The sequence below is a fragment of the Crossiella sp. NPDC003009 genome (assembly GCF_053591555.1).
This window is the reverse complement of sequence record NZ_JBSFUA010000006.1, coordinates 1-230,686: the sequence shown is the minus strand read 5'-3', so window position 1 is coordinate 230,686 and position 230,686 is coordinate 1. Positions and strand designations below refer to the sequence as shown.

Here is a 230,686-nt window from a genome sequence, read left to right as displayed (position 1 = left end):
CCGCGGGCACCACCACCTGCGGCCGCTGCCCGGCCGCCAGGTCCAGCCCCAGCACCGGCCTCTCCACCCGCCCGTCCGCGTGCAGCAACAGCATCCGCGCGGGCGAACCGGCGTGGTAGCTGAACACCTCGGGGTGGGCCAGGCGGTGCAGGGCGGAGAAGCTGCCGCCGGTCATCAGGTAGTAGATGCCGGTGCCCTGCTCGGTGCGCCAGGTCTGCGCCCAGTAGCCGCCCTCCACGGGCAGTGGCTGGAGGCCGAGCTCGGCGATGATCTGTTCCGGTGTGAGCACGGGAAGTCCTTACCAGTTCGGGTGGGTGGACATGCCGCCGTCGACCACCAGGTTCTGCCCGGTGATCCAGGAGGCCAGCGGCGAGGCCAGGAACACGCAGGCGTTGCCCACGTCCTCCGGCTGACCGAGGCGGCCCAGGGGAGCGGCGCGCTGCCAGCGTTCGACACCTTCCGGCCACTGGGTTTCCAGGCCCTCTCGGTGCAGCAGACCGGGGCTGACCGCGTTGACCCGGATGCCCAGCGGGCCGTACTCCAGCGCGGCGGTGCGGGTGTGCATGAGCAGGGCGGCCTTGGCGGTGCTGTAGTGCGCGTGGCCGAAGGCCGGCTGGCTGCCCTCGATCGAGGCGATGTTGACCACTGAGGACCCAGGGTCCATCCGGCGGACGGCGGTGCTGGTGGTGAGGAAGACGGCGTCCAGGTTGGTGTCGAGCACCTCGCGCCACTGGTCGAAGGTCATCTCCGGCAGCGGCTGCACCGGTTGCACGGCGGCGTTGTTCACCAGGGTGTCCAGCCTGCCGAAATGGTCCACTGTGGACTCGATGAGGTGCCGGACCTGGTCGGGGGAGAGCAGGTCTGCCGGCAGGGCCAGCGCGTTCGTGCCGCGGTCCTGGAGCTCGGCGACCAGGGCGTGCGCCTGGGTGACGCTGGTGCGGTAGTGCACGGCCACGGCGGCGCCCGCCTCAGCGAAGCGGCGGGCCAGGCCGTGGCCGAGGCCGCCGGCCGCGCCGGTGATCAGGGTGACGGTGCCGGAGAGGTCGGGGAGGGTCACCCGTTGACCGTATCGGCTACCGCCGTCCGAGTGGTTCGGCCCGGTGCGGATGATCTCCGATGGACGTGGAAGCCGCAGAACAGCGGGGTTCCAGCCACCAATGGGGGTCAATACGGTGAAACGGGAAATGTGGTCCAGATCACCGTACGTCCGTTACGGTTGGCGCTGTGAAGGTCGGAGTACCCGCGGAGTCGCGGGCCGGCGAACGCAGGGTTGCCTGTCTGCCAGGGACGGTTCCCCTGCTCACCGGCGCGGGACTCACCGTGCTCGTGCAGTCCGGCGCCGGTCACCACGCCTGCGCATCCGACGATGACTACCACGCCGCCGGGGCCCAGCTCACCGAGGACCTCGGCGCGGCCGACCTGCTGGTCGGCGTGCAGCCACCCGACCCGGCCGTGGTGCGGGCCGGGACGACCGTGGTCAGCCTGTTCGTGCCGCCCGAGGACGCGCTGACCGCGTTGCGGGACAAGGGGATCACCGCCTACAGCCTGGCGCTGCTGCCCCGGATCACCAGGGCCCAGGGCATGGACGCGCTGTCCTCCCAGGCGCTGGTCGCCGGGTACCGCGCGGTGCTGCTGGCCGCGGAACGGCTGCCGCGCTTCCTGCCCATGTTCACTACCGCGGCGGGCACCATCGCCCCGGCCAAGGTGCTGGTGCTGGGCGCCGGAGTGGCCGGCCTGCAAGCGATCGCGACCGCGCGGCGGCTGGGCGCGGTGGTCTCCGCCTACGACGTGCGGGCCGCGGCCGCGGAGGAGGTGCGCAGCCTGGGCGCCCGGTTCCTCGAACTGGAGCTGGGCAGTCAGGAGGGCGCGGGCGGGTACGCCGCCGCCCAGTCCGAGGACTTCCTGACCCGGCAACGGGAACTGCTCACCACCCAGGTCGCCGCCGCGGACGTGGTGATCACCACCGCCGCGGTGCCCGGCAAGCAGGCCCCGGTGCTGGTGACCGCGGACATGGTGGCCGGCATGGCTCCCGGCTCGGTGCTGGTGGACCTGGCCGCGGAGTCCGGCGGCAACTGCGAGCTTTCCGTTGCCGGGCAAGAGGTCCGGCACGGCGAGGTGACCGTGCTCGGTGCGCTCAACCTGCCCAGCGGCATGCCCGCGCACGCCAGCGCGCTCTACGCCCGCAACATGGCCAACTTCGTGCGGCACCTCACCGTGGACGGCGAGCTGCGCGCCGACCCGCTGGCCGATGAGATCCTGGCAAGCTGTTGCGTCACAAAGGAGGCGACGTGACCAGCGAGATCAGTCTGCTGACCATCTTCCTGCTCTCGGTCTTCCTCGGGTTCGAGGTGGTGTCCAAAGTGGCCACCATCCTGCACACCCCGCTGATGTCCGGCGCCAACGCCATTCACGGCGTCATCCTGGTCGGCGCGATCCTGGTGGCGGGCAAGGCAGAAAGCACCGTGGAGCTGGTGCTGGCGCTGCTCGCGGTGGTCTTCGCCACGGTCAACGTGGTCGGCGGATTTGTCGCCACCGATCGGATGCTGAGCATGTTCGGCGGCAAGGAGCGCAGGCGATGAGCCAGGACCTGGTGCACCTCGTCTACCTGCTCGCCGCGCTGTGCTTCATCCTGGCGCTCAAAGGTTTGAGCACGCCCAAGCATGCCCGCGCGGCCAACCTGGTCGGCGCGCTGGGCATGCTGTTCGCGGTGCTGGTCGCCTTCTTCGACGGCCGGATCGGCAACGTGGGCTGGATCCTGGCCGCCATCGCGATCGGCGTGGTCGTCGGCGTGCCCGCGGCCCGCGCGGTGAAGATGACCGCGATCCCGCAGATGGTCGCGCTGTTCAACGGCGTCGGCGGTGCGGCGGCGGCCCTGGTCGCGCTCACCGAGTTCCTGGCCACCCCGGGCAGCACCGGCATGCGCGCGGCCACCGTGTTCGGCGTGCTGGTCGGCAGCGTCAGCTTCTCCGGCAGCCTGCTCACCTTCCTCAAGCTCCAGGAGCTGATGACCACCCGACCGGTGACCCTCCCTTATGGACGGTCCACCGCGATCGGCGTTTCCGTGCTGTGCCTGGGTTTGGCGGTGGCCGTGCTGCCCACCGCGTCCACCGGGCTGGTGATCGGGCTGACCGTGGCCGGGCTGCTGCTCGGCGTGCTGTTCGTGCTGCCGGTCGGCGGCGCGGACGTGCCGATCGCGATCTCCCTGCTCAACGCCTTCACCGGCCTGGCGGTGGCCGCCTCCGGCTACGTGCTGGGCAACACCCTGCTGATCGTGGCGGGCACCCTGGTCGGCGCCTCCGGCACCCTGCTCACCCGGCTGATGGCCAAGGCCATGGGCCGCTCGCTGACCAACATCCTCTTCGGCGCCTTCACCGCCACCGCGGTCGGCGGCGGCGGACCGGCCGAGTCCCGCACGGTGCGCGCGGGCACCCCGGAGGACATCGCCATCCAGCTCGGCTACGCCCGCACCGTGGTCGTGGTGCCCGGCTACGGCCTCGCGGTCGCCCAGGCCCAGCACGTGGTCCGCGAGCTCGCCGACCTGCTGGCCGCGCGCGGGGTGGAGGTCGCCTACGGCATCCACCCGGTGGCCGGCCGGATGCCCGGCCACATGAACGTGCTGCTCGCCGAGGCCGATGTGCCCTACGCGCAGCTCAAGGAGATGGAGGAGGTCAACCCCCGGCTGGCCAGCACCGACGTCGCCCTGGTGATCGGCGCGAACGACGTGGTCAACCCGGCCGCCAGGGACCAGCCGGACAGCCCGATCTACGGCATGCCGATCCTGGACGTGGACAAGGCCGAGTCGGTGGTCTTCCTCAAGCGCTCCATGCGGCCGGGGTTCGCCGGGATCGAGAACGAGCTGCTGTTCAACCCGCGCACCACCCTGCTCTTCGGCGACGCCAAGGACTCACTCGCCAGCCTGGTCACCGCGGTGAAACAACTGGCCTAGCGTTGCGCCTTTCCGGTGACACGGCGCGCGAGTCCACCACCTTGACGATCACGGTGGCCCGGCTGCCGTATCTTCTTCGATCATGATGGTTGCCGCGCGCGAGGCGTCGCTGGGACCGATCCACCTGGGGCGCCTGACCGTCGACGCGGGCCGGGTCCCGGACGGCCGGACCAGCTACCAGGTGCTCAGCGATGTCGTCGCCGGTCAGCGCCGGGTGCTGGACCTGGGCTGCGGCGACGGCCACCTGCTCGACCTGCTGGCGCACGCGCACCCCAGGCGGCTGGCCGGCACCGACCCGGCCGCGGAGCCGCTTTCCGTTGCCCGCCAACGGCCCGCGCTCGCCGGTGCGGCGCTCGCGGTGGCCTGCGCGAGCGCATTGCCGTTCCCGGACGACAGCTTCGACGCCTGCGTCTCGCACCTCGCGCTGGCCCGGCTGAGCGACCTGGACCGGGTGGCGGCCGAACTGGCCAGGGTGCTCGCGCCCGAGGGCGTGCTGGCCGTGGTGCTGCCCGGCGGGGCCGTGCCCGGCACCGCCTACGAGGTGTTCAACGACCTCACCCGTTCGGTGCTGGAGGAGGTCCCGGTGGACCGCCGCCAGCCCCAGCTGGGTGACCGCCGCGCCCGGCACCGGGCCGGTCTGGACCAGGTGCTCGGCGGCGCCGGGTTCGGGCAGGTGGACTGGCGCACCATCCGGCTGGACCTCACCGGCGGACTGGACCAGGTGTGGGCGCGGATGGTCGAGATCTACGACCTCGGCCCGCTGGACCCGCCCGCGCTGGCCACCCTGCGCCGCTGTTTCGACAGCACCGTCACCGTGCTGCCGGACGGCCGGGTGCCGTGCGCGATGAACCTGCACCTGGCCGTGGCCTTCGCACCCAGCGGTTTCACAGCGTGAGCATGAGGGTACGCTGCGCAAGCAAGCGGATTCGAGGTGAACGATGACGGCAGGGCAAGAGGCTGCGCAGGACGATCCGGAGCTGGTCGTGCTGGCCGCGCTGCGCGAGGCAGGCTGGGTCTTCCGGCCCTGGGTCGAGGCAGGGCAGACCCTCGGCCTGGCCGGTTCGTTCACCGACCGCGACTTCACCGACGCGGTGTTCATCGCCGACCGCGACGACGCCCGCGCGGTCCGCCTGCTCGCCGACCAGCCCGGCGCCAAGGGCGGCGTGGTCTGGGACTGCGCGGGCAGCCTGCGCGAGGTGGTGGCCGAGCTGATGGCCCTGCCCGCCCCGCACACCCGGCTCGCGCCGCAGCTGGTCATCGCCAAGTGGCCGTAAGATCACCGGCATGGCCGGGAGCCGCCGGGTCGACGAGGAGCCGGCCAAGGCCGGGGCGCGGCTGGACGAGGAAGTGCTCACCTGAAAGTGCGGTCGCTGGCACCCCCCGAACTCGCTAACCTCACTGCACTGGCCCCGCCGGGAGGTTGCCGTGCGCCCACTGACCGTCCCGCTCCTGTCGCTCCTGCTGCTGAGCGCCTGCTCGACCCCAGCACCGCCGCCCAGCAGCCCGTCCAGCTCCGCGGCCGAAGCTCCTTCGCCGCTGACCGGCCTACCGGCCGCGGCCGGTCAGCCGGTGCTCGCGGTCAAGGTCGACAACGTCTCGCCCGCGCGTCCGCAGACCGGGCTCACCCAGGCCGACCTGCTCTACCTGGAACCGGTTGAGGGCGGGCTGACCCGGTTCGTCGCGGTGTTCAGCTCGCGGCTGCCCGCCTCGGTCGGGCCGGTGCGCAGCGCCCGGGAGTCAGATCTTGAGCTGCTGCAACAGTTCCAGCGTCCCGCGCTGGCCTACTCCGGCTCCGCGCCCGAGCTCGCGCCGCGGATCACCGCCGCCCCGCTGGTGCCGGTGCCGCCGGACAAGGCCCGGGACGCCTACACCCACGACTCCCGCCGCGCCGCCCCGCACAACACCTACGCCAGCCCGGAGAAGCTGCTGGCCGCCGCGCCCGGCGCGGGTGCGGTGCGCGACATCGGGTTCCGCTTCGGCCCCGCCCCCGAGGGTGGCGCGGAGACCACCCAGCACGTGGTGCGCTACCCGGCGGCCGTGGTGTCGCTGGACTACAACCCGCAGGAGCAGCGCTGGCGGGTCGGCATGGACGGCGCGCCGCTGGCCGCGGCCGAGGGTGGCGCGCTCAGCGTGGCCACCGTGGTGGTGCAGAAGGTCGTGGTGCGCGACTCGCCGTTCCGGGACAGCAAGGGCACCAGCCCGTTCGCGCAGACCGTCGGCTCCGGCGAGGCCACCGTGCTGCGGGACGGGCGGTCCTATCAGGGCCGGTGGTCACGGCCCGCTGCTGACAACGGGACCACGTTCACCCAACCGGGCGGTCGGCCGCTCACTTTCGCTACTGGACCACTCCTCGTGTTGCTTGTACCAGCATGAACGCTGTGACGCAGCACCTATAAGGCCGATCGGGCGATGACTTGCCGGTAACTCCGTACTGGCAGGTAGATCTGTTGTCCGGCAAGGGAAGTCGGGCGCGGCCGGCGGAGGCTGAGGTAGTGAGGTCGTGATGTACCAGAGCGTGGTCCAGCAGGACGCGGTGGCCACCCGCGAAGACATGTTGGCAGCGGCCAAGAAGGTGGTGGAGTTGTTCGTGCCGGACACCATCGCCGAGATGCTGGACGAGATCCAGCGCCGTCCCCAGTCGCCGATCGTGCCCCAGCAGGCAAGCGCCAGGGACTGAGTCACAAGCTCGCGAACGCCGCGGCCAGCCGCCGCACCCCCTCCCCAAGCACCTCGGGGGCGGCCGCGCCGAAGGTCAGCCGGAGATGCGGAGCCGGTGGTTCCGCGGCGTACCAAGGTCGTCCAGGAAACACGACGACGCCGTGCGCCGCGGCCGCGGTGGTCAGCGCGAGATCATCCACCCCGTCGGGCAGCCGGGCCCACACGTGCAGCCCGCCGCGGGGCAGCACCGCAAGGGTCAGCTCGGGCAGGTGCGTGGCCAGCGCGGCGACCAGGGTGTCCCGGCGGGCCAGCAGTTCGGCGCGCAGGGTGCGCTGGTGCCGCGCCCAGGCCGGGGAGGCCACGAACTCCAGCGCGGCCTCCTGTAGCGGCCCGGAGACGAAGAAGTCGTCGGTCACCCTGCCGGTGCGGATCCGCGCGCCGGCCGCGCCGCGCGCGCCGATCGCGGCCACCCGCAGGCCGGGCGCGCCCGCCTTGGTCAGCGACTGCAGGTGCACCACGTGGCCATGGAGGTCCTCGGCGACCAGCGGCGGCGGCCGCTCGCCCTCGATCACCAGGTCCCGCGCCCAGTCGTCCTCCAGGATGAACGCCCTGGCCGCGCGGGCCGCGGCCAGCACCTCGGCCCGCCGGTGCCGGGCCAGCACCGCGCCGTGCGGGTTGGCGTAGGCGGGCTGGCAGTAGAACAGCCGGGCCCCGGTGCGCTCGAACGCGGCGGCCAGCAGGTCGGGGCGCACGCCGTCGGCGTCCACCGGCACGCCCACCACGCGCAGGCCGAAGGTGCGCGCGGCGGCGATCACGCCGAGATAGGTCGGCGCTTCCACCAGCACGGTGTCGCCCGGCACGCACAGCGCGCGCAACGCGGTGCCCAGCGCGGACTGCCCGCCGGGGCAGACCACCATGTCCCCGGCCCGCAAAGCCCCACCGGCCTGGCGGGCGAACCAGGACCGCAGCTCCAGCCGGCCCTCCACGGTGCCGCGTTCCCAGGCCGAGGGCCGCCGGGCCGCTCGCGCCAGCGCCGCGCCCAGCGCGCTCACCGGTTGCAGTGCGGCCTCCAGGTAGCCGGCCGAGAGCGGGATCAGCTCGGGGCGCGGCATGGCCAGCAGTTCGGGCAGCGCCTCCTCACCGGCCCTGCGCTCGCCGAGGGCGACCGCCTGCCAGGACAGGTCGGCCACCTCGGTAACGCCGGTGGCGCGGGAGGCGACAAAGCTGCCCTTGCCCGGCCGCACCTCCACCAGGCCCTCGCTGGCCAGCTGACGGATTGCCCGCTGTGCGGTGACCGGCGATATCCGGTGCCTGGCCATGAGATCCCGCACCGAGGGCAGCCGAGAACCGACGGCGGCGGAGGTGACCTGCGCCCGCAGCTCTTGGATAACGCGGCGGGCGGCGTTATCGTCATTCATGAGGGACAAGAGTAACGTAATCGCCCAGAACCGGATAACGGGCGGCTTCCTGCTCGGCGCGCTGGGCGTGCTCAGCTTCAGCCTGTCGCTGCCGCTGACCCGCCTCGCGGTGGCCGAGCTGAACCCCTGGTTCGTCGCCTTCGGCCGGGCCGCGGCGGCCGGGGTGCTTGCCCTCGGCTACCTGTGGCTGACCGGCTGGGGACGGCTGAACCGGCGCCAGGTCGGGCGGCTGCTGCTGGTCGCCCTCGGCGTGATCATCGGCTTCCCGCTGTTCACCTCGCTCGCGCTGACCGTGCAGACCGCCTCGCACGGCGCGGTGGTGATCGCGGTGCTGCCCGCGGCCACCGCGGTGTGGGCGGTGCTGCGCGCGGGGGAGCGGCCCAGCGGCCGGTTCTGGCTCTCCAGTGGCGCCGGCCTGCTCGCGGTGCTGGTGTTCCTGGGCACCGCCGGCGGGCTCAGCGGGAGCTTCGAGTTCGCGGACCTGTTGCTGCTGGCCGCGGTGGTGCTGTGCGGCCTGGGCTACGCCGAGGGCGGCGCGCTGGCCCGCGACCTCGGCGGCGCGCGCACCATCTGCTGGGCGCTGGTCATCTCGCTGCCGCTGACCGTGCCGCTCACCGTGTTCTCCGCGCTGCCCATCGCACCGGCCGCGGTGAGCTGGCAGGCGTGGGCGAGCTTCGCCTACGTGAGCCTGGTGTCGATGTTCCTCGGCTTCTTCGCCTGGTACGCCGGACTCGCCCGCGGCGGGGTGGCCAAGGTCGGACAGGTGCAGCTGGCCCAGCCGGTGTTCACCCTGAGCTGGGCGGCGCTGCTGCTCGGCGAGGAGATCGGGTTGTACACCGCGCTGATGGCGGTGGTCGTGCTGGCCTGTGTGGTGCTCACGCAGCGGAGTCGGACAGTTGCTCCTTCCGTGCGGGTCGATCGACCGTCACCACAGGTGGCCCGCCGGTCCTAGGGTTGTCCATGGCGGGTGGGGGGCGAAGAGGCAACTGGGGGTTTTCTTCGCCGAGGCCGCCGAGCCGGCGCGTTTGTCCGGGCGGGACAGACGCGACGCTGCGGCGGCGGTGGCCGCGTGCGCCTACCCGTAGGCACACGCGGCACCATCCCGCCGCACACCCGGGCGAGGAACTTGATCTCGATCAGCCGTAGTCGCTTTCCCAGGCCAAGGATCGTGCCAAGTCAGCGGAGCGCGTCCGCCTCGACCACCTGCCGGAGCGTGTGCAGGGTCCGGCGCAGCTCGGCGGGTTCGACCGAGCCCAGGGCTAGCCGGAGCGCTTGCGGCACAACGGGAGTGGCCGCGAACTGCTCGGCGGTGGAGACCGAGATGTGGTGCCTGGCAAGGGAAGCCGTGATGCGGTCCGCCCGTGCGCTCTCGGCCAGCGGTAGCCAGAGGAAGTAGGAGGCCGGGTGGCCGAGGACGGTGAGTCCGGCCAGGGCTTCGCGGGCGATGGCCTGCCGGGCCTTGGCGTCCGCGCGTTTCTCGGCTTCGAGGCGGTCCACGGTGCCGTCGGCCAGCCAGCGGCAGGCGAGCTCGGTGGTCAGCGCGGGCGTGTGCCAGGTGGTCGCCCGGACCGCGCGCTCGATCGCGGCCACCCGGTCCGGTGGTGCGGCGACAAAGCCGACCCGCAGGCCGGTGGCCACGCTCTTGGACAGGCTGGAGACGTAGACCGTGCGCTCCGGGGCGAGCGCGGCCAGCGGCGGCGGGCAGTCCTCGGCGAGGTAGGCGTAGGCGGCGTCCTCGATGATCAGCACGTCGTGGCGGCGGGCGATCGCGACCAGGCGTTCCCGTGCGGTGCGGGAGAGCACCCAGCCGAGCGGGTTGTGCAGGGTCGGCATGGTGTAGATCGCGCGGACCGGGCGCTGGGCGCAGAGCTGTTGCAGCGCACCAAGATCCGGCCCGGACCGGGTGACCGGCACGGCCGCCGGCTCCAGCCCGAGCGTGCGCGCGAGCACCGTGAAACCGGGGTAGGTCAGCGCGTCCACCGCCACCACGTCGCCGTGTTGCAGCGCGGCCATGGCGGTCACCGCGAGACCGTGCTGGGCGCCGCTGACCAGCAGCACCTGGTCCGCGGGCACCCGCAGGCCGCGGCGCAGGAGGTGTTCGGCGACCGCGGCCCGGTCCTTGGCCCGGCCGCGATGGGGCTGGTAGTGCAGGTAGGAGTCCAGCTCGCCCGCGGTGGCCAGCTCGCGCAGGCCCTGGCGCAGCAGGTCGGCCTGGCCAGGCACCGAGGGGTAGTTGAACCTGAGGTCCACCGCGTCGGCGGCCACCGACTGCTCGTCGACGCCCTGACCGGGCCGCGGCGCCAGGTCACGGACGAAGGTGCCCCGGCCCTGCTCGCCGCTGACCAGTCCCATCGCCGCCAGCTCGGCGTAGACCCTGGAGGCGGTCACCAGCGCGATGCCCTCGCGCGCGGCCAGCTCGCGGTGGGTGGGCAGCCGGGTGCCCACTGGCCGGCGCCCCGACCGGATGTCCGCGGCCAGCGCGTCCACCAGGCGCTTGTACCGGGGGATCCGCATGGCTGATTGTATGCATGACAATTTTTCGACTGTCATGGATCGGCTGCCTAGGCTCGCGCCATGCACATCGCGATCCTGACCTTCGACGGCTACAACGAGCTGGACTCGCTCATCGCGCTCGGCCTGCTCAACCGGGTCAAGCAGCCGGAGCTGCGGGTGACCATCGCCAGTCCTGTGCCTACGGTCCGCTCGATGAACGGCGTGGTGATCGAGTCGATGGCCACCCTGGACGAGGCCTGCGCCGCCGACGCGGTGATCGTGGGCAGCGGGTCCCGCACCCGCGAGGTGGTCGAGGATCCCGCGATCATGGCCGTGCTGCGCGGGCTCGACCCGGCCCGCCAGCTGCTGGCCGCGCAGTGCTCGGGCACGCTGGTGCTGGCCAGGCTCGGGTTGCTCAACGGCGTCCCGGCCTGCACCGACCTCAAGAGCAAGCCGTGGGTGGTGGCCGCCGGGGTCGAGGTGCTGAACCAGCCCTTCTACGCCAGGGACAACGTGGCCACCGCCGGTGGCTGTCTCGCCTCGCACTACCTGGCCACCTGGATCATCGCCAGGCTGGCCGGTCCTGAGGTCGCGGAGGAGGCTCTTGCCTATGTGGTGCCAGTCGGGGAGAAGGAGGAGTACATAGGCAGGGCCATGCGCAACGTGCGCCCGTACCTGCGGTCTGACCAGGCTCTTACACTGGGTTAATGGTGCCTGGGTTACCGCGTCCTGATCTGCGGCCCGTCCCGCTCGGACTGGCCGGTGGAGCGGATCGCCGCGGCCACCGGCTTCGGCACCTCGGCGAACTTCCGGTCGATCTTCCGCCGTGAAGTAGGCCTCCCTCCCAGCGACTATCGGCGGACCCACCTCGCTCCCAGGGGCTAGTCTCTCCGCCATGGACCCGGATTGGGCGATCGAACGCGAGTTCCGTCGCTCAGCCCTCCGGTACTCCTTGCTCGTGCGCACAGTCGTGCTGGCCTGCGCCGGACTGCTCGCGCCCCTCTCCGGCGCCGAGAACCTCCCGGTCACCATCGCCGCCGTGCTGGCCGTCAACCTGTGGAACCTGGTGCTGTGGTGGGCCGACGGACGCTGGGTGCTGCCCGTCGACCTGGCCGTGCTGACCGCGTTGTGCCTGCTCCAGGGCGAGATCGAGCCCGCCGCCGCACTCGACGACGGGACCAGCTGGGTGCTGGTCATGGTCTCGGTGGTCGCGGTCAGCTGGCAGTGGCGGATCCCGCCCGCGCCCGGCGCGCTGGTCGTGGTGGTGCTGGTGCTGTTCGTGGCCTACTCCGGCGGTGTCGCGCTGGTCGCCGAGTGGGACACCGGAATTCCCTACGGCCTCTGGCTGTTCGTCGAGGCCGGGCTCGCGCGGCTGCTGTTCGTGCTGGTCTGCCGGGGCGCCAGGGCAGCCGACACCGCCACCGCCCAGGCAGCGGAAGCGGCCCGCGCCGCCGAGGTCGAAGCCGCCAGGGACCGGGAACACCGCGAGTACCTGGCAACCCTGCACGACACCGGCGCGGCCACCCTGCTGATGGTCGGCATGGGCGTGGCCACCAAACCCGAACCCTGGCTCGCCGAACAAGCGGCCAGAGACGTCGCCGCCCTGGCCACCCGCCCCGAACCCGACCACCAACCGGTCCACCTGACCACGATCCTGACCCGCGTCGCCGAGTCGGCACCCGTGGCGGTGGACCTACGGTTGGAGTACCAGCCGGTGGTCACCGCGGACGTGGCCGACGCCCTGGCGCGCGGCGTGGCCGAGGCGCTGCGCAACGTGCACCGGCACGCCGGGGTGGACCGGGCGTCGCTGGTGGTGTCCGGAGACGGGGCCCGGGTAGTGGTGGAGGTACGGGACGAGGGAGCCGGGTTCGCGGTCGAGGCGGTGCCGGCGCAGCGGCGGGGGCTGACCGGGTCGGTGGTGGCGCGGATGGACCGGGTCGGCGGGCGGGGGAGTGTGCGGTCGGCGCCGGGGGAGGGGACGACGGTGCGGTTGGAGTGGCCCGGATGAGCCGGGGGTCGTGGGGCGGGTGGCTGGCGCGGGTGCGGCGGGCTTGGGCTCGGCGGGATGGCGGGGCGGAGCGGAGGGTTGGGCAGGCTGGCGCGGCCGGGGAACGCGCGGCCGGGCAGGCTGGCAGTGGCGAGGAACGCGCGGCTGGGCAGGCTGGCAGTGCGGGGGAGCGGACGGCTGGTTGGGCTGGCGGTGCGGGGGAGCGGACGGCTGGTTGGGCTGGCGGTGCCGTAGGTCGGGTCGGCGATGAGCCTGGCACTGCCGTAGGTCGGACTGGCGATGAGGCTGGCGCTGGCGTAGGTCGGATCGGTGACGAAGCTGGCACTGCCGCAAGCCAGAACAGCGATGAGCTTGGCACTGCCGCACACCGGACGGGCGACCAAGCTGGCACCGCCGCGGCGCGAACCGCTGGCGAGGCTGGCACCGAATCGGCGCGGACCTCCGACCGACCAACCCCCGCCGTGGCCCCGGCCAGCCCGGAGACAGACACCGTCGCCACCCGGAGCCCCGGGTGGACCGCCGCCGCCTACCTGCGCGGCCTCCGGCTGGCCACCGTCCTGATCACCTTCGCCGGACTGCTCGGCCTCGCCCTGCCGGTGATCATCGCGCACGCCGAGGTCTACCGGTCCCTGGCCATGGAGCTGGTCGCCTTCGGCGTCCTGTTCGCGGTCGCGGTCTTCTGCGCGGTCCGTGCCGACCCGGGGCGCTGGCGCTGGCCGTTGCTCGTCCTGGTCTTCGGCTCCGCCCTGCTCGCGCTGACCGGGGTGCCGCCGGAGCTGGTGGTGAGCCGGGCCGAATGGTCCTTCATGTTGCTCGGCTGGTTCGGGATACTGTTGTTGCTGGACAAGGGGATTGGCGCGTTGCTGATCTTCCTCGGGGTGCATGCGGCGGTCAACCTCGGCCAGCTCGTCCTGGTGGGGCAGGCGAACCGGGCGGCGCTGGTGGGGCTGTTGATCGCCGGGGTGACCGTGTTCGGTTACCAGGTGGCGGTGGGGTTCGCCGCGGTGATGTTGCACCGGATCGCGGCGAAGGCGGCGGTGGCGGCGCGGGCAGAACAGCAGCGGCGGACGGCGACGGCGATCGCGGCGGAGTTGCAGCGGGACCACCAGGAGCGGTATGCCGCGTTGTCGCGGACCGCGTTGCCGTTGCTGGTGGACCTGGCCGCGGGGCGGGCCGATCCCGGGGATGAGCTGGTGCGGCGGCGGGCCGCGGTGGAGGCGGCGCGGATGCGGCGGTTGTTCGCGGAGGGGGATGAGGTGGCGGATCCGTTGTTGCACGAGCTGGCCGCTTGCATCGACACCGCGCAGCGGCAGGGGGTGAGCGTGCAGCTCGCGGTGCGCGGGCAGCGGCCACCATTGGACCTGGCGGTGCGGCGGGCGCTGACCGAACCGGCGCTGGCCACCCTGGTCGCCGCGGCCAGCACGGCGAGGGTGACCGTGGTCGGTTCGGCTAACGCCGTTACGGTGAGCGTGGTCGCCGACGCTCCGGAACCACCGGTGGTGCGGGCCGACGGCGTTGAGGTGACGAACCTGGTGAACGCGGATCGGGTGTGGGTGGAAGCCAAGTGGCGAGCGCAGAACTGATCACCGCGGTGGTGGTGGACGACCACCCCGCGATCGTGGCCGGTGTCCAGGCCTGGTGCAGCCTTGCCGACCCGCCGATCGAGGTGCTGGCCACCGGGCCCACCGTCGCCGAGGCCTGGACCGAGCCCGGCGCCAGCGCCGACGTGGTGGTGCTGGACCTGCACCTGGGCAACACCACCCAGCCCGGCTACGGCGACCTGACCAGGCTGGTCGACGCCGGGCGGCAGGTGATCGTCTACACCATGCGCGACGACGCGGAGACCGCACTGACCTGCGTGGACATCGGCGCCTTCGCCTACCTGACCAAGGCCGAGGGCCAGACGCACCTGGTGGCGGCCATCCGCGCCGCGGCGAACAACCTGCCGTACACGCCCCCGGCGCTGGCCGGTGCGATCGGCACCGACACCAGGGGCAACCGGCCCCGGCTCGCGCCGCGCGAGCAGGACGTGCTGGTGGAGTGGTTCACCTGTGAGTCCAAGGAGATGGTGGCGCAGAAGCTCGGCCTGTCCGCGCGTACCGTGAACACCTACATCGACCGGGTGCGGATCAAGTACGCCAACGTCGGCCGGGCCGCCCCGACCAAGGCCGCGCTGGTGGCCCGCGCCATCCAGGACGGCCTGGTTGCCTTGGAGGACCTGTGATCCAGCGTTGGAGCCCGGCGGTGGTTGGCCCGCCGGTCGGCCAGTACAGCCACCTGGCCACCGCGCCAGCCGGGCACGAGCTGCTGTTCGTCTCGGGCCAGATCGGGGCCCGGCCGGACGGCAGCATGCCGGCCGACGCGGAGTCCCAGTCCCGCCAGGCGCACGAGAACCTGGCCGCGCTGCTCGCCGAGGCGGGCGGCGGTCCCGAGCACCTGGTGAAGCTGTTCACCATGGTCGCCGGCACCGAGCACCTGCCCGCGGTGCGCGCCGGGCGGGCCGGGCTGTTCGAGCAGTGGTTCCCGGCCGGGGACTGGCCCGCGCACTCGCTGATCGTGGTGGCCGGGCTGGCCGCCCCGCACATCCTGATCGAGGTGGAGGCGGTGGCCGCGGTTCCCCGGGGGTGACCGGGGCCACTGGATTCGATCATTCGGCGCGCCGCGAGCTAGGTTCTGCTCTCGTGGCCTCGTCCCGTTTCGCCCGTCCCGTCTGGCTCAACCCCAAGGTCCTGCGCACCGAGGTGCTCGCGGGGCTGGTGGTCGCGCTCGCGCTGATCCCGGAGGCGATCTCCTTCTCGGTGATCGCCGGGGTCGACCCGAGCCTCGGCCTGTTCGCCTCCTTCACCATGGCGGTGACCATCGCCGTCTTCGGCGGCCGCCCGGCGATGATCTCCGCCGCGACCGGGGCGATCGCGCTGGTGGTGGCGCCGGTGGTGCGCGAGCACGGGGTGAGCTACCTGGTCGCCACGGTGATCCTGGGCGGGTTGATGCAGATCGCGCTCGGCGCGCTCGGGGTGGCCAAGCTGATGCGGTTCGTGCCGCGTTCGGTGATGGTCGGCTTCGTCAACGCGCTGGCCATCCTGATCTTCCTGGCCCAGCTGCCCGAGCTGTACGGGGTGCCGTGGGCGGTGTACCCGCTCTTCGCCGCGGGCGTGGCGGTCATGGTGTTCTTCCCCCGGCTGACCAAGGTGGTGCCCGCGCCGCTGGTGGCGATCATCGCGCTGACCGCGATCACGGTGGCCGCCGGCATCGCGGTGCCCACCGTCGGCGACCGCGGCAAGCTGCCCAGCAGCCTGCCGGTGCCCGGCCTGCCGGACGTGCCGTTCACCCTGGACACGCTCAAGATCATCGCGCCCTACGCGCTGGCGCTCGCGCTGGTCGGGCTGATGGAGTCGCTGATGACCGCGAAGCTGGTCGACGAGCTGACCGACACCCGCTCGGACAAGACCCGCGAGTCGATCGGCCAGGGCATCGCCAACGTGGTCACCGGCCTGTTCGGCGGCATGGGCGGCTGCGCGATGATCGGCCAGACCATGATCAACGTGAAGAACGGCGCGCGCACCCGGCTGTCCACCTTCCTGGCCGGCGCCTTCTTGATGGTGCTGTGCATCGTGTTCGGGCCGCTGGTCTCCCAGATCCCAATGGCCGCGCTGGTCGCGGTGATGGTGCTGGTCGCCGTGGGCACCTTCGACTGGCACTCGGTCGCGCCCAGGACCCTCAAGCGGATGCCGGCCGGCGAGATCGGCGTCATGGCGGTCACCGTCGCGCTCGTGGTGGCCACCGACAACCTGGCCGTCGGCGTCATCGCGGGCACCATCACCGCCATGGTCATCTTCGCCCGCCGGGTCGCCCACCTGGTCACCCTGGACGCCGTCCGCGAGGACGACCGGGTGGTCTACACGGTCAACGGCGAGCTGTTCTTCGCCTCCAGCAACGACCTGGTGGGTCAGTTCGACTACCCGAACGACCCGGACCAGGTGGTCATCGACCTGAGCCGGGCGCACATCTGGGACGCCTCCACGGTGGCCGCGCTGGACGCGGTGACCGCCAAGTACGCCGAGCGCGGCAAGACGGTGGAGATCATCGGCCTGAACCAGCACAGCGCGGCCATGCACGGCAGGCTCACCGGGGAACTGACGAACCACTAGTGCGGCTACCGGCTACCGGCTACCGGCTGCCGCGGTCCAGCGGGCCCCAGTCGGCGCGGTACTCCGTGACCGTTCGCTCAGCCTCGGCCAGCACCTCCTCGGCGATCCAGGCCACCGCCCGGTCGCAGCGCACCAGCGGCTCGTTGTCCGGCCCCCGGCCCACCTCAGGCCCCTGGAAGAGCCAGGGCCGCACCTGCGGTCCACGCTGTTCGCGCAGGTGGCGGTAGTCGTAGAGCCGGCGGGCCACCCACACCGTGAGCGGCCGGTCCGCCCACCACCGCTCCACCGCCAGCGGGCTGGCCGACAGGCCGGGCAGTTCGACCCCGGTCAGCTCGTCCTTGCTGACCGACCCCTGATCGGTGTCCGGTCCCTTCGACCAGCGCAGGTACAGGTCGTCCGCGTGTTCGTCGACGACCTTGGCCAGCTCGTCCAGGCTGGTCAGCGTAGGTAGCTCCGCCTCCATGGCCAGAGGAGTTGCCCGGGATCAACCGGGGTATTCCTGCCTGGTGGATCCCGTTTGGGCGTTGCGCCAGATCGCCTTCCACCTGGAGCGGGCCGCCGAGCCGACCTACCGGGTGCGGGCCTTCCGCCGCGCCGCCTCGACCATCGAGCCGCTCACCGAGCAGGAGCTCCGGGAGCGGGTCGAGCGTGGCACGCTCGCCGACCTGCCCGGCATCGGCAAGGCCACCGCCGCCGTCATCACCGAGGTCCTCGCCGGTCAGCAGCCCCGCTACCTCACCTCGCTGCTGGACACCGCGCCCACCCTCACCGGCGGTGAGGAGCTGCGCCAGGCCCTGCGCGGGGACTGCCACACCCACTCCGACTGGTCCGACGGCGGCAGCCCGATTCTGGAGATGGCCGAGGCCGCCCGCGAGCTGGGCCACGAGTGGATCGTCCTCACCGACCACTCGCCCCGCCTCCAGATCGCCAACGGCCTCTCCGCCGACCGGCTGCGCGCCCAGCTCAAGCTGGTCCGGCAGCTCAACGAGCAGCTGGCCCCGTTCCGCATCCTGACCGGCATCGAGGTCGACATCCTCGACGACGGCAGCCTGGACCAGGACCCCGCCCTGCTCGCCGAGCTGGACCTGGTCGTCGGCAGCGTGCACTCCAAGCTCCGCATGCCGGCCCCTGAGATGACCGAACGCCTGTGCGCCGCGGTGGCCAACCCGCACCTGGACGTCCTCGGCCACTGCACCGGCCGCCTGGTCACCGGCAAGGGCCGCCCGGAGTCCCAGTTCGACCCGGAACGCGTCTTCACCGCCTGCCGCGACCACCACGTGGCCGTGGAGATCAACTCACGCCCGGAACGCCTGGACCCGCCCCGCAGGCTGCTCCGCCTGGCCGTCGACCTGGGCTGCGAGTTCGCCATCGACTCCGACGCGCACGCCCCAGGACAGCTCGACTGGCTCAGCTACGGCTGCGCCCGGGCCCAGGAGTGCGGAGTGGACGCGGACCGAGTGATCAACACCCGCACGGCGGCCCAGCTGATCCGCCGCCGCACCAAAGCCCGCGCCCCCTCCCACGCACGTACCCGTACCTAGACGTCTTCCTCATCCAGCGGGACCGATCGGTGCTGATCTGCCACATCGGCGGGATCGGCCTCCAGTGGCCGCACGTCGATGAGCACGTCCTCTTCCTCCGGCATCACCTCGGTCCTCTGTTCCAACGCATCGGCCTCGGGGACTTCGTCGGCTGGGCGGTTCATCGCACACCTCCTCCCCAGGGCCGTTCCCGATCACCGGGATCCACAAACACCAGGTGCTGATCTGCCGGATCTCGGGTAAGCATGCAAGATGGCGACCGAAACGCGGGAGATCGAGCGCAAGTACGAGGCGGCGGAACCACTGGCCCTGCCCGACCTGGACGGCCTGCCCGGCGTCGCCGCCCTGTTGGGCCCCGACGAGCTGGCCCTGGACGCCACCTACTTCGACACCGCTGACCGCCGCCTGCTCGCCGAGGGCGTCACCCTGCGCCGCCGCACCGGCGGCGACGACGCCGGCTGGCACCTCAAACTTCCCCTTGGCCCGGACACCCGCGAGGAGATCCGCCTGCCACTGGGCCGCAACCGCAAGGTCCCAGCCCCCCTGGCCAAACTCGTCCGCGCGCACACCAGGGGCAACGACCTGGCCCCCATCGGCCGCCTGCGCACCACCCGCCGCCGCTGGCACCTGGTCGACACTGAGGGCGCGGTACTGGCCGAGGTGGTCATCGACGACGTCAGCGCCCAGACCATGGGCGAGTCCGCCACCCTGGACACCTGGCAGGAAGCCGAAGTAGAGCTCGTCAACGGCGACCTCGCCCTACTGTCCACAGTGGACGAACGCTTCATCGCGGCAGGCGCCCACCGCAGCACCTCCAAGTCAAAGATCGGCCGCCTCCTGGGCACCCCGCCCCGCCCGGTCTTCGCGCACACCCCAGCCCGCCCCCTGACCAAGAAGTCCTCCGCCATCACCGTCGTCCTGGCCTACCTCCGCGCCCACGCCGCCGCCCTGGTGGCAGGCGACATCCTCATCCGCCGCGACAAGCCGGACGCCGTCCACCAGATGCGGGTCGCCACCCGCCGCCTGCGCAGCACCCTGCGCGCCTACGGCAAGGTCATCGACAGGGAACAGACCGGCCGCCTGTCCGACGAGCTCAAATGGCTGGGTGCGGTCCTGGGCGAGGCAAGAGACCTGGAAGTCCTGCACCACCGCTTCACCCAGCACATCCAGGACACCCCGGACGAACTCGTCCTCGGCCCGGTCAAAGCCCGCGTCGACGGCCACTACCGCCAGGAAGCCGCCGCCGCCCGCAAGAAGGTCCTCGCCGAACTGGACGGCCAGCGCTACCTGGACCTGCTGTGCCTGCTGGAGTTCGCCCTCTCCGAACCCCCGCCCACCCGCCTGGCCACCCATCCCGCGAAGGACGTCCTGCCCCAGCAGGTCCGCCGCGCCTACCGCAAGCTGGACCGAGCGATGACAGAGGCGGCGACCAAGGATGGCCCGGAACAAGAACTGGCCCTGCACGAAGCCCGCAAAGCAGCCAAAAGAGCCCGCTACGCCGCCGAAGCGCTGGAACCGGTGTTCGGCAAGAACGCCACCCGCTTCCGCAAACGAATGAAGAACATCCAAACCCTCCTGGGTCACCACCAGGACGCCGTAGTAAGCCGCCAAGCCCTCCGCGACCTGGGCATCCAAGCCCACCTGGCAACAGAGAACGGCTTCACCTACGGCCTGTTCCTGGGCCGCGACGAAGCAAAAGCGGCACAGGCGCGCACAGAACTCCCCGAACTCTGGCGCAAGGCTTCGGCGAAGAAGCTGCGAAAGTGGCTCCGCTAGCAGCGCCGGAAAGGAAACCTAGTGCCCGTCCGCTACCAACTGGTGGTCGACTGCACCAACCCCACCCACCAAGCCCACTTCTGGGCCGCCGCCCTGCACTACCAACTCGCCCCATCCCCACCAGGTTTCACCACCTGGGACGCCTACTACCGCGACCTGGGAATACCGCAAGAAGCACTGACCGGTGACACAGACCGCATCAGCGACCCGCAAGGCGGCGGCCCGGACATCTGGTTCCAGCCGGTCCAGGACCCAAAGACCGTGAAGAACCGCCTGCACATCGACATCCACGCCAGCGGCACCCGCGCAGACCCGATCCAGATCCGAAAGAAGCGAGTAAACGCCGAAGCCGACCGACTGGTAGCCCTAGGCGCCACCATCACCCACACCATGTACCAGGAAGGAATCGACCACTACGCGATAGCGATGAAGGACCCCGAAGGAAACGAGTTCGACATCAACTGACCACGACCGGTCAACCGCGCAACAAACCCCGGCCAGCGAAACAACGCTATCCGCGAGCGGTTGATTTTGTGATTTTGTTTGGGGGGAGGCCATCCCATAAGCTAGCCCAGCGATTGGGCAGGCCTCACCGCCTGCCCCGTCAGCCCAATCCGGGATGGCCTAGGGGCCCCAAACCAAATCACAAAATCAACCGTACAACGCGGCTAACCTAAGAACCATGCACCTGACAACACTGGCCGACCGCCCAGACCTCCGAGAAGCCCACGCGGCAATGGACTCCGCCTGGCCAGAGTTCATGCGGCACTCCCCGGTCTCCGCCCTCCTGGACACCGCGATCGACCGCTTCCCCGAGTATCAGCTCATGCTGCTCGAAGAAGAAACCCTCATCGGCTACGGCCACAGCGTCCCCTTCACCTGGGACGGCAACCCCGGCACTCTTCCAGACCAAGGTTGGGACGCCATCATCGGCGACGCATTGGCCGACGCCGACGAACAACGCCGGCCCACCGCCGCCACCCTGCTGGAAATCGTGGTAGCCCCGGAACGCCAAGGTGAAGGCCTGTCCACCCACCTCGCCACCGCGCTACGTGACCACGCCGCCCAAGCCGGCCTCACCGATCTCGTGGCCCCACTCCGCCCCAGCCACAAACACCTGGAACCCCACGCCCCCATGTCCGACTACGTCGCCCGCCGCCGCCCGGACGGCCTCCCCGAGGACCCCTGGCTCCGCGTGCACGTCCGCCTGGGCGCGCAGATCCTGCACACCTGCCCGGCCTCCATGGCCATCGCCGGTTCCCTGGCCCAATGGCGCGAATGGACCGGCCTCCCCTTCGACCGCGACGGCACCGTCGAGGTGCCGGGCGCGCTCGCCCCGGTGATGGTCTCCACCGCCCAGGACCACGCCGTCTACGTGGAACCGAACGTCTGGATCCGGCACCGGCTCAGCTAGTCAGCAACTCGTCCATCGCGCGATAGATCCGCTTGTCCGAAACCGGATAAGCGGTCCCCAACGACTGCGCGAAATAGCTGACCCGCAACTCCTCGATCATCCACCGAATCTTGGCCAGCCCAGCCGCAGCCTGCGGCACCTCGCGCCGCAGCTCCAGATAAGCCCGCTGCACCGCATCCACCTGAGCCTGCAACTCCGCATCCCGCCGCGGATTCTCCCCAACCTTCTCCAGCCGATGCTTGGCCGCCCGCAGATACCGCGGCAGATGCACCACCCGAGACCACCCAGTAGCAGTCACAAACCCCTTGTACACCAATGCGTCCACCTGCTTCCGCACCTCCGCGGCAGCATCCAGAGAAGCCTTGGTCTCCAACACGGCAGACACCTCATGCCAAGCCATCAGCGTCGCCTCAACATGCCCCACCACCTCGAACACCGCCAGCTGCAACCCGCCCCGAACCCCATCCCGGAGCTTGCCGAACCCAGCCGAATCCCAAGCAGGCCCGCCCCCAGCCGCGATCAGCTTGTCCGCCGCCGCATTGATGCAGTCCACAAGCAGATCAGCCACTCCACCATGCGGATTCCGGCTCAACGTCAGCTTTGCCTGGTTGCTCAGCCCCCGCTGCAACTGCTTCACCGGCGAAGGCACCGTCAGCAGCAACAGCCGCCGCGTCCCCCGCCACATCGCCCGCCGCTGCTCGGCCGCGCTGTCCAGCATCCGGACCGCCACACTGTCCGTCTCATCGATCAACGCCGGATAAGCCGTGACCGTGAACCCGTTCTGCTCCTGCGAAAAAGTCTTCGGCAGCGTCCCGATGGTCCAGTCCCGCAGCCCGGTCCGCTCCAGCTCGTTGCCCGCCTTGGACAACGTCTTGCGCACCTGAGCCGTGAGCTTCCGCTTCAGCGCCGCCAGGTCCTTGCCCTCGGCCAGCACCTTCTCGTTCTCATCGACCACCCGATACGTGGTCTTCAGGTGGTCCGGCACCTGGTCCAGCTGCCAGGCCTCCCGAGGCACCTCGATCTGGGTGAGCTCGTGCAGCACGTCTTCCACCGCGTCCAGCACGTTGCCGTCCTCGACCGAGAGCCGGCTCAGCAGCGCCTCGGCCACATCGGGCACCGGCACGAAGTTGCGGCGCAGGTTCTTCGGCAGCGACTTCAGCAGCGAGACCACGATCTCCTTGCGCAGCCCGGGAATGTGCCAGGCGAAGCCGTCGCCGCCGACCTGGTTGAGCACGCCGACCGGGATGTGCGCGGTGACCCCGTCGTCCCGCCTGCCCGGCTCGAACCGGTAGGTCAGCGGCAGCGTCACCCCGCCCTGCCGCCAGTCATCGGGGTAGTCGGCCTCGGTGATCGACCCGGCGGTGGCGTTGATCAGCGCCTGCTTGTCGAAGGTCAGCAGGTCCGGGGTTTCCCTGCGGGTCTTCTTCCACCAGCTGTCGAAGTGCCGCCCGGAGACGACCTCCTTGCCGATCCGCTCGTCGTAGAAGGCGAACAGCGTCTCGTCGTCGACCAGGATGTCCCGCCGCCGCGCCCGGTCCTCCAGTGCCTCGACCTCGCCGAGCAGCGCCCGGTTGGCGTGGAAGAACTTGTGCGTGGTCTCCCAGTCGCCCTCGACCAGGGCGTGCCGGATGAACAGTTCCCGGCTCAGCTCCGGGTCGATCCGGCCGTAGTTGACCTTGCGGTTGACCACCAGCGGGATCCCGTACAGGGTCACCCGCTCGATGGCCATCACCGCGCCTTGCTTCTTCTCCCAGTGCGGTTCGCTGTGCGTGCGCTTGACCAGGTGCCCGGCCAGCGGCTCGACCCACTCCGGCTCGATCCGGGCGGCGATCCGGCCCCACAGCCGCGAGGTCTCCACCAGCTCGGCCGCCATCACCCAGCGCGGTGGCTTCTTGAACAGCGCGGAGCCGGGGAAGATGGCGAAGCGGGCACTGCGCGCGCCCAGGTACTCCTTCTTCCGCTCCTCCTGCAGACCGATGTGCGACAACAGGCCGGACAGCAGCGCGGTGTGGATCTGCTGCTCCGGCGCGGGATTGCTGTTCGGGGTGATGCCGAGCTGCTTGACCACCTGGCGCAGCTGGCTGTGGATGTCCTGCCACTCCCGCACCCGCAGGTAGTTCAGGTACTCCGCCTTGCACAGCTTGCGGAACCGGTTGCTGGAGAGCTCCTGCTGCTGCTCCCGCAGGTACTCCCACAGCTTCAGGTAGGCGAGGAAGTCGGAGTTCGGGTCGGCGAAGCGGGCGTGCTTGCCGTCGGCGTCCTGCTGCTTGTCCGCCGGCCGCTCGCGGGGGTCCTGAATGGACAGTGCGGCGGTGATCACCAGCACCTCGCGCACACAGCCCAGCTCGTCGGCGGCCAGCACCATCCTGGCCAGCCTGGGGTCCACCGGCAGCTGGGAGAGCTTGCGCCCCAACGGGGTCAGCCGCTTCTTCGGATCGCTCTGCTCCGCCTCGAGCGCGCCCAGCTCCTGCAACAGCTGCACGCCCGCGGTGATGTTGCGGGCATCCGGCGGGTCGATGAACGGGAACGCGGCCAGGTCGCCGAGGCCGAGGGAGGTCATCTGCAGGATGACCGAGGCCAGGTTGGTGCGCAGGATCTCCGGATCGGTGAACTCCGGCCTGGCCTCGAAGTCCTCCTCGCTGTAGAGCCGGATGCAGATGCCCTCCGACACCCGGCCGCAGCGGCCCTTGCGCTGGTTGGCCGAGGCCTGCGAGACCGGTTCGATCGGCAGCCGCTGCACCTTGGTGCGGTGGGAGTACCGGGAGATCCGCGCGGTGCCGGGGTCGATCACGTACTTGATGCCGGGCACGGTCAGCGAGGTCTCGGCCACGTTGGTGGCCAGCACGATCCGCCGTCCGGTGTGCGCCTGGAACACCCGGTGCTGCTCGGCCGCGGACAGCCGCGCGTACAGCGGCACCACCTCGGTGTTGCGCAGCTCCCGTTTCTCCAGCGCGTCCGCGGTGTCCCTGATCTCCCGCTCGCCGCTGAGGAAGACCAGGATGTCGCCAGGCCCCTCCAGCAGCAGCTCGTCCACCGCGTCGGAGATCGCGGTGACCTGGTCCCGGTCGGTGTCGTCGGTCTCGCTGTCCGGGTCGATGATCGGCCGGTAGCGGACCTCCACCGGGTAGGTGCGGCCGGAGACCTCGACGATCGGGGCGTCGCCGAAGTGCCGGGAGAACCGCTCGGGGTCGATGGTCGCGGAGGTGATGATCACCTTGAGGTCGGGGCGGCGGGGCAGCAGCTGGGCCAGGTAGCCGAGCAGGAAGTCCACGTTGAGGCTGCGCTCGTGCGCCTCGTCGATGATCAGCGTGTCGTAGCGGGACAGCGTCCGGTCGTTCTGGATCTCGGCCAGCAGGATGCCGTCGGTCATCAGCTTGACCAGGGTGTCCGTGCTGGACTGGTCGGTGAAGCGGACCTGGTAGCCGACGGTCTCGCCGAGCGAGGTGCCCAGCTCCTCGGCGATCCGCTCGGCCACCGTGCGCGCGGCCAGCCGCCGGGGCTGGGTGTGCCCGATCAGCCCCTGCACGCCCCGGCCCAGCTCCAGGCAGATCTTGGGCAGCTGGGTGGTCTTGCCGGAGCCGGTCTCGCCCGCGACGATCACCACCTGGTGGTCGCGGACCGCGGCCAGGATCTCGTCCTTGCGCTGGCTGACCGGCAGCTGCGCCGGGTAGGTGATCTTGGGCCGGGAGTTGCGCCGGTTCTCCAGCCGGAGCTCCGCCGCGGCGACCTCGCCGGCGATCTCCGCGGTGACCGCGGCACGCTTGCCGGCATCCCGCAGCTTGCGGGCCCCCTCGATACGACGGCGCAACCGACGCTGATCACGCAGCATCAGCTCGGCGAGACGGTGGTGGAGTTCGGTGAGCGAGGGGCTCACAAGCGGCGTACCCATACTGCGGACCAGTTTAAGTGCCCGGCAAACGGTTTTCCCCGCTCACCCCGCGCACGGTGGTGAAACCCACGCGGCCGGGTAACGCCGGCGTCACCTGCCGGGCCCAGGATCGGGGGCCATGGACGACTTACCGGAGCTGATCCGGCTGGACGGGCGCACCGCGCTGCTGCGCCGGGCCCGCCCGCCGGACCTGGACGGCCTGGTCGAGCTGCACCGCCGCTGTTCGGCGGAGACGCTGCGCCGCCGGTTCCTCGGCGCGCCGCAGACCAGCGGGCGGGCGCTGGGCTGCCTGGTCAGCCAGCACGCCACGCACACCCAGCTGGCGCTGGCCGGCGCCGAGGTGGTGGGCGCGGGCAGCGTGTTCCAGGCCGCCGACCCCGCCGAGCTGGCCTTCCTGGTCCGCGACGACTGGCAGGGCAGGGGCCTTGGCCGGGCGCTGCTGCGGCGGCTGGCCAAGGCCGCGGTGGCCGGCGGGGTGCGCGCGGTCTGCCTGCACACCTACGCCGACAACGCCGTGGTGCGGCACCTGCTCGACTCCTACGGCCTGCCCGGCCGCGGCAGCATCGCCGACGGGGTGCTCACCGTGCGGGTCGATCACCAGGTGATCGGCAGCTCCGCGACCCCGTAGACCGCCTGGCGCGGCTGGAACCGGATCTGCTCCGGCGGCACGGCCAGAGCCAGGCCGGGGAACCGGCGCAGCAGCCCGCTGAACGCGGCCCGCATCTCCGACCTGGCCAGCGTCGCGCCGAGGCAGTGGTGCGCGCCGTGCCCGAAGGCCAGGTGCGGGCGCGGCGCCCGGTCCAGCAGCAGCTCGTCCGGGCGGTCCAGCTGCTCGGGGTCGCGGTTGGCCGAGGCGAGCACGAACACCACGGTGTCGCCCGCGGGAATCCGCTGCCCGTGCAGCTCCACGTCCCGCACCGCGATCCGGCGCACCCCGGCGGCGACCACGGTGAGGAAGCGCATCAGCTCCTCCACCGCGTTGTCCATCCGGTCCGGGTTGGCGCGCAGCCAGGCCAGCTGCTCGGGGTGGGTTAGCAGGGCGTAGGTGCCGATGCCCAGCATGTTCGCGGTGGTCTCGTGCCCGGCGAGCAGCAGCAGCGAGGCGATGTTGACCAGCATGTCGTCGTCCACGGTCGCGCCGTGCTCGCGGACGAGCATGCCGATCAGGTCCTCGCCGGGGTTCGCCCTGGCCTTGGTCACCAGCGACTGCATGTAGGCCTGGCCCTCGCGGTTGAGCGCGATCCGCTCCTCCACCGGCAGCAGCGCGTTCATCTGCCGCGCGCTGCGGGCCTGGAAGTCGGCGCGGTCGGCGTAGGGCACGCCGAGCAGCTCGCAGATCACCAGCGAGGGGATGGGCAGCGCGAAGTTGGCCACCAGGTCCGCGCCCGGCCCGAGCCGCTCCAGCTGGTCGAGGTGCTCCTCGACGATCACCCCGATCCGCTCCTCCAGCCGCCGCATCCGGCGCAGGGTGAACTCCGGCATCAGCAGCCTGCGCACCTGGCCGTGCTCCGGCGGATCCAGGAACAGGATGTTGCCCTTGCGCATCCGGTCCGCCTCTTCCCTGGTCAGCCCCGGCGGCAGTGGGCCCGCGCCGAGGATGTCCGGGTTGTTGCTGAACCGGGTGTGGTCGCCGAGGCCCGCCCGCACGTCCTCCTGCCGGGTGAGCAGCCAGGCCTCGCCCTTGGCGCCGAAGACCTCGAACGGGACCTTGCGTATCGACCGGCTGTCGCGCATCTCGGCCAGCTCGGCCGCGGGCGCGAACCCGTTCCGGGTCATGTACAGCGGGACGTCCACCGTGTCAGTCATGGTTCCCCCTCCAGTTGCGTTGCCTGACTACCTAAGTTAGCCCCGAGCGGCGGAACTGTCTCTCCATCTCGCGAGGGAGCGGTTTCGCGCCAGGGGGTGAGCCCGGGGCCGCGGATCCGCGACACCGTTGCCGCAGCACCACCCTCTACCTCAGGAGACACCATGATTCGCTGGTCGGCCACGATCTGGTCAGCGCTGTACGCCGTGTTCGCTCTCAGCTGGACGTTCGGCGCCTCCGGCTACCCTTTCGGGCCTGCCGACCCGTCCGCACAGCTGTCCGCCCTCGGCGCGGTCCCGGCCGCGACCAGCGCCCCGCTGCTCGCCATCGGCATGACCACCGCGACCGTGGTGGCCTTGCTGATGTCCCTTGGCAGCAAGGCGATCCGCCCGCTGCTGCTCACCTTGGCCTGGCTGGTCACGGCCGCGCTGGCGCTGTTCCTCAACGATGGCCGGGTGCTCATGCTGGTCGGCTACCTGCCGATCGTGCTCATCGGCGCGCCCTTCGGCTGGCCCCCGGTCAGCTACCTGGACAAGTTCGACACCGCCAACCTCAACCAGTTCGCCATCGTCCTGGGCGCCCTGCTCTGGCTGGCCGCGACCCTGAACTACCAGCGCCGCACCGCCGGCGCCTGCCTGAGTTGCGGCATCGGCCCGCGACCTGTGCCCGCGCTGGCCACCCCCGCCGCGGCCGCCCGCTGGGGCAAGTGGTGCGCCTACCTGGCCTTCCTGGTCCCGCTGGCCTACGCGGTGACCCGGTGGGCCTGGTTCGCCGGGTTCAGCCTCGGGCTGATCAGCGAGGAGTTCCTGCGGGAGGGACAGGAGAACGGGCTGTGGATCGCCGGGGCGGGGCTGGGCACCTTCGCCGCGCTGGGCGGGCTGCTCACGCTGGGGCTGGTGTACCCGTGGGGCGAGGTCTACCCGTTCTGGGTGCCGGGACTGCGGGGCAAGCGGGTGCGCCCGCTGGCCGCGATCATCCCGGCCACCTTCGTCGCGGTGATCGTGACGGCGGCGGGGCTGGGGGTGTTCCTCCGGATGGTCGGCCGGGTCGGGTTCACCGAGTTCATCGTCAACCCGATGACGTTCTTCCCGTTCTGGGGCTTGGCCCTGGGCGGGGCGACGGTGGCGTACTTCCTGCGGCGGCGGGTCGAGTGCGATCGGCATCCGGCAAAAATTCCGCTGAGTCTGTGACTTCAGTGATGAGTGAAAGTAATCCAACGGACTGACAGACCCAAACCGCGGGGGAGACGAGCAGTGAAGATCGCGAGCGTGGTGGAGCGCAGGCTGCTGGTGAACTACCGGGTCGAGCCGGAGCTGGCGGCACGGCTGTTGCCAGCTCCGCTGCGGCCGCGGCTGGTGCGGGACTGGGCGGTGGCCGGGATCTGCCTGATCCGCCTCGGCAAGCTGCGCCCGCGCTGGGCGCCAGCCGGGCTGGGACTGCGCAGCGAGAACGCGGCGCACCGGTTCGCCGTCGAGTGGGACACGCAGGCCGGGGCGCGCACCGGGGTGTACATCCCGTGCCGGCACACCGATTCCGCCGTCACCACCTTGGCCGGTGGCCGGCTGTTCCCCGGCGTGCACGGGCGCGCGGAGTTCACCGTCCGGGAGACGGCGGGCCAGCTGACGATCGGCTTCGCCTCCTGGGACGGCGGGACCAGGGTCCGGGTCGAGGCCCGGCCCACCGCGAGCTTCGGACCCAGCGAACTCTTCGCCGATGTCGCGCAGGCGGCCGACTTCTTCGCCGCCCCCGACGGCTACTCGGTCGGCCGCGACCCCCGCCGGCTCGACAGCCTGTCGATGCGCACCGGGCAGTGGCGGATCGAACCGGCGGAGGTCACCGGTGTCCGCTCCACCTTCTTCGACCGCCTCCCTCCCGGCACGGCCCACCTAGACCACGCCCTGCTCATGCGGGACATCCCGGCGACCTGGACCGCCCTGCCGCCGCTGCGGCTCAGCTCAGCCGGACAACCGGTGCAGCCGTAACGCCAGCTGGACCTCCAGCGCCCGCGCCGGTTCCTGCCAGTCCGCGCCCAGCAGGTCGGCCACCCGCTCCAGCCGCTGGGTGACCGTATTGACGTGCACGTGCAGCGCCTCCCTGGTCCGCGCGGGCGAGCACCCGTGCCCGAAGTACTCGGTGAGCGTGCGCACCAGCTCCGTGCCCCGCCGGGCGTCGTAGTCCAGCACCGCGCCCAGGGTGTCGCGGACGAACCCGGCCACGTCGGCCCGGTCGCCGAGCAGCACGCCGACGAAGCCGAGCTCGGCCACGGCGGCGCCCTCGCCACGACGGCCAAGGGCGAGCAGCGCCCGCAGGCACCGCTGCGCCTCCCGGTGTGCCGCGCCAAGCCCACCCAACCCGTCAACCACACCCCGCCCCGACCCCGCCAACCCCGGACCCGCCGCGCCGCCACCAATCGCGCCGCCACCCGCCGCGCCCCCGCCCATCGCGCCCCCACCCATCGCGCCCCCGCCCGCCGCGCCCCCGCGCATCCTGAGCCCGCCTGCCGCGCCATCACCGGTCGCACCCGCGCCCGTCGTGCCGCCCATCGCGTCCCCACCTGCCCCGCCCGCCACCACCACCGGCCCCGCCCCGCCCACCGTCACCGGCCCGCCGACCGCCGCCCCCAGCTCCGCCGCCACCGTCCTCGCCACCGCCCCCGGATCCTCGCCTGGCACCAGCAGCACCGCCCCCGCCGCCAGCCCCTGCGCCGCCCGCGCCACCCTGGCCGCCGCCACCCCCACCCGCTCCCGCGCGCTCTCCGCGACCAGCACCACCTGCCGCCGTCCCAGGTCCACGCCCAGCCGCGCCGCCCTGGCGAGCAGCGCGTCCGGGTCGGCGGTGCCGGCGAGCAGGTCGGTGAGCAGTTCGCCGCGGACCCGGTTCTCCGCCTCGGCCACCGAGCGGCGCAGCAGCAGCACCAGCGCGGTGACCACCCCGGCGCGCTCGAACAGCCGCTGGTCGGCCTCGGTGAGCTCGGGGCGGTCGGTGAGCACCATGGTGCCGAGCAGTTCCGCCCCGGCCAGCACCGCGCACACCCAGCGCCTGCCGCTGCGCACCGCCCGGCCACTGGCCCTGGCCTCGGCCACCGCCTGGGCCGGCACCCGGGGCGGGGCGGTGCCGGTGCGGGCCAGCACCGCGCCCTCGGCGTCGCGGACGGCGATGCCGCCGCCGAGCAGCTCGGCCACCGCGACCGCGACGTCGTGCACGTCGCCGCCGCGCAGCACCAGGTCGGTGAGCCGGTCGTGTGCGGCCTCGGCGCGGCGCAGGGCCTCGTGGTGGGTGCGGGTCTCCTCAAGTAGGCGGGCGGTGTCCAGGGCGACGGCGGCGTGGTCGGCGAGGCTGGTGAGCAAGGCGATCTCCTCGGGGGTGAACGAGCGGGTGTCCCGTTCACCTGCGTACAGCACCCCGATGACCCTGTTCGCCAGGCGAAGCGGGACGCCGAGAATGGACACCAGGCCCTCGTCGGCGACCGCGGCGTCGATGGCGGCGGTGTGCGCGAACTGGGTGTCGCTGAGGTAGCCGGCGGTGGCCGCGGGCTCCGCGGTGTGCGCCACCCGCCCGCCGAGGCCCTCGCCCATGCCGAGCCGGACCTGCTGGAACCGCACCGAGATCGAGCCGTCGGTGACCCGCATGTAGGTGTCACCCGCGGTCTCGTCGTTGAGGCTCAGGTAGGCCAGGTCGGTGCCCAGCAGCAGCCTGGCCCGCCGCACGATCGAGCGCAGCACCGCGTCCACGTCGCGCAGCGCGGCCAGGTCGCCCGCGGTGTCGAACAGCGCGGCCAGCTCGGCCTCCCGCCGCCGGTGCTGGCCGAGGGTGCGGTGGATGCGCAGGGCGTGCTCGGTCGCCTCGGCCAGCACCCGGAGCCGCGCGGCGGGCAAGCCGGTTTCCCGTGCGGTGGCAAGGGGTTGGGCCAGTTGCTCGGCCTCGGCGCCGGTGGCCAGCAGGCCGAGCAACTGGGCCAGGTCGGACTCGCTCACCCGAGCTGCTCGCCCCTGGTCTCGCGGGAGAGCAGCACCGCGCCGGTGGTCAGCACAGCGGCAAGGAACAGGTACACCGAGATCGGGAACGAGGAGCCGAACTGCTGCAGCAAGGCGGTGGCGATCAGCGGGGCCAGCGCCCCGGCGAAGATGGAGGCCAGCTGGTAGCCGACCGAGGCGCCGGAGTAGCGGACCCTGGTGCCGAAGAGCTCGGAGAAGAACGCCGCCTGCGGCCCGTACATCGCGCCGTGCAGGATCAGCCCGACCGTGGTGCCCAGGGTGATGAGCCAGAAGGACTTGGTGTCCAGCATGGCGAAGAAGGCGAAGCCCCACAGTCCGGTGCCGATCGCGCCGAACAGGTACACCGGTTTGCGCCCGAGCCGGTCGGAGAGCGCGCCCCACAGCGGGATCGAGACGAAGTGGATGGCCGAGGCGATGAGCACCGCGTTCAGGCCGGTGGACTTGGGCAGGCCGAGCGGCCCGGTCAGGTAGACCAGGATGAACGCGGTGAGGATGTAGTAGCAGACGTTCTCGGCGAACCGGGCGCCCATGGCCACCAACACCTCGCGCCGGTGCTCGCGCAGCACCCGCACGATCGGCGGGGCCTCGCGCTCCCCGGTCTGCTCGGCCTTGGCCTGAGCTGCCAGGAACACCGGCGACTCGGCCACCGCCAGCCGGATCCACAGCCCCACCGCGACCAGCGCGCCGGAGAGCAGGAACGGGATCCGCCAGCCCCACGCCAGGAAGTCGGCCTCGGGCTGCACCGCGGCCAGCACCGCCAGCACCGCGGTGGCCAGCAGGTTGCCCGCCGGCACCCCGGCCTGCGGCCAGGAAGCCCAGTAGCCGCGCCGTTTCGGGTCACCGTGCTCGGAGACGATCAGCACCGCCCCGCCCCACTCCCCACCGAGTGCGAAGCCCTGGACCAGCCGCAGCAGGGTGAGCAGCAGCGGAGCGGCGGCCCCGATGGTGGCGTAGGTGGGCAGCAGGCCGATCAGGAAGGTCGCGCCTCCCATCAGCAGCAGGCTGATCACCAGCAGTTTCTTCCGCCCGAGCCGGTCACCGAAGTGCCCGAACACGATCCCGCCCAACGGCCGGGCGATGAACCCGATGGCGTAGGTGACAAAGGCGAGCAGGGTGCCGGTGAGCGGATCGGAGGTGGGGAAGAACAGGGTGTTGAACACCAGCGCGGCGGCCGAGCCGTAGAGGAAGAAGTCGTACCACTCGATGGTGGTGCCGATCATGCTGGCGCCGACGATACGAGTGATGGAAGACCGCGCGGGAGCGGCGGTGGGCAGGGACATGGATCACCTCACGTCATCGGGAGGGCAGGGAGCAGGAGCCTAGATCGTCACCTCATGCGAAAAAACCCGCGCGAACCCTCACCGCGCGGTCCACCCGCCGTCGATGGGTATCGAAACCCCGGTCAGATGCCCGCTCTGCTGACTGCACAACCACAACACCGCCTCAGCCACCTGCACCGGCTCCAGCAGTCGCTTCACCGCGGTCCGATCCAGCAGAATGTCGGTGAGCACCTCCTCCTCACTGATCCGGTGCGCCCGCGACAGATCGCTGACCTGCTTCTCCACCAATGGCGTCCGCACATAAGCCGGGTTGATGCAGTTGCTGGTGACCCCGTACGGCGCCCCCTCCAGCGCGACCACCTTGCTCAGCCCCTCCAGCGCGTGCTTGGCCGCGACATAAGCGGACTTGAACGGGCTGGCGCGCAACCCGTGCACCGAGGAGATGTTGACCACCCGCCCCCAGCGCCGCTGGTACATGTGCGGCAGCACCTTGCGCAGGATCAGGAACGGCGCGGTGACCATCACCTCCTGCATCAACCGGAACACCTCCGGCGGGAACTCGCTGATCCCGGCCACGTGCTGCATGCCGGCGTTGTTCACCAGAATGTCCACTGTGGACGGAAGTGAGTCGATGGCCGCAGGGTCGCTGAGGTCGATCTCGTGTGCCACGCCGCCGTAGTCCTCGGCCGCGGTGTGCACCGCCGGGCCGTTCTTGTCCACCAGGTGCACGGTCGCGCCCGCGCAGGCCAGCATCTTGGAGATGGCCAGTCCGATGCCGCTGGCGGCGCCGGTGACCAGTGCGGTGCGCCCGATCAGCCCCGGTTGAGTGGTCATGGACTCCGACGGTAGGCAAGTCGGGGCCCGCTGACCATGTGCGCGGGCACCACACCGCCGGGAGAAACAGTGGATTCCACCCACATGCGCGCGTGCGGTCGCTGGATGTCACTGTGCGTACTAGCGTTGGAGCATGCCTCGCCGTGGTTTGCCGTTGCGGTTGCTGAACACCCCGGCCTGGCCGGAGCAGGAGCCGACCTGGCGCGCGGCCAAGCCCGGCCTGATCGCCGCCGCCCTCAAACGCGCGCAGGCCCGGCCGGCCGGGAACTGGTTCGTGCTGGCCGCCAGCAAGGAAGTTCCCGCCACTAGGCCGTTCGGCCGAACCATCGCCGGGGTCGAGGTGGTGGCCTGGCGCGGGACGGACGGCACGCTGCACGCCGCACCCGGGTCGTGCCCGCACCTGGGCGCGCCGCTGTGCCAGGCCGCGGTGCACGGCGGGAAGCTGCTGTGCCGCTGGCACGGGCTGGCGCTGGGCGCGGAGGGTTTCCCCGGCTGGCAGCCGTTTCCCGCGCACGACGACGGCGTGCTGGCCTGGGTCCGGCTGGACTCCGCCGGCGGCGAGCAGCCGCTGCCGGAACCCGTGCTGCCGCAACGCCCGGCGGCCGGCGCGCTGTCCGCGGTGGCCACTGTGATCGGTCGCTGCGAGCCGGAGGACGTGCTGGCCAACCGGCTGGATCCCTGGCACGGGGCCTGGTTCCACCCGTACTCCTTCGCCAACCTGCGGGTGGTCTCCGCGCCGGAGCACGACGATGAGGAGGACCGGTTCCTGGTCGAGGTGACCTTCAAGCTGGGCGGCCGGGTCGGGGTGCCGGTGCTGGCGGCCTTCACCTGCCCGGAGCCGCGCACGGTGGTGATGCACATCGTCGAGGGCGAGGGCACCGGCAGTGTGGTGGAAACCCATGCCACGCCACTGGGTCCCGGGCGCACCGCGGTGATCGAGGCGACCATCGCGCACTCCGACCGGCCCGGTTTCCGTTTCGCCAGGGCCGCCGCGCCGGTAGTGCGGCCGGTGATGCGCTGGGCGGCGGAACGGTTGTGGCGGGACGACCTGGACTACGCCGAGCGGCGGTACACCTTGCGCCGCACCGGCCGCTTCCCCGGCTGAGCGGTCAGCGCAACCGGCGGGCCAGCGTGCGCAGCAGCGGGCTGCGGCCCTGGGTGGGCACCGTCCACAGCGTCCGGCCCTGCACGTCCCACTGGCCCAGCACCGCGTTGGCGGCCTGGAAGCCCGAGGTGGCCGCGCGTTCCATCAGCGCCACCGGCAGTCCGGTGCGCACGTGGTCACCCGCCACCACCAGGAACTCCTCCGGGGTGGTCACCGTTAACCGCTCGGTGTAGGTGCCGGGCAGGAACAGCGGGCAGTCCGAGCGGATCTCGAAGCGCTCGTCCACGATCCGTGCGTCGGCGGTCTCCGGGTACACCTTGCTCAGCTGGGCCAGCAGTTCCGCGCGCACGTCGACCAGCACGGCGTCGGCGGGGATGGCGTAGGCGTGCAGTTCGACCACCGCGCCGTCGCGGCGGGCCGCCCAGTCCCTGGCCTGGTGCTCGTAGCGGTCCAGCACGCTGATGTTGTCCAGCGGCCCGAATCCGGCGGTGCCCAGGAAGCCGGCCCGGTCGGCGCGCACCGGCCGGTCCAGCCACAGTCGCAGCACGCCGAAGCGGGGTGCGGTGCGCAGCCTGCTGACCGCGCCGCGCCAGTCCGCGGTGGCGATGCCGGGGGAGTCGCCGACGATGGTGCGCAGGCCGCCGACGTCGGTGGCCAGCACCACCGCGTCGGCCTCCAGCGGAGCCAGCGAGCCGGCCAGGTGCACCGCGTAGCGGCGGCGGGCGCTGGGTTCCACCGCGGCCACCCGCACGCCGGTGCGGATGTCTGCGCCGCGGCCGGAGAGGTAGCGCCCCAACGGTTCCCACAGGCCGTGCGGGAACGGGTCGGCGGCCACGTCGAAGACCAGGCCCTCGCTGGAGCCGAGGAAGTAGATGTGGAACATCACCGCCAGCTCGGCCGCGGAGAGCAGCCGGGGATCGCTGAAGAAGCTGCGGGAGAACACCTCGAAGGCCAGGTCCCTGGCCGCTACCGGGAACCCGATCCGGTCCAGGAACTCCACCGCGTCGATGTGGTCGAGCTCGGCGTAGGTCTCCGGCACTCGCACGTCGAGCAGCGTCATCGCCCTTCGGGCGTCCACTGTGGACAGTTCGGCCCAGGTGAAGGTGGGGCTGCGCAAGGCGAACGCGGCGGCGTTCCACGGCGGGGTGGTGGGCAGGCCGGCGAAGGTGTCGGCGTGGCCGTTGCTGTGCAGCAGCGGGTAGTCGGTCAGCGGGGTGAGCGCGCGCAGCTCGGGGTCGGCGCGGCGCAGCAGCTGGCGCAGGTTGTAGTACTGGCGGAAGAAGGCGTGGAAACCGCGGGTCATGGTGGCTTCGCTGCCGTCGGCCAGGGTCACCGGCCAGCCGCCGACCCGCCCGCCGAGGTAGGCCTCGCGTTCCAGCAGCACCACCTCCACACCCCGGTCCGACAGCGCGGTGGCCGCGGCCAGCCCGGCGATGCCGCCGCCGATCACCACCACCCGTGGCCTGGTCGGCAGGTGGGCGACGCTGGCGCGGCTGCCGCGCGGCAGGTGCTTGACCGCGCGCCGGTCGGTGCCCAAGGGGATCATCCGGTGCCTCCGTCGAGTTCCCGGCGGCCGCGCACGGTGTGCGTGACGCCGCGTTGCCAGCCCCCGGCCGATCCGGCGCGGACCTCGGTGAAGCCGTTGCGGCGCAGCCGGTCCCGCAGGGTGTCCACCCGGTCGAAGTCCAGCACGCTGCGCCAGAGGTAGCGGTAGAGGCCGGTGCGCCCGGTGGTGAGCAGCCCGGCTGGGATGATCACGCCCCAGCAGACCGCGGTCCAGACCGCGCGGCTGAGCGGTCGGCGGTCCAGCGTGTAGTCGTGCAGCACCAGGTGGCCGCCGGGACGCAGCAGCGCGAGCAGGTCGGTGAGCACGGCGTCCGGGTCGGCGACGTTGCGCAGCAGGTACCCGGCGAAGATCGCGTCGAAGGGCCCGCGCACCCCGGCCGCGGCCAGCCGCTCGGCCCTGGCGTGCACGAAGGACACGCTGCCCGGCCACGGCTTGCCGCGCGCGGCGGCCAGCATGCCGCCGGAGGCGTCCGCGCCGACCACGGTGGCCAGCGGGTAGGCGGCCAGGATGGCGGCGGTGGAGGCGCCGGTGCCGCAGCCCAGGTCCAGCACCCGCTGTCCACCGCCCTGTTCGCGCAGGCCAAGGCGGCTCGCGGCGCGGCGCAGGTCCCGGTGGTAACCGAGGTTCGCGCCCACCAGCAGGTCGTAGCGGCGGGCGTGCGCGTCGAACTCGCTCTGCAGCTCATCGGCGTCCAGCGCTCGGTTCATGAATTCAACCCTGCCGGAGCAACCCGGCGCGCGCACGCCGACGCCCGGACTCTGCCACGATTCGTTCATGGTCGAAGCCCAACCCCTGCGCCTGGTCATCCGCTGCGCCGCGGCCGCGGCCGTCGGGGCCTCGGTGGTGCTGCTGTGGCTGGCGGTACTGCCGCTGCTGCCCTCCTCGTGCCCGAGCGAGCCGTGCGACGCCTCCCGGGGCTGGGTGCCGGTCGACTCGCTGACCAGCCCCGGGATCGTGGTCGGGGTGGTGACGCTGCTGGCGGTGACGGTGGGCTGGTGGCTGCTGGGCATGCTCCAGGTGGCGGGCAACGCCTTCATCGCGCTGCTCGGGCCGGTGCTGGTGTTCCTGCTCGGCCGGATCGGCGGGCTGTTCGGGTTCACCCCGGCGCTGCCCTCGGTGGAGATGGCGGTGGTGGCCGCGGTGGCCTACCTGCTGGCCGCGCTGCTGACGGAGAAGACGGTGCCCTGGCTGTTCCGGCTGATCGCGGCCGGTGTGCTGGTGGCAGGCGCCGCGCTGAGCGGTCTCTAGCGGGCGGCCCCAGACAGACAGCAACCCCCGGACCTGTCTCCCACCGGTAGCTGGGTGGGCCGAGTCGGACTGGGCTCGGAGGTCCGGGGGCCGGTAGCTGTCTGGAATTCGCTCAGTGAAGCCGAAGGCGGTCCTAGCGGACAGCCACCTCACGAGTCCTGTTGATATCCAACGCTGGACCACCTCCTCTCTCGTGTACCGCCACGCTAATCCGCCGTGTTCGGCGCTCGCAATGGCATTTTCGAGATCAGGTCTGGCGGGACAGCGCGGCCTGCGCGGTCTTGGCGATGTGCCAGCAGTCGTCGCAGGTCGCCCAGCGGATCCACTCGTGCTCGGAGGCGGTGCGGGTGAGCACCTGGCGCCCGCACAGGGTGTCCGCGGGCTGGCCTGGCCGGTGCGAGCCGTGCGCGCCGCAGATGGCGTGCCGCCTGCCGTCCACCGGCATCCAGTAGAAGAGCAGCTGCTCGGGGCTGGGACTGCCGAACTCCGCGGGCAGCCCGTGCTCGGGCAGGATGGTCATGGCTGCTCCCTGGTCGCGGCGAAGGCGTGCGCGGGTGCGGGCGGGAAGCCACCCAGCGCGGTCTCGACGGCCCTGGCCACGCGCAGGCACAGGTCGTCACGGTGATGCGGTCCGACGATCATCATGCTCACCGGCAAGCCGTCCACCCGGCCCGCCGGGACGGCGATCGCGGGGTGGCCGCTGGCGTCGAAGGGGGCCACGTTGGGCACCAGGCCCAGCGCGGCGACCACGTACTCCTCGCGGCTGGCTCCCGGGCCGGGCAGCGGTTTGGGCACGTGCGGGGCGGTGGGCAGCACCAGCACGTCGACCTCGGCCAGCGCCTGGTCGTAGCCCTTGATCAGGTGTGGCACCAGGTTCTGGGCCATGCCGTAGTGCGCGCCGTGGTACCGGTCGAGGGTGTAGCCGCCGTTGAGGGTGACCAGCTTGACCGTCTCGGAGAAGGCGTCGGCGTGCTCGGCGCGGCCGCGGCCGAAGTGCGCGATCAGCTCGGGGTCGTAGCGCCCGGCCCAGTTCCGGCCGATCCCGTTGCCCTCGATCATCTGCCAGGCGATGCCGTCGGTGGCGATGACCGTCCAGATGGCCATGCCGGTGCGGTGCCAGGGCACCGAGATCGGGGTGACCCGCGCGCCCGCCTGTTCCAGGGTATGGGCGGCGTTGCGGACGGCGTCGTCCACCCCGGCCTCGGACAGCCCTGGGATGTCGAAACCCTCGGTGAGCAGGCCGATCCGCAGGCCCTTGACGCCCTCGTCCAGGCGCTTGAGGTAGTCGCGCGGCTTGAGCGCGGAGTCCTGGCGCGGGTCTTCGGGGTCGTATCCGGCCAGCGCGGTCAGCATCAGCGCGGCATCGCGCACGGTGCGGGTGATCGGGCCCAGGTGGTCGAGGGTGTTGTCCATGCTGAACGCGCCGGTGCAGGGCACCAGCCCGTAGGTCGGTTTGTGGCCGACCACGCCGCAGAAGGCGGCCGGGATGCGGATCGAGCCGCCCTGGTCGCCGCCGAGGGCCAGGTCGGCCTCGCCGGTGGCCACCAGTACCGCGGGCCCGGAGGAGGAACCGCCGGAGGTGCGTTCGGGGTCCCACGGGTTGCGCACCGGGCCGGAGTGGGCGGTGTGGCTGCCCGCGGAGTAGCAGAGGTCCTCGCAGGTGCCCTTGCCGACGATGGTCGCGCCCGCGTCGAGCAGCCGGCGCACCGCGGTGGCGTCCTGCCTTGGCACAAATCCCTGTAACGAGCGGGAGCCGTTGCCCATCGGCACGCCGGCCACCGCGATGTTGTCCTTGATGACCACCCTGCGCCCGGCCAGCGGGCCGTCCTCGCGGGTGGACAGCTCGGTGTAGAGCTGCCAGGCGTTGAGCGGGTTCTCCGCCGGGCTGGGCACGGCGTAGCTGCGGCTGGGCATCGGCGGGGCGTGCTCGGTGTAGAGCTTCTCCACCGCGTCGTAGGCGGCCAGCGTGGGGGTCATCAGCCCGCGGAAGGACTCCAGGTCGGCGTCCTCGAGGGTGAAGTTGTAACGCTTGGCAAGCGCGCGGAGATCTTCGATACTGGGAGGGACTGTTCCCATGGCCGAAAATCCCCTCCGTCTGCGGTAGTGGGCGCGCCGAGTTACCGAAGCGTATTGAGCCTACCGTTACGTGTCAATGGATCTTGACGCGAGTGGCTGACCGCTCTGCGCCGGTTGAGTGCCGGAGAATCACCCACTCGTCTTGCTGGTTACCGGGTGGATCGCCTACAGTGATCAAATTGGGGCGGTCGGGGGGCCGAGCGAGCATGGTGGGTGGTTGCTGTGGGCGGTGGTGCGTCCGCATTTGACGCGTTGGCCGACGACACCCGTCGCACCGTGCTCAGCCTGCTGCGCGAGCACGGCGAACTGACCGTCACCCAGCTGGCCGGGCACATCGAGCACATCGGCCGCACCGCGGTGTCGATGCAGCTCAAGGTGCTGCGCGAGGCCGGCATGGTGCAGGAGCGCCGCGCGGGCAAATATCGTTACTACTCCCTCCGGGTCGAACCGATCAACGATGTGGTGGCGTTCCTGAGCACCCTGTACGGAGCGTCGCTGGACGGACTCGCTACGATCACGGAGAAGCACCGCGATCCGGAGGCGGAACAGCGCAGGTGGGGAACCTCGTACTGACGCAGCAGCGGGACGTCGCCCTGCCACCGGGGGATGTCTTCGGACTGCTGGGACAGGACAAAGCGGCAGGCTGGCTCTTCGGCGCGGACTACGACGCGTTCATGGTCGGCGGACTGGTCCGCTTCGAGCTCCCGGTCAACCCGGCCGACCCGCAGAGCCCGACCATCGAGGCCGTGGGCCGCATCGCCTACCTGGACCCACCGCACAAGATCGTCATCGAGCAGCAGGTGCCCTGGCCCGGCCGGGTCTCCTGCACCATGACCCTGGCCAACGGCGGTCGCGGCACCACCGTCCGCCTCGGCGTCGAGGTGCCCGACGACGCGGTCACCTGGCTGCTGCGGCAGCGCGGCTACGACCCCCTTGAGGAGCTGGCCGGACCGCGCACGATCCGGATCGGCGTGCTGGTCAGCAAGTCCGGTCCGGCCAGCATCTTCGGCGGACCGAGTGAGAACCTGGCCAGGATGGCCGCCGACGAGGTCAACGCCGACGGCGGCGTGGACGGTTGCCAGCTCCAGGTCGTGGTCCGCGACGACGCCAGCTCGCCGGACATCGGCGCCGAGCAACTCCGACGGCTGGTCCACGCCGACGGCTGCCGGGTGGTGATCACCAACTGCACCTCCGCTGTGTTCCCCGCCCTGGCCCGCTGGGCCCGGCGGCTGGGTGTCCTGCTCGTGCACACGCCGATCAACGAGGGCGGCCGCTACTCGCCCAACGTGGTGCGCCTGGGGGAGCGGCCCTCCGCCCAGCTGCGCGCCGCGCTGCCCGCGCTGGTCGCCGAGACCGGCGGCCGCACCTTCCTGTGCGGCGATGACTACGTCTGGCCGCGCGTGTGCAACCGCGAGGCCCGCCGCATCATCGAACGGCTCGGCGGCTCGGTGGTCGCCGAACGGTACAAACCCTTGGGCACCAAGGACTTCGCCGACATCATCGAGGAGATCATCAGCACCGGCGCCAGCCTGGTGGTCTCCACCTTCGTCGGCTCCGACGAAGCCCACTTCGAGCGCCAGAGCCATGCCGCGGGCCTGCGGTCCCGCTGCCGGACGCTGTCCATGGCCTTCGACGAGTCCACCCGCGAGCTGACCGGCGGCATCGCCGCCCAGGGCGTGTACAGCGCGTTCAGTTACTTCCAAGAGGTCGACTCCGCAACCAACACCGCCTTTCTCCACCGCTACCGGAACCGCTTCGGCGCCACTGCCGCACCGCTGTCCAGCATCACCGAATCGATCTACGAGGCCGTGCACATGCTCGCCTCCAGCGGCGCCCTCCGCCGGGACTTCGACCTGGGCGCCGTGTCGGCGGCGATGCGCGAACAACGCGAGTCCGCACTCTGGCGGTCCGCACGTCCGGCCCAGGGCAAGGCGCCGCTGTTCCTCGCCAAGGCCGTGCCCCACGGTTTCACCATCGTCGAGCGCTGAGCAACCCGCTCCGCCCTGCCCTGTGGACAACTCGCCGCAGCCCACCCCCCTGTGGATAAACCGCGCTCGCCCCAGGCGCGCCGCCGTAGAATGAGGGGTGCAGCCGGGCTGGAGAACGACCGCACCGTGAGTGGCCGCCGGAGCTGGTGTGCCGCTGGCCTCCGGAGCCAGTGTGTCGCTGGCCGCCGGACCTGTTCGCCTGCTGACCCGGGAAGGGTCGCTCAGCTCGGCGCGGGCGCGGCGGAACCGTTGCTGAACGCGAGCGCGAATGCCTGCTCTCCCAAGGCATCCCGGGTCGCCGCGGTGACCCGGTCCAGGTCGCTCCGGTCGGCGAGCGGAGTGCCGGTGCTCTCGCGCAAGCGGTGGGCCGCGCCCAGCAAACGGGCGGATTCCGTTGGGGCGTGCGGGAGGTGGGTGGCTGCCAGGCCTTCCAGGGCGGTGGCTTCGGCGTGCGGGTTGCCCAGGTGGCGGGCGAAGGTCAGGGCTTCGGTGTGGTGGGTTCTGGCTTGGGCGGGGTCGCCCTGGTGGTTGGCCAGGTGGCCCAGTTCGGTGAGGACGGTGGTGTAGCCGGGGGCGCGGCCGGTGCGGCGGTACCAGGCGGCGGCTTGGCTGAGGTGGCGTTCGGCCTCGGCGAAGTCGCCGATGCGGCGGGCGAGCTGGCCCTGGGTGAGGGCGACGTGCACCTGGCCGGGTTTGAAGCCGCGTTCGGTGGCCAGTTCACCTGCCCTGGTGAGCAGGTCGCGGGCGGTGTGGTGGTCGCCGCGCAGCAGCGCGATGCGGCCGAGGCCGCACAGGCGGTCGGCGGCCTCGGCCCACATGCCGAGGTCTTCGGCCAGGGTGAGGCCGTCGCGGTGGAGCCGCTCGGCCAGGTCGTGGTCGCCGTGCAGTTCGGCGAGGGTGGCGCGCGGGTAGGTGGTGAGCAGTTCACCACCGCGGTCGCCGGCCGCGCGGAACAGGGCGACCGCGGCTTCGGCATGGGTGTGCGCGGTGGTCAGGTCGCCCCGGGTCAGGGCGTGGTTGGCCTGCACGCAGGTGGTGACGGCCAGGCCCCAGGAGTGGCCGAGGGCGCGGAAGGCGGTCGCGGCGCGGGCGGCCAGTTCCTCGCTGGTGTCCAGGTCGCCGGAGTGCAGCAGGACGTAGCCGAGGAACCAGTGCGCCATGGCCTCGCCCACCGGGTCGTCGAGGCCGTCGAAGGCGGTCAGGGCGGTGCGAGCGCTGGCTGCCTGGCCGGGTTCGAGGTCGGCGACGATCGCGATGCCCGCGGCCCAGCAGCGCACCCGCGCCCGCGCGGCCGAGGGCGGGCCGGGCAGCGCGAGCGCGTCGGCGCACCAGCGGGCGGCCTGGCGCACGCGACCGCGCCGCAGCCAGTACCAGGTCAGGGCGTCGGCCAGGCGCAGGGCGTGGGCGGCGTGCTGCTGGGCGACGGCGGTGTCCAGGGCGCACTGGAAGTTGCCGCGTTCGGCGTCCAGGGTGGTCAGGTCGGCGCTGGGGGTGGTCTCGGCCAGGGTGAGGTAGTGGTGGGAGTGCCTGGCGCGCACGGCTTCCGCCTCGCCGGAGTCGATCAGGCGGGCGCGGGCGTAGGCGGCGACGGTGTGCAGCAGGCGGTAGCGCGCGCCGCCGTCGACCACGGTGACCATCGAGCGGTCGACGAGGCGGGAGAGCACCTCGGCGACGTCACGCGCCGGAACGGCCGGCCCCGGACCGGGCACCTTGGCGACCTCGTGCGCCGCGATGGCCGGGCCGGGACCAGAGGCTTCGGTCCCCGGTGGTGCGGGTTCGGCGCGGGTCGCCGCGGCCCCTGGTGGCGGAGTGTCGGCGCAGATCGCTTCAATCGCGGTCAGGGTGCCGCCGTCGAGCACCGCCAGGCGGCGCAGCACCACTCGTTCCGGACCGGTGAGCAGGTCCCAGCTCCAGTCCAGCAACGCGTGCAGGGTGCGCTGGCGGGCTGGGGCGCCGCGGTTTCCGGTGGCGAGCAGGCGGAAGCGGTCGTCCAGGCGGGCGGCGAGCTGCTGCACGCCGAGGGAGCGGATCTTGGCAGCGGCTAGTTCCAGGGCCAGGGGGAGACCGTCCAGGTCGCGGACCAGGGTGGTGACGGCGGGGGTGTTCGCCGGGGTGAGGGTGAAGGCGGGGTCGGCGTCTTGGGCTCGGGCGTGGAACAGGCGGACGGCGCTGGACTGGAGCGGGTCCTCGTGGTCGGTGGGGAGGTCGAGGGGGGTGACCGGGTGGACCAGTTCGCCGGGGGTGGACAGGGGTTCGCGGCTGGTGGTGAGGATGCGCAGGCCGGGGGCGGCGTGCAGGAGGGTGCGGGAGAGGGTGGCGACCTCGTTGGCGAGGTGTTCGCAGTTGTCCAGCAGGAGCAGGAGTCGTTTGCCTGCCAGGTAGGCGGTGAGGCGGTGGTGGTGGTCCAGGGGGTCGGCGGCGGGGATGGGGCCGAGCATGGTGTTCTCCCGGATGCCGAGCACGGTCATCACCGCCTCGGCCAGGGGGTCGGCGGCGCGCACCCCGGCGAGCTCGACCAGCCAGGCGCCGTCGGGTTCGGTGTGTTCGGCCGCGGCGGCCAGGGCCAGGCGGGTCTTGCCCACGCCGCCGGGGCCGGTGAGGGTGACCAGGCGGGCGCTGGCGAGGGCTTTGCGCAGGCCGGCGAGGTTGGTCTCGCGGCCGATCAGCTCGGTGACCGGGGCAGGCAGGTTGCCGGGGTGGCGGACCGGCTCGGGGGTCAGGGCCGGGTCCCTGGTGAGGATCGACCGGTGCAGGGCGGTCAGCGCCGGGCTGGGGTCCAGGCCCTGGTCGGCGGCCAGGTGGGCGCGGAACTCGGCGTAACCGGCCAGGGCCTCGGGCTGGCGGCCGGCCAGGTACAGGGCCCGCAAGTGGCCGGCGCGCAGGCGTTCGTGGGTCGGGTGGCGGCGCACCCACTCGGCGAGCTCGGCCAGCACGGTGTGCTGCTCGCCGAGGGCGAGGCGGGCTTCGGCGAGGTCGGCGACGGCGGTCAGTTGTAGCTCCTGCCAGCGCTGGCGCACCGGGGCGGCGAAGGGGGCCTCAGCGAACTCGGGCAGGGCCGGGCCGCGCCACCGGGCCAGGGCCTCGGTCAGGTGGGCGGCGCGGGGATGCGGGGCGGCGGTGTGCGCGCGGCGGAGCAGGGCCTGGAACTCGGCGGCGTCGGTGGCGGCCCGCAGGCGGTAGCTGTCCGCGCGGTACTCGATCAGGGTGCGGGCGCCCGGTTCGGCGGCGTCCAGGGCGCGGCGCAGGCGGGAGACGCGGATCTGCAGGGCGTTGACCGGGTTCGCCGGGAGCTCCGCCTGCCACAGGTCGTCGATCAGCGTGGGCACCGGTGTCCACGCGCCCTCGCGGGCCAGCAGCGCGGCCAGCAGGGCGCGCACCTCGGGGCCGGGGACCGGGACAGGTGTGCCCTCGGCGGTCCACACCGCGAGTGGACCCAGCACCCCGAACCGCACCTGCCCACCGTACCCGCGGACAGCGAGTGGACAGCGGTTGGCAAGTCGCGGCGCGCAGGGTGGCCGGGCAGGCACACCGAAGAAGGACGTGAGGACTTGGACAAGCAGAAACCGCTGTTCGCCCAGCTGCTGCCGCTGGCGACCGCGCTGTTCGCGGTGGGCACCGACGGCTTCATCATCGCCGGGCTGCTGCCGCAGATCGCCGCCGACCTCCAGGTCGGCCTGGCCGCGGCCGGGCAGCTGGTCACCGGGTTCGCGCTGGCCTTCGCGGTGTCCGCGCCGGTGCTGGGCGCGCTGACCAGCGGGCTGGACCGGCGAAAGGCGCTGCTGCTGGCGCTGGCGGTGTTCACCGTGGGCAACATCGCCACCGCGCTCGGCCCCGACTACCTGACCGTGCTGCTGGCCAGGGTGCTCACCGCGGTCGGGGCCGGGCTGATCGGAGCGGCCGCGTTCAGCGCCGCGGCCGCGATCGCCCCGCCGGAACGCCGCGGCCGGGCGCTGGCGGTGGTGATGGGCGGGCTGACCCTGGCCATCGCCTTCGGGCTGCCCGCGGGCACCCTGATCGGCGGCGCGGACTGGCGGCTGACCCTGTGGGCGGTGGCCGGCCTCGGCGTGCTGGCCGCACTCGGCGTGGCCCGGTCGCTGCCGCCGATCGCGCTGCCCGCCGACCGGTTGCGCACCCGGCTGGCTCCGCTGCGCGAACCGTGGGTGTTCGGCCTGCTCGCGGTCACCACGCTGACCCTGGCCGGCACGCACGTGCTCTACACCTACATCTCCCCGGCGCTGGTCGGCGCCACCGGCGGCTCGGCCACCGCGCTGACCGTGGTGCTGCTGGCCTGGGGGGTGGGCAACATGGTCGGCAACACCGTGGCCGGCCGGCTCGCCGACCGCTACCCGCCGCGGCACGTGGTCACCGGCGGCCTGGCCGGGGCGGGCGTGTTGCTCGCGCTGAGTCCGCTGGCCGTGCACGACCTGGTGGTCGCCGTGGTCTGGGCGGTGGGCTGGGGTGTGTGCGTGTCGCTGCCGGTGGTGCCGCAGCAGAGCCGGTTCGTCGAGCGCGCGCCCAGCGCCTCGGCCCTGTTGCTGGGACTGAACAACTCCGCCATCTACCTGGGCGTGGCACTGGGCGGCGCGGTGGGCGGACTGCTCCAGGAGCAGCTCACCCCGGCCCGGCTGGGACTTGTCGCCGCGGCGGTCACCGGGGTGGGACTGCTGGTCAACCTGGGCACTGCCCGGAAACCTTGACCGGCCAGGGGCCGCGCCCTATGGTTGCCCAGTCATTGGACATGGGACGTCCTATCTCAGAGCAGAGGAGGCCGGGTGTCCACGACTCGGTTCGGATCCGGTCAGCCGTTGAGCCGGCGGGATCTGTTGCGCCTCACCGGACTCGCCGGCGCGGCCGCGGCCTTCTCCTCGACGCTGGGCGCTTGTGGCGGGCCCGCCTCGACCAACTCCACCGGCGACACCAAGGAGTCGCTGACCGCGGTGGTGGGCTACGGCAACAACCAGACCTGGGACCCGTTGCAGACCGCCTCGGCCTTCGCCATGGCCGCGATGCTGCACTGCTACGAGGCGCTGGTGGAGGGCGATCCGCTCACCCGTGAGCCGTATCCGGGGCTGGCCAGGGCATTGCCCGAGGCCACCGGCACCCGGCTCGCCTTCGAGCTGCGGGCGGGCGCGCAGTGGCACGACGGGCGGCCGGTGACCGCCGACGACGTCGTGTTCACCTATGCCAGGGCGCTGGATCCAGCGGAGAACGTGCTGGTCCGGACCTTTCTCACGCCCTGGCTGACGGAGGTCCGCAAGACCGGGGAGCACTCGGTGGAGTTCCTGCTGGCCGGGCCGTTCCACTATGCGCTGCAACGGATCCAGACGGTGAAGATCGTGCCCAGGCACGTCTTCGAGGGCCGGTGGCAGGACGCGGTGGCCGGCAAGGTGGTGGGGTCGGGGCCGTACCGGGTGGTGGAGCAGGCCCCGTTGTCGCACACCAGGTTCGAGCGCTTCGACGCCTACAACGGGCCGCGGCCCGCGGTGTACCGCCGGATGCTGTGGAACTCCATCGTGGAGGCCGCGCCCCGGGTGGCCAAGATCTCCGGGGCCCGGCCCGCGGTGCAGATCGTGGAGAACATCCCGGCGGCCAACGCCGACCAGCTGCGCGCGGACGGGCGCACGGTGGAGTTCGCCGACGGCGGCAACAACCTGTGGCTGATGTTCAACACCGCGCGGCCGCCGTTTGACAACAAGCTGGTGCGCCAGGCCCTGCACCACGCCATCGACAAGAAGAAGATGATCGAGGTCGGCCTGCGGGGCAAGGGCACCGCGGGCACCTCCTTCATCAACCCCAAGCTCGTCACCCAGCCCGCCGCCAACGACCTGGGCTACAACCCGGAGAAGGCGCGGGAACTGTTGCGGCAGGCCGGGGTCAGCGACCTGCGGATCACCCTGCTCACCACCAACACCACCCTGGTCGCCGACTGCGTCAACGTGCTCAAGGAGGGCTGGGACGCCATCGGCGTGCAGTCCACAGTGGACGCACAGGACACCAAGGCGCTGTTCTCCAAGCTGGACAGCGGCACGGACTTCCAGGTGGTGGCCACCACGCAGAACGCCGAGCAGTTCGGCAACGACCCCGATCTGCTCATCCGCTACTACTACGCGGGATCGGGCGTGGCCCCCAAGTACGCCAAGTGGAAGGGGCCGCAGGCGCAGGAGCTGTCGCGGCTGCTCGACCGGGCCTCGGCCACCGGCGCGGACGGCGAGCGCGCGGCGCTGGTCAAGCAGGCGCTGGACCTGCTCGCCGACCAGGCCGTGGTGTACCCGATCGTCTTCACCCAGAACGGGACCGCGTGGGATCCCCGGGCCCTCGGCGGCGTCCGCGCCCAGGGCTACCCGGGGCTCAACCTCAACCAGGCCAAGCCGACCGGCTGAGCGGAGGCCTCCTTGATCGTGCTGCGGATGCTGCTCGGGCGACTGCTGGCGCTGGTGCCGCTGCTGCTCGGGGTGACCCTGTTCGTGTTCGTGGTGATGCGCTTCTCCCCGGTGGACCCGGCGCTGGCCGCCTTCGACGGGGCCAACGCGACCCCGGAGCAGCTGGAGCGGTTCCGGCGGGAGAACGGGCTGCTGGACCCGTTGCCGGTGCAGTACCTGCGCTTCGTCTGGCTACTGCTGCACGGTGACTTCGGCACCAGCCTGATCACCAAGCAGTCGGTGGCCGAGACCATCACCACCGCGCTGCCGCTCACCGTGCAACTCACCTTGCTGGGCCTGGTCATCAGCCTGCTGCTGGCGGTGCCGCTGGGCGTGGTTTCGGCGCTGTTCCGGGACCGCTGGCCGGACCAGCTGATCCGGCTGGTCACGCTGGCCGGGGTGGCCGCGCCCGCGTTCTGGATCGCGCTGCTGCTGGTGCAGTGGCTGGCCGTCGGGCAGGGATTGTTCCCCACCAGTGGCTACATCAGCCCGGCCGACTCCCTCGGCGGCTGGCTCAACTCGATGGCGCTGCCCGCGGTGTCCCTGGCGCTGCCGGTGGCCGCCCAGCTGACCAGGATCATCCGCACCTCGATGGTGGAGGAGCTGGACAAGGACTACGTGCGCACCGCTCGAGGCGGCGGGCTGCCGCCGGTGGTCGTGGTGGGGCGCAACGTGTTGCGCAACGCGATGGTCACCCCGCTCACCGTGCTCGGCCTGCGGCTGGGCTACCTGCTCGGCGGCGCGGTGGTCATCGAGACCATGTTCGCGCTGCCGGGCATGGGACAGAACATGATCCAGGCGGTCACCGACGGCGACACCGCGAAGGTGCAGGGCTTCGTGATCACGATCGCGCTGGGCTTCGTGCTGGTCAACCTGATCGTCGACATCCTCTACCTGATCGCCAACCCACGTCTGCGGAGCCACTCGTGACGCGCCGCCTCAAGCTCCCGTCCCTGCTCGCCCTCGCGGTGCTGGTCCTGTTGGCACTGCTGGCCCTGCTCGCCCCGCTGTTCGCCGGGGACCCCTACCTGACCGGCGCGGCAGTGGCTGGACCGAGCGCGGAACACTGGTTCGGCACCGACTCCGCGGGGCGGGACATCTTCGCCCGGCTGCTGCACGGCGCCCGCTGGTCGCTGGCCATCGGCCTCGGCGCCACCGCGCTGGCCCTGGTGGCCGGTGCGGTGATCGGCGCGATCACCGCCACCTCGCGGCGCGCGCTGGACGAGACCGCGATGCGCATCCTCGACGTGGTGATGGCCTTCCCCGGCATCGCGCTGGCCGCGGTGCTGGTCGCGGTGTTCGGCCGCGGCATCGAGGTGCTGGTCCTGGCCATCGCCTTCCTGAACACGCCCTCGGTGGCGCGGGTGGTGCGGGCCAACGTGCTGGCCCAGTACCGCGAGGACTACGTGGCCGCGGAACGGATCATCGGCGCGCGCCGGGCCTACATCCTGCTCAAGCACGTCGCGGTCAACTGCGCCGCGCCGGTGCTGGTGTTCTGCACGGTGATGGTGGCCGACGCGATCGTGTTCGAGGCCTCGCTGTCCTTCATCGGCGCGGGCATCCAGCAACCGGACCCGTCCTGGGGCTCGGTGCTGGCCAACGGCAAGGACCTGGTGCTCACCGGCGGCTGGTGGGCCACCCTGTTCCCCGGCCTGCTCATCCTGGTCACCGTGCTCGCGCTGAACGTGCTCTCCGAGGGCATCTCGGATGCCTGGGCCACCCCCTCGGCCCGGCGCGCGCAGGCCGGTCAGGCGGCGAAAGCCGTTGCCGGCGAAGAAGAACCGGCCGGTGCCGAGCCGGTGCTGCCGATCGAGGGACTGCGCGAGGCGGGGGAGCGGCTGCACCGGCGTGCCCGCGACCTGGCGGGCCGGGAGACGGTGCTGGCGGTGTCGAAGCTGGCGATCTCCTTCCCGGACCGGCACAACGGGGTCAACGTGGTGGACGAGGTGTCCTTCACGGTGCGGGCCGGTGAGGTGCTCGGCCTGATCGGCGAGTCCGGCTGCGGCAAGTCATTGACCTCGCTGGCTGTCATGGGCCTGCTGCCGGACAACGCCCGGGTCTCCGGGGAGATCCGCTTCGCCGGGGAGAACCTGCTCGCCCTGACACCCCGGCAGCGCCGCCGCTACCTCGGCCAGGACCTGGCGATGATCTACCAGGACGCGCTCAGCTCGCTCAACCCGGCGATGACCATTCGCAGCCAGCTCAAGCAGTTCACCCGCCGCGGCGGCACCCGCACCCCGGCCGAGCTGCTCGAACTGGTCAACCTCGATCCACAAAGGACACTGCGCGCGTACCCGCACGAGCTCTCCGGCGGGCAGCGGCAGCGGGTGCTCATCGCGATGGCGCTCTCCCGCAGCCCAGGGGTGATCGTGGCCGATGAACCGACCACCGCGCTGGATGTCACCGTGCAGGCCCAGATCGTGCAGCTGCTGCTGCGGTTGCAGGCCGAACTGGGCTTCGCGCTGATCCTGGTCTCCCACGACCTCGCGCTGGTCTCCGAGATCGCCGACCGGGTGGTGGTGATGTACGGCGGCCAGGTCGCCGAGCTCGGCGCGACCGCGCAGATCGTCGGCTCGCCGCGGCACCACTACACCCGCGGCCTGCTCTCCGCGGTGCTTTCCCTTGAGGACAAACGGGAAACACTGACCCAGATCAAGGGTGTGGTGCCCTCGCCGGCCGACTTCGCGCCCGGCTGCCGCTTCGCCGACCGCTGCCCGGCCGCCCGCGCGGTCTGCCACCGGGAACCGCCGGAGCGGATCGGTGACCAGGCGGACCACCTCATCGCCTGCCACTTCCCGGCGGAGCGGACCGAGCTGCTGGAGGCGCGATGAGCCTGCTGGAACTCCACGGCGTCCATGTGGTGTACCGGATCCGCGCCGCCCGGCTGTTCGGCCACGACCACGTCTACGCGCTCACCGACGCCAGCCTCACCCTGGCCGCCGGGCAGACCATCGGCGTGGTCGGCGAGTCCGGCTGCGGAAAATCCACGCTGGCCAAGGTGATCGTCGGCCTGCAACGGCCCACCCAGGGCACCGTGCGCTACCGCGGCGAGTCGCTGTGGCAGATGACCGCGACCGCGCGCGCCAGCCGGTTCGGCCGCGATGTGGGCATGATCTTCCAGGACCCGGCCACCGCGCTCAACCGCCGCCTGCCCATCGCCAAGATCATTCGCGATCCGCTGGACGTGCACCGCGAAGGCACCCCGGCCGAACGCGCCGACCGGGTACGCGAGCTGATGTCGTTGGTGGGCCTGCCCGGCAGCGTGGCGGACGCGGTGCCCGGCCAGCTCTCCGGCGGGCAGCGGCAGCGGGTGGCCATCGCGCGGGCACTGGCCCTGCGGCCCGCGCTGCTGGTCGCCGACGAGCCGACCTCGGCGCTGGACGTCTCCGTGCGCGCGCAGATCCTCAACCTGCTGGTGGAACTGCGCGAACGGCTCGGCCTGGCCATGGTGTTCGTCTCGCACGACATCCAGACCGTGCAGCGGATGAGCGACCACATCGTCACCATGTACCTGGGCCGGATCGTGGAACGCGCCCCGGCCGCCGCGGTGCCCGCCGCCGCCCGCCACCCCTACATGCGCGCGCTGTTCTCGGCCACGCCGAGCCTGCGGCACGCCGTCGAGCCGATCGTCCTCAATGGACCCGTGCCCTCGGCCACCAACCCGCCCAGCGGCTGCAACTTCCGCACCCGCTGCTGGAAGGCCACCGCCGAGTGCGCCGCCGAACTGCCCCCGCTCACCGTCCTCGGCGAGCACACCTATCGCTGTGTCCACCCGGAGCTGTGAGCCGAGAGGAAACCCGCCGTGCGCGTGACAGCGCTGTTCTCCCTGTTACTCCTGCTCCTGGCCGGACTGACCGCACCGGGCGCGGCCGCGCAACCGGTCGAGCAGGCGGTGTTCAAGGCCGCCAACGAAAACGGCTACCACTGCTTCCGCATCCCGGCGGTGGTGCGCACCGCGCAGGGCTCGCTGCTGGCCTTCGCCGAGGGCCGGGTGCTCAACTGCGGGGACACCGGCGACATCGACGTGGTGCTCAAACGCTCCACCGACGGCGGGCAGACCTGGTCGCCGCTGCGACTGGTCAACGAGGGCAAGGGGGACACCCACGGCAACCCGGTGCCGATCGTGGACCACGACACCGGCCGGATCTTCCTGTTCACCAGCTACAACAAGGGCCGCACCGACGACAAACCCTGTGACGTGCCGTGCAAGCGCACCCCGCACGTGCAGCACAGCGACGACGACGGCCTCACCTGGTCCGCGCCGGTGGAGCTGAGCGCCCAGGTCAAGCTGCCCGCCTGGGACTACTGGTACGCCACCGGCCCCGGCCACGGCATCCAGCTGACCCGCGGCCCGCACAAGGGACGCCTGGTCTTCGGCGTGTGCGGGGAGAGCAGCGACCGCGGCAGCAGCAAGTCGGTGGCCAACGAGGCCGCGCTGGTCTACAGCGACGACCACGGCAAGACCTGGCAGGTCGGCGCGGTGGACAGCATCACGTTCCCGCCCGGCGGGCCGTTCCCGTTGAAACCACAGGAACTCACCGTCACCGAGCTCGCCGACGGCTCGGTCTACGCCGGGGCCCGCGAGCAGGGCGGCAGCGCGGTCGGCAACCACAGCTTCGCGATCAGCAAGGACGGCGGCAACACCTTCAGCCAGCGGTTCCAGGCCATCCCGGACCTGGTCATGCCCACCGTGCAGGGCGCGGTGCTGCGACTGGAACGCACCGGCCGCCCGGACCGGCTGCTGTTCTCCGCACCCGCCGACACCGACCGTCGCCGCTGGATGACCATCCGCTCCTCCTACGACCACGGCCGCAGCTGGGAGAACGCCGAGCAGGGCACCCGGATCACCTCGGACTGGTCCGGCTACTCCGACCTGGTGCAGCTCAGCGATCCGTCCGTGCCCAGCGCCCGGATCGGGCTGCTGTACGAGGGCGGCAAGGTCGACGCCAGGGACGAGATCCGGTTCACCCGCTTCACCGAGGACGACCTCGGCTGGCGCAACCCGCCCGGTCCGGCCACCCCCGACACCTCCCGGATCCACAAGGACGCCAACGCGATCGGCGGTCCCGCGCTGACCTCCGGCCGGTTCGGCAAGGCCCTGGAGCTCGACGGTGCGGACGACTTCCTGCGGGTGCCCTACGACCGGGCCCGGCTGCCCGGCGACGGCGAGCTCACCTTCAGCACCTGGTTCCGCTACGGCGGGACCCAGCGCGAGCAGGTCCTGCTGTGGCTGGGCGGCATGGGGGAGACCGCGCCGCAGCTGTGGCTGCGCGCCGAACCGGCGAACCAGCGGCTGATCGCCCGGATCACCACGCCCAGCGGCAGCAGCTCGGTGGCCACCACCAAGGCCTACGACGACAACCAATGGCACCACGTTGCGCTGCAACGATCGGCGGGGCGGCTGCTGCTCTGGGTGGACGGCGTGCAGGCCGGTTCGGCCGCTGCGGTGGCGGGCTCGGTGACCCAGCGGGTGTCCTTCCAGCTGGTGCTGGGCCAGCGGCTGGACCACAGCCAGCGCTTCGACGGCGCGCTGGACGAGGTCCGGCTGCACACCCGCGCGCTGACCAAGGCCGAACTGGACCGCCTCCGGACCGGCAACGCCGACCTACCGGACGGCCAGGTGCTCCGGCTGCCCCTGGACACCATCCAGCGCACGCCCTGCACCTCGGTGCCCTACAGCTCCGGCACCGAGGGCTACCACACCTTCCGCATCCCGGCGGTGGTGCGGGCCGGTTCCGGCGAGGTGCTGGCCTTCGCCGAGGGCCGGGTGCACTCCGCAGGCGACACCGGCGCGATCCACGTGGTGCTGCGCCGCTCCAGCGACGGTGGCTGCACCTGGGGACCGCTGTCGGTGGTCTCCCGCAACGGCGAGGCCACCGCGGGCAACCCGGCCCCGGTGGTGCTGCCCGGCGGCGAGGTCCTGCTGCTGACCACCCGCAACGGCCCGGTCACCGAACGGGAGATCATGACCGGCGCGGTGTCCCCGGCGGACACCCGGCGGGTGTTCCTCCAGCGCAGCAAGGACAACGGCCGCACCTGGACGCCGGAACGGGAGATCACCTCGACGGCGAAGAAGCCGGACTGGCGCTGGTACGCCACCGGCCCCGGCCACGCGATCACCACCCGGCAGGGCCGGATCGTGGTGCCCGCCAACCACTCCAGCGCGCCACCGCCCGGTTCGGCGGACACCGGGGCCGAGCAGAAGTACCACGGCGGGCACGCCCTGCTCAGCGACGACGGCGGCCGCACCTGGCGGATCGGCTTCACCGAGGACCGCGCCGACACCGGGATCGCGGCCAACGAGACCACCGTCGCCCAGCTGCCGGACGGCCGCCTGTACTTCTCCAGCCGCAACCAGGGCACACTCGCGGGCAGGCTGGACGCGGTCAGCGCCGACGGCGGCCGTACCCTCAGCTCGCCCTACCGTCCACAAAGGACGATCGAGGGGCCCAGGGTGCAAGGCAGCGTGCTGCAGACGGCGGATCCCGGTCTGCTGCTGTACTCCGGACCCGCCGACCCGGCCGCCCGCCGGGCGATGTCAGTCCGGGCCAGCACCGACCAGGGCCGGACCTGGTGGCAGCTGCACCGGGTCTCCGAAGCCCCGGCCGCCTACTCGGACCTGGTGCGGCTCAACGGATCCACCATCGGACTGCTGTACGAGACCGGAGCGCGTGGACCGTACGAGACGATCACCTTCACCCAGCTCGGCTAGGTCCGGTACTCGCGAATCCAGTCCACCTCCATGGTGGCCGGCCGGAACTCGGTGGTCATGGTCGCGTCCAGCTTGATGGTCGGGCGCATCGGCCCCGGCGGCAGCTTGTCCCGCTGCGCGGTGTGGAACCACTTCTCGCCGTTGATGTAGCCGGTGAGCTCGTTCTCGGTCCACTCGACCGCGAAGTGGTTCCACTTCGTCATGTCGACCGCGCGCGACTCGGTGTACCGGTTGTCCTTGGTGTTCTCATCGGCCAGGAAGAAGTGCGCGGTCTGCCGCTCCGGGTCGAACACCTCCAGAAAGACGATCTCGCCGCCCGCCGGGAAGTCTTCCTTGACCGGCCACAGGGTGAGCAGCGGCCGGTAGCAGGCGCAGCCCGGCGGCAGCCGCACCCGCGCCTCCCAGCGGGTGCGGAAGGAACCCTCGTCGCGGCTGATGTATCCGGTGTCGCCGTTGGCGTCGCCGGTGATGGTCAGCACGTCGTCGCGCACGCTGACCCGCTCGGGGATCTTCCTGCCCCGGTTGTGCTGCCCCGGCCGGGGTCCCGCCGCGGTCCAGCCGTCGTCCAGGCCGGTGCGGAACTCCGCGGCGTGCAGCGGCTGGCCCCAGCCGAACCGTTCCGCGGCCGTGACCGGCTCGGCAGAGTTGTCCGGCCACCAGCGGATCGCGGTCACCACGCCCGCGGCCAGCACCGCGGTCAGTGCGAGCGAGGCGGCCACGATCCACCGCGACCGCCGTAGCCGGGACCTGGCAGGCGAGGGTGGTGGCTCGGATGGCTGGGCGGCGGGAGTGGCTGGGGCGGCGGGGCTGGCGGGGCTGGCGGGAGCTTGCGTGGCGGCGGCGGGTCGCTCGGGTGGCGGGGTGGCGGCCTGCCGGTCCGGCGCGGTGGGCGGGTCGGTCACCAGCACCCGCTGGTACGCCTCGCGCAGGGCCGCCCCCGGCTCGATACCCAGCTCGGTCACGATGGCCCGGCGCGCCTCCTGGTAGGCCAGCAGCGCCTCGGCCCGCCTGCCGTCGGCGTCCAGCGCGGCCAGCAGGCGCAGCCAGGTCGGTTCCTTGAGCGGGTCCTCGGTGGTCATCGCGCGCAGCAGGCCGATCGCCTCGCGGTGCCTGCCCGCCGCGACCAGCGCGTCGGCCAGGGTGTGCCGGGCCGACCAGCGCAGCTCGGTCAGCCGGGCCAGCTCGACCCCGGCCGCCTCCACCGCGAGGGACTCGAACGGCTCGCCGCGCCACAGCGCCAGCGCCTCGGTGACCAGCTCGGCGGCCCGCGCCGGGTCCGCGCCGAGCACGGCCTCCGCCTGGCCGATCCGGTCCTCGAAGACCATGGTGTCCAGCTCGGCGCGGGCCACGGTGAGCCGGTAGGCCCCCGGCCGCCGTTCCAGCCGGCCGGCCTGGGTGTCGAACGGGGCGAGCAGCTTGCGCACCTGGCTGGCGTAGGTCTTCACGTTGCCCGCCGCCGACACCGGCGCGCCGGCCGGCCAGATCGTCTCGACCAGCTCGTGGTCGGGCACCCAGCGGTTGGCGTGCAGCAGCAGGGCGGAGAGCATCCGGCGGGGCTTGTCCGCGGCGAACTCCAGCACCCCGTCCGGCCCGTGCACCTCCAGCACCCCGAACACCCTGAACAGCACACCCGCCCCCTCGCTGACCTCGCGGTCAGAGCTTGCCAGACCCGCACCGTGACTACCAGTAGTGCTCCGGACACCTCTGGTGCCCGGCAGAACTCTCCCTGAACGCCTGCTGTACCCCGTCCGCGCAAGGTGAGGGCCCCGATGGAGGAAGGGCCCACATGGACAAGACCGTGCTCCGGCTGTTCGGCCACCTGGAGCTGTGGCACGCGGACCGGCCGCTGCCGCTGCTCTCCGCCCGCCCGCAGACCCTGCTGACCGCGCTGGCGCTCTGGCGCGGCCAATGGTGCCCCACCGACCGCTTGGTAGAGACCCTGTGGGGCGACCGGCCGCCGCCCTCGGCACCGGTCAACCTGCGCGCGTTCGTCTGCCAGTGGCGCAAGCGGCTCGTCCCGCTCGGCGCGTTGAGCATCGACAGCATCCGCGGCGCCTACCGGCTCAACCCCGGCCACGCCATCCTGGACGTCACCGAGTTCGAGACCCTGCTCGCGGCAGGCCACCGGGCGATGGCCGACGGCGACCACGACGCCGCCGCCACCGGGTTGGACACCGCGCTGCGACTGTGGCGGGGCACCCCGTTCAGCTCCCTGGGCATGTGCGCGCTGGCCGAGCAGACCCGGCTGACCGAGCTGCGGGACCGCGGCCGCTCCGCTCTGGTGACCGCGCTGCTGGCCAGGAAGCGCTATCCGGAGGCGGTGGTGGTGCTGCGTCAGTCGGTGGCCGCGCAGCCCTACGACGAGCAGGTGTGGGCGCGGCTGGTGAGCACGCTGGAGCGGGCCGGGCGGCGGGCGGACGCGCTCGCGGCGTACCGGCAGATCAAGGGGCTGCTGTGGGAGGAGCTGCAGATTCCGCCCGGGCGGGAGCTGCAGGCGGCCCGGCAGCGGGTGCTGGCGGTGGCCTGAGGCGCTGCCCGGCCGGCGCGCCTCAGCCAGGTGGCGCAAGGGGGTCCTCGCCGGATCGGCGGAGCCGGTGGGTGCCGGGTTCGAGCAGCGCGGAGTCCTCGGCGAAGGACTCCAGGCCCGGGTAGGCGGTGCCGTCCGGGGCGACCGCGAGCAGCCACCTCCACCAACCGGCCACTGGACCGTCCCTCCCCCAGCGTCAACTCCCCGACCGGTCCAGGGTGGGGCGAGCCGCGGGGCCGATCCAGCCGGTGGCAGCTTCAGGCCAACGGCAGCCGCGCCACCAGCACACCGCGACCGGCGAGCCGTTCCGCTGTGGCGAGCGGCTCGCCGGTCAGGGCGTCCACCGCGCCCTCGGGCACCGGCACGGTCACCTCGGAAGTGTTGTGGTTCAACAGGAACAGCCACCGCTGGTCACCACGGCGCTCGGCTGCCTCCACGCCCGCCGGCAACCCGGCCAGCACCGGTTCGACACCGGCCTCGGCCAGTGCCCGGCCGAGCACCTCCGCCATACCGGCCTCATCCGGCCGGGTGCCCAGGTAGGTCGCCACCCCCGCGCCGAAGGCGTGCCGGGTGATCGCCGGGAGTCCGGCCAGCTCGCCCTCGGCGAAGCGGTCCAGCACCTCCGCGCCCACCGGGGTGATCCACTCCGACCAGATCCGCCCGGTGCCACCGGACTCCAGCGCGATCACACCGTCGGCGGGCAGCGGCCAGAACTCCGCCACGGTGAGACCGAGCAGCTCGCGGAACGGGCCGGGGTAGCCGCCAAGGTGCACCCGGTCCGCGCTGTCCACGATGCCGGAGAAGAAGGACAGCACCAGGTGCCCGCCCGCGCGCACGTACGCCACCAGCCGGGCGGCCACCGGCTCGTCCACCAGGTAGAGGTTGGGCACCACGAGCAGCCGGTAGCGGCTCAGGTCAGCCTGCGTGGACACCACGTCCACCGCGATCCCCGCTGTCCACAGTGGACGGTAGTGGGCCAGGTTGGCGTCCTCGAAGGACAAGTCGGCCGAGGGCAGCGCGCTGCCCTGCACCGCCCAGCCGCTGCACCAGTCCGCCAGCAACGCCACCGAAGCGTCGGTTCCGCTGCCCAGCAACGGTTCCAGCCGGGCCAGCTCCGCGCCGAGCGCGGCGGTCTCCAGGTGCGCGCGGGCGCTCGGGCCGGCGTGCGGCACCATCGCGGAGTGGAAGCGTTCCGCGCCGCCGCGGGACTGCCGCCACTGGAAGTACATCACCGCGTCCGCGCCCCTGGCCACCGCCTGGTAGCTCCACAGCCGCATCTGGCCGGGCGCCTTGGGCGCGTTGCGGGTGCGCCAGTTCACCGCGCTGGGCGCCTGTTCCAGCAGCAGCCACGGTTTCCCGTGCAGCGCGCGCATCCGGTCGTAGGCGAAAGCGGCCTGCGCCACGGTGTCCGGGTCGTGCGGGTCGGGGTAGGAGTCGTAGGAGACCACGTCCAGGTGCGGCGCCCAGGAGGCCACGTCGATCCGGTGCCAGGCACCGACGAAGTTCGTGGTCACCGGCACCCCGGGGGTGACCCGGCGCAGGATCTCCTTCTCCAGCAGGAAACACTCCAGCAGGGCGTGTGAGGAGAACCGCTTGTAGTCCAGCACCTGCGCCGGGTTCGGGAAGGTCGGCGCGGTGCGCGGCGGGCGCACCTCGGCCAGCTCGTGGTAGCGCTGCGACCAGAACGTGGTGGACCAGGCCTCGTTGAGCCCGTCGATGCCCTGGTAGCGCTCGGCCAGCCAGTCGCGGAAGGCCGCGGCCGAAACGTCGCAGAAGCACTCCGGCACGTGGCAGCCGTACTCGTTGTTGACGTGCCACATGGCCAGCGCGGGATGATCGGCGTAGCGGGTGGCCAGCGTCTCCACCAGTCCGGCGGCGTAGGCGCGGTAGACCGGGCTGGACGGGCAGTAGTGCTGCCGCGCGCCGGGGGAGAGCAGGGTGCCGTCCGCGCGGCGGGGCAGCGTCTCCGGGTGCCGGTGCGCCAGCCACGGCGGCGGGGAGGCGGTCATGGTGGCCAGGCAGGCGCCGATCCCGTTGGCGGCCAACCGGTCCAGCACCCGGTCCAGCCAGTCCAGCTGGTACCGGCCAGGCTCCGGCTCGGCCACCGCCCAGCTGAAGATGCCCACCGACACCAGGCTCACCCCGGCCGCGCGCATCAGCGCCATGTCCTCGTCCTGGATCTGCTCCGGCCACTGCTCCGGGTTGTAGTCGGCGCCGAAGGCGAACCGGCCGAGCCGGTCGCGCACCACTGAGCTCACGGGACCTCGCACTGGCTGGACATTGGACATCGGACGTAGGATGTCAGCCGACCGTAGGCCCCACCGGTTCCGCTCCGCAAGGGAGAAGCTCGTGACCCAGCTCCACGGCGGTGTCGTGCCACCCGTGTGCACCCCGCTGACCAGCCAGCGCGACCTGGACGTGCCCTCGCTGGAACGCCTCACCGCCTACCTGCTCGACGCCGGGGTGCACGGGCTGTTCGTCACCGGCTCCACCGGCGAGGTCGCCTACCTGCCCGACCAGCTCCGTCAGCGAGCGCTGGAAGTGGTCGCCGGAGTGGCCGCCGGCCAGGTGCCGGTGCTGGCCGGGATCATCGACACCACCACGCCCCGGGTGCTCGAGCACGCCCGCGCGGCCAAGGCGCTGGGCGCGGACGCGCTGGTGGCCACCGCGCCGTTCTACGCGCCCACCCACCCCAGCGAGTTCCCCGGCCACTTCCGGGCCATCCGGGCCGCGGTCGACCTGCCGCTGCTGGCCTACGACATCCCGGCCTCGGTGGGCAGCAAGCTGCCGGTGGAGGTGGTGGTGGAGCTGGCCGGGGACGGCACCCTGGCCGGGCTCAAGGACTCCAGCGGCGACCTGGACGGCCTGCGCGCGGTGCTGGAGCGCACCGACCGCTCGGTCTTCCACTGCTACTCCGGCTCGGAGACCCTGGCCGACCTCGGACTGTTCCTCGGCGCGCACGGCCTGGTGCCGGGCATCGGCAACCTGGACCCGCACGGCTACGTCCGCCTCTACCACGCGGCCGCTCGCGGCGACTGGGACGCCGCCCGCGCCGAACAGTTGCGGCTGCGCAAGCTGTTCGAGCTGATCCACGTCGGCGGTGCGCGGATGGGCCGCTACTCCTCGGCGATTGGCGCGTTCAAGGAGGGCCTGGCCGCGCTCGGCGTGATCGCCAACCCGGTCACCAGCGAACCGATGATCCCGCTGGACGACACCGAGCGCGCCGCGGTGCGCTCGCACCTGGCCGAGGCCGGTCTGCTCTAAGGTTTGCTGGATGCAGGAGGTCCAATCGTGACGCAGCAGGAGCCCAGGCTGGCCACCCGGATGAACCGGGCGATCCGGGACGAGATCACCGGGCTGATCCTCAGCCGCGGCTTGAAGTCGGGTGACCCGCTGCCCACCGAGACCGAGCTGGTCGAGACCTTCGGGGTGAGCCGCAACTCCGTGCGCGAGGCGCTGAAAGCCTTGCAGGCACTGGACATCGTGGAGATCCGGCACGGCTTCGGCACCTACGTCGGCCGGCTGTCGCTGGACCCGCTGGCCGACGGGCTGACCTTCCGGGTGCTGCACGACATCGGCCGCGACCTGCGCTCGATGGAGGAGATCGTCGAGGTGCGCGAGGCGCTGGAGGGCGTGCTGATCCGCCGGGTGGCCGAGATCATCCCGGCCGCCGACCTGGCCGGGCTGGACGAGGTCACCAAGCGGATGAGCGAGCGGGCCAAGAGCGGGGAGACCTTCGCCGAGCAGGACCGCGAGTTCCACGAGGTGCTCTACCGCTGCCTGGACAACGCGCTGCTGACCCAGCTGCTGCGCGCGTTCTGGGACGTCTTCCACCGGGTCAACCACCGCCTCGGCGTCACCGACCCCAACCCGATGCAGACCGTGCGCAGGCACCGGGCCATCGTGACCGCGCTGCGCAAGCGGGACGCCGACCGCGCGGCGGCCGCGATGACCGAGCACTTCCGCAACCTCGATGTCCGGGTGGCCCAGCTGCGCTCGGGCTGATCGTGGAATGCTGGCGGTATGCCACGCGCCTTCCAGGTGGTCGTCGACTGCCGGCACCCGGACCTGATGGCCGAGTTCTGGGCCTACGCCTTGGACTACCGCGTCCAGGACCCGCCGGACGGCCAGCCCAGCTGGCTGGAGTTCCAGCGGGCCAAGGGTTTCCCGCCCGAGGAGGTGGCCGAGTTCGCCTCGGTGGTCGAACCGGACGGCGACGGCCGGATCTGCTTCCTCGGCGTGCCGGAGGGCAAACAGGGCAAGAACCGGCTGCACCTGGACATCCAGGCCACCGCGCCCGGCGACGACCTGGCTGAGAAGATCGCCAAGGTGGACGCGCTGGTGGCGCGGTTGTGCGCGCGCGGCGGGACGGTGGCGCGCACCGGCCGCGAGCGCGGGCAGTACTTCGTGACCATGGCCGATGTGGAAGGCAACGAGTTCTGCGTGCACTGACGGAAAACCCGCTGGACCGCGCGATCGGCAGGGCCCGCTGGCGGCTGCTGCCGTTCCTGGCGGTGCTGTACTTCGTCAACTACCTGGACCGGGTCAACGTCGGCGTGGCCGCGGTGCGGATGAACGCCGAGCTCGGCTTCAGCAGCACCGTCTTCGGGCTGGGCGCTGGGCTGCTGTTCGTCGGCTACACGCTGTTCGAGCTGCCCAGCAACCAGGTGCTGCGCCGGGTCGGCGCGCGCCGGTGGATCGCGGTGATCACCCTGGGCTGGGGCCTGTGCGCCACCGGCACCGCGTTCATCCAGGACGAGACCGGCTTCTACCTGCTGCGGTTCCTGCTCGGGGTGTGCGAGGCCGGGTTCCTGCCCGGCATGATCCTCTACCTCACCGAGTGGTTCCCCCGGCGCGAGCGCGGCCAGGTCACCGCGCTGTTCATGCTGGCCGTGCCGGTCACCGTGGCCATCGGCACCCCGCTGTCCACACTGCTGATCGAGCTGGCCGGATGGCGGTTCATGCTGCTGGCCGAGGGTCTGCCCGCACTGCTGCTCAGCGCCCTGGTGCTGGTCCTGCTGCCGGACCGCCCGGAGACCGCCCGCTGGCTGCCCGAGGCCGAGGCGACCGCGCTGCGCGCCGCGCTGGAGGCGGACCGGGAGGCGGTGGCCGGGCACGGCCGGAGCTCGCTGCGCGCGGCGCTGCGGGACCGGCGGGTCTACCTCATCGCGCTGGTCGGCTTCGGCATCAGCGGCGGGCTGTACGCGCTGACCTTCTTCCTGCCGCAGATCGTGGCCGGTCTGCGCGGCGATCTTTCCACTGTCCAGATCGGCCTGGTGACCGCCGTGCCCTCGGCCGCGGCGGCGCTGTCGATGTGGTTCTACGCCCGCCACTCCGACCGGACCGGCGAGCGCATCCAGCACATCGCCATCCCGCTGATCCCGGCCGCGCTGGCGCTGGGCCTCGCGCTGTACCTGGACTCGCCGGTGCTGGTCATGCTGGCGATCACGGTTACCACGGTGGGCGCGTTCATCACCCTGCCGGTGTGGTGGCAGCTGCCCGGCGCGTTCCTGACCGGGGCGGCGGCCAGCGGCGGCATCGCGGTGATCGCCTCGCTGGCCAACACCTCCGGCTTCCTCGCCCCTTACCTGACCGGCTGGCTGCGCGACCTGACCGGCGACTACCGGGCCGGGATGCTGGTCATCGCCGGGTTCATGCTGCTCGCGGCGGGCTGCGCGCTGCTGCTCGGCCGGGACGCGGTCTTCCGCGCGGTCACCCCCGGCTCCGCTGCTCAACGAGGAACATCGGCGCCCACCGAGTCGAGCAGGTCGAGCAGGTCGGCCCGGTAGAGCGCGGCCGGATCGGCGGACACCGAACCCAGGTGCCCGAAGACCTCCAGCGTGACCAGTCCGTGCAGCCGACCCCAGACCCGCAGCGCGAGTGAGACCACCGCGGGCGAGACCTCGGGCACGTCCGCCCTGACCTTGGCCGCGTACTCGGCCGGGAACGCCGACCAGTCCACCTGGTCCGCGGCCCTGGGCTGCCCCACCTCGGCGACCAGGCGGTTGAGGCCGGCGCAGATCCGGCGCGCGGCCTGCTCGGCCGGGCCGCCGGGCGGTGGCTGGTAGCCGGGCACCGGGTCGCCGTAGACCAGCCGGAAGCCCGCCGGGTTGGCCACCGCCCAGGCGCGCAGGGCCTCGCCCCAGGCGAGCAGCCGGGCCGCGGGCTCGGTGGCGGGCACCGCGTCCCGCGCGGACTCCAGCGCGCCGGCCAGCGACTCGCTCAAGCCGCCGATCAACGCGGTGACCAGGTCGTCCCTGGTCGGGAAGTAGCTGTAGATGGCCCTGGCGGTCATGCCCATCTCGCGTGCGATGCCGCGCAGCGAGATCGCGCCCGGCCCGCCCTCGGCCATCTGCGCCAGCGCGATGGTGGTGATCTCCCGGATGGTCTCCGCGCGCAGCCGCTCCCGCCGGGTGGGCGGCTGGTCCGTGGTCGTCGGCACCGTTGACACTCTACTGCGTTGCCGTAGTATCCGGTGTGTCAAAGGTACACGCCGTGTAGTAAATGACCACTGGGGAGCAGACATGCCCGCGTACGTGCTGGTGGATGCCGTGCAGCTGGACGAAGAGGGCGCGCTGAAGTACCGCGCCCTGGCCGAACCGTCGATCCACCGCTACGGCGGCCGCTACCTGGTGCAGGGGCAGGTGCCGGAGGTGGCGGTGGGCAGCTGGCCCTCGCCGGAGCGGGTGGTCACGGTGCTGGAGTTCCCGGACATGGCGCGGCTGCGGGAGTGGCACGACTCGCCGGAGTACCGGGAGGCGGTGAAGTTCCGGGAAGGCTCGATCGAGCTGCGGATGCTCTTCGTCGAGGGCAAGCTCGCCGGGTAGCTCAGGCGGGAATGAGGCGGATGACCGCGACCTCGGTCAGGTGCTCGCGGATCACCGAGGCCGGCGCGTCCTTCGGGAACGGCCACATGTTCGCCCCACCTGGCCGGACGTTGCCCAGATAGGTGGCCAGGACTGTGGCACCGATGTCCGTTTCCACCAGCTCCGCGCGATAGGCCCGGCCAGGGTCCTGCTCGATCCGGCACGCACCGGCGGCGAGCAGGTTGGCGGTCCAGTCCCGGCGCCTGCTGGGCGAGCAGACGTAGTACTGCCCGTCCAGCTGGGTCACCGCCAGCGGCACCTCGCGCGGCGTGCCGGTGTGGCGGCCGGGCACGCACAGGACCCGGAGCACGTGCCGGCCCTCGGTGTAGGGCTGCGGCTCGGCCTCGCGGATCTTGGCGATCATCATCGCGTTGCGTTCGCGGTGGGTCGGTTCGGTCACCGTGCTGCTCCGTTGCTCAGCGGGCCGCCGGGGCCGAAGGCCAGGGCGGCGAAGCGGGCCCCGATGCGGCGGTGGGTGGCGGCGTCGGGGTGCAGCCGGTCGGGCAGCGGCAGCTCGGCGAAGTCGGCTTCACCGTAGAGCTCGCGGCCGTCCAGGTAGTGCAGGTTGGCGTCCTCGGCCTGGCGCTGCTCGACGATGCGGGCCAGTTCCTCGCGGATGACGGTGAGCGTCAGCTTGCCGGGCGCGGGTTCGCCGGTGGCGTGGAAGAGGACCTGGCCGGTGCTGAAGTCGGGCATGCCGGGGCCGGGGGTGTGCTCGTGGATCGGGCACAGGATGGGGGAGACCACCAGCAGCGGGGTGTCCGGGTGGCCCTCGCGGATGGTGTCCAGGAAGCCGTGCACCGCGGGGCCGAAGGCGCGCAGCCGCATCAGGTCGGCGTTGACCAGGTTGATGCCCAGCTTCAGGCTGATCACCTCGGCCGGGAGGTCGCGCAGGGTGCGCGCGGTGAACGGGTCCAGCAGGGCGCTGCCGCTGAAGCCCAGGTTGACCAGCTGCACGCCCGCGCTCGCGGCGGCCAGGGCGGGCCAGGTGCCGGTGGGGCTGGCCGCGTTGGAGCCGTTGCTGATCGAGCTGCCGTGGTGCAGCCAGGTGCGGCCCTGTGGTGGCACGGGCTCGATCGGGGCGTTGGTGCGCAGGTCGACCAGCTCGGTCAGCTCGTTGTGCGGCAGCCAGATCTCCACCTGCTTGGCGCGCTCCGGCAGCCCCTCGAAGCGGACCGTGCCTGCCGGACCCTGCTGGGCCTGGCTGGTGCCGGTGGCCAGGTCGATCAGCACGGTGTTGCCGCCGGTGGTGCTGGCCTGCGCGGTCAGCTCGCCGTCGACGAGCAGGTCGTAGACGCCACCGGGCCGCGGTGGCGCGCCTTGGTAGTTCATCGTGGTGCGCAGGGTGTCCAGCTCGATGGCCGTGGCGGTGGTGCGGAAGACCAGGCGGACGCCGGAGGGCTGGGCCTCGGCCATGGCCAGCTGACCGTCGGCGCACTGCGCGCGGGCGCGGGCCGGCAGGCGGTGCGGCCGGAGACCGCGCTCGGTGCGCTCCAGTTCCAGCGCGCCGCGCACCAGGTCCGAGATGATGGGGCGGGTGATCACCAGCCCAGCCTAGGTCGTGTCGACCTAGACCGCGTCCGGAAATCGCCAGGCACCTTAACGACACCGCGGTTATGTCCCTACCTTAAGAATTAGTCAAATCGAGGGGTGACCCGCTCTTGAGGTCCAGTTGAGGTGTTGTGCGGGCGTGGATGACAGGAAATGTAGTACTTCCATTCGCAATCACCGGACAAGGCCGCGTATCCGGCTACTGCGGGTAATTATCGGCTGCGTTCGGTTACAAAACCGGTCGAATTGACCGGTGGTCGCCGGTCCGGCTACCGCCAACTGGCCGCATTGCTCCAGGTCATTGCGGGGGTCCGCACGGTCCGAACCTGCTCTGCCTGCGGACCACAGTGTTAAGACAGGCTGTTGGACTCTCGTTGACATGACTTGGGTGGCCACAGACGATCCATTCCGTAAGGGGCCACCTAGCCGGGTGAACGTGCCAGGCGGGTTTGGATCACAATCTCTCAACGGGAGGACTGATCATCCGATGAGTGCTGACGTGGCGGCGACGGCTTTGCATGAGTCGGTTAGCGGAATGCGGAAGGTTGATGACGCGCAGGAAATAGTCAGGTCTCTCTTCGACCAGTCCGGAATCTGTGTGGCGACGCTGGACTCGTCACTCCGGGTCATCGAAGCCAACGCGAAGCTTCTTCGTCTCTTTGGCAGGTCTGCTGGCGACACCTGTGGGCGAACGTTCGTGGAGCTGCTGCACGCCAGTGTGCGGGAGAGCGTCATGCAGGGGCTCGGCCGGCTGCTCGACGGGCAGAAGACCCGGTTCACCAGCCAGATCGCGGGTCTGCGCAGCGGCGAGCCGGACTTCAGCGGTGAGCTGACCGGGGTGGCCGTGGCAGGCGAGGGCGGCAAGGTGCAGCGCATCATGGTCATCGTGCGCCCGGAGGCCAGCGACCGCAGCGGTCACATGCTGTCATCAAGCCGGAAGCTGCTCACGGACATGGACGCGCGCATTCTGGAAGGCGTGGCGGCCGGGATTTCCACCGTGCAGCTCGCCTCCATGCTCCACCTGAGCCGGGGCGGCGTCGAATACCACGTGACCACGCTGTTGCGCCGGTTGAAGGCGAAGAACCGTCCCGCGCTGGTTTCCAAGGCGTATTCTATGGGCCTGTTCGGGGTGGGTTCGTGGCCACCCCGGGTGCTGCCCAGCTACGTCAAGTGAACATGACGAAGGGATCAACGCCCGTGGCGATAGCCGATACCGAGACGACCCAGTGGATCCGACGGTTCCACCCCTCGGCGGCAAGTAGTACCAGACTGGTGTGCTTACCCCACGCCGGGGGGTCGGCCAGCTTCTACTACCCGGTATCCCAGAAGCTCGCGCCCGCGGTGGACGTGGTCGCGATCCAGTATCCGGGCCGGCAGGACCGGCTGCGCGACCAAGGTATCCCGGATATTGAGAAACTGGCTGACCACATTGCCGAAGAGCTTGCCCGGTTGACGCCCAAACCGACGGTGTTGTTCGGGCACAGCATGGGCGCGGCGATCGGTTTTGAGCTCGCGCTCCGGCTGGAGCGCGCGGGCGCCGGTGCGGTGGAGCTGGTCGCCTCCGGGCGGCGGGCTCCCTCCACCACCCGGCCGGAACGGGTGCACCTGCTTGGCGATGACGCGATCATCGCCGAGATGGCCACCCTCAATGGGACCTCCGGCGCGGTGCTCGCCGATGAGGAGATCCTGCGGATGAGCCTGCCCGCGCTGCGCAACGACTACCGCGCCATCGAGACCTACCGGGCCCCGGCCGACCGTCGGCTGCGCACCCCGATCACCGTGCTGACCGGAGACGCGGACCCGAAGACCACCATGGCCGAGGCGGAGGCATGGCGCGGGCACACCGAGGGCGAGTTCCGGGTCGAGGTGTACCCCGGTGGCCACTTCTTCCTCGCCGAGCACCAGGACGCGGTGCGCGCCCAGCTGACCAGGGCGCTGGCCGCAGGCCGCACGGCGGTGTGACGAAACCCCAGGGCCGCATCCTTTGGCGATTTCCCTAGTGACGAATGTCGCACAATAAAGATAACCCAGAGGAGGCATCGAAAGATGAGCACTCGAATCTTTTTGTCCGGCGGTCCGGTCGAGCAGTCCAGGATTGAGCAGGTCTGGCACGTGGACCGGCTCGACGAGAAAATCAAGGTGGCATTCGGGGCGGGGTACGAGCACTTCGCCTACCATGGCCAGAACCGTCGGATCGGCGAGGAGAACCTGCCGGTCTACACCTGGTGCGGGAGCACGAAGATCGCGGAATGAAGTGATCTGCCGATCAGGGCCGGTACGACCCGCTGTCGTACCGGCCCGGTCGTGTGTCCGAAACCGGACAGCCTTTGTCGTCCGTTGTCCTCCATTCGACCGACATGACAACGGCGCGCCGGCGGAGTGGCTCCGCCGGCGCGCCGGGAGTACTGCGGACTACCAGCCCGCGGCCGGCAGCAGTTCCTCGATCTGGTTGTTCCTGGTGGCCGAGCGGAGATCGGACTCCACCATCATGTTCATCAGTTCGGTGAAGTCCACGCTGGGCTTCCAGCCGAGTTCCACCTGGGCCCGGCTGGCATCCGCGCACAGGGTCTCCACCTCAGCAGGGCGCACCAGCTCGGGGTCGATGACCACGTAGTCGCGCCAGTCCAGGTCCACCGCCTCGAAGGCGATCCGGACCGCGTCCTTCACCGAATGCATCCGGCCGGTGCCGATGACGTAGTCGGTGGGCTCGTCCTGCTGCAGCATCAGGTGCATGGCCCGCACGTAGTCCCCGGCGAAACCCCAGTCGCGCACCGCGTCCAGGTTGCCCAGGCGCAGCTCCTTCTGCAGGCCGAGCTTGATCTGGGCCACCGCGAGGGAGATCTTGCGGGTGACGAACTCGGCGCCGCGGCGGGGCGACTCGTGGTTGAACAGGATGCCGGAGACCCCGTACATGCCGAAGGACTCGCGGTAGTTCTTGGTGATGAAGTGGCCGTAGGCCTTGGCCACGCCGTAGGGGCTGCGCGGGTGGAAGATGGTGGTCTCGCTCTGCGGGGTCTCGGCCACCTTGCCGAACATCTCCGAGGAGGAGGCCTGGTAGAACCGGATCTGGTCGTTGCCGCCGGTCCGGGACTTGTCCAGGCCGCAGACCAGCCGGATCGCCTCCAGCATGCGCAGCGCGCCCATGCCGTTGACCTCGGTGACCAGCTCGGCCTGCTGCCAGGACAGCGGCACGAAGGAGATCGCGCCCAGGTTGTAGACCTCGTCCGGCTGGACCATGTCCACCGCCGAGATCAGGCTGCCCTGGTCGAGCAGGTCCCCGTCCACGAACGACAGGTCCTTGACCAGCCTGCTCACCCGCGACTTGCGCGGGTTGGACTGCCCACGGATCAGGCCCCACACCTGGTATCCCTGCTCCAGCAGGTACTCGGCCAGGTAGGAGCCGTCCTGTCCGGTAACTCCAGTGATCAGCGCTCGCCTACACACGCGGTCTCCTTGATGCGGTCACAAGTGCGGTGTCGCGAGTGGACCATCAGGGTGACTCACCCGCTCTTCGGACTAATGAAACAGTTGCGGCACTTGGAAATGGCTAGATGATGTGGATCTTGTGACGGCCTGGTCAGCCCCGGCGGATGGGGGAGGCACGACCCCCCGGCGTCGGGTTATCGCCGGGGCCGCGCATCCCGGGGAGAGGTGGCCGTCGCAGGCGAGTCTCGGCTGGCCGGGACCGGGAAACTGCTAGGAGTGGGACCGGCTGGGGCCAAAGGATCGTGGAATCGAGGTTTCTGTTCCGCGGCGGCGGGAACGGGCCGCACCGGCCGCGAGCTGGCGGGAACCTGTCATCAGCACGTAACTCCAGGCCTGCCCACTTCGAAACTGGCGCGTTCCTGGATCAAGCGCAGCTCAAATTTTCGGCAAAACCCCAGGACCGGCTTCAATATACTTGATATGGGTCTTTGCTGGTCGTCGCCGGTCATGGAGAGTGCGAACTCCAAACCGTACTAAGGGCAGCGGGTTCGAGGGATGCGGATGTGTCGGCCGCCGATCACGAATAGTGCTCGGAGCTGGGTGGGGCTTGCCTTCTGTCGGTTGCAGAACCCGGATAGGGGTCACCATGAGCCTTGTCCACCTCGTCGTCGAGGACGAGTCAGCAAGTGATACTTCGGCGGTCAGCGTTCTGGATGAGTTGGTTGACGAACTGGAAGCAGGTCAATCGCATATTGTCGGTGTCAGTGGCCCGATAGGTTCGGGTCGCTCGTTCCTGTTGCGGCACGCGGTCACCCGCGCGCGTTCACTGGGACTCGGTGTGACGTTAGCGCCGTGCCCACCGTCGGAGTCGGAGATTCCGTACGCGGTGGTGACCAGGCTGCTCTCCGAGCTGCTCCCGCCGGAGCGGATCGCCGACCTCGCGGTCAGCTGCGAGCGCGCCCCGTGCGCGGCCGGCCTCAACGCGCTGCTGTGCCGCGAGTTCACCGCGCTGGCCGCGGGCAGGCCGCTGCTGGTGGCCGTGGACGACCTGCACTGGGCGGACCGCTGGTCCCGGAACTGGTTCGCCGAGATGGCCGGCCGGGCGCCGGAGACGCCGATCCTGTTGCTGGGCTCGGCGCACGGTCCGCTGGAGCGGGTGGTGGCCACCGTCGCGCCGATCCAGCTGCGGCTGCCGCCGTTCTCCGTGCGGGACATCGCCGACCTGCTGACCAAGGCGACCGGCCACCCGGTGGAGGAGGCGGTGGCGCGGGCGACCGCGCGGGCGGCCATGGGCAGACCGGCGGTGGCGGCCGCGGTGGCCGGGCACTTCGCCGCCACCGGTCAGCCGCTGACCCCGCCCCGGCTGACCGAGGTCTACGAGGTCGCGCGGCGGGACTGGTCGGAGCGGATCGCCAGGGTGGTGCGCACGCTGCCGCTGGACGCGGTGGCCCTGCTGCGCGCGATGGCCGTCGGTGGCCGGGACTTCGGCTTCGAGATGACCGCCGCGCTGGCCCAGCCGCGTTCGGCCGGGGTGCTGGACGCGCTGGAGATCCTGGTCGACGCCGGACTGGTGGTCGGCGGCGGCACACCCCGGCTGGCCTGCCCCTCGGTGGCGGTGGACGCCTTCTCCGGACGGGACGCCGCGGAGCGTGCCGCCTTGAGCATGCGCGCGGCCGAACTGGGGCGCGCGGTCGAAATGGGAGCGCTCACAGTGGCCGAGCTGCTCGGTGGCGTGCCGGTGGCCGGGCGGCAGTGGGTGGGCGAGGTCTTCGCCGAGGCGTCGGAATGCCTGCTCAGGGAGGGCAAGCGGGCCGCGGCGGTGGCGGCCCTGCGGCGCGCCCTGCGCGAGCCGATGGTCGAGGCCACCCGCGCCCGGCTGCTCATCCGGCTGGCCGGCCTTGAGGTGGTGGACCTGCCGGAGGCCAGTGACGGCAGGCTCCGGCAGGTGCTCATCCGGCACACCGGCCTGGACACCTGGAGCCCGGTGGTCGAGGCGGCTGACCTGCTGCTGAGCCGGGGCGACGCGGAGACCACCCGCAGGCTGGTCTCCGACGTGCACCGCGAGGCGGCCGCCACCCGGCAGCGCGACCAGCTGACCCCGCTGGCCGCGCTGGGCTGGCTGGCCCAGGACGAGGCGGGCCCCGACCTGGAGACCCCGGCCGCGGTGCTGCCCGCGCCACCGCCGGTCCCGCGCGACGGGGCCGAGGCCGCGGTGCTGGCCTGGCAGCTGGCCAGCCGGGCCGAGGACCGGCCGAGGGTGCTGGAGCTGGCCAGGACCGCGCTGGCCGAGGACAGCGGCGCGCCATTGATGTGCCGCTTCGCCGCGGCCCGCGCGCTGATGTGCGCCGATGAGTTCGGCGAGGCCTACGCCGGGTACGAGTCGGTGGTGCGGCTGGCCCGCAGGCGCGGCGCACGGGCGGCCGCCGCGCAGGCGCTGCTGGCCCAGGCCGGGCTCGTGCTGCGCCACAGTGGCGAGGCCGAGCACGCGCTGGCCGGGGTGGAGGAGGCCAAGCGGGAGCTGCCGCCGGAGTCCTGGCACCCGGCGTTGGGCTCCCGGCTGACCGCGGCCGAGATCATGGCCAACATCCGGCTCGGCAGGCTGGGCGCGGCCCGGCAGCTGGCCGATCGGCAGTCCGCGCAGCTGGCTGACCGCGGGGTGGGCTGGAGCTTCCTGCTCTTCGCCCGCGCCGAGCTGCTGCTGGTCGGCGGCGAGCCGGAACGGGCGCTGGTGCTCTTCGAGGAGTGCGGCCGGGTGCTGCTCAGCCGGGGCTGGCGCAACCCGGTGCTGCTGCCCTGGCGCTTCGGCGCCTCGCTGGCGCACCAGCTGCTGGGCGCCACCGAGGAGGCGCTGGCGCTGCGCGCGGAGGAGGACGCGGTGCTGGAGCGGTGGGGCGTGGCCGACGCGCTGGCCCTGCCGGGGGAGGGGGCGCTGGCCGCCTTCCGGGCGATCGGGCTGGAGATCCCCGACCTGCCCGCGCAGCCGGCTGAGCAGGCGCCCGCCGCCGATCCGCTGGCCGCGCTGACCCCGGTGGAGCGCGAGGTGGTGCTGCTGGTGCTGGGCGGCAAGGCCAACGGCGAGGTCGCCGCCGAGCTGGGCGTCACCCGGCGCACGGTGGAGCTGCGGCTGACCAAGGTCTACCGGAAGCTGGCCGTGCGCGGGCGGGATGAGCTGCTCGCGCGCCTGGGCGCCGCCGTGAGCAGGTGCTGAGTGATGCTGCGGGAACGCGGGCCGGAGCTGCGGATGCTGCGCGCGGCGGTGCAGGAGGTCGACTCCGGCCGCGGCGCCGTGCTGCACATCGGCGGACCGGCGGGCACCGGCCGCACCGCGCTGGCGCGGGCGCTGGCCGAACTGGCCCAGGCCGAGGGCGCGATGGTGCTCAAGGCCAGCGCGGCGGAGTCCGAACGGGACCTGCCGGTCGGCGTGGTGCGGCAGCTGGTGAACCCACTGGTGTCGCGGGACGGTGATCCGGGGGACACCTCGCACGGCATGCTCTCGGCCATCCTCAACGGCGGGCTGGACCAGGACAGCGAGCTCGGGCCGGGTTCGCTGAGCTGTTTTGTGCACGGGCTGCACGCCACGCTGAAACGGCTCAGCGGCGACCGGACCGTGGTCGCGGTGGTGGACGACCTGCATTGGGTGGACGAGGCCTCGCTGCGCGCGCTGGCCTTCCTGGCCACCCGGCTGCGCGGGGCCAGGCTGCTGCTGGCGGTGACCGCGCCGGACGCGGTGTGCGAGCGGGCGCCGCTGGTGCAGGAGATCCTGGACTCGGCGGAGTACCGGCTGGAGTCGCGGGCCTTCACCCCGGCCACCACCGCCACCCTGGCCGCGCAGCGCTTCGGCGCGGACTGCGACCCCGCCTTCGCCGCGGTCTGCCACGAGGTCACCGGCGGGGTGCCGAAGTCCTTGCTGGCCCTACTGGATCGTGCTGCGGGACAACGGTTGTGGGGTCAGTCGCCGGATGTGCCGCGGATGCGTGAGCTGGCCGGGTCGCTGCGCCGGGAACAGCTGCGCGGCCTGCTGCGCAGGGACCGGGTGGTCTCGGCCTTCGCCACCGCGATGGTGATCCTGGGCGAGCAGGCCACCGATGTGCTGCTGGCCAGGCTCAGCGAGCTGACCCCCGCCGAGTGCCGCACCGCGGAGAGCGTGCTGCGCCGGATGGGCGGTGCGGTGGAGGAGGTGGTGGGCAGGCTGGTGCCCACCCCCGCGCTGACCAAGGTGGTCTCGGAGGTCATCGGCTCCGCGGAGAGCTCCCGGCTGCACCGCGCGGCCGCCGACCACCTGGAGGAGTGCGGGGCCAGCCCGGAGGAGGTGGCCGGGCAGCTGGTCCAGGTGGACGGCATGCACGACCGCAGGGGACTCGACCTGCTCAAGGCGGCCGCGGTCTCCGCGCGCAGGCGCGGCGCGCCGGAGACCGCGGTCCGCTACTTCCGGCGGGCGCTGCTGGACTCGCCGCCGGATGACGGCCGCCGCGCGGAACTGTTGCTGGAGCTGGCCGCCACCGAGCTGGACGCCTGGCCCGCGGCGGCCAAGCAGCACCTGGTGCAGGCCGCGCGGCTGCTGCCGGATGACCGCAGCCGGGCCGAGGCGTTGTCCTGGATGCCGCTGCGGGTCTCCGGCTACGACCCGCAGCTGGCCGAGCTGCTCCGCGAGGTGCGCGGCAAGCTCGGTCCGGAATGCGCTCTCCGCGGGCACGATCGGAACGTGGCGCTGCGGCTGGAAGCCCGCTGGCGGCAGGCCGGGATGACCGACGGCAAACTGCTGGCCTCGGCGGGAAACCGGTTGCGGGAACTGGGTTTTGACGGCAGCCGGGCCTGTCCCGCCGAGCGCGAGCTGCGGGCGGTTTTGCTGGAGGCGGTGACGCTGACCGGGGAGGTGCACTGCGCCGAGGTGGCCAGGATGGCCCGCCAGATCGTCGCGCAGGTGCCGGCCAGCTCGGTGCAGATCAGCTCGTTCATGCAGATCCTGCCCGCGGTGCTGCTGGCCGCGGACCAGGGCGACGCGGCCTCCTCCTGGCTGGAGGCGGTGCTGGCGCACACCCGCAGGCCCGCGCCGCCGGCTTTCCAGTCGCTCGTGCAGGCGCAGCTCGCCTTCACCCTGCTGGGCAGGGGCGAGGTGGCCAGGGCCAAGGAGACCGCGATCAACGCGGTGGACCTGGTCGGCGGGGACACCCAGGAGATGATCGTGACCTCGGCGCTGGCGCTGGGCGCGGTCGCCATGGTCACCCGCGACGTGGAGCTGGCCAAGCGGGCGCTGGAGATCACCGGTTCGGAGACCGACCTGCGGATGTACACGTTGCGGCGCACCATGCGGGGCGCGCTGGCCGAGGCCGCCGGTGACCACGAGGGCGCGCTGGCCCAGGTGCTCGACGGCGGCAACCGGCTGGAGCGCGCGGGCTGGCGCAACCAGGCCGTGCTGCCCTGGCTGTGCCTGGCCGCCGGGCTGCACCACCGGCTCGGGCAGCGGAACGAGGCGGTCGCGCTGGCCGAGGAGCACCTGCGCCGCGCGGTGGCCTGGGGCTCGCCCAACGGGATCGGCCGGGCCAGCCACGTGCTGGGCCTGCTCACCCCCGGCCCGCGCGGGATCGAGCACCTGCGGCAGGCCGCGGAGACCTTCCGGCAGACCGGCAACCGGACCGAGCTGTCCTGGACGCTGCGACGGCTGGGCAAGCGGATGCGCACCACCTCACCGGCCGAAGGCGAGCGGGTGCTGGCGCACGGGATGCGTCTGGCCGAGCAGCTTCTGGAGTCCTCAGGGGCAGAAGAAAGCATCCTGACGAGAACTCGCCAGCGTCCCGACCCGGTGCTCAGCCCAAGCGCGCCGGCCCCGGTTTCGCGGCTGACCAGGACCGAGGCGACGGTGGCCGAGCTGGCCGTGCGCGGGCTGGGCAACCACGAGATCGCGACCCGACTGGAGATCAGCCGCAGGGCCGTGGAGAAGCACCTGACCAGCTCTTATCGCAAGCTGGGCATCGAGCGGCGGGCCCAGCTCGCCGACGCCCTCGGGGTGGCCGCGGGACCCTCCGGCGGACCGGTCGGCTGACCACGAAGGGGACGTCGACGGGGGTGGCGGGATGGCCGGAACCGGCCTCTCGCGGCCCCGTCGGCGACTGGTGTATCCCGCAACACTGGGGAAGTCACTAGACCTGCGCCGGTACCACTGCATCGATGCGGCCGCCGGCATCCGGCGAGCGCTGGATGTCGTCTTTCCTGTTCCCGAGCGTGGTGGAGGCTTTCGCATGTGCGGAATCACCGGCTGGATCGCATTCGACCGTGACCTGACCCAGGAGCGCCCTGCCCTGGAGGCGATGACGGACACGATGTGCTGTCGTGGCCCCGACGACGGCGGCGCGTGGGTCCGCCGCCACGTCGCCTTCGGCCACCGCCGCCTGGCGATCATCGACCTGGCCGGTGGCAAGCAGCCGATGACCGTGGACACCCCCGACGGCGAGGTGGCGCTGACCTACAGCGGCGAGGTCTACAACTACGTCGAGCTGCGTGACGAGCTGCGCGCCAGGGGCCACCGGTTCACCACCGCCAGCGACACCGAGGTGGTGCTGCGCGCCTACCTGGAGTGGGGCCCGGAGTTCGCCGAGAAGCTCAACGGCATGTACGCCTTCGGTATCTGGGACGCCAGGTCGGACCGGCTGGTGCTGGTGCGCGACCGGCTCGGCATCAAGCCGCTGTACTACTACCCGACCGATGGCGGGCTGCTCTTCGGCTCGGAGTCCAGGGCCATCCTGGCGCACCCCGAGGCCGAGACGGTGATCAACCTCGAGGGCATGCGCGAGATGTTCGGCGCCTGCAAGACACCGGGACACGGCGTGTGGGCCGGCATGCGCGAGGTGCGGCCCGGCGGACTGGTGCTGCTGGACCGCGGCGGGCTGCGCGAGCGGGTCTACTGGAAGCTGACCCCGCGCGAGCACACCGCGGACCTGGACACCACCATCGGCGAGGTGCGGGACCTGCTCGGCGACATCGTGCGCCGCCAGCTGGTCTCCGACGTGCCGCGCTGCGTGCTGCTCTCCGGCGGCCTGGACTCCAGCTCGCTGACCGCGGTGGCCGCGCGGGAGCTGGCCGGGCAGGGCGAGCGGGCGCGCAGCTTCACCGTGGACTTCACCGGCCTGACCGACAACTTCCAGCCCGACTCCATGCGCGGCACCCCGGACTCGCCGTATGCCAGGGAGGTGGCCGCGCACGTCGGCGCCGAGCACCGGGACATCGTGCTGTCCCCGGATGCCATGCTGGATCCGGAAACCAGGGCCGCGGTGGTGCAGGCGCGCGGGTTCCCGATCGGCATCGCCGATGTGGATGTCTCGCTGTACCAACTGTTCAAGGCGATCCGGGAGCACTCCACGGTGGCGCTCTCCGGTGAGGGCGCGGACGAGGTGTTCGCCGGGTACCCGTGGTTCCACATCCCGGCCATCCGGGAGTCCGGGATCTTCCCGTGGATGATGCCGCTGGTGGAGATGCTGGCCGAGGCAGAGGTCGACGAGATCTTCAACGACCAGCTCTCCGCCAACCTGGACCTGGAGACCTACATCCAGGACCAGTACCGCACCGCGGTCGCCGAGATCGACCGCTTCGACGGCGACGACGATGAAGAGCACGCCACCAAGGTGCTCAAGTACTTGCACATCACCCGGTTCCTGCCGCTGCTGCTGGACCGCAAGGACCGGATCAGCATGGCGGTCGGGCTGGAGGTGCGGGTGCCCTTCTGCGACCACCGCCTGGTGGAACAGGTCTACAGCGTGCCGTGGGACATGATGACCTTTGACCGCAGGGAGAAGAGCCTGCTGCGCGCGGCCACCGGGCCGCTGTTGCCGGAGAGCGTGGCGCAGCGGGTGAAGAGCCCGTACCCGGCCACCCAGGACCCGCGTTACGCCGCCGAGCTCCAGCGGATGGCCAAGGAGTTGCTGGCGGGCAAGGACCACCCGGTCTTCGAGATCATGAACCGCAAGTGGGTCGAGGAGACGATGAGCGTGGATCCGGCCGCCATGCCCGAGGTGGTGCGGGAGAGCCTGGACCGGGTGCTGGACGCGGCCTCCTGGATCGAGGTGTACCGGCCGCGGCTGGAGCTGGGTTGAACTCTGGGGAAGTCCCTACCCCAGCACGTGTACCAACGGCAGTGAGCATGCAGCCGATGGCGCGAGGAGCCGTTATGAGCAGTCGGACCGGAACCCCGCCCCTGCGCAAGCCGGACCAGATCCTGCGCCATCGGCTGGCCCGCTCGGCCTGTGAGGTCGCGGGCACGCGGCACTCGCCGAGTGATGTGCTCGCCTGGATGAACGAGCGTGCCCAGGTGCAGACGCACGAGGTCGAGGTGATCCCGTTCGACGAGCTGGACCGCTGGGGCTTCGACCGGCTCACCGGCAACATCCAGCACGACACCGGCCGCTTCTTCAGCGTGCAGGGCTTGAGCGTGGAGACGAGTTCGGGGCCGGTCGGCAGCTGGACCCAGCCGATCATCAACCAGCCGGAGATCGGCATCCTGGGCATCCTGGTCAAGGAGTTCGACGGGGTGCTGCACTGCCTGATGCAGGCCAAGCAGGAACCGGGCAACGTCAACGGCGTGCAGCTGTCCCCGACCGTGCAGGCCACTCGCAGCAACTACACCCAGGCGCACGGCGGGGCCGCGGTGCCGTACCTGGACTACTTCCGCGACTTCGCCCAGCACCGGGTGCTGGCCGATGTGCTCCAGTCCGAGCAGGGCACCTGGTTCTACCGCAAGCGCAACCGCAACATGATCGTCGAGGTGGACACCGAGGTCGAGCTGCTGGCGGACTTCCAGTGGATCACCCTCGGGCAGCTCAACGCGTTGCTGGCGCACGACGACGCGGTGAACATGGACGCCCGGACCGTGCTCTCCTGCATGCCCGCGGGTTTCGAGGGGGCGCACGACACCGTCGGCGACGGGCTGGCCGAGGCGATCGCGCGCTCCTGCGACGCCTACGCCGGCAGCATCTCCTCCAGCGCGGAGGTGCTGAGCTGGATCACCTCCCGGCAGTCCGAGCACCAGATCAGCACCGAGCTGATCCCGCTGCGCTCGGTGCGGAACTGGCGGCACACCGAGCGGGAGATCCACCACGAGAGCGGCGGCTTCTTCAGCGTGATGGCGGTGCGGGTCAAGACGAACAGCCGCGAGGTCTCCGGCTGGACCCAGCCGCTGATCCAGCCGCACGGCCTCGGCGTGGTGGCCATGCTGGTGAAGAACGTCGACGGGGTGCTGCACGCACTGGTCAACGCCCGCGTCGAACCGGGCTACCTGGACGTGGTCGAGCTGGCCTCCACCGTGCAGTGCAGCCCGGAGACCTACACCAAGCTGGGCATGGAACAGCACCAGCCACCGTTCCTGGACCACGTGCTCAGCGCCGAACCCGGCCGGGTCCTGTTCGACACCGTGCTCTCGGAGGAGGGCGGGCGGTTCTACCACGCGCGCAACCGGTACATGGTCATCGAGGTGGCCCCCGACTTCGGCGGCGACGAGCTGCCCGACTACCGCTGGCTCACCCTGCACCAGCTCAACGGGCTCCTCCAGCACAGCCGCTACGTCAACGTCGAGGCGCGCAGCCTCATCGCCTGCCTCCGCGGCCTGCGCTGACCCCGCGGTACTGGGGTATTCCCGGTGCCGGGTGTGGGAGAACGTACTGGTGTCGTCTCTGGGAAGGTGCTGCGGATGAGTGCGGATGACCGGCGGCCCGTGTTGTTCGTCAGCAGGCCGGAGAGCGGGTTGCTGAACCCGATGCTGGTGCTGGCCGGTGAGCTGGCCGATCGGGGGGTGCCCGATGTCTGGTATGCCACCGACGAGTCGCGGCGCGGCCAGATCGAGGGGCGCGGGTTGTCCTTCGCCTCACTCGGCAGGGGCGCGCCGGAACTCTCTTTGTCCACAATGGACGATGAGGCATATTCCCGGTTCTCCAGCCGGAAGCGGTTCGTCTCGCACCGGGAGTCGCTGCGGATGGTCATGCAGCCCAAGCTGATGGCCGAGGAGTACCGCAAGCTGACCGCGGCGGTGGACGAGCTCAAGCCCGCGCTGATGGTGATCGAGAGCGCCAGCAGCTTCGCCACCTCGCTGGCCATCGCGCGCGGCATCCCGTTCGTGGCCACCCTGCCCTTCCTGCCCAGCCACTCCTACGCCTCCTGGGTGCCGCTGCTGGCCAAGTCGCACCTGCCCAAGGGTTTCCCGCGCCCGAACACCGGGCTGCCCTACCCGATGAACCCGGTCCAGAAGCTGCGCAACCTGCTCTTCGGCCTGCGCACCTTGGCGATGTACCTGGGACCGAAGATGCGGCCGCACCTCCAGGAATATGTCAAGCTGCAGATCGAGTGCGGCATCACCCGCGAGGCGATGCGCACCGACGGACAGGTCACCGACGCCAAGCTGGTCATGGCGTTCTCGGTGGCGGAGGTGGACTTCCCGTTCCCGAAGCCGGAGCGCCTGGAGCTCACCGGCGCGATGCTGCCCACGCTGCCGGAAGTGCCAGGCCGCACCGAGGTAGGGGACTGGCTGGACGAGCGCGACTCCGTTGTCTACATCGGACTCGGCACGCTGGCCAGGCTCAGCCGCGCCGACGTGGCGGGCATCGTGCAGGTGGCCAGGAACCTGGACGGCCGCCACCACGTGCTGTGGAACCTGCCCAAGGAACGCCACCAGCTGCTGCCCGCGGACCTGCCGTCAAACCTGCGCATCGAGTCCTGGCTGCCTTCCCAGTACGACGTGCTGGCCCACCCCAGTGTCAAGGTCTTCTTCACCCACGCCGGCAGCAACGGCTTCCACGAGAGCCTGTACTTCGGCAAGCCGATGGTGACTCGGCCGATGTTCGCCGACTGCCACGACATCGCCACCCGCGGCGAGCACTTCGGCGTCAGCCTGACCGTGCGCCGGCCGCACCTGATCGAGCCCGAGGACATCACCGCCAAGCTGACCAGGGTGCTGACCGAGCCCGCCTTCCGGGCCAACGCCGAGCGCATCGCCAAGGTCCAGCAGGCCGCCGGTGGCCGGGAACGGGCCGCGGAGCTGCTGCTCCAGCTGCTCAAGGGCGAGCTCGCCGAGCAGCCGACCCGGTCCACCACCTGAGCGCGGGCCGGAGGAGGAGCCATGGAGTACACCACGTTGGGCCGCACCGCGTTGCGGATCAGCCCGCTCTGCTTCGGCACGCTGAACCTGGGGGTGCGCACCACCACCGAGGAGGCCTTCGCGCTGCTGGACCTGGCGCTGGAACGCGGGATCAACTTCCTGGACACCGCGAACCAGTACGGCTGGCAGAAGCACAAGGGCTACACCGAGGAACTGCTCGGCGAGTGGTTCGCCCTCGGCGGCAACCGCCGGGAGAAGGTGGTGCTGGGCACCAAGGTCGGCAACCCGATGACCGACCTGCCCAACGACTCCGGCCTGTCCGCGCGCAACATCATCGCCTCTTGCGAGCAGTCGCTGCGGCGGCTGGGCACGGACTGGATCGACGTGTACTACATGCACCACATCGACCGGTCCGCGCCATGGGAGGAGGTGTGGCAGGCGATGGAAACCCTGGTATGGCAAGGCAAAGTCCGCTACGTCGGCTCCTCCAACTTCGCCGGCTGGCACCTGGTGGAGGCCCAGGCCAGTGCCAGGGAACGCAACTTCCTCGGCCTGGTCGCGGAAAGCTGCGTCTACAACCTGGTCACCAGGACGGTGGAACTGGAGCTGATCCCGGCCGCGCAGAAGTACGGCCTGGCCGTCCTGCCCTGGTCCCCGCTGCACGGCGGGTTGCTCTCCGGCGCGACGAAGAAGCTGGCCGAGGGCACCGCGGTGAAGACCGCGCAGGGCCGGGCTCAGGTGGCCATGGCCAAGCACGCCGACGCGGTGGCCGCCTACGAGAAGCTGTGCGAGAGCCACGACCTGGACCCGGCCGAGGTGGGCCTGGCCTGGGTGCTGAACCGGCCGGGGGTGACCGCGCCGGTGATCGGGCCGCGCACGGAGGCTCAGCTGACCGGTGCGCTCAACGCGCTGGAGCTGACGCTGCCCCAGGCGCTGCTGGACGAACTGGACCTGATCTTTCCACCCGTCGGCAACGGCGGCCCCGGTCCCGAAGCGTGGGCCTGGTAAGTCTACTGAGGACGGAGTTCGGCTGTGCGGGTTCTCTTCGTCAGCTTCCCGGCTGCGGCCCATGTCTACCCGATGGTGCCGCTGGCCTGGTCGCTACAGGCGCAGTGCCACCAGGTGCGGGTCGCGGTGCACCCGTCGATGGCGCACGAGGTCGGGCAGAGCGGCCTGAACGCGGTCGCCTTCGGCTCCTGCGAGAACGAGCGCATGCAGGCCATGCTGGAGTTCAACGCGAACCTGCACGACCTGGAGGAGCTGGACAACGACCTGGCCATCCGCGGTTTCGAGCCGGATGAGCCCTGGCACCAGGCCTGGCTGACCCTGGTCGGCGCGCTTTCGTTGCACACGCCCGATCTGGACGAGCTGGTGCAGCTGTGCCGGGACTGGAAACCGGACCTGGTGCTGTGGGACCCGCTGTGCATCCAGGCCGCGGTGGCCGCCGAGGCGACTGGCACCCCGCACGGCAGGCTGTTGTGGGGCCAGGACAACGTGGGCTGGATCTGGGAGCGCTTCTCCCGCCGCGAGAACACCGGCGACATGATCATCGAGGGTTCGCTGGACTGGATGATGGCGCCCATGCTGGAGCCGTACGGGCTGGAGTTCAGCGAGACCCAGATCCTCGGCGAGTTCAGCATCGACCAGCGCCCGGCGGACTGGCGCATCCCCACTGAGATCGACTACCTGCCGATGCGCTGGGCGCCCTACAACGGCGGCGCGGTCACCCAGGACTGGGCCACCACCGCGCCCGAGCGGCCCCGGGTGGTGATGACCTTCGGCACCTCCGGCCGCGGCCGGATGCTGTTCCAGGTCAGCGGTTCCAGCTTCGAGGACACCGTGCGCGCGCTGTGCGAGCTGGACATCGAGCTGGTGGTCACCCTGGACAAGACCAAGCCGATCGAGAACCCGCCGGAGAACCTGCGGATCGTGGACTACGTGCCACTGAGCCAGATCCTGCCCACCTGCTCGGTGATCATCAACCACGCGGGGGAGGGCTCGGTGATGACCGCGGGCGTGCACGAGGTCCCGCAGCTGCTCTGCCCGGTGCCCAACTGGGGCGAGCACAACGTGGCGCGCGGGGTGGCCGCCACCGGCAACGGGCTGGTGCTCGGCGCCGAGGAGTTCACCCCGGAGAAGGCCAAGCAGGCGGTGGCCCGGCTGCTGACCGAGCCCGGGTTCCGGGCCGGCGCGGCCCGTTTCCACCAGGAGCTGCGCAGCCTGCCGTACCCGGTGGAGCTGGTGCCGCTGCTGGCAGAACGGGTCCGGCAGCACCAGCGGCGCACCGGCTGACCCCCGGACCACCCGAGACGAAAGAGACGACCTATGGGCACCGAGTACGGCCGCCGCCAAGCGGCGATCTACGACGCGATCTACGGCAACCGCAACGGCAAGGACTGGCACGCCGAGGCCGAGCTGCTGGCCGGTCAGATCCGCGAGCTGAAGCCGGATGCCACCAGCCTGCTGGACGTGGCCTGCGGCACCGGCAACCACCTGGCCACCCTGGCCAAGCACTTCGACACCGCCGACGGCGTCGAGCTCTCCGCCGGGATGGCCGAGGTGGCCGAGGCCAAGGTGCCCAGCGCGACCATCCACGTGGCCGACATGCGCGAGTTCGACCTCGGCCGCCGCTACGACGCGATCGTCTGCATGTGTTACAGCATCGCCTATCCGACCTCGGTGGACGAGCTGAAGAAGGTGCTCAGCCGGATGGCCGCGCACCTGGAGCCCGGCGGCGTGGTGATCGTGGAACCGTGGTGGACGCCGGAGACCTTCCTGCCCGGCTACTTCACCGCCTCGGCCTACCAGACCGAGGAGCAGGCCATCACCCGCGTCTCGCACACCGTCCGGGACGGCAAGACCAGCCGGATGACCATCCACTACACGGTGGCCGACGCCGACGGGGTGGAGAGCTTCACCGAGCTGGACGTGCTGTCGCTGTTCCACATCAGCGAGTACACCGACGCGTTCGAGTCCGCGGGCCTTACGGTGGAGTACCACCCCGGTCCGCCCACCGGCCGGGGTCTTTTCATCGCCACCGCGCCGCGCTAGGAGAAGCCTGATGGCCAAGATCAACGTGTTCCAGCCGACGCTGGGGGCGGACGAGGCGGCGGTGGTCGCCGAGGTGTTCGAGAGCAACTGGCTGGGGTACGGGCAGCGGGCGCAGGCCTTCGAGGCCGAGTTCGCCGCCCACCTGGACGTGCCTGCCGAGCAGGTGTTCTTCATCAACTGCGCCACGGCAGGCCTGTTCCTGGCCATTGAACTGCTCGGGCTGGGCCCCGGTGACGACGTGGTGCTGCCCTCGGCCCACTTCGTCGCCGCCGGCAACGCGGTGGCCGCATCCGGCGCGCGGCCGGTGTTCTGCGATGTGGACCCGCACACCATGAACCCTGCTGCCGAGCACATCGCGGCGGCGCTCACCCCGGCCACCAAGGCCGTGCTGACCCTGCACTTCGGCGGCTACCCCGGCGACATCGAGGCCGTGGCCAAGCTGTGCCGGGACCGGGGGATCGTGCTGATCGAGGACGCCGCCTGCGCGGTGGCCTCCACTGTGGACGGTCGGGCCTGTGGGACCTTCGGCGACCTCGCGGTGTGGAGCTTCGACGCGATGAAGATCCTGGTCACCGGGGACGGCGGCATGTTCTACGCCAAGGACCCCGAGCTGGCGGCCAGGGCCCGGCGGCTGGCCTACTTCGGGCTGGGCAAGTCGGCCAGCGGGTTCGTCAAGTCCAAGGCGCGGGCGCAGCGCTGGTGGGACCTGGAGGTCGAGGAGTTCGGCCGCCGGATCATCGGCAACGACATCACCGGCGCGATCGGCAGCGTGCAGCTGCGCAAGCTACCCGGCTTCGTCGCGCGACGGGTGGAGATCGCCACCGCCTACGACCGGCTGCTGGCCGAGGTGCCCGGCGTGCGCACCCCGCCGCCGCTGCCCGAGGGGCACACCACCTCCGGCTACTTCTACTGGATCCAGTGCGACTCCGCGCTGCGCGACAAGATCGCGGCCGACCTGCTGGCGGCCGGGGTCTACACCACCTTCCGCTACCCGCCGCTGCACCGGGTGCCGATCTACGGGGCCGCCGGCCTGGTCCTGCCCGGCACCGAGGAAGCGGCCGAGACCTCGATCCTGTTGCCGCTGCACCAGGGCATGAGCGATGCGGACGTCCAGGTGGTGGTGGACTCGGTGACCCGCTCGGCCGCGGAGTACGCGGCTGCTCCGGTGGCCGCCGAGGCCTGACCCGGTCCCTCCGGCACACCGCCGCGGTCCTGATCCAGGGCCGCGGCGGTGTGCTGTCGTCTGTGCACCAGGATCTCCCGGCTTCGGAGACTAGGGATTTCCGCTCAGTCACTGCGTGAGACTCCAAGCACCGGATTCCACCCTTGTGACTCGACGCGGAGTGGTAACTCACCGAGTCCCCGACTGATCCAGGTGCCGATGGACAACGAACAGAAACTCCGCGACTACCTCAAGCGCGCCAGCGCGGATCTGCAACGGACCCGGCGCAGGGTGCACGAGCTGGAGGCGGCCTCGCACGAGCCGATCGCCATCATCGGGATGGCCTGCCGCTATCCCGGCGGCATCGCCTCGCCCGAGGACCTGTGGCGGCTGGTGGAGTCCTCTTCCGACGGTGTCGGCGGCCTGCCGACCGACCGCGGCTGGTACCTGGACGAGGGCGCCTCCGCCTCGCCGATCAGCGGCGGGTTCCTCTACGACGCGCCGATGTTCGACCCGGAGTTCTTCGGCATCTCCCCGCGCGAGGCGCTGGCCATGGACCCGCAGCAGCGGCTGCTGCTGGAGGTCTCCTGGGAGGCGATGGAGCGGGCCCGGCTGGATCCGTTGTCGCTCAAGGGCTCCCGCACCGGCGTGTTCGTCGGCGCGATCCCGCAGGACTACCGGCTCGGCCCGCGCGACAACGTCGGCGGCTACGCGCTGACCGGCACCACCTCCAGCGTGCTGTCCGGGCGGCTGGCCTACGTCTTCGGGCTGGTCGGGCCGACGCTGACGGTGGACACCGCCTGCTCGACCTCGCTGGTGACGCTGCACCTGGCGGCCAGGGCGCTGCGCGCGGGGGAGTGCTCGCTGGCGCTGGCCGGTGGTGTCACGGTGATGTCCAGTCCTGGCACCATCACCGAGTTCAACAAGCAGGGCGGCCTGGCCGCTGACGGCTACTGCCGCTCCTTCTCCGACGACGCCGACGGCACCGGCTGGTCCGAGGGCGTCGGCGTGCTGATGCTGGAACGGCTCTCCGACGCGCGCCGCAACGGGCACCGGGTGCTCGCCGTGGTCAGCGGGTCCGCGGTCAACTCCGACGGCGCGTCCAACGGGCTGACCGCCCCGAACGGCCCGTCCCAGCAGCGGGTCATCGAGCAGGCCCTGCTGGACGCGCGGCTGTCCGCCCGGCAGGTGGACGTGGTGGAGGCGCACGGCACCGGCACCCCGCTGGGCGATCCGGTGGAGGCCGAGGCGCTGCTGGCGGTCTACGGGCAGGACCGGGAACGGCCGCTGCTGCTCGGCTCGATCAAGTCCAACCTCGGCCACACCCAGTCCGCCGCTGGTGTCGCCGGTGTGATCAAGATGGTGCAGGCCATCCGGCACGGCCTTGCCCCGCAGACCTTGCACGTGGCCACACCGACCACCCAGGTCGACTGGTCGGCGGGCGACATCCGGCTGCTGACCGAGGCCCAGCCCTGGCCCGAGACCGGGGAACCGCGCCGGGCCGGCGTGTCCTCCTTCGGGCTCAGCGGCACCAACGCGCACGTGATCGTCGAGCAGCCGCCCGCCGAGGAGGAGACCGCCGCCGCCGAGCCCGTTGCGGGGCCGCTGCCGCTGCTGGTCTCCGGCCGCACCGCCGAGGCGTTGCGCGAGCAGGCCGCGAACCTGTTGTCCCTGCTGGCATCCGGCGAAGCGCCGCACGCCGCGGACCTGGCCTACTCGCTCGCGGTCGCCCGGTCCTCGTTCGAGCACCGGGCCGCCCTGGTGGTGGCCGACCTGGAGGCCGCCCGCGCCGGGCTGACCGCGCTGGCCGACGGTGAGACCACGGGGAACGTTGTGCACGAGCGGCCGAAGCTGGCCGTGCTCTTCGCCGGGCAGGGCTCGCAGCGGCTGGCCATGGGCCGCGAGCTGCACGCCCGTTTCCCGGTCTTCGCCGAGGCTTTTGACGCGGTGCTCGCCGAGTTCGGCGACGAGCTGCGCGAGATCATCTGGGGCGAGGACGCGGAACTGTTGGCGCGCACCGGAAACGCCCAGCGGGCGATCTTCGCGGTCGAGGTGGCGCTGTTCCGGCTGCTGGAGTCCTGGGGCGTCAGCGCGGACTTCCTGGCCGGGCACTCCGTCGGCGAGATCGCCGCCGCGCACGTGGCCGGGGTGTTCTCGCTGTCCGACGCGGCGGCGCTGGTGGCTGCGCGCGCCCGGTTGATGCAGGAGCTGCCCAGCCGGGGCGCGATGATCGCGGTGGACGCCACCGAGGCCGAAGTCCTTCCCCTGCTTGAAGGTCGCGAGCACGCGGCCAGCCTGGCCGCGGTGAACGGACCCCGGCACGTGGTGCTCTCCGGCGATGAGGACGCGGTCACCGAGATCGCCGCGGTGTTCGCCGAACAGGGCAGGCGCACCCGCAAGCTGCACGTCTCGCACGCCTTCCACTCCGCGCACATGGACCCGGTGCTGGCCGAGTTCCAGCGCGTGGTCGAGGGCCTGTCCCCGCAGCCGCCGCGCATTCCCGTGATCTCCACCGTGACCGGCGCGCAGGCCAGCGTGGCCGAACTGGGCAGCGCCGGGTACTGGGCCGGGCAGGTCCGCGCCACCGTGCGGTTCGCCGACGCGGTGTCCTGGCTGCACGACCACGGCGTCGGCGCGTTCCTGGACGTCGGCCCGGACACCACCATCGGCACCCTGACCGAGAGCTGCCTGGCCACCGCCGAGCCCGCGCCCGCGATCACCTCGGTGCTGCGGCCAGATCGCGGCGAGACCGAGGCGGTCACCACCGCGCTGACCGTGCTGCACACGCACGGGGTCGCCGTGCGCTGGCCGGAGTTCTTCGCCGGCAGCGGCGCCGCGCTGATCGACCTGCCGACGTATCCGTTCCAGCGCAGGAGGTTCTGGCCGAGGGACGGCTACCAGGCGGACAGCGGCAACGTGCGCTCCGCCGGGCTGGGCGCGGCCCGGCACCCGCTGCTGGCGGCCACCGTGTCGCTGGCCGGGGCCGAGGGCACGCTGCTCACCGGGCGGCTGTCCGTGCGCGACCAGCCCTGGCTGGCCGGGCACCGGGTCGGCACCGCTGTGGTGCTGCCCGGTGCGGCCCTGATCGAGCTGGTCACCAGGGCCGGGGACGAGGTCGGCTGCGACCACGTCCGTGAGCTGACCACGATGACCGCGCTGCGCCTGCCCGCCGACGGCGGTGTGCAGCTCCAGTTGCACATCGGCCCGGACCTGGACGGGCTGCGCGAGGTCGCGGTCTACTCCCGGCCGGACGGCGACGATGAAGGCCCGTGGACCAAGCACGCCAACGCGATTCTGGAGCGCGGCCAGGTCCAGGCCACCACCTGGGACTGGCTGCCGGCCGGGGCCGAGCCGGTCGACGTGTCCGCGCTGTACGCCACCGAAGGCGAAGGCGTGCACTACGGCCCGTCCTTCCAGGGCCTGCGGGCTGCCTGGCGGGCCGGGACCGAGGTCTACGCCGAGATCGAGCTGCCCGCCGAGGTCGCCGGTGACGCCGGTGAGTTCGGCCTGCACCCGGTGCTCTTGGACGCCGCCCTGCACGCGGCCAACTTCGCCGAGCTGGACGACAGCGTGCGCGGCGGACTGCCGTTCCACTGGTCCGATGTCCACCTGCACGCGGCGGGCGCACGGGCCGCGCGGGTGCGGCTGACCCCGGCGGGGGACCGGATCTCGCTGGAGATCGCCGACCAGGACGGCGCGCCGATCGCCTCGGTGGGCGAGCTGCTGCTGCGCACGCCCAGCGGTTCCGCGCCGGTGGCCGCCGGCAACCTCTACCGTCTGGAGTGGACGGAGACCGGGCAGCGGCCGGACATGGAAGCCCGCCTCGCCCTGCTCGCCCCCGATTCCGTTGGCCTGGCGAATATTCTCGGTGTTGCGCCCGCCGCCGACCTGGACTCACTCGCCGAGGGCGACCTGCCCACGGCCGTGCTGCACCCGGTGTTCGCCGCCGCCGACCCGCGCACCGCCGCACACGAGCTGACCTCGGCCGCACTCGCCCGGCTGAAGGAATGGCTTGCCGACGAACGGTTCCCGGGCGTCGAGCTGGTGTTCGTCACCCGGGGCGCCACCGGCGAGGTGGCCGATCCGGCCGCCGCCGCGGTGTGGGGCCTGGTGCGCACCGCGCAGTCCGAGCACCCCGGCCGCTTCCGGCTGCTCGACCTCGACCCGGCCGCGGAAGCTCAAGCGATCCGGGCCGGGCTGGCCGGTGACGAGCCACAGCTGGCGATCCGCGGCGGCAAGGTGCTGGCCGCCAGGCTCGCCAGGGTCGCCGCCACCGAGACCGCCGCGGAACCCTGGGACGACAACGGCACCGTGGTGATCACCGGTGGCGTCAGCGGCCTGGGCGCGGTGCTGGCCATGCACCTGGTGGCCGAACGCGGGGTGCGCAACCTGTTGCTGCTCAGCCGCCGTGGCCCAGCCGGGGCCGAGGACCTGGTGGCCGAGCTGACCGGACTCGGCGCCTCGGTCGCCGTGGCCGCCTGCGACGTGGCCGACCGGGACGCGCTGGCCCAGGCGCTGCACGGGATCCGGGTGGCCGCGGTCTGCCACTCGGCCGGACTGCTCGCCGACGGCGTGATCTCCACCCTCACCAGCGAGCAGTTGACCGCCGCACTGCGCCCCAAGGTGGACGGGGCCTGGCACCTGCACGAGCTGATCGGCGACACCGCGCCGCTGATCGTGTTCTCCTCGCTGGCCGGACTGCTCGGCGCGCCGGGACAGGGCAACTACGCCGCGGGCAACGCCTTCCTGGACGCGCTGATCGCGCACCGCCGCGCCACCGGTGCCCCCGGCCTGTCCCTAGCCTGGGGACCGTGGGCGGACACCGCGGGCATGACCGCCGAGCTGGGCGGCGCTCAGGTGCAGCGGCTGCGCAGGCTCGGCACCCCTCCACTGTCCACTGAGGACGGTCTGGCGCTGTTCGACCTCGCGGTGCGCACCGGCGAACCGGTGGTCGCCCCGGTGCGGCTGGACTTCGGCGTGCTGCGCGAGGCCCCCGAGGTGCCCTCGGTGCTGCGCGGCCTGCTCGGCCAGACCCGCCGCCGGGTGGCCAAGAACGGCCCGGTCCGCGCCCGGCAGCGGGCCGTGCTCGGCCGCCGCGAGGCCATCGACCTGGTCACCCAGCAGATCGGCGCGGTGCTCGGCCACACCGACGGCGGCGCCATCGACCCGGGTCGCCCACTGGCCGAGCTCGGCTTCGACTCGCTGACCGCGGTGGAGCTGCGCAACCGGCTCAGCGCGGCCACCGGCCTGCGGCTGTCCCCGACCCTGGTCTTCGACCACCCCAACCTGGGCGAGCTGGTCGAGCACATCCTGCGCGAGAGCGGCGACGTGGCCGGTGCGGAGCCGGTCACCGCCGTGCCCGTCCACGGTTCGGTGGCCGAGGACCCGATCGTCATCGTCGGCATGGGCTGCCGCTACCCCGGCGACGTGAACTCGCCGGAAGACCTGTGGCAGTTGCTGGCCGAGGGCCGCGACGCCATCACCGGCTTCCCGGACAACCGCGGCTGGGACCTGGCCACCCTCTACCACCCGGACCCCGACCACCCCGGCACCGCCTACACCCGCTCCGGCGGATTCCTGCGTGACGCTGGGCAGTTCGACCCCGCCTTCTTCGGCATGGGCCCGCGCGAGGCCCTGGCCACCGACGCCCAGCAACGCCTGCTGCTGGAGGTCTCCTGGGAGGCGGTGGAACGCGCCGGCATCGACCCGAAGCAGTTGCGGGGCAGCCGGACCGGGGTGTTCGCCGGGGTCATGTACGGCGACTACGGCGCGCTGCTGGCCGGTTCGGACTTCGAGGGCCACGCGGGCACCGGCACCTCCGGCAGCATCGTCTCCGGCCGGGTCGCCTACGCCCTCGGCCTGGAAGGCCCCGCGGTCACCGTGGACACCGCCTGCTCCTCCTCACTGGTGGCCATGCACTGGGCCATGCAGGCGCTGCGCTCCGGTGAGTGCACGCTCGCGCTGGCCGGCGGCGTCACCGTGATGGCCACGCCGGGCGCGTTCATCGAGTTCTCCCGCCAGCGCGGACTGGCCAAGGACGGCCGCTGCAAGGCATATTCCGACCAGGCCGACGGCGTCAGCTGGGCCGAGGGCGTCGGCGTTCTGGTGCTGGAACGCCAGTCCGACGCCATCCGCAACGGCCACCGCATCCTGGCCGTGGTGCGCGGCAGCGCGGTCAACTCCGACGGCACCTCCAACGGCCTGACCGCGCCCAACGGCAGCGCGCAGCAGCGGGTCATCCGCGCCGCGCTGGCCGGGGCCGGACTCGCCACCGCCGACGTCGATGTGGTCGAGGGCCACGGCACCGGCACCGCACTCGGCGACCCGGTGGAGGCCCGCGCCCTGCTGGCCACCTACGGCCAGGACCGCGCCGAACCGGTGCTGCTGGGCTCGGTGAAGTCCAACATCGGCCACACCCAGGCCGCGGCCGGGGTGGCGGGCGTGATGAAGATGGTGCTGGCCATGCGGCACGGCCAGGTGCCGCGCACGCTGCACGTGGCCGAGCCATCGTCCCATGTGGACTGGACCGAGGGCGCGCTGTCCCTGCTGGCCGACCCGGTCGACTGGCCGGAGACCGACCGGCCGCGCCGCGCGGCGGTGTCCTCCTTCGGCTTCAGCGGCACCAACGCGCACGTCATCCTGGAAGCCCCTACCGTCCAGCCGGTCACGGAAACCGTTGCCGCGCCGGACTTCGTGGCTCCGGTGCTGCTGGCCGCGCGCAGTGCCACCGCGCTGCGCCGCCAGGCCGCCCGACTGCTGCCGCTGGCCGAGGCACCCCTGGCCGACCTCGCCTACTCGCTGGCCACCACCCGGTCCCGGTTCGAGCACCGCGCGGTGCTTACCGCCACCGATCCCCAGTCGCTGCGCACCGCGCTGACCGCGCTGGCCGAGGGCAGCCCGAGCCCGGCGGTGGCCACCGGCGAGGCCACCCCGAACCTGCGGCTGACCACCCTGTTCGCCGGCCAGGGCAGCCAGCGCGCCGGCATGGGACACGAGCTGTGCCAACGGTTCCCGGTCTTCGCCGCGGCCATCGACGAGGTGTTCGCCGCCTTCGCCCCGCACCTGGACCGCCCACTCGCCGAGGTCATGTTCGGCGCGGAGTCCGGCCTGCTGGACCGCACCGAGTGGACCCAGCCCGCGGTGTTCGCGCTGGAAGTGGCGCTGCACCGGCTGCTGGAGTCCTGGGGCGTGCGGCCGGACTTCCTGATCGGCCACTCCATCGGCGAGCTGGCCGCCGCACACGTCGCCGGGGTGCTGTCCCTGCCCGATGCCGCCCGCCTGGTCGCCGCGCGCGGTGTGCTGATGCAGGCGCTGCGCCAGGACGGCGCGATGGTCGCGGTGCAGGCCACCGAGGAGGAGGTGCGCGCCGAGCTGGTCGACGGCGTGGTGGTCAGCGCCGTCAACGGACCGCGTTCGGTGGTGCTGGCCGGGGACGAGGAACCCGTGCTCGCCGTCGCCGCCCGGTTCACCGAGCAGGGCAGGCGCACCCGCAGGCTGAACACCAGTCACGCCTTCCACTCCCACCACATGGACGGCATGCTGGCCGAGTTCCGTGCGGTGGCAGCGGAAATCACCTACCACCAGCCGAGCATCCCGATCATCTCCACGGTCACCGGACAGCTCGTCGAGGACTTCTCGCCGCAGTACTGGGCGGATCAGGTGCGCGGCGCGGTCCGCTTCGCCGACGCGGTGCGCACCGCCGCCCGGCTCGGTGTGGGCTCGTTCGTGGAGGTGGGCCCGGACAGCGTGCTCTCCGCGATGACCGCGGAAACCCTGGGCGAGAGCACCGAGGTCGAACCGGTCGCCACCCTGCGCGCCGGCCGCGAGGAGGAGCGCACCCTCGTCGAAGCCCTGGGACGCCTGCACATCCAGGGCGTGGACGTGGACTGGGCAAGGTTCTTCGGCCCCGGTCGCGCGGTACTCGACCTGCCCACCTACGCCTTCGATCACCAGCTGTACTGGCCCCGCGTCGCGGCCACCGCCGAACGCCCGCCGGAGATCCGCTACCGCGTCGACTGGACCCGCCTGCCCGCCACGGCCGAGCCCGAGCTGCCGGGCACCTGGCTGCTGGTGCGCCCGGACGGCCACGGTGACGAGATCGCGGAAGCCTTGGCGGGCACAGAACTTCGCGAACTGGCGTTCGACGACGTCGACCCCGCCGAACTGGCCGGGGACTTCGCTGGAGTGCTCTCCGCCGGCGACCTGACCGACACGCACAACCTGCTGCGCGCACTCAGCGAAGCCGGTCAGCAAGCTCCACTGTGGACGGTCACCCGAGCCGCGGTGAGCACCGGCTCCGACGAGCTGGCACCCCGGCCGGACCAGGCACTGCTCTGGGGCTACGGCCGCGCCGCCGCACTGGAGTTCCCGGACACCTGGGGCGGCCTGATCGACCTCGCCGAGGACGCCGACCCGACCGACCTGCGCCGCGCGCTCAGCGGCGCCTGGCAGGGCGAGGACCAGCTCGCCCTGCGCGCTGACGGCGCGTTCGGCCGCAGACTTGTTCGGCACCAGGGCATCGAGCCCACCGCTGAGCTGCCCACTGACGGCACCGTGCTGGTCACCGGCGGCACCGGCGGCCTCGGCAGCGAGGTGGCCCGCTGGCTGGCCACCGCCGGTGTCCGGCACCTGGTGCTCACCAGCCGCCGCGGCCCGGACGCCCCCGGCGCCCGCGAGCTCGCCGCCGAACTGCTCGAACTCGGGTCCACTGTGGACTTCCGCGCCTGCGACGCGGCCGACCGCGAGGCGCTGGCCGAGGTGCTCAAGGCCATCCCCGCCGAGCACCCGCTGATCGGCGTGGTGCACGCGGCCGGGGTCGCCGAGCTGCGGCCGATCGCCGAGACCAGCCCGGCCGAGCTGGCCGAGTCGATGGCGGCCAAGGTGCGGGGCGCGGCCAACCTGGACGCGCTGCTGGCCGACCGCGAGCTGGAACTGTTCGTGCTCTTCGGCTCCATCGCCGGGGTCATCGGCAGCGGCGGCCAGGCCGCCTACAGCGCGGCCAACGCCTACCTGGACGCCCTCGCCGAGAACCGCCGCTCCCGCGGCCTGTCCGCGACCAGTGTGGCCTGGGGACCGTGGGCGGAGACCGGCCTGGCCAGCGACCAGAGCGCGCACGAACGTTTGGCCCGGCACGGCATGCGCCCGCTGCTCACCGGCCCCGCGCTGGCCGAACTGCGCCGCGCCCTGGCCGACGAGCGCCCGGTGCTGGCCATCGCCGACTTCGACTTCTCCACCTACCTCCCCGTCTTCACCGCCCGCCGCCCCAGCCCGCTGCTCTCCGGCCTGGCCGAGACCTCCACCGAAACCCAGGCCGCCGGCGCGGAAACCGAACTCACCGCGCGACTTTCCCGACTGTCCGAAAAGGACCAGTTGCGGATGCTGGTGGACGTGGTGCGTGCCGAGGCCGCCGCCGTGCTCGGCCACGACAGCCCGGCTGAGCTGAACGAGCGCCGCGCCTTCCGCGACCTCGGCTTCGACTCTCTCGGCGCGATCGAGCTGCGCAGGCGGCTGGGCAAGCTCACCGGCCGGCCGCTGTCCAACACCATGGTCTTCGACCACCCCACCCCGGAAGCGCTGGCCCGCTACGTGCGCGGCGAGATCGCCGGGGCCGGGGCGAGCGTCACCGGACCGGTCGCCACGATCGCCGCGGACGAGCCGATCGCCATCGTGGGCGCGGGCTGCCGGTTCCCCGGCGGCGTGACCACGCCGGAAGAGCTGTGGCAGCTGGTCTTCGACGGCGTGGACGCGATCACCACCTTCCCGCCCGCGCGCGGCTGGCCCGAGGCCGCGCTCTACGACCCGGACCCGGACAACCCGGCCACCACCTACACCACCAAGGGCGGCTTCCTCAGCGATCCGGACGCCTTCGACCCCGGCTTCTTCGGCATCTCCCCGCGCGAGGCGCTGGGCATGGACCCGCAGCAGCGCCTGTTGCTGGAGGTCACCTGGGAGGCCCTCGAACGCTCCGGCATCGACCCGCAGACCCTGCGCGGCAGCCTCACCGGCACCTACGTCGGCTCCAGCTACACCGAGTACGGCGCGGGCCACGAGGTCGACGGTCAGGTGGTCACCGGCACCATCCCGAGCATCCTGTCCGGCCGGGTGGCCTACGTGCTGGGGCTGGAAGGCCCCGCGGTCACCGTGGACACGGCGTGCTCGTCCTCCCTGGTCGCGATCCACCTGGCCGCCCAGGCCCTGCGCAACGGGGAAACCACCCTCGCGGTCGCCGGCGGCGTCACCGTGATGCCGAACCCCGGCCCGTTCATCGCCTTCAGCCGCCAGCGCGCACTGGCCGCCGACGGCCGCTCCAAGGCCTTCTCCGACGCCGCCGACGGCATGGTGCTGGCCGAAGGCGTCGGCATGGTTGTGCTGCAACGACTTTCCGACGCCCGCCGGGAAGGCCGCCCGGTGCTCGCGGTGATCAAGGGCTCCGCGATCAACTCCGACGGCGCCTCCAACGGCCTCACCGCCCCCAACGGCCCATCCCAGGAACGCGTCATCCGCCAGGCCCTGGCCAATGCCCGGCTGTCCACTTCGGACGTCGACGTGGTGGAGGCGCACGGCACCGGCACGGCCCTCGGCGACCCGATCGAAGCCCAGGCCCTGCAACGCACCTACGGCGCCGAGCGGGAGCAGCCGCTGTGGCTGGGCTCGGTCAAGTCCAACATCGGGCACTCCCAGTCCGCGGCCGGTGTGGCCGGCGTGCTCAAGATGATCATGGCGATGCGGCACGGGCTGCTGCCCAGGACGCTGCACGTGGACACGCTGTCCACCCACGTGGACTGGACCGCGAGCAACCTGACGCCGCTGGTCGAGCCGGTGGCCTGGGAGGAGCCGGGCCGGCCGAGGCGGGCCGCGGTGTCCTCGTTCGGGATCAGCGGCACCAACGCGCACCTGATCCTGGAGCAGGGCGATCCCGCGCCGCAGTCCACCGAACCACCCGCGACGCAGCTTCCTGTGCTGCCCTGGATCATCTCCGCCAAGAGCGAGCCCGCCCTCCGCGCCCAGGCCGAAGCCCTGCTGTCCACAGTGGACCAATCCTCCGCGCTGGACATCGGCCACTCCCTCCTGCACAGCCGCTCCCTGTTCGACCACCGCGCGGTCCTGGTCAACGCCAACCGCGACCTGCTCACCGCCCTCGCCGAGGACCGACCGGCCCCCGGCGTGGTCACCGGTGTCGCCGACATCGACGGCCGCACCCTGTTCGTCTTCCCCGGCCAGGGCGCGCAGTGGCTGGGCATGGGCTCCCGGCTGCTCGAGGAGTCCCCGGTGTTCGCCGCCCGGATCGCCGAGTGCGCGGCCGCGCTGGCCCCGTTCACCGACTTCGACCTCATCGACCTGTTGCGCACCGGAGCGTCCCTGGACGACGTGGACGTGGTGCAGCCTGCCTCGTTCGCGGTGATGGTCTCGCTGGCCGCGCTGTGGGAGTCCTACGGTGTCCGGCCGGACGCGGTGCTCGGCCACTCCCAGGGCGAGATCGCCGCGGCGGTGGTCTCCGGTGCGCTGTCGCTGGCCGATGGCGCGCGGGTGGTCGCGTTGCGCAGCAAGGCGATCCGTCGCCGGATGGGTGGCAGCGGTGGCATGATGTCGGTGGCCCTGTCCGCCGAGGAGATCGCGCCCCGGCTGGCGCGTTTTGGCGAGCGGATCAGTGTCGCCGCGCTGAACAGCCCGCGTTCGGTGGTGGTCGCTGGTGTGGCCGAGGCCCTGGACGAGCTGGGCGCGGAGCTGGGTGCGGAGGAGATCCGGTTCCGCCGGGTCGCGGTGGACTACGCCTCGCACACCCCGGCGGTCACCCAGCTGCGCGAGGACCTGCTCACCGAGCTGGCCCCGATCCAGCCCCGCCCGGCCGAGATCCCGTTCTTCTCCACGGTCACCGGCGACTGGCTGGACACCACCGCGCTCAACGCCGAGTACTGGTACACCAACCTGCGCGAGCAGGTCGGCTTCGCGCCCGCGGTGCGCACGCTGATCGAGGCGGGCTACCGCAGGGTGATCGAGTCCAGCAGCCACCCCGTGCTCACCTTCGCGGTCCAGGAGACCGCGGACGAGCTGGGCAAACCGATCGCCATCACCGGCACCCTGCGCCGCGAGGACGGCGGCCTGGACCGCGTGTTCACCTCACTGGCCGAGGCCTTCGTGCGCGGCGTCGAGGTGGACTGGACCTCGGTGTACGCCGGGACCGGGGCCAACCGGGTCGACCTGCCCACCTACGCCTTCCAGCACCAGAGCTTCTGGCTCGCGCCCAAGTTCCCCGAAGCTCCCGAGTCCGGGGTGGACGCGTCCTGGGCTGAGCTGGAGGCGGCCGATCCGGCACAGCTGGCCGCGGACGTCGGCGTGGACGCGGACTCACTCGCCACCGTGCTGCCCGCGCTCTCGGACTGGCGGCGCAAGCGGAACCAAGCCGCCACGGTGGACTCCTGGCGCTACCGGACCCGCTGGGTGCCGACGAAGGTCCGCCGTCAGGCCACCCTCAGCGGCACCTGGCTGCTGGTGACCAGCAGCCCGGAACCGGAGCTGGCCGACCTGCTCACCGCACACGGCGCGGAGGTGCACCAGCTCGAGGCGAGTGACGGGTTCGCCGAGCGCCTGGCCGAGATGGACACCCCGCCGGCCGGTGTCCTGTCCACCCTCGCCTTCGACGAGGACCTGCTCCCCGGGCACACCTTCCTGCCCCGCGGCCTGGCCGCCACCCTCGCCCTCACCCAGGCCCTCGTCAACATCGACGCCCCGCTCTGGCTGCTCACCCGCGGCGCGGCCGCGATCGGCGGCTCCGACCAGGTGACCAACCCGGTGCAGGCCATGGTCAGCGGCTTCGGCTGGACCGCGGCCCTGGAACACCCGGACCGCTTCGGCGGCGTGCTCGACCTGCCTGCCGAGCTCGACGCCGCCACCGGCAACGCACTGGTGTTCGCCCTCACCGGTGGCACCGGCGAGGACCAGCTGGCCGTGCGCTCCGGCGGCCTCTACGCCCGCCGCGTGGTCCCGGCGACCCCCTCGGGCAACCAGCGGCGCTGGCAGCCCGGTGGCACCGCGCTGATCACCGGCGGCTCGGGCACGCTGGCCCCGCACGTGGCCCGCTGGGCGCTCGCCCAGGGCGTCGAGCACCTGGTGCTGCTCAGCCGCGGCGGCCCGGAGCACCCGCGCTCGGTCGCGCTGCTCGCCGAGCTGGGCGACCGAGCCGAGGCGGTGGCCTGCGACGTCACCGACAAGGCGGCGCTGGCCGCGCTGCGCGACCGGCTCGCCGGACAGGGCCGTCCGGTGCGCACCGTGCTGCACGCCGCGGCCACCATCGAACTGGCCTCGATCGCCGAGACCGACCCGGCCGGACTCGACCGGGTGCTGGCGGCCAAGGTCGCCGGTGCGGCCAACCTGGACGAGGTCTTCGCCGAGGTCGAGCTGGACCGGTTCGTGCTGTTCTCCTCGGTCGCCGGACTGTGGGGCACCGGCAGGCACGCCGCCTACGTCGCGGGCAACGCCTACCTGCACGCCCTGGCCGAACGCCGCCGGGCCGCCAGACTGCCCGCCACCGCGGTGTTCTGGGGCATCTGGGCCGATGACAAGGAGCTCGGCCGGGTCGACCCCAGCCAGATCGTGCGCAGCGGCCTGACCTTCATGGAACCCGAGCTGGCGCTCACCGGGCTGCGCGCGGCCCTGGACGCCGACGAGACCGCCATCGCGGTGGCCGACGTGGACTGGGCCAGCTACTACCCCGTCTACACCGCGGCCCGCGCCACCACGCTGTTCGAGGAGATCCCGGCGATCCGCCAGCCCGTGGCCGAGCCCGCGAGCAGCACGGTCGCGGCCACCGGCGAGCTCGCGGCCACCCTGGCCGCGCTGCCGCCGGTGCAGCGGGAGCAGAAGGTCCTGGAGCTGGTGCGGGCCGAGGCGGCCACCGTGCTGGGCCACAGCACTGCCGACGCGCTGCCCGACCACCGCGCCTTCCGCGAGGCCGGGTTCGACTCGGTGATGGCGGTGGACCTGCGCAACCGCCTCGGCCGGGCCACCGGCCTGACCCTGCCCGCCACCCTGGTCTTCGACCACGCGAACCCGAGCGCACTGGCCAAACACCTGGTCGCCGAGTTGACCGGTGCCGCACCACTTGTACCGGTGGCCACCAGTAATACCGGTGCGCTCGACGAGGACCCGATCGCGATCGTGGGCATGGCCTGCCGCTACCCCGGCGGCGCGAACACCCCGGAGGCGCTCTGGCAGCTCGCGGTGGACGGGGTGGACGCGATCACCGGCCTGCCCGCCGACCGCGGCTGGAACATCGACGGGCTCTACGCCGCCGACCCGACCGAGTACGGCCGCAGCTACTCGGTCAAGGGCGGTTTCCTGCACGAGGCAGCCGAGTTCGACCCCGGCTTCTTCGGCGTCTCCCCGCGCGAGGCCCTGGCCATGGACCCGCAGCAGCGCCTGCTGCTGGAAACCGCCTGGGAGGCCTTCGAGCGCGCCGGGCTGGACCCGCACACCCTGCGCGGCAGCAAGACCGGCACCTTCGTCGGCGCCAGCTACACCGACTACAACGCCGCCGCGGCCGCCGCGGCCGACACCGGTGGCGCGGACGTCACCGGGCACCTGGTCACCGGGGCGCTGCCCAGCATCATCTCCGGCCGGATCAACTACCTGTTCGGCTTCGAGGGCCCCTCGCTGACCCTGGACACCGCCTGCTCCTCCTCACTGATGGCCATCCACCTGGCCGCCCGCTCGCTCAAGACCGGGGAGAGCAGCCTGGCCCTGGCCGGCGGCGTGGCGATCATGTCCACGCCCAACGCCTTCATCGGGTTCAGCCGCCAGCGGGTGCTGGCCAAGGACGGCCGCTGCAAGGCCTACTCCGACGAGGCCGACGGCATGACCCTGGCCGAGGGCGTCGGCCTGGTGCTGCTGGAACGGCTCTCCGACGCCCAGCGCAACGGGCACCGGGTGCTCGCCGTGCTGCGCGGCTCCGCGGCCAACTCCGACGGCGCCTCCAACGGCCTCACCGCGCCCAGCGGACCGGCCCAGCAGCAGGTGATCCTGGACGCGCTGGCCGCCGCCCGGGTCCGCCCGGACGAGGTGGACGCGGTGGAGGGCCACGGCACCGGCACCGCGCTCGGCGACCCGATCGAGGCGCAGGCGCTGCTGGCCACCTACGGCAGGGACCGGCAGCGACCGCTGCTGCTCGGTTCGGTGAAGTCCAACATCGGGCACACCCAGATGGCCTCCGGCGTGGCCAGCGTGATCAAGATGGTGCAGGCCCTCGGCCACGGCGTGCTGCCGCGCACCTTGCACGCGGACACCCCGTCCACCCACATCGACTGGTCCTCCGGCACGATCAACCTGCTGCACGAGCAGACCCCGTGGCCCGAGGTGAACCGGCCGCGCCGGGCCGGGGTGTCCTCCTTCGGACTCAGCGGCACCAACGTGCACGTGGTGCTGGAACAGGCACCGGAAGCCGTTGCGGCTCAACCGGTCCCCAAGATCGACGGTCCGATGCCGGTGCTGGTCTCCGGCCGCACCCCGCAGGCGCTGCGGGCGCAGGCGGACCGTCTCACGTCCACTATGGACAGTGTGGAGCTGGTCGACCTCGCGGCCACCCTGGCCGTGCACCGGGCGTCCTTCGAGCACCGCGCCGCCCTGATCGCCGCCGACCGCGACGAACTGCGGCACGCCCTGCGCGAGCTGAGCGCGGGTCGGCCCGCGCCCGGGCTGGTCACCGGCCGCACCCGGGGCGACCGGACCGCCTTCCTGTTCACCGGCCAGGGCAGCCAGCGAATCGGCATGGGAGCCGAACTGGCCCAGCGCTTTACGGTCTTCGCCGAGGCCCTGGACGAGGTGATCGCGCACCTGGACACCGAGCTGGACCGCCCGCTGCGCGAGATCCTCTTCGCCGAGCCCGGCACCCCGGAAGCCGAGCTGCTCAACCGGACCGGCTACGCCCAGCCCGCGCTGTTCGCGGTCGAGGTGGCGCTGTACCGGCTGCTCGAATCCTGGGGCGTCACACCGGACTACGTCGCCGGGCACTCGATCGGCGAGCTGTCCGCCGCGCACGTGGCCGGGGTGTTCTCGCTCTCCGACGCCTGCGCGCTGGTGGCGGCGAGGGCCAGGTTGATGGACGCGCTGCCCGACGGCGGCGCGATGGCCGCGATCGAGGCCACCGAAGCGGAGTTCCTGGAACTGGCGGCGGATCGGGTCTCTCTGGCCTCGGTCAACGGCCCGCGCTCGCTGGTGGTCTCCGGCGACGCCGACGCGGTGGCGGAGGTCGCCGCCCACTTCAAGGCAGCCGGCCGCCGGACCTCGCGGCTCAACGTCAGCCACGCCTTCCACTCCGCGCACCTGGACCCGATGCTGGCCGAGTTCGCCGCGGTCGCCCGGACCCTGACCTACCGCGCCCCGACTGTCGCGGTCGTCTCCAACGTGACCGGCACGCTCGCCAGTACCGAACAGCTGTGCTCGCCGGAGTACTGGGTCGACCAGGCCCGGCAGGCCGTCCGGTTCGCCGAGGGCATCACCTGGCTCGCCGCGCAGGGCGTGGCCAACTTCGTCGAACTGGGCCCGGACGGCGTGCTCTCCGGCCTGGTCCAGGGCTGCCTGCCCGAGGATGCGGACGCGCTGCGAATCCCGTTGCTGCGCAAGGACCGTCCCGAGGTCGCCAGCACGCTCGGCGCGATCTCGGCGCTGCACGTGCGCGGAGTCGAACTGGACTGGGCCGCGTTCTTCGCCGGTACCGGCGCGGAGCGGGTCGAACTGCCCACCTACGCCTTCCAGCGCGAGCGTTTCTGGCCTGGTCCGGCGACTTCGGTACGGATGTCCACTGTGGACGATCTGCGTTACCGGGTGGACTGGCGTCCGCTCACCGAAGCGCCTGCTCCGGCGCCGGACGGTCGCTGGCTGGTGCTGGCGGCTGGGGCCGAACCGGAGTGGTTGCCGGGCCTGCTCGGCCTCGTCGCCACCGAGGCCGAGCTGGTCACCGCGACACCGGACCGCGCTGCTCTCGCGGAACGCTTGCGGACACTGGAATCCCCGGTTCGCGGAGTGCTCTGCCTGACCGCGCCGTCGCTTCCGCTGACCGCGACCACCTTGCAGGCACTGGCGGACGCGGGTGTGACCGCGCTGGTGTGGTGCCTGACCCAGGGCGCGGACGTTGATCCGGAGCAGGCCGCGATGTGGGGCTTCGGCCGGGTCGCGGCACTGGAGTACCCGGACAGCTGGGGCGGTTTGGCCGACCTGCCGGACGAGGTGGACTCGGCGGTTCTCACCCAGCTGGCGGCCGTGGTCACCGGCGGATACGGGGACGAGGACCAGCTCCTGGTTCGCCGGGAGGGGGCGGCGGCTCGCAGACTGGTCCGCGCCCCGGGAGCTGGCAACGCCCCCAGCGCCGGTGCGACGGCCCGGTACCAGCCCGCTGGAACCGTGCTCGTCACCGGTGGCACGGGCGGGATCGGCGCGCACGTGGCCCGCTGGCTGGCCCGCGAAGGCGCGAGCCACCTCGTGCTCGCCAGCCGCCGTGGCCCCGACGCCCCCGGCGCCGCCGAACTCACCACCGAGCTCACCGAACTCGGCGCGCAGGTCACCGTGCTGGCCTGCGACGTCGCCGACCGCGCCGCGATCGCCGAACTCCTCGAGGCACACCCGCCCAACGCGGTCTTCCACGCCGCGGGGGTGCTCGACGACGGCGTGATCGACAGCCTCACCTCGGACTCCTTCGCCAGGGTGCTGGCCGTGAAATGCGCTGCCGCACAACACCTGCACGAGCTCACCGCGGACCTGGACGCGTTTGTGCTGTTCACCTCCACCGCGGGGGTGATCGGCGCGGCCGGTCAGGCCAACTACGCCGCCGCCAACGCCTACCTGAACGCCCTGGCCCGGTCCCGCCGCGCCAACGGACTGCCCGCCACCGCGGTGGCCTGGGGTCCGTGGGCCGGTGCGGGCATGGCGGCCGAGGCCGGTGCGGCCACCGAGCGGATGCGGCGCGCGGGCCTGTTCCCGCTGCCGCCGTCCCGGGCGGTCGAGGCGCTGGCCGGTGCGATCGGCGGGGCGGAAGCCGTGCTGACCGTGGCGGATGTGGACTGGTCGCGGTTCGCCCCCGCACTGGCCGCGGCCCGGCCGATGCCGCTGTTCGCCGACCTGCACGGGACCACCGCGCCGGTCGAGGCGGAACCGGTGGCCACGCTGCGGGAGGAACTGGCCGAGGTGTCCGGCCCCGCCCGGCAGCGGCGGATGGCCGAACTGGTCCGCACCCAGGTCGCGATGGTGCTGGGGCACACCGGGATCGACACCGTGGACGTGGAACTTCCCTTCCGCGACCTCGGGTTCGACTCGCTGACCACCCTGGAGCTGCGCAACGGCCTGGCCGCGGCCACCGGCCTGAAACTGGCCGCCTCCCTGGTCTACGACCACCCGACCCCGCGCGAGCTGGCCGCCTTCCTGCTCGGCGAGCTCTTCGGCGACAGCCCCACCACCGCGCCCGTGCTGGCCGCGGCCAGGACCGACGAGCCGATCGCGGTGATCGGCATCGGCTGCCGCCTGCCCGGTGGCGTCCGCTCGCCGGAACAGCTGTGGGAGCTGCTGGTGCAGGGCCGGGACGGCATCGTGGAGTTCCCGGCCGACCGCGGCTGGGACCTCGGGCAGCTCGCCGAGGCAGGCACCGCCACCACCCGCGGCGGCTTCCTGGCCGGGGTGGGCGACTTCGACGCCCCGTTCTTCGGCATCTCCCCGCGCGAGGCGCTGGCCATGGACCCGCAGCAGCGGCTGCTGCTGGAGACCGCGTGGGAGGCGCTGGAGCGGGCCGGGATCGACCCGAACTCCTTGCGCGGCACCGACGCCGGGGTCTTCGTCGGCACCAACGGCCAGGACTACCTGGACCTGCTGCGGCACTCCGACCTGGAACGCCTCGGCGGGCACGTGGCCACCGGCAACACCGCCAGCGTGATGTCCGGCCGCCTGGCCTACACCTTCGGCCTGGAGGGCCCGGCGATCACCGTCGACACCGCCTGCTCGGCCTCGCTGGTCGCGCTGCACTGGGCCGGGCGCGCACTGCGCGACGGCGAGTGCTCGCTTGCACTGGTCGGCGGCGTGTCAGTGATGTCCACGCCGGGTTCGTTCATCGAGTTCAGCCGGGCCGGTGGCCTGGCCGCGGACGGGCGCTGCAAGCCCTTCGGCGCGGCTGCCGACGGCACCAGCTGGGCCGAGGGTGCCGGAATCCTGGTGCTGGAACGGCTTTCCGACGCTCGGCGCAACGGGCACGAGGTGCTCGCGGTGGTCAGCGGTTCGGCGATCAACTCCGACGGCGCTTCCAACGGCCTCACCGCGCCCAACGGCCCGGCCCAGCAACGCGTCATCCGCGCCGCGCTGGCCGACGCCGGACTGTCCACTTCGGACGTTGACGCGGTGGAGGCGCACGGCACCGGCACCACTCTGGGCGATCCCATTGAGGGGCAAGCACTTCTGGCCACCTACGGCCAAGGCCGGGACAACCCGCTGCTGCTGGGCTCGGTCAAGTCGAACCTGGGGCACACCCAGGGCGCGGCGGGAGTCGCCGGGGTGATCAAGATGGTGCTGGCGCTGCGCAACGGCCTGCTGCCCAGGACCTTGGGCGCGGAGGAGCCCTCGCCGCACATCGACTGGTCGGCCGGTTCGCTGGCGCTGAACACCGAGAACACCGAGTGGCCGGTGACGGATCGGCCGCGCCGGGCCGCGGTGTCGGCCTTCGGCATCAGCGGCACCAACGCGCACGTGATCATCGAGGAGGCGCCGGCCGCGGAGCCGGTCGACGGGATCGAGGACCGGGACGTCGTGCCGTGGCTGGTCTCCGCCGCGACCGCCGCCGCGCTGCCCGCCCAGATCGAGCGCATTTCCGCCTACACCAAGGAAAACCCCGGCCTCTCCCGCACTGAGATCGGCCACGCGCTGGCCACCCGCCGGGCCGCGCTGCGTCACCGCGCCGTGCTGCTCAGCACCCCCGACGGCCTCACCGAGGTCGCCAGGGACACCGCCGCCGCACCCGGTGAGGTCGCGTTCCTGTTCACCGGCCAGGGTTCCCAGCGCCTGGGCATGGGCCGTATGCTGCACCAGCGGTTCCCGGTCTTCGCCGAGGCCTTCGACGCGGTGGTCGCCGAGTTCGGCGAGGACCTGCGCGACATCCTCTGGGGCACCGATGCCGAGGCCCTGACCAGCACCGACAACGCTCAGCGGGCACTGTTCGCGATCGAGGTGGCGCTGTTCCGGCTGCTGGAGTCCTGGGGCGTGGCCCCGGCCTTCGTCACCGGGCACTCCATCGGCGAGCTGGCCGCCGCGCACGTGGCCGGGGTGTTCTCCCTGGCCGACGCCTGCGCGCTGGCCTCGGCCCGCGGCCGCCTGATGGCCGCCCTGCCTGCCGGTGGGGCGATGGTCGCGGTGGAGGCCGCCGAGGACGAGGTCGCCGACCTGGTCAACGGGCGGGTCTCGGTGGCCGCGGTGAACAGCCCCGGCTCGGTGGTGCTCTCCGGCGAGGCCGACGCGGTGCACAACGTGGCGGGCAAGCTCGCCGGGATGGGCCGCCGCACCACGACCATGCAGGTCAGCCACGCCTTCCACTCCGCGCTGATGGACCCGATCCTGGACGAGCTCCGGGCCGTGGCGGCGAAGCTGGACTACCAGCGGCCGCGCATCCCGGTGGTGTCCGGGCTGACCGGGCAGGTCGCCACCGCCGAGGAGCTGTGCTCGCCGGAGTACTGGGTCCGGCAGGCGCGGGAGGCGGTGCGCTTCGCCGACGCCGTGCGCACCCTGCACGACCTGGGCGCGCGCACCTTCGTCGAGGTCGGCCCGCACGGAGTGCTCACGCCGATGGCCGAGCAGACCCTGCGCGAGCGGTCCGCGATCGTCACCCCGGTCCTGCGCGGCGACCGGGACGAGGAGCGCACGCTGCTCACCGCGCTCGGCCGGGTGCACGCGCATGGGTCCACAGTGGACTGGGCCGCGTACTTCGGCGGTCCGCGCTCGGCCGTGCTGGAGCTGCCCACCTACGCCTTCCAGCACGAGCGCTACTGGCCCGAGATCCTCGCACCCGAGCCTGCGGCAAGCGCTCCGGCCGACGGCGAGTTCTGGTCCGCGGTGGACGAAGGCGACCTGGCCGGACTGGCCGGAACGCTGGACCTGGACGAGCAGGCGCTGGCCGCGGTGCTGCCCGCGCTCACCGCCTGGCGGCGCAAGCGGCGCGACCAGCTGGCTTCCCGATCCTGGTGCTACCAGGTCGCTTGGACCCCGCTGGCCCCGGTCGCCGAGGCCGCGCTGACTGGCCGGTGGGCGGCCCTGGTGCCCGCGGACTGGGCCAGTGACGAGTGGTGTGCCGCGGTGGTGGCGGCCCTGGGCGAGGCGGTGACGCCGGTGGAGTACACCGGGCCGGACAGCCTGCCCGAGGGCCTCACCGGCGTGGTGTCCCTGCTCGGCCAGGACTGCCCGGACGCGCCGGCCCCGCTGTGGTGGATCACCCGGCAGGCGGTCAGCGTGGACGAGCAGGACGCCGAACCCGTTGCGGCCCAAGCGGCTCGCTGGGGTGCGGGCCGGGTGGCCGCGCTGGAGAACCCGCGGGGCTGGGGCGGCCTGGTCGACCTGCCCGCGCGGTTCGAACCGGACCTGGCCCCGGCGCTGCTGGCCGCGCTGACCGGCGAGGAGGACCAGGTCGCGGTGCGCGCCAACGGTTCGCACGCCCGGCGACTGGTCCGCGCCCAGCTCGGCGAGCAGCAGTGGACACCCAGCGGCACGGTGCTGGTGGTTGACGCGCACGGCGTCGAACTGGCCAGGCAGCTGGCCGCGGCAGGCGCCGGGCACGTGCTGCTGGTCGGCCCGGAGATCGACTCGGCGCTGGCCGCCGAGCTGGACGCACGCGGGGTCGGCCTGACCCAGCTCGCGGGCGATCCGGCCAACCGGGACACCCTGGAGGTCGCGCTGGAGTCGGTGCCCGAGGACCAGCCGCTCACCGCGGCCGTGGTCTCGGTGGCCGCCGCGGACAGCGTTACCGACGCGATCGCGCCGGCCACCCGGCTGGATGAACTTCTCCATGATCGGGAACTGGGCGCCTTCGTCTACTGCGCGCCGATCTCGGCCACCTGGGGCGCGGCCGGACGCTCGGTGGAAGCGGCGGCGGGCGCGCACCTGGAGGCGCTGGCCGAACGCCGTCGCCGCCGGGGCCTGGCCGCCACCACCGCCGCCTGGGGCGCCTGGCGCGGCCAGGACTCCGACCTGGTGCGGCACCTGGAGGTCAACGGCCTGCTCGCGGTCGACCCGCTCGCCGCGGTCTCGGCCCTGCGCGGCCTGGTCGCCGCCGGCGCGAGCTCGGTGGTGGTGGCCGAGGTGGACTGGACCAAGTTCGCCCCGGCCTTCACCGCCAAGCGCCAGAGCAGGCTGCTCACCGGGGTGCCCGAGGTGCGCGCCGCACTGGCCGAGGCACAGCGGGAAAGCCGCAACAGCGCCACCGCCGCGGCCGAACTGCGCACCCGCCTCGCCGAGCTGCCGAGCGAGGAGCGGCTGCCGGTGCTGGTCGAACTGGTCCGGGAACGGGCCGCCGATGTGCTGGGCCTGCCCGGCGCGCACCTGGTGGAGGCCGACCGGGCCTTCCGCGAGCTCGGCTTCGAGTCGCTCACCGCGGTGGACCTGCGCAACCAGCTGGGCGCGGCGACTGGGCTGGACCTGCCGGTGACGCTGGCCTTCGACCACCCCACCCCGGTGGAGCTGGCCGAGCACCTGCTGGTCGAACTGCTCGGCGATCCGGATGCCGAACCCGACGAGGACTACTCGCCAGCCAACGCGGGCGAACACCACGAGACCGGCGAGATCGACGCACTTGACGTCGACGACCTGGTGCGGCTGGCGCTGGGCGCCGGCACGGAGGAAGAGGGGCCGAGGGCGTGAACGACAAGGTAGTTGAGGCGCTGCGGGCGGCGCTGAAGCAGACCGAGGTGCTGCGCCAGCAGAACGCGAAGCTGGAGTCGGCCGCGAACGAGCCGATCGCCATCCTCGGCATGGCCTGCCGCTACCCCGGCGGCGTGGCCTCGCCGGAGGACCTGTGGCGGCTGACCAGCGAGGGCGTGGACGCCATCGGCGATATGCCGACCGACCGCGGCTGGGACTTCGCCGCCCTGGACGCCCTGCCCGGCCAAGGCGGCCCCGAGGTCCCGCGCTACGGCGGTTTCGTCGAGGACGTGGCGGGCTTCGACCCCGGCTTCTTCCGCATCTCCCCACGCGAAGCCCTGATCCTGGACCCGCAGCAGCGGCTGCTGCTGGAGGTCACCTGGGAGGGCCTGGAACGAGCGGGCATCGACCCGGCCGAGCTGCGCGGCGGCGACACGGGTGTGTTCGTCGGCGGCGGCACCGGTGACTACCGGGTGCCGATGGGCGCGATCGAATGGCAGACCGCCCAGTCCAGCAGCCTGTTGTCCGGCCGGGTCTCCTACATCTTCGGCTTCCGCGGCCCCACCCTGACCGTCGACACCGGCTGTTCTTCTTCGCTGGTGGCCCTGCACCTGGCCGCGAAGGCGTTGCGCGCGGGCGAATGCTCACTGGCCGTGGTCGGCGGCGTCAGCGTGCTCTCCAGCACCGCGGGCTTCGTCGAGTTCGCCGCCCAGGGCGCGCTGTCCGCGGACGGCCGCTGCAAGGCCTTCGCCGACGCCGCCGACGGCACCGGCTGGGCCGAGGGCGCCGGAGTCCTGGTGCTGCAACGCCTTTCCGAGGCGCAGGCGCAGAACCGGCGCATCCTCGCGGTGATTCGCGGCACCGCGATGAACTCCGACGGCGCCTCCAACGGCATGACCGCTCCCAGCGGCCCAGCCCAGCGCCGCGTCATCCGGGCGGCCCTGCGCAACGCCCGCCTGACCCCGGCCGAGGTCGACGTGGTCGAGGCGCACGGCACCGGCACCAAACTCGGCGATCCCATTGAGGCGCAAGCACTTCTGGCCACCTACGGCAAGGACCGGGAAGCCCCGCTGCTGCTCGGCTCGGTGAAGTCGAACATCGGGCACACCCAGGCCGCGGCGGGTGTGGCCGGGATCATCAAGGTGGTGCAGGCGATCCGGCACTCGGCGGTGCCCAGGACGCTGCACGTGGACCGGCCCAGCTCGCACGTGGACTGGAGCGCGGGGGCGATCGAGCTGGTCACGGAGCACACGCCGTGGCCGGAGGTGGATCGGCCGCGCCGGGCGGGGGTTTCCTCCTTCGGGGCGAGCGGGACGAACACGCACGTGATCGTGGAGCAAGCCCCGGAACCCACGCCGCCCGAGACCGCGACGCCCAGCGCCGCCACGCCCGCCGCCGTGACTGTCAGCGCGGCCGCGCCCGCAGCCTCCGTGCCCGCCGACGGCGCTGCCGCCACCCCCGCGCTCGTGCCCTGGATCCTCTCCGGCCGCACCGAAGCCGCCCTCCGCGCCCAAGCCACCGCCCTACGCTCCACAGTAGACAGTCACCACCCGCTCGACCTCGGCCTCTCCCTGGCCACCACCCGATCCCTGTTCACCACCCGGGCCGTCGCCCTCACCCCCGAAGCCCTCACCGCCCTCGCCGACGGCGACCGCCACCCCGCCCTGGTCGAAGGCGCCCCGGTCGCAGGCAAGACCGCCTTCCTCTTCCCCGGCCAAGGCGCCCAGCGCCTGGGCATGGGACGCGAGCTGTACCAACGGTTTCCGGCCTTCGCGCGGGCCTTCGACGAGATCGCCGACGCCTTTGACGGCCACCTCGGCGGCTCCCTGCGCGCGGTGGTCTGGGGGACCGACGAAGACCTGTTGCAGGACACCGGCTGGGCGCAGCCCGCGCTGTTCGCGGTCGAGGTCGCGCTGTTCCGGCTGCTGGAGTCCTGGGGGGTCCGGCCGGACTTCCTGATGGGGCACTCGGTTGGCGAGATCGCGGCCGCGCACGCGGCCGGGGTGTACCCGGTCGCCGACGCCTGCGCGCTGGTGGCCGCCCGCGCCCGGCTGATGAGCGCGCTGCCCGCCGGTGGGGCCATGGTTTCGGTGGACGCACCCGAAGACGAGGTCGCGCCGCTGCTCGCCGGGCACGCCGAGGTCTCGATCGCGGCGGTGAACGGACCGCGCTCAGTGGTGCTGTCCGGGGCGGCGGAGGCGGTCGCGGCGCTGGCCGGGACGCTGGCCGCGCGCGGGCACCGCACCAAGGCGCTCAAGGTGAGCCACGCGTTCCACTCGCCGCTGATGGCCCCGATGCTGGCGGAGTTCCGGGCGGTGGCGGCGGGGCTGACTCCGCAACGGGCCCGGATTCCGGTGGTGTCCACCGTGACCGGCGCGCCGGTCACGGAGTTGGACGCCGACTACTGGGTCGAGCAGGTGCACCGCGCGGTGCGGTTCGCCGACGGGGTGCGCACGCTGGCCGCGGCGGGGGTCGCCCGGTTCGTGGAGGTCGGGCCCGGCGGGGCGCTGTCCTCGATGGTGCACGAGACCCTGACCGAGGGCGAGCGCGCGGTGGTCGCGGTGCTGCGCCCGGACAAGGACGAGCAGGACAGCACCGAGGAGACCACCGTCCTCCGCTCCCTGGCGCGGCTGCACGTCGCGGGTGTTCCGGTGGGCTGGGCGGAGTTCTTCCGCGACGCCGGCGCCTCCGTGATCGACCTGCCCACCTACGCCTTCCAGCGCGAGCGCTACTGGCCGGTCGGCGAGCAGCGTTCCACCAACTCCGCCGCCGGACTCGGCCTGATCCCGGTCTTCCACCCCATGCTCGGCGCGGTCACCACCTCCGCCGCCGACGGCAGCCTGCTGGTCAGCGGCCGCCTTTCCACCGGCGACCAGCCCTGGCTGACCGACCACGTGGTGGACGGCCGGGTCTGGTTCCCCGACTCCGGCCTGCTGGAGCTGGTGCTCACCGCCGCGGACCAGGTCGGCTGCGATCGGATCGGCGAACTGCGGGTCGGCGAGCCCCTGCTGCTCAACGACTACGACCAGCTCGCGGTGCAGGTGCGGGTCGGCCCGGCCGACAACCTGGGCCGCCGCGCGGTTAGCGTGCACTCCCGCCCGGCGCGTTCCGACGTGGAGTGGGTCGAACACGGCAGCGGCACGCTCACCCCGGCCGACCACCGACCGATCGAGGACCCAGCGCCCTGGCCGCCGCCCGGCGCGGAACCGGTGCCACTGAACGAGTCCACTGTGGACAGAGGGCCGATTTTCCGTGGCCTGCGCGAGGTCTGGCGGCTCGGCGAAGAGGTGTACGCCGAGGTCGCGCTGCCGGAGAGCCTGGACAGCCGCAGCCAGGAAGCGGCCGCGTTCGCGCTGCACCCGGCGCTGCTGGACGCCGCGCTGCAGGCCAGTGCCTACCTGCCCGGCCGCTCGGAGCTCGCCCCCGGCATGCTCGCCGAGTGGCGGGGCGTCACCCTGCACGCCGCCGGTGCCGCCGTGCTGCGGGTCCGCTGGAGTGAAGGACCGGACGGACTCACCCTGTCCGCCGTCGACCCCGCCGGTGGACCGGTGTGCACCGTGGACGCCGTGCGCACCCGCGTCGCCGGGCAGGTCGCCCGGCCCGGCGTGACCGACTCGCTGTTCGCCATCGACTGGCCCGCCTTGCCGGTGCAGACCACCGCGCCCGCGTCCTGGGCGATGCTCGACGACCTCGGTGACAGCCAGGTGCCGGAGGTGGTCTACGCGCCACTGCGCGGCACCGACCCGGCCGCGCTCGCCGACCTGACCGGCCAGGCCCTGGCACTGGTGCAGCGCTGGCTGAGCGAGGAGCGCTTCGCCGCCTCCCGCCTGGTCGTGGTCACCGAGGCGGGCGACCTGGCCGCCGCCGCGGTGCAGGGCCTGCTCCGCTCCGCCGCCACCGAACACCCCGGCCGCTTCGCCCTGCTCGACGTGGAGTCCCTGGCCGACCTCCCGGTCAGCGTGCCCGCCGACGAGCCGCAACTGCGGGTCCGCGACGGCGTGCTGCGCGCCGCCCGCCTCACCCGCCTGCCCGCCACCCAGACCGAGGCCCCCGCGTGGGACCCGGACAAGGCGGTCCTGATCACCGGCGGCAGCGGGGAGCTCGCCGGCGTGCTGGCCCGCCACCTGGCCGCCCGCGGCCAGCGGAAGCTGGTGCTGGCCAGCCGCCGCGGCCCGGACGCGCCCGGTGTGGACGTGCTGCGCGAGTCGCTGGCCGAGCTGGGCGCGGAGGCCGAGTTCGTCGCCTGCGACGTCACCGACCCGGCCGCGGTGCGCGCGCTGACCGACCGCCCGCTGACCGCCGTGGTGCACACCGCCGCGGTCATCGACGACGGTGTGGTGGAATCCCTTACCGCGCAACGGATCGCGACCGTCCTCGGCCCGAAGGCCACCGCCGCCTGGCACCTGCACGAGGCCACCCTCGGTCAGGACCTGGCCGCGTTTGTGCTGTACTCCTCGGCCGCCGGGGTGCTCGGCAGCCCAGGCCAGGGCAGCTACGCCGCCGCCAACGGCTTCCTGGACGCGCTGGCCGCGCACCGGCGCGAGCTGGGCCTGCCCGCGACCTCTATCGCCTGGGGGCCATGGGAAGGCGGGCTGACCAGCGGGCTGGGGGAGGAGCACGGCAAGCGGCTGGCGGCCAAGGGGCTTGCGCTGATCGACGTCGAACAGGGCAACGCGATGTTCGACGCGGCCACCGCTACCGAGCAGCCGGTAGTCGTCGCGGCCACCGCGGTCGGCACCGGCGCGGCGGCCTCGCCCGCCCTGGTCCCGGCCATCCTGCGCAACCTGGTCCGCACCACCCGCCGGACCGCCGCCGCCACCGGTGGCGGCACTCCGGCCACCGACCTCGGCTCCCGGCTGGCCGCACTGCGCCCGGCCGAACGCCAGGACTTCCTCACCGACCTGGTCCGCACCGAGGTCGCCGCGGTGCTCGGCCACCCCTCGGTCAAACTGGTCGGCCCGCGCCAGGAGTTCCGCGACCAGGGCTTCGACTCGCTGTCCGCGGTCGAGCTGCGCAACCGCCTCACCGCCGCCACCGGCCTGCCCCTGCCCGCCACCCTGGTCTTCGACTACCCGACCCCGGTCCAGGTCGCCGCCTTCCTGCTCACCCGCCTGGACGGGGCCGCGGCATCCGTTGACGCGCCGATGATCCGGACCACCTCGGCACCCGACGACCCGATCGTGATCGTCGGCATGAGCTGCCGCTACGCCGAGGGCATCGCCTCACCGGAGGACCTGTGGCAGCTGGTGCTCGACGGCACCGACGCCATCACCGGCTGCCCGCCCGACCGCGGCTGGGACGTCGAAGGCGCCGAGGACCTGCGCGGTGGTTTCCTGCGGAATGCGGCCGGTTTCGACGCCGGGTTCTTCGGCATCTCCCCGCGCGAAGCCGTGGCGATGGACCCGCAGCAGCGCGTGCTGCTGGAGGTGTCCTGGGAAGCCCTGGAACGCGCGGGCATCGACCCGACCAGCCTGTCCGGCAGCCCCACCGGCGTCTACGTCGGCGCGGGCGACGCCAACTACGTCTCCCTGCTGGCCGGCGAGGGCGCTTCGGTGGCCGGGTTCATCATGACCGGCACCACCTCCAGCGTGCTCTCCGGCCGGGTCTCCTACGTGCTGGGCCTGGAAGGTCCCACGCTGACCGTGGACACGGCCTGTTCCTCCTCGCTGGTGGCGATCCACCTGGCGGCGCGGGCCTTGCAGGCGGGGGAGTGCTCGCTGGCGCTGGCCGGTGGGGTCGCGATCCTGTCCACACCGGGCCCGTTCGCCGAGTTCGCCAAGCAGGGCGGGCTTTCCCCGGACGGCCGCTGCCGCTCCTACTCCGACGACGCCGCGGGCACCGGCTGGGCCGAGGGCGCGGGCGTGCTCGTGCTGGAGCGGCTCTCCGACGCGCAGCGGCGCGGGCACCGGGTGCTGGCGGTGGTCAAGGGCTCCGCGGTCAACTCCGACGGCGCGTCCAACGGCCTGACCGCGCCGAACGGCCCGTCGCAGCAACGCGTCATCCGGGCTGCGCTGGCCGACGCCGGTCTGTCCACTGTGGACGTGGACGTGGTGGAGGGGCACGGCACCGGCACGCGCCTTGGTGACCCGATCGAGGTGCAGGCGCTGCTGGCGACCTATGGGCAGGAGCGGGAAACGCCGTTGCTGCTGGGGTCGATCAAGTCGAACCTGGGGCACACCCAGGCCGCGGCCGGTGTGGCGAGCATCATCAAGATGGTGCAGGCCATCCGGCACGGGGTGGTGCCGCGCACGCTGCACGTGAGCACGCCGTCGACGCACATCGACTGGGCCGCAGGGGAAATCCAGCTGGCCACCGAGCAGACCGCGTGGCCGGAGGTGGATCGGCCGCGGCGGGCCGCGGTGTCCGCGTTCGGGGTGAGCGGGACGAATGCGCACCTGATCATCGAGGAGCCGGGCGAGCTGGCCGGACCGCCCGCCACCGCCCCGGCCGCGACGCTCGCCACCGCTCAGGACTCCGCGCCCACGGCCGACGTGCGCGTGCCGCTCCTCGTGGCGGCCCGGTCCGAAGCCGCGCTGGACGCCCAGATCGAGCTCATCCGCTCCGCCGAGCCCTCGCTCGACCTCGCCTTCTCCCTGGCCACCACCCGGGCCGCGCTGGAACACCGCGCGGTGCTCTTCGACGGGGCCACCATCGCCCGCGGCGTGGTCGCCGACGGCCGGACCGCGTTCCTGTTCTCCGGCCAAGGTTCGCAGCGCCTGGGCATGGGACGCGTTCTGTACCAACGCTTCCCGGTGTTCGCCGAGGCTTTTGACGCGGTGCTCGCCGAACTGGGCGAGGACCTGCGTGAAGTGATGTGGGGCGAGGATGCCGAGCTGCTCAACCAGACCGGTCACGCCCAGCGCGCGCTGTTCGCCATCGAGGTGGCGCTCTACCGGCTGTTCGAGTCCTGGGGTGTGCGACCGGATTTCCTGGTCGGGCACTCCGTCGGCGAGATCGCCGCGGCGCACGTGGCCGGGGTGCTGTCGCTGACCGACGCCTGCGCCCTGGTCGCCGCGCGCGCCCGGCTGATGCAGGCGCTGCCCACCGGCGGCGCGATGGTGGCCGTGCGCGCCACCGCCGAGGAGGTCGCGCCGCTGCTCACCGCGGAGGTGGCGATCGCCGCGGTCAACGGGCCGACCAGTGTGGTGCTCTCGGGCGTCGAGGACGCGGTGCTCGCAGTCGCCGAAGTGCTTGCCGGACAAGGACACAAGACCAAGCGGCTCGCGGTCAGCCACGCCTTCCACTCGCCGTTGATGGACCCGATGCTGGCCGAGTTCGCCGCCGCCATCGACGGGATCTCCTTTGGCAGTGCGGACATCCCGGTGGTCTCGACGCTGACCGGGAAGTTGGCCGAGCTGGACTCGGCGGAGTACTGGGTCCAGCAGGTTCGTGGCAGCGTGCTCTTCGCCGACGCGCTGACCGAGCTGGCCGCGCTGGACGTCAGCGCGGTGCTGGAGCTTGGCCCGGACGGGCTGCTGGCCGCTGCCGCGACCGAGGTCCTGCCTGAGGGCACGGTGTGCACGAGCCTGCTCCGCGCGGGCACCCCGGATGAAGAGACCGCGCTGGTCAGGGGACTGGCCGCGGCATACGTGGCCGGGGTTGGCGTGCGCTGGGCGGAGTTCCTCGGCGGTGGCAAGGTGATCGACCTGCCGACCTACCCGTTCCAGCACCAGCGCTACTGGCCCAGCGCCGCCGCCCAGCCCGGTGATCCGGCCGGACTCGGCCAGTCCCCGACCGGGCACCCGTTGCTCGGCGCGGCCGTGCTGATGGCTGACGACGCCAGCGTTACCCTGACCGGCCGCCTGTCTCGCACCGCCCAGCCCTGGCTCGCCGAACACCCGGCGGCCGCCCAGATCGCTTTGCTGGAGATGGCCATCCGGGCCGCCGACCAGGTTGGCAAGGGCCAGATCCGCCGGCTGAGCACCGAGGTGCCGCTGGTGGTGCCCGAGCGCGGCGGCCTCCAGGTCCAGGTGCGGGTGACCGGCGACGAGCTGGCCATCTACTCCCGAACCGAGGACAACCCGTGGCTGCGCAACGCCACCGGCGAACTCGCGGACGCGGCCGCACCCGCGCCCTTCACCGCCACGGACAACGACATCGAGGTGGAACGCTCCGGTGGCGCGGACTTCGGCCTGCACCCGGCACTGCTCGCGGCGGCGCTGGAACCGCGCATCCCCGCCGAGTGGGAGGGCGTGACGCTGCACGCCTTCGGCGCTTCGACCCTGCGGGTCCGGCTGACACAGCTGGCCGAGGACCGGGTGGCGATCGAGGCGGTGGACGGGGCCGGGCTGCCGGTGCTGTCGGTGACCTCGATGCGGGACCAGGAAATCGAGACCGCCAATAAGTCTACTGTGGACGGACAGGTGCTGCTCGGGGTCGACTGGGTGGCCGCGCCGGAGGTGCGGGCGGCGGAAGTCGTAGCGGCCGAGCTGACCACGGCGGACGCCGCCGAGCTGGCCGCGCTGAGCGAGGTGCCCGCCCTGGTGGTGGTGCCCGTTGCTCCGCCGGCTGGCGAGGTGCCCGCCGTGGTTCGGGCGCTCACCAGGCAGGTGCTGGGACTGGTGCAGCACTGGATCGCCGAGGACCGTTTCGCTGACTCGCGCCTGGTGTTCCGCACCAGGGGCGCTGTCGATGGCGGCGCGCTGGCCGCGTCGGCGTTGTGGGGCCTGGTGCGCTCGGCCCAGACCGAGCATCCCGGGCGGTTCGGCCTGCTCGACGCCGAGGCCTCGGACGTGCCCGTGGCGTTGCCGGTGCTGGCCTCCGGTGAACCGCAGGTCATCGTGCGCGACGGCGTGCCGCTGGTGGCGCGCCTGCACAAGCTCCCGCCGACCACCCCGCAACCCTGGGACCGCAACGGTTCCGTGCTGCTCACTGGCGGCACCGGCGCACTCGGCCTGACCCTGGCCCGGCACCTCGCCGCCCAGGGCCAGCGCCACCTTGTGCTGGCCAGCCGTCGCGGTCCGGACGCGCCCGGTCTTGCCGACCTCGGCCCTGGGATCTCCGTGGTGGCCTGCGATCTCACCGATCCGGCGGCCGTGCGGGAGCTGGTCGCCGGGATTCCGGACCTCACCGCCGTGGTGCACCTCGCCGGTGTGCTGGACGACGGCATCGTGGATCGCCTCACCCCCGAGCGTGTCAACGCCGTGCTCGCACCCAAGGCCGAGGCGGCCTGGCACCTGCACCGCGCCACCGAGGACCGCGAGCTCGCCGGGTTTGTGCTCTACTCCTCCTCAGCCGGCGTCATGGGTTCGCCGGGCCAGGCCAACTACGCCGCGGCCAACACCTTCCTGGACGCCCTCGCCGAGCACCGCCGACAGGCAGGGCTGCCCGGGTTGTCGCTGGCCTGGGGGCCGTGGGAGTCCGGCATGGCGGCCGGGCTCGACGCGGAGGACCTGCGCCGCGTGACGGCAAAGGGTTCGCAGGCGATCACCGCCGAGCTGGGCATGGCGCTGTTCGACGCCGCGCTCGGCGCGGACCGCGCGCTGGTGGTGCCGCTGGTGCTCGGCGGCGGTTCGGCACCGGACGGGGCCGAGGTGCCACACCTGTTGCGGGACCTGGTGAAACAGGGCAGGCGACGGGCCGTCGGTGCCCAGCGGTCCGGGACCGGGCTGGCGAAGGAACTGGCCGGGCTGGCCGCGGACGAGCGGCTGGACCACCTGGCCAACCTGGTCCGCGAGCACGCGGCCGCGGTGCTCGGACACGAGGCCGCGGCGGAGGTGGACACGCGGCGGGACTTCCGGCAGCAAGGCTTCAGCTCGCTGACCGCGGTGGAGCTGCGCAACCGGCTCGCCGAGGCCACCGGGCTGCGGCTGCCCGCCACGCTGGCCTTCGACTACCCGAACCCGGAGCAGGTGGCCTCCTTCCTGCTGGCGGCGGTGGAAGGCACCGGACAGGTCGCCGCCGCGCCCGCGGTCACCAGGGTCGCCGACGACGATCCGATCGTGATCGTCGGCGCAGGTTGCCGCTACCCCGGCGGGGTCACCTCGCCGGAAGGGTTGTGGCGCTTCGTGCTCGACGGTACCGACGCGGTGGCCGACATGCCGGCCGCGCGCGCCGCCGACCTCGGGCTGCCCGCCGGGGCGACGCCGCCCTCCGGTGGGTTCATCGAGGACGTGGCCGGGTTCGACGCCGCCTTCTTCGGCATCTCGCCGCGCGAGGCCACCGCGATGGACCCGCAGCAACGGCTGGTGCTGGAAACCGCGTGGGAGGCGGTGGAACACGCGGGCATCGCGGCGGACCGCCTGGCGGGCAGCGCGACCGGGGTCTACCTCGGTTCCTCCGACCCGGCCTACGCCAGCCTGGCCGCCCGCGACCCGCGCCTGGAGGGCTTCGCCATGACCGGCGCGGTGTCCAGCGTGATCTCCGGCCGGGTGTCCTACGCGCTCGGCCTGGAAGGACCCGCGGTCACGGTCGACACGGCGTGCTCCTCCTCGCTGGTGGCACTGCACCTCGCGGTGCGGGCGCTGCGGTCGGGGGAGTGCACGCTGGCGCTGGCCGGTGGCGTGACCGTGCTGTCCTCGCTGTCGCCGTTCTCCGAGTTCGACAAGCAGGGCGGCCTCGCGCACGACGGCCGCTGCCGCTCCTACGCCGAGGAGGCCGACGGCACCGGCTGGTCCGAGGGCGCCGGTGTGCTGGTGCTGGAACGACTTTCCGACGCGCGGCGCAACGGGCACCAGATCCTCGCCGTGGTCAAGGGCACCGCGGTCAACTCCGACGGCGCGTCCAACGGCCTGACCGCGCCGAACGGCCCGTCCCAGCAACGCGTCATCCGCGCCGCGCTCGCCGACGCCGGACTGTCCACTTCGGACGTCGACCTGGTGGAGGGCCACGGCACCGGCACCCGCCTGGGCGACCCGATCGAGGTGCAGGCCTTGCTCGCGACCTACGGGCAGGAGCGGGACACCCCGCTGTTGCTGGGGTCGATCAAGTCGAACATGGGCCACGCCCAGGCCGCCGCGGGCGCGGCCGGCATCATCAAGATGATCTACGCGCTGCGCAACGGGATCGCGCCGCGCTCGCTGCACTCGGACCACCCGACCGGGCACGTGGACTGGACCGAGGGTGCGGTGGAACTGCTGCCCGCGCAACGGGACTGGCCGGAGGTGGACCGGCCGCGCCGGGCCGCGGTGTCCTCCTTCGGTATCAGCGGCACCAACGCGCACGTGATCCTGGAGCAGCCGCCCGCGATCGAGTCCACTGTGGACACTGTCACGCCGGACGTGCCGTTGCCGCTGGTGGTCTCGGGCAAGTCCGAGGCCGCGCTACAGGCGCGTATCGAGCAGCTGAGTGGTCTGCCAATCACAGTTGAGCTGGCGCACTCGCTGGCCACCACCCGGGTCGCCTTCGAGCACCGGGCCGTGCTGTGCGAGGGCGCGGTGCTGGCCAAAGGCCGGGTGACCGAGGGCCGCACGGCGTTCGTGTTCTCCGGCCAGGGCTCGCAGCGACTGGGCATGGGACGCGAGCTGTACGAGCGGTTCCCGGTGTTCGCGAAGGCTTTTGACGCGGTGCTCGCCGAGTTCGGCCCCGACCTGCGCGAAGTGGTCTGGGGCGAAGACGCCGAGCTGCTCAACCAGACCGGCCACGCCCAGCGGGCGCTGTTCGCGCTGGAGGTGGCGCTGTTCCGGCTGGTCGAGTCTTGGGGCGTGCGACCGGACTTCCTGGTCGGGCACTCCATCGGCGAGGTGTCCGCGGCACACGTGGCCGGAGTGCTCTCGCTGACCGACGCGTGCGCGCTGGTCACGGCCAGGGCCCGGCTGATGCAGGCGCTGCCCAACGGTGGCGCGATGGTGGCCGTGCAGGCCACCGAGGCCGAGGTCGAGCCGCAGCTCACCGAGGGTGTGGCGATCGCCGCGATCAACTCACCGGAGGGCGTGGTGCTCTCCGGTGCCGAGGACGCGGTGCTCGCCCTGGCCGAAGTGCTCGCCGGACAGGGGCACAAGACCAAGCGGCTCGCGGTCAGCCACGCGTTCCACTCGCCGCTGATGGAACCGATGCTGGCCGAGTTCAAGACGGTGATCGACCGGTTGAACTACGCCGAACCGGTTATACCGGTGGTCACCACTTTGACCGGTCGGCGGGCCGGGGGCGATGATCTCCGCACCCCGGCGTACTGGGCCGCGCAGGTGCGCGACACCGTGCGCTTCGCCGACGCGGTCACCGTGCTCGCCGCGGCCAAGGTCACCCGGTTCCTGGAGCTGGGACCGGACGGATCGCTGTGCGCGGCGGTGCGGAGCTCGCTGGAGACCGGCGTGACCGCGGCCCCGGCCCTGCGCGGCGGGGTGGCCGAGGACGAGGCGCTGCTGCGCGGACTCGGCGCGCTGTACGTGGCAGGCGGCCGGATCGACTGGACCGCGCTGTGGACCACCCCGGGCGGACCGCGCCCGCGGACCGTGCCGCTGCCCACCTATCCGTTCCAGCACCAGCGGTTCTGGCCGACCGTGTCCACCAGGGTCGCCGACGCCTCCGGCCTGGGCCTTGCCGACACCGCGCACCCGCTGCTCGGCGCGGCGGTCCCGCTGGCCGACGGCGGCGGGGTGGTGCTGACCGGCAGGTTCTCCGTCGCCGACCACGCGTGGCTGGGCGAGCACCGCGACGGCGACACCGTCGTGCTGCCCCCGGCGGCGCTGCTGGAGCTGGCGGTGAGGGCCGGTGACGAGGTCGGCTGCCCCAGGGTGGAGCGGCTGGCGGTGCTGTCGCCACTGGTGCTGCCCGCGAACGGGGCGGTGCAGGTACAGGTGCGGGTCGATCCGGGTAGCAGCGGCTGCCGCCGGGTCACCGTGCACTCCCGCCCGGAGTCCGGCGGCTCGTGGAGCCAGCACGCGCTGGGCAAACTGGCCGAGGACAGCGCGGAGACGGCGATGGACTTCGCCGCGGTGTGGCCACCGGAGCAGGCCGATCCAGTGGACGTCGAGGACTGCTACGAGCAGTTCGCCGACTCCGGCTTCCACTACGGCCCGGCCTTCCAGGGCCTGGACGCGGTCTGGGTGCGCGGCGAGGAGGTCTTCGCCGAGGTGAGCCTGCCGGAGGAGGTCGCGGACGCGGAGGCATTCGGCCTGCACCCCGCCCTGCTCAGCGCCGCCCTCCAAGCCCTGCCCCTTACCAGCTGGTCGGGCGAGACCTGGCGTGAACCCGTTGCCTGGGAAGGCGTTTCGCTGCGGGCCAGCGGCGCGGCCACCCTCCGGGTCCGGTTCGCCGCGGCGGGGGAGGACGGCACCACCGTCCAGATCGCTGATGTCGCCGGACGCCCGGTGCTGTCGGTGGATGTGCTGCGCCACCGCGAGGTCGAGGGCCGGGCCCACGCCCGCCCCGCGCCCGAATCCGGCTCCGGCTCACTGCTGGTGGTGGACTGGCCGAAGGCCCAGGCGGAGTGCGCCCAGGTGGCCGCCGCGGTGCTCGGCGACGGCCTGGACCTGGCCACCGCCCGCCGCGCGGACACCCTGGACGAGCTGGCCACCGGCCAGGTCCCGGAGATCGTGCTGGTCCGCGTCCCGTCGTCCGGGGCGGCTCCGGCGGAGGTGCGCCACGCGACGGAGTGGGCGCTGGAGCTGTCGCAGCGCTGGATCGCCGACGACCGCTTCGCCACCAGCACACTCGTGCTGGTCACCAGCGGCGCGGTGGCCTGCCCCGGCGAGGACGTCACCAACCTGGCGGGCGCGGCGGTCTGGGGCCTGACCCGCTCCGCCAGCGCCGAACACCCTGGCCGCTTCGCCCTGCTGGACGTCGACTCCACCGCCGACCTGGCCACCGGACTGCTCGCTGACGAACCCCAGGTCGTGGTGCGCGGCGGCGTGGCAAGGGTGGCCAGACTCGCCGTCCCGAAGGAGATCACCGAGGACCGCATCACCGGCTGGCACCCGGACGGCACGGTGCTGATCACCGGCGGCACCGGCGGCCTGGGCGCCCTGCTGGCCCGCCACCTGGTGACCTCCACCGGCCAGCGCCGCCTGGTCCTGACCAGTCGACGGGGCCTGGACGCCCCCGGTGCGGCCGGCCTGCAAGCGGAACTCACCGGACTCGGCGCGGAAGTCTCGGTCCAGGCCTGCGACGTCGCCAACGCCGAGGCGGTGCAGGCCCTGGTCAACGCCATCCCCGACCTGACCGCGGTCGTGCACGCCGCCGGTGTGCTCGACGACGGCGTAGTGGAAAGCCTTACCCCAGAACGCCTCGCGGCCGTCCTGGCGGCCAAGGCCGACGCGGCCTGGCACCTGCACCGCGCCACCGAAGGCCGGGACCTGGCAGGCTTCGTCCTCTACTCCTCGCAAGCGGGCATCATGGGCGCGCCCGGCCAGGCGAACTACGCCGCCGCCAACGCCTACCTGGACGCCCTCGCCGCCCACCGCCGCCACCACGGCCACCCGGCGCTGTCCCTGGCCTGGGGACCGTGGACCCTGGGCATGGCCGCCGCCGAGCAAGACATGGGCGGCCGCCGAGCGGAGGCGTTGGGCGCCACCAGGATCACCCCGGAAATGGGCATGTCCCTGTTCGACCGGGCACTGGGCTCCGCGGAACCGGTCTTGGTCCCCCTGGTCGTCACCACCGGCGGCCCAGCCGCGGCAGAGGTCCCGCATCTGCTCCGCGGCCTGGTCCGCACCCGCCGCCGCGCGGCGGTCCGCACCAGCACCGCGAACCTGGCCGACACGTTGCGCGGTCTGGGCGATGAGGAACGTCTCCGGACCGTCACCACCATGGTGGTCACCGAGCTGGCGTCGGTCCTCGGGCACCAGTCAGCCGCTGCCATTGAGCCAGAACAGAAGTTCGCCGACCTGGGCCTGGACTCGCTGACCGCGGTGGAGCTCCGCAACCGGCTGGCGGCGCTGACCGGCTTGCGGATGCCGGCGGCGCTGGCCTTCGACTACGCGACACCCGCCCGCCTGGCCGAGCACCTCGCGGAGCAGCTGGGCGGAGGCGGCGCGGAGGCCGGGGCGCCGACGATCCTGACCGAGCTGGACCGGTTGGAGGCCGCGATGACCGCGGCGTCAGCGGATGAGGTCACCAGGGCCGGGGTGACCTCGCGGTTGCGCCAGCTGCTGAACCGGTGGTCGGGGCCGGAGAAGGAAGAGTCGGCGGCGGACCGGATCTCGGCGGCCAGCGCGGACGACCTGCTGGCGTTCATCGACAACGAGCTCGGCCGGAAGGGCGCGGACCGCTGAGCTCGCCAGGCAGCCCGTACCGTTGCGACCCAACGGTACGGGCTGCGCGGTGCGCTAGTAACGGCACCTACCGGTGCAGCGGTAAGCCAGGAGCGTGCCGCACCCGCCGGTCAACGGCCCGGGTGCGATTCCGTCGCGTGGCACGCGAGTACAGCGGCTGTCCTTGCAGTAGCTGCCCCGGCAATAGTCACTGCGCGGGCTGCACGCGCAGTTCGCCAGCGGGCCTGCCGGCTCGAGCTCGGTCATCAGGTTCGCGGTCAAGAGGATTCTTGCCGCTTCGGGTGAGTAGCTCGCCTTGACGAGTCGTTCAAGCTCGGCCAGCTCACGGTGGTCGGCCTCGGACACGCCGTCCTCGAAGATCCGGGTGGTCCGGAGGAAGTCACTGAGCCTGCGCGCCGCTTCATCTTGGCCTGATGTGGTCACGGCGGACCTGGCGGTGCGCCGGTAGCTGTCCAGGTTGTCCAGCCAGAACTGCCTGCATTGGGCCGACGTGAACTGCAGGTAGAACGCCTGCTGGTGCTCTGGCGGCAGCGAGACGAGACTCTCGTGGGTCCGGCGAAGGGTGCCCGTGTTCAGCTCCACCCAACGCGCCGAGGCGCTACGGTTCGTCTGCGCCGCACCGGTTCCGGGAGTCAGCGCGATAGCGGCGATCGCGCCGCCCACTGCCGCGAAGAACGACTTGCGCGAGAGCACTCTCGTGTCCGGCGCCGGGTTCTTGCCGACGTTTTCCGTGTTCCGCGCTTCACCCATCGCGACGAGCAAGCGAACCGTCGACCTCAGGCCCAGCCGACGCGCCAGCCCCGGACGTCGGGATCCGCCAAGGGGCGTACCACGATGGTCTGCTTGCTCAGGTCTTCGATCATCGAGGACAGGTCACGACACCGCCCGCAGCCTTTCCTTGCGTCACGTGGTGAGCTCGGCGGCTCATCCGACCACAAGGCGTCCGGGACCGATCCCGCCCAGTACACAAAAGGAACCCGGGCGGTCGGCTACCGCCCGGGTTCCTGGTGCTCGCCTCAGCGCTTCTGGTAGAACTCCCGCACCTTGCCCACGATGTACTCCTGGTCCGCCGCCGTCAGCCCCACGTACGTCGGCAGGTAGAACCCGGACGCCGCGTACTTCGCCGCGTTCAGCTTCGGCCACTCCGGGTCGAAGTACTGCGGCTGCTGGCTCATCGGCTTGAAGAACCGCCTGGTCTCGATGCCCTCGGCGGCCAGGTGCGCGCGCAGTGGTTCCCGGTCCTCGGCCAGCACGTCGTACATCCACAGCACATCGCGGGGCGGCATCACCGTGATGCCCTCGATACCGGCCAGGCCCTCGTCGTAGCGGGCCGCGATCTCCTTGCGGGCGGCCAGGAAGGTGTCCAGCTGCTCGGTCTGGGCCAGGGCGACCGCGGCCTGCATGTCGGTCATCCGGAAGTTGTAGCCCAGCTTGCGGTGCAGGAACGAGTGGTCGGGGCTGAAGGCCATGCCGCGCAGGTGGCGCATCTGGGCGTCCAGCACCGGGTCGTTGGTGACGCAGATGCCGCCCTCGCCGCTGGTGATGATTTTGTTGGCGTACAGGGAGAACGCCGCGATGTGCGCGACCGGGCGGACGCCGTGGGACTCCGCGGAGTCCTCGACCACGCGGAGGTTGTACTCGTGCGCCAGCTCCATGATCGGGTCCATGTCGCAGCGGCGGCCGTAGATGTGCACCGGCATGATCGCCTTGGTGCGCGGGGTGATCTTCTCTTCGATCTTGGTGACGTCGATGTTCAGGTCGTCCGCGCAGTCGACGAACACCGGGGTGGCTCCGGTGTAGGTGACGGCCCAGGCGGAGGCGATCATGGTGAACTCGGGGACGATCACCTCATCGCCTGGGCCGACCCCCAGTGCGCGCAGCGCCAGCGTCAGCGCGGCCGTGCCGGAGGAGCAGGCCACCGCGCTGGACATCTGGTTGTAGCTGGCGAAAGCTTCCTCGAACTGGCGCACGTGCGGCCCCAGCGAGGAGATCCACCCTCGCTGGATCCCGTCCGTGACGTACTCCAGCTCGCGCCCGGACAGGACCGGCTTGGAGACGTAGTACCGGTAGCTCATGCGTTGCTCGTCTCGGTGAGTTGCGGGAGGGACAGCAGAGCGTCGGCGGCGGCCGCCCGGCCACCGGCCTTGGACATCGCGGCGGCGAACCGCCGGGAACGTTCGGTGTAGGACTGCTCGGTCAGCACCGGCAGCACCTTGCCGGTGAGGTCGTCGGCGTCGATCGTCGCGGGGCGGTCCACCGCCTGGCCCAGGCCCATGCTCCGCACCCGGACCGCCTGGTCGTAGCAGTCCACCCACAGCGGCCGCACCACCTGCGGCTTGCCGAAGAACACGCTCTCGTGGAAGGCGTTGCCGCCGCCGTGGTTGACGAAGACCTTGACGCTGGGATGGGCCAGCACGTCCAGCTGCGAGGGCACCCAGCCCTCGACCCGCAGGTTCGGCGGCAGGTCGGCGGGCAGCATCGGCTGCTGGGACTTGGGCAGCGACCACAGCACGTGCGCCTTGCCGTCCAGCCGTCGCGCGACCTCGACCAGTGCGGCCACATCGGACTCGGTGAGGCGGGTGATGGTGCCGAAGCCCATGTACACCACGGACTTCCGGCCGTCCAACCAGTCGGTCAGCTCGTCGGCCGGCGCCTGCGGCAGGGGCGGCACCATCGCGCCGACGAAGGTGAACTTGTCCGGGACGTCGAACGGGTAGTCCAGCTCCGGCAGCGAGTAGCACAGCACCCGCTCGGCCTGCTCGAAGGCGGCCAGCGACTTGGTGGTCTCGGCCGAGATGCCCAGTTCCGCGCGGATCTTGGCCTGCGCCTGGACCCGCTTGTTCGTCTCCGGGTTGAGGAAGTGCAGCAGGGTGCGCCAGCGGAACAGCTGGTTGCGCAGCCGCTGCCGCGCCGTCATCGGGTACGGCAGGGCCGACCGCGGGGTCGGGAAGTCCTTGGGGGTATAGGACTTGCCGAACGGGGTGACCAGGCTGACGATGTTGCTGGCCACGAACGGGCAGCTGAGCACGTACGGGATGCCCTTGGTGATGGCCAGGTCGATGGCGTGCTTGCACATCACGTCGATCACCATCAGCGCGGGCCGGTGCTGCTCGACCGCGGCCGCCAGCGCCTGGTACTTGGGGACGGTGATCTCCGGCTTGAAGTTGTGCCGCAGCAGCGCGCGGAAGGCCTTGAACCGGGAGGGCTGGGTGACCGCCCGGTAGGTCGGCTCGTCCCAGGTGGTCGGCGACAGCTCGGGCACCGGTTCGCCGAGGGAGATGAACTCGATCTTGCTGGCCGCGGTCAGCGCCTCGACGTCGGCGCGCCGGGGCTCGTCGCTGGCGAAGAACACGTCCTGCACGCCGCGCCGGGCCAGTTCACCCGCCAGCACCAGCATCGGGTTGGCCAGGCCGGCCGCCGGCAGGCTGACCAGCATGATCGGCTTCCGCGGGTGCTCAGCGAGCTCTGCCATGCCCACAGGGTGCGGGGCGGGCAGCCCGGAATTTGCTAGAGATTCCGACCGCTCTGTCTGGGGGAATCCGCAGTTGGCCGTTTGTACCGTCGCCTCGGGAATCCCCTGATCCACGGCGGCAAGGTGGTCCGGATGCGGAGTGAGGCTGATACGTGTCTGTCACACGTGCGGAGTGCCGCGGCTGCGCTGCTGGGCACACCAGCGGACGCGCTGCCGGTGGAGGTGGCGCTACGTGAGCTCGGCGCCGACTCCGCCGGGCTGACCAGGCTGACCCAGGAGCTGTCCCGGCGACTCGGTCACCCGGTGCCTGCCTGGGCGCCCTACCGGCACCCGACGGTGGCCGCGCTCGCGGCGTTCCTGGACGGCAGGCCGACCGGTCGGCCGGGACCGGCCGCTGAGGCGGTGCGGAACGAGCCGATCGCGATCGTCGGCCTCGGCTGCCGGCTGCCCGGCGGCATCGGTTCGCCCGGGCAGCTCTGGGACGCGCTGCTGGCCGAGGTGGACGCGGTGGGGCCGGTGCCCGCGGACCGCTGGCACGCCGAGCAGTGGTACGACGCCGACGTCACCAGCCCCGGCAAGACCACCACCCGCCGCGGCGGCTTCCTGGACGACGTGGCCGGGTTCGACGCGGCCTTCTTCCGGATGTCCCCGGCCGAGGCCGAGCACGCCGACCCGCAGCAGCGGATCACCCTGGAAGTGGCCTGGTCCGCGCTGGAGGACGCCCGGATCGTGCCCGGTGGCCTGACCGGCAGCCGCACCGGGGTCTTCCTCGGCACCATGTGGCAGGAGTACTACCTGGCCACCGGCGCGGACCCGAACGCGATCGGCTCGCAGTCCGCGGTGGGCTGGGACACCTCGATCATTCCGGCCCGGGTCGCCTACGCCCTCGGCCTGCAAGGGCCCGCGGTGTCGGTGGGCAGCGCGTGCAGCTCCTCGCTGGCCGCGGTGCACCTGGCCGCGCACAGCCTGCGCCGCGGCGAGTCCGACCTGGCGCTGGCCGGTGGCATCAGCCTGATGCTGCACCCGCACACCACGGTCGCGATGACCAAGTTCGGCGGCGTCAACCCCGACGCCCAGTGCCGCGCCTTCGACGCGGGCGCCAACGGCTACGTGCGCAGCGAGGGCTGCGGAGTCGTTGTGCTGCGGCGGCTTTCCGACGCGCTGCGGGACGGCAACCGGATCTACGCGGTGCTGCTGGGCAGCGCGATGAACAACGACGGCGCCTCCAACGGCCTCACCGCGCCCAACCCCGAAGCCCAGGTCGACGTGCTGCGCTCGGCCTGGCGGGAAGCCGGGGTGCCTGCCGATCAGGTGTCCTATGTGGAGGCTCACGGCACCGGGACCAAGCTCGGCGACGTGATCGAGACCTCCGCGCTCGGCGAGGTGTTCGGCCCCGGCCGCGCCGAACCACTGCGGATCGGCTCGGCCAAGACGAACTTCGGCCACCTGGAACCGGCCGCCGGTGTGCTCGGCCTGATGAAGACCGCTTTGTCGCTGTACCACGGTGAACTGCCCGCCAGCCTGCACTTCGAGGAGCCCAACCCGAACATCGACTTCGCCGCCGAACAGCTCCAGGTGGTGACCGGCCGCAGCCCCTGGCCTGCCGGGCACCGGTACGCCGGGGTGAGCGGGTTCGGCTTCGGCGGCACCAACGTGCACCTCGCGCTGGGTCAGGCGCCCGCCAGCCCCCGCACCCTGGTGGCACTGGGTGCGGACACCGCGGAAGAGCTGCGGAAGGGCATCACGGCCACGGCCAGGGGCCCGGTGGCACCCGTGCTGAGCACCGGATCCGGCCCGCACCGCGCCTTCGCCGCGCTGGAGCGGCCCGCGGACCTGGTCAACCTGCTCGCGCTGGCCGAGGTCGGCGTGGCCGAGACCGCGCCCGCGCTGGCCTTCTGCTTCTCCGGCCACGGCAGTCAGTGGACCGGCATGGGCCGGGACCTGCTGGTCGAGCCGGAGTTCCGCGCCGCGATGTCCGAAGTAGACAGTGAGCTGGCTTCGGTGCTCGGCCGGTCGGTGCTGGCCGACCTGCTGGCGGAGCGCCGGCTGGAGCGGGCCGATGTGGTGCAGCCCGCGCTGTTCGCGGTGCAGGTCGCGCTGTTCCGGACCTTGGCTGCCCGTGGCGTGATTCCGGCGGTGGTGTTCGGGCAGAGCGTGGGCGAGGTGGCCGCCGCGATCGCCGCCGGTGCGCTCACCCTGGCCCAGGGCGCGCAGGTCATCGGCCGATGGTCCCGGCTGATCGCCGAGCGCGCCTCCGGCACCGGGACCGTGCTGGTCTGCGACCTGGACGTCACGGAAGCGGCCAGGCGGGCCGGGGACCGGCTGACCGTGGCTGGTGAGCTCTCGCCGGGGCAGGTGTGCGTTTCCGGTGCCACCACGGCGATCGAGGAGTTCGAGCAGGAACTGGCCGAGGCCGGGATCGGCACTGTCCGGGTGGCCATCGACTACCCCTCGCACAGCCGCGAGCTGACCGCCCTCACCGCCGAGCTGACCGAACTGCTCAGCGACATCCGCCCGGCCGCGACCAGGATTCCGTTCCTCTCCACCGTCACCGGCGGTGAGCTGGCTGGGACCGAGCTGGACGGGGCCCACTGGGCGCGCAACATGTGCGAGCCGATGCGCCTGGTCGACGTGGTCCGCGCGCTGCCGCCGGGCTGCCGGATCGTGGAGGTCAGCCCGCACCCGGTGCTGCGCGTCCCGATCGGCCGGACCCTGGACACCGAGGTGCTCGCCACCTGCCGCCGGAACCGGCCCGGCACCGAGACCCTTGCCGACCTGCTCGGTCTACTGTGGACAGACGGCGTCGACGTCAACTGGGGCGGGGACACCGGGCAGCCGGTGGCCTGGCCGCTGTCGGCGCAGTCCCCGTCCGCACTGCGGGCGCAGGCCGAAGCCCTGCGCGCGCACGCCGAAGCCGCGCCCGCACTGGGGGTCGCGGACATCGGCCTGTCGCTGGCCACCACCCGGACCGCGTTCGAGCACCGGGCCGTGGTGGTGGGCCACCGGCGGGAACTGCTCGACGGCCTGGCCGCGCTCGCCGCCGGTGAGGACGCGCCGGGACTGGTCATCGGCCGGGCGCAGTCCGGACCGGGGCCGGTGCTGGTCTTCCCCGGTCAGGGCTCGCAATGGGTGGGCATGGCACTGGAACTCGCCGCCAGCACACCGGTCTTCGCCGAGTCGCTGGCGAAGTGCGAGCGCGCCATGACGCCGTACGTGGACTGGTCGCTGACCGAGGCGCTGGGCGATGAGCAGGCGCTGCGCCGGGTCGACGTGGTGCAGCCCGCGCTGTGGGCGGTGATGGTCTCGCTGGCCGCGCTGTGGTCTGCGCACGGCGTCCGCCCGGCCGCGGTGGTCGGGCACTCCCAAGGCGAGATCGCCGCGGCCTGCGCGGTCGGCGCACTGTCCCTTGAGGACGGTGCCCGGATCGTCGCGCTGCGCTCGCAGGAGATCGCGCGGGCGCTGGCCGGGCACGGCGGCATGGTCTCCACCACGCTGCCCAGGGCCGAGGCGCTGGCCCGGCTGACCGAATGGGACGGCAGGTTGTCCCTGGCCGCGGCCAACGGCCCGGCCGCCACCGTGATCTCCGGCGATCCCCAGGCCCTGCATGAGTTCGTGGCCAAGGTGCAGGCGGACGGGGTGCGCGCCCGGCACCTGCCGGTGGACTACGCCTCGCACTCCGACCACGTGGAGGCCATCCGCGGCGAGCTGCTCACCGCGCTGGCCCCGATCCAGCCGCGCACCGCCGAGGCCGCCTTCTGGTCCACGGTGACCGCCGGGCCGCTGGACACCCTCGGCCTCAACGCCACCTACTGGTACGACAACCTGCGCTCCCCGGTGGAGTTCGAGGCCACCGTGGCCGCGTTGATCCAGGCGGGGCACCGCACCTTCATCGAGGTGAGCCCGCACCCGGTGCTCACCGCGGGCATCCAGGACGCCGCTCAGGACGTGGTCGCCTTCGGCAGCCTGCGCCGGGATGACGGTGGCCCGCAACGGTTCCTGACCTCGCTGGGCCAGGCGCACGCGCACGGCCTGCCGGTGCGCTGGGACTACCCCGGCGCCCGCCTGGTCGACCTGCCTGCCTATCGCTTCCAGCACCAGCGCTACTGGCTGGAGACCACCCCGCCCGCGACCCCGACCGCGACGCCGGAGTCCGAGGCGTTCTGGAACCTGGTGCACCAGGCCGATGTCGAGTCCCTGCAACGCCTGCTCGCGGTCTCGGAGAGCGCGACCCTGCCCGAGCTGGTGTCCGCGCTGGCCGGCTGGCACCGCAGGGAGAACGCGGCCAAGCTGATCGAGGACTGGCGCTACGCCACCGCCTGGCGCGCGGTGGCCGACCCGGTCCGCACCGCCACCGGCAGCTGGCTGGTGCTGCTGCCCAAGGGTGAAGGTCCCTGGACCGACGCGGTGTCCGGCCTGAACCGGCAGGGCCTGCGGCTGGTCACGGTGGAATGTGAGCACCACCCCGGCCGCGACGAACTGGCCACCGCCTGCGCCGCCGCGGTCCCCGCCGACGTCACCGGCGTGCTCTCGCTGCTCGCGCTGATCCCCGGCGAGCGGGTCGACCACCCCGGTGTGCCCGCCGGGTACGCGGCCACTCTCCTTGTCCTGCAAGCACTCGGCGACGCCCGGATCAACGCGCCGTTGTGGTGCGTGACCAGCGGCGCGATGATCACCGACCCCGGCGACCGCGAGGTCCGGCCGGACCAGCGCATGGTGTGGGGCCTCGGCCGGGTCGCCGGGCACGAGCACCACGACCGCTGGGGCGGCCTGATCGACCTGCCGGCCGAGCCGCGCGAGGGCAGCTGGCGGCAGCTGGCCGCCGCGCTCACCCGCACCGACGGCGAGGACCAGCTGGCGCTGCGGCCCTTCGGCACCCTGGCCTGCCGCCTGGTCCGACCGGCGGCACACCGCGCGGATGCGGGGGAGTGGCGGCCCAAGGGCACCGTGCTGGTCACCGGCGGCACCGGCGCGCTCGGTGCGCACGTGGCCCGCTGGCTGGCCGAACGCGGCGCCCGCGAGCTGGTGCTGGTCAGCCGCCGCGGCCCGGCCGCGCCCGGCGCGGCGGAACTGCACGCCGAGCTGGCCGCGCTGGGCGCGGACGTGCGGATCGAGGCTTGCGACGTCAGCGACCGCGACCAGTTGCGCGAGTTGCTGGAGCGGGTCGGCGACCTGGACGCGGTGGTGCACACCGCGGCCGTGCTGGCCGACTCCACGCTGCGCGCGCTGAGCCTGGCGCAGGTCGCGGAAGCCCAGCGCGCCAAGGTGGTCAGCGCCTGGCACCTGCACGAGCTGACCGCCGAGCTGAACCTGTCCGCGTTTGTGCTCTTCTCCACTCTCGGCGCCACCGTCGGCATCCCCGGCCAGGGCAACTACGCCCCGGCCAACGCCGCACTGGACGCCCTGGCCGAACTCCGCCGCGCCCAGGGCCTGCCCGCCACCGCGGTCTCCTTCGGCGCCTGGGACGGCGACGGCCTGGCCACCACCGCGGTCCGCCCGACCCTAGAACGCCACGGCATCAACCTGATGGCCCCCGAGCTGGCGCTGAAGGCCTTGCAGGAGGCCATCGACGGCGGCCGAGCGAGCCAGGTGGTGGCCGACATCAAGTGGGAGCGGTTCGCCCCGACCCTCACCGCGCTGCGCCCGAGCCCGCTGCTGGCCGACCTGCCGGATGCCCGCAAGTCCAGTGGCGCAACGGAAACCACGACCGAACCGGACCTGGCTGACCGGCTGGCCGCGCTGCCCGCCCGCCGCCGTGCGGAACTGGTGCTCGACGTGGTGCTGCGGCACACCGCCGCCGTGCTCGGCTACCGGCGCGGCGACCGGCCGGCGGAGACCAGGACCTTCCGCGACCTCGGCATCGACAGCGTTACCGGCGCCGACCTGAGCAAACGGCTCGGCGCGGAAACCGGGGTGCGGCTGCCGGTCACGCTCGTCTTCGAGCAGCCGACCCCGGCCGCGGTGGCCGAACACCTGCTGGACCAGCTCCACCTGGACGAGTCCGCGACGGAAGAAGTCCCGGCCGCCGCGCCGATGGCGGACGTCTCCGACGACGAACTGTTCGACCTCATCGACAGCATCACCATGAGCCGGAGGAATACGTGACGGCGACCGAACAGAAGCTGCGCGAGTACCTCAAGCGGGCCACCAGCGAGCTGAACGCGCTGCGCGAGGAGCGCGCCCGGTCGAGCGAACCGATCGCGGTGCTCGCGATGAGCTGCCGCTTCCCCGGCGGCATCAACTCCCCGGAGGACTTCTGGCGGCTGCTGGCGGCCGGGGAGGAGGCGATCGGCCCGCTGCCCGGCGACCGCGGCTGGGACCTGGACGGCCTGTACCACCCCGATCGGGACCACCCCGGCACGCTGTACGCGCGAGCAGGCGGGTTCCTCAGCGGCGCGGCCGAGTTCGACCCGGCCTTCTTCGGCATCGCCCCGCGCGAGGCGCTGGCCATGGACCCGCAGCAGCGGCTGCTGCTGGAGAACGCCTGGGAGGCGCTGGAACGCGCCCGGATCGTGCCGGAGTCCTTGCGCGGCAAGGATGTGGGCGTCTACATCGGCACCAACGGCCAGGACTACGCCGGACTCACCACCGCGGGCGGCGACTCCGAGGGCCACGCCCTCACCGGCGGCGCGGCCAGCGTGCTCGCGGGCCGGATCTCCTACGTGCTCGGCCTGGAAGGCCCCTCGGTCACCCTGGACACCGCGTGCTCCTCCTCGTTGGTGGCGCTGCACAACGCGGTCCGCGCGCTGCGGGCAGGCGAGTGCTCGCTGGCGCTGGCCGGTGGTGCGACGGTGATGGCCGGTCCGCAGCTGCTGATCGAGTTCTCCCGCCAGGGCGGGCTGTCGCCGGATGGCCGCTGCCGCGCGTTCAGCGAGGACGCCGACGGCACCGGCTTTTCCGAGGGCAGCGGCCTGGTGCTGCTGCAACCACTGTCCGACGCGCTGGCCCAGGGCCGCCCGGTGCTGGCGGTCATCCGCGGCTCGGCGGTCAACTCCGACGGCGCGTCCAACGGCCTGAGCGCGCCCAACGGCAGCTCGCAGCAGCGGGTCATCCGCGCCGCGCTGGCCGACGCCGGGGTGGACGCCGCCGAGGTGGACCTGCTGGAGGCGCACGGCACCGGCACCCGGCTCGGCGACCCGATCGAGGCGCACGCGCTGCTGGCCACCTACGGCAAGGCGCACGCGGGCGGCGCACCGGCGTTGCTGGGCGGGGTGAAGTCCAACATCGGGCACACCCAGGCCGCGGCTGGGGTCGCCGGGTTCATCAAGGTCGTGGAGAGCCTGCGGCGGGGTGAGGTGCCGCGGACGTTGCACGCGGAGACGGCGAGCAGCCGGGTGGACTGGTCGACCGGCGGGATCAGCCTGGCCACCGAGCACCGGGAGCTGGTGGCGGGGGACCGGCCTTGCCGGGCCGGGATCTCGGCGTTCGGGATCAGCGGGACCAACGCGCACATGATCCTGGAACAGGCCCCGGCAGCGGAACCCGCATCCGCCGCGGACACGCCCTCGGCCGCCGCACCAGCCGCGCTCGCCGCAACCGGCACGCCCGAAGGCGCGCCGCTCGTGCCCGTGGTGCTCTCCGGCCACACCGAGGCCGCCCTCCGTGCCCAGGCCACCGCGCTCGCCGAAACCGCCGCCACCGCCCGCCCCGTCGACCTCGCCTGGTCCCTGGCCACCACCCGCGCCCACCACCAGCGTCGCGCCGCCGTCATCAGCGCCGACACCGAACAGCTGCTCGCCGGACTCCGCGCCATCGCCACCGGCGAACCCCTTCCCGGCGTGGTCACCGGCGCGGTGCTGCCCGGCAAGACCGCCTTCGTCTTCCCCGGCCAGGGCGCTCAGCGCGCCGCCATGGGCGCTGAGCTGTACCGCACCTTCCCGGCCTTCGCCCAGGCCTACGACGCGGTCTGCGCGCACCTGGACCCACTGCTGCCCCGGCCGCTGCGCGAGATCACCTTCGCCCCCACGGACACCCCGGAAGCCGCGCTGCTCAACCAGATCGGCTTCACCCAGCCCTCGCTGTTCGCCTTCCAGGTCGCGCTCTACCGGCTGGTCGAGTCCTGGGGCGTCACCCCGCACTACGTGCTCGGCTACTCCACCGGCGAGCTCGCCGCGGCACACGTCGCCGGGGTCTGGTCGCTTGAAGACGCCTGTGCGCTGGTGGCCGCGCGCGGCCAGCTGATGCAGTCGCTGCCGCCGGGCGGCGCGATGCTCGCGGTCCGCGCCGCCGAGCAGGACCTGTTGCCACTGCTGGAGAACCGCGAGCACGAGCTGGTGGCCGGACTGGTCAACGGGCCGAACTCGGTGATCCTCTCCGGCACCGTCGAGGCCATCGAGCAGGCCACCGAACAGCTTCTCGCCGAGGGCCGCGAGGTCAAACGGCTGGTCATGGACCACGCCTACCACTCGCCGCTGATGGAGCCGATGCTGCCCGAGTTCGCCGCGGTCGCCGCCAGGGCCACCGCGCGTGAACCGGAGATCGGCCTGGTGTCCAACGTGACCGGCGGCCTGATCAGCGCCGAGGTGCTCGATCCCGGCTACTGGGTCAGCCACGTCCGCTCCACCGTGCGCTTCGCCCAGGGCGTCAGCACGCTGCTGGAGGCCGGGGTCACCCGTTTCCTGGAACTCGGCCCGGACGGCTCCGGCGCGGCCATGGTCGGCGACTGCGTTGCCGATGCCCGCCAGCGGGTCGCGGTGGTCGCCGCGCAGCGCCGGGACCGGCCAGAGGCCGAGGCCGTGCTCACCGGCCTCGCCGAGGCGCACGCGCACGGCGTGGAGGTCGACTGGGCCGCGGTGTTCGCCGGACACGAGCCGCGCGTGCTCGACTTGCCGACGTATCCGTTCCAGCGCAGCAGGTTCTGGGTCACGCCGAAGGCCACCGCGGCCGGTGGCGCGCTGGAGCTCACCGAGGTCGACCACCCCTGGCTGATGGTGGAACCGGCGCTCGCGGGCGGCGCGGGCCACGTGCTCGCGGGCAGGCTCTCCGTCGCCGACCACCCGTGGCTGGCCGACCACGTGGTGCACGGGCACATCGTGATGGCCGGGACCGGGTTGATGGAGCTGGCCATCGCCGCCGCCCAGCGACTCGGGCTCAGCCAGGTCGCCGGACTGGTGATGATCTCCCCGCTGGTGCTGCCGGAGAACTCGGCGGTGCGCGTCCAGGTCTCGCTCACCCCGCCGGTGGACGGGCGTCCGCTGGTGGCCATCCACAGCAAACCCGTTGGCGGCGAAGGGGACTGGACCCTGCACGCCACCGGCGAGCTCGGCGAGGTCCCGCAGCCGGACAGCGGTGCCGAGGGGTTCGCCGACCTGCGCGAGTGGCCGGTGCCGGGTGCGGAACCCGTTGACCTGACTGGACTCTACGACCGGTTCGCCGACCAGGGTGTGGACTACGGCCCCGACTTCATGACCACCACCGCGCTGTGGCGGCGCGACGGCGTCGGCTACGGCACGGTCCGGCTGCCCGACGACGTGGACGGCACGCCCTATGCGCTGCACCCCGCGCTGCTGGACGGCGCGCTGAACGTGATGCGGGCCTGCGCGGACGGCGGTCAGGACGCCGACCACGTGCAGATGCCCTTCGAGTGGTCCGGGGTCGAGCTGTACGCCACCGGGGCCAGCGAACTGCGGGTCCGGGTAGAGGCCGAGGCGGTCTCCGGCGGGCGGCGGCTGACCGTGTGGCTGGCCGACGGCACCGGGGCTCCGGTGGCCAGGGTGCAGCGGCTCGACCTGCGCACGGCCAAACCCGAGCAGTTCCAGGCCACCGGCCGCGTCCAGGACCTCTACCGCGTGGAGCTCCAGCGCGTCACCCTGCCCGCCAGCACGGCGACGCCGGCGAACCGGGTCGTGGTGGACGCCACCGCCCAGGACCTCCCGGTCACCCAGGCCACCGCCGAAGCGCTGATCGAGATCCAGCGGATCATCACCGAACAGCCCGAGGCCGAACTGGTCTGGCTGGGCAGCGGCCTGACCGGCGCGGCCGTGCGCGGCCTGCTGCGCACCGCCCGCACCGAGCACCCGGACCGCGTGCTGCGCTGGATCGGCGCCGACGGCCCGGTGCCGGAGGCCGCGCTGGCGCTGGACGAGCCCGAACTGGTGATCAACGCCGACGGCGTGTTCGCACCCCGCCTGGCCAAGGTCACCGAGGACGCCACCGGCGAGCTCACCCTCGACGGCACCGTGCTGATCACCGGCGGCACCGGCCAGCTCGGCGCCGCGGTGGCCGAACACCTGGTGCGCCAGCACAATGCGCGCAAGCTCGTGCTCACCTCCCGCCGCGGTGAGGACGCCCCCGGCGCGGCGGAGCTCCGCGAGAAGCTGGGCGTGGACACCCGGATCGTGGCCTGCGACATCACCGATCGCGCCGCACTGGCCGACCTGCTCGCCGAGATCCCCGACCTCACCGCGGTGGTGCACCTGGCCGGGGTGCTCGACGACGGCCTGCTGCTGGACCAGGACGCCGGCCGCCTGGCCGAGGTCTTCGCGCCCAAGGTCGCCGCCCTGCACCTGGACGAGCTGACCCGCGACCGCGACCTGACCGCGTTCGTGCTGTTCTCCTCGGCCGCCGGCGTCCTCGGCACCGCGGGCCAAAGCACTTACGCCGCAGCGAACTCCGTGCTCGACGAGCTCGCCGCCCAGCGCCGCCAGGCCGGACTGCCCGCGACCAGCCTCGCCTGGGGCCTGTGGCAGCCCGAGTCTGACGGCATGACCAGCCACCTGGGCGCCGCGGAGCTGTCCCGCATGCGCAGGCAGGGCATTGTGGCCTTCCCCGTCGCCGACGGCCTGCGGTTGCTGGACACCGCGCTGCGGCTGGACGAACCGGCGCTGGTGCCCGTTCGCCTCGATCTGCGCGGACCGCGGCAGGAGGCCGAGCAGGGCGGCCACCTCGCCGCGGTCCTGCGCACCCTGGTCCGCCTGGCACCGCGCCAGGCCGCCGCCCGCGACACCGGCGAACCCGAGTCCCTGCGCGACCGGTTGCTGGCACTGCCAAGGGACCGTCAGCTCGCCGAGCTGACCACCATCGTGGTGCGTGAGGCGGCCGCGGTGCTCGGCATCACCGACCTGGCCGGACTGCCGGTGGACGAACCCCTGGTGTCCCGAGGGCTCGACTCGCTGATGGCGGTGGAGCTGCGCCGCAAGCTCACCGCGGCCACCGGGGCCGCCCTCAGCTCCACCCTGGCCTTCGACTACCCAACCCCGGAAGCCATCGCGGGCCGCCTGGCCACGGTGCTGGAACTGACCCCCCGCGAGACGGCGACCACCACCCCGCGCCCACAGGCCGCGGACCTGGACGACGACCCCATCGTCATCGTCGGCATGGCCTGCCGCTTCCCCGGTGGCGTGGCAGGCCCCGACGACCTGTGGAACCTGGTCGCCGAGGGCACCGAAACCGTCGCCGACTTCCCGACCGACCGCGGCTGGGACCTGGCCCGCCTGTTCGACCCGACCCCCGACCGCCTGGGCACCTCACACACCCGGGTCGGCAGTTTCCTCTACGACGCAGGCGATTTTGACGCCGCCTTCTTCGGCATGTCCCCGCGCGAGGCCATGGCCACCGACGCCCAGCACCGCCTGCTGCTGGAAAGTTCCTGGGAGGCCTTGGAACACGCCGGTATCGACCCCGGCACGCTGAAGGGCAGCGACACCGGGATCTTCGCCGGTGTCATGTACAGCGACTACGCCACCCTGCTCGGCGGCGGCGAGTTCGAGGGCTTCCAGTCCACCGGCAGCGCCCCCAGCGTCGCCTCCGGCCGGGTCGCCTACGCCCTGGGTCTGGAAGGCCCCGCCGTCACCGTCGACACGGCCTGTTCGTCCTCGCTGGTGGCCCTGCACCTGGGCACCCGCTCGCTGCGCTCCGGCGAGTGCGAGCTGGCCCTGGTCGGCGGCGTCACGGTGCTGTCCACCCCAAGCCTGTTCGTGGAGTTCTCCCGCCAGGCCGGCCTCGCCATTGACGGCCGCTGCAAGGCCTTCTCCGACTCCGCCGACGGCACCGGCTGGGGCGAGGGCGTCGGAGTCCTGGTGCTCGAACGCCTGTCGGATGCTCGCCGCCTGGGCCACCGGGTCCGGGCGGTCGTCCGGGGCACCGCGGTCAACCAGGACGGCGCGTCAAACGGCCTCACCGCCCCGAACGGCCCGTCCCAGCAACGGGTGATCCGCGCCGCGCTCGCTGATGCGGGTCTGTCCACTGTGGACGTTGATGTGGTTGAGGGACACGGCACTGGCACGACCTTGGGCGACCCGATCGAGGCTCAGGCGCTGGTGGACGTCTACGGGCAGTCCCGCTCGCAGCCGTTGCTGCTGGGCTCGATCAAGTCGAACATCGGCCACACCCAGGCCGCGGCCGGTGTCGCCGGGGTGATCAAGATGGTGCAGGCGCTGGAACACGGTGCTGCGCCCAAGACGCTGCACGTGACCGAGCCTTCGTCGCATGTGGACTGGTCGGCGGGGGCGGTGGAACTGCTGACCGACACGGTGCCGTGGCCGGAGGTTGATCGGCCGCGGCGGGCTGGGGTTTCGTCGTTCGGGGCCAGTGGGACGAACGCGCATGTGATCATTGAGCAGGCGCCGGCGGTGGAGGTCGCGGAGTCGGTGGTGGTGCCGGCGGTGGTGCCGCTGGTGTTGTCGGCGAAGTCGGTGGAGGCGGTGCGCGCACAGGCCGCTCGGCTGGCGGATACGCTCACCGGTTCGGCTTCTCCGGGGCTGGCCGATCTTTCCACCAGCGCGGTCGACGGCGGATCCGTCCGCCCGGCGAAGGCGGTCGATGCCGGGGCCGCGTCTCTGGCCGATGTGGTCGATGATGGGGCCGCCACTTCGGTCGGGGCAGTCAACGCGGGAGCCGCCCCTTCGACCAGCGCGGTCGACGCCGGGTTCACCCTGGCCACCGCCCGCGCCGCCCTCCCCGTCCGGTCCGTCCTCGTGGGCACCCCCGACGAGCTCCCCACCCTCCTCCGCACCCCGCTCGAACCCACCCCCATCCTCGCCGGTGGCCGCTCGCTCTTCGTCTTCCCCGGCCAGGGTTCCCAATGGGTCGGCATGGCCCGTCAGCTGCTGGATGAGTCCCCGGTCTTCGCCGCCCGCCTCGCCGAATGCGCCGAAGCCCTCGCCCCGCACGTTGAGTGGTCGATCACTCACGCTTTGGCGGATGAGGAACTGTTGGCCCGGGTCGATGTGGTGCAGCCGGTGACCTGGGCGGTCAACGTCTCGCTCGCGGCGCTCTGGCAGTCGCTGGGTGTTGTGCCGGAGGGAGTGGTCGGCCACTCACAGGGGGAGGTCGCCGCGGTGGTGGTGGCCGGTGGGTTGTCGTTGGCTGATGGGGCGTTGGTGGTTGCCCGGCGGTCGCAGTTGATCGCGCGGGTGTTGTCCGGGCGCGGTGGCATGGCCTCGATCGCGTTGCCGGTGGAGGAAGTGCTGCCGCGGCTGACTGAAGGCATCGGGATCGCGGCGGTTAATGGTCCGGCGGCCGTGGTGGTGTCGGGTGAGGAGCGGGCGCTGGCGGAGTTCGTGGCCGCGGGTGTGGCCGAGGAGCTGCGGGTCAAGCGGATCGCGGTGGACTACGCCTCGCACTCGCAGTTCGTCGAAGAACTGGAGGACGAGCTCGCGCAGGTGCTGGCCTCGGTTCAGCCCCGGTCGGGCGAGATCCCGTTCTTCTCCACGGTGACCGGGGAATGGCTGGACACCGCCGAGCTGGATGGTGGCTACTGGTATCGGAACCTGCGGCAGCAGGTGCACTTCCACTCCTCGATGCAGGCGCTCATCCAGTCCGGTCACAACCGGATCATCGAGGTCAGTCCGCATCCGGTGCTGGTGGCCGAGGTTGAGGCCACTTTGGACGGTGCCGGGGTCGAGGGTGTGGTGACCGGGTCGTTGCGCCGTAACGAGGGTGGTGCGCGGCGGTTCCTCGAATCCGTTGGATCGTGGTGGGTTCGCGGTGGTCAGGTGGACTGGTCGGCTTGGTTTGCCGGGTCCGGCGCGCGGGTTGTCGACCTGCCCACCTATCCGTTCCAGCACCAGCGTTTCTGGCCCGCGGCGCGCATCTCCGGCGACGCCTCCGCCTTCGGCCTCACCGCGACCCACCACCCGGTGCTGGGCGCGGCGGTGCCGCTGGGCGACGGGTCCGGGGTGGTGCTGACCGGGCGGTTGTCCGGGAACACCCAGCCCTGGCTGGCCGATCACCAGGTCAACGGCACCGCGATCCTGCCGGCGACCGCCTTTGTCGAGCTGGCCGTGCGGGCCGGTGACGAGGTGGACTGCGCGCGGATCGAGGAGCTGATCCTGGGCGCGCCGCTGGTGCTGGACCGTGAGGTGGAGATCCAGGTCAAGGTGGACGCCCCGGACGAGGACGGTCGCCGTTCGCTGGCCGTGCACGCCCGGCCAGGGGCCGACGCCGACTGGACCCGGCATGCCACGGGTGTGCTGGCTCCCGGTGCACCCGAACCGGCCGAGGGGCTGGGCGCGGTGTGGCCGCCGAGTGGTGCGGTGGAGATCGACCTGACCGCTTTCTACGACGAGGCCGCCGCGTCCGGGTACGAGTACGGGCCCGCGTTCCGTGGGCTCAGCCGGGCCTGGCACGTCGACGGTGAGGTGTTCGCCGAAGTCGCGTTGCCGGAACGGGTTTCGGTCACCGGTTTCGGGTTGCACCCGGCGTTGCTGGACGCGGCGCTGCAGACGGTGCTGTTGTCCCAGCAAGAAGTCGCGGCCGGTGCGCTGCCCTTCGCTTGGGAGCACGCGGATCTGCACGCCACCGGCGCGAGCGCGCTGCGGGCCCGGCTTCGTCACCTCGGCGCGGACGGCGAGGACACCCTGGTGGCCCTGACCGTCGCCGATGCCACCGGCGCGGTCGTGTTCACCACCCGGTCGCTGCGCCTGCGCGCCGCGGCCGAGGGCATCGCCCGGACCGAGCCGGTGTCTCTGTACACAGTGGACTGGACGCCGGTCAGCGGCACGGGCGCCGACCCGGCCGACCTGATCACCGTGACCGACCTGGCCGAGATCCCGGACAGCCCGGCCACCGTGGTGCTGCCGCTGACCACCGCTCCCGGTGATCCGGTGACCGCCGCGCACGACACTTCCGAACAGGTGCTCGCCCTGGTGCAGCGCTGGCTGAGCGGGAGTGCGTCGCGGCTGGTGCTGGTCACCACTGGCGCGCGGACCGGCCGGGACCTGGCCGCGGCCACCGCCTGGGGCCTGGTGCGCACCGCGCTCACCGAGAACCCCGGCCGCTTCGGGCTGCTCGACGTGGACCGTCCTGAGGACGTTTCCCTTGCCCTGCCGCACATCGCGGCGGGAAACGAGCCGCAGCTCGCGGTGGTCGACGGCCAGGTGTGCGCGCCGCGACTGGCCGCGGACCAGAGCAGGCTGCTCGCGCCGGTGCACCGCCGCGACTGGCGGATGGACGCGGTCGAACCCGGCTCGGTGGACGGACTCGGGTTCGTGTCCACCACGGCCGCCGCACAAACCCTTGCTCCGGGCCAGGTTCGGCTTGGTGTCACCGCGGCCGGCATGAACTTCCGGGATGTGCTCGGCACCCTCGGCTACGGCAAGGTGCTCGACCAGCTGGAGGTCTCGGCCGGTCTGATGGGCGCTGAGGCCGTCGGTGTGGTGCTGGAAATCGGTCCCGGGGTTGAAGATCTCGCTCCTGGTGACCGGGTTCTTGGTGTGGTGGACGGCGGGTTCGCGCCGGTGGTGGTGGTCGACCACCGGCATCTGGTGCGGATTCCGGCCGGGTGGAACGACATCGAGGCCGCCAGCGTGCCCGCCGCCTTCCTCACTGCCTACTACGGCCTGGTGGACATCGCCGCGCTCAAGCCCGGCGAGAAGGTGCTCATCCACGCCGGCACCGGCGGGGTCGGCATGGCCGCGATCCAGCTCGCCCGGCACCTCGGAGCCGAGGTCTACGCCACCGCGAGCGAGCCCAAGTGGGCCGTGCTGCGCGAGCTCGGCGTGCCTGAGGACCGCATCGCCTCCTCGCGCAGCCTGGACTTCGCCACGAAGTTCCCCAAGGTCGACGTGGTGCTCAACTCGCTGGCCAACGAGTTCGTGGACGCCTCGCTGGACCTGCTCAACCCGGGCGGGCGGTTCGCCGAGATGGGCGTCAACGACGTGCGCACGGCAGACCAGCTCGTCAAGTGGCCCGGCGTGATCTACCACGCCTTCCACGTGGACGAGGCCGGTCCGGAGCGCACCAAGGGCATGCTGACCGAGCTGGTCGAGCTCTTCGAGCGGCAGGTGCTCACCCCGCTGCCGACCCGGTCCTACGACCTGCGCCGCGCGGTGGAGGCCTTCCGGTTCATGAGCCAGGCCAAGCACACCGGCAAGCTGGTGCTGACCATCCCGCGCACCTGGGACACCGGCAAGGCGGTGCTGATCACCGGCGGCACCGGCGGACTCGGCCGCGAACTGGCCCGGCACCTGGCCGGTCAGGGCTTCAGCTGGCTGGTGCTGGCCAGCCGCAGCGGCGGGAACGCCGACGGGGCAACGGAACTCGCCGCGGAACTGGCCGAGTCGGGTTGCCGGGCGGAGATCCTCGCCTGCGACACCAGCGACCGGGACGCGGTGCGCGGCCTGGTCGCCGACCTCACCGCGCGCGGCGGGCTGACCGCGGTGGTGCACGCCGCCGGGGTGCTGGATGACGCCACAGTGGACAGTCTCACGCCAGGGCAGCTGCACCGGGTGCTGCGGCCGAAGATCGACGCGGCCTGGCACCTGCACGAGGCCACCCGCGAGCTGGACCTGGCCGGATTCGTGGTGTTCTCCTCGGCCACCGGCGTGCTCGGCACCGCGGGACAGGCCAACTACGCGGCCGCCAACGCCTGGCTGGACGCGCTGTGCCAGCGGCGGCGAGCCGAGGGCCTGGCCGGTGTGTCGCTGGCCTGGGGGGCGTGGGCGCAGGCCACCGGGATGACCGGGCACCTCAGTCAGGCCGACCACGACCGGTTGCGGCGCAAGGGAATCGTGCCGTTCTCGGTGGCGCAGGGGCTGGCCATGTTCGACGCGGCCGCGGCCACCGACCGCCCGCTCACCCTGCCACTGGTGCTGGACCGCAACGCGCTGGCCGCGGACCCGGACCTCTCGCCGGTGCTGCGGGAGCTGGGGCGCAAGGACCGCCGCACCGCGGCCGCCGCGACCCAGACCGCGGACGGACTGCTGGGCAGGCTGGCCACCATGGCCCCGGAGGCTCGGCGCGAGCTGCTCAGCTCGGTGCTCCGGGAACAGGTGGCCGCGGTGCTGGGCTTCGCGGGCCCGGAGGCGGTCGCGCCGGAGCGCACCTTCAAGGACCTGGGCTTCGACTCGCTGACCGCGGTCGAACTGCGCAACAAGCTGGGCGCCGCGCTCGGCAGGCGACTGCCAGCCACCCTGGTCTTCGACTACCCGACGATCACCGCGCTGGCCGGGCACCTGCTCGCCGAGTTCGACTTCGGCGACCCGGCGCCCACCGGCACCCCGCTGGAGTTGCTGGGACAGCTGGAATCGCTGCTGGCCGACCCGGCCGGGGCGCGGGAGGACCGGAGCGCGCTGCTCCGGCGACTGGAGGACCTCGCAGCCGGACTGCGGCGGGCCGACCAGCACGAGGGCGGACCGACCGACGACGACATCAACTCGGTGTCGGTGGAGGAACTGTTCGACCTCATCGACGAGAACTTCGCTGCACCGCAGGAATGACGAGCTCTGTAGCCGACGGGCAGGTACACCGGATGCCAGAACAGCAGGACAAGGTTGTCGACTACCTCCGCAAGGTCACGGTCGACCTGCGCCGGGCGCGCCAGCGCATCGAGGAGCTCGAAGCGCAGGGCCGGGAGCCGATCGCGATCGTGGGCATCGGCTGCCGGTTCCCCGGCGGCGTGCGCGGACCGGAAGACCTGTGGGAGCTGGTCCGGTCCGAACGCGATGTCATGTCCGCGGTGCCCGCCGACCGGAACTGGCCGACCGGCGGGGTGGACTACCCGAGGGTCGGCGGCTTCCTGGACGACGCCGCGCTGTTCGACTCCGAGTTCTTCGGCATGTCCCCGAGGGAGTCGCTGACCACCGACGCCCAGCACCGCCTGTTGCTGGAAACCTCCTGGGAGGCCCTGGAACACGCCAGGATCGACCCGGAGAAGCTCAAGGGCAGCCGCACCGGCGTCTACACCGGCCTGGTCTACGGCGACTACGGCGACCTGCTCGACCCGGAGGACTCCCGCGGCTACCTGAGCCTGAACAGCGCGCCCAGCGTCGCCTCCGGCCGGGTGTCCTACGCGCTGGGCCTGGAAGGTCCCGCGGTCACCGTGGACACGGGCTGTTCCTCGTCGCTGGTCACCATCCACCTGGCCATCAACGCCCTGCGCACCGGCGAGTGCACCCTGGCCCTGGCCGGCGGCGCGTCGATCATGACCCAGCCGACCGCGTTCATCGAGTTCACCCGCCAGGGCGGCCTGGCTCCCGACGGCCGCTGCAAGGCCTTCTCCGACTCCGCCGACGGCACGGCGTGGAGCGAGGGCGTCGGAGTCGTTGTGCTGGAACGCCTTTCCGACGCCCGCCGCAACGGCCGCCGGATCCTGGCGGTCATCACCGGCAGCGCGACCAACCAGGACGGCGCGTCGAACGGACTGACCGCGCCGAACGGCCCGTCCCAGCAGCGGGTCATCCAGGACGCGCTGCGCGAGGCCCGACTGTCCACTTCGGACGTTGACCTGGTTGAGGCGCACGGCACCGGCACCACGCTTGGCGACCCGATCGAGGCGCAGGCGCTGCTGGCGACCTATGGGCAAGGGCGTGAGCGACCGCTGTTGCTGGGGTCGATCAAGTCGAACCTGGGGCACACGCAGGCCGCGGCGGGGGTCGCGGGTGTGATCAAGATGGTGCAGGCGGTGCGGCATGGGATCGTGCCGAAGACCTTGCACGTGACCGAGCCTTCGTCGCACGTGGACTGGTCGGCGGGGGCGGTGGAGCTGGTCACGGAGACGGTGCCGTGGCCGGAGGTGGATCGGCCTCGGCGGGCGGCGGTGTCCTCGTTCGGGGTCAGTGGGACGAACGCGCACATTGTGATCGAGCAGGCGCCGGGGGAAGAGGCGGGTTCGGAGCGGGGCACGGTCGAGGGGGCAGGGAGCGTTGAGGGGACTCGGGGTGAGGGGGCGCGGGGTGCTGAGCGGCGGGTGGCCGATTGGGCACGCGGCGCTGAGGCGGCGGCGGTCAAGGGGGCGCAGGGCGCTGAGCGGGTCCCGGCTGAGGGAGCACGGGGCGCTCAGCTGCCCGCGGTCGGCGGTCGGCGGAGCCCTGAGCTGCTCGCGGTTGACGGAGGGCAGGGTTCGGAACAGTTCGCGATCGACGGAGCGCAGGGCTCGGAACAGCTCGCCGTCGAGGGGGCATCGGGTGCTGAGCGGCCTCCGGTCGAGAGGACGCGGTCTGCTGGACGGCCTCTGGCCCAGGCAGCGCCTGGTGTTCGGCAGCTTCCGGCCGACGGTGCGCAGGGGGCCGAGCGGCTCCCGGCCGACGGTGCTGAGCGGCTCCCCGGCGAGCGGCCCGCTGGGCTGGGTGTGACGCCACTGGCCGTTCCGCTGGTGTTTTCCGCCAAGTCGGAAGCCGCTCTGCGCGGCCAGTCCGCGCGGCTGGCCGGCGCCCTCGCCTCCGACTCCGCTCTGGATATCGGCCACTCGCTGGTCACCTCCCGGGCGAACCTGCCCGTGCGCTCCGTCGTAATCGGCGAGGACCTGCCCGGCCTGTTGCGCGAGTTCGCCGACGCTGGATTCGCCGAGGCCGGGGGAGTTGTGTCCGGCACGGTGCTCGCTGGTGGCCGCTCGCTCTTCGTCTTCCCGGGGCAGGGTTCGCAGTGGGTTGGCATGGCTCGTGAGTTGCTGGTCGACTCGCCGGTGTTCGCTGCTCGCTTTGCTGAGTGTGCCGAAGCCCTTGCGCCGCATACTGAGTGGTCGATCACTCAGGCTTTGGCGGATGAGGAGTTGCTGGCTCGCGTTGATGTCGTGCAGCCGGTGAACTGGGCGGTCAATGTCTCGTTGGCGGCGTTGTGGCAGTCGATGGGGGTGGTGGCGGAGGGAGTGGTCGGCCACTCACAGGGTGAGGTGGCCGCGGCTGTGGTGGCTGGCGGGTTGACGCTGGCGGATGGGGCGTTGGTGGTTGCTCGGCGGTCGCAGTTGATCGCGCGGGTGCTGGCAGGCCGGGGTGGTATGGCTTCGGTCGCGTTGCCCGCGGCGGAGGTGCAGGCGCGGCTTGGCGACGGGGTGGGGATCGCGGCGGTGAACGGGCCGGCCGCTGTGGTGGTGTCCGGCGAGGAGCAGGCGCTGGCGGAGTTCGTGCGCGGCTGCGAGGCCGATGGGGTGCGGGTCAAGCGGATCGCGGTGGACTACGCCTCGCACTCGGAGTTCGTGGCCGAGCTGGAAACCGAACTGGGGCAACTGCTGGCCTCAGTGCGGCCGCGGACCGGAGAGATTCCGTTCTACTCCACGGTGACCGGGGACTGGCTGGACACCGCCGAGCTCGACGGCGGCTACTGGTTCCGGAACCTGCGGCAGCGGGTGCACTTCTTCCCGGCGATGCAGGCGCTGATCCAATCCGGTCACAATCGGATCATCGAGGTCAGTCCGCATCCGGTATTGGCGGCCGAGATCCAGGCGACGCTGGACGGGCTCGGTGTGGAGGGCGTGGTCACCGGGACCTTGCGTCGCAACGAAGGTGGCGCGCGGCGGTTCCTGGAGTCCGTTGGCGCGTGGTGGGTTCGCGGTGGTCAGGTGGACTGGTCGGCCTGGTTCGCCGGGTCCGGCGCGCGGGTGGTCGACCTGCCCACCTATGCCTTCCAGCGGCAGAAGTACTGGCCCGCACCGCGAATCGCCGGTGACGCCGCCGCTTTTGGGCTGACTCCGACCAGGCACCCGGTGCTCGGCGCGGCCGTGCCGCTGGGCGACGGCTCCGGCGTGGTGCTGACCGGACGCTTGGCCACCGACACCCATCCCTGGCTGGCCGATCACCCCGTGGTGCCGGGCAGCGCGCTGCTGGAACTGGTGGTGCGCGCCGCCGACGAGGTCGGTTACGCCAGGGTCGCCAACCTGACCCAGCTGACCCCGCTGGTGTTGTCCGAGGGCGGGGCGCAGCTTCAGATCGTGGTCGGCCCGGCCGGATCCGACGAGCGCCGCGCAATCTCGGTGCACGCCCGCGCCGCTGACTCGCTGGCCGACTGGACCCGGCACGCTTCCGGCCAACTGGCCAAGAATGCCCTGGAGCTGCCAGAAAATCGCGAGGGTGGCCAGGTCGCCGAGGTGTCGGTGACCGACCCCGGCGCGTTCGGCATCCACCCCACGCTGCTCCAGTCCGCCATCCTGACCGTGGCCGAGGGCACCCTGCCGGTGGAGTGGCAGGACGTCACCCTGCACGCCACCGGCGCCACCACCCTGCGCGTGCAGCTCACCCCGCTCGCCCAGGACGAGTGGGAGCTGCGCGCCACCGATCCGTCCGGCGCGCCGGTGCTCACCGCCCGCTCGGTGACCCTGCGCGAGGTCGAACTGCCGGCCGATGGCCTGTTCGCGCTGGACTGGATCCCGCTGACCGACTCACCGGAGGCACCGGAAGCGGTCTTCGTCAAGATTGGCGCCGGGGACGACCTGGCCGCGGTGCACGAGGCCACCGCGCGAGCGCTGGAGCTGGTGCGCGAGTGGCTGGCCGGGGAGAACACCGCCCGGCTTGTTGTGGTGACACCGGATTCGGGTCCCGCGGCGGCTGCCGTTGGCGGATTCCTGCGGTCGGTGGCCGCGGAACACCCGGGCCGCTGCACGCATCTGGCTGTGCCGTCCGGGGTTGACCCGGCGCTGGCCGCGCCGTTCGTGGGTGACGAGACCTGGCTGCGGATCGCGGATGGCCAGGTGCTGGCACCCCGGCTCCGCAGGGTCGAGCCGGAAGCTGCTGAACTCGGCTGGGACCGGGACGGCACCGTGCTCATCACCGGTGGCACCGGCGGACTGGGCAGCGAACTCGCCCGGCACCTGGCCGCCAATGGCTTCCGTCACCTCGTCCTGGCCAGCCGCCAGGGCCTCGACGCGCCCGGTGCCCCCGAACTCCTCGTCGAACTCCGCGAGCTGGGTGCCGAAGCCACCGTCGTCGCCTGTGACCTGTCCACAGTGGACTCGGTGCGGGCGCTGGTCGACGGCATCGGCAACCTGACCGCGGTCGTGCACACCGCGGCCGTCCTCGATGACGCCGTGGTCGAATCCCTGACGCCCGAACGGCTCTCCGCCGTCCTGCGGCCGAAGATCGACGCCGCCTGGCACCTGCACGAGGCCACCCGGGACCTGGCCGGTTTTGTGGTCTACTCCTCGGCTGCCAGTGTCCTCGGCAACGCGGGCCAGGCCGCCTATGCCGCGGCCGACGCGGCCATGAACGAGCTGGTCCAGACCCGGCGCGCCAACGGTCAACCGGGACTGGCGATCTCCTGGGGCGCTTGGGCAGCCGGGCTCTCCGCTGGGATGAGCGAGGCGGACCGGCAGCGGATGGTCGCCGCCGGGTTCCGGCAGCTGCCGGTGGCCGACGGGCTGGCCGCCTTCGACCGGCTGGCCGCCTCGGAGCTGGCCTCCGCGCTGGTGCTGCCCATCGATCTCGCCGCGGTGCGCCGCCAGCCGGTGATCGCGCCGGTGCTGCGCGAGCTGGCCGGATCGGGTCCTGCGGTGCTGCGCCGGGGCACGGCGGCGGTGGCCGCGGTGTCCGGGGTGCTGGCCAGTAGGTCCAGGGCGGAGCAGGTGGCCGCGCTGCGCGAGCTGGTGCGGGCGCGGGTCGCGGCGGTGCTGCGCTACACCGGTGAGGTGCCGGTGGACCGGGCCTTCCGGGAGCTGGGCTTCGACTCGATGACCGCGGTGGAGCTGAGCCGGGCGCTGTCCGCGGCCACCAAGCTGCCGCTGCCCACCACCCTGGTTTTTGAGCACCCCAACGTGATCGCGCTCGCCGACCACCTGCTGGCCGAGCTGACCGGTTCCGACGAGCCGGTCCAGGAACGAGCCCGCCAGGCCGACGACTCGGATCCAATCGTGATCGTCGGCATGGGCTGCCGCTACCCGGGCGGCGTGGTCGACCCGGATGGCCTGTGGCAGCTGGTGTCCGACGGCGTTGACGCGATCACCGAGTTCCCGGCCGACCGTGGCTGGGACACCGCGGGCCTCTACGACCCGGACCCGGACCGGCGCGGCACCACCTACGTGCGTGCGGGCGGATTCCTGCACGACGCGGCCGAGTTCGACGCCGGGTTCTTCGGCATGTCCCCGCGCGAGGCGATGGCCACCGACGCCCAGCAGCGGCTGCTGCTGGAGACCACCTGGGAAGCGCTGGAACGCGCGGGGATCGAGCCGAGGTCGTTGCGCGGCAGCGACTCCGGCGTGTTCGTCGGCGTGATCTACACCGACTACGGGCCGCTGCTGGACGCCGAGTTCGAGGGCGAGCAGAGCATCGGCAGCACGCACAGCGTCGCCTCCGGCCGGGTCGCCTACACCCTGGGCCTGGAGGGCCCGGTGGTCTCGGTGGACACCGCCTGCTCCTCCTCGCTGGTGTCGCTGCACCTGGCCGCCCAGTCGCTGCGCACCGGGGAGTGCTCGCTGGCCATCGCCGGTGGCGCGACCGTGATGTCCACGCCCACCGCGTTCGTGGAGTTCTCCCGGCAGCGGGTGATGTCCGCCGACGGCCGCTGCAAGGCCTTCGCCAACGAGGCCGATGGCACCGGCTGGTCCGAGGGTGTCGGCGTCGTGGTGCTGGAACGGCTTTCCGACGCGCGGCGCAACGGGCACCGGGTGCTGGCCGTGCTCAAGGGCTCGGCGATCAACTCCGATGGCGCCTCCAACGGCCTGACCGCGCCGAATGGCACCGCGCAGCGCAAGGTGATCAGGGCCGCGCTGAACTCCGCCGGACTGTCCACTTCGGACGTCGATGTGGTGGAGGCGCACGGCACCGGCACCTCCCTCGGCGACCCGATCGAGGCCCGCGCCCTGCTCGCCACCTACGGGCAGGACCGGGAACACCCGCTGCTGCTCGGCTCGCTGAAGTCGAACATCGGCCACAGCCAGGCCGCGGCCGGCGTCGGCGGTGTGATCAAGATGGTGCAGGCCATGCGACACGGCGTGGTGCCGCGCACCCTGCACCTGACCACGCCCTCGGAGCAGGTGGACTGGTCCAGCGGCGAGGTCCGGCTGCTCACCGAAGAGGTCGAGTGGCCCGCGGTGGACCGGCCGCGCCGGGCCGCGGTGTCCTCCTTCGGCATCAGCGGCACCAACGCGCACGTCATCCTGGAGCAGGCCCCGGCCGAGGAACGCGCCGAAACCCCCTCGGCGGATCTGGTGCCGATGCCGGTCTCCGGCCGCAGCGCGACCGCGCTGGACGAGCAGATCGCCCGCATCCACCCGCTGCTGGACTCGGATCTGTCCACTGTGGACATCGCATACTCGTTGGCCACCACCCGAACCGCCTTCGAGCACCGCGCGGTGCTGTTGGACGGTGCCGAGATCGTCAAGGGAACCGCCACCGAGGGCGGGACCGCGTTCGTCTTCTCCGGCCAGGGCGCACAGCGCCTGGGCATGGGACGCGAGCTGTACCAGCGGTTCCCGGTCTTCGCCGAGGTGCTGGACGCGGTGGCCACCCAGCTGGACACCGGACTGGCCGAGCCGATCCGCGCGGTGATGTGGGGCCAGGACGCCGACCGGCTGAACCAGACCGGCTGGGCCCAGCCCGCGATCTTCGCGGTGGAGGTGGCGCTGTTCCGGCTCCTCGAGTCCTGGGGCGTGCGACCCGACTACCTGGTCGGGCACTCCATCGGTGAGATCGCCGCCGCGCACGTCAGCGGCATCCTGTCGCTGGCCGACGCGTGCACGCTGGTCACCACCAGGGCCCGGCTGATGCAGGCGCTGCCCAGCGGTGGCGCGATGCTGGCCGTGGACGCCGAAGAAGCCGAGGTCACCGAGCTGCTGACCGACCGGCCGGCAGTCTCGAGCGCGGCGGTGAACGCCGCGCGCAACATCGTGGTGGCCGGGTCGGCCGAGGCGGTGGCCGAGGTCAAGGAGGTCCTGGCCGGACGTGGCCGCCGCACCAAGCTGCTCGCGGTCAGCCACGCCTTCCACTCGCCGCTGATGGATCCGATGCTGGCCGAGTTCGCCGAGTCGCTGGCCGGAATCAGCTTCCGTGAGCCGCGCATTCCCGTGGTGTCAACGGTGACCGGTGCGCTCGCCGAGGGCGCGGACCTGCGCTCGGCGGACTACTGGGTGCGGCAGGTGCGGCAGCCGGTGCGCTTCGCCGACGCGATCGGTGCGCTGGCGGCGGCGCGGGTCCGGGCCGTGCTGGAGGTCGGGCCGGACGGGCTGCTGTGCGCGGCCGCCGCGGAGTCGCTGCCCGAGCGGGCGGTGGTGACCGCGCTGCTGCGTGCCGATCGGCCGGATGAGGCGGAGTCGGTGCTGACCGGGGTGGCCGGGCTGTACGTGGCCGGGGTCGCGGTGGACTGGACCCGGTTGCTGCCAGGGGGATCGGTGGTGGAGCTGCCGACGTATGCGTTCCAGCACAAGCGGTACTGGCCGTCGGTGGCGCCGGGCGGCGCGGAGAAGTTGTTTGGTGTGGAGTGGCGGCCCGTCTCCGCGGCAGCAGGGGCGGCCCGGTCGGCTGTGGAGGTCGCTGGGGCGGGCGGGATGCAAGCCGCTGGGGCAGGCGTGGCCCGGTCCGCCGTGGAGATCGTGGAGGCTGGGCGGGCGGATGACGAGCCTGCCGCCGTGTTCGCCGAGGCCGCCCGCGCGCTGGAACTGGTGCAGGGCTGGCTGGCCGACGAGTCCGGTGCCCGCCTGGTCGTGCACACTCCCGTCGAGGGCCTGGCCGCCGCCGCGGTGGCCGGTGTGGTGCGCTCCGCCGCCGCCGAACATCCCGGCCGCTTCCTGCACCTGGCCGCTAACTCCGCCGCCGAGGCCGAACTCGCCACGCCGTACCTGACCAGCGCGGAACCGAGCCTGCTGGTCCGCGACTCCCGGGTCCTCGCGCCCCGCCTGACACCGCTCGCCCCGCGTCCGGCCACCGCTGGCTGGGACCGCGAGCGCACCGTGCTGCTCGCCGGCGGCACCGGCGGTATCGGCCGGGCACTGGCCGAACACCTGTCCCGCCAAGGCTTCCGGCGACTGGTCCTGGCCAGCCGCCGCGGCCCGGCGGTCGAGGGCATCATCGAGTGGGCCGCCGGACTGGACGCCGAGGTGCGGATCGTGGCCTGCGACCTGACCGACCGGTCGGCAGTCGCCGCGCTGGTGGGCGGCATCCCGGAGCTGGGCGCGGTGGTGCACGCCGCAGGCTTCGTCGACGACGGGCTGCTGGAGTCGCTGACCAGGGAGCGGCTGGCCGCGGTGTTGCGGGCCAAGGTCGATGTGGCCTGGCACCTGCACGAGGCCACCCGCGAACTGGACCTGGCCGGGTTCGTGGTCTTCTCCTCGCTGGCCGGGATCGTGGGCGCGCGCGGGCAGGCCAGCTACGCCGCGGCCAACGCGGCGCTGGATGAGCTGGCCCGCGCCCGCCGGGCCGCCGGGCTGCCCGGTCTGTCCATCGCGTGGGGGCCGTGGACGGTGGGCATGGCCACCGAGCTGTCCGCCGAGGACTGGCGGTCGCTGGCCTACCACGGGCTGTCCGGGCTGTCCGAGTCCCAGGGCCTGGCCCTGTTCGACCGGGCGGTCGCCGGGCAGAGCCCGTACGTGGCCGGTGCGGCGCTGGACGTTTCGGCGCTCGGCCACGCGGCCGATCTGCCCCCGGCCCTGCGCGAGCTGGCCCCGGCCGCCGCGCCCCCGGTCGTCACCACGGCTCCGGCCACCGCCCGGGTGGAGCCGGCGCAGCTGCGGGAACTGGTGGGGGAGCGGGTCGCCGCGGTGCTCCGCTACACCGAGGGCATCGCCGAGGACACCCTGTTCGGCGACCTGGGCTTCACCTCGCTGACCGCGGTGGAACTGAGCCGAGCCCTCTCCGCCGCGACCGGGCTCAACCTGCCCGCCACGGTGGCCTTCGACTACTCCAGCGTCACCGCGCTCGCCGACTACCTGCACCGCGAACTCTCCGGCGGCACAACCGAATCCGCCGCGCCGGTAACGGCCACGGCCGATGAGTCCGATCCGATCGTGATCGTCGGCATGGGCTGCCGCTTCCCCGGCGGCATCGACAGCCCGCAGGCACTGTGGGACCTGGTCGAGGTAGGCGGTGACGCGCGCAGCCCGTTCCCGGCGGACCGCGGCTGGCCGGTGGACTCGCTCTACCACCCGGACCCGGACAACCCGGGCACCGTCTACGTGCGCTCCGGCTACTTCCTGGACGAGGCGGCCACCTTCGACGCGGACTTCTTCGGCATGTCCCCGCACGAGGCCGCCGCCACCGACCCGCAGCAGCGCCTGCTGCTGGAAACCACCTGGGCCGCACTGGAACACGCCGGCATCCCGCCGCAGCGGTTGCGCGGCAGCAAGACCGGCGTGTTCACCGGCGTGAGCGCCACCGACTACGGCCACCTGCTCGGCGCGGAGTACGAGGGACACCGCTCCACCGGCAGCATCGCGAGTGTCGCCTCCGGCCGGGTCGCCTACCTGTTCGGGCTGGAAGGCCCGGTGCTCAGCCTGGACACCGCCTGCTCCTCCTCGCTGGTCGCCCTGCACCTGGCGATGCAGGCCCTGCGCAACGGGGAGTGCTCGCTCGCGCTGGCCGGCGGGGTGACGGTGATGTCGACGCCGGCCGCGCACGTGGAGTTCTCCCGGCAGCGCGCGCTCGCCCCGGACGGGCGGTGCAAGGCGTTCTCCGATGACGCGGACGGCACCAGCTGGTCCGAGGGCGTCGGCGTGCTGGTGCTGGCACGGCTCTCCGACGCACAGCGCAACGGCCACCGGATCCTCGCGTTGGTCAAGGGGTCCGCGGTCAACTCCGATGGCGCGTCCACCGGCCTCACCGCACCGAACGGACCGGCCCAGCAGCGGGTGATCCAGGAAGCCCTTGCCAGCGCTGGACTGTCCACTTCGGACGTTGATGTGGTGGAGGCGCACGGCACGGGCACCCGGCTCGGCGACCCGATCGAGGCGCAGGCGCTGCTGGCGACCTATGGGCGGGACCGGGAACGGCCGGTGCTGCTGGGTTCGCTGAAGTCGAACATCGGGCACACCCAGGCCGCGGCCGGGGTGGCCGGGATCATCAAGATGGTGCAGTCGATGTGGCACGGGGTGGTGCCGAGGACCTTGCACGTGAGTGAGCCGTCCTCGCGGGTGGACTGGGCCGCGGGTGCGGTGCGGTTGCTGACCGAGCCGGTGGCCTGGCCGGAGGCCGGGCGTCCCCGGCGAGCCGCGGTGTCGGCGTTCGGGGTGAGCGGGACGAACGCGCACGTGATCCTGGAGCAGCCGCCGGTGATCGCGACCGAAACTGCTGAAGTCGCTGCGGAAACGCCGGTGCCACTGCTCGTTTCGGGCAAGTCCGCGGGTGCCCTGGCGGCCCAGCTCGACCGGATCTCCGCAGCTCTGCAACACACTCCCGTCGCCGACCTCGCCCACTCGCTGGCCACCCGCCGCACCACCTTCGCGCACCGGGCCGTCCTGCTCGACGGCGCCGTGGTCACCAGCGGTGTTGCCGCGAAGGGGAAGACCGCGTTCGTCTTCTCTGGCCAGGGATCGCAGCGGCTCGGCATGGGACGCCAGCTGTACCAGCGCTTCCCGGTCTTCGCCGAGGCCTTCGACGCGGTGATCGCCGAACTGGGCGAGCAGGTGCGCGAGGTCATGTGGGGCGAGGACGCCTCCGCGCTCAACGAGACCGGGGCCGCGCAGCCCGCGCTGTTCGCGCTGGAAGTGGCGCTGTTCCGGCTGGTGGAGTCCTGGGGTGTCACGCCTGATTTTGTGGCCGGGCACTCGATCGGTGAGCTGGCCGCCGCGCACGTGGCCGGAGTGCTGTCGCTGGCCGACGCCTGCGCGGTGGTCTCCGCGCGGGCGCGGCTGATGCAGGCGCTGCCCAGCGGTGGCGCGATGGTCGCGGTCGGGGCACCGGAGTCGGTGGTCGAACCGCTGGTGCGGGACCGGGCCGAGGTGTCCATCGCCGCGGTCAACGCGCCAGAGGCGCTGGTGCTCTCCGGCACGGCGGAGGCGGTGGCCGGGGTGGCCGCGGTCCTTGCCGCGCAGGGGTTCCGGACCAAGCAGCTGCCGGTGAGCCACGCGTTCCACTCGGCGTTGATGGATCCGATGCTGGCCGAGTTCGCCGCGGCGATCGACGTTAGCTCCTTTGGCGAGGCCCGGATTCCGGTGGTGTCCACCCGGACCGGCGCGTTCGGCGCGGAGCTGGACTCGGCGGACTACTGGGTGCGGCAGGTGCGCGAGCCGGTGCGCTTCGGCGACGCGATGGCGGCGCTGGCCGAGTCCGGCGTGCGGGCGGTGCTGGAGCTGGGACCGGGTGCCTCGCTTGGCGTTCCGGCGGCGGAGGCGCTGCCGGTGGACGCGGCGGTGACCTCGCTGCTGCACGCGGAACAGCCGGATGAGCACCGGTCGCTGCTGCGCGGGCTGGCCGAGCTGCACGTGGCCGGGGTTGAGGTGGACTGGCCGCGGCTGTTGCCCGCCGGATCCTTTGTGGACATTCCGACCTATGCCTTCCAGCGGCGGCGGTTCTGGCCGGACGGGCAGCAGGCGCAGCCGCCGCAACTGGTCGCACCGCCCGAGCCCGTGGTGCTGGAACGGGCCACTGAGGACCAGGCGCGTTCGCTGCGCGAGCTGGTGAGCGAGCGGGTTGCCGCCGTGCTCGGCCACCACGGCAAGGTGCCCGCCGAGCGGCCGTTCCAGGAGCTGGGATTTGACTCGCTGCTCGCATTGCGGCTGTCCAGGGGGCTGTCCGCGGCCACCGGGCTGGCGCTGCCCGCGACGCTGGCCTTCGACTACCCGACGGTCGCCGACCTGACCGATTTCCTGCTGCGCGAGCTCAACGGCGGCACCGACTCCCCGGCGCAGGGCCAGGGGCCGATCGCGGTGGACGAGCCGATCGCGATCGTCGGCATCGGCTGCCGGTTCGCCGGTGGCGTGGACGGGCCGGACGCGTTGTGGGACCTGGTGTTCAACGGGATCGACGCGACCACCGAGTTCCCGGCCAACCGGGGCTGGGACCTGGGCAACCTCTACGACCCGGACCCGGACCGCAAGGGCCGCAGCTACACCAAGCGTGGCGGCTTCCTGCACGAGGCCGGGCTGTTCGACCCCGGGTTCTTCGGCATGTCCCCGCGCGAGGCCGTGGCCACCGACCCGCAGCAGCGGCTGTTGCTGGAGACCTCCTGGGAAGCCTTGGAGGACGCCGGGATCGACGCCCGGGTGTTGCGCGGCAGTGCGACCGGCGTGTTCACCGGGTTGAGCTGCAACGACTACCCGAACCTGCTCGGCCAGGAATATGAAGGGCACCAGGCCACCGGTGGCCTGGCCAGCGTCGCCTCCGGGCGGGTGGCCTACACGCTCGGGCTGGAGGGGCCGACCGTCACCGTGGACACCGCCTGCTCCTCCTCGCTGGTGGCCATGCACCTGGCGGCCCAGGCCCTGCGGGCGGGCGAATGCCAGTTGGCACTGGCGGGTGGCGTGACGATCATGTCCACCCCGGCCGGGTTCGTGGAGTTCTCCCGGCAGCGGGCGCTGTCCCCGGACGGGCGCTGCCGGTCCTTCTCCGATGACGCCGACGGCGTTGGCTGGGGCGAGGGTGTTGGCGTGCTGGTGCTGGAGCGGCTCTCCGACGCCAAGCGGCACGGGCACCGGATCCTGGCGGTGGTGCGCGGCAGCGCGATCAACTCCGACGGCGCGTCCAACGGCCTGAGCGCGCCGAGCGGACCGGCCCAGCAGCGGGTGATCCGCGCCGCGCTGGCCAATGCCGGACTGTCCACTTTGGACGTCGACGTGGTGGAGGCGCACGGCACCGGCACCACCCTCGGCGACCCGATCGAGGCGCAGGCACTGCTGGCGACCTACGGGCAGAACCGGGAAACCCCGCTGTGGCTGGGCTCGCTGAAGTCCAACATCGGGCACACCCAGGCCGCGGCCGGGGTCGGTGGTGTGATCAAGATGGTGCAGGCGATGCGGCACGGCGTGCTGCCCAAGTCGCTCAACGTGAGTGAGCCCTCCAGCAAGGTGGACTGGTCCCAGGGCGCGGTGGAAGTGCTCGCCGAGGCGCGGGACTGGCCTGAGCTGGACCGGCCGCGGCGCGCGGCGGTGTCCTCCTTCGGAGTCAGCGGCACCAACGCGCACGTGATCCTGGAGCAGGCGCCCGAGGTGCCCGAACCGGTGTCCGCCAACGGTTCCGGGCTGGTCGCCTCCGGTGGCGTGGTGCCGTGGGTGCTCTCCGCGGCGGTCCCGGCCGCGCTGCGCGGGCAGGCCGCCCGGCTGGCCGCGCGGGTCGCCGAGGACACCGAACCGGCTGATGTGGGCTGGTCGCTGGCCACCACCAGGGCCTCGCTGGACCACCGGGCCGTGGTGGTCGCGCCCAGCCGCCAGGACGCGGTGGCCGCGCTCGACGCGCTGGCCGCCGAGGAGCCGTCGGCGTTCGCGGTGACCGGGCAGGCCGTGGTGGACGGGCGGACGGTGTTCGTCTTCCCCGGTCAGGGCGCGCAGTGGGTGGGCATGGGTGCCGAACTGTTGAAGGCGTCCCCGGTGTTCGCCGCGCGGCTGGCCGAGGTGGCCGCGGCGCTGGATCCGTTGACCGGGTGGTCGCTGCTGGACGTGATCTCCGGTGGTGGTGAGCTGGACCGGGTGGACGTGGTGCAGCCGGTCTCCTTCGCGGTGATGGTTTCCCTGGCTGCGGTGTGGGAGTCGGCCGGGGTGCGACCGCACGCCGTGATCGGACACTCGCAGGGTGAGATCGCGGCGGCCTGTGTCAGCGGCGCGCTGTCGCTGGAGGATGCGGCGAGGGTGGTGGTGTTGCGCAGCAAGGCGATCGCGCAGGGCCTGGCCGGACTTGGCGGCATGCTGTCGGTGGCCGCGCCGGCCGCGGAGATCGACCTCAGCCGCTGGGCCGACCAGGTGTCGGTGGCCGCGATCAACGGTCCGTCCGCGACGGTGTACGCGGGTGAGGTGGTGGCGCTGGAGGAACTCGCCACCTGGAGCGAGGAACGCGGCTACCGGGCGCGGATGATCCCGGTGGACTACGCCTCGCACAGCGCGCACGTCGACTCCCTGGAGGCGGAGCTGCGCGAGGTGCTCGCCGGGGTGGTCATCGGCCAGGGCCAGGTGCCCTGGTGGTCTACTGTGGACAGTCAGTGGCTGGATCCGGCCGAGGTGGCCGGGGACTACTGGTTCCGCAACCTGCGGCAGACCGTGCGGTTCGAGCAGGCGGTGCGGGCGCTGACCGAGAGCGGCTACGCGGCCTTCGTCGAGGTGAGCAGCCACCCGGTGCTCACCGCCGCCATCCAGGACACCCTGGACGCCTTGGCGCTCAACGACACCGTGGTCACCGGCACGCTGCGCCGGGACGACGGCGGCGCGGACCGGCTGCTGCTCAGCCTGGCCCAGCTGCACGTGCACGGCGTCGCGGTGGACTGGGCCCGGCTGTTCCTCGGCGCGGGCGCGCGGCGGATCCCGCTGCCCACCTACGCCTTCCAGCACGAGAACTACTGGGCCGAACCGGAGCAGGCGGTGGCCGGGGTCGCGGACAGCGCGTTCTGGACCGCGGTGGAACAGGGTGACGCGAGCGCGCTGGCCGACTCGCTCGGCGTGGACGAGGCCGTGCTCGCACCGGTGCTGCCCGGCCTGACCTCGTGGCGACGCCGCCACCAGGATGCCACCGCGGCCGATGAGTGGTCCTACCGGATCGGCTGGGAACCGCTGCCCACCGGCCCGGCCGAACTGACTGGCACCTGGCTGGTCCTCGCGCCAGCCAACGGCGACGCGCCGGTGAGCGCGGTGGTCGAGGGCCTGAACACGCACGGCGCCAAGGCGGTCGTGACCACCCTGGACGCGATCGAGGCGAACGAGGACTACGCTGGTGTGCTGTCCCTGCTGGCCTGGGACGAGCGGCCCGCCGACACCCTCGCCCTGGTGCAGACCGTGGAACGGCTTGGGCTCGCCGCGCCGCTGTGGTGCTTGACCAGCGGCGCGGTCGCGGTGACCGACCCGGCCGAGGTGACCAGCGCGCACCAGCCGGAGCTGTGGGGCATGGGCATCGTGCTCGGCCTGGACCGGCCCGCGCTCTGGGGTGGCATCGTCGACCTGCCGGAGCGGCTGGACGAGGCCGCGCTCGGCAGGCTGGTCGCGGTGCTCGCCGGGAGCGACGGCGAGGACCAGGTGGCGATCCGGGAGTCCGCGGCCTTCGGCAGGCGACTGCGCCGGGAAAGCCTGTCCGGGGCAACGGCTTGGCAGCCGCGCGGCACGGTCCTGGTCACCGGCGGCACCGGCGCGCTCGGCGCGCACATCACCCGCTGGGCGGCGACCAACGGTGCCGAACACCTGGTGCTGTTGTCCCGCAAGGGTCCGGACGCCGCCGGTGTGGACGGACTGACCGCTGAGATCAACGAGATCGGTGCCAGGGTGAGCGTGCGGGCCTGCGATGTCGCCGACCGCGACCAGCTCGCCGCGGTGCTCGCCGACCTCCCGGACCTGACCGCGGTGGTGCACGCCGCGGGCGTGGCCAGGACGGAGACCCCGATCTCGGAGATGCCGGCCGAGGAGCTGGTGGAGATCGGCCAGGCCAAGATCGACGGTGCCCGGCACCTGGACGAGCTGTTGCGCGGACACGAGCTGGACGCGTTTGTGCTGTTCTCCTCCGGCGCGGCGACCTGGGGCGGCAGCGGTCAGCTGGCCTACGCCGCGGCCAACGCCTACCTCGATGGCCTGGCACATGCCCGCCGGGCCAGGGGCGAGGCGGCGACCGCGATCGCCTGGGGCGCCTGGGGTGGCGACTCCGGCATGGTCGATGCCGAGGCCGCCGAACAGCTGCGCCGGATGGGCCTGCTCACCCTGGACCCGGAGCGGGCCACCAGGGCGATGGCCCAGGCGGCCGGAACCGTAGCGCCGCACCGGATCCTGGCCGACATCGACTGGTCCCGGTTCGCCCCCGGCTACACCCTGGCCAGGGTGCGCCCGCTGCTCAACGGCTTGCCCGAGGTGGTCGAGCTGCTCGCGCTGGAAACCTCGGCCGCGCCGGGGGAGTCGGAGTTCGCCGGGAAGCTGGCCGGGCTCACTGCGGAGGAGCAGGACAAGCTGCTCACCGAGCTGGTGCAGACCGAGGCCGCCGCGGTGCTCGGCTACCGGGACGGCTCCACCATCGAGGACCGCGCGTTCAAGGACATCGGGTTCGACTCGCTGACCGCGGTGGAACTGCGCAACCGGCTCAACAAGCGCACCGGGATCCGGCTGCCGGCCACCGCGGTGTTCGACCACCCCAGGGCCAGCGCGCTGGCCAAGCGGATCCGTACCGAGCTCGGCCACACCGACAGCAACTCGCTGGAGTACGTGCAGGCCCAGCTGGAAAAGCTGGAAGCCAGCCTGCTGCAACTGCCGGCCGAAGCCGTCGAACAGGCCAAGATCACCGCCCGGCTGCACCGCCTCACCGCCAGGCTCACCGAGAACCTGACGGGCACGGCTCCGGCCTCCGTGGCCGACACCCTGGAATCCGCCTCGGCCGAGGACGTCCTCGCCTTCATCGACTCGGAGCTGGGCGGCGACTGACCGCCCCCGCCCCGCTCACGCCCGCCCAACCAATCCTGGAGATCACCGATGACCAGCGACGACAAGGTCCTCTCCTACCTCAAGAAGGTCACCGCCGAGCTGCACACCACCCGGCAGCGGCTGCGCGAGGCGGAGTCGGCGGTCGACGAGCCGATCGCGATCGTCGGCATGGCCTGCCGCTACCCCGGTGGCGTGGCCTCGCCGGAGGACCTGTGGCGGCTGGTCGCCGAGGGCAGGGACGCGATCACGCCGTTCCCGGCCGACCGTGGCTGGGACCTGTCCGACCTGTTCGACCCGGACCCGGACGCGGTGGGCAAGAGCTACTGCAGCGAGGGCGGGTTCCTGGACCGGGCCGGGGACTTCGACGCGCCGCACTTCGGCATGTCGCCCAAGGAGGCGATGGCCACCGATCCGCAGCAGCGGCAGTTGCTGGAGACCGCGTGGGAGACCTTCGAGGACGCCGGGATCGACCCGACCTCGTTGCGGGACAGCGAGGTCGGCGTGTTCACCGGGGTGGCCACCAACGGCTACTCGATGAACGCGGACAGCGTGCTGGACGAGTACCAGGGCTACCTGGCCACCGGCAGCGCGAACAGCGTGGCTTCGGGCCGGATCTCCTATTCACTGGGTCTGGCCGGGCCTGCGGTCACGGTGGACACGGGCTGCTCTTCCTCGCTGGTGGCCATGCACTGGGCGATCCAGGCGCTGCGCAATGGTGACTGTTCGATGGCGCTGGCCGGTGGCGCGATGGTGATGGCCACGCCGGGCGCGTTCGTGGTCTTCTCGTTGCAGCGCGGGATGGCCAAGGACGGGCGGTGCAAGTCCTTCGCCGACGCCGCGGACGGCACCTCGTGGAGCGAGGGCGTCGGCCTGGTGCTGCTGGAGAAGCTGTCGGTGGCCCGGCGCAACAACCACCACGTGCTCGCGGTGATCCGGGGCAGCGCGGTCAACCAGGACGGCGCGTCCAACGGGCTGACCGCGCCGAGCGGGCCTGCGCAGCAGCGGGTGATCCGCACCGCGCTGGCCAACGCGGGGCTGACCACCTCGGACATCGACGTGGTGGAGGCGCACGGCACCGGGACCGTGCTGGGCGATCCCATTGAGGCGCAGGCGGTGCTGGCCACCTACGGGCAGAACCGGGAGACGCCGCTGTGGCTGGGGTCGCTGAAGTCCAACATCGGGCACACCCAGGCCGCGGCCGGGGTCGGTGGTGTGATCAAGATGGTGCAGGCGTTGCGGCACGGGATGTTGCCCAAGACGCTGCACGTGGACGAGCCGACGTCCAAAGTGGACTGGAGCTCGGGTGAGGTGCGGCTGCTGTCGGAGGCGCGGGACTGGCCTGCGGCGGATCGGCCGCGGCGGGCGGCGGTGTCCTCGTTCGGGGTGAGCGGGACGAACGCGCACCTGATCCTGGAGGAAGCGCCGGAAGCCGGGGAGCAGGGGACGGACAGTGCGGGCGCGGGGGCCGGGGCCGGGGGCGCGAGCGCCGGGCGGGGCGCGGAGGCAGTGGGCGACGCGGAGCCTGGGGGCCGCGCTGGGACTGGGGGCGGCGCGGAGCCTGGGCGGGGCGCTGGGCTGGTCGCGGCGAGTGGTGTGGTGCCCTGGCTGATTTCCGGTGCGAACGCGGCGGCACTGCGTGGCCAGGCCGCCCGGTTGGCCGAGCGCGTCCCGGATGGCCTGGTGGACGTGGGCTGGTCGTTGGCCACCACCCGCGCCATGCTGGATCACCGCGCGGTGGTGGTCGCCGCTACCAGGGGCGAGGCCGTGGCCGGGCTGGCGGCGCTGGCGGCGGATGAGACCTCGGTCGCGGTGGTGAGCGGGCGGACCGTGCCCGATGGCCAGACCGTGTTCGTCTTCCCCGGTCAGGGCGCGCAGTGGGTTGGCATGGGCGCGGAGCTGGTGAAGACCTCGCCGGTGTTCGCCGCGCGGCTGACCGAGGTGGCCGCGGCGCTGGATCCGTTGACCGGGTGGTCGCTGCTGGACGTGATCTCCGGCGGCGGTGAGCTGGACCGGGTGGACGTGGTGCAGCCGGTCTCCTTCGCGGTGATGGTGTCGCTGGCCGCGGTGTGGGAGTCGGCCGGGGTCAAGCCGGATGCGGTGATCGGGCACTCGCAGGGTGAGATCGCGGCGGCCTGTGTCAGTGGCGCGCTGTCGCTGGAGGACGCGGCCAAGGTGGTGGTGTTCCGCAGTCAGGCGATCGCGGCGGAGCTGGCCGGGCGCGGCGGGATGATGTCGATCGCGACTCCGGCCGGGGACATCGACCTGACGCCGTGGGCGGGGTTGTCGGTGGCCGCGGTGAACGGGCCTGCGGCGACCGTGGTGGCCGGTGATGTGGACGCGTTGCGGCAGCTGGAAGAACAGTGCGCCGAGCGGGGGCTGCGGACCCGGGTGATCCCGGTGGACTACGCCTCGCACAGCGCGCACGTGGACGCCATCGAAGGCAAGCTGGCCGAGCTGCTGGCCGGGATCACGGTGCGGGACATCTCGGTGCCGTGGTGGTCCACTGTGGACAGTCAGTGGGTCGGGCCTGGTGTCGCGGATGCCGGGTACTGGTTCCGGAACCTGCGCCAGACCGTGCAGTTCGAGCAGGCGGTGCTGGCACTGGCCGAGGCCGGTTACTCGAACTTCGTCGAGGTGAGCAGCCATCCGGTGCTGACCACGCCGATCCTGGAAGCCCTTGACGAGCGGGACGACGTGGTGGTCACCGGCACGCTGCGCCGGGACGACGGTGGCGCGGACCGGCTGCTGCTCAGCCTGGCCCACCTGCACGTGCACGGCGTGCCGGTGGACTGGGCCGCGCTGTTCGCCGGGTCGGGCGCGCGGCGGATCTCGTTGCCCACCTATGCTTTCCAGCATCAGCACTACTGGCTGGAGCTCTCCGGCAGGTCCGGCGACCTCGGCGCCACCGGCCTGGTCAGCGCCGACCATCCGCTGCTCGGCGCGGTGGCGCACCTGCCGGACACCGGCGGGGTGCTGTTCACCGGCAGGGTCGCCCGCGCCACCCATGACTGGCTGGCCGACCACGTGGTCGGCGGGTCGGTGCTGCTGCCGGGCGCGGCCCTGGTCGAGCTGGCCATCCGGGCCGGGGACGAGGTGAACTGCCCGACCCTGCGCGAACTGGCCGTGGTGCGACCGGTGACGCTGCCCGAGGACGCCCCGATCTACCTGCAGGTGCTCCTCGGCGCGGCGGATGACAATGGCGACCGCGACATCCGGATCTACTCCCGGCCCGTGGACAGCCCACAGTGGACCGAGAACGCCACCGGCACACTCAGCGCCGACCTGCCGGTCGCCATCCCCGCCCAGACCTGGCCACCCGCCGGGACGCGGGCGGACAACGCGGGCGAGCTCGGCCTGGACGCGGCCTGGATCGGCGTGGACGAGGTGTTCGCCGAGGTCCAACTGGCCGAGCAGCACGCCAAGAACGCCGGCCGGTTTGGCCTGCACCCCGCGCTGCTGGACGCGGCCCTGCGGGCCAGCGGCCTGGTCGGCGGCGGCGAACCGGGGGAGCAGCGGCTGCCCTTCGCCTGGAACGACGTCCAGCTGCATGCCGCGGGAGCCAGCGCGGCCCGGGTGCACCTGAAGGTCACCGGCCCGGACACCCTGGCCATCACGCTCACCGACACCTCCGGCGCACCAGTGGCCGCCATCGGCTCGCTGATGATGCGCACCATCGACCCCGCCCAGCTTCAGGCTGCCGGCTCGGGCCTCGGCCAGGACGTGCTGTTCGAGCTGACCTGGCGCGAGCTGACCACCACCGGCGGTGCGAACAGCGCGGTGGTGCTCGGCGACGGTCCGCTGGCCGACGCGTTCGTCCGCGGTGGTGCCCCTGCTGAGCCGTCCGGATCCCTGGACACGCTGCTGGAAGGCCGGGGCGGGCACGCGCCGGAGTTCGTGCTGCTGCCGGTCACCGGCGGCACCGGCGAGCTGGCCGCGGCCGCGCGGCAGGCGGTGCACCGGACGCTAAACGTGATCAAGGAGTTCCTGGCCGACGAACGGTTCGCCGAGACCAAGCTGGCCGTGGTCACCTCGCACGCCATCGGCTTCGACGGCGACGACCTCGGCGGCATCGCCGAGGCCGGGGTATGGGGCCTGGTGCGCACCGCCCAGTCCGAGCACCCCGGCAGGTTCGTGCTGTCCGATGTGGACAGTGCCGAGTCCTCGGCGGCCGCGCTGCTGACCGCACTGGGCAGCGGCGAGGCCCAGCTGGTAGTCCGCGAGGGCGCGGTCTCGGTGCCGCGACTGGCCAGGGTGGCCGCGGCCGAACCGGCCTGGCAGTGGCCGACCGAGGGCACCGTGCTGATCACCGGCGCCACCGGCAAGCTCGGCGGCGAACTTGCCCGGCACCTGGTCGAACACGGTGCCCGCGACCTGCTGCTGGCCAGCCTGCGCGGCCCGGCCGCACCAGGGGCGCGAGAACTGGTGGCGCAGCTGACCGAGCTGGGCGCGCGGATCCGGCTGGTCGCCTGCGACACCGCCGACCGGACCGCGGTGGCCGAACTGCTCACCGGACTGGACGGCCCGCTCACCGGCGTGGTGCACGTGGCCGGTGTGGTCGGCGACAACCTGCTGCCCAACCTCACCGCCGAGCAGGTCGACCAGGTAATGCGGGTCAAGGCCGACTCCGCGGTGGTGCTGGACGAGCTCACCCGCGAGCACCCGCTGACCGCCTTCGTCTGCTACTCCTCGGTCGCCGGGCTCACCGGCGGCCCCGGCCAGGGCCCCTACTCCGCCGCCAACGCCTTCCTGGACGCGCTCGCCCACCGCAGGCGCGCACTCGGCCTGCCCGGTGTGTCGGTGGCCTGGGGCCTGTGGGGCGGCGAAGGCGGCATGGGCGGACGGCTGGAGGCCGCGGAGTGGTCCCGGCTGCGTCGCTCCGGCGTGGTCCCGATCGCCCCGGAACAGCGCACCGCCATGCTCAACGCGGTCACGCATGTGGCCGCGCCGCTGGTGGTGGCCGCGCCGATCGACCTGCGCGCGGTGGACCGGGACGCGGTGCCGCCGCTGCTGCGCGGCCTGGTCCGCGGCACCGCGGCCGGGGCAGCACCGGCCACTGGCGGCGGGGCCGCGCACGGCGCGGAGCTGACCGCGCGGTTGCGCGGGCTCAGCGAGAAGGAGCAGGAGACCCTGCTGGCCGACCTGGTCGCCACCGAGTGCGCGCACCTGCTCGGCTACGGCTCCGGCGCGGAGCTGGACCGGCTGCGCGGGTTCGTCGATCTTGGCATGACCTCGCTCAACGGGGTCGAGCTGCGCAACGTGCTCGGCGCCCGCACCGGCCTGCGACTGCCGGCCGCGCTGATCTTCGACTACGCCAACATCCTGGAACTGGCCCGCTACCTGCGCGGCCAGCTGGTGGACAGCGCGGGCGAAGGCGCGGCGCTGTCCGAGCTGGCCCGCCTGGAGGCCGCGGTCGCCGGGGGCGAGCTGACCGAGGAATCGCGGACAAAACTGGTAAATGGCTTGGCCCAACTGCTGTGGACTCTTCAGGACGGCCGCACCGAGCCAGGGGCGGACCAGCACGAGGTCGGGCTCGCCGAGGCGAGTGACGACGAGATGTTCGCACTGATCGACGAGGAGCTGGGACTGAAGTAGTCCACCGGCCCCTCGCCGCGACGCGGAAGGGTTACGAGGGGCACCATGACCGGTACCGAGGACAAGCTCCGGGACTATCTCAAGCTGGTCACCGCGGATCTGCGTCGCACCCGGCAGCGGCTGAAGGACGTCGAGGCCCAGGACGGCGAGCCGATCGCGATCGTCGGCATGGCCTGCCGGTTCGCCGGCGGGATCGACTCGCCGGATGACCTGTGGCAGGTGCTGGCCGAGGGCCGCGACACCGTGGGCGAGTTCCCCGGTGACCGCGGCTGGGAGCTGGACGGGCTGTTCCACGACGACCCGGAGCACCAGGGCACCAGCTATGTCCGGGAGGCCGCGTTCCTGGCCCAGGCCAGCGGGTTCGACGCCGACTTCTTCGGCATCTCCCCGCGCGAGGCGCTGGCCATGGACCCGCAGCAGCGACTCGTGCTGGAACTGTGCTGGGAGGCGGTGGAAAGCGCCCGGCTGGACCCGCATTCCTTGCGCGGCAGCGACACCGGGGTGTTCGTCGGCGGCATCAGCATGGGTTACGGCATCCGCGGCACCCCGCCGGAGGAGGTCGAGGGCCAGCTGGCCACCGGCACCGCGGCGAGCGTGATCTCCGGCCGGGTGTCCTACCTGCTCGGCCTGCGCGGCCCCGCGCTGACCGTGGACACCGCGTGCTCCTCCTCGCTGGTCGCGCTGCACCTGGCCGCGCAGGCGCTGCGCAAGGGCGAGTGCAAGCTGGCCCTGGTCGGCGGCGCCACCGTGCTGCCCGATCCCGGGCTGTTCGTGGAGTTCTCCCGGCAGCGCGGGCTCGCCAGGGACGGCCGCTGCAAGTCCTTCGCCGACGCCGCCGACGGCGTGGGCTGGGGCGAGGGCGGCGGTGTGCTGGTGCTGGCGAAGCTGTCCGAGGCGCAGCGGCTGGGGCACCGGATCCTTGCTGTGGTGCGGGGAACCGCGGTCAACTCCGACGGCGCGAGCAGTTCGCTGACCGCGCCGAACGGACCGTCCCAGCAGCGGGTGATCCAGGCGGCGCTGGAGAGCGCGCAGCTCACCCCCGAGATGGTGGACGCGGTCGACGGCCACGGCACCGGCACCACCCTGGGCGACCCGATCGAGGCGGACGCGCTGCTCGCGGTCTACGGCCAGGGCCGTCCCGCGGACCGGCCGCTGCTGCTCGGCTCGGTGAAGTCGAACATCGGGCACACCCAGGCCGGTGCGGGCGTGGCCGGGGTCATCAAGATGGCGCTGGCGATCCAGCACGGCCTGGTGCCCGCGACGCTGCATGTGGACGCGCCGACCACGCAGGTGGACTGGGGCGACGGACAGGTCCAGCTGGCCACCGAGGCCCAGCCGTGGCCGGTGACCGAGCGGCCGCGCCGGGCCGGGGTCTCCTCCTTCGGGATCGGCGGCACCAACGCGCACGTGATCATCGAGCAGGCCCCGGAACCCGTTGCGCCGGAAAGGGAAACGGTCCCGGTCGAGCGGGTCACCGGGCCGGTGCCCTGGCTGGTCTCCGCCCGCGCGCCCGAGGCCCTGGACGCCCGGATCAGTCAGCTCCGCGACCTCACCGGCACACCGCTGGACGTCGCCTACTCGCTGCTGACCACCCGCACCCTCTTCGAGCACCGCGCCGTGCTCTTCGACGGCCGCGAGGTTGCCCGCGGCTCGGTCACCCCCGGCTCCACCGCCTTTGTCTTCTCCGGCCAGGGCTCGCAGCGCCTGGGGATGGGACGCGAGCTGTACCAGCGCTTCCCCGCCTTCGCCGAAGCCTTCGACGCGGTTGTGGCGGAGCTGGGCGAGGACGTCCGCGCGGTCATGTGGGGCGAGGACGCCGCCGCCCTGGACGAGACCGGCGCGGCCCAGCCCGCGCTGTTCGCGCTGGAAGTCTCGCTGTTCCGGCTGCTGGAGTCCTGGGGCTGCGCGCCAGACTTCGTCACCGGCCACTCCATCGGCGAGCTCGCCGCCGCCCACGTCTCCGGTGTGCTCTCGCTGGCCGACGCGTGCGCGGTGGTCTCCGCGCGGGCGCGACTGATGCAGGCGTTGCCGGCCGGTGGCGCGATGGCCTCGATCCCGGTGGCCGAGGCGGAACTGTTGCCACTGCTGGACGAACACGTGTCGATCGCCGCGGTCAACGGACCCGAGGCCACCGTGATCTCCGGTGCCGAGCAGGCCGTGGCGCGGATCGCGGAGGGGTTCGAGCGGAGCAGGCGGCTGCGCACCAGCCACGCCTTCCACTCGCCGCTGATGGAGCCGATGCTGGCCGAGTTCGCCGCCGCCATCGCCGGGATCACCGTTGGCACACCACAGATCCCGGTGGTGTCCACGGTTGGCGAGGTCAGCGACTTCGGCACGCCGGACTACTGGGTGCGGCAGGTCCGCGAGCCGGTCCGGTTCGCCGAGGCCATCCAGCGGCTGTCGGCCAGGGGAGTCGGCCGGATCGCCGAGCTGGGGCCGGACGGCAGGCTGTGTGCGGCGGTCGCGGAGATCGTGCCGGGACTGACCGCCACGCCGGTGCTGCGCCGGGAACGGTCCGAAGTGGACAGTGCGCTGGCCGGACTGGCCGGGCTGCACGTCACCGGGGCCACGGTGGACTGGGCGCGCTGGTGCGCGGGCGGGTCCGTGGTGGACCTGCCGACCTACCCGTTCCAGCACCGCTCGTACTGGGTGGTGTGCAAGGACGGCGTGGCCGACGCCTCGGGGCTCGGCCAGGAGGTGGTCGGGCATCCGCTGCTGGCCGCGTTGGTCAGCATGGCCGACGACAGCGGCATGATCTACACGGGCCGGGTCTCGGTGGCCGGACAGCCCTGGCTGGCCGACCACGTGGTCGGCGGTCGCGCGATCTTCCCCGGCACCGCGTTCCTGGAACTGGCCGGACGGGCCGGGGACGGCGTGGGCTGTGACCGGGTCGAGGAACTCACCATGATCACCCCGCTGGTGCTGCCGGCGCGGGGCGCGGTGCAGGTGCAGGTCGCGGTGGGCCCGGACAACGGCGGGCAGCGCGAGATCACCATCCACTCCCGCCCGGAGCAGGCGGTGGACGAGCCGTGGACGCTGCACGCCAGCGGTCTGCTCGCCACCACCGGCCACGCCGCGACCGCCGAGGCGACCCCGTGGCCGCCGGAGGGGGCGGAACCGGTGGACATGGCGGTGTTCTACCCGTGGTTCACCGAACGCGGCTTCGACTACGGCCCCGAGTTTCGCGGCGTCCGGGCGGCCTGGCGCGGCCAGGGCGAGGTCTTCGCCGAGGTGGCGCTGCCCACCGCGCGCGAGGCCGCCGCCTTCGGGCTGCACCCCGCGCTGCTGGACGCCGCGGTGCAGGCGTCCTCGGTGCTGGGCCACGGGGTGGAGGCCCCCGGCCAGATGCCGTTCTCCTGGCAGGGCGTCACCCTGCACGCGGTCGGCGCGGGCGCGCTGCGGGTGCGGATCAGCCACTCCGGCGGCAACACCATGCGCATCCACGCCACCGATCCGGCCGGTGACCCGGTGATCTCGGTGGACGCGCTGCTCATGCGCGAACTCCCGGCGGGCGACCAGCCGGGACCCGGCCTGGACCGCAACTCGTTGTTCGAGCTGGACTGGGTCCCGGTCACCGCCGAGGCGGCCGCCGAGTCCGTCACCCTGCTCGGCCCGGACGCGCTCGACCTGCGGGACCGGCTCACCGGCGTGGCCGAGGTGACCGGCGAGCGGACCGGCGACGCCGTGGTCAGCCTGGTCGGCACCGAGGAACCGGACTCCGCGCACCAGCTCACCAGCACCGCGCTTGCCCTGCTCCAGCAATGCCTTGACGCCGGTGAGGACGCCCGGCTCACCTTCGTCACCAGCGGCGCGGTCACCGGTCAGGACCTGGCCGCGGCCGCGGTCTGGGGCCTGGTGCGTGCGGCCCAGTCCGAGCATCCCGGCCGGTTCAGCCTGATCGACCTGGACGAGGAGTCCGGCGGCCCCGCGCTCGCCCAGGCCCTCGGCTCCGACGAACCGCAGCTGACCGTGCGCGGCAACCAGCTCTTCGGCGCGCGCCTGGAGCGCGTGGCCATCCCCGAGCAGCCGCCGAACTGGCCCGCCGAGGGCACCGTGCTGATCACCGGCGGCACCGGCGGCCTCGGCCGTCTGCTCGCCGGGCACCTGGTCACCCGGCACCACGCGCGGAAACTGGTGCTGGTCAGCCGTCGTGGCCCGGACGCGCCCGAGGCCGCCGCGATCATCGAGGAGCTGACCGGGCACGGCGCCGAGGTGCGCGTGCTGGCCTGCGATGTCGCCGACCGCGCCGCCGTGGCCGAGCTGCTGGCGGAGATCCCGGACCTGACCGCCGTGGTGCACGCCGCCGGGGTGGTCGACGACGGCCTGATCGAGGCGCAGACACCGGAAAAGCTGGCCACCGCGCTGCGGGTCAAGGCCGCCGCGGCCTGGCACCTGCACGAGCTGACCCGGCACCGCGAGCTGACCGCGTTTGTGCTGTTCTCCTCCGCCGCGGGCACCGTCGGCTCGGCGGGACAGGGCAACTACGCCTCGGCCAACGCCTACCTGGACGCCCTCGCCAAGCACCGCCAGGGCCTCGGCCTGCCCGGCGTCTCGATGGCCTGGGGCGTCTGGGACTCCGAGACCGGCATCACCGCCGGACGGTCCGATGTGGACAAACAACGGGCCGCCCGGGGCGGCATGCCCGCGATCACCGACGAGCAGGGCCTGGCCCTGTTCGACGCCTCGCTGGCCGACACGCGACCGGTGCTGATGCCCGCCCGGCTGGACCTGGCCGTGCTGCGCTCCCTCGGCCGCCCGCCACACCTGCTGCGCTCCTTGATCCGCACCTCCTCCCGTCGTGCCGCCGGGCAAGGCGCTGGTGCCGCAGGCGAACTGGCTGGTCGACTCGCCGGGCTGCCCGAGGCCGAACGCCTGCCGACACTGCTGAAGCTGACCCTGGCCTCGGTCGCGGGTGTGCTGGGCCACGGCGAGGACGTGGTGCTCGACCCGTCTCGCAGCTTCTCCGACCTCGGCTTCGACTCGCTCACCTCGGTCGAGCTGCGCAACCGGCTCAGCACCGAGACTGGGCTGCGGCTGCCCGCCACCCTGGTGTTCGACCAGCCCAACGCCAACCGGCTCACCGAGTACCTGCTCGGCGAGCTGCTCGGCAAGGCCGACCTCCCGGCCACGCCGAAGCGGCCGCCGACCGTGGTGCGCGCGGACGAGCCGATCGCCATCGTCGGCATGAGCTGCCGTTACCCGGGCGGGGTGCGCAGCCCCGAGGACCTGTGGCGGGTGGTGCGCGACGGCGAGGACGTGATCAGCGAGTTCCCGGTCAACCGCGGCTGGGACATGGCCGCGCTGTTCGACCGCGACCCCAGCCTGCCGGGCACTTCCTACGTGCGCCACGGCGGATTCCTGCACGACGCCGGTTCCTTCGACGCCGCGCTGTTCCGGATGAGCCCGCGCGAGGCGCTGTCCACCGACGCCCAGCAACGGCTGCTGCTGGAGGCCACCTGGGAGGCCCTGGAGCACACCGGCCTGGACCCGACCTCGTTGCGCGGCAGCGCGACCGCGGTCTTCGCCGGGGTGATGTACACCGACTACGCCACCCTGCTCGGCGCGGACGAGTTCGAGGGTTTCCGCGGCAACGGCGGCTCGGCCGCGATCGCCTCCGGCCGGGTGGCCTACACCTTCGGCCTGGAGGGGCCGACCGTCACCGTGGACACCGCGTGCTCCTCCTCACTGGTCGCGGTGCACCTGGCCGGTCAGGCGCTGCGCGCCGGTGAGTGCGAGCTGGCGCTGGCCGGTGGGGTCGCGATCATGGCCACACCGGGCGCTTTTGTGGAGTTCTCCCGGCAGGGCGGGCTGTCCCCGGACGGCCGCTGCCGCTCCTACGCCGACAGCGCCGACGGTGTGGCCTGGTCCGAGGGCGTCGGCATGCTGGTGCTGGAACGCCTCTCCGACGCCCGCCGCAACGGGCACCAGGTCTTCGGCCTGATCAAGGGTTCCGCGGTCAACTCCGACGGCGCCTCCAACGGGATGAGCGCGCCCAACGGCCCGTCCCAGCAACGCGTGATCCGAGCCGCACTGGCCAGTGCCGGGCTGGCTGCTTCGGACGTCGACGTGGTGGAGGGGCACGGCACCGGAACACCGCTCGGCGACCCGATCGAGGCCGAGGCGGTGCTGGCCACCTACGGTCAGGATCGGGAGGAGCCGCTGTGGCTGGGCTCGATCAAGTCCAACCTCGGCCACACCCAGGCCGCCGCCGGGGTGGCAGGGATCATCAAGATGGTGCAGGCCATGCGGCACGGCGTGCTGCCCAAGACCCTGCACCTGGACCGGCCGTCCTCACACGTGGACTGGGAGGCCGGTGACGTCGAGCTGCTGAGCCGGGAAACCCCGTGGCCCCAGGGCGAGAAGCCCCGCCGCGCCGGCGTGTCCTCCTTCGGCATCAGCGGCACCAACGCGCACGTGGTGCTGGAGGAACCGCCCGCCGCGCCCGCACCCGCGTCCGCAGAGCACGAGGGCGTGCTGCCCTGGGTGCTCTCCGGCCAGACCGAACACAGCCTGCGCGCACTGGCCGCCAAGCTCGCCGACAACGCGACCGCACTGCACCCGGCCGACGTTGGACTGTCCCTGGCCACCGGCCGGGCCGTCCTGCCGCACCGCGCGGTGGTGCTCGGCTCGGACATCGAGGAACTGCTGGCGGGCCTGCGCGCGCTGGCTTCCGGCGAACCCGGCCCGGTCGTCGCCGAGGCCCCTGATGTGCCGCGTGCGGTCGCCTTCGCCTTTCCAGGGCAGGGCGCGTACTGGGCGGGCATGGGCGCGGAGCTGCTGGAGCGCTCGCCGGTGTTCGCCGAGGCCTTCGCCCGCTGCGCGGTGGCCCTGGAGCCGCACCTGGACTTCGCCGTGCACGACGTGCTCACCGGCGCGCCGGGCGCTCCCGGCCTGGACCGGATCGACGTGGCCCAGCCGACCATGTGGGCGGTCAGCGTCTCGCTGGCCGAGCTGTGGCGGGCACACGGCGTGCGGCCCTCGGCCGTGCTGGGTCACTCCCAGGGCGAGGTGGCCGCGGCCTGCGTCGCCGGTGCACTGTCCATTGCGGACGGTGCGCGGATCATCGCGGTGCGCAGCAAGGCGATTGCCGAGGAGCTGTGCGGACAGGGCACGATGGTCTCGGTCGCGCTCCCGCTGGCCGTGGTCGAACCGCGCCTGGAGCCGTGGTCCGGTCGGCTGGGCATCGCCGCGATCAACGGGCCGACTGCCGTGGTCGTCTCGGGCGAGTACGAGGCGCTGGCCGAGCTGCGGGCCGCGCTGGAGGCGGATGGGATCCGGGTCCGCGAGGTGGCCGGTGACTTCCCGGCGCACTCGGCGATGTTCGACCGGGTCCGCGAGCGGGTGCTCACCGCGCTGGCCGACCTGACACCACGGTCCACATTGGACATTCCAATGTTGTCCACGGTGACGGGGGAGTGGGTCGACCCGGCCGGGCTGGACGCGGAGTACTGGTTCCGCAACATGCGCGAGACCGTGCGGTTCGCCCCGGCCGTACACACCCTGCTCAGCCAGGGCCGCAACCTGTTCGTCGAGGTCAGCCCGCACCCGGTGCTGGTGCCGGGGATCACCGGCATCATCGACGAGTCCGGCGCCGACGCGGTCGTGGTGCCCACCCTGCGCCGCGGGGACGGCGGCCTGGACCGGCTCTACCGCTCGCTCGGCCTGGCGCACGTGCGCGGCGCGACCGTGGACTGGCGGCCCTGCTACCCCAAGGCGAACCGGGTCGGCCTGCCCACCTACGCCTTCGACCACGCCGAGTACTGGCCGCAGCCGTTGCGCGGCAAGGGTGACGCCGCCTCGGTCGGCCTCAGCGCCACCGACCACCCGCTGCTCGGCGGCGCGGTCACCATCGCCGACACCGGCGCGCTGATGCTCACCGGCCGCCTGTCCCTGGACAGCCAGCCCTGGCTGGCCGACCACGCGGTCGGCGGGCAGGTCCTCTTCGCCGGCGCGGGTTTTGTCGAGCTGGCCCTGCGCGCGGGCGAGGAGACCGGCTGCGAGCAGCTGGCCGAGCTGACCCTGGCCGCGCCGCTGATCCTGCCCAGCACCGGCTCGGTGACCGTGCAGGTGCTGATCGAGCCGGAGGAGTCCGGCCGCCGCCGCCTGACCATCCACTCCCGCGCCGCCCAGGACACCGACTGGGTGCAGCACGCTTCCGGCGCGCTCAGCACCGAACCGGCCGCCGCCACCCTCGGCTTCGACGCCGCGGTCTGGCCGCCGGAAGGCGCGGAACCCGTTGACCTGACCGGAAGCTACGAGGAGTTCGCCACCGTCGGCTTCGGCTACGGCCCGGCCTTCCAACGCCTGCAAGCGTTGTGGCGGCGCGACGGCGAGCTGTTCGCCGAGGTCGCGCTGGCCGAGGGACAGCCCGACGGGTTCACCCTGCACCCGGCGTTGCTGGACGCCTCGCTGCACACCACCCTGGTCGGCGCGACCGCCGACGGCAGCCCGGACACCCTGCCCTTCCAGTGGGAGGGCGTGGCCCTGCACGCCACCGGCGCCACCGCGCTGCGGGTGCGGGTCCGCCAGACCGACACCGGCGCGCTGGCCATCGAGGCCGCCGACCCGGCAGGCGAACCGGTGCTGACCGTGGCCGCGCTGAACATGCGCGCCCGTGCCGCCGCCGGACCGCGCGCCCGCACGGACTCGCTGTACCGGCTGGACTGGGTGCCGGTCACGAGCACCGCTGAGCCGGGTGATGTGACGCTGGTGCCGATCGGCGGCGGCGACCCGCACGCCGAGACCGCCAGGGTGCTTTCCCTGCTCCAGCAACGGATCGAGCAGGGCGGGGAACGACTGGTGTTCCTCAGCCGGGGCGCGACCACCGGCGAAGACCTGGCCGCCGCGGCGGTCTGGGGCCTGGTGCGCTCCGCGCAGGCCGAGCACCCAGGCGCGTTCGGTCTGCTCGACCTGGACGGCGAGGCCTGCGCCGGACGGCCGCTGGCCGAGCTGACCCCGGCCGAGCTGCCCGAAGGCGCGCTCGACCCCACCGAACCGCAGCTCGTCATCCGTGACGGCGCGGTGCTGGCCGCGCGCCTGCGCCGGGCCGCGCCGCCCACCGAATCCTTTGCTTGGCCCGCCGATGGCGCTGTCTTGATCACCGGCGGCACCAGCGGACTGGGCGCGGTCCTCGCCCGGCACCTGGTCGCCCAGGGCGTCTCGCACCTGGTGCTGGCCAGCCGTCGCGGCCCGGCCGCCGAGGGTGTCAGCGAGCTGGTCGCCGAACTCGGTGTGCGGGTCGATGTGGTGGCCTGCGACCTGGCCGACCGGGACGCGGTGGCCAGGCTGCTGGACGGCATCGACAACCTCACCGGGATCGTGCACTCCGCGGGCGTGCTCGACGACGCCCTGATCCCGGACCTCACCCCGGAGCGGCTGGCCGCCGTGCTGCGGCCCAAGGTGGACGCGGCCTGGCACCTGCACGAGCTGACCCGCGACCGCGACCTGGCCGCGTTTGTGCTGTTCTCCTCCGCCGGTGGCCTGCTTGGCGCGCCCGGCCAGGCCAACTACGCCGCGGCCAACGCCTTTCTGGACGCGCTGGCCACCCACCGCCGCAACCTCGGCCTGACCGGGCACTCGCTGGCCTGGGGCGGCTGGGACGAAGCGGGCATGGCCAGCCGCCTGTCCGCGGCCGACCGGGCCAGGCTGGCCCGCAACGGCACCCCACTGATGTCCATTGTGGACGGTCTGGCGCTGTTCGACCTGGCGCTGGCCACCGAGGAGCCGGTGCTCGCGCCGGTGCTGTTCGACCTGGCCGCGATCCGCGCGCTGGGCGAGATCCCACTGGTGTTCCAGGGACTCGTCCGGGCCGGGCGACGGGTGGCCAGGGCCGCGGGCGCGGTCGCGGGCGGACTGGCCGCGCGGCTGGCCGGACTGGCCAAGGACGAGCGGCGGGCCACCCTGGAAGAACTGGTGCGCGGGCGGATCGCCGGTGTGCTCGGCCACTCCGGCAGCGCCGCGGTCAAACCGCACCGCGCGTTGCAGGACCTCGGCCTGGACTCGCTGGCCGCGGTGGAGCTGCGCAACCAGCTCGGCGCGGAGTCCGGGCTCAAACTGCCAGCCACGCTGGCCTTCGACCACCCCTCGGCCGCCGCGATCACCGACTACCTGTTGGCCCAGCTGGGTGTCGGCGAGGACCGGGCGGTCACCACGAACCAGGTGCGCGCGGTCGCCGGTGACCCGGTCGTCGTGGTGGGCATGGGTTGCCGCTACCCGGGCGGGGTCAACTCGCCGGAAGAGCTGTGGCGGCTGGTGCTCGACGGCACCGACGCCATCTCCGAGTTCCCGCCCGACCGCGGCTGGGACGTGGCCCGGCTCTACCACCCCGACCGCGACAACCCCGGCACCAGCTACACCCGCAACGGCGGCTTCCTCACCCAGGCCGCGGAGTTCGACGCCGAGTTCTTCGGCATCAGCCCGCGCGAGGCAGTGACCACCGACGTGCAGCAGCGGCTGCTGCTGGAGGTCACCTGGGAGTCGCTGGAACGGGCCGGGATCGACCCGAGCGGACTGCGCGGCAGCCGCACCGGGGTGTTCACCGGCGTGATGTACAACGACTACGCGATGCTGCTGGAGGGCCCGGAGTTCGACGGGTTCCGCGGCAACGGCAGCGCGGCCAGCATCGCCTCCGGCCGGGTGGCCTACGCCCTCGGCCTGGAGGGTCCGGCAGTCACCATCGACACCGCCTGCTCCTCCTCGCTGGTCGCGGTGCACCTGGCCGCGCAGGCGCTGCGGGCCGGGGAGTGCGAGGTCGCGGTGGCCGGTGGCGTCACCGTGATGTCCACTCCCGGCGCGTTCCTGGAGTTCTCCCGGCAGGGTGGGCTGTCCGAGGACGGCCGCTGCAAGGCCTACGGCGACGGCGCGGACGGCGTCGGCTGGGCCGAAGGCGTGGGCATGCTGGTGCTGGAGCGGCTCTCCGACGCCAGGCGGCACGGGCATCGGGTGCTCGCGGTGCTCAAGGGCTCCGCGGTCAACTCCGACGGCGCTTCCAACGGCCTCACCGCGCCGAACGGCCCGTCCCAGCAACGCGTCATCCAGCAGGCGCTGGCCTCCGCCGGACTGTCCACTTCGGACGTTGACGCGGTGGAGGGGCACGGCACGGGCACCCCGCTGGGCGATCCCATTGAGGCGCAGGCACTCCTGGCCACCTACGGCCAGGACCGGGACACCCCGCTGTACCTGGGCTCGATCAAGTCCAACCTGGGCCACACCCAGGCCGCGGCCGGCGTCGCGGGCATGATCAAGATGATTCAGGCGATGGCGCACGGCGTGCTGCCGCGCACCCTGCACGCGGACCACGCCTCCAGCCAGGTGGACTGGACCGAGGGCGAAGTGGAGCTGCTCACCGAGCAGACCGCCTGGCCCGAGGTGAACCGGCCGCGCCGGGCCGGCGTGTCCTCCTTCGGGATCAGCGGCACCAACGCGCACGTCATCCTGGAACAGCCGCCTGCCCAGCCCGAACGCGCCACCGCCCCGGCGCACCGCGCGCCCTGGCCGGTGTCCGCGCAGTCCGCGGCCGCGCTGGACGCCTTCACCGGCCAGCTGCGCGCGCTGACCGGCAACCCGGCCGATATCGGCTACTCCCTGGTCACCACCAGGGCGCTGTTCGACCACCGCGCGGTCCTGCTGGACGGCGTGGAACTGGCCAGGGGCCAAGCTGACGACGGCGGCCGGACCGCGTTCGTGTTCTCCGGCCAGGGTTCCCAGCGACTCGGCATGGGCCGGCAGCTGCACGCCCGCTACCCGGCCTTCGCCGAGGCGTTCGACGCGGTGGTCGCCGAGTTCGGCGAGGACCTGCGCGACATCCTCTGGGGCACCGATGCCGAGGCCCTGACCAGCACCGACAACGCCCAGCGGGCGCTGTTCGCGATCGAGGTGGCGCTGTTCCGGCTGCTGGCGTCCTGGGGACACCAGCCGGACTTCGTCACCGGCCACTCCATCGGCGAGATCGCGGCCGCGCACGTGGCCGGGGTGCTCTCGCTGGCCGACGCCTGTGCCCTGGTGGACGCCCGCGCCTGGCTGATGGCCGCGCTGCCGACCGGCGGGATCATGGTCGCGGCACACGCCCCCGAGGCCGAGGTGGCCGCGCTGCTGGACGGTGCGGTGGCCATCGCCGCGGTCAACCGGCCCGGCAGCGTGGTGCTCTCCGGCACCGAAGCCGCGGTGACCAAGGTGGTGGACCGGCTCACCGAACTGGGGCACCGCACCAGGAAACTGGCGGTCAGCCACGCCTTCCACTCGCCGCTGATGGAGCCGATGCTCCGGGAGTTCGCCGCCGCCATCGACGGCATCTCCTTCGCCGAACCCCGCATCCCGGTGGTGTCCACGCTGACCGGGCGGCTCGCCGACGGGGACGAGCTGCGCACCATCGACTACTGGGTCCGGCAGGTCCGTGGCTGCGTGCGCTACGCCGATGCCGTTGCCACCCTTGGTGAACTGGGCGTGCGCGGCGTGCTGGAGGTGGGCCCGGACGGCCAGCTGGCCTCGGCCGCGGCCGATGTGCTGCCGGAAGCCACCACCACCTCGCTGCTGCGCCACGACACCGAGGACGAGGAACAGGCGCTGCTGCGCGGCCTGGCCACGCTGCACGTCAACGGCTTCGACGTGGACTGGAAACCGTTGCTGCGCGGCGGTGCCACCGTCGACTTGCCCACCTATCCGTTCCAGCACCGCCGCTACTGGCCCGCGCCCGGTGCGGGCCGGGGCGAGGCCACCAACCTGGGCCTGGCCGCCACCCGGCACCCGCTGCTCGCGGCGAGCACCGCGCTGGCCGGTTCCGGCGAGCTGCTGCTCAGCGGTCGCCTCTCGGTGGTCACCCACCCCTGGCTGGCCGACCACGAGGTCAACGGCCGGATCCTGTTCCCCGGCGCGGGTTTTGTCGAGCTCGCCCTGCGCGCGGGTGATGAGGCGGGCCTGGACCTGGTCGACGAACTGACCATGGCCGCCCCGCTCACCTTCACCGAGGGCGACGCGGTCAACATCCAGGTCGTGCTCGGCGCACCGGACGATTCGGGACGCCGCACCATCACCATCCACTCCCGTGCGGCCGACCGCGAGGACGAGCCGTGGACCCGGCACGCCAGCGGCCTGCTGGCCACCGCGAGCACCCCGGCCGAGTCCTTCGACGCCACCAGCTGGCCGCCCACCGGCAGCGAACCGGTCGACCTGACCGACTGCTACACCCGCTTCGCCGCGGCCGGATTTGGTTACGGGCCAGCGTTCCAGGGCCTGACCGCGCTGTGGCAGCGCGGCGAGGAGCTGTTCGCCGAGGTCCGGCTGCCGGCGGAGAACGTCGGCGGCTACGGCCTGCACCCGGCGCTGCTGGACGCCACCCTGCACGGACTGATCGCGGCTGGTGAGGGCGGCCCGGCGCGGCTGCCGTTCTCCTGGGACCGGGTGCGGCTGCACGCTTCCGGCGCGCAGGACCTGCGGGTCCGCTTGGCGCCCAACGGGGACGCGGTGCGCATCCAGGCGATCGACGGCGCGGGTCAGCCGGTGGTGACGGTCGAAGGCCTGCTCACCAGGGAGGCGGAGACCACCGCCGCGGACACCGGCGACTCGCTGTTCACCCTGGAATGGACCCCGGTCACGCTGCCGGACACCGCGCCACAACAGGTCGAGCAGGTCAGCTTCGCGGGTGGCCCGGACGCCCCGGCCGAGGCGCTGCGCCTCACCACCGAGGCCCTGTCCCTGCTCCAGCAGCACATCGCGACCGGCGACCCGCTGGTCATCCTCACCCGCGGTGCCACCACCGGCGCGGACCCGGCGGCGGCCGCGGTCTGGGGCCTGGTGCGCAGCGCCCAGGCCGAGTACCCCGGCCAGTTCCGGCTCATCGACCAGGACCCCGACGGCGGCGACCTGCCCCCGCAGGCCCTGGCCAGCGCCGAACCGCAACTGGCCATCCGCGGCACCGAGGTCCTCGCCGCCCGCCTCGCCCGCGCCACCCCGGCCGAACCGCAGCCGATCCGTTGGGACGGCACGGTTCTGGTCACCGGCGGCGTGGACGGCCTGGGCCGCCTGGTCGCCCGCAGGCTCACCAGCACGCATGGCATCGAGCGCCTGGTGCTGGCCAGCAGGCGCGGCCCGGACACTCCCGGAGCCGCTGAGCTCGTCGCCGAACTGGCCGAACTTGGCGCTACCGCAACGGTTGTGGCCTGCGACGTGTCCGACGGCGAGGCCGTGACGGCGCTGGTGGACGGCATCGACGGGCTGACCGCCGTGGTGCACTGCGCTGGTGTGCTCGACGACGGCGTGATCGGCTCGCTCAACCCGGAACGGCTGAAAAAGGTGTTGGCGGCCAAGGCTTCCGCCGCCTGGCACCTGCACGGGGCGACCAGGGACCGCGAGCTGGCCGGGTTCGTGCTGTTCTCCTCGCTCGCGGGCACCATGGGCGCGGCAGGCCAGGGCAACTACGCCGCGGCCAACGCCTTCGTCGACGCCTTGGCCCGTCACCGCAAGGAAAACGGGCTGCCCGCGACCGCACTCGGCTGGGGAGCGTGGGCCCCGGAGACGGGCATGACCGCCCGGCTCTCCGCCGCCGAACAGGACCGCCTTGCGCAGACCGGCACGCCGCTGATGGCGGTGGAGCACGCGCTGAGCCTGTTCGACCTGGCGCTCACCAGGCCAGAGCCGGTGCTGTTGCCGGTGCGGCTGAACCTGGCCGTGCTGCGCGCGTTGCCGGACCTGCCACCGGTGCTGCACCAGCTCATCGGCCCGCGCCGCACCGGCCGCCGGGCCGCCCAGGCCACCGCCGACAGCGGACTGGTCGAGCGGCTGACCCGGCTCACCCCGGTGGAGCGGCACGAGCACCTAGAGGAGCTGGTCCGCACCAGGGTCGCCGCGGTGCTCGGCCACGACGGCGCGCACCTGATCGACGCCGACCGGTCCTTCTCCGACCTCGGCTTCGACTCGCTCACCGCGGTCGACCTGCGCAACCAGCTCACCGCCGAGCTCGGCCTGCGCCTGCCGGCCACGCTGGTCTTCGACTACCCGTCGGCCGCCGTGCTCACCCGGCACCTGCTGGCCGAACTGCTCGGCGCGGACGAGCCCGAGGCGCGGGTGCACACGGCCGCGGTCAACGACGAGCCGATCGCGATCGTCGGCATGGGCTGCCGCTTCCCCGGCGGCGTCAACTCACCGGAGGACCTGTGGCGGCTGCTGCAGGCCGGGCGGGACGCCACCGCCGAGTTCCCCACCGACCGGGGCTGGGACCTGGCCCAGCTCATCGGGCAGCAGGCAGGCGCGGCCGGGGGTTCGGCCACCGGGCGCGGCGGGTTCATGGACGACGTGGCCGGGTTCGACCCGGAGTTCTTCGGCATGAGCCCGCGCGAGGCCCTGGCCACCGACGCCCAGCACCGCCTGCTGCTGGAGGTCAGCTGGGAAGCCCTGGAACGGGCCGGGATCGACCCGGCCACCCTGCGCGGCAGCGACACCGGGGTGTTCGCCGGGATCATGTACTCCGACTACGGCAGCATGCTCACCGCCGACGAGTTCGAGGGCTTCCGCGGTAGCGGCAACGCGCCCAGCGTCGCCTCCGGCCGGGTCGCCTACATCCTCGGCTTGGAAGGTCCCGCGGTCACCGTGGACACGGCCTGTTCGTCCTCGCTGGTCGCGATGCACTGGGCGGCGCAGGCGCTGCGCGCGGGGGAGTGCTCGCTGGTGCTGGCCGGTGGCGCGACCGTGCTGTCCACCCCGGGCGCGTTCGTGGAGTTCACCCGGCAGAACGGCCTCGCGCCCGACGGCCGGTGCAAGTCCTATTCGGACAGTGCGGACGGCGTTGGCTGGTCCGAGGGTGTTGGCATGCTGGTGCTGGAGCGGCTGTCCGACGCACAGCGCAACGGGCACCAGGTCCTCGCCGTGGTCAAAGGTTCGGCGATCAACTCCGATGGCGCGTCCAACGGGCTGACCGCGCCGAACGGGCCGTCCCAGCAGCGGGTCATCCGCGCCGCGCTGGCCAGCGCTGGACTGTCCACTTCGGACGTCGACGCGGTGGAGGGTCACGGCACCGGCACCACGCTGGGCGATCCCATTGAGGCGCAGGCACTGCTGGCCACCTACGGGCAGGACCGGGAGACGCCGCTGCTGCTCGGGTCGGTCAAGTCGAACCTGGGGCACACCCAGGCGGCGGCCGGTGTCGCCGGTGTGATCAAGATGGTGCAGGCGATCCGGCACGGCGAACTGCCGCGTACGGTGCACCTGGACAAGCCGTCGAGCGAGGTGGACTGGACCGCCGGGCGGATCGAGCTGCTGGCGGAGAACACGGTGTGGCCGGAGGTGGCACGGCCCCGGCGCGGGGCGGTGTCTTCGTTCGGGATCAGCGGCACGAACGCGCACGTGGTGCTGGAACAGGCCCCGGCGCAGCCTGGCCGGAACCAGGATTCGGTTTCCGCGCAAGGCTTGACCGGTGCCGGTGCCGGTGCCGGTGCCGGTGCCGCTGCCGGTGCAGGTGCGGTGCCCTGGGTGCTGTCGGCCCGCAGCGAGTCCGCCCTGCGTGCCCAGGCTGCCCGGCTCCTCGCTCACCTGCGCACCGAGCCGGACCCGGCCAACCTTGGCTTCTCCCTGGCCACCGGCCGATCCGCGTTCCGCCACCGGGCCGCGGTCCTCGCCGACCCGGCCGACCTCACCGCCGCCCGCCAGGCGCTGGCCGCGCTCGCCGAGGGCCGGACCGATCCGGGGCTGGTGCTCGGCTCGCCCACCGGCGGGCGGACCGCGTTCGTGTTCTCCGGCCAGGGTTCCCAGCGACTCGGCATGGGCCGGGAGCTGCACGCCCGCTACCCGGTGTTCGCCAAGGCCTTCGACGCCGCGCTGGCCGGGTTTGCCCCGGAGCTGCGCGCGGTGATGTGGGGCGCGGACGCCGAAGCGCTCAACGGGACCGGGAACACCCAGCCCGCGCTGTTCGCCTTCGAGGTGGCGCTGTTCCGGCTGTTCGAGTCCTGGGGCGTGCGCCCCGACTTCGTGGCCGGTCATTCCATCGGCGAGCTGGCCGCGGCGCACGTCAGCGGCGCGCTGTCGCTGACCGACGCGTGCACAGTGGTGCGCGCGCGGGCCCGGCTGATGGCCGCCCTTCCCGCGGGCGGGGTGATGGTCGCGGTGCGGGCCAGCGAGGAGGAGGTGTTGCCGCTGCTGACCGAGCAGGTGTCCATCGCCGCGGTCAACGCGCCCGGCTCGCTGGTGCTCGCCGGTGCCGAAGCTGCCGTGCTGGCCGTCGCGGAAACCCTTGCCGCGCAAGGACGGGACACCAAACAGCTGTCGGTGAGCCACGCGTTCCACTCGCCGTTGATGGAGCCGATGCTGGCCGAGTTCGCCGCGGCCATCGAGGGCATCACGGTCGCCGAACCGGCCGTGCCGCTGATCTCCGCGCTGACCGGAACCCGGGTGGGCGCGGCGGAACTGGGCGATCCCGGTTTCTGGACGCGGCACGTGCGGGAGACCGTCCGGTTCGCCGACACCGTTGCCGCACTGCGCGACGCGGGTGCCCAGGTGTTCCTGGAGCTGGGACCGCGCGCCGGGTTGACGCCGGCGATGGTGGAGATGCTGGACGAGGCTGAGGTGGTGGCCGCCGCGGCGAAGGACCTGGACGAAGTGGCGGGCTGCCTGAGCGCGCTGTCCGCCCTGCACTGCTGGGGCCGGGGCGTGCGCTGGGCGGAGCTGTTCGCCGGGGCCCGGCTGGTGGAGCTGCCCACGTATCCGTTCCAGCACGAGCGGTTCTGGCCGCAGGTGAGCCAGACCGGCCGGGCGGGCGAGGTGAGCGCGTTCGGGCTGACCGAGTCGGCGCACCCGCTGCTCGGCGCGGTGGCCGAGTTCGCCGACGGGCGGGGCGGGCTGTTCTCGAGCAGGCTCTCACTGGCCACCCACCCGTGGCTGGCCGATCACGCGGTGTTCGGCCGGGTGCTGTTCCCCGGCACCGGTCTGGCCGAGCTCGCCGGGTGGGCGGGCAGCCGGATCGGCTGCGGCCGACTGGTCGAGCTGACCCTGTCCGCGCCGCTGCTGCTGCCCGCCGAGGGCGCGGTGCAGGTGCAGGTCCGGGTGGGCGAGGCCAACCAGTCCGGCGAACGCGAGGTCACCATCCACTCGCGGCCGGAGGGCGCGGACGAACCCTGGACGCTCAACGCCGAGGGCACCCTGGACGAGCAGCCGTCCGGCCCGGTCACCCTGACCGAGGCCTGGCCGCCCGCCGACGCCGAACGGATCGACCTGACTGGCAGCTACGAGGCCCTCACCGACGCCGGATTCGGCTACGGACCGGCCTTCCGCGGCCTGCGGGCGCTGTGGCAGCGGGCGGACGAGCTGTTCGCCGAGGTCGCGCTGCCCGCCGAGGTGGCGGAGTCGGCGGAGCGGTTCGGGCTGCACCCGGCGCTGCTGGACTCCGCGCTGCACGCGGCGATGGTGGCCGCGGCGGGCACCGGCGAGGCCGCGGTGCCGCACACCTGGGAGGGCGTCACGCTGCACCGCACCGGCGTTGCGGCACTGCGGGTCCGGCTCACGCGGACCGAGGAAGGCCTGACGCTGCTGGCGGTGGACGCCGATGGCCGGGCAGTGGCCACAGTGGACACTCTGCGGGTTCGGCCGGTGTCGACCGAGCAGCTGGCGGCGGCGGACCGGTCGCAGGACACGCTGTTCCAGCTGGCCTGGTCCCCGGCGACGAGCAACGCGGTGGTGCCGGAATGGGTGGAGGTCGCGGCGCTCGACGAGCTGGAAGCCGTGCCACCACTGGTATTGCTGCGCTGCGAGGCATCCGGTGGCGATCTTGTCGCGGCCACGCACGAACGGCTGGCCGGGGTGCTCGCGGTGGCCCAGCAGTGGCTGGCCGAGGACCGGTTCCTCGGTTCCCGCCTGGTGCTGGTGACCCGCCGGGCTGTCGGCCCGGAGCCGGAAGACGTTGCGGGCGCGGCCATCTGGGGCCTGATCCGCTCCGCCCAGCACGAGCACCCGGACCGGTTCGGGCTGCTCGACCTCGACGAAGCCGAGGTCCCGGAGTCCGCGCTGGCGCTGCTGGCGGAGGAGCCGCAGGTGCTCGTCCGCGGCGGTCGCGCGCTGGCGGCCCGGCTGCTGCGGCTGCCGGTCGCGGCGGACACCGAGACCAAGTGGGACCCGGACCGCACGGTGGTGATCACCGGCGGCACCGGCGGTCTCGGCAAGGTCCTGGCCCGGCACCTGGTGGCCAGGCACGGGGTGCGCCGTCTGCTGCTGCTGAGCAGGCGCGGCGCGGCGGCGGTCGGCGCACCCGAGCTGGTCAACGAGCTGGCCGGGCTCGGCGCGGCGGTGGACCTGCGGCCCTGCGACGTCGGCGACCGCGAGTCGGTGGCCGCCGCGCTGGTCACGATCCCCGCCGAACACCCGTTGCAGGCCGTGGTGCACGCCGCGGGTGTGCTGGAGGACCGGGTGCTCACCGGGCTCACCGCGGACTCGCTCACCCCGGTGCTGCGGCCCAAGGCAGACGCGGCCTGGCACCTGCACGAGCTGACCAAGCACCTGGACCTGACCGCGTTCGTGCTGTTCTCCTCGGTCGCCGGAGTCTTCGGCAACGGCGGCCAGGCCGGCTACGCCGCGGCCAACGCCTTCGTGGACGGCCTCGCCCAGCACCGCAGGGCCCAGGGCCTGCCCGCGACCTCCATCGCCTGGGGTCCGTGGTCGCTGGAAGACGGCATGGTCAGCGAGGCGGAGGCGGCGCGGATGCGCAGGCTCGGCGTGCTGCCGCTCTCCGCCGAGGAAGGCATGGCCCTCTTCGACGGGCTGACCGGCGGACCCGAGGCGGTGCCGGTGCCACTGCGCCTGGACCTGGCCTCGATCCGTTCGGCAGGCCAGATCCCGCCGCTGATGCGGGGCCTGGTGCGCGATCCGGCCCGCCAGGGCCCGGACCGGGACACCGCGGCGGACTTCCTGGCCCGCCTGGCCGAGGCGCCGGCCGCCCAGCGGCACGAGGTGGTGGTGGACCTGATCCGCGACCAGGCCGCCACCGTGCTCGGCCACGCCGACCCGGCCGCGGTGGGCCGGGACCGGCGGTTCCAGGAGCTCGGCTTCGACTCGCTCACCACGGTCGAGCTGCGCAACCTGCTGGGCACCGCACTGGGCAGGCGACTGCCGGTCTCGCTGCTGTTCGACCACCCCACCCCGGAGGTGCTCGCCGACTACCTGCTGCCCCTGCTCGCCCCGGCCGAAGCGGACCCGGCCGCCGAGCTGCTCCGGCAGCTGGACCGCCTCGGCGCCGACCTCGCCGCGCTCACCGCGGATGAGAACACCCGCCAACTGCTCAGCGGCAAGCTCGACCTGCTGCTGGCCGGGTTGCGCGGCGGCAAGGCCGAGGAGGAGGTGGACTTCGAGTCGGCCACCGACGAGGAGCTGTTCGACCTGCTGGACAACGAGTGGGAACGCCCGTGACCGCGATCAACTGAACTCGTGGACTGGGGCCGCGCCGCGATACCGGCCCCAGTCCACGACCAGCCGGGCACACTGTGCGGATGGAGTTCTTCTGCTACCACCGCGACCGGCCCGGTTCACTGGCGCTGCGCCAGGAGCTGCTGGAGGAGCACTGGTCCTACATGGACCGGTACGCGGCGGAGATGATCGCCCGCGGTCCCACCATGCTCGGTGACGTTCCCACCGGCAGCGTGCACATCCTCGATCTGCCGGATGCCGCCGCGGCCCGTGCTTTCGCCTTCGACGAGCCCGGTTACCAGGCCGGGGCGTACCGGGACGTGCTGCTGCGGCGGTGGCGCAACACGCTGGGCCGCACCATGTGGGACTTCCCCGGCGGCCGCACCGGCGGCAACCGGTACCTGGTGCTCGGGCTGGGCGCGGGGGAGCCGGTGGACCTGGCCTTGCCCGCGGACCGGGAGGAGCTGATCGCCTACGGGCCGCTGCTCGCCGATGACGGGGACCGGTGGCTGGGCACGGCGGCGCTGGTCCGGGCGGCGGACGCGGCGGCGGCGCGTGCGGTGCTCGCCGTCGAGCGGTATGCCGACGTCGAGGTGCACAACTGGCAGTTCGGCGGGCGCCAGCCAAGTCACTAAGGATTTTCCGGGGGCATCAACCCAAGACTGGCGAGGCTGGTGCCACGGGAAGGGTCGAAGCCATATGCCGGACGACAGCAAGCTCGTCGACTACCTCAAGTGGGTAACCGCAGACCTGCACGAGACCCGGCGACGACTGGAGGAGCTGGAGAGCGGGCGGCAGGAGCCGGTAGCCATCGTGGGGATGGCCTGCCGGTTCCCCGGCGGGGTGTCCTCGCCGGAGGAGCTGTGGGGAGTGCTCGCCGAGGGCGCGGACGTGATGTCGCCGTTCCCGACCGACCGCGGCTGGGACCTGCGGGTGCTCAGCGGGGACGGGGAGGGCCACAGCGCCACCGAGGTCGGCGGGTTCCTGCGCGGCGTGGCCGACTTCGACGCCTCCTTCTTCGGCATCTCGCCCCGTGAGGCGCTGGCGATGGACCCGCAGCAGCGGCTGTTGCTGGAGACCGCCTGGGAGACCTTCGAGCGGGCCGGGCTGGACCCGCACGCGTTGCGCGGCAGCAAGACCGGCGTGTTCGTGGGCACCAACGGGCAGGACTACTCCGAGCTGGTGCTGCGCAGCGGTGAGGACGTGGCCGGGCACGCCGGGACCGGGCTGGCCGCGAGTGTGGTGTCCGGGCGGATCGCCTACGTCTTCGGGCTGGAAGGCCCGGCCGTCACCATCGACACCGCTTGCTCCTCCTCGCTGGTGGCGCTGCACTCGGCGGCGCAGGCCGTGCGGTCGGGGGAGTGTTCGCTGGCGCTGGCCGGTGGGGTGACCGTGATGTCCACCGCGATGGGCTTCGCCGGGTTCACCCGGCAGGGCGGGCTGGCGCCGGACGGGCTGTGCAAGGCCTTCGCCGAGGGCGCGGACGGCACCGGCTGGTCCGAGGGCGTCGGCCTGCTGCTGGTGGAGACGCTGGCCGACGCGCGGCGCAACGGGCACCAGATCTTGGCTCTGGTGCGCGGTTCCGCGGTCAACTCCGATGGCGCGTCCAACGGGCTGACCGCGCCGAACGGGCCGTCCCAGCAGCGGGTCATCCGGGCCGCGCTGGCCTCGGCCGGGCTCACCCCCGCCGATGTGGACGCGGTGGAGGCGCACGGCACCGGCACCAAGCTGGGCGACCCGATCGAGGCCGAGGCGCTGCTGGCGGCTTATGGCCAGGAGCGGGAGACGCCGCTGTGGCTGGGGTCGGTGAAGTCCAACCTCGGCCACACCCAGGCCGCCGCCGGGGTCGCCGGGATCATCAAGATGGTCATGGCGATGCGGCACGGCGTGCTGCCCCAGACCCTGCACGTGGATCGGCCGTCCCCGCACATCGACTGGACCGCGGGCCAGGTCCGGCTGCTGACCGAGCAGACCCCGTGGCCGGATGCCGGACGACCGCGCCGTGCCGGGGTTTCTTCCTTTGGTATCAGCGGAACCAACGCGCACATCGTGCTGGAGCAAGGCCCGGCCGAGGAAACCGAGGACGAGCAGCCGCGTGAGGTGCCGGCGACGGTGCCCTGGGTGCTGTCCGGGCGCAGCCAGAAAGCCTTGCGGGCACAGGCAGAACACCTGCTCGACCACCCCGGTGAGCCGGTCGACATCGGCTACTCGCTGGCCACTACCCGCAGCCGGTTCGAGTACCGCGCGGTGGTGGTCGGCGCGGCGGACGAACTCGCCGACGGCCTGCGAGCGATCACCGAGGAGACGCCGAACCCCGCTGTGGTCACCGGATCCGCGGGCAAGCCGGGCCGGATCGCCTTCGTCTTCCCGGGGCAGGGCGCGCAGTGGATCGGCATGGGCGGCGCGCTGCTGGACGAGTCGCCGGTGTTCGCCGAGCGGATCGCCGAGTGCGCGGCAGCGCTGGCCCCGCACGTGGACTGGTCGCTGACCGAGGTGCTGCGCGGGCAGGGCCCCGAGGGCACGCTGGAGCGGGTCGACGTGGTGCAGCCCGCCTCCTTCGCGGTCATGGTCGCGCTGGCCGCGGTCTGGCAGCAACACGGGGTGCGGCCGGACGCGGTGCTCGGGCACTCCCAGGGCGAGCTGGCCGCCTCCGTCATCGCGGGCGCGCTCGACCTGGCCACCGCGGCGAAGATCGTCGCCTTGCGCAGCGCGGCCATCGCTCGGCGGCTGTCCGGACTGGGCACCATGGCCGCGATCCCGTTGCCCGCCAACGAGGTTCGCCAGCTGATCGGCCAGGGCGCGCAGGTGGCCGCGGTCAACGGGCCGCGCTCGGTGGTGGTCTCCGGCGAGGTCGACGCGGTGCAGGCGCTGGTGGATTCCCTCAACGCCAAGGACATCAACGCCAAGCGCATCCCGGTGGACTACGCCTCGCACTCCGTCCAGGTGGAGACCATCCGCGAGGAACTGCTCGCCGATCTGGAGGACGTCACCCCCGCCGCGCCGGAGATCCCGCTGTTCTCCCCGGCCACCGGCGACTGGGTGCGCGGCGCGGACTTCACCGCCGAGCACTGGTTCCGCAACCTGCGCGAGGAGGTCAAGTTCGACCCCGCCATCCGGCAGCTGCTGGCCGAGGGCTTCCGCACCTTCGTCGAGATCAGCGCGCACCCGGTGCTCGCGCACGCGGTGGCCGAGATCGGCGAGGACACCGGCGAAGCGGTGATCACCCTGGCCACCCTGCGCCGCGAGGACGGGGGCAGGCGGCGGCTGCTCACCGCGCTGGCCGAGGCGCACGTGCGCGGCCTGCCCGTCGACTGGACCCCGGCGCTGCCCGGCGGCAAGCGGATCTCCTTGCCCACCTACGCTTTCCAGCGCGAGCGGCACTGGCCGCGACCGGGCAGCACCGCGGTCGACGTGACCGCCGCCGGACTCGGCCGCGCCGACCACCCGTGGCTGGACGCGGTGGTCGAGCACGCCGACAGCGAGCAGGTGGTGTGCGTCGGCCGGATCTCGCTGGCAACGCACCCGTGGCTGGCCGACCACGTGGCCGGTGGGCTGATCCTGTTCCCCGGCACCGGTTTCCTGGAACTGGCGGTGCGCGGGGGAGACCTGGTGGGCTGCCCCGCGGTGGAGGAGCTGAACCTCGCGGTCCCACTGGTGCTCGCCGCGAGCGACACCACCACCGTGCAACTCGTCATCGGCGCTCCCGACGACACCGGCAGACGCGAGCTCGGCGTGTACTCCAGGCCGGCCGGTCAGGAGGACGCGCGCTGGACTCAGCACGCCACCGGTGTGCTCGGCCCGCGACCGGTCGCCGAACCCGAGCCGACGCCGGACTGGCCGCCCGCCGGGGCGCAACCCGTTGACCTGCAAGGGTTCTACGCCGACCGCGAGTTCGGCCCGGCCTTCCAGGGCCTGCGCGCGGTGTGGCTCGGCGAGGGCGAGGTCTTCGCCGAGGTCGAACTGCCCGGAGCCGAGGAAGAAGCCGGATCCTTCGGCGTGCACCCCGCGCTGCTGGACGCCGCGCTGCACCCGATCTCCTTCGTGCTCAACCCGGAAGCCGGCAGCATGCTGTTGCCCTTCACCTGGGCCGAGGTCACCCTGCACGCCGCGGGCGCGTCCTGCCTGCGGGTGCGGCTGGCCGAGACTGGGGCCGACACGGTCACGCTGTCGGCCACCGACGTCACCGGCGCGGCCGTGCTCACCGTCGGCTCGCTGGCCCTGCGCTCGGTCGGGGCCGCCGCGGCCGCCCCGGTGGCCAGGGACGAGCAGGCCTCGCTGTTCCGGCTGGACTGGACCCCGCACACCGGCGACCTGCGGCCTGCCTCGGGCGCCCGCTGGGCGATCGTGGGCGGTGACGTCTTCGGCCTCGCCTCGGCCATCGACCTGATCGGCGGCCGGGCCACCAGCTACGTCAGCTCCATCGCCGACCTGGCCGCGGGCGGGGACACCACCGTGCCAGACGTGCTCGTGGTGCAGTTGGCCGGTGGCGCCGACCCGGTGGCCGCCGCGCACGAGCTGACCGCGCATACCCTGGAGATCATCCAGCAGCTCACCGGCGACGCCGCGCTGGCCCGCGCCAGGGTGCTGTTCGTGACCTGCGGCGCGGTCTCCGGCGGCCCGGAGGACCCGGTCATCGACCTGGGCGCGGCCGCCGTGCACGGCCTGGTGCGCTCCGCCCAGTCCGAGCACCCCGGCCGGTTCCTGCTCGCCGACCTGGACACCGAGGACAGCTCCACCACCACGGTGCCCGCCCTGCCCGGCCTGCTCGACGGCGGCGAGACCCAGGTGCTCGTCCGCGACGGCGCGGTCCGCCTCGGCCGCCTGGCCACCCTCGCCTCCGGCCCCGGCCTGCTGCCCCCGGCCGGCGCCTGGCGACTGGACACCGCCAACCCCGGCAGCCTGGACGCGCTCACCCTGGCCCCCAGCCCCGAAGCCGAACGCGAGCTGACCGGGCGCGAGGTCCGGGTGCGCGTGCGCGCCGCGGGCGTCAACTTCAGCGACGTGCTCAAGGCTCTCGGCACCTACCCTGGCGAACCGGAACCGCTTGGCGCGGAGGTCGCGGGCGTGGTGACCGAGACCGGCCCCGAGGTCGACGGCCTGCGCGTCGGCGACCGGGTCTTCGGCGTGGTCCGCGGCGGCTTCGGCCCCCAGGTGGTCGCCGACGAGCGCCTGCTCGCCCCGGCCCCGGCGGCGTGGACCGACGAGGTCGCGGCCGCCGTGCCGATCGCCTTCCTCACCGCCTACCACTGCCTGGCCGAGGTGGCCGAGCTGCGCGCCGGCCAGTCGGTGCTGGTGCACGCGGGCACCGGCGGCGTGGGCATGGCCGCCATCCAGCTCGCCCGGCTGCTCGGCGCGGAGGTCTTCGCCACCGCGAGCCCTGGCAAGCACGCCCTGCTGCGCGAGCTCGGCGTGGCCGGGGACCACCTCGCCTCCTCCAGGGACACCGCTTTCGCCGCCGCGTTCGGCGCGGTCACCGGCGGCCGCGGCGTGGACGTGGTGCTCAACTCCCTCTCCGGCGAGTTCGCCGACGCCTCCCTGCGGCTGCTCGCCGACGGCGGCCGGTTCGTGGAGCTGGGCAAGACCGACATCCGCACCGCCGACACCCTGGACGGCACCTGGTATCGCGCGGTCGACCTGGGCACCCTCGACCCGGCCGAGGTCCAGCGCCTGCTCGGCGAGCTGCTGGCCAGGTTCGCCGCGGGCGAGCTGCGCCCGCTGCCGGTCACCCGCTGGGACGTCCGCCGGGCCAGGGACGCCTTCCGGCACGTCAGCCTCGCCCGGCACACCGGCAAGGTGGTGCTCACCCTGCCCGGCGGCCTCGCCCCCGAGGGCACCGTGCTGATCACCGGCGGCACCGGCACCCTCGGCGCCGCGCTCAGCAGGCACCTGGTCACCGAGCACGGCGCCCGCCGCCTGCTGCTGCTCAGCCGCCGCGGCCCGGACGCCCCCGGAGCCGAGCAGCTGCGCCAGGAGCTGACCGAGGCCGGAGCCGAGGTCGACCTGGTCGCCGCGGACAGCACCGACCGGGACGCACTGGCCGCCGTGCTGGCCGCGATCCCGGCCGCGCACCCGCTGACCGCCGTGGTGCACACCGCGGGCGTGCTCGACGACGGCGTGATCACCAAGCTCGACCGGCAGCGACTGCGCACCGTGCTGCGGCCCAAGGTGGACGCCGCCTGGCACCTGCACGAGCTCACCCGCGACCACCCGCTGACCGCGTTCATCCTGTTCTCCTCGGTCGCCGGGGTCACCGGCAGCCCTGGCCAGGCCAACTACGCCGCGGCCAACGTCTTCCTGGACACCCTGGCCGCGCACCGCCGCGACCTCGGCCTGCCCGGCAGCTCGCTGGCCTGGACCCTGTGGGCCGAGCGCAGCGAGCTCACCGGCAGGCTGGAGGAGGGCCAGGTCCGCCGGATCGACTCCGCCGGCCTGCCCGAGATCACCACCGAACAGGGCCTGGCCATGTTCGACACCGCGAGCGGCTCAGACGAACCGCTGGTCATCCCGATCAAGGTCGGCAGGCGCGCGGCCGGACAGGGCGCGGTGGTCCCGGCCCTGCTGCGCGGCATCGTGCAGGGCGGCCGCCGCTCGGCCGCCTCCGGTGGCGCGGTGGTCACCTCGGGGCTGCGGGAGAAGTTCCGCGGCCTCGGCGCCACCGAGCAGGAGGAGCTGGTGCGCGAGCTGGTCCTCACGCACGCCGCCGCGCTGCTCGGGCACCACGACCGCGGCGCGCTGGACCCCGAGCGCGGGTTCCTGGAGTCCGGCTTCGACTCGCTGATCGCGGTGGAGCTGCGCAACAAGCTGGCCGACGCCACCGGGCTGCGGCTGGCCTCCACGATCGTCTTCGACACCAAGACACCGGCCGCGCTGGCCCAGCGGCTGCGCGCGGAGCTGGCCGACTCGGTGGCCGCGGGCAACGCGCCCGCGCAGGCCGGTGGCGCAGGCGGCGGCGAGACGGTGGAACGGCTCTTCGCCGACGCCATCCACAGCGGCAACGCCCAGGGCGGGCTCACCCTGCTCAAGGCGGTCGCCGCGCTGCGCCCCGGCTTCGACAGCCCGGCCGAGCTGACCACGCTGTCCCCGGCCACCCTGCTCGCCGACGGCCCCGACTCGCCCACCATCATCTGCATCAGCTCCCCGGTGATCACCGGCGGCGTGCACCAGTACGCCAGGATCGCCGCGCACTTCCGCGGCCGCCGCCGGGTGGTGGCACTGCCGCTGATGGGCTTCGCCGAGGACGAGCCACTGCCCGCCAACGGCGACACCGCGATCCGCACCGTGGCCGAAAGCGTGCTGGAAGCCAGCGAGGGCCAGCCGTTCCTGCTGCTGGGCCACTCCTCCGGCGGCTCGATCGCACTCGGCGCGGCCGGGGTGCTGGAACAGGTGTGGGGCATCAAGCCCGAGGGCGTGGCCATGCTGGACACCCTCAGCGTGCGCAACGACGGCAGCGACACCGGCGGCATGGGCGGGATGACCCAGTTCTACCTAGACAAGATCGGCTCCTCGGCGATCCCGCTGAGCGCGGCCCGGCTCTCGGCGATGGCGCACTGGTTCAGCAAGCTGGCCGGGGCGGACCTGCTGGAGTCCACCGTGCCGAGCCTGCTGCTGCGCTGCACCAAGGACATGGACGGCAGCGTCGTGGAACTGCCGCCGACGCTGGTGCCCGCGGACGTGGTGCGCACGATCGACGCGGACCACTTCTCGCTGGCCAAGGAGGACTCCGGGAAGGTCGCTGAGATGGTCGAGGAATGGCTGGGGTCGCTGGGGTGAGCGGCTGGCGGGAAATGCCCAAGAAGTTTCTCCTCGGCGCGGTTTCCGCGGCGGTGGTGCTCACCGGCGTGACCGTGCCGCCTGCCTCGGCGGGCGGCACGCTGGTCTGGCAGGACTGCCCCGGCGGTGACGGCGGCGCGCAATGCGCGACCGTCGCGGTGCCGCTCGACTGGTCACAACCGGACGGCCGGAAAACCCACGTGGCGATTTCCCGGCGAAAGGCGAAGGACCCGGGCAGACGCATTGGCGTGCTGGTGACAAATCCGGGCGGCCCCGGCGGCTCCGGGGTGTTGATGGTGGCAGGCGGGTCGCCGTTCACCGCCGCCGTGCACGAGCGGTTCGACGTGGTCGGCTTCGACCCGCGCGGGGTCAACGCAGCCGAGCAGGTGCGCTGCGACGAGGCCCTCACCGACCGGGCCTACGAGGCGCGGCACCCGAAGAACCAGGCCGAGTTCGACAACTGGGTCGCGCTCAACCGGCGGCAGGCGGCCGACTGCCGGGCGCACACCGGCGCGCTGATCGACCACGTCGGCAACCTGAACGCGGTGCGCGACCTGGACGCCGTCCGCGCCGCCCTCGGCGAGCGGCAGCTGAGCTACCTCGGCTACTCCTACGCCACGCTGCTCGGCCAGCAGTACGCCGAACGGTTTCCGCACCGGGTCAGGGCGATGGTCAACGACGGCAACATGGACCACAGCCTGCGCAGCACCTACGAGTTCATGCGGACCCTGACCGCGCCGGTGGAACGCAACTTCGCCAAGTTCGCGCGCTGGTGCGACCGCACGGCCGGCTGCGCGCTGCACGGACGCGGCACCGCGAAGGTCTACGGCGAGCTGCGGGAGAAGGCCAAGGCGGGCACCCTGTTCTACCCGGGCTCGACCACCAGGTTCGACTTCTACGACATGACCACCCAGCTGTACTTCTACCTCAACACCCCGAAGGACTGGCACTTCCTCGCCACCGAGCTCAAGCGCTTCCAGGACGGCGGCCCCGCCGCGCCGCGGCCGGCCACCGAACCGGTCAACCGCCCGGCCCCGGCGATCTGGTGCAGCGACTGGCGACTCCCGATCAAAGACTTCGCCGAGTACCAAGCCCTGCTCGGCAGGCTCGGCCAGGAGTTCCCCAACGTCGGCTGGAGCCCCCAGATCGACCTCTTCGCCGCCTGCGTCGGCAATCCGCTGACCACGACGAACCCGCAGCGCCCGCTCCGGGACCGGGGCGCGCCGCCGCTGGTCAGCATCGGCACCGCGCACGACGCGCAGACGCCGCACGAGTGGAGCCGCACGGCCGCGGCGCAGAGCGGTTCGCACCTGGTCACCTACCAGGGGTGGGGCCACACGATCTACAGCGACGCGGGCGCCAGCGCGTGCGTCAACCAGGCGGTCGACGCCTACCTGATCGACCTGACCGTGCCGGGCAGGGGACTGTCCTGCCCGGCGACCGAGCAGCCCGGCTGACCCGCCCGCGACCTGGCCCTCGACGTTCGCGGGCCAGGTCGCAGGCGCGGGTTACCAGCTCACCGGCATCGAGTGCACGCCGAAGAGCACCCCGTCGTACTTGAACGGCAGCTCCGCGGGCGGCACCGCCAGCTTCAGCCCAGGAATCCGCTCGAACAGCGTCCGGTACGCGATGTCCATCTCCACCCGCACCAGGTTCTGCCCCAGGCACTGGTGCACGCCGTAGCCGAAGGCCACGTGCTGCTTCGCGCCCCGGTCCGGGTCGAACCTGCTGGGGCAGTCGAACATCGACTCGTCGTGGTTGGCCGCGGCCACCAGCGGCATGATGCCCTCGCCCGCCTTGATCAGCTGCCCGCCGATCTCCAGGTCCGCCACCGCCACCCGCAGCGCCACCAGGTCGGCCACCGAGTGCAGCCTTAGCGTCTCGTCGACCACCCGCTCGTCGCCGATCCACTCCGGGTTCATCAGCAGGGTCAGCACGCCGAGGGCGATGTTGTTGGCGGTGGTCTCGTGCCCGGCGATCAGCAGCAGCATGCCCACCCCGGGCAGCTCCTCCGGCGTCAGCGTGCCCGCGGCCAGCAGCCTGCTCATCAGGTCGTCGCCCGGCCACTTCTGCTTGATCTTGATCAGCCTGCTGACGTAGCGCAGCAGCGCGGTGCCCGCGGCCTCCCGCTCCTGGTCGGTGGAGGCCAGGCTGACCAGCACCTGGGTCCGCGACTCGAAGAACTCGTGGTCGGCATAGGGCACACCGAGCAGCGCGGAGATGACCAGCGACGGGATCGGCAGCGCGAAGTCCTCGACCAGGTCGGCCTTGTCACCCCTGGCCAGCATGGCGTCGATCCGGCCGTCCACGATCTGCTGGATCGCCGGTCGCCACTCGCGCATCCGGCGCACGGTGAACTCCGGCATCAGCGCCTTGCGGAACCGGTTGTGCTCCGGCGGGTCGTAGCCGACGAACCAGCCGGGCACCTCGTCCGAGCGCGGCACCCCGCCGGTGCGGCCGAAGCTGGGGAAGCCCTCCCTGGTCGGGTCCGAGCTGACCCTGGGGTCGGTGAGGATCGCGCGCACCTCCTCGTGCCTGGTCACCAGCCACACCTGCTGGCCGGTGGGCAGGCTGGTGCGGACCAGGCCGGGGAGCTCGCGGAAGCGGGCGTAGTCCGCCGGTGGGAACGGCGCACCGGCGAGCCGCCGGGGGAACTCCACGACCGGGCACCGGGCCGGTTCGTCTGCCGGCATAGGTCCTCCTTGACTGCCTAGGCGAGCCCGTCGCGGGCCGTGCGGCCACCATGGCCTGTCCAGGGCAGGAAAACGCCCAGAGGTGCGGGCACGCCGGGGTCCCGGCCACTGGGAACGATGAACGTTCAGACCGCTACGGAGAGCTAGGATTCCGCCATGAGCGGGGGCGTTGAGCTGGTCGGGCGGGACCACGAGCTGGACCTGCTGGTCGAGATCGCGGACAAGGCGCGGGCCGGCACCGGTCAGGCGGTCCTGCTGCGCGGCCCGGCCGGGATCGGCAAGACCAGCCTGCTGCACGCCGCCCTGTCCCGGATCGCGCCGCTGGCCGCACGCAGCCTGTCCGCGCGCTGCCGGGAGTCCGGCGGCGGGCCCTACGCCGCGGTGCGCGAGCTGTTCGAGCCGCTGCGGCTGACCGAGGACGGCGGTGCTGGCCGGCTGCTCGACGGCAGCGCCCGGCACGCGCTGCCCGCGGTCGACCCCGACCTGCACGACCCCACCCTGCACAGCAACGCCTATGCAGTGCTGCACGGCCTGCACTGGCTCACCGTCGGGCTCACCGCGGACGGGCTGCTGGTGCTGGCCGTGGACGACGTGCAGTGGTGCGACGAGCCCTCGCTGCGCTGGCTGGCCTTCCTGCTGCGCCGCGCCGAGGACCTGCCGCTGCTGCTGGTGCTCACCCAGCGCACCGGCAGGGACGCCCCGGCCGCCGAGGTCTTCGACGAGATCGCCGGACTGCCGCTGTGCCACCCGATGGACCTGCCCGCGCTCAGCGCCCAGCCGGTGGCCGAGCTGCTGACCAAGGTGCTGGGCGAGCGGCCGGATGAGGAGTTCGCCGCGCACTGCGCCCAGCTCACCGGCGGCAACCCGCTGCTGCTTGGCCGGATCATGGCCCGGCTCAACGACTACGACGGCGACCGCACCGACCTCGCGGTGCTGGCCGACCTCGGCCGCGAGGTGGTCGCCCGCTCGGTGCTGGACCGGCTGCCCGAGCAGATCCTCGCGGTGGCCCGCGCGATCGCGGTGCTGCCCGGCGAACAGGTCGAGCTGCTGGCCGCGCTGGCCGGGGCGCACCAGCGCACCACCACCGCGGCCATCGCCGAGCTGCGCCGCCGCGACCTGATCACCGCGGGCGACTGCGGCACCCGCCCGGAGTTCGCGCACGACACCATCCGGCAGACCGTGCTCACCGGCACCCCGCCTGCCGAGCTGGACCAGCTGCGCGAACGCGCCGCCACCCTGCTCAACGACGTGGGCCGCCCGGCGGAGGAGGTGGCGGTGCTGCTGGCGCTGCTGCCCGGCACGCCGGAGCCGTGGATGGCCGACGTGCTGCGCGAGGCCGCCGGGTACGCCGAGCACCGGGGGGCGCCGAGGGTGGCGGCCGGCTACCTGGAACGGGTGCTCGCGGTGGACGACGCCGACGTGGCGGTGCTCAGCCAGGCGGCCAGGGTGCTCGCCATGATCCAGCCCGGCACCGCGCTCGCCCACCTGGAACGCGCGCTGGAACTGGTGGCCGATCCGCGCGCCAGGGTGCCGATCGTGTTGCAGTACACCATCACCTCACTGCGCGCGCAGAACTCGGTGCGGGCCTTCGCGCTGGCCGGCCAGACCCTGGCGGCGCTGGAAGCGGTCATCGGCCCGGAACCCGACGGCGGCGACCGGGCGCTGCTGGCGGTGGTGGAGGCCTCCCTGCTGGCCGCGGGCATCGACGAGAAGGCCAACCTGGCCGCCCTCGGCGACCGCTTCGAGCACCGGCCGGTCCCGCCAGGGGACACCACCGAGGAGCGGCAGCTGCTGGCCGGGCTGGCCCTGCTCGGCATGGTGCGCGCCCACCCCGCCGCCGAGGCCGCCGAACAGGCCAGGGCCGCGCTCAAGATCAACGAGGTGGAGGCGGGCGGCTGGACCATCCTGGGCTCCATCTACACCCTCTACCTGGCCGATGACACCGAGGCCATGCCCGCCACCCTGGACACGCTGGTCGAGCACATGCAGTCCGCCGGCGCGGCCTGGACCTACTGCATGGTGACCAGCCTGCGCGCCATCGTCCGGCACTGGAACGGCGACCTGGTGGAGGCGCTGGCCGACGCCCAGTCCTGCTACGAGCTGGTGGTGCAGGAGAACTGGGCGGGCGGGATGGTGATGCCGCAGATCGCCTTCGCCGTGGTGCTCACCGACCTGGGCGAGGCCGAGCGCGCGCAGGAGGTCCTGGACCAGATCCACCGGCCCCGCTTCGAGGCCTTCACCCTGGAGTACCACTACTACCTGATGGCCAGGGCCCGCACGCACGAGGCGCTGGGGGAGACCGAGCAGGCGCTGGAAGTGTTGCGGCACTGCGGCGTCAGCCTGCGCGACGGCAACGTGGACAACCCGGTGCTGGCCCCGTGGTGGTACGACGCGGCCTGCCTGCTCGCTGAGCTGGGCCGCCTGGAGGAGGCCCGCCTGATCGCCGGGCACGGCGCGGAGCTGGCCCAGCGCTGGGGCACGCCAAGGGCTTTGGGCATGGCGCTGACCGCCCGCGGCGCGGCCACCCCCGGCCCGCAGGGCGTGCGCCTGCTGACCGAGGCGGTGCGGGTGCTGGCCGCCTCCCCGGCCAAGTTCGAGCACGCCAAGGCCGAGTACCTGCTCGGCAAGGCGCTGCTGCGGGAAGGCGACCCGGAGGCCGCCCGCAAGCGCCTGCGCAGCTCCCTCGATCGCTCGGTGCTGCTGCGGCACCGCCGCCAGGTCTCGCTGTCCTCGGCCGCGCTGCTGGAGGCGGGCGGGCGGCTGCGCAGGGGCACCGACTCACCCGCGGACAGCCTCACCGGCAGCGAACGCCGGGTCGCCGCCCGCGCCGCCAAGGGCGAGACCAACCGGGAGATCGCCGAGTCGCTGTTCCTCACCGTGCGCACCGTGGAGCTGCACCTCACCAGTGCCTACCGCAAGCTCGGCGTGCGCGGCCGCGCCGAGCTCGCGGCCGCACTGGCCAACCAGCTCTCCTAGACGAAGCGGCTCAGCGTGTGCTCGCGCGCCATGTGCGAGAGCTTCTCCGGGTTGCGCACCGCGTAGAGCCCGGTGATCCGGCCGTCGTCGATGCGCACCGCCACCACGGTGTCCAGCTCGCCGTCCTGCTGCACCACCAGCGCCGGGTGGCCGTTGACCTGGGTGGGCCGGAACGAGATCAGCCCGTCCGTCCGCCCGAGCCCGCCGAGCAGCAGGCGGGCCACCTTGTCCGCGCCCACGATCGGCCGCGGCACGGCCTGCTTGATGCCGCCACCGTCGCCGAGCAGCACGACCTCCGGCGCCAGGATGTCCAGCAGCCCTTGCAGGTCGCCGGTTTCGGTGGCCCGCTGGAAGGCGGCCAGCGCGGAACGCGTCTCCGCCGCCGAGACCACCTCGCGCGGTCGCCGCGCGGCCACGTGCGCCCGCGCCCGGTGCGCGATCTGGCGGACCGCGGCCGGGCTCTTGTCCACCGCCTCGGCGATCTCCTCGTACGGCAGGTCGAACACCTCGCGCAGCACGAACACCGCCCGCTCGGTCGGGGCCAGCGTCTCCAGCACCAGCAGCACCGCCATCGACACGCTGTCGGCCAGTTCCACGTCCTCGGCCACATCGGGCGCGGTGAGCAGCGGCTCGGGCAGCCAGGAACCGACGTAGGACTCCTTGCGGCGGCCCAGCACGCGCAGCCGGGCCAGCGCCTGGCGGGTGGTGATCCGGACCAGGTAGGCCCGTTGCTCCCGGATCTCCGCCAGGTCCACGCCGGCCCAGCGCAGCCAGGTCTCCTGCAGCACGTCCTCGGCGTCGGCGGCCGAGCCGAGCATCTCGTAGGCGATGGTGAACAGCAGGTTCCGATGGGCGAGGAACACCTCGGTCGCGCGGTCCGGGTGGTCGTCCACGGGGCGGCTCCTAGTCAGTCGGCTGGGTTACTCACCAGATGTCCCTGACCGCCATTCTGTGACAGCACCCCGCTGTGTCGCTCGTCACCGGGCCCGGCTGTCACAGGATCCGCGCGGCAGGCATCTCGTGTTCGTTCACCCCAGACGCACGAGTGAGGACAAGACAGTGGAAGCTCGCCTCAACCTGTTCACCAACGAGCTCGGCCTGAAGTTCGGCAAGCGGTTCGCCGGCACGGCCGCGCTGATCCAGCAGTCGTCGCTGCCGAAGGCCACCCAGGAGCTGGCGGCCTTGCGCGCCAGCCAGATCAACGGCTGTGCCTTCTGCATCGACATGCACACCAAGGACGCGGCCGCCGCGGGCGAGACCGCGGTCCGGCTGCACCTGGTGGCCGCCTGGCGCGAGGCCACCGTGTTCACCGAGGCCGAACGCGCCGCACTGGCCCTGACCGAGGAGGGCACCCGCCTGGCCGACGCACACGAAGGTGTCTCGGACGAGACCTGGGCCCAGGTGCGGGCGCACTACGACGAGGAGCAGATCGCCGCGCTGGTCTGCCTGATCGGCCTGATCAACGCGGCGAACCGGATGAACATCATCGTGCGCAACCCGGCCGGTTCGTACGAGCCGGGCACGTTCGAGGCCATGGTGCACTGAACGACAGCGGCAGGGGGCGGCACCGGCCGCCCCCGTCGGCTCAGTGCAAGACCTTCAGCCCGATCACACAACCCACGATGCCCAGCAGCAGCAACACTTTCACCACCGACACCGCCTCCGAGCCGGTCCACATGCCGTAGGCGACGGTGAGCGAGGCCCCGATGCCGACCCACACCGCGTAGGCGGTCCCGGTGGGCAGTTCCCGCATCGCGTAGGCGAGTCCGGCCATGCTGGCGACCAGGCTGACCGCGAACACCACGGTCGGTGTCAGCTTCGCGAAACCGGCGGACTTGCCCAGCGCGGTGGCCCACACCGCTTCCAGCACACCGGAGACAACAAGAACGAGCCACGACATGACGCACTCCCAGAGCGCCGTCTTGTCGCTGGCCGGGTACGGCACCCGCTCGTCCGGGGTCCTCCATCGGAGGCGCCAGGACCATTTTCGCACACCGTCGGCTGACCGGTCACGGAACTCGCTCACCCGCCGGTCTTCCCGGCCGGCGGGTGAGCGATCGCGCGCCCAGCGGCCACAACCGGCAGGCGAGCAGCGCGCCACCCCCGGCCAGCGCCGCCAGCAAGCCCAGTGTCGCGGGCAGTCCCACCACCGCGCCGAGCAGCCCGGCGAGCAGGTAGGCGGCCAGCCAGGCCGCGTGGCTGGCGGTGAACTGGGCGGCGAAGAGCATCGGCCAGTCCGCCGCCTGACCGGACCGGCGGAGCAGCCGACCGGCCGGGGTCTGCACCGCCGCGCCGCCAAAACCCAGTGCGGGCCAGGACATCAGCAGCACCGCCCACCAGGCGTCCCGGTCCAGCAGGGCCAGCGCGAGCCCGGTCGCCAGCAGCACACCGGCCAGCCCGGCCGCGCCGGTGATCATCAGTATGCGGTCGCTGAACCTGGTGAGCAGCAAGGGAATCAGCACCGCGGCCAGGATCGAGCCAGCCCCGTAGGCCGCCAGCGCCAGCGCCACCGCCGAGTCCGGCAGCCCCAGCTGCCCCCGCACCAGGACCACCGTGTTGACCAGCACCATGGCTCCGGCGGCCGCGGCGGCGAGGTTGAGCGCGAGCAGTGCGCGCAGGCGGGGCGTGGCCAGGTAGACGCGCAGCCCCTGCCGGGCCCGGTCGAACGCCCCGCCCGGCTCGGCCACCGCGACAGGCAGCGCCACGCCGAGCACCAGCAGCGCCGAGGCCAGGAAACCCAGCGCGGTGCCCAGGAACAGCTGACCGGGACTGAGCACGGTCAGCAGCACCGCGGCCAGCACCGGGCTGAGCAGGCTCTCCAGCTCATAAGCCAAGCGGGACAACGACAACGCCCGTGTGTAGTCCTGCTCGCCGGGCAGGATCGCGGGGATGGTGGCCTGGAAGGTCGGGGTGAACGCGGCCGAGGCCGCCTGCAAGACCACGATCAGCGCGTACACCTGCCACACCGCGTCCACCCAGGGCAGCGCCAGCGCCACCGCGGCCCGCAACAGGTCCGTGCAGACCAGGAACGCCCGCCGGGGCAGCCGGGCCGCCAGCGCGGTGACCACCGGCGCGAGCAGCACGTAGGCGCACATCTTGATCGCCAGCGCGGTGCCCAGCACCGCCCCGGCCCGCTCCCCGCCGAGCCGGTAGGCCAGCAGCCCCAGCGCGACCGTGGCCAGCCCGGTGCCCAGCAGCGCCAGCACCTGGGCGGTGAACAGGCGCCGGTAGGCACGGTTGCGCAGCACGATCAGCACACCGGGCAAGGTATATGCTCAAGGTGGTATGCGACGACGGTGCAACAGCCGCGACGGTGCAACGGCGACATCGATGCAACGGCACAGTGCTGGCAACAGCTACTCGCGCGCGGTCGCCGAGTGGTCCAGCTGCTTGGCCAGTCTGAGCCAGGCCTCGGCGGTCTGCCTGGCGAGCTCGGCCACCACCGGCGCGCAGTGCGCAGGCACGCTGCCCGCGATGCTCGACGGGTCGACGGCCTGGGCGTCCAGCCACCGCAACAGGTTCCGCCCCGACTCGGTGAAGCGCAACGCCGGATCCTGCCGCAGGTTCTGCCGGATCCCCGCCGTGCGCGGCTGCCGGAACAGCCGCTGCCCAGCCCCGGCTGCCGCTTCGCGCTGCCCAGCCCCGGCTGCCGCTTCGCGCTGCCCGGCCGGGCGCTCGCGCGGCGCGGGCACCGGGTCCTCGCCGCGCCGCAGGCGGTTGCGCACGTCCAGCACCGTCGACGGCGAGATGCCCACCGCCTTGGCCACCGCGCGCAGCGAGATCTCCGGGTTCTCCATCAGCAACCGACCGGCCGCCAGCCGGCCCCGCACCGCGCTCACCGGCCGGGCCCGCCCGTCCTGACCGATCCTGACCTCCGGCCGGGGCCCCGCCACCGACCGCCGCCTGACCTTGCCGACGGTCTTCCCGGACACGCCCACCACCACCCCGATGGCCCGGTCCGACCAGCTCGGGTACCAGGCGATGATCCGGCTGGCCGCGGCGATCCGGTCGGCCGTCGAGAGCGGCAGGCCGTGCTCGGCGTTGAGCCGCACCGCGAGCACGAAGGACTCGCGCTCGTCACCGTCGAAGAACCGCACCGCGATCGTCTCGTCGCCGCGCCGCCGCGCCGCCAGCAGCCGGTGGACCCCGTCCACCACCCGCATGGTCGCCCGGCGCACCACGATGGGCGGCAACGGTTCCGCCGACTCCGCGAGCAGCCGCACGCGCGCGAAGTCCGTGCCGTCCCGCCGCAGGGCCGCCCCGACGTGCAGGGCGTGCGGCGGCACCGGCACCACCGCCGAAAGCGCTTGGTGGTAAAGCAAACCGACCCCCAGTGTCGTCTTGCGTCGACCAAGGACCTTACGGAGGGGGCCTGGACAGATCCTGTTGCGATCCTGGCGGCTACCTGTTGGCTGCCTGCCGAACTTTGCGCAGGTCACAGATGGTTCACTTGATACATGTACGGTCCGGTCCATGAGAAGCAACCGGAACCTGCGCGCCCTCGCCAGTCAACGCCCGCGGTGGCGACCGGCGCCGCTGGGACGGCTCGGTGAGCAGGCTGGCACGCGACGCGGTCCTCGACCGGACCGCCCGGGAGGTCTTCACCACCAACGACACCGACGAGGACGCCCGCCCCGGACGCCACCCCGGAGGGCGTGCCCGACCTAGCCGGCAACCTCTACGAGTGGACCAGCTCCCTGGACCGCCACTACCCCTGCGTAGCCAGTGCCGGTCACCCGGTGGACCGGCGCGCGCCTGGCCGGGCACGACGCTGGGCGACGGTGTCATGAGTGGCACTGCGCAGGCTCGGCACCATCGTCAACAGGCCGAACAGGATCAGCACCAGCAGGACCAGCAACCCTCCGGCCTGCCGGATGCCGACGGCCGAGTCCACCGGAGCCGCCACGGCGGCTGGAAAGATCAGCATCGGCAGGGCAAGGGCGAGGCCACCACCCACCGCGGTCAGCACCCACCCCGCCGGCCGCGACCGCAGCAGCAGCACCGCGCCGACAAGACAGCACACGCCATCGACGGCCAGCCCGACCCTGAGCACGAGGCCGAAGGTGCTTGCCCGGGGCTCTCCCAGTGCCAGCCAGCCCGAAGCGGCCAGCAGCGCGAACAAGCCGAGCAGGAACGCGAAGGTCACAGCCGAGGCGAACGCGACGCCGCTCGGCCGGTGCCGCTGAGCCTGCCCACTGGACTCGCCCATCCGCTCCTCCTCGGTTGCCCGTCTCATCGCCGGCGCCTCGAACCTCGTGGCAGACAAGTCGACCGCATCCGGGGACGGCGTGACGCACGACTGGCAGCAACCGGCCAGCCAGGAGCCAGCAGTCAGCCCGCGGCAGCGGAGGAAGCCGGCGCGGCCTTCCACCGTGGCCTGCTCACCGCCACCGGAACCGGTCACCGCACGCCGCGGTCCACTGGCCGGACAGCCGCTGGACCGAATCCGCCCGCCTGAGAAGATCGCTGGGTGACAGCGGCAGCGGAGATCCCCTACACCACGGGACTGCACGAGCTCGCCCCCGGCGTGCACGCCTGGCTGGCGCCCGACGGCAGCTGGGGCCTGAGCAACGCGGGCCTGGTCAGCGGCGACGGTGAGTCATTGCTCATCGACACCCTCTACGACCTGAACCTGACCCGCACCATGCTGGCCGCGATGGCCCCGATCACCGCGGCGCACCCGATCACGCACGCGCTCAACACGCACGCCAACGGCGACCACTGCTACGGCAACGAATGCCTCGACCCGTCGGTGACCATCCACGCCGTCACCGAGACCGCGCACGAGATGGCGCACGAGGCGCCGCCGGAGGTGATGGCCGCGCTGCTGTCCCCGCCCGCCGCCGAGGCGCTGGGGCCGGTGCTGGCGGGCTGGTTGCGGCGGGCGTTCGGGGCCTACGAGTTCACCGACATCACCCAGCGGACGCCGGATGAGACCTTCGACGAGGAGCGGACGCTGACCGTCGGCGGGCGGGTGGTCGAGCTGCGCAACCTCGGCCCGGCGCACACCGGCGGGGACGCGGTGGCCTGGGTGCCGGACGCGGGGGTGCTGTTCGCCGGGGACCTGCTGTTCATCGGCGGTGCGCCGATCATGTGGGAGGGGCCAGTGGAGAACTGGCTGCGGGCCTGTGACCAGATGATCGCGCTCTCACCAGAACTCATCGTGCCTGGTCACGGGCCGGTGACCGACTGCGACGGGGTCCGCGCGGTGCAGGGCTACTGGCGACACGTCCGGGAGCAGGCGCGTGCGGCGCACGCCAAGGGGCTCTCCTGGATGGAGGCGGCGCTGGCGGTGGACCTGGGGGAGTACGCGGACCTCGGCGAGTCCGAGCGGGTCGCACCGAACATGTACCAGCTGTACCGCGAGCTGGATCCCGGCTTGTCCACTGTGGAGCCGCTCGGGATGCTGGCCGCGATGGCCCAGTGGGACGCGGCACGGGGCAGCGGAGGATCCAACGCTACTCCGCCAGACGGCGCGAACGACTAGGGTTTGCGGACGGAAGACGCCGTGCCCGGTGTGGGCGGCGCCTGGTTGTGGAATTGGGATGGACATGACGCCGACCACCGCGGGCAACCCGCGACCCGATCTGCTGGGCGGGCGATACCGCCTCGGTGAGCTGATCGGGCGAGGCGGCATGGGCGCGGTCTGGGCCGCCAACGACGAGGTGCTGCACCGCGACGTGGCGATCAAGGAGGTGCTCGCGCCGAACTGGGCCAGCGAGGAGGAACAGGCCTCGCTGTGCGAGCGCACCCAGCGGGAGGCGCGCGCCGCCGCCCGGATCAGCCACCCCAACGTGGTCACCGTCTTCGACGTGATCACCGAGGACGGCCGTCCGTGGATCGTGATGGAGAAGGTCGAGGCCAGGGCGCTGTCCAAGGTCATCGACGAGGACGGCGCGCTGTCCCCGCGCCGGGCCGCCGCGGTCGGCGAGCAGATCCTGGGCGCGCTGCGGGCCGCGCACGAGCACGGCATCCTGCACCGCGACGTCAAACCCGGCAACGTGCTGGTCTGCCCGGACGACCGGGCCGTGCTCACCGACTTCGGCATCGCCTCGGTGGACGGCGACTCCTCGCTGACCGTCTCCGGCGTGCTGGTCGGCGCCCCCGGCTACATCGCCCCGGAACGCGCCCGCGGCCTGCCCTTCGGCCCGGCCTCGGACCTGTGGGCGCTGGCCGCCACCCTGTACGCCGCGGTGGAGGGCAAGGCCCCGTTCGACCGCACCGGAGTGCTGCCCACGCTGACCGCGGTGCTCACCGAGGAACCCGACCCGATGGTCCTGGCCGGGCCGCTGGCCCCGGTGCTGGAAGCCATGCTGCGCAAGGAACCCGGCGACCGGCTCAGCGCCGAGGAGTTCGAGGACTCGCTGCGGCTGATCGCGCAGAGCCCGGACGCCGAGGTGGACGCCACCGTCGCGGTGGTCACCGCCAGGGTCAGCCGCGCCGACCCGACCCGCACCGAGATCCCCCGGCTGCTGCCGGTCGCGGCGGCCGGAACCCCGTGGTGGCAACGCAAACGCGGCCGGGCGGCCCTGGTCGCCGGCGGCGTGGTGCTGGCGGGCGGCGCGGTCGCGGCCGCGCTGCTGCTGATCCCGCCGCCCGCTGACAACCCCACCGGTCCGACCAACCCGGCCGGCGAGGTGCCGGTCAACGCGCCGCAGGACACCACCAGCTCCACCAGCCGGACCACCAACCCGCGCCAGCCCGCCGGGTCCAGCCAGGTGACCAGCAGTCCCAGCGCGACCACCGGCGAGCCCACCAGCACCGCGCCGAGCTCCAGCGCGCCGCCGTCGAGCAGCGCGCCGCCCAGCAGCGCGCCGCCGAGCAGCTCCAAGACCACGACCACCACCACGACGACCACCACCACGACCAACCCGCCGGTGACCAACGCGACCTCCGCGCCGCCCGGTGGCGGGGGCGGCGGGGGAGCCTGAGGCGGCGCTGGGTTATCCTGAGAGGGGTGACAGAATCCAGAACGTCGCCTGAACTGGCCGGACCCGTCGCAAGCGGGTCCGTTTTCATTTCCGGGGCCAACGTCGTCGACGTGGCCGTCGGCACGGTCGAGACCAGCCGGGACGTGCTGATCCTCGGCGACCGCGTGCGCGCGATCGGACAGCTCGACCCGCCGCCGGGCGCCGCCGTGATCGAAGGACGCGGCCGGTTCCTCATCCCCGGCCTGTGGGACATGCACACCCACGGCTTCGACGCCGACTACCTGCCCGACTTCCTGGCCAACGGCGTCACCGGCGTCCGGCAGATGGGCGGCGCCCCGGTGCACGCCGAGTGGCGGCAGCGGCTGCGTGCCGGGGAGCTGTTCGGCCCTCGGATGGTCTTCGGCAGCCGCATCATCGACGGCCCGCGCCCCAGTCGGCCGGGCTCGATCGCGGTCAGCACCCCGGAGCAGGCCCGCGCCGCGGTGGCCGAATGCGCGGGCGCGGACTTCCTCAAGGTGTACTCACAGCTGCCCCGCGCGGCCTACTTCGCGCTGCTGGCGGAGGCGGAGCGGGCGGGCCTCGACGTCGCCGGGCACGTGCCCTTCGAGGTCTCCGCGCGGGAAGCCGCCGCCCAGCGCAGCATCGAACACCTGGACGGCCTGCTGGTCGCGACCTCCCGCGAGCGCGACGAGCTGTCCTTCGCCGGGCTGGACCCGGCTGACCCACAGACCATGTTCGAGCGCCTCAACGACCTCACCCACCGCGCCGCGGCCACCCCGGACCCGGCGCGGCTGGCCGAGCTGCTGGCGGTCTTCCTGGCCAAGGACACCTGGCACGTGCCCACCCTGGCCGTGCACCAGGCCAAGGCGACCATGGGCACCGACCGGTTCTCCCTGGCCGGGTACCTGCCGCGGATCGAGCCGATGCTGCGCCAGGGCTGGGCTCAGGCCGCGACCTGGCCGACGGACGAGCCCCGGGAGCAGCGGCTGTTCGACCGCTACCGCGAGCTCACCGCCGCCCTGCACCACGCGGGCGTCCCGCTGCTGGCCGGCAGCGACACCTTCGTCCCCGGCTTCAGCCTGCACGACGAGCTCGCCCTGCTGACCACCGCCGGGCTCAGCCCAGCTGACGCGCTGCGCACCGCCACCGTCAACCCGGCCCGCTTCCTCGGCGTCGAGGACCGCTTCGGTGCGATCGCCCCGGGCAGGATCGCGGACCTGGTCCTGCTGGAGGCGGATCCGCTGACCGACATCGCCAACACCCGCCGGATCGCCGCGGTGATCTTCGGCGGCACCATGCTCAGCCCGCCAGCAGCTCCGGCAGCCGCTCAGGGGCCCCCGCCAGCAGCGCGCTGACCACCGCGATCCGGGCCTGGGCCGCGCGCAGGGTGCCGGTGAGCACCGCGCCCGCCCTGGTCAGCTCGGTGGCCGAGGTGTAGATCGGCAGCACCGGACCCGCCGCGGTCCGCGAGGTCACCGCGACCAGCACCCCGGCCGCGGTGGCCTCCCGGACCGCCTCGGCCACTTCCGCGTTCACATTGCCCGACCCCGCCCCGACCAGCACGATCCCGCGCGCACCCGCCGCCAGCGAGGCCCGCAGCAACACCGCGTCCCCATCGGTGTGATGAGTCAGGACATCCACCCTGGGCGACCGCCCTGACCCCGGCGCGGGCAACGGCGCAGGCCGGGCCGTGGGCGCGTCGAGCAGCACCTCACCCCCGACGATGTGCCCGACCGGCGCAGCGCTGGGATCGCGATAGGCGTCCGGCTCCAGGGTGTGGTGCTTGACCGTGCCCCGCGCCGAATGGATCTTGCCGCCGAACGCGATCAACACCCCGTGCCCCCGTGCCTGGCGAGCCACGGCGAAGGCGTCGGCGAGGTTGCCCGGCGCGTCCGAACCCGGGTCGCCGAGCGGCCGCTGGGAACCGGTGAAGACCACCGGCCGGGGATCGTCGTGGTGCAGGTCGAGCAGGAAGGCGGTCTCCTCCATGGTGTCCGTGCCGTGCGTGACCACGATCCCGCACACCTGCGGATCGGCCAGCGTGGCCCGGACGCGGTGCAGCAGGTCGAGCTGCTGGGCCAGGGTCAGCGCGGAGCTGTCCACGGTGCACAGGTCCACCACGTCAACCGGCAACGGCTCCGCCCCGGTCAACACACCCAGCCCCGCCCCGCGCGGCATCGCCGCGCCGAGCCCAGCCTCGCCCGCCTGCGCCGCGCCGAGCCTCGCTCCGCGTGACTCCGCCACACCTCGCGCTGCTTCGCCCGGCACGGCCCCGCTCCGCAGCTCAGCCTCGCCCGGCATCGCCGCACTCGCCCCAGCTTCGCCCGGCACGGCCCCGCTCGGCAGCCCCGCCCCGCCCGGCATCGCCGCACCCGCCCCAGCCTCGCCCGCCACCGCCCCACGCCCCAACCCAGCTCCGCCCGGCATCGCCGCGGCCAGCACCTCCCGCCCTGCCAGCCCCGCCGCCAGCCCCGCCTCGGTCGGCATGCTGGAAATGGTGCCCCCGGTCGCGATCACCACAAGCCTGCCCATCGCCCACCTCCCGAAACGAACGATCGCGCGAACGTTCGCCCAAGCACAACAGATCAACACCCGCAGGTCAATGCCCCCGCCCGCGGACGGCTCAGCGGACCGGGGCGTAGGTGAGGCCGCCGTCGACGATCAGGTCTGTGCCCGCGACGTAGCCCGCCGCGTCCGAGGCGAGGAAGGCCACCGCGTCCGCGACCTGTTCCGGCAGGCCGAGCGTGCCCAGCGGCACCTCGCGGCGGTGGGCCTCCTGGGCCGCCACGTCCGGGATGGCCTCGGTCATCATGTCGGTGCGGATGTAGCCGGGGCTGACCGAGTTGACCCTGATTCCGCGCGGGGCCAGCTCGACGGTGAGGGTGCGGGTCAGGTTGGTCACCGCGGCCTTGGTCGCCGCGTACAGCGAAGCCCCGGCCAGGCCCCGGTACTGGGTCCAGGAGGCGTTCAGCACGATCGAGCCGCCCCGCGCCAGCAGCGGCAGCGCCTTGGTGACGGTGAAGAACAGGCCCTTGAGGTTGACCCCCACCAGCCGGTCGAACTCGGCCTCGGTCAGCTCGGCGGCCGGCTTGAACACCGCCGTCCCGGCGTTGGCGAAGACCACGTCCAGCCGCCCCAGTTCGCCGTCGATCCGGCGGTACAGTTCGTCCAGCTCGGCCATCTTGGCCACGTCGGCGGGCACGGCCAGCACCCGCTCGCCCAGCTCCTCGGCGACCGTGGTCAGCAGTTCGGCGCGGCGGCCGGTGAGCACCACGGTGGCGCCCTCGGCGTGCAGCAGCCGCGCGGTGGCCAGGCCCATCCCGCTCGCCCCGCCGGTGATCAGGGCGACCTTGTTCGCGAATCGGTTCATGGCCCGATCCTGCGGCCGCTGGTCAAGATCAACCAGTGTCGCTTTGTCCGGGTGTCGCCAGCACCTGGCTGAGGCGGTCCGCGGTGGGCGTGCCGGGGGTCGGCAGGTGCAGCAGCAGGCGGTTGCCGGGCTGGTCGGGCACCGTGAGCACGGTGTAGTCGAAGCTCAGCTCGCCCACTTCGGGATGGATCAGCTGCTTGGTGCCGCTGCTGCGTTCCCGCACCTCGTGCCGCGCCCACAGCCCGGCGAACTCCGGAGAGACGCTGGAGAGGTCCGAGGCCAGTTCGGCGAAGTGCTCATCCTCGGGGTAGCGGGCGGACTGGGCGCGGAAGTTGGCCACCATGTCCGCGGCCACGGTCAGCCAGTCCGCCCAGCGGAACCGGCAGTCGGCCTGGGTGAAGAAGGTGACCAGGCAGTTGTGCGCGTGGCCGAGGTCGTAGCCGAAGACCCGCCGCGCCGCGGTGTTGAGCGCCAGGAAGTTCCAGTGCCGGTCCATCAGGTAGGCCGGGTTCGGCAGCCAGCCGTCCAGCAGCCGCTGCTGTTCCGGGTCGACCGCGACCGCGCCGGTGGCCTCCGGCGGGTTCAGCCCGGCCAGCCGGTACAGGTGCGCGCGCTCCGGCTCGGCCAGCCGCAGCGCCCTGGCCACCGCGTCCAGCACCTCGCCGGAGACGGTGATGTCCCGGCCCTGCTCCAGCCAGGTGTACCAGCTGACCCCAACCCCGGCGAGCACCGCGACCTCCTCCCGGCGCAACCCTGGCGTGCGGCGGCGGGCGGTCTCCGGCAGGCCGACCTCGGCCGGGGTGAGCCGGGCGCGGCGGCTGCGCAGGAAGTCCGGCAGCTCGGCCCGCCGGTCCCGGAGCGTGGTGCCGTCCATGCCGGTGAGCCTAACCAGGCCAGGCGTGGTGTCAGCCCGCGCCGAAGGTGCGGCGGTAGGCCGAGGGCGTGGTCCGCAGGGCCCGGCGGAAGTGCTGGCGCAGCAGCGCGCCGGTGGCGAAGCCGGTGCGCTCGGCGATGCGGTCGACGGTCAGGTCGGTGGTCTCCAGCAGTCCGCGGGCGGCGGCCAGGCGCTGCTGGTTGAGCCAGCGCAGCGGGGTCAGCCCGACCTGCCGGGTGAACTGCCTGCCGAAGGTGCGCGGGCTCATCGCCGCGCGCTGGGCGAGCTGCCGCAGGGTCAGCGGCTCGTGCAGCCTGGTCATCGCCCACTCCAGCACCGGGGCCAGACCGGCGGGCGCCGAGGGCGTCGCCGGGGCCGGGATGTACTGGGTCTGGTCGCCCTCCCGGTGCGGGGCCACGACCATGCGCCGCCCGACCTCGGCGGCGATGGCCGCGCCGAAGTCCTGGCGCACGATGTGCAGGCACATGTCGATCCCGGCCGCGGTGCCGCCGCTGGTGAGGATGTCGCCGTCGTCGATGTAGAGCGCGGTCTCGTCCACCCCGACCTCCGGGTGCGCCCGCCGCAGCGCGTCGGCGTGCAGCCAGTGGGTGGTCACCGTGCGGCCGGTCAGCAGCCCCGCCTCGGCCAGCACGAACGCACCCGAGCACACCGCGGCGATCCGCGCCCCCCGGCGGTGCGCCCGGCGCAGCGCGTCCAGCAACGGCGGTGACGCCTGGGAGGACATGCCGGCGGCCACCACCACGAGGTCCGCGGACTCCAGCGCGGTGAGCTCCTCGGTGGCCTCCACCAGCAACCCTTCCGGCGTGCGCCGGGACCCGGCCCGGTCCTGGCACAGGGCCAGGTGGTACCAGCGCGGGGTCAGGTCCAGCCGGTCGCAGCCGAACACCTCGCACGGCACCGCCAGCTCGAACAACGGGGCGCCGCCCAGCAGCGGCACCGCCACACGCACACGCTCCCCTGCGGTGACCGGCATGGCGTGAATCTATCGAGAGTCGCGGTACGAGCACGCTGATCGCACGAGGTCCGGCCACGCCTTCGCCTGATCGGCCTGAGCCTGGCGTGGACGCCGTGGACCACTAGGCTGTTCGGGGCGGGCAAGGAGGTGCGTGTGGCGCGGGCGACCCTGCGGGCAGTGGCCGAGGCCACCGGCCTGCACATCTCCACCGTGGCGCGGGTGCTCAACGGCACCGCCCAGGTCACCGCCGACACCGAGGCCAGGGTGCGGGCCGCGGCCGACCGGCTCGGCTACATCCGCAACGAGTACGCCGCCAGCCTGCGCACCCAGCGCACCCGCATCCTCGGCGTGCTGGTGCCCACCCTCACCGACTACGTGCTGGCCGCGATCTACGAGGGCATCCAGGAGGCCGCGCTGGAGGCCGGTTACCGGACCTTCGTGACCAACACGCACGACTCGGCCGAGCAGCACGAGTCCGCGCTGGCCGCGTTGCTGTCCTCCAGGGTGGACGGGCTGATCGTGGGCGACGCCCGGCTGGACGGGGCCGGGCTGGACCGGCTGGTGCGCGACGACTCGCCGTTCGTGCTGGTCAGCCGCCGCTGCGCGGAGCACCCCTCGGTGACCTGCGATGACCAGGCCGGTGGCGCGCTGGCCGCGCGGCACCTGCTGGCGCGCGGGCACACCGCGATCGCGGTGCTGGCCGGTCAGCCCTACGCGAGCACCTGCGCCGACCGCACCACCGGTTTCCGCCGCGCCTGCGCCGAGGCCGGGCACCCGGTGCCCGCGGAGCTGGTGGCGCACAGCGGGTACGACTCGGCTGGCGGCTATACGGCGATGGACCGGGTGCTGCGCGCCGGGCTGCCGGTGACCGCGGCCTTCGCGGTCAACGACGAGGCCGCCATCGGCGCGATGGGCGCGCTGCGCGACCACGGCCGCCGCATCGGCGAGGACTTCGCGCTGGTCGGCTTCAACGACATCCCGATGGTCTCCGCGCTGACCGTGCCGCTGACCACCGTGCGCTCGCCGATGCGGGAGATGGGCCGCACCGCGGTGGCCCGGCTGCTGGACCGGCTCGACGGCCGCGCGGCCGAGCCGGCCCGGCTGACCCCCGAGCTGGTGGTGCGCGACTCCAGCCCGGCCCTGACCTGATCCGGCCTGTTGAACCACCGGCGAGGGGAACCCTGTGAGCACTGACCGCACTGTCGTCGACACCGCCGCCGGCACCGTCCGCGGGCTGGACCTCGATGGCGTGCTGGCCTGGCGTGGCCTGCCCTACGCCGAACCGCCGCTGGGCGAGCTGCGGCACCGCCCGCCGCAGCCGGTGCGGCCGTGGACCGGGGTGCGCGGCGCCCGCCGGTTCGCCGCCCGCGCCATGCAGCCGGTGCTGCCCGCGATGCCCGCACCGGTGCCGGTGCCCACCCCGGCCGCGATGGACGAGCCCAGCCGGATCAGCGAGAACTGCCTGTACCTCAACGTGTGCGCGCCGGTGGCGCCCGGCCCGCACCCGGTGCTGGTGTGGGTGCACGGCGGCGGGTACGTGGTCGGCGCGGGGCCCGAGCACGTCGGCGACGGCGACACCTTCGCCCGCAGGGACAACCTGGTCGTGGTCACCCTCAACTACCGGCTGGGCGCCTTCGGCTTCCTCAACCTCGGCGAGACCCACCCGCACGCGGCCAACGGCGGGCTGCTGGACCAGATCGCCGCGCTGCGCTGGGTGCGGGACAACATCGCCTCCTTCGGCGGCGACCCGGACCGGGTCACCATCGCGGGCAACTCCGCCGGCGCGAAGAGCGTGGCCAACCTGATGGCCGCGCCCGCCGCGGCCGGGCTCTTCCACGGGGTGATCTCGCAGAGCGGCGGCGGGGACCACGTGGCCGCCGAGGAGGTCAGCGCCGCGCTGGCGGCCCGGCTGCTGGCCCTGCTGGACGTGCGGCCGAACCGGCTCAGCCAGGTGCCGGCCGCCGAGCTGCTGGCCGCGCAGACCGAGCTGAGCCCGTTCGGGCGCGGCATGTGGGTGTGGCGGCCGACCGTGGACGGCGCGGTGCTGCCCGAGGTGCCGGTGCGCAGGGTGGCCGACGGATCGGCGGCCGGGGTGCCGCTGCTGGCCGGCAGCAACCTTGAGGAGTCCGCGCTGTACCTGGCCATGGACCCGTGGGCGGGGGACCGGGCGCCGCGGGTGCTGGCCGCCGCCTTCGGCGAGACCGGCGCGCAGGAGGTGCTCTCGGCCTATCGGGCCAACCGGCCGGCCGCGAGCACCAGGGAGGTCAACGCGGCGGTGATGACCGACGAGCGCTACGGGGTGCCCACGGTGCGCCTGCTGGACGCGCAGAGCAGGCACGCGCCGGTGTGGCGCTACCGCTTCGACGCGGCCGCGCCCTGGCTCTCGCCGATGCTGGCGGCCGGGCACGGCACCGAGCTGCCGTACGTGTGGGCGCACGGCGCGGACCGGCGGGGCAGCCCGCTCAGCGCCGATCCGGCGGCCGCCGAACTGTCCGCGGAGATGCACCGGCGCTGGGCCGCGTTCGCGCGCACCGGGTCGCCGCAACTGCCGGATCAGCCGGAATGGCCCCGATACACCGAGACCGAGCGGGAAACCTGGATCTTCGACACCGAGCGCCGGGCGGTGGCCGACCCCGGCGCGGCCGAGCGGAAGGTGTGGGACGGGCGCACCTGGGCCTCGGGCACCTGGTTCGAATAGCGGGTATACGCGCGCTGGCGCACGGCGACTTGAGTTGTCGCCGTGCGCTGTGCAGGGTGCAGCGCGGTCAGCCCCGGGTCACCAAGGCCACGTCCACTTCGGGCACTTCTGCCAGGCGAAGTGATATGTGGTGTTGATGGCCCCATCGGTGGAGTCCATCGCCATGAAGCTGGTCGTGGTCGCGGGATTGGAGGTGCCCTTGTCCACGCGCAGCTCGGTATTGATGTTGAAGTTGCGCTTTTCGCCACAGGGGGCGTAGACCAGAGAGGCCACATCGACCTTGTCGGTGGCCTGCCAGTTGTCGTCGTACGGCCCGTTGTAGTTATGGTTGATAAAGGCCGTCGGCGACATTCCCTGGAAGTAGTAGTTGGCACGCTCGATGCCCTTGGCGCCAGCGGCGAGGTTGGCGTACCCGCGGTAGTCCGCCTGCGCGATCGCGTAGGTGAACCCGGACGGCACGTTGACCCGCATGTTGAGCTGACAGTTCTTCCGCATGTCGGTTGGCTTGGCGCCGACGCCGACCTGCGCCAGGTACTCGCTGTAAGTGACGGTGAACGCAGTGTTGTCTTGGGAGACGGCCACCGCGGCCGTGCCGAGCGGGCAGCCCGAGCCGTTCACCGTGAGCAGATCGATGGTGATTTTCGCGGTGGGCGGAGGCACGGACTCGTCGGCAAATGCCGCAGGGGTAAACGACGTTAATAACGCAAATGTCGCGCCGACAGCAGCCATCATACGGAACATAGGGGTCCTTCCCAATGCTACGCTATATGTGGGAGAGCATCTGGGATAGGCTAGCGTATATGTTTATGGGTATCGGCCGCTAAATGGCTGAACTCCATAGGTGGGATGTTCACCGGTTTTCGGTATAAATTTGGTAAACACTATGCATGTACACGGAAACGCATTTTCTGCGCGCAGCGGAGGATCAATGGATTACATCGGTGGCGGAGCCGTAACGGTAGCTCCGCCCACCCGACTTCGGCAAGGCTCTTTACTTGATCAGCTGGCGGTCTTGCGCTTGTTCAGCCCGGCGAGCACGCAGGCCACCCCGATCACGCCGATCGCGTAGCGCGACCACATCGGCAGGTCGATCAGGTGCATCAGCCCGAGATTGCCGCCCCAGAGCACCGGCGCCAGCGCGCCGCCAAAGCCCTGGAAGATCAGCAGGGCACCCAGCACGATCATGACTTCCCCCAAGCGACGTTGTTCCAATGCGATCGCATGGTAACGATCGGCGGGAGCACAGGGCAAACTGACCCCCATGCGGGACGGATACGTGCAGTGGCTGACCATCCCCACCAGGTGGGGCGACAACGACGTCTACGGCCACGTGAACAACGTCGTGTACTACGCCTTCATGGACACCGCGATCAACACCTACCTGATCGCCGAAGGCGGCCTGGACATCCACGGCGGGCCCACCATCGGCCTGTGCGTGCAGTCCAGCTGCGAGTTCCGCGCGCCACTGGCCTTCCCGGACCCGGTGGAAGCCGGTCTGCGGGTGGCCCACCTCGGCCGCTCCAGTGTCCGCTACGAGATCGCCCTGTTCTCCCCTGGCGCGGACACCCCGGCCGCCGAGGGCACGTTCACCCATGTCTTCGTCGACCGCGTGACCCGCCGCCCCACCGAGATCACCACCCCGCTGCGCCCAGCCCTGGAGAAGCTCCTGCGCTCCTAGCTCGTTGCACTGGTAGAGAAGACGATCACCCAGGAGGTCGGATGAGTGGCGTGGAGCGTGTCCGGGCGGCGGTGCTGCGCGAGATCGGGGCCGAGGGACCCTATGCCGAGTCCCGGCCCCTGGACGTCGTCGAGCTCGCCCTGGACGGCCCCGGCCCAGGTGAGCTGCTGATCCAGGTCCGCGCCGCCGGGCTCTGCCACTCCGACCTCTCCGTGATCAACGGCTCCCGTCCCCGCCCGGTCCCGATGGTCCTCGGCCACGAGGCCGCGGGCGAGGTCGTCGAGATCGGCCCCGGGACCACCGGCTTCGCTCTCGGCGACCACGTCGTGCTCTCCTTCGTGCCCGCCTGCGGCCACTGCCCGCGCTGTCTCGGCGGCCGACCGGCCCTGTGCGAGCCGGGTGCGGCCGCCAACCGCGCCGGCCACCTGCTCAGCGGAGCCAGGCGGTGGCGTGACGCGGCGGGGGAGCGGCCGTTCCACCACCTCGGCGTGTCCGCCTTCGCCGAGTACGCGGTGGTCTCGGCCCGCTCGGCGGTGCCGGTGCCCAGGGAGCTGCCGTGGGAGACCGCGGCGCTGTTCGGCTGCGCGGTGCTGACCGGCGCGGGCGCGGCGCTGAACTCCGCCCGGATCGAGCCGGGGGAGCGGGTGGCGGTCTTCGGGCTCGGCGGGGTCGGGCTGGCCGCGGTGCTCGGCGCGCTGGTCGCCGGGGCCGGGCAGCTGGTCGCGGTGGACCTGGTGGAGAACAAGCGGAAGCTGGCCACCGAGCTCGGCGCCACCGACTCGGTCGCCGGCGGCCCGGACGCGGTGGCCGCGGTGCGCGAGCTGACCAAGGGCGGCGCGGACAAGGTCATCGACACCACCGGCAGCGTGCGGGTGCTGGAACAGGCCTACGCGGCCACCCGCCCTGGCGGCACCACGGTCACCGTCGGCCTGCCGCACCCCGACCACAAGCTCACCCTGCCCGCGCTCAGCCTGGTCGCCGAGGAACGCACCCTGCGCGGCAGCTACCTCGGCTCCAGCGTGCCCGGCCGGGACATCCCGCGCTTCGTCGAGCTGCACGCCGCGGGCCGCCTGCCCGTGCACCGCCTGCTCAGCCACCGCCTCACCCTGGATGAGATCAACACCGGCTTCGACCGGCTGGCCAGTGGCGAGGCGGTCCGGCAGGTGGTGACCTTCTGATGTCCCGCCACCTGCTGGCCATGCTGCGTGACCCCTACCGCGAGCTGACCCGCCTGCACCGGCAGCACGGGCCGGTGATCCAGACCGGGTTCCCGCCGCTGCGCTTCACCTACCTGCTGGGGCCGGCGGCGAACCAGTTCGTCTTCGCCAACTCCGGACTGTTCCGCTGGCGCGAGGCGTTCCAGACCCTGGTGCCGGTCGGCGGGGAGACCGCGCTGATCGTCAGCGACGGCGAACCGCACCGGCGCAGGCGGCGGCTGGTCCAGCCCGCCTTCCACCACCGCCACATCCGGGCGCACGCCGAGCTGATGCGGGCCAACGCCGACGCTGAGCTGGACACCTGGCGGCCCGGCCAGGTGGTCGACGTCTACCAGGCCTTCCGCGCGGTGGTCCGCCGCAGCACCATCCAGGCCCTGTTCGGCCCGCGCCTGGCCGCCGACGAACCCGAGCTGGGCAGGCTGCTGCAGATCGGCCTGGACCTGGTGGAACGCCCGCCGCTGGTGCAGCAGGTGTCCCCGCTGGCCCGCCGCCGCGCGGCCAGGGCACGGGCCGAGGTGGCCGACCGGGTGCGCGCGGAGATCACCCGCCGGGACCGGGACCCCGGGGCGGGCGATGTGCTGGCCCTGCTGGTCGCGGCCCGCGACGAGGACGGCGCGGGCCTGTCCGAGACCGAGGTGGTGGACCAGGTGATCAGCCTGATCGCCGCCGGGTACGACACCACCAGCGCGGCCATGTCCTGGGTGATCTACGAACTGGTCCGGGACCCGGCGGCGCTGGCGCGGGCGAGGGAGTCAGCGGAGTACCGGGAGTGGGCGGTCAACGAGGCCCTGCGGCTGTACCCGCCCGCGGTGGTCAGCGCCCGCAAACCGGTGCGCGAGTTCGACTACGCCGGGCACCGGATCCGCGCCGACGGGCTGGTCATCATCAGCCCCTACGTCACCCACCGGCTACCGGAGCTGTTCCCCGACCCGCTGCGCTTCGACCCGGAGCGCTGGGACCCGGCGCGCCCCGGCTACCGCAAGCCGGGGCCGCACGAGTTCCTGCCCTTCAGCGGCGGCGCGCACCGGTGCATCGGCGCCAGCTTCGCCACCATGGAGCTGACCGTGCTGCTGGACCGGCTGCTCCAACGGGCCGAGCTGGACCCGCCGACCGAGCCGGTCCGGCCGGTCACGCTGACCGCGATGCGCCCGAGGGGCGGCCTGCGGCTGCGGGTGGGCTCACTGGCCTGAGCCGTGCTCCGGCTCGTCGCTGAAGCCGAAGGTCAGCGCGAACACCGCCGAGGTGACGCCCCTGTTGCTCAGGCAGCCCGCCGCCAGGTGCTCCTGGAGCTCGGCGCGGTTGGTCAGGTCGCCGCTGACGGTGTAGCCGTCGAGCGTGCCACCGTCGAGCTCGGCCTCCGTGATCACCTCGAGGCCGTCGATCTTGAGCTCGACCTCCACCTTGCTGGGCGCGGTCCGGCCGCCGTCGGCGCGCACCCAGGCCAGGTGAGCGGTGATCTCCGCCTTCAGCTCGCCGCAGGTGCCCTCGCCTTTGCCTGCTTTCGGCACGGTGATCACCGCGCCGGTGATCTGCTCCCCGGCCTTGATCCCCACGCGGTTGTCCGTGCAGCTCGCGGTGGTGTCCTTGACGGTGATCTTGAAGTCGGCTTCCTGGGCCAGGGTGACGCCGGCGGACGTGCTGGCCACGGCCGCCGCGGCACAGGTGACGTCGGCGTCGGCCGGCTGCGCCAGAGCCGGTGTGCCCAGCAGCAGCAGCGAGCCGGTGAGGAGTGGGATGGACAGACGGGAAAATCCAGCATTATCCATGCCTTCGACCCTTGGGGGACTGCCCGGGACCGGCAACCCGGCGCCCGAGCGGTTCAGCACAACGTGTGATCAGGCCGCCTGGGAACGCGGCGCGGGCAGGTACTCCCGCAGCACCAGCGCGGCCTTGCGCCGGGTGCTCACCTTCGCCCTGGTGTCGAGCACCTCGTAGTCGCGGCGCTCGATCTCATCCAGGATCCCGGAGTACAGCGCGGTGGCCAGCCGGGAGGCCTGGCGGCTGCTGGGGTGCAGGTAGTCCACCCCGGCCGCGCCCAGCTTCCACAACTCCCGGGTGCGGGCGATCTCGAAGCGGACCAGCTCGCGCAGCGCCGGGCTGGTGGTGCGCGCGCCCAGGTCCGAGCGCGGCACGCCGAAGCGCTCCAGGTCCGCCAGCGGCAGGTAGCAGCGGCCCAGCCTGCGGTAGTCCTTGCTGATGTCGCGCAGGAAGTTGGTCAGCTGCATGGCCTTGCTGGTCGCGATGGTGTGCGCGGTGGCGGCGGCGTCCAGCGGCTCCAGGATCGGCAGGATCATCCGCGCCATGGACCCGTCCACCGCCTCCAGGTAGCGGTCCAGGTCGGCGAAGTCCTGGTACTCGGAGATGGTCAGGTCCATCCGCATGCCGCTGAGGAAGTTCTCCACATCAGCCAGGGCTATACCCCAGGTGTGCATGGTGTGACCGAGGGCTCGGCCGATCGGGTCGCCGCCCACCCCGGAGCGCAGGTCGCTCAGCAGCCGGGAGCTCCAGATCTCGAACTCCTCGGCCCGGTGCCGCGGATCGCCGCTGTCCACGATCTGGTCGGCGTAGCGGGCCAGGCCGTAGATGGCGCACATGTGCGGTCGCTTGAGCGGCGGGAAGAGCAGGTTGGCCGCCCAGAACGACCGGCCCTCCATGGTGATCAGCAACCGACGGCAGAACTCGTAGGACTCCCGAAGGACCTTGTTCTCGACCCCGGCCGCGTCCAGCGCCCGACTGTCCAGGTACACCGTTCGTCACCACCTTGCGTGAGGAGGGAAACGAAGATCAGCTACCTCTGACAGTAGGACGCCCGCGCGCCCCAGGCAGGGACAGGCGGGCGATGTTCACTGGATTGTGCTCAGCCGTGGGTACGGGCGTAGCGGCCATGCCACCGCTTGGGCTGGATCTCCTGCACCGCTTGCTCGATCCGCTTCGGCAGCCGGGTGAACGGCGGGAACGGGAACCGGTACCGGGTGTGCGGCAGGCCGGGCATCGGCGGCTCCTCCTCCACCCGCCACTCGTCCAGCGCCGGGTAGCGGGCCGGGAAGGCCGGGTCGGCGGGGAAGACCTCCAGGGCCTGGCGCTGCTCGGGGTGCACCAGGCTGGCGTGGTTGAACCAGGGTGCGGTGCCCACGCCGATCGCGCCGATCTCCGACCACGGGATGCGGTGCACCGCGCCGTCGCTGCGCCAGGACAGCGCGTCCCCGGTGGCGATCACGCCCCGGCCGCGCAGGGTGCCGCGGATGCTGAACACGCTCCAGATGAACAGCGCGGCGAAGAGCAGCTGCCAGACCCAGGTGAAGGTCCTGGCGTCGCCGTTGGCGATCACCGCCGCGCAGGCCACCGTGGCCAGCCCGAACACTGCGCCGGCCAGCAGCAGCCAGCGGGCGCTGGCCGCGCCGAAGTCCAGGTCGTAGGCCAGCGGGGTGGCGATCTTGGGGGCCGCCATCTTCCTGGTGGCCGACCGCTTGGTCGGGTCGGTGAGCACGGGATTCACCTGGGTGGGCGGGGCTTCCCGTTCCCACCCGCCACGTCGCCACTGCATGTCAGCGAATTCTACCGATCCGCCAGAACTGTCCCCAGTCAGGTGATCTTGGTAAGGTTAGGCTAAGCAACTTAGGTGGGGGTTCTGTGAGCACTGAGGCGCTGGACCGGTCGACGATCCGTCCGTACACCATCTTCCACGTCGCGGTGCGGCGCGTGGTCCAGCTCTCGCCCAGCGTCCGCTTGATCACCTTCGGCGGACCGGATCTGGCCGGCTTCGCCAGCGGCGGCAACGACCAGCGCTGCAAGGTCTTCTTCCCGCGCCCCGAGCGCGCCGACTTCCGGCTGCCGGCCCGCGGCGGCGACTGGTACCAGGAGTACCTGGACATCGACCCGGACATCCGCCCGCCGATGCGCTCCTACACCATCCGGCGGCACGATCCCGAGCGCGCCGAGGTCGACATCGAGTTCGTGCTGCACGGCGAGACCGGCCCCGCCTCGGCCTGGGCGCTGCGCGCCGCCGAGGGCGACCGGGCGGCCATCTGCGGACCGGACGCGCGGCACTTCCCGGTGCTGGGCAACGAGTTCCACCCGCCGGCTGACACGGACTTCCGGCTGCTGGCCGGGGACGAGACCGCGCTGCCCGCGATGATGTCCATTGTGGAGGCTCTCGGGCCTGGCGAGCGCGCGGTGGTCTTCGCCGAGGTGCCCGACCCCGGCGACGCGCGCCCGCTGGACACCCTGGGTGAGGTCACCATCAGCTGGTTGCCGCGGCAACCAGGCGCTGCGGCAGGGCAGGCGCTGCTGGCCGCGGTGCGCGCCGCCGAGCTGCCAGCCGGGCTGCCCTACGCCTGGCTCGCGGGGGAGAGCGAGCTGGTCAAACAGCTGCGCAGGCACCTGGTCCGGGAACGCGGCCTGGACAAGCGGCGGATCTACTTCTCCGGCTACTGGCGGCACGGCGGCGTGCTGGAGTGAGCCCCGGCCGGGCACGTCACGGGGGGTAGTTGCGCCGCCCGAATCCGTCGTCAGGCAGGCTGTCACCCGTGACCACCTCGATTCATCAGCGGATCGCCGAGGAAATCGGTGTGCGGGAAGGGCAGGTGCGATCGGCGGTCGAGCTGCTCGACGGCGGATCCACCGTGCCGTTCATCGCCCGGTACCGCAAGGAAGCGACCGGCATGCTCGACGACGCGCAGCTGCGCACGCTCGAGGAGCGGTTGCGCTACCTGCGCGAGCTGGAGGAACGGCGCGCCGCCGTGCTCGACTCGGTGCGCAGCCAGGGCAAGCTGGACGAAGCGCTGGAAGCCCAGATCCTCGCCGCGGACTCCAAGGCCCGGCTGGAGGACATCTACCTCCCCTTCAAACCCAAGCGCCGCACCAAGGCGATGATCGCCCGCGAGGCCGGGCTGGAGCCGCTGGCCGACGGCCTGCTGGACAACCCGGAGACCGACCCGAAGGCCGCCGCCGCGGTGTTCGTCGACGCGGACAAGGGCGTGGCGGACGTGCAGGCCGCGCTGGACGGGGCGCGCGCCATCCTGGTCGAGCGCTTCGGCGAGGACGCCGACCTGATCGGCTCGCTGCGTGAGGACATGTGGTCCCGCGGCAGGCTGGTGGCCAAGGTCCGCGAGGGCAAGGAGACCGACGGCGCCAAGTTCGCCGACTACTTCGACTTCGCCGAGCCGTTCACCAAGCTGCCCTCGCACCGCATCCTGGCCATGTTCCGCGGCGAGAAGGAGGAGGTCCTCGACCTCACCCTGCAGCCGGAGGAGCTGGCCGAGGACGCCCCGGCCGGGCCGAGCCGGTTCGAGATCGCCATCGCGGCCAAGTTCGGCGTCGAGGACAAGGGCAGGGCCGCGGACAAGTGGCTCACCGACACCGTGCGCTGGGCCTGGCGCACCAAGATCCTGGTGCACCTGGGCATCGACCTGCGGATGCGGCTGCGCCAGGCCGCCGAGGACGAGGCCGTGCGGGTGTTCGCGGCCAACCTGCGCGACCTGCTGCTGGCCGCACCGGCCGGCACCCGCGCCACCATGGGCCTGGACCCCGGTTTCCGCACCGGTGTGAAGGTCGCGGTGGTCGACGCCACCGGCAAGGTGGTCGAGCACGCCACCATCTACCCGCACGTGCCGCAGCAGCGCTGGGACGAGTCGCTGGCGGTGCTGGCCAGGCTGGCGGACAAGCACAAGGTCGAGCTGATCGCCATCGGCAACGGCACCGCCTCCCGCGAGACCGACAAGCTGGCCGGCGACCTGATCAAGCAGTTCCCGCAGCTGAAGCTGACCAAGACCACGGTCTCGGAAGCGGGCGCCTCGGTCTACTCCGCCTCGGCCTACGCCTCCGCCGAGCTGCCCGAGCTGGACGTCTCCATCCGCGGCGCGGTCTCCATCGCCCGCCGCCTGCAGGACCCGCTGGCCGAGCTGGTCAAGATCGACCCGAAGTCCATCGGCGTCGGCCAGTACCAGCACGACCTGTCCGAGGTGAAGCTGTCCCGCTCGCTGGACGCGGTGGTCGAGGACTGTGTGAATGCCGTCGGCGTCGACGTCAACACCGCCTCCGCCCCGCTGCTGACCAGGGTATCGGGCATCGGCGAGGGCCTGGCCGAGAACATCGTGCTGCACCGCGATGACAACGGCCCGTTCCGCTCCCGCAGCGAGCTGAAGAAGGTCGCCCGCCTGGGCCCCAAGGCCTTCGAGCAGTGCGCGGGCTTCCTGCGCATCCCCGACGGCGACGACCCGCTGGACTCCTCCAGCGTGCACCCGGAGTCCTACCCGGTGGTGCGCCGCATCGCGGGCGCGGCCAAGCTGGAGCTCAAGGAGCTCATCGGCAACACCCGGGTGCTGACCTCCTTGCAGCCCAAGGACTTCGTCGACGACACGGTGGGCCTGCCCACGGTCACCGACATCCTCAAGGAGCTGGACAAGCCCGGCCGCGACCCCCGCCCCGCCTTCCAGACCGCGGTCTTCAAGGAAGGCGTGGAGAAGATCGCCGACCTGCAGCCGGGCATGATCCTGGAAGGCCAGGTCACCAACGTCGCGGCCTTCGGCGCCTTCGTCGACATCGGCGTGCACCAGGACGGCCTCGTGCACGTCTCGGCGATGTCCCGCACCTTCGTCAAGGACCCCCGCGACGTGGTCAAGTCCGGCGATATCGTCCGGGTGAAGGTCCTGGAGGTCGACCCGGCCCGCAAGCGGATCTCGCTGACGCTGCGGCTGGAGGACGAGCCGGAGAAGAGCGGCGGCGGCAACCCGCGCGAGTCCCGGGGCGGCGGTCGTCCGCAGGGCGGCGGCAACCGCGGTGGCGGTGGCGGCCAGCGTGGCGGTGGCGGTGGTCAGCGCGGCGGCTCCGGCGGCGGCCAGCGTCGTGACGGCGGCGGCTCGGGCGGCGGCAGCATGGGTGGGGCCATGGCCGACGCGCTGCGCCGGGCAGGCCTGGACAAGAAGCTCGGCCGCTGACCCAGCGAACGGGAACGGCCGGCACGCGCCAGGGGAGACCCTGACCGCGTGCCGGCCGTTCTTTGCACCGGGTGCTGGCCGGGTCAGCCGCCTCCGCCGTGGACGGCGGCGGAGTGGGCGGCTTTCAGGCCGTCGATCACCTTGCGCAGCGCCGGGCCCGCGGGGCCGATGGCCGCCAGCAGCTCCTTGATGTGCGCCTTGTGCTGCCGCCGCTCACGCGCGGTGAGCACCATCCGCAGCTCCCCGGTCGCGGCCAGCGCGGCCAGCGCCGTCTCCGCCGCCGCCCCCGTGCGCTCCTCGATGACCACGCTGCGCACCCGCTCGCGCAGCCGCTCCCGCCCCACCGCGTCGTGCACCGTCACCTCGTCGACGGGAAACAGGCCCAGCGCCCGCCGCTGCCGGACCGAGATCGCGCCGGTGCGGGCCAGGCCCGCCTGCACCTGCTTGAGCATCGGGCGGTGGTTCCGGGACACCCAGGCCCGCCACTTGCGCGGCTTGTCCCGGCTGACCTCGGCGAGCACCTCGTCCAGGAGCTGGTCGCCGGTCGGCTTCACCGAGTCGGTGGTGGGGCGGTCGTCGGCGTCGGTGAGCCTGCCGCGCAGGACCAGGTCGGTCAGGGCGGCGGCGCGCAGCACCCGGCCGAGCTTGTCGCGTTCAGGCACCCGGCGCCGCTCCGGGTCGCAGGCCAGCAGGTACAGCTGTTCGGGCAGGTTCACGTTGAGGTCCCCTTCTCCTCGCGGGCCAGCTCCACCAGGCGGCGGATGACCCGGTCCAGGGCCATCAGGTCCTCGGCGTCGAGCCGGTCCAGTAAGCCGCGGAAGTGGGTGGAACCCGCATCATCCAACCGCGCGATCAGCTCGTGTCCCTCTTTCGTGGGTTCGATGCGCCGGATACGCCGGTCGTTGGGATCCTCGCGACGTTGGACGTAGCCGTGTGCCACCAGACGGTCCACCAGCCCGGTCACGGTGGCGGGGCTGACCTTCAGCTCGTGGGTCAGTTCTTGGCTGGAACGGGGGCCCTGGATGGACACCACCAATAACAGCCGCAGCTGCTGCATGGTCAGGTTGATCGAGAACAGCGGGTTGCCGTGGTCGGAGGCCGCCAGCGCGCGCAACTGCCGCTGGGCGGCCATCAGGGAGTCGATCAGCTGCGACCGCTCCGCAGGCAACTCCTCCGGCAACTCTGCTCCTCGGCCTCGGCATGCAACGTTCTTAATGCGGGTACCGGACGTTAACAGGCCCACACCACATAGACCCTTCGGGTGAGGCAGACTATTAGCACCAGGCTGAATACCCAACTCAGGAGACGAGCATGACTTCGCTGGCCAGGCTGAGCCTTGCCAACCGGGCGCTGATCGCGCTGATCGCGATAGTCGCGGCGGCATTCGGGGCGTTCGCCATCCCGTCTCTGAAACAGGAGCTGCTGCCCTCGCTGGAGTTCCCGGCGGCGACCGTGGTGGCCAGCTACCCCGGTTCCTCGCCGGAGCTGGTCGAGGACCAGGTGAGCATCCCGGTCGAGAACGCGGTGCGCGGGATCAACGGGGTGGACAAGGTCACCTCCACCTCGCGCGAGGGCTCCTCGACGGTGCAGGTGCAGTTCCAGTACGGCACCGTGGTCAGCGACGCGGTCAACGACATCCAGCAGGCGCTGAACCGGATCGGCAAGCAGCTGCCGCAGGACGTCGAGCCGGAGGTGATCGTCGGCTCCACCGACAGCCTGCCCGCGGTGGTGCTGGCCGCCTCGGCCGACGGCGAGCTGCGGGACCTGGCGCAGAAGCTGGACCGCAGTGTGGTGCCTGAGTTGCAGCGGCTGCCGGGGGTGCGCGAGGCCACGATCACCGGCGCGCCCAAGGAGATCGTCACCATCACCCCGGACACCGCCAAGCTGCTGGCGGCTGGCCTCGCCCCGACCTCGGTGGCGGAAGCCTTGCGCGCCAACGGGATCTCCATCCCGGCCGGGTCCATCACCGAGGGCGACAAGTCGCTGTCGGTCCAGGTCGGACAGCAGCTCGGCTCGCTCAAGGACCTGCAGAACCTCTACCTCACCCCGAGCGCGGGCGGTGCGGGCGGCGGTGGCGGCCCTGGTGGCGCGGCCAACCGCGCGGCGAAGCCGGTCAAGCTCGGCGAGGTGGCCGCGGTCAAGGAGAGCCAGGCCCCGGCCAGCTCGCTGACCCGCACCAACGGCAAGGAAAGCCTCGGCATCTCGGTCACCCTGTCCCCGGACGGCAACGCCGTCGACGTCTCGCACGCGGTGCGGGACAAGCTGGGCAGCCTGGCCGAGTCGGTGGGCGGCAACGCCAAGCTGGACGTGGTCTTCGACCAGGCGCCGTTCGTGGAGAAGTCGGTGGAGGGCCTGACCACCGAGGGCGCGCTCGGCCTGGGCTTCGCGGTCATCATCATCCTGATCTTCCTGCTGTCCATCCGCTCCACCCTGGTCACCGCGGTCTCCATCCCGCTGTCCCTGGTGATCGCGCTGATCGTGCTGTGGACCGGCGACCTGTCGCTGAACATGCTCACCCTCGGCGCGCTCACCATCGCGGTCGGCCGGGTGGTGGACGACTCGATCGTGGTGCTGGAGAACATCAAACGACATCTGGGCTACGGCGAGGAGAAACGCGAGGCGGTGCTCGACGGCGTGCGCGAGGTGGCCGGCGCGGTCACCTCCTCCACGCTGACCACGGTCGCGGTGTTCCTGCCGATCGCCTTCACCAGCGGCATGGTCGGCGAGCTGTTCGCCCCGTTCGCGCTCACCGTCACGGTGGCCCTGCTGGCCTCGCTGCTGGTCGCGCTGACCATCATCCCGGTGCTGGCCTACTGGTTCCTCAAGCCCAGCGTGCTGCCCGAGGACGAGGAAGAGGCCCGCGAGGTGCTGCGGGCGCAGGTGGAGAAGGAACGCCGCGGCTTCATGCAGCGGATGTACGTGCCGATCCTGCGCTGGGTCACCAAACGCCGCTGGCTCACCGTGATCGCCGCGGTGCTCGTCTTCGGCGGCACCCTGGCCCTGGTTCCGCAGCTGCAGACCAACTTCCTGGACTCCTCCGGCCAGAACACCATCTCCCTGCAACAGAAACTGCCCATCGGCAGCAGCCTGCAGGCCACCGACGCCGCGGCCAAGAAGGTCGAGGAGGTGCTCAAGGACACCCCCGAGGTCAAGACCTACCAGGTCAACGTCGGCTCGGCAGGCGGGTTCGCGGCCTTCGGCGGCGGCGGTGGCAGCAACTCCGCGACCTACTCGGTGACGCTCAAGGACGATGTGGACACTCCCGCGGTGGAGAAGAAGCTGCGCGAGCGCACCAACGAGCTCAGCGGCGCCGGTGACATCACCGTCGGCGCGGGCGGTGGCGGCGGTGGCGGCCTCGGCTCGACCAACCTCGAGGTCAACGTGCAGGCCTCCGACCCCGGTGCGCTGCGCACCGCGGCCGACCAGGTCACCGACACCGTGCGGAGCATCAGCGGGGTCACCGACGTGGCCAGCGACCTCGGCGACAGCGCTCCGCGGGTGCAGGTCACCCTGGACCGGGAGGCCGCGGGCAAGGCCGGGCTCAGCGACCAGTCGGTGGGCCAGCTGCTCGGGCAGGCTTTCCGGGGCGCCACGGTCGGCCAGATCTCGGTGGACGGCAAGCGCCAGGACGTGCAGCTCACCGGCGGCGCCGCGCCGGAGAACCTGAACCAGATCAAGGCGTACCAGCTGCTCACCGCGGGCGGTCCGGTCCGGCTGGACTCGGTGGCCGAGGTCAAGCAGGTGGACGCCCCGGTGCAGATCAAGCGAATCAACGGTTCCCGCAGCGCCACGGTGAAGGCCACCCCGGTCGGCCAGAACCTGGGCGAGGTCACCACCCAGCTGCGCCAGAAGCTGGACGCGCTCAAGCTGCCCGGCGGCGCGAGCTACACCATCGGCGGCGTCAGCGCGGAGCAGCAGAAGGCGTTCTCGGACCTCGGGCTGGCCCTGCTGGTCGCGATCGCCATCGTGTTCGTGATCATGGTGGCCACCTTCCAGAGCCTGGTCCAGCCGCTGATCCTGCTGGTCTCCATCCCGTTCGCGGCCACCGGCGCGATCGGCCTGCTGCTCATCACCGGCAAGGCCCTCGGCGTCCCGGCGCTGATCGGCATGCTGATGCTGGTCGGCATCGTGGTGACCAACGCGATCGTGCTGATCGACCTGATGAACCAGTACCGCAGGGACGGCCTGAGCGTGCGGGAAGCGGTCATCGAGGGCGGGCGGCACCGCCTGCGCCCCATCGTGATGACCGCGGCCGCCACGATCTTCGCGCTGATCCCGATGGCGCTGGGCCTCACCGGCGGCGGCGGGTTCATCTCCCAGCCGCTGGCCATCGTGGTGATCGGCGGCCTGGTCTCCTCCACGGTGCTGACCCTGCTGCTGGTGCCGACGCTCTACACGATGGTGGAGAACGTCAAGCAGCGCAGGCAGGACCGGCGGGCCACGGACGAGAAGTTCGCGCACATGAGCTGAGCGCGGACACGACAGCGGCCGGTTCTCCCTGGGGAACCGGCCGCTGTCACGTGTTCGGCTAGCGGGTGCCAGCGATGATCTTGGCGATCTCGTCCATGAGCTTGCTGAGCACCTCGTTGACCTCCTTCTCGTGTGCCTTGTGGAAGGTCAGCAACTTCGGCGCGAACTCGCAGAACTTCAGCACCAGCTCCCGGAAGTCCTTGGTGCCGATCAGCCCGGCCGCGCCCTCGCTGGTGATGTCCTTGCAGATGTCCGCGCTGAGGATCGCGGCCAGCCCGAACTGGGCCGCGGCCAGCTCCGCCGGCGCGCCCTCGATCTTCTGGAGGTCGCCGAGCGCCTTGTCCGCCGCCGCGCCGAGTTTGGTCACCAGTTCCGGCTTCTCCTCGTCACACAGGTGCGCGGCGGCATCGGCCAGCCGCAACACCGCCGTGATCGGATCGACCTCCGCCGGCGCCGGTGCCGCGGCTGCGGTGCCGGTGAGCCCGCCCATGAGTACCGCGACGACCAGCGTGAGCTTCTTGACCTGCGAGAACATTGGGTTCCCTCGCTTTCCCCGACTGCCCTCGACGCTAGGAGCACCAGGTGGGGCGGGCAGCACGAGCAACGGTGGCTCACCCGTTCCAGCGGTCGCGCGGTCTAGAGAACTTCGCTTGCACCTGCCGTAGCGGCATGTCTTGCACCTGCCGTAGCGGCATGTCTTGCACCTGCCGTAGCGGCATGTGCTGTCCTTGGCGGCACCACAGCACGAAAGGTTCCGTTGCGATGTACCCCTCCGTCACGCCGCCCCGTCAGGTCAAGATCGGTGACGCGGCCGCCTTCGCCGGAACGACCCCGCGCGCCATCCGCCACTACCACCAGATCGGTCTGCTTCCCGAGCCCGAGCGCGGCGGGGACGGCCGCCGCCGCTACGGCTACGACGACATGATCCGCCTGCTGTGGATCCGCAAGATGGCCGAGGCCGGCATCAGGCTCGATGACATGCGGGCCGCGTTCGACGAAACCCGGGACATCCAGGAAAACCTGGGCCGCCTGGCCGAAACCCTGGCCGCCCAGGAGGCCGGCATCAGGCA

General features: G+C 72.5%; 116 protein-coding genes, 2 pseudogenes and 1 riboswitch (1 of these 119 cut by a window edge). Of the genes and pseudogenes, 74 read left to right on the top strand and 44 right to left on the bottom strand.

Annotation, left to right across the window (positions count from 1 at the left end; all coding sequences use genetic code 11):
* Together ACWDY5_RS09590 and ACWDY5_RS09585 are read right to left on the bottom strand one after the other, a co-directional pair.
* Positions 1-289: the 5' portion of a cupin domain-containing protein gene (locus tag ACWDY5_RS09590; RefSeq protein WP_449721828.1), read on the bottom strand. 161 nt of this gene lie to the left of the window's left edge; only the first 289 of its 450 coding nucleotides appear in the window; the start codon lies at positions 287-289; its stop codon lies off the left edge, out of view.
* 9 nt (positions 290-298) lie between these two features.
* On the bottom strand, positions 299-1,057 hold the full coding sequence (locus ACWDY5_RS09585) for an SDR family NAD(P)-dependent oxidoreductase (protein ID WP_449721827.1): 759 nt from the start codon (positions 1,055-1,057) through the stop codon (positions 299-301).
* Positions 1,058-1,224: 167 nt separating this feature from the next.
* Here ACWDY5_RS09585 and ACWDY5_RS09580 point away from each other — a divergent pair, with 167 nt between their 5' ends.
* The 7 genes from ACWDY5_RS09580 (at position 1,225) to ACWDY5_RS09550 (ending at position 6,623) form a co-directional block, all read left to right on the top strand.
* Entirely contained in the window at positions 1,225-2,292 is a 1,068-nt protein-coding gene (locus tag ACWDY5_RS09580) for an NAD(P) transhydrogenase subunit alpha (RefSeq protein WP_449721826.1), read from the top strand.
* Positions 2,289-2,579 (top strand): NAD(P) transhydrogenase subunit alpha, encoded by a 291-nt coding sequence (locus ACWDY5_RS09575; RefSeq protein ID WP_252484708.1) that lies wholly within the window; start codon positions 2,289-2,291, stop codon positions 2,577-2,579. The genes ACWDY5_RS09580 and ACWDY5_RS09575 overlap by 4 nt, the downstream gene beginning before the upstream one ends.
* On the top strand, positions 2,576-3,946 hold the full coding sequence (locus tag ACWDY5_RS09570) for an NAD(P)(+) transhydrogenase (Re/Si-specific) subunit beta (RefSeq protein WP_449721825.1): 1,371 nt from the start codon (positions 2,576-2,578) through the stop codon (positions 3,944-3,946). The genes ACWDY5_RS09575 and ACWDY5_RS09570 overlap by 4 nt, the downstream gene beginning before the upstream one ends.
* Before the next feature lie 82 nt (positions 3,947-4,028).
* Positions 4,029-4,841: a class I SAM-dependent methyltransferase gene (locus tag ACWDY5_RS09565; RefSeq protein ID WP_449721824.1), complete on the top strand. Its 813-nt coding sequence runs from the start codon at positions 4,029-4,031 to the stop codon at positions 4,839-4,841.
* A gap of 43 nt (positions 4,842-4,884) precedes the next feature.
* Positions 4,885-5,220: a hypothetical protein gene (locus ACWDY5_RS09560; protein ID WP_449721823.1), complete on the top strand. Its 336-nt coding sequence runs from the start codon at positions 4,885-4,887 to the stop codon at positions 5,218-5,220.
* 151 nt (positions 5,221-5,371) lie between these two features.
* Entirely contained in the window at positions 5,372-6,319 is a 948-nt protein-coding gene (locus tag ACWDY5_RS09555; RefSeq protein WP_449721822.1) for a DUF3048 domain-containing protein, read from the top strand.
* A 130-nt stretch (positions 6,320-6,449) separates the two neighbouring features.
* Positions 6,450-6,623, top strand: coding sequence for a hypothetical protein (locus ACWDY5_RS09550; RefSeq protein WP_449721821.1), 174 nt, complete (start codon positions 6,450-6,452; stop codon positions 6,621-6,623).
* 1 nt (position 6,624) lies between these two features.
* Here the strand turns inward: ACWDY5_RS09550 and ACWDY5_RS09545 are convergent, their stop codons facing one another.
* Positions 6,625-8,022, bottom strand: coding sequence for an aminotransferase-like domain-containing protein (locus tag ACWDY5_RS09545; protein WP_449721820.1), 1,398 nt, complete (start codon positions 8,020-8,022; stop codon positions 6,625-6,627).
* On the opposite strand from ACWDY5_RS09545, the gene ACWDY5_RS09540 reads away from it, so the two are divergent.
* Positions 8,021-8,974, top strand: coding sequence for a DMT family transporter (locus ACWDY5_RS09540; protein WP_449721819.1), 954 nt, complete (start codon positions 8,021-8,023; stop codon positions 8,972-8,974). The genes ACWDY5_RS09545 and ACWDY5_RS09540 overlap by 2 nt on opposite strands.
* Positions 8,975-9,198: 224 nt before the next feature.
* Here the strand turns inward: ACWDY5_RS09540 and ACWDY5_RS09535 are convergent, their stop codons facing one another.
* On the bottom strand, positions 9,199-10,536 hold the full coding sequence (locus ACWDY5_RS09535) for an aminotransferase-like domain-containing protein (RefSeq protein WP_449721818.1): 1,338 nt from the start codon (positions 10,534-10,536) through the stop codon (positions 9,199-9,201).
* Between the two features lie 60 nt (positions 10,537-10,596).
* Between ACWDY5_RS09535 and ACWDY5_RS09530 the strand changes: the two genes are divergently transcribed.
* The 7 genes from ACWDY5_RS09530 (at position 10,597) to ACWDY5_RS09500 (ending at position 16,671) form a co-directional block, all read left to right on the top strand.
* Complete coding sequence (locus tag ACWDY5_RS09530) at positions 10,597-11,223, top strand: DJ-1/PfpI family protein (RefSeq protein ID WP_449721817.1); 627 nt, start codon at positions 10,597-10,599, stop codon at positions 11,221-11,223.
* Positions 11,224-11,277: 54 nt separating this feature from the next.
* Positions 11,278-11,400, top strand: coding sequence for a hypothetical protein (locus ACWDY5_RS09525; RefSeq protein ID WP_449721816.1), 123 nt, complete (start codon positions 11,278-11,280; stop codon positions 11,398-11,400).
* Positions 11,401-11,410: 10 nt separating this feature from the next.
* Positions 11,411-12,523 (top strand): sensor histidine kinase, encoded by a 1,113-nt coding sequence (locus tag ACWDY5_RS09520; RefSeq protein ID WP_449721815.1) that lies wholly within the window; start codon positions 11,411-11,413, stop codon positions 12,521-12,523.
* A 461-nt stretch (positions 12,524-12,984) separates the two neighbouring features.
* A complete protein-coding gene (locus ACWDY5_RS09515) occupies positions 12,985-14,106 on the top strand; it encodes a hypothetical protein (protein ID WP_449721814.1) in 1,122 nt (373 codons plus the stop codon).
* Positions 14,088-14,747: a response regulator transcription factor gene (locus ACWDY5_RS09510; protein ID WP_283659749.1), complete on the top strand. Its 660-nt coding sequence runs from the start codon at positions 14,088-14,090 to the stop codon at positions 14,745-14,747. Before ACWDY5_RS09515 ends, ACWDY5_RS09510 begins: the two co-directional genes overlap by 19 nt.
* Positions 14,744-15,151, top strand: coding sequence for a RidA family protein (locus tag ACWDY5_RS09505; protein WP_449721813.1), 408 nt, complete (start codon positions 14,744-14,746; stop codon positions 15,149-15,151). Before ACWDY5_RS09510 ends, ACWDY5_RS09505 begins: the two co-directional genes overlap by 4 nt.
* Before the next feature lie 53 nt (positions 15,152-15,204).
* Positions 15,205-16,671, top strand: coding sequence for a SulP family inorganic anion transporter (locus ACWDY5_RS09500; RefSeq protein WP_449721812.1), 1,467 nt, complete (start codon positions 15,205-15,207; stop codon positions 16,669-16,671).
* 19 nt (positions 16,672-16,690) lie between these two features.
* Here the strand turns inward: ACWDY5_RS09500 and ACWDY5_RS09495 are convergent, their stop codons facing one another.
* Complete coding sequence (locus ACWDY5_RS09495; RefSeq protein ID WP_449721811.1) at positions 16,691-17,134, bottom strand: DUF6098 family protein; 444 nt, start codon at positions 17,132-17,134, stop codon at positions 16,691-16,693.
* A 43-nt stretch (positions 17,135-17,177) separates the two neighbouring features.
* Here ACWDY5_RS09495 and ACWDY5_RS09490 point away from each other — a divergent pair, with 43 nt between their 5' ends.
* Positions 17,178-18,212 carry a PHP domain-containing protein gene (locus ACWDY5_RS09490; RefSeq protein ID WP_449721810.1) on the top strand — a complete coding sequence of 345 codons (1,035 nt, stop codon included), beginning with the start codon at positions 17,178-17,180 and terminating at the stop codon, positions 18,210-18,212.
* Here ACWDY5_RS09490 and ACWDY5_RS09485 read toward each other — a convergent pair.
* Positions 18,209-18,376 (bottom strand): hypothetical protein, encoded by a 168-nt coding sequence (locus ACWDY5_RS09485; protein WP_449721809.1) that lies wholly within the window; start codon positions 18,374-18,376, stop codon positions 18,209-18,211. The genes ACWDY5_RS09490 and ACWDY5_RS09485 overlap by 4 nt on opposite strands.
* An 88-nt stretch (positions 18,377-18,464) precedes the next feature.
* Between ACWDY5_RS09485 and ACWDY5_RS09480 the strand changes: the two genes are divergently transcribed.
* From ACWDY5_RS09480 to ACWDY5_RS09470, 3 genes are all read left to right on the top strand, one after another.
* On the top strand, positions 18,465-19,988 hold the full coding sequence (locus ACWDY5_RS09480; protein ID WP_449721808.1) for a CYTH and CHAD domain-containing protein: 1,524 nt from the start codon (positions 18,465-18,467) through the stop codon (positions 19,986-19,988).
* 21 nt (positions 19,989-20,009) lie between these two features.
* Entirely contained in the window at positions 20,010-20,453 is a 444-nt protein-coding gene (locus ACWDY5_RS09475; RefSeq protein ID WP_449721807.1) for a VOC family protein, read from the top strand.
* A 217-nt stretch (positions 20,454-20,670) separates the two neighbouring features.
* Entirely contained in the window at positions 20,671-21,402 is a 732-nt protein-coding gene (locus ACWDY5_RS09470; RefSeq protein ID WP_449721806.1) for a GNAT family N-acetyltransferase, read from the top strand.
* Here ACWDY5_RS09470 and hrpA read toward each other — a convergent pair.
* A complete protein-coding gene (gene hrpA, locus ACWDY5_RS09465) occupies positions 21,395-25,291 on the bottom strand; it encodes an ATP-dependent RNA helicase HrpA (protein ID WP_449721805.1) in 3,897 nt (1,298 codons plus the stop codon). The genes ACWDY5_RS09470 and hrpA overlap by 8 nt on opposite strands.
* 118 nt (positions 25,292-25,409) lie before the next feature.
* On the opposite strand from hrpA, the gene ACWDY5_RS09460 reads away from it, so the two are divergent.
* Positions 25,410-25,919, top strand: coding sequence for an N-acetyltransferase family protein (locus ACWDY5_RS09460; RefSeq protein WP_449721804.1), 510 nt, complete (start codon positions 25,410-25,412; stop codon positions 25,917-25,919).
* Here the strand turns inward: ACWDY5_RS09460 and ACWDY5_RS09455 are convergent.
* Entirely contained in the window at positions 25,886-27,097 is a 1,212-nt protein-coding gene (locus ACWDY5_RS09455) for a cytochrome P450 (RefSeq protein ID WP_449721803.1), read from the bottom strand. The genes ACWDY5_RS09460 and ACWDY5_RS09455 overlap by 34 nt on opposite strands.
* 162 nt (positions 27,098-27,259) lie before the next feature.
* Between ACWDY5_RS09455 and ACWDY5_RS09450 the strand changes: the two genes are divergently transcribed.
* Positions 27,260-28,285 (top strand): hypothetical protein, encoded by a 1,026-nt coding sequence (locus ACWDY5_RS09450; RefSeq protein ID WP_449721802.1) that lies wholly within the window; start codon positions 27,260-27,262, stop codon positions 28,283-28,285.
* 63 nt (positions 28,286-28,348) lie between these two features.
* Positions 28,349-29,077, top strand: coding sequence for a DUF2071 domain-containing protein (locus ACWDY5_RS09445; protein WP_449721801.1), 729 nt, complete (start codon positions 28,349-28,351; stop codon positions 29,075-29,077).
* On the opposite strand, the gene ACWDY5_RS09440 is transcribed toward ACWDY5_RS09445, so the two are convergent.
* The 3 genes from ACWDY5_RS09440 to ACWDY5_RS09430 all read right to left on the bottom strand — a co-directional run bounded on the left by ACWDY5_RS09440 (position 29,051) and on the right by ACWDY5_RS09430 (position 33,204).
* Positions 29,051-31,069 (bottom strand): helix-turn-helix domain-containing protein, encoded by a 2,019-nt coding sequence (locus ACWDY5_RS09440; protein WP_449721800.1) that lies wholly within the window; start codon positions 31,067-31,069, stop codon positions 29,051-29,053. The genes ACWDY5_RS09445 and ACWDY5_RS09440 overlap by 27 nt on opposite strands.
* Complete coding sequence (locus ACWDY5_RS09435; RefSeq protein WP_449721799.1) at positions 31,066-32,310, bottom strand: MFS transporter; 1,245 nt, start codon at positions 32,308-32,310, stop codon at positions 31,066-31,068. The genes ACWDY5_RS09440 and ACWDY5_RS09435 overlap by 4 nt, the downstream gene beginning before the upstream one ends.
* A gap of 138 nt (positions 32,311-32,448) precedes the next feature.
* Positions 32,449-33,204: a 3-hydroxybutyrate dehydrogenase gene (locus ACWDY5_RS09430; protein WP_449721798.1), complete on the bottom strand. Its 756-nt coding sequence runs from the start codon at positions 33,202-33,204 to the stop codon at positions 32,449-32,451.
* 133 nt (positions 33,205-33,337) lie between these two features.
* On the opposite strand from ACWDY5_RS09430, the gene ACWDY5_RS09425 reads away from it, so the two are divergent.
* The gene (locus ACWDY5_RS09425; protein ID WP_449721797.1) at positions 33,338-34,309 is read left to right on the top strand and encodes a DUF5914 domain-containing protein; all 972 of its coding nucleotides are present in this window, start codon (positions 33,338-33,340) and stop codon (positions 34,307-34,309) included.
* 4 nt (positions 34,310-34,313) lie between these two features.
* On the opposite strand, the gene ACWDY5_RS09420 is transcribed toward ACWDY5_RS09425, so the two are convergent.
* Positions 34,314-35,855, bottom strand: a complete 1,542-nt coding sequence (locus ACWDY5_RS09420) for an FAD-dependent oxidoreductase (protein ID WP_449721796.1) — start codon at positions 35,853-35,855, stop codon at positions 34,314-34,316.
* Positions 35,852-36,583 carry a class I SAM-dependent methyltransferase gene (locus tag ACWDY5_RS09415; protein ID WP_449721795.1) on the bottom strand — a complete coding sequence of 244 codons (732 nt, stop codon included), beginning with the start codon at positions 36,581-36,583 and terminating at the stop codon, positions 35,852-35,854. The genes ACWDY5_RS09420 and ACWDY5_RS09415 overlap by 4 nt, the downstream gene beginning before the upstream one ends.
* Before the next feature lie 67 nt (positions 36,584-36,650).
* Between ACWDY5_RS09415 and ACWDY5_RS09410 the strand changes: the two genes are divergently transcribed.
* Positions 36,651-37,124: a hypothetical protein gene (locus ACWDY5_RS09410; RefSeq protein ID WP_449721794.1), complete on the top strand. Its 474-nt coding sequence runs from the start codon at positions 36,651-36,653 to the stop codon at positions 37,122-37,124.
* A 247-nt stretch (positions 37,125-37,371) separates the two neighbouring features.
* Here the strand turns inward: ACWDY5_RS09410 and ACWDY5_RS09405 are convergent, their stop codons facing one another.
* Both ACWDY5_RS09405 and ACWDY5_RS09400 read right to left on the bottom strand, forming a co-directional pair.
* Positions 37,372-37,644, bottom strand: coding sequence for a zinc finger protein (locus ACWDY5_RS09405; RefSeq protein WP_449721793.1), 273 nt, complete (start codon positions 37,642-37,644; stop codon positions 37,372-37,374).
* On the bottom strand, positions 37,641-39,200 hold the full coding sequence (locus ACWDY5_RS09400) for an amidase (RefSeq protein WP_449721792.1): 1,560 nt from the start codon (positions 39,198-39,200) through the stop codon (positions 37,641-37,643). Before ACWDY5_RS09400 ends, ACWDY5_RS09405 begins: the two co-directional genes overlap by 4 nt.
* A gap of 213 nt (positions 39,201-39,413) precedes the next feature.
* On the opposite strand from ACWDY5_RS09400, the gene ACWDY5_RS09395 reads away from it, so the two are divergent.
* Positions 39,414-39,773 (top strand): ArsR/SmtB family transcription factor, encoded by a 360-nt coding sequence (locus ACWDY5_RS09395; protein WP_449721791.1) that lies wholly within the window; start codon positions 39,414-39,416, stop codon positions 39,771-39,773.
* Positions 39,755-41,188, top strand: a complete 1,434-nt coding sequence (locus ACWDY5_RS09390) for a substrate-binding protein (protein ID WP_449721790.1) — start codon at positions 39,755-39,757, stop codon at positions 41,186-41,188. Before ACWDY5_RS09395 ends, ACWDY5_RS09390 begins: the two co-directional genes overlap by 19 nt.
* 221 nt (positions 41,189-41,409) lie before the next feature.
* Here ACWDY5_RS09390 and ACWDY5_RS09385 read toward each other — a convergent pair whose 3' ends face one another.
* On the bottom strand, positions 41,410-44,640 hold the full coding sequence (locus tag ACWDY5_RS09385) for an ATP-binding protein (RefSeq protein ID WP_449721789.1): 3,231 nt from the start codon (positions 44,638-44,640) through the stop codon (positions 41,410-41,412).
* Between the two features lie 96 nt (positions 44,641-44,736).
* Between ACWDY5_RS09385 and ACWDY5_RS09380 the strand changes: the two genes are divergently transcribed.
* The 6 genes from ACWDY5_RS09380 (at position 44,737) to ACWDY5_RS09355 (ending at position 54,319) form a co-directional block, all read left to right on the top strand.
* Positions 44,737-45,885 (top strand): MFS transporter, encoded by a 1,149-nt coding sequence (locus ACWDY5_RS09380; RefSeq protein WP_449721788.1) that lies wholly within the window; start codon positions 44,737-44,739, stop codon positions 45,883-45,885.
* Positions 45,886-45,960: 75 nt separating this feature from the next.
* Positions 45,961-47,568, top strand: a complete 1,608-nt coding sequence (locus ACWDY5_RS09375; RefSeq protein ID WP_449721787.1) for an ABC transporter substrate-binding protein — start codon at positions 45,961-45,963, stop codon at positions 47,566-47,568.
* Between the two features lie 18 nt (positions 47,569-47,586).
* Positions 47,587-48,537: an ABC transporter permease gene (locus ACWDY5_RS09370; RefSeq protein WP_449721872.1), complete on the top strand. Its 951-nt coding sequence runs from the start codon at positions 47,587-47,589 to the stop codon at positions 48,535-48,537.
* On the top strand, positions 48,534-50,438 hold the full coding sequence (locus ACWDY5_RS09365) for a dipeptide/oligopeptide/nickel ABC transporter permease/ATP-binding protein (RefSeq protein WP_449721786.1): 1,905 nt from the start codon (positions 48,534-48,536) through the stop codon (positions 50,436-50,438). Before ACWDY5_RS09370 ends, ACWDY5_RS09365 begins: the two co-directional genes overlap by 4 nt.
* Positions 50,435-51,391 (top strand): oligopeptide/dipeptide ABC transporter ATP-binding protein, encoded by a 957-nt coding sequence (locus tag ACWDY5_RS09360; protein ID WP_449721785.1) that lies wholly within the window; start codon positions 50,435-50,437, stop codon positions 51,389-51,391. Before ACWDY5_RS09365 ends, ACWDY5_RS09360 begins: the two co-directional genes overlap by 4 nt.
* A gap of 18 nt (positions 51,392-51,409) precedes the next feature.
* Complete coding sequence (locus ACWDY5_RS09355) at positions 51,410-54,319, top strand: exo-alpha-sialidase (protein WP_449721784.1); 2,910 nt, start codon at positions 51,410-51,412, stop codon at positions 54,317-54,319.
* Here the strand turns inward: ACWDY5_RS09355 and ACWDY5_RS09350 are convergent.
* Positions 54,316-55,947: a BTAD domain-containing putative transcriptional regulator gene (locus ACWDY5_RS09350; protein WP_449721783.1), complete on the bottom strand. Its 1,632-nt coding sequence runs from the start codon at positions 55,945-55,947 to the stop codon at positions 54,316-54,318. The genes ACWDY5_RS09355 and ACWDY5_RS09350 overlap by 4 nt on opposite strands.
* Before the next feature lie 158 nt (positions 55,948-56,105).
* Here ACWDY5_RS09350 and ACWDY5_RS09345 point away from each other — a divergent pair, with 158 nt between their 5' ends.
* On the top strand, positions 56,106-56,846 hold the full coding sequence (locus tag ACWDY5_RS09345) for an AfsR/SARP family transcriptional regulator (RefSeq protein WP_449721782.1): 741 nt from the start codon (positions 56,106-56,108) through the stop codon (positions 56,844-56,846).
* 22 nt (positions 56,847-56,868) lie between these two features.
* Here the strand turns inward: ACWDY5_RS09345 and ACWDY5_RS09340 are convergent, their stop codons facing one another.
* Together ACWDY5_RS09340 and ACWDY5_RS09335 are read right to left on the bottom strand one after the other, a co-directional pair.
* Positions 56,869-57,021, bottom strand: coding sequence for a hypothetical protein (locus tag ACWDY5_RS09340; RefSeq protein WP_449721781.1), 153 nt, complete (start codon positions 57,019-57,021; stop codon positions 56,869-56,871).
* Between the two features lie 82 nt (positions 57,022-57,103).
* Positions 57,104-59,104: a beta-galactosidase gene (locus ACWDY5_RS09335; protein WP_449721780.1), complete on the bottom strand. Its 2,001-nt coding sequence runs from the start codon at positions 59,102-59,104 to the stop codon at positions 57,104-57,106.
* A gap of 91 nt (positions 59,105-59,195) precedes the next feature.
* On the opposite strand from ACWDY5_RS09335, the gene ACWDY5_RS09330 reads away from it, so the two are divergent.
* The 4 genes from ACWDY5_RS09330 (at position 59,196) to ACWDY5_RS09315 (ending at position 62,635) form a co-directional block, all read left to right on the top strand.
* Entirely contained in the window at positions 59,196-60,110 is a 915-nt protein-coding gene (locus ACWDY5_RS09330) for a dihydrodipicolinate synthase family protein (protein ID WP_449721779.1), read from the top strand.
* A gap of 27 nt (positions 60,111-60,137) precedes the next feature.
* On the top strand, positions 60,138-60,851 hold the full coding sequence (locus tag ACWDY5_RS09325) for a FadR/GntR family transcriptional regulator (RefSeq protein ID WP_449721778.1): 714 nt from the start codon (positions 60,138-60,140) through the stop codon (positions 60,849-60,851).
* A gap of 18 nt (positions 60,852-60,869) precedes the next feature.
* Positions 60,870-61,298, top strand: coding sequence for a VOC family protein (locus ACWDY5_RS09320; RefSeq protein WP_449721777.1), 429 nt, complete (start codon positions 60,870-60,872; stop codon positions 61,296-61,298).
* Positions 61,299-61,360: 62 nt separating this feature from the next.
* Positions 61,361-62,635: an MFS transporter gene (locus ACWDY5_RS09315; RefSeq protein ID WP_449721776.1), complete on the top strand. Its 1,275-nt coding sequence runs from the start codon at positions 61,361-61,363 to the stop codon at positions 62,633-62,635.
* Here the strand turns inward: ACWDY5_RS09315 and ACWDY5_RS09310 are convergent.
* Positions 62,578-63,288, bottom strand: a complete 711-nt coding sequence (locus tag ACWDY5_RS09310; protein WP_449721775.1) for a TetR/AcrR family transcriptional regulator — start codon at positions 63,286-63,288, stop codon at positions 62,578-62,580. The two genes, ACWDY5_RS09315 and ACWDY5_RS09310, sit on opposite strands and share 58 nt — an antisense overlap.
* Positions 63,289-63,370: 82 nt before the next feature.
* Between ACWDY5_RS09310 and ACWDY5_RS09305 the strand changes: the two genes are divergently transcribed.
* Entirely contained in the window at positions 63,371-63,673 is a 303-nt protein-coding gene (locus tag ACWDY5_RS09305) for a DUF1330 domain-containing protein (RefSeq protein WP_449721774.1), read from the top strand.
* A 1-nt stretch (position 63,674) separates the two neighbouring features.
* Here ACWDY5_RS09305 and ACWDY5_RS09300 read toward each other — a convergent pair whose 3' ends face one another.
* On the bottom strand, positions 63,675-64,112 hold the full coding sequence (locus ACWDY5_RS09300; protein WP_449721773.1) for a nitroreductase/quinone reductase family protein: 438 nt from the start codon (positions 64,110-64,112) through the stop codon (positions 63,675-63,677).
* Complete coding sequence (locus tag ACWDY5_RS09295; RefSeq protein WP_449721772.1) at positions 64,109-65,257, bottom strand: GDSL-type esterase/lipase family protein; 1,149 nt, start codon at positions 65,255-65,257, stop codon at positions 64,109-64,111. The genes ACWDY5_RS09300 and ACWDY5_RS09295 overlap by 4 nt, the downstream gene beginning before the upstream one ends.
* Positions 65,258-65,750: 493 nt before the next feature.
* Between ACWDY5_RS09295 and ACWDY5_RS09290 the strand changes: the two genes are divergently transcribed.
* The 3 genes from ACWDY5_RS09290 (at position 65,751) to ACWDY5_RS09280 (ending at position 67,516) form a co-directional block, all read left to right on the top strand.
* Positions 65,751-66,437, top strand: coding sequence for a PAS domain-containing protein (locus tag ACWDY5_RS09290; protein WP_449721771.1), 687 nt, complete (start codon positions 65,751-65,753; stop codon positions 66,435-66,437).
* Positions 66,438-66,535: 98 nt separating this feature from the next.
* A complete protein-coding gene (locus tag ACWDY5_RS09285) occupies positions 66,536-67,225 on the top strand; it encodes a thioesterase II family protein (protein ID WP_449721770.1) in 690 nt (229 codons plus the stop codon).
* Between the two features lie 84 nt (positions 67,226-67,309).
* The gene (locus tag ACWDY5_RS09280) at positions 67,310-67,516 is read left to right on the top strand and encodes a DUF5988 family protein (RefSeq protein WP_252479934.1); all 207 of its coding nucleotides are present in this window, start codon (positions 67,310-67,312) and stop codon (positions 67,514-67,516) included.
* Positions 67,517-67,675: 159 nt separating this feature from the next.
* Here ACWDY5_RS09280 and ACWDY5_RS09275 read toward each other — a convergent pair whose 3' ends face one another.
* Positions 67,676-68,707, bottom strand: coding sequence for a GDP-mannose 4,6-dehydratase (locus ACWDY5_RS09275; protein ID WP_283659712.1), 1,032 nt, complete (start codon positions 68,705-68,707; stop codon positions 67,676-67,678).
* A 628-nt stretch (positions 68,708-69,335) separates the two neighbouring features.
* On the opposite strand from ACWDY5_RS09275, the gene ACWDY5_RS09270 reads away from it, so the two are divergent.
* The 11 genes from ACWDY5_RS09270 to ACWDY5_RS09220 all read left to right on the top strand — a co-directional run bounded on the left by ACWDY5_RS09270 (position 69,336) and on the right by ACWDY5_RS09220 (position 121,991).
* Positions 69,336-71,897, top strand: coding sequence for an AAA family ATPase (locus tag ACWDY5_RS09270; protein WP_449721769.1), 2,562 nt, complete (start codon positions 69,336-69,338; stop codon positions 71,895-71,897).
* A gap of 3 nt (positions 71,898-71,900) precedes the next feature.
* Complete coding sequence (locus tag ACWDY5_RS09265) at positions 71,901-74,729, top strand: AAA family ATPase (RefSeq protein ID WP_449721768.1); 2,829 nt, start codon at positions 71,901-71,903, stop codon at positions 74,727-74,729.
* Positions 74,730-74,925: 196 nt separating this feature from the next.
* Positions 74,926-76,773 (top strand): asparagine synthase (glutamine-hydrolyzing), encoded by a 1,848-nt coding sequence (gene asnB, locus ACWDY5_RS09260; RefSeq protein ID WP_449721767.1) that lies wholly within the window; start codon positions 74,926-74,928, stop codon positions 76,771-76,773.
* Positions 76,774-76,847: 74 nt separating this feature from the next.
* The gene (locus ACWDY5_RS09255; protein WP_449721766.1) at positions 76,848-78,287 is read left to right on the top strand and encodes an NDP-hexose 2,3-dehydratase family protein; all 1,440 of its coding nucleotides are present in this window, start codon (positions 76,848-76,850) and stop codon (positions 78,285-78,287) included.
* Between the two features lie 75 nt (positions 78,288-78,362).
* A complete protein-coding gene (locus tag ACWDY5_RS09250; protein WP_449721765.1) occupies positions 78,363-79,763 on the top strand; it encodes a glycosyltransferase in 1,401 nt (466 codons plus the stop codon).
* A 21-nt stretch (positions 79,764-79,784) separates the two neighbouring features.
* The gene (locus tag ACWDY5_RS09245; protein ID WP_449721764.1) at positions 79,785-80,771 is read left to right on the top strand and encodes an aldo/keto reductase; all 987 of its coding nucleotides are present in this window, start codon (positions 79,785-79,787) and stop codon (positions 80,769-80,771) included.
* Between the two features lie 24 nt (positions 80,772-80,795).
* On the top strand, positions 80,796-82,055 hold the full coding sequence (locus tag ACWDY5_RS09240; protein ID WP_449721763.1) for a nucleotide disphospho-sugar-binding domain-containing protein: 1,260 nt from the start codon (positions 80,796-80,798) through the stop codon (positions 82,053-82,055).
* 33 nt (positions 82,056-82,088) lie between these two features.
* A complete protein-coding gene (locus ACWDY5_RS09235; protein WP_449721762.1) occupies positions 82,089-82,814 on the top strand; it encodes a class I SAM-dependent methyltransferase in 726 nt (241 codons plus the stop codon).
* A 10-nt stretch (positions 82,815-82,824) separates the two neighbouring features.
* Positions 82,825-83,997, top strand: a complete 1,173-nt coding sequence (locus ACWDY5_RS09230; protein ID WP_449721761.1) for a DegT/DnrJ/EryC1/StrS family aminotransferase — start codon at positions 82,825-82,827, stop codon at positions 83,995-83,997.
* A 198-nt stretch (positions 83,998-84,195) separates the two neighbouring features.
* The gene (locus tag ACWDY5_RS09225) at positions 84,196-106,842 is read left to right on the top strand and encodes a type I polyketide synthase (protein WP_449721760.1); all 22,647 of its coding nucleotides are present in this window, start codon (positions 84,196-84,198) and stop codon (positions 106,840-106,842) included.
* Positions 106,839-121,991, top strand: coding sequence for an SDR family NAD(P)-dependent oxidoreductase (locus tag ACWDY5_RS09220; protein WP_449721759.1), 15,153 nt, complete (start codon positions 106,839-106,841; stop codon positions 121,989-121,991). Before ACWDY5_RS09225 ends, ACWDY5_RS09220 begins: the two co-directional genes overlap by 4 nt.
* Before the next feature lie 54 nt (positions 121,992-122,045).
* On the opposite strand, the gene ACWDY5_RS09215 is transcribed toward ACWDY5_RS09220, so the two are convergent.
* The 3 genes from ACWDY5_RS09215 to ACWDY5_RS09205 all read right to left on the bottom strand — a co-directional run bounded on the left by ACWDY5_RS09215 (position 122,046) and on the right by ACWDY5_RS09205 (position 125,463).
* Positions 122,046-122,753, bottom strand: a complete 708-nt coding sequence (locus ACWDY5_RS09215) for a bacteriocin fulvocin C-related protein (RefSeq protein WP_449721758.1) — start codon at positions 122,751-122,753, stop codon at positions 122,046-122,048.
* Between the two features lie 254 nt (positions 122,754-123,007).
* A complete protein-coding gene (locus ACWDY5_RS09210) occupies positions 123,008-124,066 on the bottom strand; it encodes a DegT/DnrJ/EryC1/StrS family aminotransferase (protein WP_449721757.1) in 1,059 nt (352 codons plus the stop codon).
* Complete coding sequence (locus tag ACWDY5_RS09205; protein WP_449721756.1) at positions 124,063-125,463, bottom strand: glycosyltransferase; 1,401 nt, start codon at positions 125,461-125,463, stop codon at positions 124,063-124,065. Before ACWDY5_RS09205 ends, ACWDY5_RS09210 begins: the two co-directional genes overlap by 4 nt.
* Positions 125,464-125,628: 165 nt before the next feature.
* Between ACWDY5_RS09205 and ACWDY5_RS09200 the strand changes: the two genes are divergently transcribed.
* From ACWDY5_RS09200 to ACWDY5_RS09165, 8 genes and pseudogenes are all read left to right on the top strand, one after another.
* The gene (locus ACWDY5_RS09200; RefSeq protein ID WP_449721755.1) at positions 125,629-131,565 is read left to right on the top strand and encodes a type I polyketide synthase; all 5,937 of its coding nucleotides are present in this window, start codon (positions 125,629-125,631) and stop codon (positions 131,563-131,565) included.
* Positions 131,566-131,639: 74 nt separating this feature from the next.
* A pseudogene (locus ACWDY5_RS09195) lies at positions 131,640-143,117 on the top strand (SDR family NAD(P)-dependent oxidoreductase); the annotation flags it as partial.
* 32 nt (positions 143,118-143,149) lie between these two features.
* A complete protein-coding gene (locus tag ACWDY5_RS09190) occupies positions 143,150-160,063 on the top strand; it encodes a type I polyketide synthase (RefSeq protein ID WP_449721754.1) in 16,914 nt (5,637 codons plus the stop codon).
* Positions 160,064-160,111: 48 nt separating this feature from the next.
* Complete coding sequence (locus tag ACWDY5_RS09185) at positions 160,112-165,655, top strand: SDR family NAD(P)-dependent oxidoreductase (RefSeq protein ID WP_449721753.1); 5,544 nt, start codon at positions 160,112-160,114, stop codon at positions 165,653-165,655.
* Between the two features lie 45 nt (positions 165,656-165,700).
* The gene (locus ACWDY5_RS09180) at positions 165,701-186,031 is read left to right on the top strand and encodes an SDR family NAD(P)-dependent oxidoreductase (protein ID WP_449721752.1); all 20,331 of its coding nucleotides are present in this window, start codon (positions 165,701-165,703) and stop codon (positions 186,029-186,031) included.
* Positions 186,032-186,111: 80 nt separating this feature from the next.
* Positions 186,112-186,663, top strand: coding sequence for a YciI family protein (locus ACWDY5_RS09175; protein WP_449721751.1), 552 nt, complete (start codon positions 186,112-186,114; stop codon positions 186,661-186,663).
* Positions 186,664-186,727: 64 nt separating this feature from the next.
* Positions 186,728-193,798, top strand: a pseudogene (locus ACWDY5_RS09170) (SDR family NAD(P)-dependent oxidoreductase); the annotation flags it as partial.
* Positions 193,777-195,255: an alpha/beta hydrolase gene (locus ACWDY5_RS09165; protein WP_449721750.1), complete on the top strand. Its 1,479-nt coding sequence runs from the start codon at positions 193,777-193,779 to the stop codon at positions 195,253-195,255. The pseudogene ACWDY5_RS09170 and the gene ACWDY5_RS09165, both read left to right, overlap by 22 nt.
* A 51-nt stretch (positions 195,256-195,306) precedes the next feature.
* Here the strand turns inward: ACWDY5_RS09165 and ACWDY5_RS09160 are convergent, their stop codons facing one another.
* The gene (locus tag ACWDY5_RS09160; RefSeq protein ID WP_449721749.1) at positions 195,307-196,491 is read right to left on the bottom strand and encodes a cytochrome P450; all 1,185 of its coding nucleotides are present in this window, start codon (positions 196,489-196,491) and stop codon (positions 195,307-195,309) included.
* A 156-nt stretch (positions 196,492-196,647) separates the two neighbouring features.
* On the opposite strand from ACWDY5_RS09160, the gene ACWDY5_RS09155 reads away from it, so the two are divergent.
* On the top strand, positions 196,648-199,467 hold the full coding sequence (locus ACWDY5_RS09155; protein WP_449721748.1) for an ATP-binding protein: 2,820 nt from the start codon (positions 196,648-196,650) through the stop codon (positions 199,465-199,467).
* On the opposite strand, the gene ACWDY5_RS09150 is transcribed toward ACWDY5_RS09155, so the two are convergent.
* The gene (locus ACWDY5_RS09150; protein ID WP_449721747.1) at positions 199,464-200,360 is read right to left on the bottom strand and encodes an RNA polymerase sigma-70 factor; all 897 of its coding nucleotides are present in this window, start codon (positions 200,358-200,360) and stop codon (positions 199,464-199,466) included. The genes ACWDY5_RS09155 and ACWDY5_RS09150 overlap by 4 nt on opposite strands.
* 166 nt (positions 200,361-200,526) lie before the next feature.
* Here ACWDY5_RS09150 and ACWDY5_RS09145 point away from each other — a divergent pair, with 166 nt between their 5' ends.
* Entirely contained in the window at positions 200,527-201,012 is a 486-nt protein-coding gene (locus tag ACWDY5_RS09145; RefSeq protein WP_449721746.1) for a carboxymuconolactone decarboxylase family protein, read from the top strand.
* Positions 201,013-201,052: 40 nt separating this feature from the next.
* Here ACWDY5_RS09145 and ACWDY5_RS09140 read toward each other — a convergent pair whose 3' ends face one another.
* The 4 genes from ACWDY5_RS09140 to ACWDY5_RS09125 all read right to left on the bottom strand — a co-directional run bounded on the left by ACWDY5_RS09140 (position 201,053) and on the right by ACWDY5_RS09125 (position 204,676).
* Entirely contained in the window at positions 201,053-201,367 is a 315-nt protein-coding gene (locus tag ACWDY5_RS09140) for a DMT family transporter (RefSeq protein ID WP_252479908.1), read from the bottom strand.
* Positions 201,368-201,378: 11 nt separating this feature from the next.
* A riboswitch (guanidine-III (ykkC-III) riboswitch) is annotated at positions 201,379-201,445 on the bottom strand.
* A gap of 31 nt (positions 201,446-201,476) precedes the next feature.
* A complete protein-coding gene (locus ACWDY5_RS09135) occupies positions 201,477-202,724 on the bottom strand; it encodes an MFS transporter (protein ID WP_449721745.1) in 1,248 nt (415 codons plus the stop codon).
* Between the two features lie 99 nt (positions 202,725-202,823).
* Entirely contained in the window at positions 202,824-203,753 is a 930-nt protein-coding gene (locus ACWDY5_RS09130; RefSeq protein WP_449721744.1) for a winged helix-turn-helix transcriptional regulator, read from the bottom strand.
* 446 nt (positions 203,754-204,199) lie between these two features.
* Positions 204,200-204,676 (bottom strand): hypothetical protein, encoded by a 477-nt coding sequence (locus ACWDY5_RS09125; RefSeq protein ID WP_449721743.1) that lies wholly within the window; start codon positions 204,674-204,676, stop codon positions 204,200-204,202.
* A gap of 261 nt (positions 204,677-204,937) precedes the next feature.
* On the opposite strand from ACWDY5_RS09125, the gene ACWDY5_RS09120 reads away from it, so the two are divergent.
* From ACWDY5_RS09120 to ACWDY5_RS09110, 3 genes are all read left to right on the top strand, one after another.
* Complete coding sequence (locus ACWDY5_RS09120; RefSeq protein ID WP_449721742.1) at positions 204,938-205,954, top strand: MBL fold metallo-hydrolase; 1,017 nt, start codon at positions 204,938-204,940, stop codon at positions 205,952-205,954.
* A 58-nt stretch (positions 205,955-206,012) separates the two neighbouring features.
* On the top strand, positions 206,013-207,398 hold the full coding sequence (locus ACWDY5_RS09115; protein WP_449721741.1) for a serine/threonine-protein kinase: 1,386 nt from the start codon (positions 206,013-206,015) through the stop codon (positions 207,396-207,398).
* 110 nt (positions 207,399-207,508) lie between these two features.
* Positions 207,509-208,753: an amidohydrolase family protein gene (locus tag ACWDY5_RS09110; protein ID WP_449721740.1), complete on the top strand. Its 1,245-nt coding sequence runs from the start codon at positions 207,509-207,511 to the stop codon at positions 208,751-208,753.
* On the opposite strand, the gene ACWDY5_RS09105 is transcribed toward ACWDY5_RS09110, so the two are convergent.
* The 4 genes from ACWDY5_RS09105 to ACWDY5_RS09090 all read right to left on the bottom strand — a co-directional run bounded on the left by ACWDY5_RS09105 (position 208,698) and on the right by ACWDY5_RS09090 (position 212,636).
* Positions 208,698-209,930: an asparaginase gene (locus ACWDY5_RS09105; protein ID WP_449721739.1), complete on the bottom strand. Its 1,233-nt coding sequence runs from the start codon at positions 209,928-209,930 to the stop codon at positions 208,698-208,700. The genes ACWDY5_RS09110 and ACWDY5_RS09105 overlap by 56 nt on opposite strands.
* Before the next feature lie 91 nt (positions 209,931-210,021).
* Positions 210,022-210,768 carry an SDR family NAD(P)-dependent oxidoreductase gene (locus ACWDY5_RS09100; RefSeq protein WP_449721738.1) on the bottom strand — a complete coding sequence of 249 codons (747 nt, stop codon included), beginning with the start codon at positions 210,766-210,768 and terminating at the stop codon, positions 210,022-210,024.
* A gap of 28 nt (positions 210,769-210,796) precedes the next feature.
* Positions 210,797-211,642 carry a helix-turn-helix transcriptional regulator gene (locus ACWDY5_RS09095; RefSeq protein ID WP_449721737.1) on the bottom strand — a complete coding sequence of 282 codons (846 nt, stop codon included), beginning with the start codon at positions 211,640-211,642 and terminating at the stop codon, positions 210,797-210,799.
* 31 nt (positions 211,643-211,673) lie between these two features.
* The gene (locus ACWDY5_RS09090) at positions 211,674-212,636 is read right to left on the bottom strand and encodes a GlxA family transcriptional regulator (protein ID WP_449721736.1); all 963 of its coding nucleotides are present in this window, start codon (positions 212,634-212,636) and stop codon (positions 211,674-211,676) included.
* Between the two features lie 135 nt (positions 212,637-212,771).
* On the opposite strand from ACWDY5_RS09090, the gene ACWDY5_RS09085 reads away from it, so the two are divergent.
* On the top strand, positions 212,772-213,767 hold the full coding sequence (locus tag ACWDY5_RS09085) for a LacI family DNA-binding transcriptional regulator (protein ID WP_449721735.1): 996 nt from the start codon (positions 212,772-212,774) through the stop codon (positions 213,765-213,767).
* A gap of 34 nt (positions 213,768-213,801) precedes the next feature.
* Complete coding sequence (locus ACWDY5_RS09080; protein ID WP_449721734.1) at positions 213,802-215,316, top strand: carboxylesterase/lipase family protein; 1,515 nt, start codon at positions 213,802-213,804, stop codon at positions 215,314-215,316.
* A gap of 78 nt (positions 215,317-215,394) precedes the next feature.
* Here ACWDY5_RS09080 and ACWDY5_RS09075 read toward each other — a convergent pair whose 3' ends face one another.
* Together ACWDY5_RS09075 and ACWDY5_RS09070 are read right to left on the bottom strand one after the other, a co-directional pair.
* Positions 215,395-216,048 (bottom strand): DUF4360 domain-containing protein, encoded by a 654-nt coding sequence (locus ACWDY5_RS09075; protein WP_449721871.1) that lies wholly within the window; start codon positions 216,046-216,048, stop codon positions 215,395-215,397.
* A 267-nt stretch (positions 216,049-216,315) separates the two neighbouring features.
* Positions 216,316-216,501 carry a hypothetical protein gene (locus ACWDY5_RS09070; RefSeq protein WP_449721733.1) on the bottom strand — a complete coding sequence of 62 codons (186 nt, stop codon included), beginning with the start codon at positions 216,499-216,501 and terminating at the stop codon, positions 216,316-216,318.
* Between the two features lie 76 nt (positions 216,502-216,577).
* Between ACWDY5_RS09070 and ACWDY5_RS09065 the strand changes: the two genes are divergently transcribed.
* The 3 genes from ACWDY5_RS09065 to ACWDY5_RS09055 are packed head-to-tail and all read left to right on the top strand — an operon-like array spanning position 216,578 to position 219,401.
* Positions 216,578-216,994 (top strand): acyl-CoA thioesterase, encoded by a 417-nt coding sequence (locus ACWDY5_RS09065; protein WP_449721732.1) that lies wholly within the window; start codon positions 216,578-216,580, stop codon positions 216,992-216,994.
* A gap of 41 nt (positions 216,995-217,035) precedes the next feature.
* Positions 217,036-218,172 carry a zinc-dependent alcohol dehydrogenase family protein gene (locus tag ACWDY5_RS09060; protein WP_449721731.1) on the top strand — a complete coding sequence of 379 codons (1,137 nt, stop codon included), beginning with the start codon at positions 217,036-217,038 and terminating at the stop codon, positions 218,170-218,172.
* Positions 218,172-219,401, top strand: coding sequence for a cytochrome P450 (locus ACWDY5_RS09055; RefSeq protein ID WP_449721730.1), 1,230 nt, complete (start codon positions 218,172-218,174; stop codon positions 219,399-219,401). The genes ACWDY5_RS09060 and ACWDY5_RS09055 overlap by 1 nt, the downstream gene beginning before the upstream one ends.
* Here the strand turns inward: ACWDY5_RS09055 and ACWDY5_RS09050 are convergent.
* The 3 genes from ACWDY5_RS09050 to ACWDY5_RS09040 all read right to left on the bottom strand — a co-directional run bounded on the left by ACWDY5_RS09050 (position 219,390) and on the right by ACWDY5_RS09040 (position 221,755).
* The gene (locus tag ACWDY5_RS09050; protein ID WP_449721729.1) at positions 219,390-219,977 is read right to left on the bottom strand and encodes a hypothetical protein; all 588 of its coding nucleotides are present in this window, start codon (positions 219,975-219,977) and stop codon (positions 219,390-219,392) included. The two genes, ACWDY5_RS09055 and ACWDY5_RS09050, sit on opposite strands and share 12 nt — an antisense overlap.
* Positions 219,978-220,046: 69 nt before the next feature.
* Positions 220,047-220,958 carry a phytoene/squalene synthase family protein gene (locus ACWDY5_RS09045; RefSeq protein WP_449721728.1) on the bottom strand — a complete coding sequence of 304 codons (912 nt, stop codon included), beginning with the start codon at positions 220,956-220,958 and terminating at the stop codon, positions 220,047-220,049.
* A gap of 110 nt (positions 220,959-221,068) precedes the next feature.
* The gene (locus ACWDY5_RS09040) at positions 221,069-221,755 is read right to left on the bottom strand and encodes a hypothetical protein (RefSeq protein WP_449721727.1); all 687 of its coding nucleotides are present in this window, start codon (positions 221,753-221,755) and stop codon (positions 221,069-221,071) included.
* An 86-nt stretch (positions 221,756-221,841) separates the two neighbouring features.
* Between ACWDY5_RS09040 and ACWDY5_RS09035 the strand changes: the two genes are divergently transcribed.
* Both ACWDY5_RS09035 and ACWDY5_RS09030 read left to right on the top strand, forming a co-directional pair.
* A complete protein-coding gene (locus ACWDY5_RS09035) occupies positions 221,842-222,669 on the top strand; it encodes a siderophore-interacting protein (protein WP_449721726.1) in 828 nt (275 codons plus the stop codon).
* A 68-nt stretch (positions 222,670-222,737) separates the two neighbouring features.
* Positions 222,738-225,146: a Tex family protein gene (locus ACWDY5_RS09030; RefSeq protein ID WP_449721725.1), complete on the top strand. Its 2,409-nt coding sequence runs from the start codon at positions 222,738-222,740 to the stop codon at positions 225,144-225,146.
* An 83-nt stretch (positions 225,147-225,229) separates the two neighbouring features.
* Here the strand turns inward: ACWDY5_RS09030 and ACWDY5_RS09025 are convergent, their stop codons facing one another.
* Positions 225,230-225,862 (bottom strand): GOLPH3/VPS74 family protein, encoded by a 633-nt coding sequence (locus tag ACWDY5_RS09025; protein ID WP_449721724.1) that lies wholly within the window; start codon positions 225,860-225,862, stop codon positions 225,230-225,232.
* Entirely contained in the window at positions 225,859-226,326 is a 468-nt protein-coding gene (locus ACWDY5_RS09020; RefSeq protein ID WP_449721723.1) for a MarR family winged helix-turn-helix transcriptional regulator, read from the bottom strand. Before ACWDY5_RS09020 ends, ACWDY5_RS09025 begins: the two co-directional genes overlap by 4 nt.
* Before the next feature lie 131 nt (positions 226,327-226,457).
* Here ACWDY5_RS09020 and ACWDY5_RS09015 point away from each other — a divergent pair, with 131 nt between their 5' ends.
* On the top strand, positions 226,458-229,616 hold the full coding sequence (locus ACWDY5_RS09015; protein ID WP_449721722.1) for an efflux RND transporter permease subunit: 3,159 nt from the start codon (positions 226,458-226,460) through the stop codon (positions 229,614-229,616).
* A gap of 58 nt (positions 229,617-229,674) precedes the next feature.
* Here the strand turns inward: ACWDY5_RS09015 and ACWDY5_RS09010 are convergent, their stop codons facing one another.
* Positions 229,675-230,151 carry a hypothetical protein gene (locus ACWDY5_RS09010; RefSeq protein ID WP_449721721.1) on the bottom strand — a complete coding sequence of 159 codons (477 nt, stop codon included), beginning with the start codon at positions 230,149-230,151 and terminating at the stop codon, positions 229,675-229,677.
* A gap of 227 nt (positions 230,152-230,378) precedes the next feature.
* Between ACWDY5_RS09010 and ACWDY5_RS09005 the strand changes: the two genes are divergently transcribed.
* The coding region (locus ACWDY5_RS09005; RefSeq protein ID WP_449721720.1) for a MerR family transcriptional regulator at positions 230,379-230,686 on the top strand (308 nt) is incomplete at its 3' end.

What these genes read in the sequence shown, in the direction of transcription:
- ACWDY5_RS09495 (WP_449721811.1), bottom strand. Translation starts at nt 17,134, where the DNA reads ATGGAGGCGGAGCTACCTACGCTGACCAGCCTGGACGAGCTGGCCAAG.
- ACWDY5_RS09010 (WP_449721721.1), bottom strand. Translation starts at nt 230,151, where the DNA reads ATGTTCTCGCAGGTCAAGAAGCTCACGCTGGTCGTCGCGGTACTCATG.
- ACWDY5_RS09015 (WP_449721722.1), top strand. Translation starts at nt 226,458, where the DNA reads ATGACTTCGCTGGCCAGGCTGAGCCTTGCCAACCGGGCGCTGATCGCG.
- ACWDY5_RS09105 (WP_449721739.1), bottom strand. Translation starts at nt 209,930, where the DNA reads ATGGGCAGGCTTGTGGTGATCGCGACCGGGGGCACCATTTCCAGCATG.
- ACWDY5_RS09540 (WP_449721819.1), top strand. Translation starts at nt 8,021, where the DNA reads ATGAGGGACAAGAGTAACGTAATCGCCCAGAACCGGATAACGGGCGGC.
- ACWDY5_RS09210 (WP_449721757.1), bottom strand. Translation starts at nt 124,066, where the DNA reads ATGAGCTACCGGTACTACGTCTCCAAGCCGGTCCTGTCCGGGCGCGAG.
- ACWDY5_RS09460 (WP_449721804.1), top strand. Translation starts at nt 25,410, where the DNA reads ATGGACGACTTACCGGAGCTGATCCGGCTGGACGGGCGCACCGCGCTG.
- ACWDY5_RS09405 (WP_449721793.1), bottom strand. Translation starts at nt 37,644, where the DNA reads ATGACCATCCTGCCCGAGCACGGGCTGCCCGCGGAGTTCGGCAGTCCC.
- asnB (WP_449721767.1), top strand. Translation starts at nt 74,926, where the DNA reads ATGTGCGGAATCACCGGCTGGATCGCATTCGACCGTGACCTGACCCAG.
- ACWDY5_RS09265 (WP_449721768.1), top strand. Translation starts at nt 71,901, where the DNA reads ATGCTGCGGGAACGCGGGCCGGAGCTGCGGATGCTGCGCGCGGCGGTG.
- ACWDY5_RS09570 (WP_449721825.1), top strand. Translation starts at nt 2,576, where the DNA reads ATGAGCCAGGACCTGGTGCACCTCGTCTACCTGCTCGCCGCGCTGTGC.
- ACWDY5_RS09280 (WP_252479934.1), top strand. Translation starts at nt 67,310, where the DNA reads ATGAGCACTCGAATCTTTTTGTCCGGCGGTCCGGTCGAGCAGTCCAGG.
- ACWDY5_RS09050 (WP_449721729.1), bottom strand. Translation starts at nt 219,977, where the DNA reads ATGGATAATGCTGGATTTTCCCGTCTGTCCATCCCACTCCTCACCGGC.
- hrpA (WP_449721805.1), bottom strand. Translation starts at nt 25,291, where the DNA reads ATGGGTACGCCGCTTGTGAGCCCCTCGCTCACCGAACTCCACCACCGT.
- ACWDY5_RS09165 (WP_449721750.1), top strand. Translation starts at nt 193,777, where the DNA reads ATGGCTGGGGTCGCTGGGGTGAGCGGCTGGCGGGAAATGCCCAAGAAG.
- ACWDY5_RS09230 (WP_449721761.1), top strand. Translation starts at nt 82,825, where the DNA reads ATGGCCAAGATCAACGTGTTCCAGCCGACGCTGGGGGCGGACGAGGCG.
- ACWDY5_RS09205 (WP_449721756.1), bottom strand. Translation starts at nt 125,463, where the DNA reads ATGGCAGAGCTCGCTGAGCACCCGCGGAAGCCGATCATGCTGGTCAGC.
- ACWDY5_RS09560 (WP_449721823.1), top strand. Translation starts at nt 4,885, where the DNA reads ATGACGGCAGGGCAAGAGGCTGCGCAGGACGATCCGGAGCTGGTCGTG.
- ACWDY5_RS09485 (WP_449721809.1), bottom strand. Translation starts at nt 18,376, where the DNA reads ATGAACCGCCCAGCCGACGAAGTCCCCGAGGCCGATGCGTTGGAACAG.
- ACWDY5_RS09115 (WP_449721741.1), top strand. Translation starts at nt 206,013, where the DNA reads ATGGACATGACGCCGACCACCGCGGGCAACCCGCGACCCGATCTGCTG.
- ACWDY5_RS09125 (WP_449721743.1), bottom strand. Translation starts at nt 204,676, where the DNA reads ATGGGCGAGTCCAGTGGGCAGGCTCAGCGGCACCGGCCGAGCGGCGTC.
- ACWDY5_RS09480 (WP_449721808.1), top strand. Translation starts at nt 18,465, where the DNA reads ATGGCGACCGAAACGCGGGAGATCGAGCGCAAGTACGAGGCGGCGGAA.
- ACWDY5_RS09545 (WP_449721820.1), bottom strand. Translation starts at nt 8,022, where the DNA reads ATGAATGACGATAACGCCGCCCGCCGCGTTATCCAAGAGCTGCGGGCG.
- ACWDY5_RS09095 (WP_449721737.1), bottom strand. Translation starts at nt 211,642, where the DNA reads ATGGACGGCACCACGCTCCGGGACCGGCGGGCCGAGCTGCCGGACTTC.
- ACWDY5_RS09225 (WP_449721760.1), top strand. Translation starts at nt 84,196, where the DNA reads ATGGACAACGAACAGAAACTCCGCGACTACCTCAAGCGCGCCAGCGCG.
- ACWDY5_RS09470 (WP_449721806.1), top strand. Translation starts at nt 20,671, where the DNA reads ATGCACCTGACAACACTGGCCGACCGCCCAGACCTCCGAGAAGCCCAC.
- ACWDY5_RS09410 (WP_449721794.1), top strand. Translation starts at nt 36,651, where the DNA reads ATGGTCGAAGCCCAACCCCTGCGCCTGGTCATCCGCTGCGCCGCGGCC.
- ACWDY5_RS09450 (WP_449721802.1), top strand. Translation starts at nt 27,260, where the DNA reads ATGATTCGCTGGTCGGCCACGATCTGGTCAGCGCTGTACGCCGTGTTC.
- ACWDY5_RS09270 (WP_449721769.1), top strand. Translation starts at nt 69,336, where the DNA reads ATGAGCCTTGTCCACCTCGTCGTCGAGGACGAGTCAGCAAGTGATACT.
- ACWDY5_RS09535 (WP_449721818.1), bottom strand. Translation starts at nt 10,536, where the DNA reads ATGCGGATCCCCCGGTACAAGCGCCTGGTGGACGCGCTGGCCGCGGAC.
- ACWDY5_RS09305 (WP_449721774.1), top strand. Translation starts at nt 63,371, where the DNA reads ATGCCCGCGTACGTGCTGGTGGATGCCGTGCAGCTGGACGAAGAGGGC.
- ACWDY5_RS09100 (WP_449721738.1), bottom strand. Translation starts at nt 210,768, where the DNA reads ATGAACCGATTCGCGAACAAGGTCGCCCTGATCACCGGCGGGGCGAGC.
- ACWDY5_RS09430 (WP_449721798.1), bottom strand. Translation starts at nt 33,204, where the DNA reads ATGACCACTCAACCGGGGCTGATCGGGCGCACCGCACTGGTCACCGGC.
- ACWDY5_RS09345 (WP_449721782.1), top strand. Translation starts at nt 56,106, where the DNA reads ATGGACAAGACCGTGCTCCGGCTGTTCGGCCACCTGGAGCTGTGGCAC.
- ACWDY5_RS09075 (WP_449721871.1), bottom strand. Translation starts at nt 216,048, where the DNA reads ATGATGGCTGCTGTCGGCGCGACATTTGCGTTATTAACGTCGTTTACC.
- ACWDY5_RS09415 (WP_449721795.1), bottom strand. Translation starts at nt 36,583, where the DNA reads ATGAACCGAGCGCTGGACGCCGATGAGCTGCAGAGCGAGTTCGACGCG.
- ACWDY5_RS09255 (WP_449721766.1), top strand. Translation starts at nt 76,848, where the DNA reads ATGAGCAGTCGGACCGGAACCCCGCCCCTGCGCAAGCCGGACCAGATC.
- ACWDY5_RS09160 (WP_449721749.1), bottom strand. Translation starts at nt 196,491, where the DNA reads ATGCCGGCAGACGAACCGGCCCGGTGCCCGGTCGTGGAGTTCCCCCGG.
- ACWDY5_RS09090 (WP_449721736.1), bottom strand. Translation starts at nt 212,636, where the DNA reads ATGCCGGTCACCGCAGGGGAGCGTGTGCGTGTGGCGGTGCCGCTGCTG.
- ACWDY5_RS09190 (WP_449721754.1), top strand. Translation starts at nt 143,150, where the DNA reads ATGCCAGAACAGCAGGACAAGGTTGTCGACTACCTCCGCAAGGTCACG.
- ACWDY5_RS09290 (WP_449721771.1), top strand. Translation starts at nt 65,751, where the DNA reads ATGAGTGCTGACGTGGCGGCGACGGCTTTGCATGAGTCGGTTAGCGGA.
- ACWDY5_RS09400 (WP_449721792.1), bottom strand. Translation starts at nt 39,200, where the DNA reads ATGGGAACAGTCCCTCCCAGTATCGAAGATCTCCGCGCGCTTGCCAAG.
- ACWDY5_RS09180 (WP_449721752.1), top strand. Translation starts at nt 165,701, where the DNA reads ATGACCGGTACCGAGGACAAGCTCCGGGACTATCTCAAGCTGGTCACC.
- ACWDY5_RS09520 (WP_449721815.1), top strand. Translation starts at nt 11,411, where the DNA reads ATGGACCCGGATTGGGCGATCGAACGCGAGTTCCGTCGCTCAGCCCTC.
- ACWDY5_RS09235 (WP_449721762.1), top strand. Translation starts at nt 82,089, where the DNA reads ATGGGCACCGAGTACGGCCGCCGCCAAGCGGCGATCTACGACGCGATC.
- ACWDY5_RS09435 (WP_449721799.1), bottom strand. Translation starts at nt 32,310, where the DNA reads ATGATCGGCACCACCATCGAGTGGTACGACTTCTTCCTCTACGGCTCG.
- ACWDY5_RS09530 (WP_449721817.1), top strand. Translation starts at nt 10,597, where the DNA reads ATGCACATCGCGATCCTGACCTTCGACGGCTACAACGAGCTGGACTCG.
- ACWDY5_RS09175 (WP_449721751.1), top strand. Translation starts at nt 186,112, where the DNA reads ATGGAGTTCTTCTGCTACCACCGCGACCGGCCCGGTTCACTGGCGCTG.
- ACWDY5_RS09360 (WP_449721785.1), top strand. Translation starts at nt 50,435, where the DNA reads ATGAGCCTGCTGGAACTCCACGGCGTCCATGTGGTGTACCGGATCCGC.
- ACWDY5_RS09060 (WP_449721731.1), top strand. Translation starts at nt 217,036, where the DNA reads ATGAGTGGCGTGGAGCGTGTCCGGGCGGCGGTGCTGCGCGAGATCGGG.
- ACWDY5_RS09245 (WP_449721764.1), top strand. Translation starts at nt 79,785, where the DNA reads ATGGAGTACACCACGTTGGGCCGCACCGCGTTGCGGATCAGCCCGCTC.
- ACWDY5_RS09320 (WP_449721777.1), top strand. Translation starts at nt 60,870, where the DNA reads ATGCCACGCGCCTTCCAGGTGGTCGTCGACTGCCGGCACCCGGACCTG.
- ACWDY5_RS09065 (WP_449721732.1), top strand. Translation starts at nt 216,578, where the DNA reads ATGCGGGACGGATACGTGCAGTGGCTGACCATCCCCACCAGGTGGGGC.
- ACWDY5_RS09425 (WP_449721797.1), top strand. Translation starts at nt 33,338, where the DNA reads ATGCCTCGCCGTGGTTTGCCGTTGCGGTTGCTGAACACCCCGGCCTGG.
- ACWDY5_RS09040 (WP_449721727.1), bottom strand. Translation starts at nt 221,755, where the DNA reads ATGCAGTGGCGACGTGGCGGGTGGGAACGGGAAGCCCCGCCCACCCAG.
- ACWDY5_RS09565 (WP_449721824.1), top strand. Translation starts at nt 4,029, where the DNA reads ATGATGGTTGCCGCGCGCGAGGCGTCGCTGGGACCGATCCACCTGGGG.
- ACWDY5_RS09420 (WP_449721796.1), bottom strand. Translation starts at nt 35,855, where the DNA reads ATGATCCCCTTGGGCACCGACCGGCGCGCGGTCAAGCACCTGCCGCGC.
- ACWDY5_RS09250 (WP_449721765.1), top strand. Translation starts at nt 78,363, where the DNA reads ATGAGTGCGGATGACCGGCGGCCCGTGTTGTTCGTCAGCAGGCCGGAG.
- ACWDY5_RS09550 (WP_449721821.1), top strand. Translation starts at nt 6,450, where the DNA reads ATGTACCAGAGCGTGGTCCAGCAGGACGCGGTGGCCACCCGCGAAGAC.
- ACWDY5_RS09185 (WP_449721753.1), top strand. Translation starts at nt 160,112, where the DNA reads ATGACCAGCGACGACAAGGTCCTCTCCTACCTCAAGAAGGTCACCGCC.
- ACWDY5_RS09155 (WP_449721748.1), top strand. Translation starts at nt 196,648, where the DNA reads ATGAGCGGGGGCGTTGAGCTGGTCGGGCGGGACCACGAGCTGGACCTG.
- ACWDY5_RS09455 (WP_449721803.1), bottom strand. Translation starts at nt 27,097, where the DNA reads ATGACTGACACGGTGGACGTCCCGCTGTACATGACCCGGAACGGGTTC.
- ACWDY5_RS09055 (WP_449721730.1), top strand. Translation starts at nt 218,172, where the DNA reads ATGTCCCGCCACCTGCTGGCCATGCTGCGTGACCCCTACCGCGAGCTG.
- ACWDY5_RS09070 (WP_449721733.1), bottom strand. Translation starts at nt 216,501, where the DNA reads ATGATCGTGCTGGGTGCCCTGCTGATCTTCCAGGGCTTTGGCGGCGCG.
- ACWDY5_RS09140 (WP_252479908.1), bottom strand. Translation starts at nt 201,367, where the DNA reads ATGTCGTGGCTCGTTCTTGTTGTCTCCGGTGTGCTGGAAGCGGTGTGG.